This is a genomic window from Sphingomonas daechungensis (genome assembly GCF_014489495.1).
GTDB lineage: Bacteria > Pseudomonadota > Alphaproteobacteria > Sphingomonadales > Sphingomonadaceae > Sphingomicrobium > Sphingomicrobium daechungense.
Genome location: NZ_CP060780.1, coordinates 1,398,827 through 1,623,692, shown reverse-complemented (window position 1 = coordinate 1,623,692; position 224,866 = coordinate 1,398,827). Strand labels below are relative to the sequence as shown.

Genomic DNA, 224,866 nt, shown 5'->3' with positions numbered 1-224,866 from the left:
GGCGTTGCTGCAGCCATGGCCCGCATGTCCCTGGCAAAGTGGTTCGGGTCCCGCGAATACAGCTCTCCTTCCGCCAGTGTTGCCGCTTTGCCGCCCACCGTCTGGAGTCCGTTGACGGTATCGAGGACATTGCCCACGACGACGCGCTCAAGCTCCGCCGCAGTGGGCCCGCGCGAGATGTATTCATCGATGATGGCATCGAGACGACGGCCGACGGCATCCGGATCAGCGCCCGGCTTCACGTCCACCGTGACTTCGAACTGGCCCACCTCCGCATAGCTTTCAAGCGACGCCGTGACCCGCACCGCGAGCTGCTCGTCACGCACGAGCGCATTATCAAGCCTCGAGCTTGCAAGCCCGCCGAGCACTGCCGCCCCCATCGACAGCGGCACGCTGTCTTTGTCGTTCAGACCCGGGACAACCCAAGTGCGGTACAGCCGCGTGACAGGGACGTGATCCTTGAGGACAACCTTCAGGCGCTTCGAAAGCGTCGGCACCGGCGCGGCGATCGTCGTCGTCGCCGGACCCCGGGCGATATCGCCAAAGTATTTCTGAACGAGTGGCCTTGCCGTCGCCGCGTCAATGTCGCCAGCCAGCACAAGCACCGCGTTATTGGGTCCATAATGGTCCTTGAACCATTGCTTCACGTCCTGGAGGCTGGCGGCGCTCAAATCGGCCATCGAGCCGATCGTCGAGTGCCCGTAGGGATGGCCGGGCGCGAACAGCAGCTCCGTCTGCTTGTAGCTGACCAGCCCAAACGGCTTGTTGTCACCCTGCCTTTTCTCGTTTTGAACGACTCCGATCTGATTGCTGAGCTTGTCTGGAGTAACGGCGCCCAGCAGGTGGCCCATCCGGTCGGACTCCAGGTAGAGCGCCCGTTCAAGGGCCCGACCGGCACCGTCTCGAAATAGTTGGTCCTGTCGAACCAGGTTGAGCCGTTCAGCGCCGTTGCGCCGATCTGGGCCATCGGCTCGAACCAGTCACCGTCGGCGTTTTCGGAACCGTTGAACATCAAGTGCTCGAACAGATGCGCAAAGCCCGTCTTGCCCTTCGGCTCATGCTTCGACCCGACATCGTAATAAACGGAGAGCGCAACGACGGGCGCCTTCCTGTCGGTATGAACCAGCACGCGAAGGCCGTTGACCAACGTGAAACGCTCATATTGCAGAGGTGCCTTTTCAATCAGCGGCCGGACCGAGACGGTCTGTGAAGCCGCTGAGTGCGCGCTGGCCGTAACGGGCGACAAGGCGACGGCCAGGGCGACCGTGGCGGCGGAAACATTGAAGGAATTCATGACGGCTCCCACTCGCCGCGATTTGCGGCTCTATAAGGATGACGCTGGACAGCGCTGTTTCCGCAGCGCTTGGTCGGAGGCAACGACGAACGACATGATCCCTTCGACGGGAGGTCGCCGTCCCGACGCACGCTCGGACAAGCAGCGCGCGTGCCGCGGCCGCAAACATCAAACATCCGGAAACGGCATTCCCGCGCGTCTGGAGAGATGGGCAGTGCCCTTGTTATGAGTGTTCTGAGCCACTGCCGAGGGGAGGGCGGCAACCTCAGCGAAGCGTTGGCCGGGCGGCGCGAGTGAATGAAAACAGGCTCTCCTGTCTTCGCCAAGCCGTGCCCCGGCCCTCGTGAGTTACGAACCAAGAAAGCTGAGCGAAATTGGACAGTGTTGGTCGAGACGGACACGGCTTTCCGCCGCTCGACCCCGGTCAGCGCATGAGCGCCCGGGATTGCCGATCCACGCTCCGCTGGATGAAGCTCCCAGAGGTGTCGCGTACCCGGCCTGGCGGCTGGCCCAGACGACGCTAGCATTGCTCTCCGACCAGCGCGAATGCGAAAGCCGTTTGCTCCGAAACGGATGGATTCTGCAGAAAAAGCTTAACCGTTGTACCGTATCACTTGCGACGGGATGGCATACCGATGGAAACTCCTGTCGCCGATGGTTTCGGCAGCGATCGTCCTGATCGTTGTCACGAACTACCTCATTCTGCATATCGCCGGCCGGCCCGACGCATCCGCGAGCGAGCTGGCGTGGCTGCTTTTGCCCATCGCATTGCCGACGACCATCGTCGTTATCCTGGTCATGTCGTCGCTGTACCACGCGCTCCAGGAGGTGATCGGGGAGCTCGAACGCGGGCGGCTCGATGCCTTGTCACAGGCACAGCACGACCCCCTCACCGGGCTTGCCAACAAACGGCTGCTTCAGCAGCGCGTCGACCAAGCCATCAGTCGGTTCAACCGCGGCCGGGAAAAGTTTGCCGTACTGATGCTGGATCTCGATGATTTCAAACGCGTCAATGACTTGCTCGGCCACCAGTCGGGTGACGAATTGCTCCGTGAAGCGGCGGCCAGACTGGCGAGCCTCGTGCGCGACACAGACACGGTGGCGCGGTTCGGTGGTGACGAATTCCTGATCCTCCAGTCCACTGTTGATCGCCCAACGGACGTGCGCCGTCTCTGCGCTCGCATCAACGAGGACATGCAGCGCGCTTACCGCGTGGGTGACCGGGACGTCCGCTTGCCTGTGACCATTGGCGCCGTCCTGGCCAATGACGACCTGGGTGACGCGGCGGACTATGTCCGGGCCGCGGACATGGCGCTTTATGCCGCCAAGGCGGGCGGCAAAAACTGCTCCCGCTTCTTTTCGCAAGAGATGGACGCGCTGCTGCAGCGCCGCGACCGTCTCGAGACAGATCTGAAGCTAGCCCTGGCGACGGGTGAAGGGCTCAATGTTCATTTCCAGCCGCAGCTCGCCGCAGACGGCAAGGTGGTCGGGGCCGAAGCCCTGTTCCGCTGGACGCATTCCGAGTTCGGCGACATTGCGGCAGTCGAAGCGATTGCGATCGCCGAGGAGTGCCGGTTCATTGATATCCTGGCGGAGCGCGTGCTGCGCGACGCGGCGCGGTTTGCGCGCAGCTGGCCATCGCTGTCGGTCGCGGTGAACATGTCGCCGGCGCAATTCACTGGCTCGCGGGACCTGGCGGCTGAGCTTGGCCGCATTGTCAGTGAGGAGGGCGTCAGCCCATCGCAGATTGAGCTCGAGATCACGGAGCGTTTGCTGGTCACCGACGAGGATGACTGCGAAAAGCAGATCGCCTCCCTGCGTAACCTGGGCTTCAGGGTTGCGCTCGATGATTTCGGTACGGGCTATTCCTCCCTGAATTATCTGCGCCGGTTCAAAGTCGACCGCCTCAAGCTCGACCGCACGTTCGCGCTCAATGCCGAGATCAACGAAAGCGTGGCCATTGTCCGCGCGGCTGTCGGCCTCGCCCATTCGCTCGGGCTCGACGTCATCGCCGAAGGGATTGAAACTAAGCTTCAGGAGCGCGTCGCATTCGAGGCCGGGTGTGACGCGGTGCAAGGCAATTTCTACGCCGCGCCAATGACCGCAACGGCCTTCGCGGCCTTTCTGGACTCGCAGGATAGCGCCGCGGCCTAAATCACCAGGCCGCCAAGTCCCTCGTTCGCCTGTCAATCTATCGGTGCGGAATATTGCCCTTCAAACGTCTGGACCATTGAGCCCTCGGCTCGGCACGGAGGCGTCAAGGTCCCGAAGTACCCCAATGACGAAAAGGGTGTAACGCATTCACCCTTTCCTCCGTGCCACGCGATCAGCCCGGCGAACCTCCGCGACATGAACCCCGGCGCAAGTGCTAAGCGCGATCAACCGGTGCCTGGGACGTGCAGCGATGATGCTGACTAGCCAGCTGTCTCGTGATCCGATGCGGTCGGGTAACGCTCTACGATCTCGGCTTCGCCCAACGCATCCAGATCGGGAGTACTCGACCTGGCGGCTGTCCAGCGTGCAAGCGCTGCGGCCGTCAACGGCAGCTCAAATGCGACCCCCGCGTGGAATGAATTGGTCCATCGGAGGGTATAGTGCAGCGGCGGCAGGTCGGGCAGCCGCAAAATGACTTTGCCCAGCCGGCGAATGGGCGTCAGGGTCCGCAGCCTCGCTCCGCCCTCCGAAATATTGTCGAGGAAGCCGGCATATTGCCGCTTACCGATCCGGATACGAGCGCGGCACTGGACATCGAGACGCGGGAAGCGGCGGCGGTTTTCCGTTGATGTGAACCAGGTGCTCGGATCCGAGTGATACATGTGGCGCTCCCCTTGGACGCTCCATCTGCACAGCCTCCGACCAAGTTACTCTTAACAACTCATCCGGAACGGTGAGGTCTGAACGCGCGCCATCGCCTCGCGATGAGCTCGCCCTACAGTCCATTTTGCGGATGCTAGCCAAACCGGGCTGCGGCCAATGCCACCGGGCAGTTCCAAAGGGACGGCCTGGCTCGAGACCCACTCAACACCGGTCTCTAGCTATAGTTCGCGCAGTAAGGGAATGTAAACTAGGTTTTACATATTGTCGCTGCGGAGCCCGCTTCGATGCGCAAACTCAGGGCGGGCTCCAACGCGTCTCGACTTGGTGATCTCGCTGCCAATGTCCCTTTGTCGCACCGACGCACGGCCGGGCGGATTCGACTAGGTTCAGCGCCCCGTGGGGCGATCCGGAAAATACCGTCCTTCAGAGTCGATGGAGTCCACAGCGACCTCTTCCTCCGACCCCTCGATCGGCACGTACCCTTCTTCCGGTCTCAGCAACTCGACGCGCTTCTTGTAAGTTGGCTGAATCATACGATCCGTCCGCATGTCGTATCTGCTGAAGCTGGCGACTTTCACCATGCACGCCTCCCGGGCTTTCCCGCCCGATTATTCGTGACAAGCCGAGTTGACAACGGTTGCCAGGCGGGCTGAGCGGTCCGGTTCGAATTTGGGTGCTCTGGCCGGACCGCTCCCCGCCGCGGAGGGCGGGCTCTTGCGATGACTCGAGCGTCGCTGAACGATCCCATTCGCAAAAGCCGGGGAACATGACGGTCGCGCAACAAATCTCAACGTTAAATTGACTTTACACCATTCTCAGCCGCGCCCAAGACAGTTGCCGCCAAGCCGGCCATGCCCAAGCCAGCCGCGCCCAAGCCAGCCACTGGCAAGGCCCCAGCCAAGCGCCGCGGGCGTCCGCCCAAGTCCTAAGGGACGCGCCTGGGGGCGCCTTCAGTAGCGGCAAGCGAGTGGCTTTTCCGCGTCCCATGGCAGGGCGAAGGCGATCCACGAGCGCGAAGCCGCCCTCGCCTTTCGGGCGTTTGGGGCGTGGAGGCGGCATGGCCGGATTGAGCTGCTGGGCAATTTGCACGCGCCCAGGATCCCGATTTTCTCATTCCGCGTTCGCGACGGCCGTGGCGGCTTCATTCACCAGCAACTGGTGACGCGGCTGCTGAGCGACGGGCACGGCGTCCAGGCGCGGGGCGGCTGCGCTTGCGCCGGGCCCTACGCGCACCGGCTGCTGGACATCGACGAGGAGCAGTCGGCCGGGATCTGGGATGCGGTCCGGACCGGCAATGAAATGGAAAAGCCTGGCTGGACCCGGGTCAACTTCCATTTCGCAATGTCCGACGCGGAAGCGGACGCCATCATTGGCGCCGTCGTCGACGTGGCCGAGCGGGCCGACCAATTGGCGCCAAGCTATGCGGCCGTCACGCGGTCCGCGCGGTTCGCGTTTGACGCCAAGCTGGCCCGGGCACAGAGGCGCTAGGACGCGCGCGCCCCGTACAGACAGCCCTGGCCCCTGCCCTCGAGCGTCGCAATTCCAACCGTTCCGGATCAACAGGAAAGCCAGCGGTAAGCTTTCTTGACATAGGTCAATGGCGTCCCGCCGGTTTACTCGACATTTCCCGGCGGACACTTTTCCTATTCGGGCGGTCTGGGTCATTCCGGGCCGCTCAAACGGAGGCGACGGCAAGTCATGAGTAGCTTCACCAACCGTGCCCGCCCCGGCTTCCGCGAGGCCAGCGCACCGCCGTTTCGATGCCGGCGTCGATCACGACGATGAGCGCTTACCAGTTTCCCGAGCTCATCGACATTTCCAAGACCGGCGCCAAGCTCAAGGGCTTGAGGCTGCCGCCGAAAGGGGCGACGGCCTTGCTCAAGACAGGGCCCCTCGAAGTCCTCTGCAAAGTCATGTGGGTCGAGGGTGAGCTTTGCGGCATTCGCTTCGACGAGGCCGTTTCGCCAGTGATCCTCGGCCGCGTCGAGCGCCAGGGCGCCGTCGAACTGCAGTCACCTTATGAGCCGGCGACAGTTTAGCGCCGGCTGTGTGGAGCATGGACGCGTCATGACGACCCCACGCAAACTTGCCCATCACCGCGTCGGCACGCCGTCCGAGCGTCGCCGACACGAGCGCCAGCTGGCGCTGCTGCGCGTCGCTTTGCTTCATGCTGGCGGCGTGAGCGACATTTGCGTTGTCCGCAACATCTCGGCCAGCGGCTTGTCGGCGCGGGCCTATCGACCGCTCAAGATCGGCGAAGCCGTGGACATTGAATTTCGCTCCGGCGAGCGCCTTTCCGGCACGGTGGTGTGGGAGCGCGAGCGGGACGTGGGAGTCGCCTTCCCCGAGCCCATCGACGTCGCCGCCGTGCTTTCCAACACGCGCACCCTCGAGCCGTCGAAGCGGCGCGCATTGCCGCGGATCAAGGTCGAGTGCCGGGGCGGCTTTCCACGCGGCTGCGGTCCATTGCCGTGACGCTGCAGGATATTTCGCAAGGCGGTGCGAGCCTGGCGATTGACGGTCCCATCGACCCGTCGGCGAACGTCCAGCTGCTGCTCCCCGACTTGCCGCCCGTGTCCGGCGTGGTGCGGTGGACGTCGGGCGCGACGGCCGGCGTGTCGTTCAATGAATGCGTTGCATTTGAGAAGCTGGCGCACTGGATCCAGGCGCACCGGGAAGCCGCGCCGGGTGCCGCGCCGTCGAGCCACCAGGCCTAACGGCTGGCGCGTCATGCGCTGAAGCGCATGAGCATTACCGACGCGCCAGGGCCGCCTCAGCGGCAAGCTTTTCATAGTGCAAAGCGACGACCCTCAAGTGCCTGCGCAGCGCCTGGTCCGTCACCCTTTGGGCCAATTCACGCACATGGTCGGCCTTGCGGCGATAGTAATCCGGTTTGACGTACACCACTGGTCTTTTCGGAAAGGGTTGGGGGCGAAGCGAGCGGAACGAACCTGTCCCTGAACCGCGTCTGCGGGTCGAGGTTCCGCGCGCCGTGATGCTGTTTCGAACTGGTCCAATGGCAGCAAGGTTGATCCACCTCGGGGCCCGGTAGCCGGGCTTCAGCGTGTCGAAGCACGCCGTACATCGCGGCACTTGGGGTGGCGGCTGACGTGGCTTTGCAACGCGGCGGCGAACGCACTGGATGTCTGGTGCTCGACTTTACGTAAAGTTTGCTTTACTACACGCCAGTCATGTGTCGAACCGGCGACCGAGGAGCCGAGCATGGACGAACGCTTGCTTTACGCGGCCATCGTGATCCTGGTGTTTGGCTATCTCGCCGGCCTGAGTGTCTACGGCTTGGCCGCCACCATGCGCCGCCGCTGAGCCTGGCTAAGCGCTGCGCACGCGCCCCCGCGTTACGCCGCTAGACCAACCGTCGCCGTGAACTCCAGAAGGGCGCGACTGGGCCGGGCAGGTGCTGGCGCTGCGCCGGGCTTGGAGGGGTGCCGCCAAGCCGGGCCAGACGGGAGCGGTCCAGGCGCCGAGTGGGTGCTCTTGTCCGGACCGCCCCCACCCCTGGAGGCATTGGGGTGCCTTGATCCAGGGCCCTGGGCACGCCGTCCACGTCGCTCGACGCCGGGACGAGGCGCCCAATATTCCGATACGAGATTCGCACCCTCATGTGAACTTTACTTTACAACAAAATGAGGCAACTTTGCCGCCGAAAGCATGGTGGCGGGACGGGTGTCGGGATTGACGTTGCAAGGGACAATGGCGGCGCTGCTGGTCATGGCGGCGTTGCTGGTCATGGCAGCGCTGCTGGCCTGGCAAGGCGCTGGCCGCCGTGCGCGCATGGAGCAATGTTTGCAGGACACGGGGTCACGCCAGCTGTGCGCGCGCATGGATGCTATGGGCAAGCTGCCGGCGGGCGGGGCGCAGTCGCGGTGAACGCCAATTTCAAAGCCCCAGGCGATGGCCAGTCGACGTTGTTCGAAGCGGCGTGCCGGGAGCGGGAGCGGGCACGCCGGGCGCTGGTCGGCACAGTGCTGCTGACGGCCATTGCGACGCTGGTCATTTTCGTCATGGGCATGGCCGTGACGCAAAGCGACGTGACGTGGGCGGTGATGCGGGCGCTGCTTGGGCGGTAACGCGCGGCTGGCGAATGAGGCATGCGGGACTTTGCTGCGCCAGCGTTTGGCGGCGCGGCGCGGCGGGGTTTTTAGGGCTGCTGGCGGCGGCGACGGCGGCGCGAAAGCGCCAATAGTCACTTTGCACACTTTTGTGCTTTTTGCCGCCGCGCTGACTGCGCCGCTTGTCGGTCAGAGCGGCATTGGCGCTCCGAAAGTGCCCACCTTGACATGGAGAAACTGCAGGGGAGCAAGACTGTAGGGTTGGTTCCTGCTCGGTGGGACCAGTCCCTCTTTGCTCCCCTGCACGACCGCTGCCGAACCGCTCGGTCGTGAACGGACTTTGACCCGCGTTGAGCGCCCGGTCATTCCCGGTAGTTACCGGGTGCCAGCCACGTCATGACGCACGAAAACAGGGCCGGCGCGACCCCGGCATTGCCCGCGCGCGTGTCGCACCCACCCTCGCCGGCGGCGCTTGCCCCCGTGAACAATCGGCAGGCCGGATGACAAGTTATGTTTTCCAGCGTAACTGCGCGCGTTCAAGTCTGGAGGTCGGCGTGTATCCTGGTGCATCCGCCGGGGTGAGCAAAACGACTTGCCCCGCTACCCGTTGAGCAGGCGGCCAAGGCGCTCGAGCACATGGAAGCCGCCCTGCAAATCCTCGACGACTGCAAGCTGTCCGCCATTGCCGGGGCCCGCCTCGACCATGCCATCGAAGTGCTTCGCGAAGAGATCGGCAAGACCGCCGCGGACTAGCAGCGCCGCCTGGCCGGGCCGTGCCAGTCAATGCGTTTCGGCAAGGGTCTCCGACAGGTAAAGCTCAAGCGCGTCACGCGCCGCGGCGGTCAAGTGAACGTGCATGCGGTCCGGGCTGGTCGAATGCGCAACGCGCTCGACATGCCCCTCGTCCGTCAAAACGTTCAGCCAGCGCAACGTGACGCTCGGCGACACCCCCGACAGCCCCGTCAAGTTGGTGATGGTCGGGCCGTCGTTGTGCTGCTCGCCAATGTAAATGGCCAGCAATATCTCCCAGCCCGGCTCCCCGAACAGGTCCCTTCCGAACATGTCCGTCCGCTTGCGCCTATGTTCGAGGATCTGCCTCGCCCGCCTGACCAGTGGCCCTCGTGCGTCCCGTCCGAGTGCTTGCGGACGAGTGACAACCGCCCGAATGCGCGTGCGGTCCTGGAGGCGGCGCGACGCGTCATTCCGGCCCCGCCGTCATGCGGCTTGCCGTTCCGGCTCGGGCGCCTGGAGCACGGCACAGCCGATCTTGAGCCGCGCGCGCATTGTCGAAAGCGTCGCCGGCGACACGTTAATCTGCAGCGCCTGCAGCTGCTGCCCCATCCACGGGGTGGGTAGGCCCAGCGGAGTGACGGGCCAGCCGACGGAGAGAAGCGCCGGGACGCGTTGCGCCTCGGTCACCAAAGTATAGCGCGTGATGGCATTGAGGAGCGCAAACTCGACCAGCGCGAGCGACAGCAGCCGGTGGACCCTGACCACCGACGTCCCGGCAATGGCCGTTGGACGGCTGACCAGCCGCGAGATCTCCCAGCAGTCGTCGCCACGCGGCACGGGCCCCGCGCAAAGCTCGCCGAACAGATCCGACAGCATGTGCGGGCCCACGGTGGGCAGTAGCCGCACCGACCCCTCGTGGTCGCCGTTTTCGAGCGACCGCACCAGCAAGTAGACGGCGCGGTGATCGTCGAAGTCGTCGACCTCCAGCCAGCTGCACGCTGACGCCAATTTCCACCCCAGAGTATCGACAAACACGCGCTTGCGGTCCTGGTGCATCTGCATCAGCGGCGCCGCGAAATTGAGCCGTTGCTCGGGCAGGACAAGTTCGACTTTCACGACACCGTCAATGCCCCGCCAGCGGCACATGATCATCCCCGGTAGTTACCGGGTCCGCGTGACGCGCGTGCGCCTGTTAGGGTCTGACCCAGCATCACCGGAGACCAGTCGATGAACGCCCCGAACCTCAACCTTGCGGTGACACGGCCTGACCCGGTGCGCCTCCGCCCGGACTTTCCCACGGTATCGCGTGACCGGCTGGCGGGCATCCCCGGCCGCAAGGGCCTGCCGTTCCTCGGCGTCCTGCCCGAAGCCGTCAGCAACCCCTACGCGTTCAGCAAAGCCATGTATGAGCGCTTTGGGCCCATTCATCGCTTCTACGCCTGCGGCAACTGGAACGTTCAGCTCGTCGGCCCCGAGGCCAACGAGTTTGTCCTGTTCGACCGCGACGCCAATTTTTCCGCGTTCGGCGGCTGGCAGCCCGTGTTCGGCCGCCACTTCGACGGCGGCCTGCTGCTGCGCGATGGCGATGATCATCGCTGGCACCGCAAGTTGATTGCCTCGGCGTTCAAGCAGGACCAGCTTCAATCCTATTTGTCGACGTTCGCCGGCAACATCGCGCAGCTGGCGCCCGGCGCCTCGACCCCGGTGCTCGAGGCTTACGAGTTTGCGCAACAGCTGACCTTCGCCAACGGCTATTCCGCCTTCCTCGGCCGTGACGCGCGTGATGCCACCCGCAATGACCTGCTCGCCTTTCGCTACATGATGCGCTCAGCGACGGCCGTGTCGCCCTGGGCGTTGCCCGGGACGGCGCATGCGCGCGCCAATTGGGCAAAGCGTCACATCGCGCGGCTGCTTGAGCCTCTGTTCGACACCGAGCCCAGCCCGGAACGGACGGACCTGGCGGCGGCGCTAGTGCGAATGTACCGCTCCGGGCTGCTCGACCGCCGCGAGGTCCTGGCCCACTTGACGTTCACCATCGCGGCCTCGTTCGATGCCTTGTCGTCGGGGACCGTCTCGACACTCCATTACCTGTCCCGCGACCTTCAGTGGCAGGCGCGGGTCCGCGACGAGCTTTGCGCGGCGATCCCGTCGCCTGCCGCCATCACCATTGTCCAGCTGCAAGCGTGCCAGCTGAGCGAATGGGCATTCAAGGAAGCGTTGCGGCTCAATGCCGCCGCCCCCGTGCTGTGGCGCCGCGCGGTGCGTGACGTCGAGTTCGAGGGCACGCGCTGCCCGCCGGCACGGTCGTCGGCGTCAACCCCATGCTGACCCACTTGCTGGACGGCCTGTGGGCGGATCCTCACCGCTTCGACCCGGACCGCTTTGGCCCCGAGCCAAGCCGGCTCCGTCATCGCTACGCTTACGTGCCGTTTGGCGGTGGCGCTCACGGCTGCCTCGGCGCCAATTTCGCGTCTCTCCAGGTCCGGGCTCTGCTACGTACGCTGCTCGAGCGGTTCGAAATTCGGCCCGCCGACGACCGCCCGCAGCAATGGTACCATTGGCCAAACTGCCGCCCGGTGGGCGGCATGCGCCTGGCGCTGCGCCCGCTCTAGTCGATCACTTCCGAAAAGCAGATCTCGCTCTGGAACAGAGCGCGCACGATCAGCTGGGTGCGCGTCGCGACGGAGTAGCGGCGCTTGGCCGCTTCCATGTGCTCATTGACCGTCTTGGGCCTGATGCTGAGCAGCTCGGCAATGACGCTGTCGCTTTTCCCGCGCGCTGCAAAAAGCACGCAGTCGCGCTGGCGGTCGGTCAGCGGCGCCGGGACCACGTACTCCTCGCTCGACCGTGTGTCGCGAAGGAGGATCTGGCGGGCGGCTTCGAATGAAAAGCACCCGAGCGCCTGCGCCGCCGGCAGGTTCCGGACCGGCAGGGACTCCCGCCGCCTGACGGCAAAGTGGCATGACCCGAATGTTTCGCCGGGCACGTGATTGGGGACCGTGTATCCCTCGGCCAGGCCGTGGCGCGCAGCCCCCAGCATGTAGGCCCTCTCGCGCGCCCCAAGCGGCACGTGGCGGTCGAGGTCGCTCCACAGAAAACCCGACGACGCCCGCTCCGCAGCGCGCAGCACGGGCTCGCGGAAGGCTTCGTCTTCCCGGATCTTGGCAAGCCACTCGATGGGGTAGTCGGACAGGCGGACCTTGTCGTTCGACGGGCGCCCGAACCGAATGTGGTGGACAATGGCAAAGTAATCGAAGCCGAGCTGGCGCGTCGTTTGCGACACGGCGTCCCGTAAAGCGGTCATGTCGCTGATCGATGCGACCGCGGTCGCGAACTCCTGGACCGCTTCGAAGCCGGCATGCCGGCTGGTCCGGATGATGCCGCCGTGCGCCGGTTGTGCCATGCCCCTTCCGGTCACGAGCGGGCGGCTCCCCGTGGCATGAGGCACGCGTGGTTTGTTTCCTTGCTCGGCAGAAGCAACCGGTCAGTCGTGCGACGTCTCCTTCCAGGGTGGCGGGGTCGTCTCTCCCGTTCATGGCCTCGCGAAGCTCGCTTGCAACTATAGACGCACGATGGCGCGCTTTCCGCAATAATGAATTGCGGCGGGTTGCGAAATTGACGTGGCCGTAGGGCCAGGCGGCCTTGAGGGGACACGCTTCCGGTAGGCCAGTTCAATCGCTCACGAAGGCTAACCGCCTTCTCAGCCGGACGTTTGACACTTTCATCCTGATCTGCCGGTCCGCCTGCCTGAGGACACTCGGGGCCATCTCGCACTGCAGCGAATGGCGGTCAGCAATCGCGTCCATATTCTGTGCGGACTCGATATCGCGCCCGGTGACGCTCTTCGAGCTGGGGTTAGTTAGATAAACGTGGACCCGGTTCCCACACGTTCCAGACGCATGACGATGCGGTGATCGATCAGGTAATCGAGCGCGGCAAGGCTTTTGCCGATGCCGGCGCTTCCGGCTTGTCGTCACGCGCCTCGCCGAGTTGCGGCAGATCGAGCGCATGGCTCGCAATGTACGATTGCCGCTCAAGATAATCGCCTTTCCAGGAGCGCCCTCAAAATCGGAATGGGCCAGTGTCGGCGTAGCGCGGATCAGCCACGGGCCGTTCCCGCATCGCACGTTGATGGCGGTGCTCGAAGGACATGGCTCGCGAAGTCATTCTGTTGCCGATCGGAGGCCTGGCACGCAGCGCTTGTCGCGAAGATCCACGAAACCACCCAAAGACGTGCGGCGGCAAGTGATGGCCCGCCGTCGACACAATATTCGTGCCGCACCCATGGCAGCGGTAAATGCCTGAATGGGGCGCCGCAGTCGCCGGGGCGTGCAGTTGGTCGAACGCTGCGCTGTTGCTGTGGGTCAGGAATTGCTGGTGTTTGTAAACGGCCATGTTGGGTCTCCAGGCAGGTCTCCCGGCGCGAAGCTGGCCACCGCCATGGCCACCCTCCCGTGGCCGCCCCGCCTCACCCCATGGAGACGTCCCACCCGGCGAAAGCCGCATTGGCAAATGCGCTTATGCGGGCCCTCCAGGCAGGGCCGCGCCGCACAGGCATGCGCGGCCAATTGGGCCCGCCGCGTTCAAAGTCACTTTTCACATTATTGCGCTGGCGGCTGTTTGAAACACATGCCACCGCCGTCGCGTCGCTTTTCTTTTTCAAAATTTGAGACTGCCGCGCGGGGTAGCCAGCACAAAAGTGCGTTTAGTTACTATTGGCCGTGGCCCGCTGTTTGGCGCTCACCCGCCGCGTCCCCAACGCTTCCACAATGGCGTCGGCGCCAGCCTTGGCGCCGTCCGGCAAATTGGCATTGCGAAACTCGGGCAGGATTTTTTCCGCGAGCATTGCCTGCAGCGCGCGTCCGTCAAAATTGCCCGCGCGCCGTCGCCCGTCGCGATCCGGACTCTGCGTTCATTTGGCGCGACCAGCACGACCGTGCCGTCATCATAGCCGCGCCGTTGCTGGCACCCGTTCAGCCCAATCGCGCTCCTACGGCATCACGAGTGTATCCCCGCTCTGGATCAAGGGCGCGTTCAGTCCGGAGAGGTGGGATACATCGCCTTTGAGGGCAGCGCCGAGCTTCGGCCGAAGAAATTGCATCTGCTGGCCATTCTTCCGCAGGATCGTGACACTCGAGACGTCCGCAAATTCCGTTGGTCCGCCAGCAATACCAATTGCCTCGAGGGCATTCACATACCTTCCCGGCGTAAAAGTACCCGGGCTCTTCACCTTGCCGATCACGGAAAACTGATAGCCCGAGGGGTTCTTCACGCTCACCGTGACCTGAGGCACTTCGCCGCGATACTGGGGGCGCAAGGCGGCGGTGATGTACCGCTCAAGGTCAGCAGGAAGTTGCCCTGCAGCTACGATTTGGCCGGCAAGGGGGAAAGCGAACGAGCCGTCAGGCAGCACCCTGACCGTGCGCTGAAGGCGCTCATCGCCCCAAACCATCACTTCCAGCTCGTCGCCTGGATTGATCCGATACGCAGGCCCAGCCTGCAGGGTTGATGGGGATTGCTGTGCGGAAACCGCGGACCAGCTACACGCGAACAAGGCCGCCGCTGCGATGCATGTCATCATTCTCATTCGCCAACCTACTCAACAAACTCAAAGACTTGCGTTCAGCGAGTCGCGGTTAATTGCGAATGAATGGCTTGTTGTCGGGAGCTTTATTTTGTGCGCTTGGCGCGCGCGTTGTCGACCGCTTGTTAGAATTGCAATAATCTTCGAGACTGGAACTCAGAGTTTTGCGGGGGCGGAGCTGTGAAGCTTTGGTACTGGGTGTTCATGCTTCCTTGGGCGCTCATCATGCTTTTGGGGATCGCAGTAATCCACGATTACGGTTTTGATGCCATCTTGCCTCTCGATGGTCCTGGCTACTGGGCTGAACTTGCGATCAAAGTGTTGATCTTGCTTTTCCCGGTTTACGCTTTTCCCTTTGCTCGAAAGACGAAACGGTTACGGTCCTAAAGTTTACCCGTCGACCCAAACTGGCAGTCCCCCACCAGGCCGAACGCATCCTCCAATTTGTTCGCCTCGTGCTCGCAGTCGTCTGCCAGGAACAAAAGATCGGCGACGACCTGATGATCGGCGGTATTGGTTGCAAGCTCCCGGAAATACGCTGCTCGTCTACGATAATCAGCGATGTACTCGGGCATCGCCAACGCAGAGCAGGGGAAGGGTTACTTTGACCTAAACCACCGCTCCGAAGTGGTGAGACTTTGCCTTGCCGCGGAACGGGTTCCGACCCAACTTGCCGCGACCGGGTCCGACCACTTACTGCCGCTAGAACTTCGTGCGGCCTCGTCGGTTATTGCCTGATGGACGACAATCCTGACCAGAAGACTATTCAAAATAAAACCTCGACCAAGACGGCTGCGTCTGGATCCGCTCAGCGAAAGGTCGCGCGATCTGGTGCGCGGACGTCGGACCGAAAGACGGTGGCCGAAGTCCTGCCGCAGTGGCTTGCCTCGATCGACCACGATGAAAACTGCTGAGAAAGAAAGCTAAGCCGATATGGGCATTCTTGTTGCGGTCGTGTTTGGCGCAGTCATTGGCTGGGGCGCGAGCGTCTTGTTGAGGACCTCAACGTCAGAGGGGATTTTGCTGGACGTTGCGGCGGGTTTCCTTGGCTCTCTTCCGGCAGCGTCACTCTTGGGGCACGACTTCATTCTCGACAGTCTGCTCGCCGGAGGACTGGGCGCCCTGATGGGCGTTGCTGTCTTGAACCTCGTGCGCTTCAGGCTGGCGCCCTCTTCGACACGCTCTCCCAACGAACAACCGTAGGAACGGTTCTTCGGTACAGTCCGTTTGGCCGTGATGCCGCTATTCTTCTTCAATCAAGCCGGTGCGATCTACGACCCCGATGTCGAGGGCATTGAACTGGCGACCATTTCTGACGCCCGCATTCAAGCCGTGAAATTTGCCGGCGAGGCGCTGCGCGACCGGCCGGAGCTAACATGGCTTGGCGACGAGTATCGCGTCGAAGTGACCGACGAAAAACAACTCATCCTGTTCACCTTCGTCGCAATCGCCGTTGATGCACCTGCAGCAAAAGCAATGTTCCCGAAGGGCTAAGACCCGTCTCGTGCGACTTTCTCCACTCGAGTGCGTTGTGAGAGCATGACAAAAATCATTCCGAAGGCTCGTAGGACCGAATCCAAGCAAGAGCGCGCGGATCGCATAAAACAAACAAACCAAAAGGCATTGGTTGCTGCACTCCTCACCGAAGAACAGATTGACGCGATGATCCGCGGAAACATTGCGCTCCATGGTGCATAGTTTTTCAATGTCGAAATGGGTGGTTGAGAGCTGGGAATGGCGGACGCTGATGACCGAGCCCGAGCAAGAGGCGCTCTCCGAAATACCGAACGAGGGGATGCGTGCTGACCTGCTCGCTCGCCAGTCGTGACGCGTGGCGTCAAAGCTTAGGTCCGTCGGCCGGGGCAACTGCGGCACTGCCGCAGTGGTTCGCGAGCCTCTGTCAGGTTGAGAATCGCTAATGCGCAGGAGCCAAGCAGGTCTCTGTTCCGAGAACTCGTCTGGCCGTCACCTCTGGATCGTGAGTTCCACGAGGGAGCATACCTCTCAGGGGCTGACGCTCTACTTCTGTAAGGCCTGTCAAATGGAAGCCATGGAAGGGCAAAAGGGCGAACAGGTCTAAAGCCGTCAAATCTCCGCCGCCCGCTTGCCGCACTCTGAGCAGCGAAGTCGCTCCCGGAGCCCCCAAAGTTTTTCAGGACGGCGAGCGCTACTGCCGCCTCGGCGCTGGTCAGAACGTTCTTCCTCCCCTCGGTCGCGCATTCGACCGACAGTTTGAGCCCGAAGCGGACGAAGTCCCTCGTTGTGCGGAATCCTTCCGCCGCTAGCGTGGTGAGACCGAACCGCGAGCACGGGCGCCTGCGGATTGTGGCAAGTGGAAGCTTTCGACGTAAAGCGGTCACCAGAGCGTGCGTGGCTGGCGCCGGCGCACCTAAGAGACGTGAGCCACTATCACTTTGGTACCCGGTTTTTGGTCAGCCACCTCGACGGTGGCATCCAGCTGTTTCGCAAGCGCTTCGACAATCCCTGTGCCGAGTCCTGGCTTCGCGCCACTCTCTGCTGCCATTCCGTCCCCATCGTCACCGACCGTTAGCGACCATCCTTCGTCGTTCGATGAGTAGTCGACTTCAATCTGGCCCTTCCGGTTCGGGCCGGGGAACGCGTGCTTGAGCGCATTGATGACAAGTTCGGTGACTATCAGGCCAAGACTGACCGAAACATTGGCATTTGTGACCGTCTCGTCGACCTTCGACGATAGGGAGATCCGGTTTGCATCGTCGATCATGGACGCGCCGATGCTGGCGCACAGGTCACTCAGGTATTTTTTCAGTTCGACCTTATCGGCACTCTTCATCGCCAGCTGCTTTTGCAGCGTGGCAATCGACATGACCCTCTGATGTGCGTCCTGGAGATGGGTCCGGGTCTCTTCGGATTGCACTCGGCGAGCGCTCTGCATGAGGACGCTGGCGATGATCTGGAGGCTGTTCGCTACGCGGTGCTGAAGCTCCTGTAGGAGGATCTGGTTTCGCTGCACCAGTTCATCCTTGAGTCTCTCGGCCAAGCGCGCGGACGTGATGTCCGTCACGGCTAGAACAATCCTGGGCTGCTCAGCGTTGCCATACTCGAGTTTGTGTGCGTTGAGCACCAGGCAGGCAGGTTCGTGCCCCTTGCGTTTGAGGTCCATCTCGTAAGCGTCGATCGAAGCGGCGTCGTCGAATGTGGCGCGGAGCAGCGAATTGAGCTGCGGCACATCCCATTCCCCGTCCCCCAAAGCCGCGAGCTTCGTCCCGTTTACCGTCGATGGATCGATCCCGAACGCACTGCAAAACGATCCGCTTGCTCCGATTACGGTCAAGTCATCGGCGAGCAACAGCAATGGAGCCTTCGATGAAACAATCAAGGCTGTGCCGAGAGCAGTGACAGTGTTCGACACGGGGATGGCCTGCGACATTGTCTATGCCTCTTTCGCTGTCGCCAACGCCGATCGAACGGCTGTGGCGACAAGTTCGTTGGTGAATGGCTTTACGATCAGCGGATGGTGAGGCATGCGCTTTACCACATCGGCTGGGCTACCGGTGATGAAGATGACGGGAATGGGTGGGCCGCCACATATCTGGTCCACCGCATCGATCCCGCTGCCGGGATTCAATTGCACATCCGCGGTAATAAGGTCTGGGCATTTTAGCTGCGCGGCCACAATCGCCTGCTCCGTCGAATTCACGACGTCAAACGAGGTGAACCCGCATTCTTCCAATATGTCCTGGATGGACATCGCGATCAGTGTTTCATCTTCGATGATCAGTGCGTGCATTGCCGCGCTCCTTGAGGGGAACGCGCCACGGCTCCAGCACCAAAGCCCCACTGAATGACTGGTGATATGGCCTCAACGGATTGGACCGCTGATCGTTGCAATGCGGCGGAAGTCGACCATCAAGAGCGCGTGCTTCTAGCGTTCGCTTTCCACCAGTTCCTGCCGCGACAGTCGTCGACCCATTGCGCACATTTCTCATCCGCCTAGACGGAGCGTGTGCCAAAAACCTTGAGACACTGGACGTGGCTAGCGCCCGCACTCGCCTTGCTCCTTGTTGGAATCAATGCCGGTGCCACCCTATCGCCACCACTGATTGGGGTGGGCCTGATTGGTGCGGTGCTGGCCGCTGTCCATCATGCCGAATTGATTGCGCATCGCGTTGGCGAGCCTTTCGGGACTTTCCTGCTGGCGATCGCTGTGACCATTATCGAGCTTGGGCTGATCATCACCTTGATGGCTTCGGGCGGCGAGAGCGCGGCCACATTGGCGCGGGACACAGTGTTCGCTGCCGTTATGATCATCCTCAACGGCCTGGTGGGTCTTTGCATCCTGATCGGAGCTGTCGGACACAAAGAGCAGGTCTTTCAGCAAACGGGGGTCAGCGCGTCGCTTGCCACGATATGCGCTTTGACGGTGCTTACCCTTGTCCTGCCCAACTTCACCACCAGTGAGCCGGGTCCCGTCTACGCCCCCTCGCAACTGGGCTTCGTCGCAGTCGTATCGTTTCTCCTCTACATCACCTTCGTTGCGGTACAGACAGTTCGGCACCGTGACTATTTCCTTCCGGATCTGGCCGTCATCGCGAATAACGAGATTCACGCGGAGCCCCCGTCGAATGGGGTGACCCTTATTTCCGCGGTCTTGCTGATTTCCTGCCTTGGCGCCGTAGTGCTGTTGGCCAAGGCACTTGCTCCGCCAATCGAACGTGCCGTCGCGGCCGCCGGTGCGCCGATTGCCATCGTTGGTGTCATCATTGCCGGCCTGGTTCTCTTGCCAGAGAGCGTGGCAGCAGTGCGGGCCGCGCACGCAAACCGCCTCCAAACCAGCCTCAACTTGGGCCTGGGTTCGGCTTTGGCGACCATCGGGCTCACGATCCCGGCAGTCGCCGCCTTGTCGCTTGCGATAGGTCTACCGATTGCCCTTGGCCTGGACGTCAAGAGTGCCGTACTGCTCTTTTTGACGTTGGTCGTCTCAACTTTGACGCTCGGGACTGGCCGGACCACAGTCCTTCAGGGAGCGGTGCACCTGGTGATCTTCGCAGTCTATCTGTTTACAACCGTGGTTCCTTAGGCATTTGCTCTGCACTCATCGGCGACGAGTCCATACTCTGTGAGTGGAGCTAGGGTTGGAAGCATGCAGGCTTTCACCTTTGAATAGGTAATTCCGCACTCTTGTGGTAAGCTCTCCCATCGCAGGCTTTCCCCTAAGCATCTTGTGACTGAGAGACTTTGTGCTCCCGCTTGAAGCAGGAGTCCGAAGTGACCGGTCATTCGACAAGAGCTGGGGCAGCTACCGCCCCCGAAAGCAGCGAAGACGATCTTCGCCGCTATGGAATCTCCACCGAGGAGCGCGTTAGCTACCTCTGGAACGGCTATCGCTATTCCAATGCCGGCGACGCCATCGCCGCTGCGAAACGCGCAGCCCGATGATGCCGCAGGGGTCAAGTTTTGGAGCCGAGCGAACGTCCATGCGCACCGTCCGCTTCGCGCGGCCTTTCAAGGTCGGCAATTCGGACGAAATTCTGCCTGCCGGCGACTATCAAGTAGAGACGGTCGAGCAGTCCATGGATGCGGCACAAGGGACTGTTCATGTGCGCAAAAGCACTACCTTGATCATTCCGACCGCCACCGGCTTTCGATGCCGTGAAATTCCAGCAGCACAGCTCGAAGACGCCCTCGCTCAGGACTCTAATCGGCAGCTCGAAGAGCCGTCCGAGAATCCCGATCGTGAGAAATCAGACAGCGTTGCGTGAGTGCTCTCGACACGGGCAGCACGTTCAAGCGAGTTATCCTTAATGTCTTGGGCGAATGGGATTGCCGAAACGGCGGATCATCCCTGCGTCAAAAACGAGACCCCAGCGATGAGGCGCGCTGACGCCGGGCGGTGTCCAAAGGATCCCGGCGGCAAACATTTGCTGGATCAAGATCACGCAGGACGCGAGGTAGGGTCTCTGCTCCACTTCACCTGCGCCACATGCGGCACGCAGACAAAGCCTTAGCATCCGAATTTCGTCTATAGTTGTGCGTGGCGCTGAGTTGATAGCCCGATTTCGCAAGTGTCCATCTTCGGACCGTTCACGTGCTTGTTCGTGGTCTCCCGGAAGGGCCTCAGTGGCGTGAGTCAAACTTCGACCCAATCCTGCAGTTTGTTGCTCTTTCGGCACAAGCCGGTGTTTTTAGCCTGACGACTTGCCAAGCCGTTTTCAGGGCCCGGTGCGGAACGGTTGCCTCTAACAATCATTCGGTAAGTGAGGTCCCATGCACCCACCTTCAGACGTGGGGTCTCGCATAGGGCGGCTCGGACCTCTCCCTCGACAGGTTCGAGCCGTTTGACTGGCCTTCAGTCAACCAGCTTGCGCCTGAAAGCTGCGCTACCTCGGGACGCTGAAGACAGAGCAGGACGATCAAAGCAATGCGCGACACCAGTTATATTGTCGGAATGATCGCAGCCTTGTTTCTCGTCGTCGCAGGTGTGGCATGGCTGCGGATCATCCAGAAACCCGATCGCCAGCCGCCGTCCAAGAAGAATATCAGGCGCGGAAACTCGGCCTCAATGGTCCTCGTCTGCGCGTTTTTTCTAAGCGCGTTTGCTGCCGTCGCGGGGATCGTCGGATGGTTTCAGCGTTAAGGCGTCCAAGCCACTCCGCAGACTCAAGAGCCAGCGCATCGCGCCTCCACTCACGCCCGAAATGCGGCTATCCACCTATTGCGGACTTTAAGGGCTTTCGCACGTCCTTGTTCGACTGCTTTAACCTTACGCCCAATTTGACGTCTCCTAAACCGAGTATTCTCCCAGCATTTGAGAGACAGGGTGTTTCCGGTCTACGGCTTCCTCGGCCTCGGGCAATCGGGTCCCGCATCGTCCGAGGGCCGTGTCTGTGACGGCGAATAGCGGATCAGGTGGAAGTGTTCCACCGCAGGGCGGGGGTGAGGGAGTGAAACGCAATCATCGCGCACCGTGGACGGCTGAGGCAGTCGACGAACTGGAGCGCCTCGCGAGCCAGTGCCTGACGGCACGCGAAATAGCAGATCAGACTGGACGAACCGAAGAGGCCATCAGGCTCAAAGCGAGGTTTCGTGGCATCAAGCTTGCGAAAGCTGAGCCTCGATCGGAGGTCTCGGCTGGGATGCGAAATGATGTTCGTTCGTACGATGACGAGATCGACGAGATGGTGAAGCGGAGTATTGAGCAACACGGCCCATAGTTCGAGACGCGCGGTCACTAGAGAAGATCTCCTTCTCTACCCGCTCCCAAATCTCGATCGAGCCCTAACAAAAGTTGCCGGGGTGGGATGCTGCGGCAGAGCCCCAAGCGTCGCAGGCTCTCTGGAAGCTCGTTCGACTTTCCCCCGTGGATCGAAGTCCCACAGGGAAACGTACTGCCCACGCACCAGCGCTCTTCTTCTGTCAAGCTTGCCACTGGGAAGGCATTGAGAGGCAAGATGACTGATGTGGCCATGGACAATCGTGAGCGGGCAGCCACGATAAGGGCGGAACGCTTAGCCTCACCAGTCATTCCGTAAGCGAGGCTCCGTCATCCCCATTTGGACGGAAGCCTGAATCGGGCGGCTCGGGCTTTCCCCCTCGAAGGTTCCGGGTCGCTTGAGGAACACTTTTGGTGACCAGCGGTTCTGCTGCTGAGAACCTTCGTCCGCGTTCTGCAGCCCCGGCTGTGCGTAAGAAGGTGATCGCGTTCTGAGCGGCTCAGTCTCCTGAGGGACTGGGCCGCTTTTTTTCAGATGCGACCGTTTACGGGAGGGGTCAGCCTCGCGCTAGAATTTCCAGGGTTTGCGCTATCGGAGCGTCTCGTGCGGGATCTTGGGCGAGCCGCTCAATTACGGAGCCGGTAAGCGTGGTCGATGTTTGCCACGACGCCGATGATCGACGTCCGACGGCCGGCAAAGCAGTCATTCTGTACGCGACGGTCCAATGAGCAGTACGTTGACCCGGACACGCCCGCTGGCAAATCGCGTTACGGCGATCGCGCAACGGCAACGACGGCTCAAAACGTCGGTTCAGGCAGACGGATCGGCAAAGTTTACTGGGATCAGCGATGGAGAGGCCAGGGGCAGTCTTCGATCCAACGAGACTACGGCCTAAGGGTCACTGGCTTCATCGAATGTCAGGTAGCTCCGGCCGGTGGCAGCCTGCCATCGTCGTGTTCCGTTCACAGCCGTGACTCGGCGCGGAAAGCCTTTGCCGCGAAGGCCGTTGCTCCATCTGGCGATAAGCGGGCGAAAATAATTCATCAGATACTCCAAGGCGGCGCCTCCGCGGCGCGGCAACAACGCTTGGCGAGCGTCCCCACTTCGGACCGTCCGCATTCTGCTGGAACGGCGCGGCCGGCTAAGGCTTGGCAGTCTCTTGCCGCCTCGAAACGACCGTCGGCGGCCTGCCGCGTTCATGCCGCCGGTCTAAATCCCTGTTCGCTAGCCTTGCGAGAAGGCAATAGATTACGATGACAGTTGTCAGGCCCAGCCATCCGCTCACGAAGAATAATGGCACCACGGCGAGGGTGAGAAGGAGAAGCGCGAGACCGTACCTATTCATTGTGCGACGACTTCAACGCGTCGACGCCCGAAAAGACCCCTTCCGTCATGGCCGTGCGTGACAATGACATCGTTCGGAACTTCTCCTTTGGCCAGCACCCACTAAGCCGCAATCCAGTTCGACGGAGTCGCAGGTTTCCACTCAAGGCGGACTAGCTAATCGGCGGCGAGAGCGCGGCTGCCTATTTCAACAATCCTGCGCTTCGCAGCGCATCTTCAATGGTACGCTGGATTCCTGACCCCTGTGACAACGGGACGGCTTGAGCGCGAGGAGGCGCTCGCTCGATTGTCGCCGACGAGGCTTTCGGAGAAGCTGGCGTGCTCGCCTTGTTCTGTTCGGCGGCAATCCCCCAGAAGGTGGCGATCAGCCGGGTGGAAGAGATGCTGGCATCGAGCATAAAGGGCGCTGCCGTCTCGCCATGGTCGCTGCCGATGACGTCGAGCGGAGTGCCGTGTCCAAGCCCAGTAACGCTATATTCTTCGACAACGGCGCGACCACTCGCATCGCGCCAAACGCGGTGCGGATAACCATTGACGGTATCAACTTCGTTTGGGGCAGCTGGGGCGCCGTGTAGCGGGAGCCACTGGTTGATCAACGCTGACGCATTCAGCTGGTCAACCGTACTGTCGGCGCTGCCATGCCAGACTGACAGGCGGGGCCAAGGGCCGCTATGGGTGGAAGCATTCTTTACTAGCTCTGCAAGCGCTTCGAGTGCGGGGCCGCCGTGGCCTCTCATTCGGTCGAACGCTTCTGGAACGGTGCTCGCAACGCCATACGGAAGGCCAGCGATGACTGCGCCCGCAGCGAAGACCTCCGGATAGGTCGCCAGCATGACTGCGGCCATCGCGCCGCCCGCAGACAGCCCGTTAACGAAAACCTTGTCGGCGTGCGTATGGTGACGTGTCTGCACCGCCGTGATCATCTGCTGGATCGACAGCGCCTCGCCCTGGCCGCGGGCGGTGTTGGCCGGAGAAAACCAGTTGAAGCAGAGGTTGGGATTATTCGCGCGCTGCTGCTCCGGGTAAAGAACGACGAAGCCGAACTCATCGGCAAGCCGGGACCAGCCGGAGCTCTCGTCGTAGCTCCTCGCATTCTGCGTACATCCGTGGAGAACGACGACCAGCGGTGCACCGACATCGACCGTTTCAGGTACATAAATCCAGGACTTCAGCCGGCCAGGGTTCGACCCGAAGCCGGCGAAGAGCTCGAGCCGACTGTTCGTTGGTGTCGACGCGGGCGGGACCGTACGGAAGCGCTTGAGACGGACGAGGGTGTCGGACAGGTTTCGCATGCGGCAACTCCGGAGCTAATGGCAACAGCGTCGGAATGCTGCACTGCACAATATGGGTCCGCTGAACGTCAAAACAATGAAGCTGGCTGGAACGACGACGCGAAATCAATCGTCCGCAGCCCGCGCCACGCGCGCACTTGGGAACGTTGCTGAAGTGAGATCGCTTATCAAAAATGAGCAACACCCTTCCAAAAGAAGTCCTTGTTGTTGAGGACGAGCCGCTCGTTCGAATGGTCGCGGCCGGCGCCCTTACTGACCGAGGCATCAGGACGTGGGAGGCCCGTGACGCCGAAGAGGCGCTGGATGTCCTTCATAGACATCCGGGGATCAGCGTCGTCTTTACGGATGTGAACATGCCTGGCGCGATGAATGGTCTTGGTTTGGCAAACCAAGTGAGTGTGATCCGCCCGGACGTAAAGTTGGTCGTGACGTCCGGCGCAGTGAGAATCGCCGATGCGGACTTGCCCGATCATGGCACGTTCTTGCCAAAACCTTACGGAACTGAAGTCATGGTCGATCTCGTCACGGGAAAGCTCGACGCAGCTTCACTTCCGTGACGGACTGGAGCGCAGGCAGAAATGACCCAGCTCTATTCTATCAAGACGCGGGCAAGCAGCATCGAAAAGTAGTTCGCTGACAGACCGTCGCGACCTTTTTTTGCAGTCGACCAGTCCCTGAAACCGCGTCCGGCCCGGCGGGGAAATTGTCCACCCAACTCAACAAGTCTCAACGTGATCGCGACTTCATTTTGCCGCCGCTACCGAGCTTGCCTTCGACCCCTGCGGTATCCGTTCGCGTCACGCGACCCGGCCTCAATTCGAGACCGGGTCGTCGAACGGATCGATCTTCCTCACCCGCGATAGGCGTTGGCGCGACTGATCCGGATGTTGGTGACAGCGCCGCGATAGTCGACGTTGCAGCGGAAGCTTAGGTCGCCGTTCGTCGCATAGCCCGGGTTCTGGCCATACGCCCGGTCGTTGGGACGATAGCCGTTGCGACTGTCGAGCAGGCCGGACACGCGCAAGCCATTCGGGCGGCGTTCCACGTTGGTGATGGCAGTGACGCGCATATTCATGCCGTAGCCTTGGTTATAGCCGCGATTGGCGTTGTAGCCGTAGGCGTTGCCATTGGGCTGCTGGCGATACCGGCTCGACGCCTGGGCCATGGCCGCGCTCGCACACTGCTGGATCGCGGTGCGGTCCGGCACATTGTAGCGGTTGCCCAAAAGCTGGCCGATGACCGAACCGATATCACCCTGCTGGTTGTAACCGTAACCCGGCTGACCGTAACCTGGCTGCCCGTAACCTGGCTGGCCGTAACCTGGCTGACCGTAGACCGGCTGCTGCGGGTGGGCCTGCTGCGGATAGTAGCCATATCCGGGCTGACCGGGGCGGGTTCTGGAACCTGGCCCTGGTATTGCGCCGCGGCGGGACCGGCAAGGCTGATCACAGCAGCAGCAAGCAGGACGCTTCTTAAAATGGTCATTTGACTTCCTCATCTCGCGCAGAAATCGCTGGCAAGTTCAGAAGTACAACGAAGGTGTACAAAGAAAGACGCATGAACCTAAAACAACGCACTCCACCTTAACTTCGGGCACGGAATACAGGCAGAATATCGCCAACTCACGGCGGAACCTGACTCAGGACAGTAAAAGGCGACAGGTGTCGCCCCAGTTCTAGTGACAAGGAAGAGACCCCCTTGGCGATTTTCGTGAAACGTCGCGGCAGAGAGCGCCTCTCCAAATCCTCTCGTGGAAAAAGAATGCGACAGCATTGATCATGGGTTCGACTAGGGCGATGCCGCCAGCAACCGCAATTGATCCTGTGAACAAATACGCGACGCTGAATCCAATCGTTAGGTGGATCGCGAGGTATGTGATCGTCTTGGATAAATCAGCGTGCCTACTCATTACAGGCGGCATCGTGTCCCTTTCAAAGCCGATTCTCGTGAGGTGACTAAAGCACCCCCGCCAGCTCGACCGCGTTGTTGATATCCTTTGCGCCACCCTTGTCATCGTCTGTGATCAAGCCTGCCCGGGCCGGCCCCCAGATCCGCGCCCGTAGTGAAGTCGGTGGACGGATCGGAAGCAGTGCGAATGGACAGTTTTTCAACCGCCGAAGTCATTGCGGTGTCGAGGTTCACCGTTGCGGAACCATCGCCGTTGTCCATCGGCATGGTCTTTTCGAGATCGTCAATGCGGTCCCACTGTTCGCCCGTGTTCCACGAGCCCTCCATGTCACCATCTCCTTGAGACGTATTGACGTAAATGTTGGCATACCGCTCAATTCCAGGGAGCTTGCCGGATGGGAAATTGTCCTCGATCGCGTAAAGTGCTTTCTCAAAGGACTTTTGGTGGGCAATCTCGCGCGTCATGAGGAACCCAAGCGCTTCCTTAATCCCCGGGTCATCCGTAATATTGATCAGTCGTTCGTAGACGACTTTCGCACGGCTCTCGGCCGCAATGTTCGAGCGAAGGTCGCAGGTCGGATCGCCCTTCGTGTCGACGTAGGCGGCCGTCCATGGAACACCCGACGAGTTAGTTAACGCTGGTCCGCCGCCATAGAGAATGGACTGGGTATGGCTGTTACCACCAGCGTTGATCGAGAGGTAAAGATCAGCTTCCTCCATTGCGGCTTCCGAAAGTTCTGCCTTCACGCCCTTGTTTAGCATCGCGACAATCGAGCCGATCACCTCAAGATGACTGAGCTCCTCGGTCGCGATGTCGAGCAATAAGTCCTTACGGCCAGGATCAAGCTCGCCGAGACCCTGCGTGAAATATCGCATCGCCGCAGCGAGCTCACCGTCGGGGCCCCGAACTGTTCAAGTAGAAGAGAGGCGAGTGCAGGATTGGGTTCGGCAACCCTGACGGTATATTGAAGGCGCTTGTTGTGCATGAACATGAGTGAAACTCCACGCCCGAGCTGGGCCACCTCCCAACCAGCAGCTCCGTGTGTAAGTTCCTGAGTTAAATGAATAAATCGCCCTCGAAGATCGGCACCCCGGTCGGGTTGTCCACGGATCGAGAAGCGGGGCGCACGATGGGCTATGCAATTGCTAGAGATCGCCGACGAGAGCCAGGAAGCTCGTTGATCGCCCTTCGAATGTCGTAAGGCCGAGCGCTCACGTCAACGCGATAATCAATATGAATGCGACGGCCGCCAGCACTATGCCGCCGCCAAAACGGTGGTCATGCCTTTGACATTAACCGAGCCGCGCGCTTCGGTTGTCGTCTCGTTCGTTTGTTGGCCTCGCCGAAACATCGTCTTCCGATCCATCTTCTGGGAGCGGCGGGCTCAGCCTGCTCCTGGTCCCCGTATTGACTGAACCAATCGCTTCTGTTGCCGTTCCGTCGAGTTGCATGGGTTACACCGACCGGTCACGCACGGGGCCAGCGCTCGCGGCGGGCTTCAGGCCTCCCCCTCGATCACGGGTGCAACAGAGCGATAGGTCGGCGTCCTGGGAGCTCGGAGGAACCCGAACGATACAATGAGTGCCACGGCGAGACCGGCTCGCCATTCGAGGATTGCTAAGGCCGCACCTACGCCCGTTGCCACTGTCGAGATGCGGTATCTCCGATCAAGGCTGGCAACGTACGCCTCTTCTAAACGGCCATCCACGTGGCCGCTTCTCCTCCCCACCGTCCATTTGATGAGCCAGGCGAGAGACGTCACGAACAACCCGATCGCAAAGAAAAGGGCACCTGTGCCCCGACTTGCCGGGTCAGCGATGTTCTCCGCAAAGGCACGTGAAGGGAATGCGATGAAACCGATTGAGGCCAGGAACAGGACGGTCGCCAAATTGAAGTAGTGCCCGGTCGTTCGGTAAATCGCGCCGGAAAAATGGTGGTGCACCCAGTAAATGCCGATAACGAGGGAAGCCAAGGCGTAGCCAAGATATGCTGGCCAAAGCCCGATTAGACGCTCGCCGAACCCCGGCCCCCCATGTGGCAAGACAATTTCCACGAGGGGGAGAGTGAAGGCGATGGCGAACACCGCGTCTGCAAATGCCTCCATCCGCGCGGTACTCCGAGCTGCCCCATCACCCGGTCGCTCGTTAGTTCGAACGGGGTCGTTGTAACTTTTTTCTACCACGAAGGCAGGGCCGGCGCGTGCAGCGTCATATCCAGTCTCGATGACGGGCGTAGATCACCGAGACGAGCGCTATGAAGACGAGGCCGCCGGTGACGACAGAAAAACCGGCTAAGCCTGTGTCAAAGAACGCCAGTTTGAAGTTCATTCCCATCAGGCCCGCGATCGCCGCGCAAAACCCGACAATGGCAGTCAGGAAGGTCAGTACCTTCACGAGATCATTGGTTTGTTGGCCGGTGCGTGATGTAAAGAGTTCAAAGCTGCCGACCACCACGTCGCGGGTGCGCTCAATTTCATCGACCGCCCTTTCGAAACGGCCCACCAAGCTCTCGTAGAATGGGGCCGCGCCCGACTCTGTGACAAGCGCAAAGTCCGGTCGGGACAGGCCGTAGAACACCTCGCGTTGCGCGACGAGCAAACCTCTCAGCTTGGACACTCGGCGACGGAGCGCCACCATTCGGCCCAACAATGAACGTGACGTGGTTTCGCGCAGCACCCGCTCATCGAGCCGATCAACCGCCTCCTCGATCCGGGACACCTCCTGGAAATACTCGCCAAGGTGCCAGTCGAGGAGTGACGCTGCCAACGCCTGACCAGATAGGAGACCCGTTAACGTGTCAGCTTTGTCCTGCTCTCGGAATTGTCGCAGGCACGGGACATCGCGGTCGTGGACTGTGACGAGCCAGCGTTCGGCGACCACGAAGTCCAGACAAACGCTGCCCGACACCCCATTTTCCGATCCGCCGTCCGGCGGAATGACTCTTTCGGCGGAGTCACTCCGGCTTTCCGGGCTGGGAGCGGTGGTGACCGAAAAGCGGACGTAATCTCGATAGTTCTCCAGCTGAGATCGCCCGGAGTCGGCTGAACCCCACACTTCCGGATGCAGTCCAAGGAAAGACCGAACCTCTTCGAGAGTTCCGGAATCGCGCTGTTGAACGTCGATCCAAAGCAGGTCTTCCGGCCCGAGATCGTCGAGGGCGACGTCCTTCAGCGCTACTTCGCGGTCACGGCCATCGGCATCGTAAAGATAGGCTTGGACAGCCAAGCGCGTCCTTTCTCGCCGTTACAAGCTGAAGCCAACGATCCGATGTCGAGTCTGTGCCATAACGGCGTCCGCGTTCTCACTGACGCGCAGGAAGACACGGGGTTTCGAATGCCGATGCTGATCGCAGCTTGGGTCGCCAACTGCGCGGCAAGTATCGCTGGAAAGTTGCCATCGCTCCTTAAAGACAGCCACGGCGCATCGCGGCCAAATGAGCCGGTTCGCCGCCGTCGGTCCCATCGCCGCTTTCACGCCAACGAACCGCAAACCCGTGACCTTCGACGCAATCTAACACCCGAGGCGATCGCCGTGGTGCGGGAGGCGGTGAGATGTCGGCCTCTCGAAGACAGCGGTCGCCGGGACGCCAGCCGCTTCAGAAAGAATCGATATGTCTGCTAGCAGACTCGGAAACATTCCGGATCGTGCTACAAGGCTCACATCGGCGCGATTGGATATCCAAGCACCGCGCCGACCGAGAGTAACTGGTAGGCTCCCGCTTGCAATCAGGGGCTAACTATGTCCGGGACTCCAAACGACCAACCCACCGACAACGTCTTCAGCATCCACGGGTCTGAAGCGGAGCGCATCCGCAAGGCCTTGCGCCTGCTTAGCGATCAGATCGTCACCGCATGGAATGAGCGCGGCGTCCTTCTCTCGTCCGAGGAGCGAACTGATCTGCGACAGGAGATCAAGGACACCTGCGAGTTTCTCACTGATCTCACACGTCACCCTTGACGCTGCAACCAAGAACATCATCCACGTCAGCGACTGAACGGCTGCCCGACCGCTGAATCACTCCAGCCTGCCGCGACGACTGGTTGAAGACGTTGCAGCCATCAAAAAATGGTCGGCACAGTAGAGTGAGGACGCCTCCGGCCCAGGATCAGAAGGACCCACCAGCTTCTGAGCCGTGCGCCCAGCGGATTTTTCCAGGGAGACCCCGCTGGCCAGTCAGACGGATTTGTATGTTCTCGCCGAGCTCTGGCCTGAAACTGAGCGTCAAGCGAAAACCTCGCTTGGTGTATTCCGTCAGCAGCACCGGGGCCTCAGATCCATCGCTTCGTACGAGCGTGGCGGGATGCCGATGCCGCGGATTCAGGCGAAAAATGTCGAGTACGCGGGTGTCCGCGTCATGGAATTGCTCGACCCGGGTCGAGGGTGACGGCCCGGTCATTGGGCCTGGTTACCCAGCGGCTCAGTTTGAGGCTTGGGCAACTCCTCGATCTGATGGGGCCGGACTGTGCGACCGTTCCAAGATCCGAGGGTCATCGCGATGACCTTCGCGGCATCTGCCTCAGTCTCAACGCTGACGGCCACGTCCGTCTCCGAGCAGAAACGCCACTTAAAAGGGCCGGACAATTCGGAGCTTCGGATCGCTCGACGCAGATCACGATGCATTCTGATCGATGCCATCGCTAAGCCCGCCTCTCGGTTTGTGGGTCGGCACCGAATGGTGCCAAGGATTCCAGATCATTCGCGATCGTAATCGCATTGAGGCTGTAACGACCTGCCAACTCGTAATGGATCAGTCGGGCCTCGGAACAGGTCGCGGCCCGCGCTGCCGTTAGCGACGCCCTCTTGCGGCCCAGCCAATACGTCTTGTCCATAAATCACCCCTTTTGCGAGCGGAGAGCACAATAGGGTCTCTCAGTCACGGAGCGCTCGGTGCGAACCTCAGGTGATGCATCCCTGGTACCGCGTGCTGATGAACGGGGCATGTCCAGTAGCGTGCTGTTTACCAATGGCTTCCTTTGCAGGCAGGCAACCGGCCCGAACCATCGAGGGATGGGATCAAGTCGTCCGAATGCGAGGCTCCACGGTCCCGCGTTGGAGCTGGTCCAGTTCAGGACTGGAAACATCAGGTCTCTCAAGCGCTGTGGGGGTAACTCGATATAAGGAGAAGTCGACGTGGCGAAGGGACAAAGGCGGTCTAACAAGGAAGTGCGAAAGCCCAAGGCTAACTCACCCAAGAAATCCAACGCATCTGCGCCCTCTCTAAAGGCGAGCGGCGGCTTGGGGCCGAAAGAGTAGGCGCCACCGGAGCCCCAGGTTCCCGCCCTTGCCGTTTACAACCCCAGTCGCCATGTCGGACGCAGCGCAATGTCCTGCCCGAGCTTTTTGCGCATGAGAGATAGCAACTCCCGCTCATGAAGGAGTTCGCTATTTGGAACACGCATTCCACATCATCGACGAGCCAAGCGACGCGAGCGTGGGCTTGCTTGTCCGGAACCTGCAAAGCGATTCCGCGAATAAGGGATTGAGCCCCAGGACCTATGCTCACCGGGCGCGAGTCATAAGGCAGCAAAGGGAAGCGCTGCGTTTGAAAGTGGCATCCGACACTGGTGAGAAAGGCAAGCAACTCGCGAAAGCCATGCGAAAAACATCTCGCGCTCCCGATCACCGCGAAGAGGCGGACAGGGCTAGGAAGCCAACGTCAATCTTGGAGCGATCGACACGGATCCGCAGCGATTAAGGAATTCGGCTGAACTCGAGAGCGGCGGATTGCCGGTACACGTGCCGGGGAAGTCTGGCGCACCCTCGTAATCCGCCGACGAAACCCCATATCGCAATGATCGCCGGCATTGCACTCGTAAGCGCCGACGACTGAGAGCTCGCTTGCGCTCCCGCTTACACGAGATGGGGATACGCAATGGCTGAAAAAAACGCAGCGAATGACGGCAAGCTGCCGGCAAAGATAACGCAGGTTTTTCGCAAATCCGCACAGGGCGTTCGCTTCACCCCGATCCAGTCGGGACGGCAAAATGAACTGATCCGGAGCGCCTGGCAAAGCCTTTCCTCCAAAGGGGCCGTCATTGCCTTCCTGAATACCGCGAACGACAAAATCGGTGGCCGACCACTGACGCTCGCACTTCAAAGTGACGATGGGCTCCGGTTAGCCCAGCGCCTGCTCCTAGATGCTGAGCGGGGCACTTTGAAATGAGCCATTTCGGCCCCGACCAGGCGATTGGCTTGAGCGCTTTGGTGGCCGGCTTGCTGATCATCGGTGGGGGTCTGTATGCGCGTCGAGGCGACCGGTTGAACACGCGCCAGGGGGCGAAGGTCCTCGCCGGCACCGCTGCGTTCACGGGATCGTCTCGATGCTGGCGGGCGCCGTTTGGCTCATTCAGAGCGCATGAGCGGGGAAGGAGCCATGGCTGATCGAGCCAAGCAAAAGTCGCGCGGGTTCACCGCCTTTCGTTCCTCTGCGGAGGAAGCCGAAATCAAGCGGGGAAAACAACGCGAGCTCAATGAGGGTGGGCACATGAGTTGCACATCGGGCCGGATCGTCGCCGTTCAGGATGGTCGTGCGCAGTTCAAGGCCATCATGTCGCATGGCGACGGTGAACCGTCCGAGCACCTGTTCGCAACGATGGCGGAAGCGGAGGCATTCGTCAGGCGCAATACCCCACGGCCGCCCGAGCGAGACACGACTTACGACCACCAGGGTTGAGGCAGCCGGAAAATCCGGCAGGGACGATCGGGCAGCCCGGCTCAACGGTGCTGGGTTACTGTCAATCCGTCTAGCCATAGTGCTGGCCGGGAAGGTCTGCTAAGGCCGGTTATCGCCGGGCACGTTTTCCAGCTTTTCGGCGACAGAGAGACACCAAGCTCCCGCTGACCAGAGGGAGCCAAGAGTGCCGGAACCAGAAAAAAATAAACAGGGCCGAGAGCCGAACACTGCGAAAGCGGGGCGGCCTCGACGACCGCGGAGCAACTCAAGCGATACGGCATCGTCATGGTCCCCAGGCCCGTCTACGAATGGGGTGGCTACCGGTACGGCAATCCAGAAGATGCGATTGCCGCCGCAAAGAGAGCGGAAAACCGGTGAGCCGCGCCGTCTTCCTGGACATGAGTGAGAAGGCAATCATCGCTCACTGCAAAGCTGAACAGATCGGGATCTCGTGCATCGGCCCAGCCGCAAGCGGCGGCACTCGGCTCGTCTGCATGAGCGTCTATGGCGCCTCGCAAATCCGGCGTCAGTTGGGCGCGAAGCTGACGAAAGGCGCCCCTGAGCAGCATGGGCCAGGATGGGGCTACGTCCCGCGGCCTTGATCGCGGGCGGGCTGAACTGCCGTAGTCGCTAGTGTCCTCAAGGGATGAATAACGGGCAGACTTCCTGCGAACCGGCGGGCGGTTCCTGGAGAACCAGCTCGGCCGAGTGACGGACTTTGCCCGTCATTCACGATCCCCGGCAAGCTCGATCGCACCGCTACTTCGCTGGCTGAAGACGGGTCCCGGCGGGACGCTGACCACCGCCGTGGCCACCCTCCTGTGGCCGCCCCCGCCGCAAAGAGTGGAGACCCATCAACGGGCACAACCGCACCCGCCCGTCGGGCTTCAGTGGCCCCCCAAAGCATGGCCACCGCGACAACGCTCCTCGAAATTCCCGCGCGCCAGCCCAAAGTCACTTTTCACACTTTCGTACTTTTACTGCCGCGCCGCGCTCGCCGCGCGCCACCCACCGCGCGCCAAACGCCGCTTCGAAACGCCACTGCCGTTACGGCATTTCGCCGCCCAGCCGTCCCTGTTGATCGAGGCGCGCGCATGGCGCCAATGGCCCCCAAGCACCCAATGCCATGCGCCGCCTCAGCCCCCTCCGCGTCAGCACCGCGCTCACGGCATTCAGCGGCAATGACGCGGAAACGCGCGCCCCGCGCGTCTACCATCATGAGCCTGTATGGGGCTCAGGCACGGGGCATTTCAACTCTCCTCTCGACACAGCAAGCAATGAGTTTTGATACCAGGGGATGGGCGTCTCCTGGCCCCGTGCCTTTCGCCGCTACCCATGCGCACTTTTCACTACGTCGAGTATACTCCGTGGTGAAATACTCCATGCTGACGGATGGTCCCTCCGATGGGCCTCCGCGACCGTTTTGCGCACAACTTGAAGCGGCTTCGCCTGGAGCGGTGCTTCAGCCAGGAAGCGCTGGCTGACGCGTGCGGCATCGACCGGACCTATGTCAGCGCTCTGGAACATTCACGCTACAGCGCCAGCATCGACATGGTTGAGCGGCTGGCCCGGGCGCTCGACGTCGATCCCGTCGAGTTATTGCTACGCCGCTAGTCTTTTGCTTTAGCGCTGCGCCGCGCTTTGCGTGACTCTCCGCGGGTCAGGGCCTCAGCATCCTCGACCGCCGGGCCCAGTGACGTATGGAATGGCCATCATCCTCGCGGTCACTCGCCCCGACTGGCACAAAGTGCCACCAGGCCGTCTGCGGCTCCGACAGAGCTGAACGGCTCCTCGCCGCCGTTCATGGGGATCTCCGCGAGCAGGCGGCCGTCGGCTGCGAAATTACCAATCATAGGCACCGCGACCGTGCGCGCGTCGCAGTCCATTTGGAATTTGAACAAGGTGAACGGACCGGGCAACTCGCGACCATGATCCCCGAGCTCGACCGTGTCGGCGTTCACGCCCTTGACCCAAGTCGTTGCGACAGCGCCGTTGCGGGTCATCGCGGCCAAGTTCACATACAGGTCGACATTTCCGTCTGGACCGTTGACCGTCGTGGCGAAAGTCCAGTCGGCGTCGAGGGCGTCCCGGCCCGCCGCGGCAAGCGCAGCATTCCGTGGCCCGGGCGGTGACGCCGCCCCTTGCGCCGTGCCCGACAACTGTCCCTGTGGACAACGCTCCAATGTGTAATCCTCGCCCGGTCGGTCGATTGCCAGGGTGCCGTCACCCAATGTCCAAGTCTCCACGAACCGCCCTCGGTAAACTCGTATTCGACCTTGATTTGCTGGTCGCTCAGTTCCTCGACCTTGACCACCTTGCCGCCGTCGATGTCGTTTGCGGTCACCGTCTTCGTCGTAATCCCCCGGCCGCACTCTTGCTGGGAGAGGCCCCACACGCCCTGGAAGGGGCCGGGGATCGAAGCTTCGCCCGTGGTTTCCGCCTGGTTGCCCGTGTCGGTCACGGCGTCACCGGTTGCGCCTGGTCCACTGCAATACATCAGCATTAGGACCAGCAGCAGAATGACCACCGACGCGCAGCCAATGTCCCTCGACTGCGTACCGAGGATCCCGCTCCAGAACTGGAAGCCGCAGTGACGGCAACGCTTGGCACTCCGGCGTACGTCGGCGTGGCATTCCGGGCAGGTCTTGAGCGGCTCGCTCGGCGCTGCCTTTGGCTGCCCGGCGCGCGGCTTTGATCCTGGCGCCGGCCTGACTGGCACGTCATCGGCGCGCGCCAACTCCCGCGACGGAAACAGTTTCAGCTTGGCGTCATACGCGCGTCGCTTCACCGGGCTTTTGAGCACGGCATAAGCAGCGTTGATGTCCCGGATGCGCTGGTTATCGCCGGCACGGTCAGGATGGTATTTTCGAATGAGCGCCTTGTACGCTGCCTCGATCACTTCCTGCTCGGACGCGGGGTCGACCCCAGGACTTCGTAATGGTTGGGCATGGGGTTCCTCTCCTGGGGCTGACGCGAGTCAGCCCCTCACAGCAATGACGTTTATGTTGAGTATATACCACATTGGTAGCTGCGCATTTTGCGCTGCCGAGGGCCCCACATGGGCGTGCGGAGGCCCTCGGCGTTCGGGCAGTGCAGAAAGCTACAGCAGCTTGATCAGGCGGTGCTGCGCGTCACGGTCGCCCTCGATGTAGCGCTCCGTCGTGGTCAGCGCTCGGTGGCCGGCCAGCTCCTGGACGTCGCGCAAGCTGCCCCCGGCCCTGTGCACTGCCCGCGCCGCCCCCGTGATGAACGTGCGCCGGCCGGAATGGGAGGAGCAGCCCGTCAGCCCCAGCTCGTCATACACTTGTCGAAACCAGTTGACGATTGAGCGGGCTTCAAGTGGCTGCCGCGGCGCGACTGGACGACGGGACCAAAGCGCGGGCCGCCACAGTGAGCATGATGTACCTCGAGCGCCAGCTTCAGCTCAGGGTGAACTGGTACGTGCCGCCCCCGCCCGTTCTTGGCGATCCTACCGCTGATGGCGACCGTCGTGCTGATCCTGCCGCTCGGGTCATGACCATGCGCCAGTCGAGCCCGGCAATTTCGCAAGCGCGCATGCCGGCGCGAAAGCTCAGCAGCACAATGACCTTGTCCCTCGTTCCCTGACGCCCCTTGCCAGCGCGCACCGTCAAGCGGCGCGCGTCGACGGGCGCCAGCACCTTAGCTGGCGTGACCATAGATCCTCGCATGTTGTGAAGCCGCGTCGCTCAAGCGGCAGCCATGAAAAGCGACAGTCAAATCATAGCAAAAAATGCGCTGCGGGTCAAAATATTGGCGGAAAACTCGGCTTTTTGTCGCGTGAAGACCTTCACGGCCCTTGCGAGCTTCAAGGACGGTTTAGGCGGTGAACGACGGCCCCGCCGCCGCTTGCGCCAGTGTACGCAGCAACGATCCTGGGTTAATATGCGCGGGCTCGGAAACAGGGGGCCAGCGATGGCGAATACTCGGGCTTGGACGAAATGCATGGTGCAGCGTGTCGCGCGCGCTTCGCGAGGGTGCGTCGCTGCCCTCTTGGCCATGGGGCTGGCCGTCCCCGCTTTCGCGGCGCCGTCGGTGACGCCGAGCGAGCGGGTCAAGCGCAATGTTGTCGTTCGCCCCGCTCCCGATAGCGATGACAAAGTCGCCGGCTTGTTTCCAGGCGACACGGCCGAGCTGATCGACGAAATTCCCGGCTGGTATCACGTCCGGCTGTCGGACGGCCGCACGGGCTACGTCAGCAAGTCCTGGACCATTCTTTCCGGTGACGTGCCGCCCCTGCATTGGCTGCCACCACCGGGCCAGTGAAAGTGCATGTCATCGACATCGGCACAGGGTTGGCAACGTTCATCGAAGGCCCCGGCTTCACCATGCTGTATGACGCGGGCAGCCAGGACGACCTAGCGGATGGCCCCGACAACCGGGTGCTGGCTTACATCAAGTCAGTCAGACCGGACGTGGTCGCTATCGACCACCTGGTGCTGAGCCATCCGCACAAGGATCACCTCGAGCTGATGCCGGACCTATTCGACCGCTTCGTGGTTCGAAACGTGTGGGACTCTGGAACCGTGAACAGGACGCGTGGCTACTGCCGGTTCCTGAAGAAAGTCGAAGCCGAGCAGGGCGTTCAGTATCATGACGCCCTCGCCACTGGCGGCATTCACTCCGTCGCGTTCACTGGCAAGAACTGCTCCGGCACCGTGAGCATCCCGCAAGCGGCCAAAATGACCGACCAGCCCGTCACCATCGGCCCGGGCACGACGATGACGATCCTCTATCGCAACGCCGATCCCCACCCCGACCCCAATGAAAATACCGTGGTGGTCAGGCTGGATCACGGCAACAACAGCGTCTTGCTCGCGGGCGACGCAGAGGGTGGTGGCCGCCTCACGCCAGTGATCAACGCTGCTGGCCAAAGCGTGATGCCGCCGTCCCCGCCATCCAACGGCACGATCGAAAAGGAGCTGCTCGACTGCTGCGCCGCCATGCTCAAGGCCAACGTTCTTATCGTCGGCCATCACGGCAGTTTGACCTCGTCGCGGAAGCCCTTCCTGGAGGCAGTGGGGCGTCGATCTACGTCATTTCCTCGGGTCCGCACCCTTACAGCAAGAAGGTCCTGCCCGATCCGAGGTGGAGGACGCGCTTCGCGCCCGCGGGTCCCTGTTCCAAACGGACATCGATGACGATGCGTGCGAAGCGGATGAAACCAAGATCGGCCCGGACAATGATGAAAGCCCGGCGGCTGCGACAGTGTCATTGTCACCGTGCCCACGACGGGCCAGCCGACTGCTCAGTACAACCGCAGTGCGGATTGACGGACCAAACATTTGACTTTGAACATATAGCGCAACGACCCTGTTTCGGGTCGGTGGAAAGCCGCGCCACAAAATTGGCGCAGCGCGACACGTTTGAAAAAACGAATAGTGGGGATTGAGCCCGTAGACTGTGTCAGTCCCTGCCAAGGATGCCGGGGATGATGAGGTTGCTATGAATGAAGTGACATAGACAAGCACATTGTCAGCGCTTTTGCTTCACCACGACCTTGCAGGGTCGAAAATGCCTGCTGCCGTTCATCATCCTGAGCAGCCGCCAGGTCATCCGGACATCCGCGGACGACGGTGCCGTCTCTGTCCGCGCCCACGACGCAAACTGGCGCTTCATCCGGGCCAGGATCTGGTTTTTGAGGTGCCGCCCGGCGGCCCGACGGTGAACAGCACGTCCCCGAATTCGACATGCGACAAAAGCTCGGCCAACCGGGACGCCGACCCTCGCGGCAGTTTTGAGTCCCGGAAAACGCGCTCGCTGATCCCTTTCGGATCGGGCAGGACGCGCTTGGCGCGGGAGGGATATTTTACGAGGTACCCGGCCACCCTCGCGACGGAGACTTCGGTCCGGCGGATGGGCTTGATGACCACGCTGCGGGCATTGAGGAAGTTCGGGAAGGCCCGGGACTCGCAAAGCTTGTCCTGCACTGTCTTTGACCGAAACTTTGTCCCTGGTTGCGCCCAGGCGTAGACGTGAACGTGCCCTGCCAGCCGCCGCCCAGGTTCACCGGTGAGGTTCCTCAGGAGATCCACTTCAACGATCCCGATGCCGTGGAGGCCAAGCCGCCCGATGCAGAGACGGACGGCGTTTTTCAACGAAACCAGGTCGAGCACTGGCTCCCGTTCCCACGTGAAGCCCGCATCCCATGCAAAGGTGAGGAAGTACCGCTTGCGCTCCTCGTCCGCCGCGAAGTCTCGGAGGAATGCTTCGACGAAACCGTCGAATGCCGCAGCCCGGACGTGCTTGTTGCTCCAGAGCTTTCGCCCCTCGGCCGGTCATGAACGATGGTCCGGAGGAATCTGACCTGACTGGAGTCAGCAAGCTTCCAACGGATGGTGTCGCGGCTGAATGCGCCGAGAAAGTCGGCCTGGCGAAAGAGGAAGCGGGACTGGGCGATTCCCCTCGCGGCCTCGGCCATGGTTATTCCGCGCGGAAAGGTGCGGCGGGTCAATGCGCCGTATCAGTTGGACAATGGCGGCGAACCGGGGCGGCCGGCGATGAACGCGTTGATGCTGTTCCGGCTGATCATCCTTCGCGAGCCGATCGACATGGTCGCCAGTTGCTCAGCGCCGATCAGCTCATACAATTTCGTCCGGCCGATCCCCAGCTGCGCCATGGCGTCGTTGACGGAGACGAAAGAGTCGTCGGGAAACAGCTCGGCGGAGCCGGCGCCCAGCTTAGCAAGCTCCCGATCGAGATCCGCCGCTGAGAATTTAAGGCCGTCAAAAAGCCGCCGCTTCGTCGGACCCCGCCTGACCGGGTAATGACTGCGCGCCCCTGTCCCCAATCCCAGAACTGGAGATCGGTGGCAGGGTCCCGGCTGCGCCATTCGCTGCGCGGGACATTGCAGGACGATCGGAGACCCCTGGGCTTTGCCGGCAGTTGAAAATTGACGCGACCAATGACGAGCCAGCTCGTGTCGAACATGGCGGTCACCCTTCCATCCACAAGCCAGTCGAGGAGCTCGAACTTGGCTTGGGCGGGGCTACGAATCGCGGTCGCCACCCGGTCAAGCGCGACGCCTGCGCTGATCCAATCAGTCTGCTCTAAACTATCCATTCATTGGGATAGACGCGCGTCGATCGGATATCCGGAGCTGGATTCGTAAAAGCAACGGCGGGGGCCTTGTCGCGGAATTGTCCGCATATGTTCGCGTTTGTTCGCACCCAGTTTTGCAGTGAAATTGCAGTAAGTTTTATAGGGCCACTGACCCAGCGCTACCAGCGCATTGAAATGGTTGGTGACCCCAACGGGACTCGAACCCGTGTTTTCGCCGTGAAAGGGCGACGTCCTAGACCGCTAGACGATGGGGCCGCTCCAAGAAGCGGAGTGCGCGTTAAGGGAGCCGTCCGCTGGGGTCAAGCACGGCTGCATCCTCAAGGTGCATCTCGGCATAATTGCCCCCGTTCCACTCGTCGCGCTTGATGGTTCCCGCGAGCCACCAGCGCCGGTCGCCCGACGACGACAGCAACGCCTGCCCGAGCTCGGTTTCCGCGATCCGGAAAGCGATCCACTTGAAGCTCTTCCCATCGTCGCCGCAGGCGAATCCACGCACGTGGCCGTCGCCGACGACGCCCGTCTTCAACAGCCGCGCAGGGCCGGCCGCAACGCGGGGAGCGGGCCATCCGGCACCATAGGGACCCGCCGCGTCCAGGGCATCGCAGAGATTCGCAACGACGCCGCCGGGCGCCAGGATCGCATCCAGCAGGAGTGCCCGCCCATCGAGAGCACGCTCCACATCTGACGCCAGGCGTTCGCTGATGAAGTCGCGAAAGGCTTCAAGGCCCCGGGCGCAAGCGTCAATCCTGCTGCCATCGCGTGACCGCCGCCCGCGACCAGCAGGCCGCTGTCCTTCGCCGCAAGTACCGCCGCACCGAGATCGACTCCACCAATGGACCGGCCGGAGCCCTTTCCAGTGCCGTCCTCGGTCTCGGCAATGACGATCGCGGGGCGGCCGAAACGCTCCTTCACGCGTCCGGCCACGATGCCGATCACGCCCGGGTGCCAACCTGGCGCCATGACGGTCAGTACGGGGCGCCGTTCAACTTGTCGGCCTGCTCGAGCGCCTGCTCGCAAACCTGCATCTCGATGGCTCGGCGTTCCTCGTTAAGGCGGTCCAGCTCTGCAGCGATGGTCCGCGCCTCTTCCGGATCCGTGGAGGTGAGCAATCGAACGCCGAGGTCAGACTTGCCGACGCGCCCGCCGGCATTGATTCGCGGTCCTAACGCGAATCCGAGATCGCGGCAGCTCGGCGGCTTCACCAGCCGCGCCGCCTCGGCGAGGGCGGTCATGCCGATGTTCTGGCGAGCGGCCATGACCCTAAGGCCCTGCGTGACGAAGGCCCGATTGAGCGTGTGGAGGCGCGCCACGTCCGCGACCGTTCCAAGCGCGACGAGATCGAGGAGGTCGATCAGCCTGGGCTCTTCGCGGTCAGCAAAAAAGCCGCGCCCGCGCAGCTCGCGAACGAGCGATACAGCCAGGAGGAACGCCATTCCGACCGCAGCGACGTGGCCATGGGCCGCTCCAACGTCACCCTCGTCCAGCCGGTTCGGATTGATCATGGCATGTGCGACCGGAAGCAGGGTTGCGCACTGGTGGTGATCGACCACGACCACGTCGAGATTAACGTCTTTCGCCTGCTGCAGGGCCTCGAAGGCCTGAGCGCCGCAATCCACGGTGACGGCGAGACTTGCGCCGCGCTGCTTCAGTTCGACTAGCGCCCTGCCCGACGGGCCGTATCCCTCCATCAGCCGGTCCGGAATGTAGACCATTGGCTCGACACCGAGCTGGCGTAGAAGCAGGACCAGGAGCGCCGAGCTAGTCGCGCCATCGACATCGTAATCGCCGAAGATTGCGATCGTCTCGCCTGACTGGACGGCGTCGGCGAGCCTCGCGGCGCCCTTGTCCATGTCCTGAAACGCCGAGGGATCGGGCAAGAAGTCGCGGATGGTCGGCTTGCGGTGGCGCTCGAGGTCGTCGCGCGGAACGCCGCGTGCGAGCAGAAGCTCGTCCACCAGCGCATCCATCGTCAAACCAGGCTCGCCCGAGCGGCGCCACTTCCATGGCTGCCCTGCGGCCGAGCGCTCCACCCCAAGCGCGAACATCATGAGCCCATATCTAGCAGCAGATCGCGCAACTTGCGCGCCTCACCCCTGGGGATTGCGGGGATGGAATGGCCTGTCATGCCTCCACCCGCGACGCCGAACTGGAGCCAGGCGATGCCGAAAGCGCGGGTGATGAAATTCTCGCGCAGGTCGACGCTCTGGATCCTGCGTGCCGGCAACACGGTCGTCCGCCGGTTCCACCATCCGGTGCGCACCAGGATCCGGTCGCCATCCAGGGCATAGGCCGTTCGAGACCACGCTAGCCAGCGCATGGCGAGAAAGCCTCCCAGACCCGCCAGGATTGCCACTCCGACCAACGGTTGGAAGATGAAGTTGACGAGGGCAACCAGCAGAAGCGGCGAAAGAGCGATCGCGAAAGCGACGACGAATGCGCTCGAAACCCTGATCCAGCCAGGTCGTCGAGGAACCGGCGCCCATGCCATTTCGCCTAGGATCAGGCTCACTTCCCCGTCACGCGCCAACGGAGCGAGTACGTGCGAGCCGCGGCTGCTCTCGTCTTTGGCGAGGCTCTGAACGCGAAGCTCCCGCCAGCGCAGCCAATCCTTCACCGGACCGCTCGCGATCACGGCAGCCTGAGCGCGGCTAATCGGTAAAGTCACGTCGGTGCGGGTCAGCAGGCCTCGCCGCCGGCGCAATCCGACTCCGGTCTTGTCGAGCCGAAAGCCGAAATCGGTCAGCACGGTCCGGACGATGCCTGTCGCCGCGCCGACCAAAACCAGAACGGCGGCGCCGGCGATGGCAGCAGCCACCCGGTGGGCGAAAATAAAATCACGAAGAGGGTCGCTGGCGCTGAGCAAGCCCATCCAAAAATCCGGATCGAACGGGTTGAAGCCGAGAACGTCTCCGAACGTCTGCGTCAGGCCGAACAGGCCGGCGAAGATCGCGAGAGAGAAGTTGAACGCCCCGGCAAGAAGTAGGCGTCCGAACCCCATCGAATAGACTGGCTCCGCGCTTGCTTCAGGCACGTCTCGAACGGTCGATGCCTGACCTCTCCGCGACCGGACGAGCGCGCGTAGCTCCTCCGCCCGTTCGAGACTGATGGAATGCAGAACGCCCTCTTCTTTTCCGCCAGACCCGCCGGTTTCGAACTGGACGCGCGCGAGTCCCAGCACACGGGCGAGCGGACCTTGGGTGATGTCGACATCCTGGATGCGATCGAACGGGATCGACCGGTGCGTCCGGCTCAATATCCCGCTGTCGATGCGGATCTCATTCTCGCCGACGCGGAACTGGAATCGCTGCCAATAGACGAAGACGCTGATCGCCATGAAAGCGAGCAGGATGGCAATGGTGACGAGAGCCGATCCCAACCTGCCGGACACCGCCAGATAACCAATAGCCGCATAGCCGCCGGCCATCCCGCGGAGCGACTTGCCGAGGCCGGTCAGCAGGAAAAGCGGATGGAGATGCTCCGGCGGGCCGACCGCCGCATCGTCACGCGAAGTCGGTTCGGACATGTTCGCGGATGATGTCGCGGATCTCGGCCGCGCGCTCGGGTTTGAGGCCTGGTAGGGTGACAATGCTGTTGTGAGTGCCGGCGGTGTGCACGACGAGGGTCGCAACTCCGAACATCTTTTCGAGGGGTCCGCGGGTGACATCGATATGCTGCACCCGCACCAGCGGGACGACGGTGTCCACGTGGAAGAGCCACCCGCGCACTACTTGAAGAAGTCGCTCGGTTAGCCGGTAATGCAGGCGCCGGTAGATCCGCTGCGGAGCGGTCGAGAGGAAGGCCAGAGCGATGATCGGGACTCCGAAGGTCGGGAGATTCGCTACCGGCGTAAGCTCCAGAAAGGCCCGATCCAGTATCCGCCGATAACCCAGAGGATCAGCCAGAAGACGGACATCCGAACTCGCAGCACGTTCTTGTAGCCAGGCTCAACCGGCTCAAGCCCTATTTCGTCAGCAGTCGTCAGGTCCGATTGCATGCCCCTCCGTCCGTGTCTTGTTCACGAACCTGGCGCTTGCCGCAATGGCTCGCAGGAACCTAGCAGCGCTTCGTGCTTAATGCCGTCAGGAGATGCGGATGCGTCAGAATTGGCCCGAAGCGCTTTGGCTGGTACGTCACGGGCAGAGCCAAGGGAACGTTGCTCGTGATGCGGCCGACGAGGCTGGACTTCACGAGATCGATATCGACGTGCGGGATGTCGACGTTCCACTATCGAACCTCGGCCACAGCCAGGCGGAGGCGACCGGCCGCTGGTTCGCCGCTTTGCCTGCGGCGGAGCGGCCGGAAGTCATCCTGACGTCGCCCTATTTGAGAGCGCGGCAGACCGCCGAAGCAATCTGCAAGGCGGGCGGCATGAGCGGGCCGGTGAAGCTTGTCATCGACGAGCGGCTGCGCGAGCGCGAGTTCGGGATTTTCGATCGCCTGACGAGCCTCGGGATTCGCGACAAATTTCCGGAGGAAGCGGCGCACCGATCGAAGCTTGGAAAATTCTACCATCGGCCCCGGGCGGCGAGAGCTGGGCCGACGTCATCCTTCGGCTCCGCTCGGCGATGAACACGATCAACCTGCACTATTGCGACCGGCGCGTGCTGATCGTCTGCCACCAGGTCGTCGTGCTGTGCATGCGCTACATCCTGGAGGAGCTGACCGAGCCGGAGATTCTAGCGATCGACAAGAAGGCTGAAATCCTGAACTGCGGCATTGTCCGCTACGACTTCGAGCCGGATGCCACCGGCGTCTGCGTTCCGAAATTGGAGGTCTGGAATCACGGCGCTCCGCTCGAAGCGGAAGGCGCCGCCAAAACCGCCGAGCCGGATGCGATGACGGGAACTCGATGAGGCAAGCTCGCGGGAAGCCGCTCAATCGATCGACCCTCAAGGGCTTTGCGCTGCCTCCCGTCGTCGACGGCGACAAGGAGACGAAGGGTCGCATCCTCGTCGTGGCCGGCAGCCGCGAGGTCGCGGGAGCGGCGCTACTGACAGCGACCGCGGCGATGCGCGCAGGCGCCGGCAAGCTTCGCATGGCCACAGTCGATAGCGTTGCAGTGCCGACTTCACTGGCAATGCCCGAAGCGATGGTCGTCGGACTGGCGGAAGCGCGCGACGGCGGCTTCACCCGGAGGGCGGTGCGCCAGCTTCGCGAGCAAGCCGACAGTGTCGACGTCGTCGTCGCTGGGCCAGGCATGGCAGTCGCCCAGACATGCGCCGCGCTTGCCGAAGCGTTGATCGAGAGCTCGGCGGCGGTCGTTCTGGACGCTGCGCTTTTGCATAGCCTCAAGGCCGTGGAGTCGGACCGGCGCCGCCTGCCACCCATCCTGCTTCCTCATTCAGGAGAGCTGGCGTCCCTTCTCGAATGTGAGGAAGAGGAAATCGAAGCCGACCCCATCGGTTGCGGCGTTCGGGCAGCCCAACGCCATGCGGCCATCGTTCTCGTCAAGGGTGTGACCAGCCATGTCGTCACCCCGGACGGCAAGGCCTGGACCTACGAAGGCGGCGCGCCGGGACTCGGTGTTTCCGGAAGTGGCGACACGCTGGCGGGCATTGTTGGCGGCTTGCTCGCGCGCGGAGCGGATCCCCTCACCGCTCTGCTTTGGAGCGTCCTCCTGCACGGAGAGGCGGGCGAAGTACTGTCGCGAAAGGTCGGACCGATTGGCTTTCTCGCCCGCGAAATCCCGGACGAAATCCCGGAGTTGCTCGCCCGCTGATTATTCCGGCGTCGAGTGGCGCTCCAACTCGTCACCGATCAGGCGAACGACGTGCAACACGTTGGTCGACCCAGCTGTGCCGAACGGAATGCCGGCCATAATCACGATGCGATCGCCTCCGGTCGCCAGATGATGGCGCAAGGCCATGCGCTTGGCCTTGCCGACCATTTCCTCGAACGCCGACACATCGCGTGAGTGGACGGAGTGGACACCCCACATCAAGCCCATGCGGCGGGAGGTCGTTTGCGACGGACTCATCGCCAGGATCGGGACCGGAGGCCGTTCGCGAGCAATGCGGCGGGCCGTCGACCCCGACTTGCTGAAGACGACCATTGCCTTGGCGTTGACCGTCCCGCGATCTGGCGCGCCGAACCGGACAAGGCGTCCGCGATCGTCGGTTCGAGCCGCGTCTCGGTAAAGTGGATGCGCGACGAGTAAACCGGGTCGGACTCGACGCTCGTTGCGATGCGATCCATCATCGACACCGCCTCGATCGGATACTTGCCGGCGGCGCTTTCCGCCGAAAGCATCACCGCGTCGGTGCCGTCATAGATTGCCGTTGCAACGTCGCTGACCTCTGCCCGCGTCGGCGTCGGCGAAGTGATCATCGATTCCAGCATCTGCGTCGCGACGACGACGGGCTTACCGAACTGACGAGCCGTCGCGACGATGCGGTTCTGCAGCGGCGGAACGTCCTCGGGAGGAAGCTCGACGCCCAGATCGCCCCGGGCGACCATGACGCCGTCGGCCAGTGCGATGATGTCCGTCAGACGGTCGATCGCGGCCGGCTTCTCGATCTTGGCCATCAAATTGGCCTTCTCGCCGATCAGCGAGCGCGCCTCGGCGACGTCTTCGGGGCGCTGCACGAAAGAAAGCGCAATCCAGTCGGCGCCCTGCTCCAGCGCGAATTCGAGATCCGACTTGTCCTTCTCCGTCAGTGCCGGGATCGGGACGACGACGTCGGGGACGTTGACGCCCTTGTTGTTGGAGACGGTCCCGCCGACAACGACCTCGGCGGTGATGCTGGTCTCGCCGCATTTGACCACCTTCAGCCGCACCTTGCCGTCGTCGATCAACAAGCGGTCGCCGGGACCGATCGCCGCGAACAGCTCGGGATGCGGGAGCTCCATCCGCTTGGCGTTGCCAGGCTTATTCTCCTGGTCGAGGACGATCTCTGCCCCTTCTCGAGAACAGCGGAGCCGCCCTCGAAGCTGCCGACGCGAAGCTTTGGCCCCTGAAGATCGAATACGATCGTCGTTGGGCGCTTCAGCTCCTTCTCCAGGTCGCGGATGGCGTCCACCAGCTTGGCCTTCGACTTCTGGTCGCCGTGGCTCATATTGATCCGGAAAGCGTCGGCCCGGCGATCATCAGCTTCTTGATCATTTCCGGCTTGCTGGACGCGGGTCCCAGCGTCGCAAGGATCTTCACCTTTCGGGCGCGCGGTCGAAGCTGGTCGGTCACTGGCATCCTCTCATATGGCGAGGGCAATAACGCCTCGCGCCCGACGTTCAACCGGCTTGAGCGACTGCTTTGGCTCGCTTACAGCCACTGCGAATCCCTGAACGGAGGCAAGTGACAGATGGCGGAAGGTACCGTCGCGGCCGATCAGCTGCGGCTATTCATCGAGCGAATTGAACGGCTTGAGGAAGAAAAGAAGGGCATCGCGGACGACGTGAAGGACGTCTACGCCGAAGCCAAGTCCAACGGATACGACCCCAAGATCATGCGGATGATCGTTCGTCTCCGAAGAATGGAAACGCACACGCGGCAAGAACAGGACGCGGTACTCGAAACCTATCGCGCCGCCCTCGGTCTCGCGTAAGGAACAGGCGGGACCTTTCGGGGTCCCCGAAAAGTACCACTCTTGGGGTAAAAATGGCAGGACATTCCAAGTTCAAGAACATCATGCATCGCAAGGGCGCGCAGGACAAAAAGCGCTCGGCGATGTTCTCGAAGCTCAGCCGCGAAATCACTGTCGCGGCCAAGATGGGCCTGCCCGACCCGGAAATGAACGCCCGGCTTCGCGCGGCCGTCCTTGCGGCCAAGGCGCAGTCGATGCCGAAGGACAATATTCAGCGCTCCATCGACAAGGCGTCAGGCTCAGATGCCGAGAATTACGAGGAGATCCGCTACGAGGGCTTCGGCCCCGGGGCGTCGCGATCATCGTCGAAGCTCTCAGCGACAATCGCAATCGCACCGCGACCAACGTTCGGACTGCATTTTCGAAGAACGGCGGCAATCTTGGGGCTTCGGGCTCCGTGAGCCATGGGTTCGAGCGGCTCGGCCTGATCGAATATGGCGCGGGTGCCGGCGACGCCGACAAGGTGCTTGAAGCGGCGATCGAGGCCGGCGCCGAAGACGTCCGCTCGGACGAAGACGGCCACGAGATCTGGACATCGGTCGATACGCTTCACGAAGTCGCCAAGTCACTCGAAAGCGCGCTTGGTGAAGCGGAAGCGGTCAAGCTCGGCTGGAAGCCCGGCACCGAAGTCGAGGTTCGCGGCGACGACGCCGCCAACCTCATGAAGCTGATCGATACGCTCGAAGAGGACGACGACGTCCAGACCGTCTGGGGCAATTACGACGTTCCCGACGAGGAGTTGGAGAAGCTTGCCTAAGCTCCTCGGACTCGACCCCGGCCTCGGAACGACGGGCTGGGGCCTGATTCAGGCTGAAGGCAACCGCCTTTCCCACATCGCCAACGGGCAGTTGAAGACCGACTCCACGGCGCCGCTGCCGGACCGGCTTGCCGATCTGTCGCGCCAGCTGGATACGCTGATTTCCGAAATCAGTCCCGACGGCGCCGCGGTCGAGGAGGTCTTCGTCAACAAGAACCCGCAGTCGACTTTGAAGCTCGGCCAGGCACGCGGCGTCGTCCTGATGACCGCGGCCCGAGGCGGTATCCCCGTCGCCGAATATGCCGCTCGGCTGGTGAAGAAGGCGGTGGTCGGCAACGGCAACGCCGAGAAAGTTCAGGTCCACGCGATGGTCTCGCGCCTGCTTCCGGGAGCAAAGATCGCCGGCCCGGACGCCGCCGACGCGCTCGCGGTCGCAATCACGCATGCCCATCACTTGGCGAGCGCACGCCGTATCGCTTAAGCCTATGCGGACATGATCGCCCGCCTCACCGGAAAGCTCGTTGAAACCAGTGCCGACACGGCGATCATCGACGTTGGCGGAGTGGGATATCTGGTTCACGTCAGCGCGAGGACGCTCGATGCGCTCGGCCCGATCGGCGGAGAGATCCTGATCCTGACTGAACTTCAGGTTCGCGAAGACGCCTGGACCCTGTTCGGCTTCGGCTCCGCAGTCGAACGCGATTCCTTCCGCGCACTCACCTCGGTTCAGGGTGTTGGCGGACGGCTAGCACTGGCGATCCTGTCCGTTCTCTCGCCGGATGAGCTGGCCCGCGCCGTCAGCCAGCGCGACAAGGCAATGATCGGCCGCGCCAACGGCGTCGGTCCGAAACTCGCCGCCCGCATTGCAAACGAACTGCAGGGCAAACTGGGCGTCGCCGGTCTGGGCGCTTCGCTCGCGCCGACCCCAAGGGCAGGCGCCGCCTCCGACGCCTTGTCCGCTCTCGCGAATCTCGGTTTCAAGCCGGCGGAAGCAAGCTCGGCGGTAAACGCCGCGCAGGACGAACTCGGCCCAGATGCAAGCCTCGACGCCTTGGTGCGCCTTGCGCTTCGCAAAGCGTCGAAGTGACGCGGTCCGCGCCGCTCGCAATCCTTTTCGCGCTGCCCCTCGGTTCCTGCGCGGTGACGTCGACCGAATATTCGGCGATCGACACCTGCCTCAATGGCGGCAAGGCCTGGAATTACCGGTCGGCACGCTGCGAACAGGCCGCGGATGGACCCGTCGACCTCATCCGCGTCGACAAGTCCGAGCATCTCATGACCGTCTATCGCGACGGTCACGCAATCCGCGAATTCCGCGTCGCAATTGGTCGCGGCGATCCTGGGCCGAAGCAACAGCAGGGCGATGGGCGCGTCCCGGAGGGCGCCTACCGGATTACAGCGCACAACCCGAACAGCGCCTACCACCTATCGCTGCGCATCGGATATCCGACGCCCGAGCAAGTCGCCGCTGCCGCGCGCCGGGGTGTCAATCCTGGTGGCGACATCATGATCCACGGGCTTCCCAACGATCGCGGCTGGATCGGCGCGCGCCACGCGGCTGTCGATTGGACCGACGGGTGTGTTGCCGTGACCAACCGCGAAATGGACTGGCTCTACGGAGCAGTCGCGGATGGAACGCCGGTGGAGATTCGCGCATGACGAGCAGAACCGGCTCATGCCGCTGCGGACAGCCTGCGAGGCCGTCGATCGCATCCTGTGAAGGTCAGCCGCCCAGGCCTCGCGATAAACGCGCAGGAAATTGCCACCCATCAGCTTCTCCAGCCGGGTCTCGCTCCACCCCGCTTCTGCAGGTCCATCGCGACGCGGCGATATCGGTCGATGCTGTTGTAGTCGGCAACCATCGGCCAGACGTTGAGCCCTTCACCGGGGCCGCGATGCCGGCCTTGATCCGCGCAGCCGCCCATTCGTTCAGCTTCTTGGTCGATTCCGCGTCGATCACTTGCGGCAGCGGACCATTGTCGGTGCCGATGCCGACGTGATCCTCACCGGCGACGTTTGCGACATGCTCGATATGCCGGAGCAGGTCGTCGCCCTTCGGATGGCTGTCGAGCGTCAGGAAGGGCATGAAATAGACGCCGACAACCCCGCCCTTGTCGGCAACCGCCTTGATCGTCTCGTCCGCCGTATTGCGCGGGTGGTCGGTCAGGGCGCGTGAGGCAGTGTGGCTGATGACCAGCGGCCGCTTCGCCAGCGCCGCCGCTTCCGCCATCGTCCGCGCGCCTCCATGACTGAGGTCGAGCAGCAATTTCTCCGCCTCGATCCGCTCGATCGTCGCCTTGCCGAGCTTCGACAGGCCAGCATTGGCCGGTTCGAGAGAGCCGTCGCCGGACAGGTTGCGGTTGTTGTAGGTCAGCTGGACGGTCATCACGCCGTCCTTCTTCATCTGCGCCAGCCGATCCAGCTCCGGCCCGACCATTGAGGTGTCCTGCGTGCCGATGAGCATGCCAAACTTGCCTTCGCGCTTGGCCTTCAGGATGTCGGCGGCGCTGCGGATCAGGATCAGGCGATCGGGGTTGGCGTTGACGATGTCCTGCTTGGTGGAAATGTCCTTCTGATAGTCGGACCACGGGTCCGCGACGTTGCCGACCGGCATCACAGTATCGCGGACGACGGTCACGCCGGTTGCGAGCATTTCCTTCCAGGCGCGGTCGGTCAGGCGGAGCTGCTCTTCGGGTCCATAGGGATCGCCAATTCCGCCCAGCCCGTCGATGATGATCGCGCGGTCGTACCAGCTGCTGGCCGAGCGCTTTTGCGCAAGTGCTGGCCCGCGACCAATGCCGCTGCGCCCGTCGCGAGCAAAGTCCGTCGATCGACCTGCATATTCCCCCGCAAGCTTGTGTCGGAAGCGACAGTAAGCGCCTTGTCGGCAGCCCGTCCATCTGCGAATCAAATTGCCGAGATGGCAACCGATCCAGCCCGAATCACGACGCCTGAGCGCACGACCGAGGATGCGGACGCAGCGCTTCGGCCGAAGAGCCTCGACGAGTTCATCGGGCAGCAGGCGGCCCGCGAAAACCTGCGCGTGTTCGTCAATGCCGCGAAGAGCCGGGGGGAGGCGCTTGATCACGTGCTGTTCCACGGGCCGCCGGGCCTGGGCAAAACCACCCTCGCCGGCATCCTGGCGCGGGAGATGGGCGTCGGATTCCGGGCAACCTCGGGGCCGGTCATCGCGAAGTCCGGAGACCTCGCCGCACTGCTGACCAACCTGGAGGACGGCGACGTCCTGTTCATCGACGAAATCCACCGGCTCAATCCGGCAGTCGAGGAAGTGCTCTATCCGGCGATGGAGGACCGCGCTCTCGACCTGATGATCGGCGAAGGGCCTTCGGCGCGATCGGTGCGCATCGACCTTCCGCGGTTCACGCTGGTTGGAGCGACGACACGACAGGGCCTTCTGACGACGCCGCTTCGTGATCGCTTCGGCATCCCCGTCCGCCTCAACTTCTACACCGTCGAAGAATTGGAGCACGTCATCCGCCGCGCCGCGCGCCTGCTCATCGTCGGCATCACCGACGACGGTGCCCGCGAGGTCGCGCGCCGGTCCGGGGAACTCCGCGCATCGCCGGCCGCTTGCTCCGCCGCGTGCGGGACTTTGCCCATGCCGTGGGTGCGGATTCGATCGATGCCGGCGTTGCCGACAAGGCTCTGTCACGGCTCGAGATCGATGCGCTCGGCCTCGACGCGATGGATCGCCGTTACCTGACGATGATCGCCGATCTCTACGGCGGCGGGCCGGTTGGCGTGGAAACGCTCGCGGCGGGCCTCTCCGAGCCGCGCGACACGATTGAGGATGTGATCGAGCCCTACCTCATTCAGCTTGGCCTCATCGCCCGTACGGCACGGGGGCGCTGCTTGAATGGCCGCGGCTACACCCACCTTGGCCTCAACCCACCCGCCGGCGCACAAGCCGGCCTGTTCGATCCGGGAGCTGCCCCAAGTGATCCGCACCGCATTGCTGACAGCCGCCGCCTTTGTGGCGACGACCCCGCTTCGGCGCAAACCGCCCTTCCGCAACCGTGGACTATTCGAGCGGAACGAACTGGCTTTGCCTCCCTGGCCGAGCCGACACCTGCTCGACGCCGCTGCCAACCACGGCCCTCAACGCCAACGGCTATGGCTCGGTCGGCCAAAGCGAGGTGGCCAAAGACCCGCGGCTCGACTGCTTCTACGTCTATCCCACGGTGTCGAATGACCGTGGTCTCAACAGCGACCTCAATGTCGACAATAGCGAGCGCAGCGCAGCGCAAGTGCAATTCGCGCGCTTCGCCGGAGTGTGCCGCACCTTTGCTCCCATCTACCGCCAGATGACTCTGGGGCAGTCGCCGCGGCCGCTGCCGGAGCGGATGTCACGAAGCCAGCCATGCTGGCCTATTCGGACGTCTCCAATGCCTGGCGTACCTATCTCGCCAAGTACAACCAGGGCCGGCCCTTCGTGCTGATCGGACACAGCCAGGGGTCGCTGATGCTCCAGGAACTGATCAAGCACGAGATCGAGGGCAAGCCGATCACGCGTCAGATGCGTCTTGCCATCCTTCCGGGTTTCAATCTCTACGTTCCGCAGGGGAAGCGGGTTGGCGGCACCTTCAAGTCGACGCCCGTCTGCAGCTCGCCTTCGGAAACCGGCTGTGCCCTCAGCTGGGTCAGCTTCCGCGAGAAGAACGTACCGCCCGCCGGCGCGATTTTCGGGTTCGCTCCGGCTCCCGGCATGACCGTCGCCTGCACCAACCCCGCAAAGCCCGGCTCGACGGCTTGGGAAAACCTGGACAGTTACTGGAACACCCGGTTCGGACTTCCGATCCCGGGCGGGCCCATCAGCTGGTCGTCCGACGGAGCGCCGCCGACGCAATTCGTGCGCACCGACGGCCTGGTCTCGGCGCGCTGCGTCAATAACGGCCAGCTCGGCTACCTCTCGATCCGGACCAATCCGACGCCGAACGGCAAGCGCACCGATCGAGTCTACGGCGAGGTGGGCGTGCTGGGCATGTTCATCCCGGATGGGGCATGCACCTCGCCGACGTCGCAGAGGCGCAAGGGGACATGATCCGTATTGTCGGCGACCTCAGCGCTCGATCCAGAACAGTTTCTCAACAGGCACGCTGAGCGCTTCGGCGAGTTTGATCGCCAGTAGCGCCGATGGCGTGAACACGCCGTTTTCGACGGTGTTGATGGTCTTGCGAGTCACGCCGACGCGCTCCGCCAGCTCGGCCTGGGTCAATCCGAGTTGGCCGCGATGATCCTTAAGGCTGTTGGCGAGCCGTTCAGGCATCCCGAAGCGCGTGCCGCTCCAGCCGGGCGAACGTGAGCATGGCAACCGCGATAGCCATCGTGAGAATGATGTGCACGGTGTCCCGGCCAGACACCGGCTCGAAGAGGTCGACCGCGTAGATGACGATCGCCGTCACGCAGGCCGCCCAAAAGCCGTTGACGAAGCCGGTCTTCCGATGCTCGCGCGTCGTCTCGTCATTCAGCAGTGCACGGACTTCCGCCGACCGCAACCATGCGCCGCCCGTGGCAAGCATCGCCAAAAGGACGATGGAAAGCACCAGCCATGCAGCGATCTTGAAATGACCGACGGCGCTGGCTGCGTCGTGACGGCTCGAAAAGTATGACGCCTGCTGCGAGAGGAAGACGATTGTGAGCACGAAAAGGACTCGCGCCCGCTTTCCGCTAAGCCTCTCGGCGATCTGATTGCTGGTCTCCGCCACTGCACTGCCCTGTTGAAGTAACCTATGAGTTACATGTAACCTTAGCGTTACACGATCGTCAACCCCCGCATTTGCCCCGAGCGGCCTGCACCGTTAGGCGAATGGCATGAGCATTACAGAGCTCGATATCCCCTATCGCGGCGGTTTCGTCGGACCGGAGCATCACTTCGCGCTGACGGTCTATTTCGAAGACACGGACACGGCCGGCGTCGTCTACTACGCAAACTACCTGAAGTTCATGGAGCGGGCACGGTCGGACATGATCCGTGCCGTCGGCGTCGACCAGGCGGCCGCACTCAGAGGAGACGGAAGCGCCTATTTCGTCACCGAGGTCGCCATCAAATATCGCAAGCCCGCGCGGCTTGGCGACGATCTGGTCGTTGTCAGCACGGTCGAAGCGGTTCGCGCCGCCTCGGTCGACATTCAGCAGCGAGTCATCCGCGGAACGGAACAATTGACGGATGCGAGGGTGACAGCCGCCTACCTCGACCGCGATGGCCGGCCGCAACGCCAGCCGCGCGACTGGGTCGAGCGGTTCAACAGAATAACGACCGGGATGTGATGCGTTTATTGAGTTCGACATTCCTGCTCGCTGCCGCTGCCTTGGGGCCGACCAGCGCCGCGCAAGCGCAGTCCGGTGGGCAGATCGTCCTTGCGGTCCCGCAGTTTCCCACACCGAAGAACGTGAAGACCGACGGCGGCGAGACCGGCGTCATCGGCATTCAGATTTCGCAGCAAATCGCATCCGACCTGCGGACCACCCGGGCGATCTATCCAATGGGTCCCGACGGCCTGCGGCACTACACGCCGACGGAGGCGGGCGCCCCACTGTACCCGAACTGGGCAGGCATCGGCGCGGGTGCTTTGGTCACCGGCTACGTGCAGGCACGTGACGACGGCCGTATCAACGTCGTCTGCTACCTTTACGACCTGAAGTCCCGCCGCGAGATGACCCGCAAGGGATTTGCCGTGGCTGCCACAGAGTGGAAGCGTGCCGCGCACCGCTGCGCCGGCGCGTTCTACACCGCCGTCACCAACCGGCCTGGGCTATTCGACAGCCGTATCGCTTACGTCGCAGCGACGGGATCGCGGACGAAGCCGGTCAAGCGCATTGCCGTGATGAATTGGGACGGCACCGATCACAGCTACCTGACCCAGGGCGAAGTCACGGTTACCAGCCCGCGCTTGTCCCGGACGGAGAGCATGTCGTTTACATGAGCTTCGCCGGTGGGATGCCCAACGTGCGCATCACAGACGCGGATGGCGGCAACGATCGTCCGCTCGTACAGTCCGGTGCAATGAGCTTTGCCCCCGCTATTCGCCGGACGGCAGGCAAATCGTCTTTTCAATCGCCGTCGACGGCAACAGCGACGTCTACGTGGCCGATGCGAACGGCGGGATGCCGCGACGGCTGACCACTACGCCGGGAATCGATACCTCGCCGAGCTTTTCGCCCGACGGACGGCAGATCGTCTTCGAAAGCGACCGCTCAGGCACGCAGCAGGTTTATGTGATGAACTCGGACGGGTCGGGCCAGCGCAGGCTGAGCTTCGGCGGCGGATCGAACTCCTCGCCGGTCTGGAGCCCCGACGGGGAGCGCATCGCTTTCGCCCGCTGGACCGGCGCCAACATCAATATAGGGATCATGAACGCGAGCGGCGGCGACGAGAAGATTCTCACCAACGGCTGGCAGGATGAGGCGCCAACCTGGTCGCCCGACAGCGAATGGGTGATGTTCCAGCGCACGCTGCAGGGCTCCGGGATAGGCTCGCTGCAGATGGTATCGACCGCCGGAGGAGAGCCAAAGGCGGTCGCCACGCCGCAAGCTGCGGCGGACCCGAGCTGGTCGGGAGTGGTCCAATGATGCGTGCGTTGCTTTTGTGCTCGGCTCTCTTCCCGAGCGTGGCTTCGGCCCAGGGATATCAGCCCTATCCGTATCCGCCTGCCCGCAGCAGGGATATCCGCAGCCGGGCCCCGGCTATCCCGCGGGCCCTGTGTTGGCCATCCCGTGTTGGAGCAAGATTTGAGGATGAAGGCTGGCTCGGACACCGTTCGGTTTGGCCGCGACACCTATGTGCTCACGCCGCAATCGCAGGCGACACTGACGGCTCAGGCGCAGTGGTTGATCCAGCATCCGTTTGTGAATGCCAGCATCGAGGGTCACGCCGACGTCCGGCAAACCCGCGACTATGCTTTGGCGCTTGGTGAGCGGCGCGCAGCCGCAGTCCGGAATTATCTGATCGCTTCAGGCGTCCCGCCGAACAACTCCAGATTGTCAGTTGGGGCCGGGAACGACCGACCGGCGATGCGGTCCACGATGCCACATGGTTGCAGAACAGCCGCGTGGTCCTGGTCCTGAAGCAGCCGCCCCGCAGCCGGTTCAGCCCTGGATGCAGCCGCAACCCATTCCGCAGCCGCAACCGGGATATCGTTAGGCGGCGTAACGCTGGTGCGAGCCGAGCCAGGCGCGTGCCTGACGCTGGGCTTCGGCAATTTCGCGAGCGGTCATTTCGATCGCGATCTCCGCGCGGCACTGCTGCCCCGAGTGCAACCATTGAGCGCGGCGAGATTGAACCACTTGTGTGCTTCGATAAGGTCGACCTCGATGCCCCACGGCCGGTCGAATAGGTCACGCCAAGTTCGAACAATGCATCGACGTTGCCACGATCGGCATCGGCGAGGCGGCTACGGATCAGGAACTCCGCACTCTTCTGGCTAACTGCACCCACTTGAAGTCTCCCCCTTGGATGAGGCGACTTTCGGACCGGGATGGCAAACAAATGGTTAACGGCGTCGTGACGCCAAAGTCACACCCCCACGGCGATGTTGTCGATCAGGCGCGTGCGGCCGATCGTGGCTGCTGCAATCAGACGCATCGGACCCCCGGCGCGGTCGAGTGGTTCCAGCGATAACGCATTGACCAAAGCGAAATAATCGACACGCGAAAAGCCTGCGGTGAGCAGTTCTTCGCGTGCCTCGACAAGGACCGCACCGACGTCTTCACCGTCCAGAATTCGCTTCGCCGCCGCGTTAAGAGCCCAAGGCAACGCCAGGGCCCGCTGCCGCTCATCCGGCGAAAGGTACGCGTTGCGCGACGAGAGAGCCAAGCCGTCATCATCGCGGACCGTCGGAACGCCAAGGATCTCGATCCCCAGCTGCAAGTCCCGGTTCATGCGCCGGATGACGGCGAGCTGCTGAAAGTCCTTCTCGCCGAACAAGGCGACGTCCGGCCCCACCGCGCAGAGCAACTTGGCCACCACTGTCGCGACGCCATCGAAATGGCCCGGCCGCGCTTCGCCCTCCCAGCGCTCGCTCACGCCCTTTACACTGACGGTTGTCGAAAAGCCCGCCGGGTAGATTTCGCCGGGCCGCGGCAGCCACAGCAGGTCGCAACCGGCGGCCTCCAGCAGCGCCGCATCCTTCTCCTCCTGTCGAGGATAGCGGTCGAGGTCCTCGTTCGCGGCGAACTGGAGCGGATTAACGAAAATCGTCGCGGCAACGCGGTCGGCAACGCGCCTTGCCTCAGTGATGAGCGTCAGGTGCCCGGCATGGAGCGCCCCCATGGTCGGGACCAGCGCAAGACTCTTTCCCCGGCCCTCAAGGCGATAAGGGCTGCCGGCAGCTGATTTGCTTCACGGATTATTTGCAAGGATTCAGACCCTTCGGTAAACCGTTAACCGGGGCGCGGTTCTTGGAGCCGCGTGGGAAAAGTGCAAGGGGGTGGGGATCATGGCCCAGCCACATTTCATCGTCTTCGCCAATGAAAAAGGCGGTACCGGCAAGTCGACGACCGCCGTTCACACCGCAATCGCCCTCGCAGCGACGGGTCACAATGTCGGAGCGCTCGACCTCGACAGCCGTCAGCGCACCATGACCCGCTATCTCGAGAACCGCGACGCCACAATGCGGCGGCTCGACGTGAGGCTGCCCCAGGCACGCTATCGCGTATTCGAAGGCGACAGCGTCGAAGGCCTAGATCTGGCCCTGCGAGAGCTTAGCGAGGACGTCGACGTCGTCGTTGTCGATACGCCGGGCCGCGACGATCCGATCGCTCGCGCCGCCATCCTCAAGGCGGACACTCTGGTCACGCCGATGAACGACAGCTTCGTCGACCTCGACCTCATCGGCCAGGTCCACCCGGAGAACTTCAAGATCACGCGGCCGAGCTTTTACGCGGAGCTGATCTGGAACAGCCGAACCCAGCGCGCCAAGAACACCGGCAAGAGCGTGGACTGGGTGGTTCTGCGCAATCGCCTCCAACATATCGAGAGCCATAACCTCCGGCGCGTGGGCGCTGCGCTGGACGAACTGGCCCGCCGCGTCGGCTTCCGCGTCATTCCAGGTCTCGGCGAGCGCGTGATCTATCGTGAGCTCTTTCCGAAGGGCCTGACCCTGCTCGACTATGAGCATCTAGGCGAAGTCGGCATCGGCCACATCACCGCACGGCAGGAGTTGCGCGAGATGATCGCGGGTCTCGGCATTCCGGACGTTAGCGAAATCGAACAAAAAGTCGCCTAGTTCGTCATTGCGGACGCAACGAAGCAATCCACACTCGCTTTCCTGGATTGCTTCGTCGCTGCGCTCCTCGCAATGACAAGCAGGTAATCAAATCAGTGAGTTCCATGACCCATACCTTCGATCGCACCATCCTTCGCGAATACGACATTCGCGGAATCGTCGGAAAGACGCTTAACGAGGCTGACGCTTACGCGCTGGGCCGGACGTTTGCCGCCTTGGCCACTGACGAAGGTGCGACCCGCCTGGCGGTCGGCCGCGACGGACGCACGCATTCCCGATTCTGCAGGCCGAACTCATCAGGGCCTGATCGAAGGCGGGATCAACGTCGACAACATTGGCGTCGGACCAAGCCCGATGCTCTATTACGCCGTGTCGACGCTGAGCGTGCAGGGCGGCATCCAGGTCACCGGAAGCCACAATCCGTCCGACTACAACGGCTTCAAGATGTTGCTGAACGGCCGCTCGGTCTTCGGCGACGAAATCCAGAAGATCGGCCGTCGGGCTGCCGACGGCGACTGGACCGACGGCCTTGGGCATGTCGATCAGGTCGACATCCTCGACAGCTACGTCGATCGCTTGGTCCAGGGCTTTCAAGGCGGGTCGTTCCGGATTGGCTGGGACGCCGGAAATGGCGCCGGAGGTCCTACGCTGGAGAAGCTGATCCAGAAGCTGCCCGGCGAGCATTTCACGATCCATACCGAGGTCGACGGCCGCTTTCCTAACCATCACCCCGACCCGACGGTCGAAGCCAATCTCGCCGATCTCAAGGCCTTGGTTGCGGCAAAGAACCTCGACTTCGGCATCGCTTTCGACGGCGACGCCGACCGCATCGGTGCCGTCGACGGCAAAGGCCGCGTCGTCTGGGGCGATCAGCTGCTGATGATCCTGGCCGAACCCGTGCTCAAGGAGCAGCCGGGCGCAACAATTATCGCCGACGTGAAGGCTAGCCAGATCCTGTTCGACCATGTCGCGTCGATCGGCGGTACGCCTTTGATGTGGAAAACGGGTCACAGCCTCATCAAGTCGAAGATGAAGGAGACCGGCGCTCCGCTCGCGGGTGAGATGAGCGGTCACATCTTTTTCAAGCACCGCTGGTACGGCTTCGACGACGCGCTCTACGCCGCCGTCCGCCTGATCGAGGCGATCGCTCAGTCCGGCAGGTCGCTGACCGAGATCATGGACGCGATGCCCAAGTCCATCGTCACCCCGGAAATGCGCTTCCCGGTCGACGAAAGCCGCAAGTTCGCCGTCGTCTCCGAAGTGCTTCAGCGCGTCTCGGCCAACGGGTCCGAGGTCAATTCGACGGATGGTGCACGCGTGAAGACGGACGATGGCTGGTGGCTCCTCCGTGCGTCGAACACGCAGGACGTGTTGGTCGCGCGGGCCGAAGCTCGCGATCAGGAAGGGCTGGACCGCCTCCTCGCCCAGATCGACGATCAGCTTGCGCAGTCAGGCGTCGAGCGGACCGAGGGCGACGGCCACTAGGCTATTTCCCGGCCGACTCGGGCGTGAACAGCAGGTCGTGATAGTCCCAGCTGAAGTCTGCACGCGGTGAAACGGCCTTCATCGTCACGCGGTCGACCTTGCCGTCGGCGCCAATCGCGAACGTGACATACGCCGGTTCGACCCAGTCGAGCTTCGGGTTCATCTTGAACGTGTCGTATTGGTAGTGCGTCAACGGCCCCTCCATTCCCGTCGAGTGCGGGAATTCGATGGCGAGAGTCTTGCCGGCCTGGCGCACCTTGATCGTGCCGTACCAGGGGTCGGTGAAGTCTCCGACGTAGTTCGCGAGCGGCAGCGACGGACCGATCCTGGCAGGCTTCGCTTCGGCGGCTTGGACCGCCTTCGCCGCCGCATTCAGCCGTGCCAGCTTGAACGCGCGCCACTTCTCGGGCCACTGAGCCTGGGGGTAGCCGAGATAATGGTCGAGCAGCTCGAATAGCAGGCCCCGGATAATCTCGCCGTCCTCGCTGTTGGCGGCAATGAAGATCCCGACATTCTTCCCCGGTAGCAGGGCGACAGTCGCCTGCGACCCGAACACGGCACCATCGTGCCCGACAACCTGCGCGCCGCGATAATCGGACAGGCCCAGCCCAAGGCGTAGAGATCGTAGTGAGGCTGAGCGGCCGCGAACTCGGCCGGATATTGCGGCACCGGGGTAATCACCACGCCCGTCCACATCTGCTCCGATTGTTCCTGCGAGAACAGGCGCTTGTCGCTGCCCGGAATCTTGCCGCGTGCGAGTTGGGTCAGCAGCCACCGGCTCATGTCATTGGCGCTGATTGCGAGACCGCCCGCCGGTGCTGCGTTCTGCGAGATCGTCGCATTCTCATCGAGCGGAGCCTGCGTGCCCATGCCGTGAATCGGGCCATCGTTGCGGCTGTGCGGTCGCGCGTGGTTCGGGTTTGCCTGGAAGTCCCTGTCGGTGTCCGTCGAATTCTTCATGCCCAGCGGGCCGAAGACATGATCGTGGATGTAGCGCTCCCACGTCTTCCCGCTAACCTCCTCGATCAGCTGGCCGGCCGCCATGTAGAGGATGTTGTCGTAGGCATAGCCGCTGCGAAAGCTGGTCGCGGGCTTGAGGTAGCGGATCCGCCGGACGGTTTCCTTGCGCGAAAGCGTGCTATTCGGAAGGAACAGCAGGTCGCCCTGCCCGAGGCCGAGGCCGCTACGATGAACGAGCAGGTCGCGGATGGTCATTTCCCGCGTGACCCACGGATCGTACATCCGGAAATCCGGCATGTGATCGATGACCTTGTCGTCCCAGCCGATCTTCCCTTCATCCACCAGCGTTGCCAGCGCCGCATTGGTGAACGCCTTGCCGGTCGACCCGGTAAAGAAGATCGTGTCGGCATCGACGGGTGTGTTGGTCGAGATGTCGCGAACGCCCCATCCGTGCGCCAGCGTGACTTTCCCGTCCTCGACGATCGCGATGCTGACACCGGGAACGCCAATGTCCTTGCGAAGCTGCTCGACCCGCTGCTCGAAGCCGGCCGGGGGAGCGGCATCCGCCGAGGCTCCCAGCGCAAGCAAGGACGCTGCTGCGAACAACCCGCGCAACGCGACACGTGGCTTCATTTCAATCCCCTTCAATCAAACCTCGAGTGCCGGCTCGTCCGCCCGTTCGTTGCGGTAGATCTTCCAAACGCCGATGGTCAGCAGTGGGAGAACGAAGACGCCGAGGAAAATGTAGGCGAGCGCCCGGTATCCGTTCGCGATCAGCGCGACCAAACCGAAGCGGCCAGCCGCGAACATGCAAAGCGCTAGCAAGGCGAGGCCGATGACGAGCCGGGCCCGATGCGTCAGAGGTACGCCCTTGCGCGCTTCCCATGCGCCATCGATGCGCTCGTTGACGGCATGCACCGCGCTTGTCCCGCTTTCGAGCAAAGCGGCGAAAATCATCGCCTGGAACAGCAGGTGGAACCACGGCATTCCCATCTGCTGAAGGAGGAAATCGGACGGCAAAGGCGCGTCCTTGATGGCGGGGTAGAAGGCCACCATCGGAATGAAGAACAAGAGCGCCGGAAGCATCGTCAAAGGGCCGGCGATCAGTCCGGAGATGACGGCGTCGCGATCGGTAACGAGGTGACGAAGGACCGGCAGGATGATGACCGCGCCGACCGTGTTGTAGCTGGCGTAAGTCAGGCCGTTCATCGCCCATCCGCTGGTTTCCGGATGCGCGGAAAAGGCAGGGCCGATCAGGTGACCGAACGCATAAAGCGCCAGGATGATGAACAGCACGTACACGCCGTACAGCAGGTAGGAGACGTCACGGAACAGGCGCTCGACCGCCGTATTGCCGAAGGTCACCACGCTGGCGATGCCGAGCATCAAAGCGACGGTTCCTACCCATTCGGGAGCACCGAACACGGCAGCCACGATCGCTCCTGCCGCGGCGCCGTAGACGGCGAGGATCAGGATCACGAGCAGCAGGTAGGCGAGCTCGAAGGCAATCCATCCGGGGCCGAGCAGCCGCTTGAAGAATGTCCGGTAATCAAATGCCTGTAGCCGCCTCGCGACGACGAAGGTCACTATGGATAGGAGGCTCATCACTACGGTCGCGAAGCCGATCGCCAGCAGGCCGCCGCGCGGGCCGGATGGCAGGAAGAATTCCGCCAGCTCGCGACCCGTCGCATACCCCCGCCAATGACGAAAGCCTTGAGTCCAAGCCCCGGCAGTAGGATTCGCTTGAACCAGCTGTGCTCAGAATCCGGCGCCGCGGCCGAACTCATGAGCGCAGGCACTCCTCGATGAGGGCGTCGAACGCCTCGCCGCCACGGATGGGATCGCAAACCGGAAGCCCCAGCCGCGCGGACTCTGCGGCGCAGTGACCGGCAGCCTCTTCCGAACCAAGCGCCGATGTATTCAATGACACACCGCCGCAACGGATCCTGGGGTTCGTCCGCGATCCGAGGTGCGTCGTCAGATCGATGATCTCTTCAACGCTTGGTACCGCGAACTCCTCATCGCCAAGAAGCCGGGTGCGGCCAGGGTCATGACAGACTACGAAAACGTCCGGCTGGCTCCCATGAAGCAGGGCTAGGGAAACACCTGCGTACGCGGGATGCAGGATCGAGCCCTGCCCTTCGATCACGTCCCAATGGCCCGGGTCCGCAGCCGGGCTGAGCACTTCGGCGGCGCCGGCGGCAAAATCGGATACGACGGCATCCATTGGGATTCCGCCTCCTGAGATCATGATTCCCGTCTGGCCGGTCGCTCTGAAATCAACATCGACGCCACGACCAGCAAACCCGCGCGCAATGGATAGTGCGGTGTATTTCTTGCCAAGCGCACAGTCGGTGCCGACCGTCAGCAGTCGCTTCCCGCTTCGCTTCAGCCCAGTTGCAATTGGCAGGTTCGCAGGGGCGTTCGGATGTCGATCAGCTGCCGGCCGAGCCGTTCAGCCCGTAGCGAAGTTCCGGGACCTGGATCAGCTTCGAATGCATCCCGCTGACGATATCCAGCCCGGCCTCCAGTGCCTCGACCAAGGCCGGAACCCAGGACTCAGCGATGAACCCCCGGAGTTCGCGACGCCAATGACCAAGGAGCGTGCGCCCCGGTCGGCCGCTTCGGCCGGCGAAAGCTTGGGCAGGCCGAGATCGATCCGCGCCGACGGCAATGCGAATTCGCCAACGCACAAATCCGGCGCCCAGTCGCGAAGTCCGAATGCCGTCTTCGCAAAGCCCGCTTCGACCGTGTCTCCCAGGAAAAGCAGGTACGGCTGCGGTAATGCGAGCCGGGAGGTCTCCCCCTCCTTCCCGGCCCGCAAGCTCGCCGACGCTGTTCCCATCGCCTGGATCATCGCGCCTTTAGAACCCTGCCGTGAGGGAGAGTCCGATGGTCCGCGGACGGGTCAACGCCGCGCGGATCGCGTTGCCCGGCAACACATTGTTTCCGATCAGCTGATCCTCCAGCAATGCCAGCGAGTTCACGCCTTCCGAATTGGTGAGGTTCTTGACGTAGGCCTCGATCGTGAAGCGGTCGATCTCGATCCCCGCTCGCAAGTCGATCGTCGCATAATCGCTGATGTGCCGCTGCGGCGTGAACGCGAAGATGAAGCTTCCGTCCGGATTCACTCCGACGATGTCGGAGATGTTGAAGTTGTCGCGCTGGCTACCGGTGTAGGCGATCGTGCCGCCGACAAAGGCCGTTGCCGAACCGGACAGCTTCCATTCGTAGTCGGTGTTCACGCTGAAGCTGACCTTTGGAACGTAAGGCAGCCGGTCACCGTCGAACCCGCCGGCGAGCGGAGGCGTATCCTCGGTCAGGTGCGCATCGATCCACGCGCCGTTCACGCCCAGCGTCATTCCCGGAACCGGCTTCAGCAGGAGCGAGGCCTCGATGCCGTTGCTAGCCGCGGTTCCGCCGTTGACGTTCACGCCAACGCCGCTGACCACACTGAACAGCTGAATGTCTTTCCACTTGAGGTGGTAGGCGGCGATGTCGAACGAGGCCCCGTGCCCGAGATTGTTCTTCAGACCGATCTCGTAACTGGTCAGCGTATCCGACGAATAGGTCCGCGGAACGCCCGGCGGGACCGGAGGCGCAACGACGTTCGGGCCGCCGGGTCGATAGCCCTTCGCGATTCGAGCGTAGACAGCCATGCGGTCATTGATCTCGTATCGCGGCGAGATGGCGTAGGTGAACACGCTTTCGTCTGACTTGGTGACGAAGTCCGACGCGCCGACCAGGCCCAGCGCGCTTGCCGTAACCTGATGCGCAGATTGATCGTTCTTCGCAAGACGCGCGCCGGCGGTGATGTCGAACTGGTCGGTCGCGTGCCAGGTCACGTTCGCGAAACCTGCGACTTCCTTATATTTGGAATCGATCCGCGCGGTGGCCAGATCGTCGAGCAGCGGGATCCCGAAAGACTGCCCTGTCAGCAGATCGACCGAGCCGATGAACTGGTCGATCTTGCCCTTTTCGTGCGTGTAGTAGGCACCGATCATCCACTCGAACTTGTTACTCGACGGGGAAGCCAGGCGGACTTCCTGCGTGAACTTCTTGAGGTCGGTCTGCTGATCCTGGAACGGACCGATGACCTGGCCAGGTACCAGCGCCCCGACGAGGACATTAAGTGCGGTTCCAAGAATTGGTACTGCGTCGATATTGAAGGTCTGATCCTGCTTGCTGAAGCTGGTCGACGACAGCAGCGAGGCGAAACCGAAGTCATATTCGACGACGCCGTTTAGCACCCGATACTTGAGCTCGTTGGGATCCTTGAACCACCGGCTCTGGCGAAGCTTCCCGCCGATCGGGTTGTAATTGACCTGGTCGACCTCGGAGTCGCTGGAGGCGTCCGATTGAATGCGCTGGGTGATGCCGGTCAACCGGATCGAAAGCTCCGATGTCGGCTTGAACAGCACCGAGGCGCGGCCACCGTAACTCTCGCCCTTGTTGATGTCCTTTCCGCCGAGCGAGTCGACGCCGAAAAACGTCGCGTCGGAGCCATTACCGTCGATCCAGCCGGCGTTCTTGCGATAGAATCCCGACGCGCGAACTGCGGCGACGTCACCCAGCGGCGCATTGACCATTCCGCTGAAATTGTAGCCGGTGCCGCCGCCATCGACGAACTCCAGGCCGGCGCGGCCGCGAGCATGGAATGCGTCGAACTCCGGCGCATTGGTCACGAACTTCAAGACACCGCCCAGCGAGCTCGCGCCGTAAAGCGTACCCTGTGGCCCGCGCAGCACCTCGATGCGCGAAACGTCGAACGTGTCGAAGTCGCCCGCGAGGATCGCGCCGTTGACGAGACCCGTGCTCGATCCGAACGGCGTTTCGTCGACATAGATCGCAACGGTCGAGCTAACGCCGCCGGTGTTGACACCGCGAAGGACCAGGCGACCGACGCCAGGCTCACTTTGCTCAAGGCTAAGGCCGGGAACCTGGCTCAAATAGTCGGAGAAGGTGACGGAGTGTTGCCGCTCAAGCGTGTCGCCTCCGACAACTGTCACGGACTGCGGAATGTCGAGGATCGCTTCCGAGCGCTTCTGCGCAGTGATGATGATCTCGTCGCCCTGCGGTTCCGGAGCCGGTGCTGCTGCCTCCGGCGCAGCGGCGGGAGCGTCCTGTGCCAAAGCCACCGACGGCGTTGCTGCGCAAACAACCGCGACTGAGCCCAACAGTGCAATTCGTGAAGTGTGTCCGAGCCTTTTCATCGTCATTCCCCTTTGTTTCAAAGCCTGCGTCCCACCGTCAGGCCCACGTTGCGCCCAGAAGGCGCCTGAAATTTCCTCCGAGAACCAACTTGATGCTTGAGTCCGAATAGCCGCGGCGGACGAGCTCTTCCGTCAGGTCGAAAACCTTCCGGGGATGGTCGAAGCCGTCGATGTCGATCTTGTCGCGGAATGCGTAGCTGGCCTTGTAGGAGGCCTTCAGCGCCTTGTACTGGTCCGGCTTCATGTCATCGTAGCCGTTGAGATCGGCATCCGAGCCGATGCCGACATGTTCAACGCCAACGAGCTTCACGACATGGTCGATGTGATCGGCGAGAGCCGAAACCGTCGTGGGATCGCGGTCCTTCACGAACATGCGAACACCGGTGACGCCCATCACTCCGCTCTTCGCGGCGAGCTTCCTGATCACTTCGTCGGACTTGTTACGCGGATGCGGGTTCAGCGCCTTGCAGTTCGAATGCGTGATCGCGATCGCCTTGGGCGATAGCTCGATCGCATCGAGCGTGGTCTTCTCGCCGCAATGCGACGTGTCGATCAGCATCCCGACCTCGTTCATTTCCTTGATGATCGCCTCGCCGAAGTCGCTGACCCCGCCGTCGACGCGGTCGGTCGACCCCGCGCCGATCAGGTTCTGGCTGTTGTAGGTTAGCTGGGAACAGCGAAGCCCGGCGCGATAGAACGCCTGGACGTCCTCCGGCTTCTCGAAATGCTCGGCATTCTGGATGCCCATGATAATTGCGAACTTGCCGTCGGCCCTGGCGCGATCGAGGTCCCGCGCGGTTCCGACCAGGGTGAAGTGATCGGCCTGGCGGCCAACCCAGCCCTGGTAGGTGGCCAGATATTCGAGCGCCTGTTCCTTTGCGCCCGGACCGCCCATGCCGACACTGTGATGAAAGCCGGTGATGCCCGAAGCCTTGTAGTCGGCCAGGTCGGCCGCGCTGAACGGCTGGTCGTAGAACTTCGGATCGAAGTCGAGCTTCAGCGGGGCGAGCATGTCGATGACCAGGGATTCGCGGACGAGCTTGATCGTCCGCGCCGAGTAGGTCTTTCCCGGCGCCGCCGCGAAGGCGAAACTGCCACGATTGATCATCGGGAAAGCGGCCGCTCCAACCGCCAGGCCGCCGAGCAAAACGCCTCGCCTGTTGACACGGGCCTCAAGCATTTTGCGGCCTCGCAATGCCTTCCGGGACGTCGGTCAGGTCATCCCGCGGCTTGGGTCCGGCGACTTGGGCAAGGACACGCTTGGTCGCTCCGTCCAGGCTGTAGAGGAGGACTGCTGCGACGCTCGCGATCGCCGCGAGCAGCACGAAGAATTCGACATGGCCGAGGTGGCTCCACAACCTGCCCACCTGGCCGGCCGCAAGGCTGCCGGTAAAGATGGCGAGGTACCAGGATGCAACGGTGGTTGCGCCGAGCTTGGGCGGTGCGAGCCGAGCGAAAATGCCGAGGCCGTTGGGCAGAATGTACAGTTCGCCCAAGGTGAAGATCACGAAATAGGTGAGCAGCCAGATCCAGTGCGCGCGTCCGCCCCCGCTAAGCGCCTCGGCTGCGGCAACGACGAGATATGACGCCGCCACGATCAGTGCGCCGGTCGCCATTTTCTGCGTCGGCGAAAGCTCGCGCCCGCGTGCGGCCTGCCGTTTCCATCGCGCGAGCAGGAACGGGGTCATGATCATCACCAGCAGGGGATTGAGCGAGAAGAACATCGCCGCACCGACTTCGAAGCCGGCGATCGTGCGGTCGACGTCGTCGCGCATCCAAAGAGCGAACGTATTGCCGATCTGCTCATAGGCGCCGCGAAAGATGGTCACCGCGAGGCCGATGCCGAGCAGGAGCAGCACCGTGTCCCGCCCGCGATGCGATTTCGCTGCCGGAGCCGTGTTCCCTTCCTCGCTCCGCTCCACGGGTAGGTACGGTTGGCCCCACAAATAGATGAGGAGGCCGGCGAGCATTCCGACACCGGCCGCTCCGAAGCCCCAGTGCCAGCCGTAGGTCTCGCCAAGGAAGCCGCAGATGAGAGGCGCCAGGAATGCGCCGAGGTTCACGCCGACATAATAGACGTTGTAAGCCCACGGCCGTCGCGGATCATCCGCCTTGTAGAGGTCGTTGATCTGGCTCGGCAGCGTCGGCAGGAATAGACCGTTGCCCAGCGCGATCGTGGCCAGCGCGAAATAGAAGGCCGGCTGGAATGCCATCATGAAGTGGCCCGCGGCCATGATCGTCGCGCCAATGATCACTGCGCGGCGCTTGCCCAGCCAGCGATCGGCAATCGTCCCGCCGATGATCGGCGTGAAGTAAGCGAATGCCGTATAGAAACCGTAGATGCTGGACGCCTTCTCCTGCCCGAAGACCAGCGTCGTGGTCATGTAATAGACGAGCAGCGCCCGCATTCCGAAGTAGGAGAATTGCTCCCACATGTTCGTGAGGAACAGGATGGTCAGTCCGCGCGGCTGACCAAACCAGTTCGACGGCTGATTCACGCCGCGAGCACCGCCGACTGCGAGCCCCAGACGTCATCCGGGCACCATATTTCGCCGTCGCTGTACTGGACGCTAGGAACCCGGTCCTCCTTGAGGAAGGTTGGTCCATCGAGGTCGACGTAGTCGCACAATTGGCCGAGGATGAACGCAGGAGCCATGGCGAGGCTGGTGCCGACCATGTTGCCAACCATCACGCCAAGGCCGAGGCGGCGAGCCTCCTTCGCCATCAGCAGCGCCTCGGTCAGGCCGCCGCACTTGTCGAGTTTGATGTTCACGACCTGAAAGCGGCCGACGAGGCCAGGCACATCGGCCAAGTCGAGGACGCTCTCATCGGCCGCAATGGGGATGGGGCTCTCGAAGCCTTCGAGGTCCGCCTCCGAACCACGCGCCAGCGGCTGTTCGATCAAAGAAACATTCTGCCGGGCCATCGCCTGCACCAGTGCCGGCAGCACCGAGCGGTCGAAACCCTGGTTGGCGTCGACCCGAGCCAGACGTCCGGCCTTGCTTCACGGATCGCACGGACCCGTTCGATGTCGAGTTCGAAGCTCCCGGTCAGCTTGATCTTGATCGCCTTTGCGCTTGCATAATTGCGGGCGCCCTCGGCCATCTTCGACGGCTCGTCGGCGCCGAGCGTGAAGGTTGTCACCAACGGGCGCGGCGCGTCGATTCCGGCGAGGCGGTGAGCGGGAATGCCCGAACGGAGTGCCTCAAGCTCCCACATCGAGCAGTCGACGGCGTTGCGGGCACCGCCGGGAGGGAGGATCTGCCTGACCTCCTCCCGGCTCCCGCACGCTTCGATGGCAGCGCGGTTCTGTTCGAGAGCCTCCACGATCTGCGGAGCTTCGTCGCCGAGATAGTACACTCCGGCGGCCTCGCCCCGGCCCCGATTCCGGCCGTCGTCGAGTTCGACGACGACGACATCGGAAGCCTCAAACACGTATCCGGAAATTCGGAACGGTGCCGCGAGACGATGCGTCTCGACGCGATACGAGAGCGTTTGAGGCATCAGTACTTCGTCGCGAAGCCAAGCAGATGATAGATAATCGCGATCCACAGGATCGTCGCGGCGGAGACCACCAGCAACAGGCTCCACAGCTTGGCCTTCCAGGTCGCCCTAAAGCCGCCCTTCCGGCGCCAGACCGTGACCGCGTACCAGACAATCGCCGCGGCACCTCCGATGAAGGTGATGAAGCTGATCACTTGCAACGAAAGCACTACCGGCAGGAAGCTTGCGCTCAGGTAGTTCAGATCGCCGAACATTGTCGAAATCATGAAGATCCAGCCGACGATGGTCAGGAAGATCGCGGTCGCGCCGAGGCGGCTCGCACGATACGCCTGCAGTTCTCTTCCCTCGACGCCGATAGCGGCCCCGTAGCGGCGGCGAACGATCGCCCGCACCGGCCAGAACAGCATGGTCAGGAATAGGACCGCGAGACTGAGGTAGGTCAGCGGAAGAAGCCAAGCGGAATCCTGATACCAGGGCGTCCGATCCCAGACGATGATCGGCGCGACGCTGCCGAGGCTGAAGCGAACCGCTTTGCCATCGACCACATTGGCGCCAAGCATTTCATGGCTGTCGGCGTCGCGCCACAGCATCGGTCCGACCGGAATCCACTTGCGCGGCTGGCCGTTGAGGCCGGCGAACAGACCGTCGGAAATCAGCGGCTGGCCGTCCTCGCCGACGCCAACCTTGGTCTGGCCGATCAGGTCGGTGATGCTGAGGAAAGTCGAGAATGACCGCCGCGAAGTTGACCAGGTGCCGGCCAGTTTCTCGGCATTCTCCTTGCCTGCTTTGGCGTCGATCTTGCGAGCGTCGGCCGGAGCCGGGAAATAGCGATCGCCGAACTGCTCGAGCAACGCATTGCGAAGCGCGTGGGCAGCGCCTTCCTTGCCCGGGCTGTTGAACGAGACGAAGAGTCCGACGCCGTCGTTCAGGAACAAGTGAAGGTCGCTGTGAAACGCGACCGTGTCGCCGCCATGCGAAACAACCGGACGGCCGTTGATGTTCGACTGATAGAAGCCGAGCGACATCTTCTGCAGGCCTGGGATCGGATCATTCGCAGTCGAATGCATAAGCTGCGCAGTCGCCGGCTTCAGCAGTGGCCCGCCATTGTTGAGGTGGGCGATCATGAAGCGGCCCATGTCGTCGCCGCTGGCCGCAAGGCTGCCCGCCGGGCCCACGCCGACATATTCGTAGCCATAGGGCTTGTTGCTTCCGGGCTGATACCCTTCCGACATGTGCGGCTTGAGGTTGGCTGGCAGCGGCTGCTGGAACGACGCCAGGCCCATACCGGCGGGTGCGAAGATATGGCGCTGAATGTAAGCTTCGAACGGTTCGCCCGAGACGCGGCTGACAATGTAGCCGGCAAGAGCGGTCGCCCAGTTCGAATAGGCCGGGGTCGTGCCTGGATCATAGACCCGCTTCGGGACCCAGCGGCGCAGGATCTGATCGTAGGGACGTACTTCTTCTGATCGACTGCGATCAGGTCCATCACTTGCTCTTCGAAACCCGACGTGTGGGTCATGATGTTCCGAAGGGTGACCGGCTTGCCGTTGCGCGGCGGAATCTTGAAATCGAGGTATTTGTTGACGTCCTCGTCGAGGTTGAGCTTGCCCTGCTCGACGAGCTGCATGACGGCGGTCCAGGTGAACAGCTTGGAGATCGAGCCGGGGCGGAAGAGCGTCGTGTGAGGATCGACCGGCGTACGCTTTTCCACATTGGAAAATCCGTAGCCGCGACTGGTGAGGATCTGCCCGTCCTTGACGACGACCACGACCGCTCCCGGAATGTCGCTCTTCCCGATCGAGATCGGCATGTAGCCGTCGAGCCAGGCGTTGACGTTCTCGGCCGTGAGCGGCTGGGCTCCTAAGGCAGGATTGGCGGGAGGCGTATCGACCTTTGGAGAATTGACAGGCGCCGGCTTGGGTACGAGCGTTGGCTGAACGGTCTGGGCGGAAGCGCCAGACAAGACAGCAGCCCCAAGAATCGCAGCAACGAATGCAGCCGCTTTACGCATTTTCCTCTCCCCTTTTCAGCGATTTGCCCAAAGGAGCGAAATCACCTTATCATGCCAACCTGTCTCGAATGAGGTCATAATGAGCCTGATTGGAAAAATGTCAAACTCATTACGGAGGCGGCAGCATTGAGCCAGCGCCCTACTCTCGGCCGCATTCTGAAAGAGCTGAGAGCCCACAGGAATTGGACGCTGCGCGAGATGAGCGAGCGCAGCGGCATACCTGTTTCGACCCTGTCCAAGGTCGAAAACGATCGCCTCACTTTGACCTACGACAAGCTCGCCCAGCTCAGTCACCGGCTGCAAATTCCGATCTCGGAGCTATTCGCGGAGACGGAGTCGGTTGAGGCGGTGACTGCCCGCCGGAGCATCGGGAAGCTGGAGGACGCCATCCGCGTCACCACTCCCAATTACGACTACTACTACTTGTGCACCGAGCTTCGTAGGAAGCGGATGATCCCCATCCTCACCCGCATCCGGGCCAAGTCCCTGAGCGAGTTCGGTGAACTCGTTTCACACTCGGGCGAGGAATATATCCACGTCCTGGAAGGCACGATCGTCGTCCACTCCGAATTCTACGATCCGGTCACGCTGAAGGCCGGCGAGGCGATCTACATCGATTCGAAGATGGGCCACGCTTACGTCGCCGCCGAGGACTGTGACGAAGCGCTGGTGCTGGGCGTTTGCTCCAGCGACGACGACGCGCTGATGAACTCGCTGATGCAGATGCACGAGCCGCTCCCCGGACATTCGGATTTCGCAGCGGATGAGGGCCCAGCGCGGGTGCGCTCGCTTCGGCGGCCCGCAGCCTAGCTATTCGGTGAGACAGTCGCGCTTCGTTCCGTCCGCGATGGCGCGCGCTTTTGCATTTTGAGCCGACGATGGTTCAACGACGCCGATGATGCACGGCGTCGGTGAGAGGCGGACGACGGCCAGGCGGCTAATTTGCGGCCGGCCTTCCTCCTCCTGATCCACGCCCATTCGTACGATGAGCGTGTCCGGCGCCTTCGTGCTGGGCCCGCGCCACTCCACCGGCGCACCCAAGAGATTGTTGAAAGCTCCATGCGCGACGACCTCTGACAAATGGAGGTCAGTTTTCCGGCCCGACTTGTCGATCAATTCGAGGCCCTGTCGAAGATCGCTCTCGTACCATTCGATCCGCCATCCCGGGTAACCGGGGCAAGCACCCGCCAATAGGGACCTTCATCAGGATTTTCCTCGATGGTTCGGCAGAGGTCCATGCGAAGGTCCGTGAATTTGCTTTGCCTGGCCATGGTCTTTGCAGGCGGTCTCGGCGAAGGGACGGGCACCGTGGCAACGGTTCGATTCTGTATCGGCGGTTCGGTTTGCTCACTGCCGTTGCCGCAAGCGCCAAGCGCCATGACCAGCAATAGCCGAAGATCAATCATCCTCGTCTTCATAACCGACGAGGTTCAATTCGCGCGCCTTGATTTGATGCAGCATGCACCAGTGTTTGAGCGCTTCCTCGCGGCCGTGGGTGATCCAGACCTCGCGCGGCTTTAGCTCGCGGATGGTGCAGGTGAGTTCGTCCCAGTCGGCATGGTCGGAGATGACCAGCGGCAGTTCGATATTCGACTGCCGAGCACGCTGGCGGATGCGCATCCAGCCGGAGGCCATCGCCGTCACCGGATCGGGCAGCCGCCTCGACCAACGGTCGTTGAGTGCCGAGGGAGGTGCCATGACGATATGGCCGGCCATCTCTTCCTTCTTGGCGCCTGCAGTATGCCGCATTTCACCGAGCGACACGCCGAGCTCCTCGTAGAGATTGCACAGCCGCTCGACTGCGCCGTGATAGTAGATCGGCTGCTCGTGCCCTCGCCGACGAAGCTCGGTTATCACCCGCTGCGCCTTGCCGAGCGCATAGGCCCCGACCAGCACCGACCGCGATGGATCGGAATGCAGTCGGTGAAGCAGTCGGTCGATCTCGCTGCCTGTGTCGGGATGGCGGAAGACGGGGAGCCCGAACGTCGCTTCGGTGATGAAGATGTCGCACGGCACCGGCTCGAACGGAGCGCAGGTCGGATCCTCGCGGCGCTTGTAGTCGCCGGACACGACGATCCGCTCCCCGCGTGCTCGAGCACGATCTGGGCCGATCCCAGCACGTGACCGGCCGGCACGAACCGAACATCGACTTCACCAACGCGGAAGCCTTCTCCGTACGCGACCGGATTGCCGTTCTGCTCGCCGTAGCGGACGCCCATGATCGCCAGCGTCTCCGGCGTCGCCCACACCTCGCTGTGCCCTCCCGCGCGTGATCGGCATGACCGTGGGTGACGAGCGCGCGCTCCTTCGGCTGCGAAGGATCGATCCACGCGTCCGCGGGCCGCACGTAAATGCCCTCGTCAAAAGGCTCTATCCAGGAACCGAGGCGTGCCATCGAGAGCTATATAGGCTGAAAGACGGGAGAGTTCCCGGTCGCGGAGGAAGCTAGATGGACGAAACGCTGCTTGGATTGATGGAGATCGTCGGCCCGATCATCCTGTTGGTGATTCTGGTCTGGGTGGTATTGCGCAACCGGCGCGCCAAGGGCGAAGCGCCGATGAGCGTGACCGAACAGGCGACGCGCGACGAATATGCCGATGAAGAGCGGCGCCGCCGCGAGGGGACTGACGACCGCTGAGCAACGAACCGGATCTCCCACTCGTCATCCGGAACTGGTTTGCCGAGCGCGGTTGGGAGCCGCGCCGGCACCAGATGGACATGCTGCGGCGCGCGCGCGCGGGGAAGAATGCGCTGCTGGTCGCAGCAACCGGATCGGGCAAGACGCTCGCGGGGTTCCTGCCGACGATTGCAGAATTGGCGGAGCAGCCAAGCGAGGGGCTGCACACCCTCTACATTTCGCCGCTGAAGGCGCTGGCGGTCGACGTTCAGCGCAACCTCCTCGGCCCGATCGAGGAGATTGGGCTGCCAATCCGCGTCGAGACGCGGACCGGTGATACGCCGTCGGATCGCAAGGCGCGCCAGCGGGTCAGGCCGCCGCAGATCCTGCTGACGACGCCGGAATCTCTGAGTCTGCTGCTGAGCTATCCGGACAGTTTCACGATCTTCGAGAATCTGAAGACGATCGTCATCGACGAGCTTCACGGCTTCGCGAAGGACAAGCGCGGCGATTTGCTGTCGCTGTCGATGGCGCGGCTCAACAAGATCGCGCCCAACCTCCGGCGCGTCGGCCTGTCAGCGACGATCAGCGATCCCGACGCCTACCGAAGCTGGCTCGCGCCCGATGCGGACATGGAATTGGTCGAAGTCGTTCAGGGAGACCCCGGCGCCGAACCGCATCTCTCGATCCTGATTCCCGAAGGCCGCATCCCGTGGGGCGGGCATTCCGGCCGCCACGCCGTCCGCGAGATCATGGACCTGATCGAACGGCACAAAACGACGCTCGTTTTCTGCAACACGCGCGGGCTGGCGGAATTGATCTTCCAGGACCTGTGGACCGCCAACGACAAGGGCCTGCCGATCGGCATCCACCACGGCAGCCTCGCGCAGGAGGCGCGCCGGAAGGTCGAGGCAGCGATGGCGGCGGGCAAGCTGCGCGGGCTCGTTGCGACGGCCAGCCTCGATCTCGGCATCGACTGGGGCGACGTCGATCTGGTCGTTCAGATGGGTGCGCCCAAGGGCTCCTCACGCCTCCTGCAGCGTATCGGCCGCGCCAACCACCGGCTCGACGAGCCGAGCGAAGGCGAAGTCGTCCCCGGCAACCGCTTCGAATATCTGGAGGCGCGGGCCGCGCTGGACGCCATCGACGACGGCGAACTCGATCCCGAGAACTTCCGCCCTGGCACGCTCGACGTCCTCGCCCAGCATATCCTCGGCGTCGCCTGCGCGGCGCCATTCGAGGAGCAGGAGTTGCTCCGGGAAATCCGCTCGTCAGCGTCCTACGCGGGCCTGAAGGACGAGACCTTCACCGAGGTCCTCAACTTCATCGCGACCGGCGGCTACGCGCTCAAGGCCTACGACCGCTTCCGCCGCCTCGTGCCCGAAGGCGACGGGCGCTGGCGCATCGCTCGGCCGCAGATCGCCGGCCAGCATCGCCTCAACGCCGGCGTCATCGTCGAGCAGCCGCTACTCACGGTTCGCTTTCGCAACGGCCGCAAGCTCGGCACCATCGAGGAAGGCTATGCCTCAACCCTCGCGCCCGGGGATCATTTCTTCTTCGCCGGCCTCAGCCTCGAGGTGGAGCAGTTCAAGGACGCGGACATTATCGTCCATGCCTCGAAAGAGTCAGGCCGCATCGTCACCTACGGCGGGCAGCGCATGTCGATGTCGACGCACCTCGCCAACCGCGTCCGCCATATGCTCGCCGACCGCAACGACTGGCACCGCTTTCCCGATGACGTCCGCGAATGGCTTGAAGTGCAGGATCGCAAGTCGGTCATCCCGGAACCACAGCAATTGCTCGTCGAGACGTTCGAGCATGAGAAACTGCACTACATGGTCGCCTACAGCTTCGAAGGCTGGAACGCGCATCAGTCCTTGGGAATGCTCATCACGCGACGAATGGAGAGCAAGGGCCTGAAGCCCCTCGGCTTCGTCGCGAACGATTACGCTCTTGCATGCTACGGGCTAGAGCCAATCAGCGACCCGCAGACGCTCTTCTCACCCGATATTTTGGAGCAAGAGTTCGTCGACTGGGTCGAACAAAGCCTGCTGCTCAAAAACGCCTTCCGCGAGGTCGCGGTCATCGGCGGTCTCGTCGAGCGCCATCATCCTGGCAAGAAGAAGTCGGGACGGCAGGTCAGCTTCTCGACGGACCTAATCTACGACGTTCTCCGCCGCTATGAGCCCGGCCACCTCCTGCTTCGTGCAGCCTGGGACGACGCCCGCGCGCGTATGACCGAGCTTGGGCGCCTCGTCCGCCTGGTCGATCGAGCATCCGCGACCATGCTGCACGTCGATACCGGCCGCATCACGCCGATGGCGATCCCGCTCATGGTCATTATCGGTCGCGAATCCCTGCCGCCTGGGGCTGAGGCCGATACCAGCCTGCTGATCCACGCGCAGGAGCTTGCCGACGAGGCCATGCGGATTGGTTAGCGGGCATCAAACGTTCTGAACGTCGCACGACGAACCGCCTCATCGTTCGTTCATCAAGCGTAATGAAATCTTGGACCGCCAATTCAGGGAGGCCGGAGATGTCGCGATTTGTCGCCGGAGCGCTGATGCTCACGCTGATCACGGGCACAGCCATCGCTCAACAAAGCGTGGAACGCACCCGCATGTTCGAGCGGTTTCAGGAACGTTCGGCCGAGCGGTCCGCCAAAGTCGCCGATCCAAACGCCACGCCTATCACCGCCCCGGCGACTATCGCTTTACTTTCGACCACGGCGGACTGCGCCGCGAGTATCTCGTCCATGTTCCCCGAAGCTACGATCCCAAGCGCCCGGCGCCGATGCTGGTGGCGCTGCATGGCGGCGGCGGAGACGCGGACTATCAGGCGAGCGACGACAAGTACCGCCTCATCTCGAAGTCAGAGCAAGCCGGCTTCATCGCCGTCTTCCCCAATGGCTACAGCCGCTTTCGAAGCAGGGTGCTGGCGACATGGAATGCGGGCTCATGCTGTGCCGCGGCGGTACGCAACAAGGTCGACGACGTCGGTTTCCTTCGCGAAGTGATCCGGCGCGTCGAGCGGCAAGCCAGGGTCGACAGCAGCCGCGTCTTCATGACGGGCATGTCGAATGGCGCAATGATGTCCTATCGCATGGCCTGCGAAGCATCCGATATCGTCCGCGCAATTGCGCCGGTCGCGGGCACCGACAACACGTCAAACTGCAAGCCGGCCAAGCCCGTCCCCGTCATCCACTTTCACGCCGTCAACGACGAAATGGTCAACTTCAACGGCGGCCCAGGACCGAATTCGTTCACCCAGGTCGACTTCACCTCTGTCCCGTCCACACTCGCAAAGTGGGTTGCGCTTAATCGCGCCACTCCGGAGGCCCGCCGTGTGGTGAGCGTCAGCGGCGCCCACTGCGACCTTCATCCTGCGATGCCCGGCGGCGCGCCGGTCCAGCTTTGCGTCACCGAATCGGGCGGCCACAGTTGGCCCGGCGGGGCAACCAGCAGGGCCGCAAGCAGCCGTCGATGGCGATCAACGCCAACGACCTGATGTGGAGCTTCTTTTCGTCGCTTTGAGGTTGCCACACCCGTGTCCGACCGCGAGAAACAGATCATGCGTAACCCTGTCCTGTTCGTCGCGTTCGTCCCGCTCCTGTCCGGATGCGTTGTCGGCACCGTTGCCAAGACGGCCGTCGATGTTGTCACCCTGCCCGTGAAGGTCGCCTCGGCCGGGGTCGATGCCGCGACGACCAGCCAGTCCGAAGCCGATGAGAAGCGCGGCCGCGAGCTTCGCAAGCAGGACGAGGAGCGCGGCAAGCAGGCACGCGCCATGGCCGAGCGATGCCGCAAGGGCCGGCCGCTTCCGACCGACACTTGCGGCGTTCAGCCGAACTAGTTCCTGGCCTTCGCCATGGCGGCAAGGTCGTAGAGATAATCGACGTAGAACATCGCCGACTCATCGAGCCCGCGACTTTCGGATTGGCGCTGTCGATCAGATACCACTCGTTCGGCGCATGGGCTCCGCCGCCCGTACCTAGCCCGAAGCCGTCCGCTGCAAGCTTCAGCGGCGGGCCGGTGAAGGTCACGCCCGGCCATGATCCGGCCGTGCGCGGGTTGAGCGCATATTCGACCCCAACCTTCTTGAGCGCCGCGATTTGCGAGCGGACCAGCAGGCTGTTCTCATCCGTCTCGGTCGGGCTGTAGCCGCCGCTGACATTGACGATGATGTCGGAGAAGCCGCGCTTCGCAAGGTGCGCTTTCAGCTTCGCCTCCGCTTCCTCGCGCGTCATGTCAGGAACCAGCCGCAAGTCCAGCTTGGCCTCGGCACGGCCCGGCAAGACTGTCTTTCCACCCGGCCCGTATAGCCGCTGACCAGGCCTTCGATATTCACGGTCGGTTGCGCCGCGAGGCGACGCGAAGCCGTCGCGTAATCCTCGTCCTTGTACCAATGCTTGACGCCAAGCTGCTTCTTCACGTCGGCTTCGTTGGAATTGGCCGTGCCTTGGTCGATCAGCTCGATTTGCCGTGGGGTCAGCGGCTTCACATTCTCGAACCAGCCGTCAATTGCGGGCGTCTGGCCGTCTTCCGAAACCAGTGTGTTGAGCGCTTTCACAAGCCGCCAGGCCGGGCTGTCGACGATGGCCTTAAGGCTCGAATGAACGTCCTTAGCGGGCCCCTTCCCCAATTCTCGCCGCTGGAAATCAGCTGGACCTCGATCACACCCTTGGCGCCAAGATCGATGGACGTCGCGCCATTGCTCTCCTGACCGGCGCCGGGGATGATCACGCCGATAGTCTTTTCGAGCGCGGCAGCCGCTTCCGGGTCTGAGACGAGCTGCTTGAAGTGGGGAGAAGCGATTTCCTCTTCTCCCTCGGCCACCAGGACGAGGTTCACCGGCAGCTTGCGCCCAGTCGCCTTGAACGCATGGAGCGCGGCGAGGAACGCCACTTCCGGCCCTTTCTGATTGACGGCCCCGCGCCCGACGATCGCCTTGCCCTCCGGCCGATCGACCAGCTGGCCTGCAAGCGGCGGGGACGACCATTCCGAGTCCACGTACTGCTTCACGTCGTACATGAAGTAGATGCCAAGCGTCGTCGGCGCGCCCGCGTCCAAGGTCGCGAAAACGCCGGGTACGCCGCTCGTATGGACGACCTTCGCTTTCTGGAATCCGGCATCAAGCAACATCTGCCGCATGTGCTCCGCGCCCTGCGGCGTGTTGCGGTTCTCGGCGGCGATGGTCGGCAGCGCGATCCAGTCCTGCAACCTTTTGAGGTTCGCATCGTGGCTGGACTTGACCGACGCCGCTAGCTGCGCCCGATTCGGCGTTTCAGCGGCGGCGGGCGCGGTCGTCGCAAGCAAGGCAGCGACAAAGGCAGTCGAAAAACCCAGGCGCATCGAATCTCTCCCCCATTTTCTGATCGGAGAATTGCCGCAGAATTCCCGCCTGTCCAGCATTGGCCAAGCGGCGCCGCTTCCGGTACCGAGTTCGCGTGCGCTACTTCCTAGACACCGAATACAACGGCCTCGGCGGCGGCCTTCTCAGCCTCGCCCTCGTTCCCGATGATGGCGAAGAGCTGTATCTGACGTTCCGGCTGGATGAGCCGATCGTCGAATGGGTCCAGCGTCACGTCATTCCCTATCTGGACACCGTGCCTGAGCAGCTGTCCTGCCCCCGGCTCAGTCGTCCCGATGCAGCTCACGCGCTGGAGCGCTATCTTCGTCACGATCCCGAGCCCATCATCCATGCCGACTGGCCGGAGGATATCGCCCATTTCTGCAACCTGCTGATCACCGGCGAGGGTAAGATGATCGACCTCCGGCATCTGTCCTTCCGCCTGCTGCCGCTCAGCAATTTCAGCACGGCTGCGAACAGCAAGGTGCCGCATAACGCCCTTCACGACGCGCGTTCGCTTCGTGACCATATTTTGGGACTTGAGCCCTAGCGCCGCTCGTTTAAGCCAGAGCGATGGTTCCCTTTTCGTTCGCAGGCGAAACTTTCGTTGCGTCGCCCGAAGGCGCGCTCTTCTGGCCCGCCCGCGAAGCGTTGCTGGTCGCCGACCTGCATCTCGAAAAGGCGAGCTGGTATGCGCGGCTGGGACAGTTCCTGCCTCCGTATGACTCGGTTGCAACTCTCTCCGCCTTGACCGACCTGGTCCGCACCTCCGGCATCCGGCGACTCTATTGCCTTGGCGACAGCTTCCACGACCGCTTCGGCTGCGACCGCCTTCCCGAACAAGCGCGTGAAATGCTCCTGGCGCTGACGTCCACGCTCGAATGGACGTGGATCCTCGGCAACCACGACCCGGGATTTGCGGATCACTGCGGCGGGGTGCTGATTGAAGAAGCGCAGATTGGCAGAATCATTCTCCGCCACGAGGCCGACCGCGCCGACAGCCGTCCGGAAATCTCCGGCCACTATCATCCCAAGTATCGGGTGAACGTCCGCGGCCGCCGCGTATCCCGCCGCTGCTTCGTCGCCTCCAACACGAAGCTGATCCTTCCGGCTTTCGGCTCGCTGACTGGCGGCCTCGACGCCTCGCACCCCGAAATCCTCAAGCAGGTCGGACCGTCCGCATCGGCCCTCGTCCCACTCGACGACCGGATCTTGAGGTTCCCGATCGCGGCCTGACGCCTGTTAATCTGGATCAGTGTAGATGTAACAATAGGCGCGTAAAATCGCCCTCATGGAAACGCGCGAACACTATCTGCAGCGCAGGGCCAGAGAAGAAGACGAGGCCGCCGGCCGCGCTTCTTGCGCGAAGGCCCGCGAACTGCATGAAGAACTGGCCGCGCGTTATCGCGTCGCTGCCGATGCTCCGGGGAATCCCGCAGTCCCGAGACCGTCTCTTCCACCTTCCCCGAAGATTTTCGTATCCTCGAGTAGGCGCGCTGCCGATCGCGCCGGCATCAGGAAATCTTCGGATAGGCGCGCCCTGATCCACCCCTAATTTGCGCGCCATGCTGGATGGGTTCGTCGATTTCGTTTTGGAGAAAGTGCCGCTGTGGGGCGTGGCGATCCTTCTCATCCTATTGTGCCTCGCCGCCCGCCGAGCGGGCGTCTGGGTTCGCCAGCGTTTTCATCCCCAGTCTCCGGCCCCTCCGGAATCGGCCGGCTCCGATCCCAGCGACTATATCGTCGGCGCCATCTTCGGCCTGCTGGCTTTCATGATGGGCTTCACCTTCGCCATGGCGATGGATCGCTACAGCGATCGCCGGACCGCGGTCCGGGAAGAGGCCGATGCCCTGCGAACGACCTATCTAACCGCGAGCGTCCTCGATCAGCCCTCCGCCTCGCGGACCCAATACGCTGTCCGCCAATATGCGCACAGCCGGATCGCTCCGGAGGGACTGTGGAACGACCGCACCGAAGCCGCGCTCAATGAAAGCCACGCGCTCGGCCTCCGGGCCTGGCAGGAAATTCGGGCCGCGATCCTGCCGATCCGTGACACCGATTTGGCAACGTATCTAGTCGAAACAACGAACGAGGCGATCAGCCAGGGTCGGCATCGCGAAATCCTCGGCCGCACGCACCTGCCCGTACTGATCCTCGACCTGCTGCTCGTTTACACGATCGTCGCGGCAGGCGTGCTCGGCTACATCGTCGGGCCGGAGCGACGTGGGGCCCGCCACGCCAGCACGGCACTCTTGGTGCTCTACACAGCCGCGCTGATCGTTATCATCGACCTCGACCGTCCTCAGGAAGGCATGATCAAGATCTCGCAGCAGCCGATCCTGGATGTCGTCGGCATAATGGATGCGGATCGCGACGGCAGTCTTTCACGCCCTCCACCAGCACCGCCCAATTAGGGCGGCATCTCCTCAGGGCGTGATGGTCCCCGAGACCAAGCCGTAGAACCCGATAAGGCCGGCGACCGCAGCGATCAGGAAGATGACGAGGTCGCGTGGCACGAACACCGGCATGCCCCGCTCCTTACGCGCCCATACGTACAATACTGTTCCCGGCACCAGCAGGACGGCGACGAGCAAAATGTACTTCGGACCAGCCGCGACGAACATGAAGATGGTGTAGACAACCGCGAGCCAGGAAATGATCTGGTCCCGGCCTCTTTGGTTCTCGACCCCCTCGTACCCCTCGCCGCTTCGGGCCACGAGCACGCCGTACCCTGCGACAAGCAAGTAGGGCAGAAGCGTCGTGACGCTCGTCATGTCGAGCATGAAGTTGAACGCGTCCTGCGACCAGTAGGTCGAGATGACGAACAGCGAGACGACGCTGTTCGTTAGCCACAGTGCATTGGCTGGTACGCGATTGCCGTTCTGCGCGGCAAACAGCTTCGGCATGTCCTCCGACTGTGCCGCGGAATACATGACCTCCGCACAGATCATCGACCAGGCGAGATAGGCGCCAAGGACGGAGACGAGCACTCCGATGGAAATAAACACGGCGCCCCAGTGACCGACGATGGATTCGAACACGCCTGCGAGTGAGGGCTGCCGAAGGCCCGCAATCGCCGATTGGGGCAGGGACCCGTAGGCGAGCAACGTTATCGCAACCATCAAGCCGGTCACGCCGACGAATCCGAGAATGGTCGCTCGACCGACGTCGGACCTGTTCTTCGCGAACCGCGAATAGACGCTCGCGCCTTCGATGCCGAGAAAGACGAAGACGGTGATCAGCATCGTATCCCGGACCTGCGAGATCAGCGGCTTGGGAGGCATATCGGCCCCGCCGTAGAAATTGTCGGCGAACTGGCTGAAGTTGAAGACGACGATGAGTGCGATGATCGTGACGATGATCGGCACGATCTTGGCGATGGTGACGACGAAGTTGATGAAGGCCGCCTGCTCGACTCCGCGCAGGATCATCGCGTGGAAGGTCCAAATACCGATCAGCGATACCGCGATCGCAATGAATGTGTTGCCGTCGCCAAAGCTGGGGAAGAAAGCGCCCAGCGTCGAGCCGATCAACACCCAATAGAAAACGTTCCCAAGGCAGCTTCCGAGCCAGTAGCCGAAGGCGGACAGGAAACCCATGTAGTCGCCGAAGCCGGCCTTCGCATATGCGAAGACACCGGAATCGATGTCCGGCCGGCGCTCGGCCAGCGCCTGGAATACTCGAGCAAGCATGTACATGCCGGTCCCGGCGATAGTCCAGGCGATGATTGCACCAAGTGGGCCGGTGGCGCTTCCGAACCTCGCGGGGAGGTTGAAGATCCCGGCGCCCACCATCGATCCAACGACCATCGCCGTGAGGGCACGGAGTGATAGCTTCGAAGGCTGCGCTGACTGCCCCACTGTTCCCCCGTTCTAACGGCGACATGGCGGTGAGCGGCACAAAGCCGACCGAACGATCCGATGCCCCCGTCCTGCATCTAAGGCTCAAGGCGACCTCGTGGAGTCAGGTGAAACCCGATACCTTTAGCGCCGCGTCCGGCTGCGTCGGTTCAGGTTTCGACACTTTTCGAATTCAGAACTCCGGCGGCCCCCAATAGGGACTTACCCCTATTTGGAACGCTTCAGGGCTTGAGTAGCGTGCCAGCCGCCAAGAGCGAGTCGCGTCCTGACAATAACCGGCCTGGTCGGTGTTCAGATCAGTGAGCCTGAAACTAAGGAGGCCTGAATGATCAGAAGGCGCAGCGGACCCAGCTTGCTTGGACGCGCGGCCGGTACGGCAGCTCGCACTGCAGTTATCGCCGGCACTGCCACAGCGGTTTCCAACAAGGTTGCAGGCCGTTCAAATCAACCCGCCCAACCCGCCCAACCCGCACCGGCCGAGCCGCAGACGCCGGCCGGACTTTCCGGCGAGGCGATGAACCAGCTCAAGCAGCTCGCAGAATTGCACAGCTCCGGGATCCTGACCGACGAGGAGTTCGCGACCCAGAAGGCGCGCATCCTCGGCTGACGAAGGCTTTGCACGGTCTCGCTATTGCCGGGACCTGATGAAGGGAAAGCCCCTATGAACTGGCAGATACGCACGGTCCTCGCAGGTATTTTGGCTGCCCTCGGACTCTACGTAATCTTCAACCCGTTGCGAGTGACGACGCTGGTCGTCGGGACGGTCCCGTGGCTCTTGCTCACCGCCGGTGCGGTTTACCTGATCGCGGTGGTGATGCGAAAATGGCGGCGCCCGATCACGATGATCCTGCCCGCCATCGTCGGCCTGTTGCTTGTTTACGCGGGGCTCAGCATGAAGTTCGGCGACCCGCGCACAGTTGGCCCGATCGGCCTCCCGTTCCTGTTCGCGCTGGTCTTGCTGGGAGGCGGCATCGCCAAGCTCCTCACCACGCTCGACGTGCGCAAGTCACGCTACTTCCTCGTTTTCGTAGGTGCGGGCGTGATCTCCGTGCTGATGGGCCTCATCGTGATGTTCAACTGGTCCGCGGTCTCCGCCGGTTTTCTGGGCGTGGTTCTGGGGCTCGAGCTCATCGCGGACGCGGCATATCTCGCCGCCTTCGCATTCCGCGATCGGGACAAGGAAGAACATAGGGAGGCGCTGGGATGAAGACGATCATTCGGATCGCCGCCGGAACAGCGGCGGTGGTGCTGGCGGCAACGACCGCCGCGAGCGCACAGCAAGAAGGCATTGCCCCGACGAGCGCCGCGCAGCCGGAAGCAATGTCGCGGGCACCGAACCAGGGCGGCCTCGAAGCCATCCTTTACAGCGACACATTACTCAGGGGCACTTCCATTCGGTGCGAGCCCCGACGCCGAACCTCAACCTTCCGTGGGACGCCCGATCGGTCCGCGTCCGCAGCGGCGAATGGCAGATCTGCAGCGGTCGCAACTACACCGGTACGTGCCGGACCATCGATCGCGATCAGACCCATCTCACGGGTTCGGTAAGGCGGATTCAGTCCATGCGGCCCACTGGCGGCTTCGGCACCGGCGTCGGCGAGTCCCTGCGTGGCGCCACCGCCGAGTTTTTCCCGGCACCCAAGCGTTTCGGGCGAAGGATCGAATGCAACGGATCGAGCTGTGCACGATCGGAAGCGAATGCATTCTGCCGCTCGGTCGGCTGGATCGTTGCTCGAAGCCAGGCCCTGGAAACCGTGGCTGGCCGGAGCATGGTGTCGGACGTGCTATGCGCGCGAACCCCGTTCTGAACCGGGACCTGATCTGAGCGCCGGGGATCTCAACCCTGCCGAGGCGCAACCCGGCATGACCGACCGCGCCAGCAGCGCGCCCGTATACATCATCGCGATCCTGGTGATGACGGTCGCCGCTTACTATGCCGCCAGCGTATTCGCGCCGCTCGCGGTCGCCCTGTTCATCATGGCTCTGGTCTGGCCGTTGCAGCGCACGCTTCAGGCCCGCGTGCACAAGCTGGTGGCTCTGGCCCTCACCTTGCTCACGACGATCGCCGTTTGCGTGGCCTTCGCATGGATCATCAGTTGGGCAGTGGGGCGCGTCGGCCGCTCAGTGGTGCTCGACAGCGCACGCTACAATTTCTTCCTCGCCAGCACGAAGGACTGGCTGGACGCACAAGGCGTTTCCGTCGCGGCCTTGGGAGCCGAGCATTTCACAGTCGCCTGGCTGTTCAGTGCCATCAGCAGGCTCGGCGGCCATTTGCAGACGACCTTCACCTTCTGGCTGATCGCCATCACCTATCTCATGCTCGGCCTGCTCGAGGTCGACGACATTCGGACGAAGATGCAGGCGATGAGCAACCGCAATGCATCACGCATTCTTCTCGAAGGCTGCAGCGTCGTTGCGAGCCAATATCGCCGCTATCTCCTAATCCGCACCGGAGTCAGCCTCCTGACCGGCTCGCTCGTCTGGCTCTTTGCGCGTTTGGTCGGCCTCCCGTTTGCGTTCGAATGGGGAGTGATGGCGTTCGCGCTGAACTATCTGCCCTTTATCGGGCCGTTCTTTGCAACCGTGATGCCGACACTGCTTGCCATGGCGACTTTCGACACGTGGGGCGAAGTGCTTCTCGTCTTTGTCTGCCTCAACGTGATCCAGTTTATGGTTGGCAGCTACATCGAGCCCCGCGTCGCCGGAACGATGCTATCGATCTCGCCAACGCTGGTGCTCTTCGTAATTTTCTTCTGGACCTTCATGTGGGGAATCCTGGGAACGCTCCTGGCGATGCCGATCACGGTCGCGATTTTTGCGTTCTGTGGTCTCAACCCCCGCAGCCAATGGGTCGTCGAACTGTTTGGGAAACCGCCAAAGCCCGCCTGACGCGGCTATCACACGAAACGATCAGATTTCCGACGGCTCCGCGGGCAATTTCTGCAAATGCCGCTTAAGACGCTCCACCCGCTCGGGCGGCCAACCCTGGACGTCGGCGACCTCCATCCATGCATCGATATAATGATCAACGGCAAAGGAATGGCCGAAGCCGGTCGGCGTGTTGGTGAACGTTGCCATGTCGCCGGCAAGTTGCAGGAAGCTGACGATCGGGAACCAGCGAAGCTCCGGCGATACGTCGGGTCCAAGACGCCCCCTGGTCCAATCCGGACGCCGGTAGATCGAACTGAATTCGAAGAAGGTTACCGGGTCGCTGGCGTATTGCAGGTAGACGATCCGGATTCGGCCCCAAGCCTTGCTGCGTTGTCCATGGCCGCTTTGCTGGTTCATGAAGCGAACCGCCCGGCCATCACGGAACTGGGGCAGCCATTCGGGCGAGCCCGGGTTGCGGCCATCGGTGATGGATCGCCAGATCCGGCTTGCAAACGGCGGCCCCGCCACAGCGCCCCCTGGATCGGCTCTCCCGCCAGTTCGAATGGATCGGCCGCACGCGAAGAGTTGAGCGCTCCGAGGCTCAGGCCGTAGAGATACAGCCTGGGCCGCTTGTCCTCTGGCAAGCTGGTCCAGTGCCGGTAGATCGCATTGAACAAAGCGCGAGCCGATTCATTGCCGTTATCCGGCTCGGCGATCAGCGATAGCGGGCTCGACAGATACGAATATTGCATCGCGACGCTCGCGATATCGCCGCCCTCGAGGAACTCGATCGGGTCGATTCCGGCCTCATCGACCCAGCCTGTCCCCGTCGGGGTGATGACGACCAGCGCCGCACGGTCGAAACCTCCGGTCCGCTCAAGCTCGCGCAGTGCGAGCATTGCCCTTTGCTCTGGAGTGGCCGCCGATCGCATGCCGACGTACACACGGAGCGGTTCGCGCGCCGGCTGGCCTAGGACTGCGCCAATCTCCGCGGCGCTCGGGCCAGACGAAATGTACCGCCTCCCCTGGCGGCCAAGCTCCTGCCAGTTCAGCAGCGATGCGGCGCTGCCCGACTTCAGCGGATCCGACGGCGGGCTGAGGTCCGGCTCAACAAACGCGTCATACGTCCGGTACGACGAGTCAACGACCTGCATTCCGAAGCGGATGACGATCCCCGTCGCAACGACCCAGAATAGCAGGAATGCGCCAAGCATCCCGAGGATTGTCGCCGTCCGTTCGGGCATCACCCTGGCCGCCGATCGGGACAAGGCGCGGATCGTGATCTTCGCCAGCCGAACGAACGCGACAATCACCAGCATCGTGATTGACGCAACGACCAGTACGCCCGCCGGATGGATCGTTCGGACGGGCTCCAGGTCCATGAGCACGCGGGTGGAATTCTGCCACGCGGCAGCGCGCCAGGCGAAAGGCAATATGAGCAAGAGGCAGATTGCTGCGACAATCGCGCGGCCATTAGGCAAATCCATCACCGATCGCCGGGGAAGATGAAGCGCCCGCCACAGCCAGTCCGCGAACAGGCCGAGGAAGTATCCGACAGCAAAGCTGACACCCGACAGGACCCCTGCGCGACCCATGTGCGCGGGAGCAGCGAGGGCGTCAGCGACAATGCGACAAAGAGGCTGCCGGCGATTAGGCCGGACAGCGACGGCGTGGTGCGCGACACCAATGACGCAATCGTATCGACCAGCTTCCGCGGAAGCTTCAGCTTCAGCGTCACGGCAGGCAATCGTGCAGTTGAGCCCTAAACCTCACGTGCTTGGTGTCATCGAGACTCACGGCCTCGTCAAATCCAGCCTGGCGGCCACCGGCTCTTGGGCATCGCTGGGGTCGCCGTCCGGCTTTCCGTCCGTCGTCGCGATCTTGAAGCCGGTATAGCCGTAGGTAACATCCAGCAGCGGGCTCATGTAATTGAAAACCGCGAACGGGAGATAGGCAAAGGTCGGGACACCAAGCACTGCGGACATGTAGGCACCGCACGAATTCCACGGCACCAGCGGCGCCGTCACGATCCCACCGTTGGAAACCGCACGGGACAGGTTCTTGCTTGCCAGCCCGCGCTTCTTGAACTCTTCGCCGAAGAGCCGCGTCGGAAGTACCATCGCGACATATTGGTCGGCCGTAATGATGTTCAGCCCGATTGGCGTCAGGACGGCCGTCGCAATCAGGTTTCCGGTTTGCTTCGCGCGCAGAAGGACGGGCGCAATCAGCTTCGAGAGAAATCCGAACTCGTCGAGGATTGACCCGAATGCGAGCGCCGCGATGATCAGCCAGATGGTCAGCAGCATGCTCGCCATTCCGCCCCGGGACAGGAGGTCATCGACCTGCTGAATTCCGCTCTCTGAATGAAAGCCGTTCGCAATCACTTGCCAAGACGCCTTGATGAACGACCCGAGTCCTCCGGTCACTCCGTCCGTCGGCAGCACCGACAGGACGGCTTGCGGCTGCGTCAGGCAGCCAAGAACAGCAGCGAAGATCGCCGAGGTCATCAGGGCCAGCGACGCTGGCATCCTGCGCATCGACATACCGATCAGCAGTACGAGCGGCAGCAGGTTGATGGGCGTGATCCAGAAGATCCGGTCGAGTGCCATCAGCTCTGAATCGATTATCGCATCGCTCGCGACATTGGTGTTGGACAGCCCGAGCAACAGGAGAACGGCTGCCGCGATGAGAAACGCCGGGATACTGACCCAAGCCTGATATCTCAGATGCTTGTAAAGATCGTTGCCGGTGAGCTGAGCCGCGAGGATCGTGGTTTCGGAAAGCGGCGACAGCTTGTCGCCCGTATAGGCGCCCGAAACGATGGCTCCCGCCGTGATTACCGGAGACACTCCGGTGAAGCTTGCCAGGCCCATGAGGCCGACGCCGATCGTGCCCACCGTTGTCCAGGAGCTGCCAATCCCGATAGAGACCAGTGCGCAAAGCACGAGACTGGCCGGATAGAACCAGTGCGGCTGCATGAGCAGCAGGCCGTAGTACACCAGCGTCGGAATGGTCCCTGCCATGTTCCAGGTGCCGATCAAGGCCCCGACGGCCAGCAAGATGAAGATCGCGCTGACGACGGAAGAAACGCCCCTGCGGCCGGCCTCCGCAACCTCGTCCCACGAATGGCCCAGCCGCATGATGATGAGCGAGGCAGCCATTGCCGCGAGCATCATGCCCGCTTGCAGGGGCCCGCTCATGGCGTCGAGGCCGAAGAGCGCGACCGAGCCGCCTACCAGCGCCGACAGGAGGATCAGCGGGATCAGCGCTTCGAGGTAGGTGGGCTCGCGGGCCTGCGTGCGGCCGACTGCTTTCGAAGGACTAGCCATGCGCTCCCCCGACCCAAAAGATGGCTCGTTGCGGTCACTCCGCCATTTTAGGCGAAGGGCCCCAGCAGCCCAGATATGCGTACAAACGCTCCCGCGATATCAGGGTTAGTCCCGGCATCCCTCGGAAGGCTTCGATGCTCCGCGCAGGCTACATGGGATCAGGGTTTTTCCGCTCGGCCCGGTTGTCGATCGTTCCCGATCAAGCGATGCTCAGACCGTAGAAATCTCCAATGCCGGTCAGCAGGAACTGCACTCCAATGCAGACGAGAAGGAATCCAAAGATCCTGGTCATCGCATCGATGCTGGATGGACCCATCAGCTTGCCAAGCGTCGTAGCTGTGCGGAGCACCAGCCAAGCGATGAGGACGGTAATGGCGATCCCGATGATCGTGCCGCTGTAAACGAGGTAACTCTCCGCGGTGCGCCCGCCAATCTGGGAGGCAGTCGCCACAACAACGGAAATGGATCCGGGCCCCGCAAGGCCGGGCATGGCGAGCGGAGTGAAAGCAATCCCGCCCGCCGGCGCTGGGACGGAGTTGGCCGAGTCGGGCTCCGGGGCTCGGAGAACAGCATCCTCAGGCCGATCAGGGAAACGATGAGCCCGCCGGCCACCCGAATTCCCGCAACCGAAATCCCGAAGAAGCTGATGATCGCTGCGCCGAGCAAAAGGAAAGTCGCGAGGATCGCGAACGCATAGATGCATGCGAGGCGAGCCTGCCGGTTTCGCGTCTGCTCATCCATCGCGGCTGTCAGCGACAGAAACACCGGAGCAACGCTCATCGGATTCATCACCGGAAACAACGCGCCGATTGTGAGGATGATGGCGTCGACGAAGATGCGGTCCTCCATCGGTCGCGCACGCCCAATACAGTAGGAGCAATCGGCGGCGAGTCAAACGGCCGTAGGAAGCCCGGGGCCGAAGCTTCGCGGTCGGCGATTTGCTATTGGCGTGCTTAGAATGCACCATCGCCGCGCTGATCCAGTCGCGCGTTTGCGCCTTTGCGCCGATGCACGAGATCGCGTCTCATGACAGGACCGACCGAGGTCGCGGTAGCAACTCGTACGACGACCCAGTGCAGGCCGGCCTCCGCAGGAATGGGGAATCTATGGGCAATGCTTTGACCGCTTCCGGCCAGGAATTGGAAGTTGCGGGAATCCGGCGCGGCTGGTTGCTGGCGCTGGGGTGGCACTGGTCGCAATGGGCTTGATTGGCCTGGGAATGACATACCGCCTGACGACGATCGCCATATTCTGGATCGGCGTATTGGCGTTCATCGCCGGAGTGGGCCAGCTGTTGGACGCGTTCCATCACAAGGGTTGGGGCGGCCTGATGTGGCATGTGATCATCGGCTTGCTTTACCTCGCGATCGGACTCGCGCTCACTTTGATGCCGGTGAAATCAGCATATTGGCTGACCATGCTGATTGGCGTCGGCTTTGCACTCGCGGGCCTGATGCGCCTCCTGATCATGTTCCAGTTCCGCGGCTATCGAGGCCTGCAACTTTTGCTCCTCGTTTCGGGTCTCATTGGCCTTGGAATGGCGGCCTATGTCTTTCGGATCCTGGCCCTGCCAGAGGGTGAAGCTCTTTCGACCGCGGTGGCAAACCCGGATTGGGCGCGCCAATGGGGATGGATCATCGGCCTGTTCATCGCACTCGAGCTCATCATGGAAGGCATCTCCCAGATCCTGATCGCGACGACCGGCCGATCCTTCCGTCAGGTTCGGTTGGCATAGTCGCGTTCAGGGAATGCCCTGACTTAACGGGGCCGGGATCCGTCCTGGTTCCGCCTCTCACCCGGAAGGGGGCCGTCATGTCTCGTAGCTTGCTCGCTTACGGCGTTTTTGGCGCCCTTCCCTTGATGGCCGGATGCATGACCTTGCCGCCCGAGCGAAGGGTCAGCTGCGAGGACGCATCGCGCCCCCACATCCGCCACAGCGCAAACGGCAAGACCGCCTTCACTGAAATCGATGTGCTGACCTACAATATCGAAGGCCTGCCCTGGCCGGCGCGCAACAACCGGACGCCATTCCTTGAAGAAATCGGCTCCCGCCTCGCCGCATTCCGGTCGGCTGGTACCGGGCCCGACATGATCGTGTTCCAGGAAGTGTTTACCAACGCTGCGTCGCGCGCAGTGACGGCCACCGGCTATCGAAGCATCACGACGGGCCCGAGCACACGGTCGCGGCAGGCGGCCAATACCGAGGGCCCGCTGCCCGGCAGGCGGCGAATCCTCAAGGGCGAAGTTCGGTTCAATTTCCTGTCGAGCGGCCTCGCCATCGCAACCGACTTTCCGATGACCAGGGTCGCTTACAGGCCGTTCGCTCGCGGAAGCTGCGCCGGGTTCGATTGCCTTTCGAACAAGGGCGTCGTCTTCGCCGAGCTGACCATTCCGGGCATGCCTGGGACGGTCGATCTTTACACCACGCACATGAATGCCCAGCGCGCTTCGGGCGTGGAGGCGGAGCGACACATTCCCGCCCATGCGCGGCAGACGGCCGAGCTAGCGGAATTCGCAAGATCCTACGGGACGGACGACAGCGTCACGATCGCGGCGGGCGACTTCAACATGCGCAACTCGGACGCGCGCCATTACACCTTTTCCAAGAAGGTCCCGCTGGAGAACGTCCATTTCTATTGCAGCGAGCATCCCGACCGGTGCGACGTCCGGCAGGAATGGCCGCACGATGACCAATGGCGGCGCGTCCAGAACCTGCAGCTCTTTACCTCGGGCAGCGTCGTGAAGGTGCGCCCCATCCGGGTCGAAGGAATGTTCGATGGAGGGCCGAGCGGGCCGGTCCTGTCCGACCACAACGGCTTCCGAGTCGTGTACGAGTTCAGCTGGCCGGTGGCAGCGAGCGCGCAGGCGCAATGCCCCTTCACACCCACCCCGGTCCAAGCCGCGTCGTAGCGGCTACTGCGACAAGGTATCCTTGTAGATCTTGCCGTCCTTCATGATGATCCGGAAATTCTTGGCTGGGTCGGCAATGAGATTGATGTCGACCAGCGGATTGCCATCGACAAGGAGAAGGTCGGCGTAGGCGCCTTCCTGAACCACTCCGAGCATTCCGGGATACGGGTTCCGCAGGCCCGAGAGCCGCAGCAACTCGCCATTGGTCGAGGTCGCCATGATCAAGGTCTCGGCCGGCGTGTACCAGCGCGTGAGCGATGCCAGGATCGCGCCCTGCCGCGCTGCGAGCGCACGCGAGAACAGGACATCGGTGCCGAAGGCCGTCTTGATTTTGTACTTCTTCGCGAGCGCGTAGGAGCGCGCGATCCCCGGCCAGACCTCTTCTGCTTTCGCGCGTTGAACCGATCCTTCGGGAAGGCCCGTCCGCATCTCCTCGGGAGCGGCTGCATGCTCAGCCAGATGCCTTTGGACGCAATCAGCTTCGCGTCCGCCTCGTTCATCAGGAACCCATGCTCGATGCATTTCACGCCAGCGGCGACAGCGACTTCGATTGCCTCGGGAGTGAAAGCATGGACGGCGACATAGGTCCCCCAATTGTGCGCCGCCTCGACCGCCGCATGAAGCTCCGGCTCCGTGAAGGTGACGACGTCGATCGGACTGAACGGTGACGAGACACCGCCGCCGCCCGTCAGCTTGATCTGGGATGCCCCCTGCATGAGCTGCTCGCGGACTCGAACCCGGACCTCGTCGGGACTGTCGGCGATCGCAAAGCCGCCGATCTGCTCGCCGCGCGTCGGTGGCCCGCCGATTTGGCGGGAAGGTCGGACAATGAACGGAAATCACCGTGGCCGCTGGTCACCGTGATCATCGCCCCCGAAGGATAGATCCGCGGTCCCGTATAGTATCCTTCGTCGATCGCGCGCTTGAGCCCGAACACCGGGCCGCCCACATCGCGGACCGTGGTGAAACCGCGCAGCAGCGTCGCTTTCGCCTCGTCGGCAGCAACGAGATTGCTGTAGCCGACGTCGCCGGTGATCGTATCCGCAGGCGGCAGGGCGATCAGCATCGCGTGCCAATGCGCGTCGATCAGGCCCGGCATCAGAACCCGCCCCCGCCGTCTATCACACGCGTGTTCGCATCGGCTGGCACCGAACTGGCCGAGACGCGCTCAATCAGGTTGCCGCGGACGAGGACGTTGGACGGTGGCGAAAGCACCGCGCTCTTGCCGTCGAAGACGCGGACGTTCTGGAACAGGGTCGCGCCGGTTTGCGCGGGCGTGTTCTGCTGCGCTGCCGCGGGCTGCGCAAAGCCGAAGACCAGCGCGGCAAGCAATAAAGGCGAACTGAATCTGCGCTTGCGGCGGGCCTTGGCTGGTCCGTGGTCACGCTGTGCTCGGGGATCGGGACGCTCGGTCATGCTTCGTCCTTTCGTCCCGTTTTCTACACTACGGTCATCCTCGCGTCACGGCTGCCTCCGTCGCTCATTCGCCGGACGACGCTAAGTGACTGGGCATCCGAACTTATCCCGATGCCCCGGGCCTCCGGCTGCTCCTACTGCACATGCTCGCTTCCACCCGAGGCTTGGAGGTCACCATGATTTCGAACCGACGTTCAATTCGCTCTGCGGCCGCCCTCAGCTTGCTGTGCGCAGTCACGGTCGCCTGTGCCACAAACGAGCCGTCACCTCCGGCTTCGGCGGCCGGACCGGCGCTCGTCGGGACCGAGTGGAAGCTGGTCGAGTTCCGGTCGTCCGACGATTCCATTGGAGCGATCCGGCCGGGCGTTGACGAGGTCTACACCCTTCGGCTGGAGCCCGGCGGCAATGCCGTGATGACTCTGTTCTGCAACCGCGGCACCGGCCAATGGAAATCGCCTGACTCCACGGCCAAGATGGGCAGCCTGACGATCGAGCCCGGCATCAGGACCCTCGCGGCCTGTCCGCCGAGCCCGCTCGAACGGCTCGGCGACGATTTCGCGCATGTGCGGACGTTCGTGATTGCCGACGGCAAGCTTCATCTCAACCTGAAGATGAGCAGCGGTGACTATGTCTGGGAACCGGCCAAATAGGCGAATTGGGTAGGCCGGCTGCGTCGGTAGTTTCCCTGATTACCCCAGCCGCCTTCGCTCCGTAGGCAGGCTGTTCCGCTGCGCCTTTTCCGATCGCTATTCGATCGCGCGCAGCCGGGCCGTTGGCGCGTCAGAAGGGGTCGTTATGAACGAGACCGCATTCGGTGTTCACTCGGAGGTTGGGCAACTTCGGAAAGTCATGGTTTGCTCCCCTGGTCGGGCGCACATGCGGCTCACGCCGAGCAATTGCGACACTCTGTTGTTCGACGACGTGATGTGGGTGGACGTTGCCAAGCGCGACCACCTCGATTTCATGTCCAAGTTGCGCGACCGCGGTGTCGATGTGGTCGAGATGCATAACCTGCTCGCAGAGACGGTCTCGATTCCGGAAGCACGCGCCTGGATCCTCGACAACGAAGTCGTCGCGAACGAAGTCGGGCTGGAACTGCTCAATGAAGTCCGGGCGTACCTCGACGAAATGCCAGCGCGCGAGCTGGCGGAAACGCTGATCGGCGGCCTTTCGACGGAAGAATTTCCCGAGGCTATCGGCGGCGACAAATTGAAGCTCGTGCGCGATGCGGCCGGCGTTTCCGAATATCTGCTGCCGCCGCTTCCGAACACGCTCTACACCCGCGACACGACCTGTTGGATCTACGGCGGCGTCACGCTCAACCCGCTTTACTGGCCCGCCCGCCACGAGGAGACGATCCTCACGGCAGCCATCTACCGTTTCCACCCCGACTTCGCCGGCAAGGTCAACGTGTGGTGGGGAGACCCGCTGAAAGAACACGGACTGGCCACGCTCGAGGGCGGCGACGTCATGCCCATCGGCAAAGGCAACGTCCTCATCGGAATGAGCGAGCGCTCCTCGCGTCAGGCTATCGGGCAACTGGCAGCGACATTGTTCGAACGCGGCGCCGCGGAACGCGTCATCGTGGCGGCAATGCCGAAACTGCGCGCCGCCATGCACCTCGACACGGTGTTCACCTTCGCAGACCGCGACTGCGTCCTCCTCTACCCCGATATCGTCAACAGCATTCGGACCTTCTCGTACCGTCCGGGCAAGGGCGGCGAGCTCGACTTCCGGCAGGACTCAGGCTCGATGGTCGAAACCGTCAGCGAGGCGCTCGGGGTCAGCCGCATGCGCGTCGTCGAGACTGGCGGAAACGCCTACATGCGGGAGCGGACCCAGTGGGACAGCGGCGCCAACCTGGTGTGCGTCTCCCCGGGGTCGTCTTCGCTTACGACCGCAACACATACACCAATACGCTCCTCCGCCGCGAGGGCATCGAAGTCATCACCATCGGCGGCGCCGAGCTTGGACGTGGCCGCGGTGGGGCCACTGCATGACGTGTCCCATCATTCGAGACGCGATGGAGGATTGAGCACATGGAGCAGACCGCAGAAGCATCAGCAGAACCCGCCGCATCGGCTCCGCCCGTTGCATCGAAGGGCCCGTCGCCGATCATAAGCAGGTTGATGGGCTTGCTGTTCATCGTCGCCGGAGTCGTGGCGCTCTCCACCCCGGTTCATTCGACAATGCTGATGACGATGTTCATCGGTGCCTCATTGCTCATTGCCGGCGGCGCCCAGATTGCGCATGCGTTTTCGAAGAGTTGGGGAAGCTTGATCCTCCACATCATCCTCGGCCTCGCCTACGCCCTTGTCGGAGCCATCTTCCTGTTCGACCCGATCGGGGGGCGGTTGTCCTGACCAAGTTCCTTGCGTGGCTGCTCCTCATCCAGGGCGTGAGCCAGGCCTGGCTCGCTTTCACGGCGCGGCCCGCCCACAATTGGGGATGGCTGCTGGTCTCGGGAATCGTGGCCTTCCTCGCCGGCCTGTGGCTGCTGATGCGCTGGCCAATTTTCGCCTTCACAATGCCCGGCTTCATCCTCGGCATCTCCTTGATCTTCGAGGGATGGGCATTCCTGCTGATGCGCCGCAAGGCGGACGATCACACCCCGCTCCAGCGAGTGCGTGATCGCTTCGCTGGCGGTTGAACGGCCATTGCCGTGCGCATCGCGGCAGTGACCTTTCTCGCGGGCGCGATGCTGGTCGTGCCCGCGAATGCATTGGCCCAGACCGCAGACCCTTCGGACAGGGGCGACGCCGCCGATTTCCGGGAGCATGATGAGGACGGCGAGCCCGAGCCATACGAATATGGGCTGGATGGAATGCCGAAGCCGTCGCGGTCACTCAACATCAGTGCGCCGCTTCTGTTCGACACCAACCCGGCCTGGGCGTCGAGCGGTTCGTCGAGCGCGTTGTTGTTCGCACCTTCCGTGGCGGTTCGATATTCCCATCCGGGCCTGATGCCCGGCTGGGACTTGCAGCTTGACGCAAGCGCGGACGCCGACCTTTTCTCGAAAGATCCGATGAGGTGAACGAAGCGCGTCTCACCGCAAGGGCGACGCTGTTTCACGAGCTTGAGGACACAGGCACGTTTTCTTTGCGGATCATGTCGCGCTGGACCTACGTCGGCGAGGACTTCAGCCAATTCGATCATGCGCAGCAGCGCTACACGGTGTCATTTGCTCCGAATATTTCGGACAAGGTCGGCGCATCGGTGAGCGCCGAATATCGGGCTTCTCCCGAAGCCCGTGAGCGGCGCTTCGTCGGCACCGGGAACATCGACGTAACGCTAGTCGAAAGCAAAGGCCTGCGGCTCGGCTTCTTCCAGGAGCTTGCATTCTCCCGGTTTACCGGCGGGTCGAACGACGGCCGGACCGACCTGCTTTCATTAAGCGAACTGTTACTGACACCGAATTGGAGCTTGCCGAACGGCATGCGGCTGTCGTTCGCGGCATCGCTCAACCACCGCTTCTCGAACCGCGAGCGTTCGCGATTCACGGCATTGCAGGTGGGACCAACTCTCGGGTGGCGGTTCTAGACGCTGCTGGTGACCCCTACGGGACTCGAACCCGTGTTTTCGCCGTGAGAGGGCGACGTCCTAGACCGCTAGACGAAGGGGCCTTCGCGAGAGGCGTCGGGCATATGTGGGCTTGCGCCCACCGAGTCAATCTCGCCTAGGCGTCACGCTCGCTGAGGTAGCGCATCAGCTCGGCCAGAGTCGCTTCCATCTGGTCCTGCATCTGTGTGACCAGCTCGTTCTCACGCATGCCGACATGGTCGAGCGGTTTGGAGTAGCTGTCGGAAAACGCTTTCAGATCCTCGCGGTCGAAAACGCCGCGCGCGACCAGCTTCGCGAGGATCACCAGCAGGCCGTTGGTGTTGGCTATGGTGCCGGCGACCAGGGCCTCGTCGACCATCGACAGCCTCTTGTCGCTGTCCAGCTGGTCTTCGTCGTCTTCGATATCGGTGGTCATCGATTCCCTTTTTGGCCCGATTGCCCGCGCGCACAAGGGGGCGCCCCGCAGAATGGCCGTAGCTGAGCCCAGACAGCCGCCTTTTCCTGAAATGGCCGGGTGTTGGCCGGGCTGGACGAAGGCAGATCGATCAAGCCTACGCGTTGGCCGTGACCGATGAGCTTCCGGCCGATCGCGGCCGATGTTCCGCCGTTAAAGGCGATCGCTTCGAGATGCTGAAATTTCTCCACGAGCCGCTCGATGCCATTGTGATTGGCAAGGCGGATTGCCTGGTCGAGGCTCCCGTGCCGTTGCGCGGAGCCGATGACGTCCCACAACCCGATGCGATGATCCGCAAGACAATCGAGCCGGTCTTGATAGGAAAGCTCGGGCAAGGCTTCTCCGATGACCTGTCCAAGCAATCGCCAGAACTGGTTCTGAGGATGGGCGTAATACTGCCCGGCAGCGAGCGACGCGTCGCCTGGCAGGCTGCCGAGGACGAACAGCCGCGCATCGGACCTCGCAATTGGTCCGAGACCGACTTTCATTCCGCCTGATTGCATTGCCTTTATGGCTCCCACCATTAAGTGCTGCTGCCCGTGGAGCCCAACGAGATCCGAGTTGCCCTGGTTTCGGGCAATTACAACTGCGTTCGCGACGGCGCCAACAAGGCGCTCAACCGCCTTGTCGGTTATCTGTTGCGGCAGGGCGTGCACGTGCGCATCTATTCCCCGACGGTCGAGCACCCGGCGTTCGAGCCGACCGGCGACCTCGTCAGCCTTCCTTCAGTGCCGATCCCCGGACGGTCCGAATATCGGATCTCGCTTGGCCTGCCGCCACATGTCCGCAAGGACCTCGCCGAGTTCGCGCCCAACGTCGTTCACGTCTCGAGCCCGGACTTCTCCGCGCATCGCGCCGTAAGCTGGGCGAGGGCGCGCGGCATCCCGGCCATCGCCTCCGTCCACACCCGCTTCGACACCTATCTCGCTTACTACAAGCTCGGGAACCTCGAACCGATGGTTCGCGCCATTCTCCGCCGGCTCTACCTGCGGTGCGATGCCTTGGTCGCGCCATCGGAATCCATGGCGGCCGTCCTTCGCGCGCAGCGCATGAACCGCGACATTTCGATCTGGAGCCGGGGCGTCGACCGGGAGCATTTCAATCCGGGCCGGCGCGACATGGCATGGCGGCGGAGCATCGGGATCGCGGACGATGAATTCGTAGTCCTCTTTCTCGGGCGACTGGTGATGGAGAAGGCGCTTGATGTCTTCTCGGATGCGATGGACGAGCTCGGCGAGAAAAACGTGAAGCACCGCGTCCTGATCGTGGGCGAAGGTCCGGCGCGAGGCTGGCTCGAGGAACGCCTGCCCGATGCGATCTATACCGGCCATCTCGCCGGCGACGACCTTGCGCGGGCCGTGGCGAGTGCGGACGTGATGCTCAATCCATCGGTCACGGAAGCATTTGGAAACGTGACACTGGAGGCGATGGCCTCCGGCCTGCCCGTCGTCGCCGTCAACGCGACCGGGGCGACCAATCTCGTCATCCACGGCCAATCCGGCTTCCTTGCCGAACCGGGCGACTATGAAACGATCGCCGACGAATTGGCGACCTATGCCGCCGACCCCAAGCTACGGCGCAAGCACGGCCAGGCGGGGATCAAGGTCGCCCAGGGCCGCGATTGGGACCAGATCAACTCGGCGGTGCTGCGAACGTACAGCCGCGTGATCGAGCGCAAGAAACGTCACGCCCGGCTCACGCGGCGGTAATCCGGCTTACTTCAGGCGCTCGATGCGCTGGGCGGCTTCGTCGAGGATCGCCGTGATTTCGTGCGTGAGGTCTTCGTCCCAGCCGACGCGCGACACGCGGTTGCGAACGGCCGCCATCAGGTTCTGGATGCCCCGGCCGATCGTCGCTCCGCCGCCGTGGGATTCCTTGGGGCGATGTCCTTCAGGCGATCCAGAAGCGCTTCGATCTCGTCGGCTTTTTCGTCGAGATGCGCGCGGCCTTCGTCGGTGACCTGGAACGGCTTGCGCGGTCCTTCGCCGGTAGCTTCCTCGATCAGGCCCATGTCTTGGAGCAGGGTCAGGGTCGGGTAGACCACGCCCGGGCTCGGCGCGTATTCGCCGCCGGTCAGTTCCTCGATCGCGCGGATGAGGTCGTAGCCATGGCGCGGCTCGTCGGCGATCAGCTTCAAGAGGACAAGCCGAAGCTCGCCGGACTCGAACATGCGCCTGCGAGCGCGTCCGCCGCCGTGGCGACCGCGAAATCCATTGTCGTCGAATTCAAAGTGGAAGGGTCCCCAACCGCCCGAACGGCGGCCCATGGCGATCAGGCCCTCCGGCAGATTGATCTGGAAGCGGCCTCGAGGGTGGCACCCGTGATGTCGGTGATGTCTCATATCTTTCCTTTCGATGCATCTGAGATATATCTTAGTAACATCTTCGACAAGATCGGGTGATGCATTTTTTTGGCCGCTGCTCCAAAGCGTGCCGGAGATGGCCGACCTGTTCAGCGACACCGAGCTTGAGGACGCGCAGCCCTCCGCGGCTGCGAACGCACCGCTTGCGGATCGCCTCCGGCCGCAAAATCTCGGCGAGGTCGTTGGCCAGGAACATCTGACCGGACCCGACGGCGCGATCGGGCGAATGGTCGCAGCCGGTAAATTGTCGTCGATGATCCTTTGGGGTCCGCCTGGGACCGGGAAGACCAGTATTGCGCGATTACTCGCGGACGCGGTCGGCCTTCGCTTCGTCCCCATCTCCGCGGTCTTCTCAGGGGTCGCGGACCTCAAGAAGATCTTCGCCGAAGCGAAGACCGCCGCGCGAGCGGGGCAACGCACTCTGCTTTTCGTGGACGAGATCCATCGCTTCAATCGCGCCCAACAGGACGGCTTCCTGCCTTACGTGGAGGACGGCACTGTCACTCTCGTCGGCGCGACCACGGAGAATCCGAGCTTTGAGCTCAATGCCGCTTTGCTTTCGCGCTGCCAGGTACTGATCCTGCGCCGGCTGAACGAGGAGGCACTCGACACGCTCATCCAGCGCGCGGAGGCCGAGACGGGCCGCGCCATACCGCTGACCAAGGATGCCCGCGACGCGCTGGTCGCCAGCGCGGACGGAGACGGGCGCTTCCTGCTCAACCAGGTCGAGACCCTCTACGACGTCGATCTCGACCAGCCGCTCGATCCGGCCGGAATGGCCGCTCTGCTTCACCGGAGAGTGCCGGTCTACGACAAGGACCGGGAGGGTCACTACAACCTCATCTCCGCGCTCCATAAGACGATCCGGGGCTCCGACCCGCAGGCCGCGCTCTATTATCTCGCCCGCATGCTGGTGGCGGGTGAGGAGCCGCTCTACGTGCTCCGCCGCCTCACCCGCGCGGCGATGGAGGACATCGGCTTGGCGGACCCTCAGGCGCTGGCTCAGTGCCTCGCCGCCAAGGACGCCTACGACTTTCTCGGCTCACCCGAAGGCGAGCTCGCGATCGTGCAGGCCTGCCTCTATTTGGCGACAGCCCCCAAATCGAACGCCGCCTACATGGCGCAAAAGTCGGCCTACCGCAGTGCCAGGGACACCGGCTCGCTGATGCCGCCCTCGCATATTTTGAACGCGCCGACGCGGCTGATGAAGGACATCGGCTACGGCAAGGGCTATGCCTACGACCATGACGCCGACCAGGGCTTTTCCGGGCAGGATTACTGGCCTGAGGAAATGGATGCGCAGACGTTTTACGAGCCTAGCGAGCGCGGCTTCGAAGCCCGTATCGCTGAGCGCATCGCCTACTGGAACGAGCTTCGCGAGAAGCGCATGAAGGACGACGAATAAGGAGGGGTGACCATGTACCAGACCGAAGCGCCGGCAGCCTATTGGCGCGACCAGCTGATCCAGTGGGGACCGCGCGTCGTCTTCGCGATCCTGATCCTCGTCGCGACGCATTTCGTCGCCAAGGGCGTCCAATGGGGCGTCGCCAAGCTGATCGACCGCATGCCGGTCCTGAAGCGTCATCCGCAGGCCGGCGTCGACTCGGTCGGAACCGAGCTTGGGCGGCTGGCCTATTGGCTGGTCTGGCTTGTCGGCCTGGTCGCGGCGCTGCAGCCGCTCGGTCTCAACGAAGTCCTTACCCCGGTCACCGTGATGACCAACGAGGTCTTCGCCTTCATCCCACGGCTGATCGGTGCGGGACTGTTGTTCTTCGCCGGGCTGATCTTGGCGCGGATCGTTCGCCACATCGTCGAGGCGGCGCTCGGCGCACTCAACCTCGAACGGCTGTTCAGCCGCGCAGGCATCCCGATCGGCGATGCGCCGCTGGCCGTCGACGAAAGCGGCATTGCTCAGGATGGGGTAGCGCCGGCCCGCGGCTCGATCGCCAAGGCGGTCGGAATGACCGTATCGGCGGTGATCATCATCTTCGCCGCCATCGGTGCGCTCGGTGCGCTGAACATCGCGACCATTTCCGAGCCCGCGACGGCGATGCTTCAGTCGATCGCCTTGTCGATCCCGAATGTGCTCGCGGCGCTGATCATCCTCGCCATCGCGTTCCTGATCGGCCGCTGGGGCAAGAGCGTGCTGGAGACGGTGCTTCCGGGTCTCGGCTTCGACAATGCCTTGCGAGCGCTTGGCATCATGCCGGTGTCGTCGGTGCCGTCCCGGGTCGTCGGCAATATCGCGATGACTGCTGCTCTGATCGTTGGAATCATGGAGGCTGCCCACAAGATCGGCGGCGATTCCACCGCGGCGCTGCTGTTCCAGGTGACGGCGCTCGGCGGGAAGGTGATCTTCGGCACGGTCATCATCGTCGTCGGCATCTTCCTCGCCCGTATCCTCTCCAACCTCGTCGGCAGCTCGACCGGGGAGTCGAGCTACGCGGAGACGATCATCAAATATGCGATCATCGCCCTGTTCACCGCGATCGGCCTCACCTTCATGGGGCTTGCCGACCAGATCGTGATGATGGCGTTCGGCCTGATCCTCGGCTCCGCGGCGGTCGCCTGTGCCATCGCCTTCGGCCTCGGGGCCGCGACACGGCGGCGAGGATCCTCGAGCAGTGGACCGACCAGCAGATGCCGCAGACCCGTCGCCCTGCCCCGCCACCGCGGCTGAAGAAGCCGGCCGAGGTTGCCCCGGAGGACGACCGCCAGCCACCGCTGGTATGAGGCCATGACCTGGGAGGAGGCGGTCGAATATGCGCTCGGCCTGCCCGATACCGAGCTGTCGACGAGCTACGGGCAGCCGGCGGTCAAGGTCGCCTCCAACGGACGCGCCTTCCTCTTTCCGGGCCGCGAAAGCGACACCGCGTTCGGCGTCGCGCTCGATCTCGACGGCATCGAGGTGCTGAAGGAGACCGAGCCGGAGACCTACTTCCAGACGCCGCACTACGAAGGCTGGCCCGCCGTGCTGGTGCGATATGCCGCGGCGGATGAAGAGCGGGTCCGCGAGGTCATCACCCGCTCGCGGGACTGGTCGGCCGCGCGCCCGAAAGCGGAGCCGCGCAAGCGCAAGTGAGCCGGTTCGAAAGTTACATCGCGATCGACTGGTCGGGCGCGAAGGGGCGACGGCACAAGGGGATCGCGATTGCCGAAGCGCGGCATGACGCGCCGCCGCGGCTGATCCGGCCGGGGCACATCTGGTCGCGGGAGGAAGTGCTCCGCTGGCTGATCAAGCGCGCGGCCAGGGAGCCGACCCTGTTCGGCTTCGACTTCAGCTTCGCTCCACCCATCGTCGAGCGCGGCGAATATCTGATCGACGAGCCCGGCGTGCCGGACACCGCGCGGGAGTTCTGGGCCTATGTCGATGCCCGCTGCGACGACGAAGACCTCGGCGCCGCGAGCTTCCTCGAGCACGTCCACCGCAAGCATTTCTATTTCGGCATCGCCGACGGGGTGAAGGCCGACTTCGTCCGTTTCCGCCAATGCGACGCCCGATTGAACGCGCAAGGCGGCCGCAAGACGGCCAGCGCATACGACGCGATCGGCGCGGCGCAGGTCGCCAAGGCAAGCTTCTCCGGCATGCGGCTGCTTCACCGCCTGGACGGCAAGGTTGCGATCTTCCCGATGGACCCGCTGCCGGAAAGCGGGAGCGCGGTGGTCGAGATCTACACGCGCATCTACCTTCGCCGTGCGGGCATGAGCGGCACCAAGCTCCGCACCCGCGCCGAGCTCAATGCGGCGCTGGACGGGCTTGGCAGCCGGCGAGTCCGCCTTGGCTTCGAACCAAACGACCACCAGACGGACGCGCTGGTCACCGCGGCGGGAATGCGGGCATTGGCGCGAGAGGAACCGCGGGCGTTTGCGCCGGAGGGGCTGACTCCGGAGATTGCGCTGACGGAGGGGTGGACGTTCGGGGTGCTGTAGGACTTCTCCCGAGGGCAAGTTGACCAAATTGACTGTGCCGCGCACGCCGGTGCGGAGTGCGAATGGTCCCAATGTTCGCAGTAACGGGGCTGTTTCGCGCGCGCGGGACGGGATCGAAGGGGATCTGTTCGGACACATAGTCCTCCGCCGCCGCGTTGGCGGCGAGGAGATCGGCGGCGGACAAAGTCACGGGAAAGCGCTCGACCAGCTGCCGGTTGAACTCGTTGCGATTGTACTTCCTGCTCATCTGGCAGGGTAAGGCACAAAAAGGGGTTGTAGGACAGCACGAACTGCCGAGCGCAAGGGAGCGAATGCAAAGCATTCGGGAGCTTGGGCGAAGAGCCAGAGAGTGCCGGCCGGCGCGCGAGTAAGCGGCCTACTCCGGTTCCGCTCCGCCACGGCCTTCGGTCTCATCGGAGATATCCGATGAAGATATCAAATCCATGTTTGATGACCTGAAGAACTCAAAATAGCGTTCAGCCGCCTTCGCGTCGATATGCCCTTGTACTGCGTCGGCAGTCGCTCGTAGGAGGCGACCCCCAACAAAAAGGCCCCGGATCGCTCCGGGCCTTCTCATTTCTTGGCACTGCTGAGTGACCGGCGTGGCGGTGAAGGGACCCCTCCACCAGCTACGCTGGTCCCCTCCCGTTCCGGGAGGATTTTAGTCCTCGTCGTTGCCGCCCGTCAGGAAGGCCGGGCGAACTCGGGCGCGTTGCCTTCGTTTTCTCCGCCTTCGCGCTCACGGCCCGGGCCGCGGTCGCCGCGTCCTTCGCCGCGCGGGCCACGGTCGCCGCCTTCACCGCGAGGACCACGGTCACCACGGTCTCCACGGTCACGGCGCGGGCCGCGATCGTCGCGTCCGCCGCCACGGCCATGACGGCCGCGATCGCCACGGTCACCGCGCGGGCCACGGTCGCCGCCTTCACGCGGCTCCCTCGGCGGGCGGGTGTCCGGAAGCTCTTCGCCTGTCTCCTGATCGACGAGGCGCATCGACAGGCGAACCTTGCCGCGCTGGTCGACCTCGAGCAGCTTGACCTTCACTTCCTGGCCTTCGGTCAGGACGTCGCGGACGTTCTCGACACGCTCGTTCTTGATTTCCGAGACGTGCACGAGGCCGTCCTTGCCCGGCATGAAGGTGACGAATGCACCGAAGTCGACGAGGCTCGCGACCTTGCCGGTGTAGATCGTGCCCGGCTCCGGCTCGGCGACGATGCCGCGGATCCAGTTGCGGGCGGCTTCGATCTTGGCCGGGTCCGAAGACGCGATCTTGATCGTGCCGTCGTCGTCGATGTCGACCTTGGCACCGGTCTCCGCGACGATTTCGCGGATGACCTTGCCGCCGGTGCCGATGACTTCGCGGATCTTGTCCTTGGCGATCTGCATCGTCTCGATGCGCGGCGCGTGAGCCGACAGCTCTTCGCGCGTGTGATCGAGCGCCTTCGCCATCTCGCCGAGGATGTGAGCACGGCCGTCCTTCGCCTGGGCGAGAGCGGTCTTCATGATCTCCTCGGTGATGCCGGCGACCTTGATGTCCATCTGCAGCGAGGTGACGCCTTCCGACGTGCCCGCGACCTTGAAGTCCATGTCGCCGAGGTGGTCCTCGTCACCAAGGATGTCGCTGATCACCGCGAAGTCCTTGCCTTCGAGGATCAGGCCCATGGCGATGCCGGCCACCGGACGCTTCAGCGGAACGCCGGCGTCCATGAGGGCAAGCGAGCCGCCGCAGACCGTCGCCATCGACGAGGAGCCGTTGCTCTCCGTGATGTCGGACAGGACGCGGATGGTGTACGGGAATTCCTCGATCGACGGCAGCATCGGGTGCAGCGCGCGCCATGCGAGCTTGCCGTGGCCGACTTCGCGGCGGCCCGGAGCGCCGAAGCGTCCGACTTCACCGACCGAGTAGGGCGGGAAGTTATAGTGCAGCATGAAGCGCTGGTAGGAGAGACCCTCCAGCCCATCGATCATCTGCTCCGATTCCTTGGTGCCGAGCGTCGTGGTCACGATCGCCTGCGTCTCACCGCGCGTGAACAGGGCCGAGCCGTGCGTGCGCGGAAGGAAGTGGACCATCGCTTCGATCTGGCGGACCGTCTTGGTGTCGCGGCCGTCGATGCGACGGCCTTCCTTGAGGATCGCACCGCGAACGATGTCGGCTTCGAGGCCCTTGACGGCCTTCGAGGCGACCAGCTGCTCCTGCGGCTCGGCTTCGGCGAAGGCTTCCTTGGCCTTGTCGCGGGCGGCGTTGAGAGCGGCGGAACGCTCCGACTTGTTGGTCAGCTTGTAGGCAGCCTCGACGTCCTTGCCGATGATGTCCTTGAGCTTCGCCTTGATCGCCGACTTGTCGTCGCTCTGAGCGAGCTCCCACGGGTCCTTGGCGGCCTTTTCGGCGAGGTCGATGATGAGGTTGCAGATCTTCTGGCTGGCGGCGTGGCCGAACATGACGGCGCCGAGCATCTGCTCTTCGCTCAATTCCTTGGCCTCGGACTCCACCATCATCACGGCGTTCGGAGTGCCGGCCATGACGAGGTCGAGGTCGCCCTCGGCGATCTGAGCCTGGGTCGGGTTGAGGACGTACTCACCGTCGACGAAGCCGACGCGGGCGGCGCCGATCGGGCCCATGAAGGGCACGCCGGAAATGGTCAGTGCGGTTGAGGCGGCGATCATCGCGAGGATGTCGGGCTCGTTCTCGCCGTCGTAGGAGAGGACCTGCGCGATCACGAGGACTTCGTTGTAGAAGCCTTCCGGGAACAGCGGGCGGATCGGACGGTCGATCAGGCGGCTGGTCAGCGTTTCCTTTTCGGTCGCTCCACGCTCGCGCTTAAAGAAACCGCCCGGGATACGGCCGGCGGCCGAGAACTTTTCCTGGTAGTGGACGGTCAGCGGGAAGAAGTCCTGCCCCGGCTTGACCGACTTTGCGGCGGTGACCGCGCAAAGCACCACGGTTTCGCCCATGGTCGCGAGAACGGCGCCATCGGCCTGGCGGGCCACGCGGCCCGTTTCGAGCTTCAGCGTCTTGCCGCCGATCTCGGTTTCAACAGTATGGATTTTGAACATTTATTGTCCCTTCGCCCGGCGGCCGAATGCCTGCCGGGGTCATCATTTGACGGACAGCCGGTCCGTCAGCGGTCGGGGCGTCTGATGAGCCCCATGGACGCCCCGCCGAATTGCGGGACTGAACATATGCGAAGCGGCCCGCTTGGGGCCGCTCCAGAGAGTTACTTGCGCAGGCCGAGCTTCGCGATGAGGTCGGTGTAGCGCGTTTCGTCCTTGCGACGCAGATAGTCGAGGAGCGAACGGCGCTGATTGACCAGCATCAGAAGGCCGCGGCGCGAATGGTTGTCCTTGGCGTGGCTCTTGAAGTGCTGGGTCAGGTTGTTGATGCGCTCCGTCAGGATCGCGACCTGCACTTCGGGAGAACCGGTGTCGCCCGAACCGCGGGCGTGCTCGTTGATCAGCGCGGTCTTGCGCTCTGCAGTAATCGACATCGACAAACTCCTTATTTCTAGACGTTGAAGCCCCGGACGACCTTCAGGCCGTCGGCCAAAGCTTCGACCAATGCGACCGGGCGTCCGCCCTCTGTCGCCAGTTGAAGCCCCGGCTTTTCGGGGAAACCGACAAGGCGCTGTCCGAAGCGGAGCAGTTGTGCCTGGTCGGGAGTGATGGGGAGGGCCGGGATGTCGTCCAGCGCCGCTTCCAGCGGAAGTACCGCCCCAATCAGCCGCCGCGCCTTAGCGGCTTCGGCGAGAAAGTCCAGCGAAATGGCCCTTTCGAGACCGAACGGGCCAGCGCGGGTCCTCCTCAACATGGTGACGTGGCCGACGGTGTTCAACGCCCTGGCGATGTCGCGGGCGACGGAGCGGACGTAGGTGCCCTTGGATACGGTCGCTGAGAATGTCGCGCTGTCGGGCGTATTCTCGCGCAGTTCGAGCTCGAAAATCATGACCTCGCGCGCCGCAAGCTTCACGTCCTCGCCTGCCCTCGCCCGGGTGTAGGCGGCCTTGCCGTCGACCTTCAGCGCCGAATAAGCCGGAGGGACCTGCTCGATCGGGCCGGTGAAGGTACCGATCACCGCCTCGATCTGCTCTCGTGAAGGCCGAATGTCGCTCGTCGCCACCACCTTCCCTTCGAGATCGAGCGTATCGGTCTCCTCGCCGAAGCGAACGGTGAATTCGTAGGACTTGGTCGCGTCCAGCATCCGCCCAGACACCTTGGTCGCTTCGCCGATCGCGACGGGAAGGACGCCGCTGGCGAGCGGATCGAGCGTGCCGCCGTGGCCAACCTTGGTCTTCGGCTCATCGGCTTCGCGGAGCGCTCGCTTCACGGCCGACACGGCCTGCGTCGAGCCAAGCCCGACCGGCTTGTCCAAAATCAGCCAGCCATTGATCACGGGTTGCGCGGGAGGCCGAGGCTCAGCTGTCGCGCCCGGCTCTCGTTCAGCCGTTCGAAGAAATGCTTGCGGCAGAGCGCGATATAGCGGTCGTTCCCGCCGATCTCGGTCTGCTGGCCACGAACGATCGCGTGACCGTCCTCATCGACCCTGAGGTTCATCGTCGCCTTGCGTCCGCATTCGCAGACGGCCTTCAGTTCGACCAATGTATCCGCCAGCGCGAGCAGCGCCGCCGATCCGGGAAACAGCTTGGCCTGAAAGTCGGTGCGAAGGCCGTAGCAAAGGACCGGAATATCGAGCTGGTCGGCAACCTCGCAGAGTTGCAGCACGTGCGGCTGCGACAAGAATTGCGCTTCGTCGACCAGAATGCAGTCGAGGTCCCGCTTCCTCAATTCATTGCTGATGGCGTCGAAAAGGTCGACGCCCTCATCGAAGGTATGCGCCGGAGCCGACAAGGCGATCCGGGAGCCGATCGCGCCCACGCCCAGGCGATCGTCGAGCGCCGCGGTCCACAGCATCGTTTCCATGCCACGCTCGCGATAGTTGAAGTCGGCCTGCAACAGGGTCGTCGATTTCCCCGCGTTCATTGCAGCATAATAGAAATAGAGCTTGGCCATCGGCTCAGCAGTGCCCGTCTTCGTCGGCGACCTTGAAGGCCCCAATACGGATCGCGTCAGCCTTCTGTGGCCATTGTTCGAACGCCGGGCGGGCCTTCGACGGAAGCGTGCAGGATCGCGCAAGCGTTGCCTTGCCGCCGGAAATCAGCTCCGCGCGGAAGGTGTAGGCGATCGGGCTGTTGTTGGTGATGGTCATGCCCGTCCCCAGCATCGCGCGCACCGCGACCTTGATCTGGCCCTTGGGAATGGTGGCGGACGCAGGCACTTTCCGAGCGTTCGCCGGCTCACCGTTTTTGAGCGTGAACAGCCAGGTTTCACCCATCTTCACGGTCAGCCCAGTCGCCTGCGCGGGCGACGCGGCGAGGAGCAAACTCAGGGCGACAAGCAGTTTCATACCGGCCATTCGTCCTTGAGGATCGCGAACAGCACCGTGTCGCGGACGTGGCCGTTCCAGGTGATGCGGTCCGCGCGAAGAATGCCTTCGCGGACGGCGCCGAGCTTCTTCATTGCTGCCTGGCTCCGCGCGTTGCGGCGGTCGACGCGGAACTCGACGCGGCGGATTCCGCTGTCGAATGCCCGCTTCAGCATCATGTCCTTCACGCGACGGTTGAACCCGCTGCCACGAAGGTGTGGACGGTAATAGGTGCCACCGATTTCCAGGCACTGGCGTCCGTCGTCAATGCCAAGATAACTTGACATACCGGCAAGCGCGTCACCGTCGTAGAGGACGAAGGTCCGATTGCGCGGATTGGACCGGTAGAGGGCGATGCTCTGGTCGAAACCGTCCGGACCGAAGTTGTTCGCATAGATCGCCCAAATCTCGCGGTCCTCGGCACATGCGGACTTTAGCGCTTCCAGATGACCGTCGGTGATGAACTCGGCGCGGCACCCATCGCCGGTCATGTGCGCATCGAGACCCTCGATCATTCCTCTTCGAGATCCTGCGCGACATGCTCCGACCGGAGGATGCGGTCGATGTGCGTGCCTTCGTCGAAGCTTTCGTCGGCGATGAACTTCAGCTTGGCCGCATATTTCATGCGCACGCGGTGAGCGACCTCGCGCTGGAGAAACGCCGTGTTCTGCCGGAGAGCCTTGAGCACGGCCTCTTCGTCCTGGCCAAGCAATGGCTTCACGAACACCGTCGCGTGGCGGAGGTCGGGCGACATACGCACTTCCGTGACGCTGACGAGGTGCGACTGGAGCACGTCGTCATGCACGTCGCCACGCTGGAGAAGCTCGCTCAGGATGTGACGCACCTGCTCCCCGACGCGGAGCAGGCGGACCGACCGACCTTCTGTTGTTTCCTGACGGCGCATTAGAGCGTCCGCGCGCGCTCCTCGACCTCGAAGACCTCAAGCGCGTCACCGGGCTTGATGTCGTTCGTATCGGCCAGAAGCACGCCGCACTCGAGACCCGAAGTGACTTCCGCCACGTCGTCCTTGAAGCGCCGGAGCGAGCTGATGGTCGTCTTCGACACGATGACGTCTTCGCGCGTGAGGCGGGCGTTGAGGCCCTTGCGGATGATGCCTTCGAGGACCAGCAGGCCGGCGGCCTTGTCGCGCTTCCCGGCCGGGAAGACTTCCTGGACCTTCGCGCGGCCGACCACCGTTTCGATGATCTCCGGTCCGAGCTCGCCTTCCATCGCGCCCTTCACCCAATCGGTCAGGTGGTAGATGACGTCGTAGTAGCGGAACTCGACCTTGGTTCGGTTCGCGGCCTCGCGCGCCTTGGCGTTCGGGCGAACGTTGAAGCCGATGATCGGTGCGCCGCTCGCGGACGCAAGGGTCACGTCGCTCTCGGTGATCGCACCGACGCCCGAGTTGAGGATGCGCACGCGCACCTCGTCGGTCGACAGGCGATTGAGGGCATGAACGATCGCTTCGACCGAGCCCTGCACGTCCGCCTTGATGACGACCGGCACTTCCTTGATCGTCGAAGCGTGCGTCGCGAACATGTTCTCGACGCTGACCGGAGCGGCCGTCGTGCGCTTCTTGTCGAGGACGCCCTTGCGGTAGTCGGCGACTTCGCGCGCGCGGGCCTCGTTCTCGACGACCGTGAACGGGTCGCCGGCCGACGGCACCGCCGACAGGCCGAGCACTTCGACCGGGAAGGACGGACCGGCTTCCTTGATCTGCTGTCCCTTGTCGTTGATCATCGCGCGGACCTTGCCGCTCGATGCACCGGCAACGAACACGTCGCCGACGCGCAGCGTGCCGCGCTGGACGAGGACGGTCGCGAGCGGACCGCGGCCCTTGTCGAGCTTGGCCTCGATCACCGTGCCTTCGGCGGCACGATCGGGGTTGGCCTTCAGCTCGAGGATTTCGGCCTGCAGCTGGATTGCCTCGAGAAGCTTGTCGAGGCCCGTCTTCTTGGTCGCGGAGACTTCGACGTCCTGAACGTCGCCGCCCATGTCCTCGACGATGATCTCATGCTGCAGCAGCTCCTCGCGGACCTTCTGCGGCTTGGCTTCCGGCTTATCGACCTTGTTGATCGCAACGATCATCGGGACGCCGGCCGCCTTGGTGTGATTGATCGCCTCGATCGTCTGCGGGCGCAGGCCGTCGTCGGCCGCGACCACGAGGATGACGATGTCGGTGACGTTCGCACCGCGGGCGCGCATTTCCGAAAAGGCTTCGTGGCCCGGCGTGTCGAGGAAGGTGACCTTCGATTTGTCGGGCAGCTGAACCTGATAGGCGCCGATATGCTGCGTGATGCCGCCGGCCTCGCCCGACTGGACGGAGGCGCCGCGGATGGCGTCGAGCAGCGACGTCTTGCCGTGGTCGACGTGGCCCATGATCGTGACGACCGGCGGACGCGGCTTTAGCGTATCCGCGGGATCGACGTCGGTCGACGTGTCGATGTCGACGTCAGCCTCGCTGACGCGATTGATGCGGTGGCCGAACTCTTCGATCAGCAACTCGGCCGTGTCCTGGTCGATCGTCTCGGTAATCGTGACCGGCGTGCCCATCTTGAACAGCGCCTTCACCAGGTCGGCGCCGCGCTCGCCCATGCGCTTGGCGAGCTCCTGGACGGTGATCGCCTCGGGAACGTCAACGTCGCGATACTGCTTGGCGGCGGGTCCCTGCTGCTGGTGAGCGCGCTTTTCCTTTTCACGGGCGCGGCGGAGCGCGGCCAGCGAACGGGCACGGCTGTCGTCCTCGCCGGAAAGGGCACGGGTGACGGTCAGCTTGCCATGGTGACGGCGGTCGTCGCCGCGGCCGCGGCTCGGGCGAGCGGGCTCGGGACGGCGTGGAGTTGGCGCATGACCGCCGCTGGGACGGCGAGCCGCACGGTCGTCTTCATCATCGGCGGCGACCGGCTCGGGCGCAGCGGCGGGTTCAGCGGCCGCGCGAGCCTCTTCCTCGGCCTGGATGCGCGCCTGCTCGGCGGCAGCCTCCTCGGCCTTGCGATTCTCTTCGGCGCGGCGCTTCTCGTCCTCGCTCTGCTCCGTGCGCTTGCGGTCGTCGCGTCGGCGCGCCTCCTCCAGAGAGGCGAGACGCGCTTCCTCGGCCTCACGCAGCAGGCGAGCCTGCATTTCCTTGCGCGCGGTGATGTCGTCGACAGGCGCGGTGCGCTTCGGCGCGGGAGGCGGGGCAACGGGCTTCGGTGCCGGCTTGGGCGCTTCGGCAACGGGCTCGGGCTTGGGCGCCTCGACGGGCGGAGCTTCGCCCGGGCGTCCAAGGATGCGGCGCTTCTTGACCTCGACCACCACGGTGTTCGAACGGCCATGGCTGAAGCTCTGCTTCACCTTGCCGGTCTCGACCGTGCGCTTGAGGCCCAGCGGCGGCCGGGTTCCAAGCTTCGGCTTGTCGGTCTGGTCTGTCATCCTATTCCTTCGTCAAATCTGCATCAGCCGAGCCGCGGCCAGAAGCGGGGTCGCCGCCCTCTAGACCCGCACGGGGATCAATGAAAGCGCGCCACCGGGAAAGCGCGTGGAGAACACGCGCTGCGGCGGCACGATCGGTCAGCGCGATATGTACCACATTCTCGCGCCCCAAGGCCATCGACAAGATGGTGCGTTCCTCGGGAAATAGAAGACCTTGGCCCCGCTGTTCGCAAGGATTTCGGGCTCGCTTCCCACGCGCCACGCCTGATCGAGCTTTTTCCTGCCGTCTTCGCCAGCATCCGCGGCATGAATCAGCAAATAGACGTTGCCGTTGCGGGCAGCGGTCTCGACCCGGTCGGCACCGTTGATGAGATTGCCGGAGCGGGCTTCCATGCCGAGACGGTCGAGCGTGGCCTGGCGAAGCGCCTGCGCAATGCGTTCGCCAAGGTCGTCAGGGATCTCCACAGCGTTCGTCTTGAACGCGCGCTGGAGGGCGCCCTTGAGCTTGCCCTTGGCGTGCGCCTCGTCGAATTCGGCGCGCGACACGCCGATCCAGGCGCCGCGGCCCGGCGCCCGGGCACGAACGTCAGGAGCGACCTCGCCATCGGGACCGAGCGCGAGCCTGATCAATTCCTCTTTCGGCGCCGTCCGCCGCGAGAGGATGCAGGTGCGCTCCGGTACGTGCGCGTCTAGCGGATCATTGGGAGGATTCCGCATCGGCGGCCTCCTCGGTCTGCGCGCCGGCGTCCTCGTCCTCGAACCAGTGCGCGCGGGCGGCCATGATGATCTCGTTGCCCTGCTCTTCGCTCAGGCCGTAGTCGGCGAGGATCCCGCCCTTGTCCTCGGCCCGCTTGGGAGCGTTCTCGGCGCGGCGGCGCGGCTCCTGGCGCTTCTTCTGGATCAGCTCGTCGGTCGCGAGATCGGCGAGATCGTCGAGCGTCTTGATGCCGGCCTTGCCAAGCGTGACCAGCATCGCCTCGGTGAGGTGCGGGAGCTCGGCGAGAGCATCCTCGACGCCCAGACCACGGCGTTCCTCGCGAGCTGCAGCTTCGCGGCGCTCGAGCGCTTCGGCGGCGCGGCTCTGAAGCTCGCCGGCGATTTCATCGTCGAGACCCTCGATCGACGCGATTTCGTCGAGCGGAACGTAAGCGACTTCCTCGAGGCTGGTGAAGCCTTCGGCGACGAGTAGTTGCGACAGCGTCTCGTCGACGTCGAGCTCGCCCTGGAACATCTCGGTGCGCTCGACGAACTCGCGCTGGCGCTTCTCGCTCGCGTCGGCCTCGGTGAGGATGTCGATCTGCGAGCTGGTCAGCTGGCTCGCGAGGCGCACGTTCTGGCCGCGGCGGCCGATCGCGAGGCTGAGCTGGTCGTCGGGGACCACGACTTCGATGCGGCTCTCTTCCTCGTCGATGACGACGCGGCTGACGGTGGCCGGCTGAAGCGCGTTGACCACGAAAGTCGCGGTGTCCTCCGACCAGGGGATGATGTCGATCTTCTCGCCCTGGAGTTCCTGGACGACGGCCTGCACGCGGCTGCCCTTCATGCCGACGCAGGCGCCGACCGGGTCGATCGAGCTGTCGTGGCTGATGACCCCGATCTTGGCGCGGCTGCCCGGGTCACGGGCGGCGGCCTTGATCTCGATGATGCCGTCGTAAATCTCCGGGACTTCCTGCGCGAACAGCTTCTTCATGAAGTCCGGATGAGCGCGCGACAGGAAGATCTGCGGGCCGCGGGCTTCGCGGGCGACGCGAAGGATCAGCGAGCGGATGCGGTCGCCGACGCGAACCATCTCGCGCGGGATCTGCTGGTCGCGGCGGATGACGCCTTCGGCGCGGCCGAGGTCGACGACGACGTGGCCGAACTCGACGCGCTTGACGACGCCGGTGATGACTTCGCTCGCGCGGTCCTTGAACTCTTCATACTGGCGCTCGCGCTCGGCATCGCGGACCTTCTGGAAGATCACCTGCTTGGCGGCCTGGGCGGCGATGCGGCCGAACTCGATCGGGGGCAGCGGATCAACGATGAAGTCGCCGACGGCCGCGTCCTTCTGCAGCTTCTGGGCGCCCTTCGGGTCGATCTGCTTGAAGTGATCCTCGACCTCCTCGGTCACTTCGAGGACGCGCCACAGGCGAAGGTCGCCGGTGTTCGGGTCGAGCTTGGCGCGAATGTCGTTCTCGGCGCCGTAGCGGGCGCGAGCGGCGCGCTGGATCGCGTCCTCCATCGCCTCGATGACGATGCCGCGGTCGATCAGCTTCTCGCGAGCGACGGCGTCTGCAATTGCAAGCAGCTCGGCCTTGTTCGCGGATGCGACGGGCGGGGCGGCAGTGGCCATGGTTCTAGTCCTCTACAGTCTGAATGGTGTCGGCGCCCTCGGTGCTGAGCGGCGCGGTTGCGTTGATGAGCTTGTCGGTCAGCAGCAGCTTGGCCGAATGGATCGAAGCGAACGGGATGGCGACGCCTTCGCCATTGTCGAGATGCAGCAGGATGTCAGCCCCTTCAGTACCGGCGACGCTGCCCTTGAACTGCTTTCGGCCGTTCTGCTGGTCGGCGAGGTTGACCCGCGCATCGTGGCCCTTCCAGTCGTCGAAGTCGGCAAGCCGGGTCAGCGGCCGGTCGATTCCGGGTGAGCTGACCTCGAGGCGGTAGCCGCCCTCGATCGGGTCGCGGCCGTCGGCTTCGAGCGCGTCCAGCGTCTCGGACAGCTTGCGCGAAATGACTTCGCAATCGCTGAGATCGAGCTGACGCGTCGACGGCTTCTCGGCCATGACCTGCAGCGTCGGGTCCGACTTCCCGCCGAGGAACGCGACGCGAACGAGGCGATAGCCGAGGCTTTCCACCTCGGGCTCCAGCAATCGGTTCAGTGCGGCGATGTCGGCCACGAATATCCTGCGAACAGCTTACAAAGTCTCTCGGACCGGAGCCGCTTGGCCCAGCCTCAGGCATCTAACGATGTCGAGGAGAGGAGTGCGATATAGGCTTGAACAGCAAGCCGCGCAAGCTGCGGCGAACGCCCGAGATTCGGACTAGATCAGGCCGCCTTGAATACCCAATAGCGGTTGAGCAGGAAGCTGATCCACGGGGTTACAAGCATCATCATCGGCACCGGTGCCAGAGCCGGCAGATGCAGGATCATGACGAGCAGCCAGACCCAGAAGCTGTTGATCAGGAAGGCGACGAACGACGCGGTCAGGAAGCGAGCGACCTGCAGGCCCTCTCCGCCCGCGCCATCGACGGCGAAGCTCCAGCGGCTATGCACCAGATAGCCCGCGCAAAGCCCGAAGGCGGTGCTGACCGCATTCGCGAACAAGGGATGCGCCGACAAGAGCAGGACCACGGCGGAGTAAACCAGCGCGGCCAATTGCGTTACGCACAACCCGGCGAACGCATAGCGAAGCAGCTGCCGAGCGGCGGGCCGTGCCAGGATATCCGCGATGAAGGGGATCGAATGAAGAGTTGCCGATCCCCGGGCGATCAGGCTGCCCACGAAAGCGGCTCGGCGACGGCCATTCTCGGCATCATGGCCGGGACCGATCGCGGCAGGCGCGGCGAGTCCGAAGCGAACAGCTTGGAGCTGAGGACGCCCCACTTGCAAAGGCGATACGTCACGGCCGTCTTCACAACGCCCAAGCCGTAGATGCAGCTGCGGCGGAAGTTGATGCTCGACGCTTCCGGGAAATATTTCGTGGGGCAGGAAATCTCGCCCATCTGGAAGCCGGCCCACTTGGCCTGCGCGATCATCTCATTGTCGAAGACGAAGTCGTCGGAGCAAGCGAGCAAAGGCAGCTGCTGAAGCGACTTGCGGTTCCAGGCACGATAGCCGGTGTGATATTCACTGAGCTTCGCACCCATCAGAAGGTTCTGGAAAGCCGTCAAAAGCCGGTTCGCCACATATTTGTACTTCGGCATGCCGCCAGCAAGCGCTCCGTTGCCCAGAATGCGCGACGCAAAAACCGCATCGTAATGGCCGGACGCAATCATGCCGGCCATGGCAGTCACCAGGCGCGGCGAATATTGATAGTCGGGGTGCACCATCACCACGATGTCCGCTCCCCGCGCCAGCGCGATCGAATAGCAGGACTTCTGGTTGGCGCCGTAGCCGCCGTTGCGGGCGTGGATCACGGTGTGGATCCCGAGCCTGTCGGCCACGATTGCAGTGGCGTCGGTGCTGGCATCATCGACCAAAATGACGTCGTCGACGACGTCCTTCGGGAGCTCAGCGTAAGTTCTCTCGAGCGTTTCGCTTGCATTATATGCGGGCAAGACAACCGCAACTTTCAAACCGTCGATCATGACACGCCTCATGTCCACTGGGGCCGTAGTCCTGAGGCAATGAAGCAAACTCCTTTTTAAACTATGAACAACGCGATACTCCGGCACCGGACTGGGTATCGTGGGGGAGCGTTGGAGAATTCGGCGTCGCCGCTGTTTGGCGGTCCGGTGACGGCGCAAGACAGGCGCCTCCGCTTCATCCTCTTGCTCGCCTGGATCGCGCTGGCCGTCTGGTTCTGCGTCAATCATGTCTTCTGGCGCGACGAGGTGCGGGCGTTCTCGCTCGCTTTGTCGGGGTCCAACCCGCTGGAAATGCTCGGCAATGTCCACGGCGAAGGGCATCCGGCGCTTTGGTACATCATCCTCCGCGGCCTTCACGACATCTTCCCCTATCGCGAAGTCTTACCAATTGCGGCCGCGTTGCTCGGCTTCGCAGCCATGGCGCTGGTGGCGTTCAAGGCACCGTTCCGGCCACTTGTCGTCGCGTTGATCCTGTTCAGCCTGTACGGCGCCTTCGAATTCGTCGCCGTCGCGAGAAATTACGGCATGTCGGCCGTCGTGATGTTCGCCATCGCGGCGCTCTACCCGCGAGTGAAGAACAGCCTGTGGTTGGGACTGCTGATCGCGATCTTGACCAACACCAACGTCCCGAGCGGCTTCCTGGCAGCCTCGTTCCTGCTGTTCCGCTTTGTCGAGATGGTCGCGACAAGGCCGGTCGAGAAGCGCGACTGGCTGATCTTCGTTGGCAATGCGCTGCTCGCCGCTCTTGGAGCCTATCTTTGCTTCCGAACCATCTATCCGACGTTCAATGACGGCGCCGTCTCGAACCGTCTGGGAATCTTTGGGCCTGCCACCCTCATCCCGGCGATCTTCGAGCTGAAGAGCGGGTTCAGCGGGCTCGGCTCGATCCTCTGGCCGCCACTTCCACTGCTTCTGATCGGCCTCAGCTGCCTCGGCCTGATCCGGAAGCCTGCCGCCTTGTGCGCCTCGATCGCCGGCTTCATCGGCTTCAAATACTTCTTCTATTTCGTTTACCCGTCGTCCTACCGGCATGAAGCGCTCTACCTCTGCTTCCTCATCGCGCTGTACTGGATGAGCGCGGAAGGGGCTGGCGGGAGCTGGTCGTCGAAGAACCCGTGGGTCGATCGCGCCCGGATTGCCGGCGAATACGGGTTCGTAGCTTTGCTGGCATTGCAGACGCTGCAACTCATGGGTCCAGTCAGCGTCGAATTCGGCGGTCTCAAGTACAGCCGGTCTGCGGACGTCGGCAAGCTGCTGCAGCGGCCGGATCTGCGAAACGCCATCGTGATGGGCGACCCGGATCCGTTCCTTGAAGCCTTGCCCTATTATGCCGACAATCCGCTCTGGTTCTTGCGCGAGCGCAAGTTCGGGAAGGTCGTCAGGCTGAACCGGGAGGGGCGGCAGGACCTGCGGCTCGCCGATGTCCTGGCCGACGCCGAGTTGCTGCACCGGCAAACGGGCCGGCCGATCGTCTTTCTCGCTCCACTCCCGCTAAAGCCGAGGCCCGCCAAGAAGGTGATGTACGAGAGCACGACCACCGTCACGCCCGAAGACCTGGAGCGGTTCAAGGCGCAGACGCGCCTGATCGCGACGTTCCGCCCCGCGGTCACGGACGAGGCCTACGACGTTTACGTCTACCCCGCTGAGCGGCGCCGAGCGCGCGATTTTCGGCCCTGACGCGGATCGCCAGGACGGCCGCGTTGAGAAGGGAGAAGACCAGCGCGATTTGCCACAGGCCGAAGACCAGCGGGAGAACGGCGATTTCGGCGATGACCACGAGATAATTGGGGTGATTCACGAAGCGATAGGGCCCGGCAGCAACCAGCGCTTCGCCGGGGACGACGATGATCCGCGTCGTCCATCGCGGGCCTAGCGTCCGCAACACCCATACGCGGCCCAGTTCGACCAGGACGAACAGCGCGAGGAAGGCGAAGTTGATCGGGCGGCCAAGCGCGAACCACCAGAGTGCACCGAGCCAGGCAGCGTGGAGCGCAACGATCAGCGGGTAGTGGCTCGCACCGACTTCCGTGCCGCCCGCGCCAGGAGGCGCCTGGTGTTCGCTGCGGCGATCGGAAGCTCGGTGAGGCGCTGAAGAGTCACGAACGCCAGAATCGCGATCGACGGCCACAATGGCTCCGTCACGCCGCCTCCAGCATGAGGCCCGCACAGGTGAATCCGGGGCCGAACGCGGTCATCAGCACGCGGTCCGGCAGGCCCGCGCCAGCAGCCGTTCAAGCACGAACAGCACGGTTGGAGCGCTCATGTTGCCGAAGTCGCGCAGGACTTCCCGCTCGATATTGAGCTCGCCCTGATTGAGCTTCAGCGCGGTCTCGATTGCATCGATCACCTTCACGCCGCCTGGGTGACAGCAAAGGCGATCGACATCCTCGAAGTCGACACCGAGCTTCACGCACATCTCGTCGACCGTTTTCGCGAGATGCTGTTCGATGAAAGGGGGAATGGCGCGGTCGAACACCACGGCCAGTCCCGGATCCTCAACGTCCCAGCCCATGATCCGCAGCGTGTCCGGAAAAAGCTTCTCCGAAGCCCCGGTGATGCGAGCGAGGCTGTGCTCGCCGCTCGTCACCACTGCCGCGGCCGCTCCGTCGCCGAACAAGGCGGTGGCCACGATCGCGGCCGGATCGGCACTGTCCAGGCGGATTGAGATGGAGCAGGTCTCGACGGTCACGAACAGCCAGTTCGTCCCTGGTTCCGAAGTCGCCATGCGAGCGGCCGTCGCCAGCCCGTTCACGCCCCCGCGCAGCCAAGCCCGAAGAGCGGAACGCGGCGGATGTCGTCACGGAAACCGACGCGTGGCGCAGCGCGTGCCTCCAGGCTGGGCGTGGCGATGCCCGTCGTGGAAACCGCAACGACCCCGTCGATCTGGTCCGGCGCCATCCCGGCCTTTTCGATGGCAGTACTCGCAGCCTCGACGAACAGGTCCTCGGCGGCTTTCAGATAGAGACTGTTGCGGTCATGCCAGCCATGTTCGGCGAGATACCAATCCTGGGGAGCAACGATGTGGCGCTTGGCAATTCCGGCATTGTCGAACACGCCGGAGAGGCGGTCGAACAGGGCCTTCTTACCGCCAAAGGCCTCTCTGGCCCGGGCCTTCGCCTCGTGCTGTTCGACGACGTGCGGAGGAACCGCGGTGGCGAGCGAGAGTAGGCTACAGGATTGCATGGCCGGCCTGTCCTGGTCGCCGCAATGGACAACCGTTACGCTTAAGGAACAGATCGGATGACCCTACGCTTAATGCAAGTCGCGGCAATCCTGGTTCTCGCCGCCTGTGGTACCGCTCCAAGCCAGTCCTCCGCCCAGCAGGCTTCGTCGACCAAGCCCTTCACTGAAACCGAGGTAACGCGCTTCGAGGCACCTTGGGCCATGGACTTTCTACCGGGCAGTGGGGTGGCCACGACCAAGATGGCGCTGGTGACGGAAAAAGGCGGCAAGCTGTGGCTGCTCGACACGGCGACCGGCCGCAAGCAGGAGGTGGCGGGAGTGCCCTCGGTCCATGTCGCCGGCCAGGGCGGGCTCGGCGATGTCGTCGCGCATCCGGGCTTCGCCGGGAACCAGCGCGTTTACCTGAGCTACATCGAGCCGGGGCCGGGCGGAACGAGCGGAGCGGTCATTGGCTATGGGCGGCTCCTGCTGGGCCAGGGGCAGCCGCGGCTGGAGGGTTTCAAGGTCATCTGGCGCCAGTCGCCGAAAGTCACCGGGAACGGCCACTTCTCGCACCGGATCGCCTTCGCGCCCGACGGGAGCATGTTCATCTCGTCGGGCGACAGGCAGAAGTTCGACCCGGCGCAGGATGCGGCGAGCGACCTCGGCAAGATCATTCACATGACCGACCAAGGGCAGCGCATCGGCGGCCATCACTATTCGATGGGTCACCGCAACGTTCTCGGCCTTGCCTTCGCGCCCGACGGCCGCTTGTGGGAGACCGAGATGGGTCCGCAGGGCGGCGACGAAGTTAACCTGATCGTGGAGGGCAAGAACTACGGCTGGCCACGGGCGTCCTACGGCTCGCATTACGGTGGCGGCGACATTCCCGACGATCACAAGGGCCGCGGATTCGAGGAGCCGAAGGTGTGGTGGAACCCATCGATCTCGCCGGGTGGGTTGTTGATCTACGCCGGCGATCTCTTTCCGCAGTGGAAAGGCGACGCGCTCATTCCCGCGCTTTCAGGTCAGGCGCTGATCCGCGTCGACATCGATGGGGATCAGGCCCGGAAGGCCGATCAGTGGGACATGGGTGCCCGCGTTCGTGCAGTCGACCAGGGCCGGAAGGCGAAGTCTATCTGCTCGAGGACGGTGACAGCGGCGGACGCCTGCTCAAGCTGACGCCCGCCAACTGAGCTACTTGGCGGGAGCCGGTTCGGCCGCCGCTTGCTCCTGAGGCTGCGGCACGGTGCGCAGGTAGGGCTTCAGCGTCTTCCAGCCGCCCGGGAATTTCTCCCGCGCCGCTTCGTCGTTGAGCGATGGGACGATGATGCAGTCCTCGCCCTGCTTCCAGTTCACCGGCGTCGCCACCGAATGCTTGGCGGTGAGCTGGATGGAATCGAGCAGGCGGAGCACCTCGTCGAAATTCCGGCCGGTGCTCATCGGATAGATCAGCATGGCTTTGATCTGCTTGTCTGGCCCGACGATGTAGACGGTGCGCACCGTCGCGTTGGTCGCGGCCGTCCGGCCTTCGGACGTCTCGCCCGCGTCAGCCGGAAGCATGTTGTAGAGCTTGGCGACGGCAAGGTCGTGGTCGCCAATCATCGGGAAGTTGACCTCGTTCCCGGTGACATCCTTGATGTCCTGCGCCCAGCCTTCGTGAGCGCCGACCGGGTCGACCGACAGGCCGATGACCTTCGTGTTGCGCTTGGCGAATTCGTCGGCGAGGCCGGCCATGTAGCCGAGCTCGGTCGTGCAGACGGGCGTGTAATCCTTCGGGTGGGAAAACAGGATGCCGTACCCGCCGTCGATGTAGTCGTGGAAGTTGATCGGTCCCTGCGTGGTTTCCGCAGTGAAGTTGGGCGCAATGCTGCCAATGGACAAAGTCATGTCTGCCTCCCGCTGATTCGCGATGCCCCTATAGTCTCAGACCAGGGCGGGTTCGAGACTCTCCGGACGTTCGAGCCATTCCGGCGCCACCAGCGCCTTCGACCGCAGGAACTCCGGGTTGAAAAGGCGCGACTGGTAGCGGGTCGCGGGGTCGCACAATATCGTGACGATCACCTTGCCCGGCCCAGCTTGCGCGCCAGCCGCGTCGCTCCGGTGACGTTCACGCCGGTCGAAAGCCCCACGCTCAGGCCCTCGTCGCGGATCAGGCCGAGTGTCGTCTCCAGGCTTTCCTGGTCCTCGATCAGGAAAGCATCGTCGACGGAAAGACCTTCGAGGTTGCCGGTGATCCGGCCCTGCCCGATCCCTTCCGTGATCGAGCTCCCTTCCGACTTCAGCTCACCGGTCGTGTAGTAACTGTAGAGGGCGGCCCCGGGATGTCGGCGATCGCGATGGCCACGTCCGGCTTGCGTTCTCGAAGGGCAATCGCCGTGCCGGCGAGCGTCCCGCCAGTGCCGACCGCACTGACGAAGCCGTCGACCTTGCCGTCGGTCTGCGCCCAGATCTCCGGCCCGGTCGTGCGGACATGGACATTGCGGTTGGCGACATTGTCGAATTGGTTGGCGAAGATCGCGCCTTCCGGATGCTCCCGCGCCAGCTTCTCGGCCATGCGCGCGGCGACCTTCACGTAATTGTTGTCGTTGCGGTACGGAACAGCCGGCACTTCGACGAGCGTCGCTCCCAGCGAGCGCAGCGTGTCCTTCTTCTCTTGGCTTTGCGTTTCCGGGATGACGATGACCGTCTTCATTCCCAGCGCGTTGCCGACGACGGTGAGGCCGATGCCCGTATTCCCGGCCGTACCCTCGACGATGATCCCGCCCGGTCGCAGCTGCCCTTGTCGATCGCATCGGTGACGATGCCGAGCGCCGCCCGGTCCTTCACCGAATGACCGGGGTTCATGAACTCCGCTTTCCCCAGGATGAGGCAGCCGGTTTCTTCCGAGGCGCGGCGGAGCTTGATCAACGGCGTATTGCCGATCGCGGCAAGGACGGTGTCGCGGATATCCATGCCGCGCCTGTACAGAATCAGGCGATGCGGCGGTAGCGCAGATAATAAGGCCGGCGCCCCTCGCGCCGCGACTTGGCACCGTAGCGCGTTTCGATCCAGCCACCGGACGGTTCGAGGAAGTCCTTCGGCGTCTTCGCCAACCATTCGAACTGACGCAGGTGGCGCTCCCGCTGCATCACCATCAGCGCCCAGTTCAGATAGGTCGGATCGTCAGTCGCGAGCCGGAACTCGCCGCCGGGCTTCAGCTTGGCCGCGAACAGGTCGACCGGCCCGTCATTGACCATCCGCCGCTTCGCGTGCCGCGCCTTTGGCCACGGGTCCGGGTGAAGCAGGTAGAGGAAACTCAGAGAGCCATCCGGCACACGGCGCAGCACCTCCAGCGCATCGCCTTTCCACAAGCGGATGTTGGGCAAATGCTTCTCGCGGATATGCCGAGCGCCGTTGCGACCCCGTTGAGGAACGGCTCCGCCCCGATTAAGGCATGGTCGGGCAGCAGGTCCGCGCGGTAGGCAAGGTGCTCGCCCGAGCCGAACCCGATTTCGAAATGAAGCGGCCGGTCCTCGCCGAAAAGGCCTGCGGCGGTGACATCGCCTTCGGCCGGCACTTCGATCTGCGGAAGCAGGCTGTTGACCAGATCCTGCTGGCCCTTGCGCAGCTTGTGCCCGCTCGCCCGCCCGTAAAGGCGATTGAGAGTGGTCGGATCGCCAGCCTTGTGCGCGGTCATCGGCCTTAGGCGGCGACGGCCGCCTTCAGATCCTCGACCAGGTCCGTCTTCTCCCATGGAAAAAACTCGCCCTCCGCCTTGCGGCCGAAGTGACCGTAGGCCGCGGTCGCCTGGTAGATCGGCTTGTTGAGCGCGAGGTGCGTGCGGATGCCGCGCGGGTCAGGCCGCCGAGCTTCTCGATCTTGCCGATCGCCTGCTCCAGCTGCTCGTCGCCAACCGTGCCGGTGCCGTGCGTGTCGACGTACAGCGACAGCGGTTTGGACACGCCGATCGCATAAGCGAGCTGGATGGTGCAGCGCTTGGCAAAGCCGGCCGCCACGATGTTCTTGGCGAGGTAGCGCGCGGCATAGGCGGCCGAGCGATCGACCTTGGTCGGATCCTTGCCCGAGAAAGCGCCACCGCCGTGGGGAGCGGCACCGCCGTAGGTGTCGACGATGATCTTGCGGCCGGTGATGCCAGCGTCGCCGTCCGGGCCGCCAATCTCGAAGCTGCCGGTCGGGTTGATGTGATAGACGGTCTCGTTGCCGAGCAGCTCTGCCGGCAAGACCTTGGCGACGACGCCCTTCACGTAGGCGTGAAGCTCGGCCTGCTTCTCACCCTGGTCGTAGCCCTTGGCATGCTGGGTCGAGACGACGATGGCGGTTGCCTTGGCCGGCTTGCCCTCTTCGAAGCGCAACGTGACCTGGCTTTTGGCGTCGGGCTCGAGGAACGGCGCGCGGCCGGCGTGGCGGTCGGCAGCCATCTCGGCGAGGATCTTGTGGCTGTAATCGAGCGTCGCCGGCATCAGGTCCGGGGTCTCGTCGCAGGCGAAGCCGAACATGATGCCCTGGTCGCCCGCGCCCTCGTCCTTGTTCTCGCCGGCATCGACGCCCTGAGCGATGTGCGCCGACTGCGGGTGAAGGTGGTTGGCGAAGTCGAGGCGATCCCAGTGGAATCCTTCCTGCTCGTAACCGATCTTTTTCACGACGCCGCGGACCGCGGACTCGATTTCCTCGCGGATGCCCGGAGCCCAATTGCCCTCTTCGTCCATGATGCCCTGGCCGCGGATTTCGCCGGCGAGAACGACGCGGTTGGTCGTCGTCATGGTTTCGCATGCAACGCGCGCTTCCGGGTCCTTCGACAGGAACAGGTCGACTATGGCGTCGCTGATCTGGTCGGCGACCTTGTCCGGGTGGCCTTCGGAAACGGATTCGGACGTGAAGAGATACGAGTTGCGCATGGTTGGGCTGAAGTCCTTGGCGATCTGATCCGGCGTGGCCGGAACCTCATATAAAGAATGCTTTATGTGTTCCGCCGATAGCGTCCCGTCCGTCCGAGGGCAATGGCCGCGATGACGAGTAGGAAGCCGATGCCCAAAGGTAGGACATTGCCAAATCGGGCGAAAAGGGTCGGCTTCGCGGCGGGCGGTGGGAGCGTGCCGTCAAAATAGCCGGCGGTTCGCCACGGCAGCGACTGGACGACTTGCCCGTGCGCATCGATCACCGCGCTGATTCCCGTCGGTGTCGAGCGGATCACTGGAATGCCTTCCTCCGCGGCCCTCAGCCTCGCCTGCGCGAGGTGCTGCGGCGGCCCCCACGCGCCGAACCAGGCGTCGTTGGACGGATTGAAGATGAAGTCCGGCCGATTGCGGCGATCGACGACCTGCCCGGAAAATATGATCTCGTAGCAAAGCTGGAAGCCGACCTTGCCCCACCCCGGCAGCTCGATCGTCCGCGGACCGGGGCCCGGCAGGAAATCGACATCGCCGGGCGCCAGCCGCGACAGGCCGATCGAGGAAAGCAGCGGACGCATCGGCAGATATTCGCCGTACGGCACGAGATGCGCCTTGTCGTAGCGCCCGACCAGCCGCCCGCCCTGGCCGAAGACGAACACGCTGTTGGCCGCGCCGCTGACCGCGATCTTGTCCTTCGAGAACAGAGCGATCCCGCCGGTCAGCAAATAATCGCCCGGCCCGACCAGCGACGCCGCGCGAGCCCGCTCGAAGTCGGCATAGGCGCCGTAGGGCTGCGACCTCTCGTCCAGCATGGGATTGGTCACCGCCGCTTCCGGCCAGAACAGCAGCCGTGGGCCGTCGGGACGCTGCTCCATCGAAAGCTGCGCGAGGCGCTGCGCGGCGATTTCGGAATAGCCCGGCCGCCACTTGTCCTGCTGCCCGATGTTGGGCTGCACGACGCGGATAGCGAGACCGGAATCTGCGGCAAGCTCCGCTCGCGGAAGGAAGTGGAGCAGCAGAAGCGAAACCGCGACTCCCCCGCCCATCGCCAGTCCCGACGGACCAGCAGGAAGATCAATCCTCCGGCCAGCACCACGATGGCGGACAGCCCGTAGGTTCCGACGGTGGCAGCCGCATTCAGAAGGTGCGTGTTGTCGAAGGTCGCCGCGACCGGATTCCACGCGAAGCCGGTAAAGATGCCCGCCCTCAGCCACTCGGCGATCGCCCAGGCTCCGGCCAGCCCGAGCACCATCGCGATCGGCCGGTGACGCCCAAACGTCCAGGCAATCCCCGCCGCAAGCATGGGATAGACGGCGAGGTAGAGCGAGAGCAGCACCACCGCGATCCAGCCCAGCCAGGCCGGCATCGCGGCCTGGTAAGTGAAAGCGGTCGCGATCCAGTTGAGTCCGATGACGAACTGGCCGAGCCCAAAGAGCCATCCGGTCGCCAGCGCCCCCTTCAGGCTCCGCGTCCGCGTCAGCAGTTCGCAGAGCGCCGCAAAAGCTAGCGGCATCAGCGGCCACAGCCCGACCGGCTGGAACGCAAAAGCGGACACCGCCCCGGCAACGAAAGCGAGGAGGAATGGCGAACGCGCGAATTTCACGCTGCGCTCCGCGGCTGAAGGTCGCCAAGTCCACGCTTCAACGCGCGCATCGACCCCCGCACGCGAGACGGTCGTGGAAGGCACGAGAAGGCGGGAACGGTCATGCAGCCGCCTATGCCCGCAGTGCGGGTAGCTAGGACAGTCCTTTTATCGTCCTGTCGGGAATGGGTGGGAAGTTGCCACTACGTCGGCGGCCGGAGGCGAGCGTTCGCTAGTCTCCGTCGCAGGGCTTGAAGCCATTCATGGCTTCTCCATCTCCGCCAACAATGCTGAAGCGGGCCGAGATGTTTCCGGTGAAGACGGTCGACAATGGCCGGATAAAATCGCTTGGGATTCTGAAGCCCGGACGCTTCGAACAGGAACACTCCGTCCATGATCCGACGGCCGTAGACGACCTCATGTGCAAGCATGTTCGGATTCAGGAACCAAACCTCGCCAGGCTGGAATGCTATCGAGTGCATCGGATAGGGATGTGCTCCGCTTTCATAGCGGTCACCGAACGCCGACAATGTCGTTTGCCGGGAGAACATCCGAGGGTGCTTGCCGATCGTCTTCTTGAGGTCTGCTGAATGATAGCAGTCGCCAACCATCTCTTCGAGCGTGCCTCCGATGCGCCATATTCGCGGGAAGGTGTCGATGTTCACGAAGGCGCGCAATTGCGTAAAGTCGGCGGCATGCTGAGGACTATCGAAATGCATGTTGTGCGCGAGCATTTCGGTCAGGTTGTAGATGCAGAATCGTTTGGAGTAGCGGTAGTGCGGGAACAGCTGATCCGATAGGCGAAGCAACTCATCATTGGCTTGACGAACCGTCTCCCGAAATTCCTCCGTGCTGACGTCAGTCGCCTCCAGATTCTCCAGAGCCGCTGCCCATTCGTCGTCACGCGGAGCTTCGCCGTGGCGGGCTTCATCGAGCGTGAGTATCAGTTTGTTCTTTTCTCGCTTGTTGGGGAAAGGCACGCGATGAAAGACCTCGCGGCCTGCCTGAAATCGGTAGTTGGACAGAATGATGAGATCACCGTTCTCGTACCAACGCGTGAGCTCGTGAGTGTCCGTCGCTGAGCCGTTTGCATATTGGCGGAAGTCGATCTTGCGGATGCGGTTAGGTACCCTGGGATTGAGAACGATCTTCGCCAAGGTTCATGCTGCCCGGCTGCGCAGAAATGGAAGGAGTCTGCGAAGCGACTGCTTCGCCTGAAGAGGGGGGAAGCCGTGCCGACTGGCAATCTCGCGGATCATGTACGGCAACGTTTCCCTGCGGCTCATGCACTGCCCGTATGGATATTCGTAATTGGCACTGCAAAGCCGGTCTCCACCCCTGACCTGGTGCGCAACTATGGCCGAATTGATGAGCCAGACTTCGCCAACCTCGAACTCGAGCAGATGCCTAGGTTCATCGCAACTCATGTGGCTCTGCCCGAACGCCGCGTGATTTAGACGCCCGTTGAATTCCGGAGCATCGTCCGCGACTTCGAATAGCTTCGCGGAGATGAAGTACCGCTCCGCGTAGTGACGCCAGTGCCTGCCGACGCTCCACCGGCGCGGCTTATTGTCCACGTTGGCAAAAAGACGCACCTGTGTGGAATCGTTGAGGTTTGGCAGATTGTCGATGTGCAAGTTCTCGCCCACGATCCTCTGGAATTTCCAAGCCGTGAAATCGATGATGAACCTCTGGCGACTGAAGATCTTCCGAACCAACCGGTCCATCTGTGTATCGACCGCGCTGATCGCGTTCTGGATTTGTCGGCAAGCCTCCGGTTCATTTTCCAGCCGTCCTCCAAAGAAGCGCTGCCAGATCGTGGACCGATTGGCGGGTTTTCCTTTGACGCTCTTCCGAAAAACGAACTTTTGCCTTCTGACCTCGACCCCGCCGCTTGGCTCGGCAGCGGCGATGGAATCGAAGTCGGCATCGATCCTGACGTCCGAGAGGATGATCAGATCCCCACGTTCATAATGTTTACGAATCCGCCTTGGCTCGCGAATAGAAAGGAGCACGATATTCACCGGAATATCTGGATGAAGCTCAACTGACGCCACTGATACCCTCCGGAACGCGAAGGTGCCTTAAAGTCTCATCTGCCTTGAAGCCCTAAAGTCCGCAATGGGTCGAAAAGGACACCAGCGATCTAGCGGCAGGTTTGGGTGAAAAGCGAACGCTAGCCGGATTAGCTTGAAGTATGCGCGACCTCATTGAAGGACTTGGTGGGCGGCAGGAATATCGATTGGCGAGCTTCGCGCTCATTTCCGGACTCATTCTATCGCTTAACCTTTCGCAGAGCTGGGCCTTGTTGGCATTTGCGATAGGCGGGCTTTCTTATGTCGCGCTGGTCCTACTTACCTATTTCCGCCTTCAAGATGCATCGCTTTCGGGTTGGTGGCTCTTGCCAATGATCTTGGTTTTCCATGTCGGTCCACGGTGGGAACTAGGCTCATGGGCGTGGGGCTCAATCACCTTCTATCCTAGCGGATTTATTTTCCTCGTGCCGGTGATCATTGGTTGGTTCGCCGCCACGCGAAATCCAGATGCGTTGCCAAAATAGGTCTGCCGCGGTCTAGAGCGAGCCACATCTAGCGTCCGCAATGGGTCGAAAGCGGACGCTAGCTTCCGCCAAGAATGAGTCGAAAGCTGACATTCGACCGTCGGCCGCCTGATTGTCTATTCGAGGCGCGTGTGCCAGCTAGGCCGGGGGACCATGGCGAGCACTCACGACACGCGACGATTGGAGCTCGTTGACTCGTTGCGGGGCTTCGCTTTGCTCGGTCTCTTCCTCGTACACTGCGTTGAGAAATTCGAACTCTATTGGGCGAACCCGACGGGCGGTCCCGTGTTCGATTGGGTGTTCGGCATTTTTGCCGGCAAGTCCTACGCCCTCTTCGCTTTGTGCTTCGGCCTGAGCTTCTTCCTGATCATGGATGGTGCGGCGCGGCGCGGGGAAGATTTCCGGGGCCGGTTCGTGTGGCGGCTGGTGCTGCTGCTGTTCATCGGGTTCGTTCACGGGCTGCTGTATCGAGGGGACATCCTCGTCGTGCTGGCAACGCTTGGGTTGCTGATGCCGCTGTTCGATCGCGTCCGCAGCAACCGGCTTTTGCTTGTCCTGGCCGGCCTGTGCTTCCTGCAGCTTCCGCTGCTCTTCCGGGCGATAGCCGCTGCGAACGGTGCGCCCTGGGCATTGCAACCGCCGCTTTTTACGCTCGACACGACCATGCCGGCGCTGACCGGCGGCAGTTTCATGGACGTCGTCCGCGCCAATCTCGTGACTGGGCAGGTCAGCAAGTGGAGCTTCTACGCGGAGACCGGTCGGCTGACGCAAATCATCGGGCTCTTCCTCGTCGGTCTTGTGTTGGGGCGCAGTCGCTTCTTTCGAGAACTGGATCGGTATCGTCGAGTGAGACGGACCGCCCTCGTGCTGGCCATCGCCGCATCCTTGCTGTTCTGGTTTGCGGGTCCGGTCCTGCTCGAGAAGATTGCAGGCCCGGACGCCCCGGGCGGCCTCACCTGCAGTGGGCGTTGGACGCATGGACCGCATTGTCGATCATGACCGTGCAGGTGCTGCTGTTCGTGGCGATCTTTCAGACTGGAGCGCGGCCCGTCCTAGCGGCTCTCGCTGCTCCCGGACGCATGACCCTCACGCTCTACGTGCTGCAGTCCGTCATCTTCGTCCCGGTGTTCTACGGCTTCGGCCTCGGCTTGTGGGACAAGGTGACGCTGGCGCAGTGCCTGTGGATCGGCATCGTTGCGTTCGGCGTGCAGATCGTGGCGGCGCACCTGTGGTTCCGCGCCTTCCGTTATGGCCCGCTCGAATGGGCCTGGCGCGCAGCGACGCGGATGACGTTGAACATCCCTTCCGTGCCCTCAAGCCGTCAGCGCATGAACGCGGAAAACAGGTGGACAGCCTGAGCGGCGCACATCAGTGCGGTGCCATGTCCTTGCCTCCGTTTCACATCGCATTCCCTGTCGACGACCTCGCCGCCGCGCGGCGGTTTTACGGTGACCTTCTCGGCTGCCCGGAAGGGCGCAGCGCGGATCATTGGGTCGACTTCGACCTGCGCGGGCATCAGATCGTTGCCCACCTCGCACCCGATGCCGTTCGGTTGCGAGCCACCAATCCCGTCGACGGCGACGACGTGCCGGTTCCGCATTTCGGGCTGGTGCTGGACATGGAGGACTGGAAGGCACTGGCGGAGCGCCTCCGGACGGCAGGCACCCGGTTCGTGATGGAGCCAACCGTCCGCTTTGAAGGGGAGCCGGGAGAGCAGGCGACCATGTTCCTGCTCGATCCCGCCGGCAACGCACTCGAATTCAAGGCGATGGCCGACCCGGCCAAGCTGTTCGCGAAGAGCTAGCCGTCCTGAGCGCCGACGTCCGGCGCATGAAGCCGGACGCGGAGGATCTTGCGAGGGTCGGAATCGACCGCTTCGAGCTTCCATCCTGACGGATGCTCCACGCACTCGCCGCGCGCGGGGATGTGGCCGGCCAGCAGGAAGACCAACCCGCCTAGCGTGTCGACTTCGTCCTCTTCCCAGACCAGTCGTGCATCGACCGTCTTCGCCAGCTCCTCGAGCTCGATGCGGGCGTCGGCTTCCCACACGCCGTCGTCGAGCAGGGTCAGCATTCCCGCTTCCTCGATGTCGTGCTCGTCCTCGATGTCCCGACAATCTCCTCGACCACGTCCTCGATGGTGACGAGACCTTCGGTGCCGCCGAATTCATCGACGACGATGGCGAGGTGGACGCGCTCGGTGCGCATCCGCGCGAGCAGATCCAAAACCCCATCGATTCCGGGACGAACAATGGCGTGCGGAGCAATTCCTGGATGGTTCGGCCGCGGCCGGGATCGACCAGCGCCTTGAACACATCCTTGATGTGAATCATGCCGATGACCTCGTCGAGACCATCGCCATAGACCGGAAGGCGGCTGTGCTCGGCGTCGGCGAACGCGCTGACGAGGTCCTCGAACGACAGGGTCGAAGGCACTGCAATCATCTCGCCACGGGTGACGCAGATATCGCCGGCATTGCGCTCACCGAAGTGCAGCAGGTTGCGGAGCATCTGCCGCTCGGTCGGGCTAAGGTCGCCGGCGACCGGGCGCGAATCCTCGGCGTCGTCGATCGCTTCCTCGATCTCGTCGCGAAGGGTCTGCTCGCTATCCTCGCCGAAAAGCAAGGAGCGCATGCCGCGCCACAGGCGGGATCCGCCTTCGTCGTGACGCGTGGCCATCAGTCCCTCACCGCGTAAGGGTCCGAAATGCCGAGCCTCGCCAACGCGCGAACTTCGCGGCTCTCCATGTCGGCGGCCTCGTCGTCGGCCATGTGGTCGTAGCCAAGCAGGTGAAGCGTTCCATGCACCAGCAGGTGGGTCGCATGGGTCTCGACCGGGACCGCCTTCTCGGCCGCTTCCCGCTCGCAAACGCCGCGAGCGAGGACGATGTCACCGAGCATCAGTTCCGGCCCATCGCCGTCCGCGCTTGCGAGCTCTTCGGCTTCGGACATCGGGAACGACAAGACGTTGGTCGGCTTGTCCTTGCCGCGCCATTCGGAATTGAGTGCCCGGACTTCCTCGTCGCCGGTCAGCCGAACCGACAATTCCACGGCGCGGGAGCCCCTCGCGAGCTGCGGGAAAGCGCTCTCCGCAACGGCGGATTCAGCGGCGCGACGGACGAGCAGGGACCAGTCGGTGCTACTGTCCCATTCGTCATCGGATTCGACGTCGATCTCGAGCATCATTGTTGAGCCCGGGCCCTCATAGGCGTCGACGATGCGCCCGACCAGCGGATGGCGGACGACGTCGGCGGCCGAGAAGCGGATCGTGTCGATGCCCTTAATGCCTTCGAGCTTACCGACAGCATCGTTGAGACCGGACTTCACGCCGTTCGGAAGGTCGGTCTGGTTGGGGTCGCCGCAGATGACCATGCGGCTGCGCATGCCGAAGCGGGTCAGGAACATCTTCATCTGCTGCGGCGTGGTGTTCTGCGCTTCGTCAAGGATGATGAAGGCGTCGTTGAGCGTACGGCCGCGCATGAAAGCGATCGGCGCGATTTCGATTTCACCGGAGGCGATACGACGCTCGACCTGCTCGGTCGGAAGCATATCGTAAAGCGCATCGTAAAGCGGGCGGAGATAGGGGTCGACCTTCTCCTTCATGTCGCCGGAAGGAAGCCGAGCCGCTCGCCGGCCTCGACCGCAGGTCGCGACAGGATCAGGCGATCGACCGAGCCGGTGATCAGCTGCGACACCGCCTGCGCGACGGCAAGATAGGTCTTGCCGGTGCCCGCAGGCCGAGCGCGAAGATCATGTCGTCGCGTGACAGCGCCTCCATGTAAGCCGTCTGTGTCGTCGAGCGCGGGACGATCGTCTTCTTGCGCGTGCGGATCATCACCCCTGGAGGCGATGCCACTTGCTCGTTGATGATACCGTCGAGGTTCGGCTGCACGGCCATGCCGAGAACGGCCTCGACCGCTTCCGCATCGACGTCATGCCCTTGGTCGAGTCGGTTGTAGAGGCCGATCAGCACTTCACGGGCTCGCGCCGCCGAGTCCGGGTCGCCTTCGATCTGCACGCGATTGCCGCGCGCCGCGATGTGCACGCCCAGCCTCTGCTCGATGGTGATCAGGTGCCGGTCGTAATCGCCGAACAGCGGGCCGAGCAGGTACGGCTGCTCGAACTCCAGCTCCAGGCGGGCGGGATCGTTTGCGGGGGCGAGGTCGCGCTTGGCCATCAGGCGGCCGCCTTGGCCGGGATCACGCCGGCAAGACTGTTCGGACCGGCCGATACCAGACTGACCGAAACGATGTCGCCTGGAACCGCGTCCGTCTCGACGTGAACGGACTGAAGCCATGGCGTCCGCCCGATCATCTGGCCCGGATATCTGCCTTTCCGTTCGATGAGGACCTCGGTTTCCTTACCCACTGTCGCCCGGTTGAACGCGGTTTGGTGAGTGTTGATCCGTTCGTGGAGCCGCTGAAGCCGCTCGTCCATCACCTCGGGCGCGATCTGGTCCTCCATGGTTGCGGCGGGAGTTCCCGGCCGCGGGCTGTACTTGAACGAATAAGCCGATGCGTAGCCGACCTCGTCAACGAGATTCAGCGTCGCCGTGAAATCTTCTTCGGTCTCACCCGGGAACCCGACAATGAAGTCACCGGACAAGGCGATGTCAGGGCGGGCTTCGCGCATCTTCGCCAGCGTAGCCAGATATGTTTCAACCGTATGGCTGCGGTTCATCGCCTTGAGGATGCGGTTGCTTCCCGACTGCACCGGCAGATGCAGGTAGGGCATCAGCTTCCCGACTTCGGCATGGGCCGCGATCAAGGCGTCGGTCATGTCCGCGGGATGGCTGGTCGTGTAGCGGATGCGCTCCAGGCCATCGATCTGAGCCAACTCGCGGATCAGGTCGGCGAAGCCGCGTCCGTCTTCCGACCATGCATTCACATTCTGACCCAGCAGCACGACCTCGCGCGCTCCGGTCTCTACCAGCTCATACGCCTCGGCAACGATATCGCCCCACGGCCGGGATACCTCGGCGCCGCGGGTGTAGGGCACGACGCAATAGGTGCAGAACTTGTCGCAGCCTTCCTGGATCGTGAGAAAGGAGCTGGGGTTCGCACGCTTGCGCTTCGGGAAGGCATCAAACTTGGAGATTGCCGGCATGTCGGTGTCGACCGGCCGCCCGCCGCGGACCGCCTGCGCCACCATTTCCGGCAACCGATGATAAGCCTGCGGACCCACGATGACGTCGATCATTGGTGAGCGCTTCTGCGCTTCCGCGCCCTCGGCCTGCGCGACGCAACCCGCCAAGGCGATCAGCGGCTTCGATCCGTCCTCCCGGCGCAGGCGCCCGACATCCGAGTAAGCCTTCTCGGCGGCCTTCTCCCGGATGTGGCACGTGTTGAGAACGACCAGGTCGGCATCCTCGCCCTCGCCTGCCGCGCTCATGCCATTGGCGCCCAGCAGCTCGGCCATGCGCTCGCCGTCGTAGACGTTCATCTGGCAGCCGAAGGATTTGACGCGAAAGGTTTTTGGAGCGGAGGTCATCTTTGTGCCGGGTATAAGGGAGCGGCGCCGCGACTTGAAGCGAGCGTTTCCGCAATCGCCTCGCGTGCCGCATGGGCCAGCGCCTTGCGGTCGCTAGTCCGATCGAGCTTCGGAAGCAAATGCACGGTCACCGGAAGCGTACCCTTGCGGCCGAGAATCCGCAGGACATTGTCCTTGCCGCTCTCGCCGTGCCAGCCGACCTCGGTTGCGGCGGCGCCATAGTCGAGCGCCAGCGGCCGCACTTCCACGTCCCCCGAGCATAAGCCGCGGCTTCCAGCAGCGAGGATCGAAACGGAAGCAGGTGATCGCCGGGGCCAGTGGTCCCTTCCGGGAACAGGACGATCGGCTGCTCGCGTTCGGCGGCGCGGGCGATCGCCTCGGCCTGCTTCATCGATCCCTTCCGGTCCTCGCGGCGAACGTAAAGCGTGTGATTCTGGTCGGCGAGCCAATGGATCACGCCGTGGCCAAGATTGTCCTTCGATACGAACGCGGTCCCGGTGGCCCCGCCAAGAATCAGGATGTCGAGCCAGCTGACGTGATTGCTGATCAGCAATGTGTGCCGATTGAGCGGCCCGCCGACCACCTTCGGGCGAACCCCGACTGCCCAGGCTGCCGCAGATAGGAATCGTCGCGGCCAGCCGGACCGTCCGGTCAACAGCTTGGTCAGCACGTGGATCGGCGCAATCAGGGCGAAAAGCAGGAGCAGGAGCAGGCTCCGCAGCGCTGCGCGGAGCTGCGAGCTGTTGGACCCGGCTTTAGCGGTTGCGGTCGAGGGCGACGCCGTAAAGCTCCATGCGGTGATCGACGAGCCGGAAGCCCAGCTTCTCGGCGATCCGCTTCTGCAACATCTCGAGCTCCTCATCGACGAACTCGATGACGTTGCCCGTCTCGACGTCGATCAGGTGGTCGTGGTGGGCATCCGAAGCGGCCTCATACCGCGAGCGGCCGTCGCCAAACTCGTGCCGGGACAGGATTCCGGCCTCCTCGAACAGCCGCACGGTCCGATAGACGGTCGCGATCGAGATATTGGGATCGACGGCGGAAGCGCGCTCGTGAAGCGTCTCCACGTCGGGATGATCCTCGCTCTCGCCCAGCACCTTCGCGATGACCCGGCGCTGCTCGGTGATTCGAAGGCCCTTGTCGGCACACAGGGCCTCGATGTCGATCGTTCGATGCATGATCGCTTAGGTAAGGTGCGCGGAACGCAGCGTCAAAGGCCTGCGTCGTCCTGACGAAAGTCAGGATCCATGAACACCGCGTCCATCAAGTTCCCGACGACGGTGCTCATGGATGCTGAATTGCGTTCAGTATGACGGGTGGGGAGCTTACTTGGCGCCCTTGCCTCCCGCGGCTTGCGACGCTTCGTCCCAAGTCCGATCGACTTGGCAAGCGTCCGGCGCTGTTCGGCGTAATTGGGCGCGACCATCGGATAATCGGCGGCCAGTCCCACTTCTGCCTGTATTCGTCGGGCGTCATTCCGTGATTGGTCATCAGATGCCGCTTCAGCATCTTCTGCTTTTTGCCGTCTTCCAGGCAAACGATATAATCGGGCTTTATTGAAGATCGCACGGAGACCTTCGGCTCAGGCCGCGCTTCTGGCGCAGCAGCAACCGAAGAAATACCCAATAGTGCGGAATGGACGTTTTGAATAAGATGAGGCAGGTCGTTTACGGCCACGCTGTTGTTGCTGACGTGCGCGGCAACAATGTCCGCAGTCAATGTCAACAGGGTATCATCGGCACTTTCGTTCCCGTTCATTTTACGCTGTCTCCCGAGCAAGCAGTCCGCGCCGGTTTTACTCCGGTGGGCCCAAACGGGCACTACGGTATCTTTCACGGGGTAACAATAATCAGCCGCTATTGCTTTGGGTTAATTGATTTACAACTCGCGGCTAAGCGTCAGGGCATCGAATTCGCCCCCAAAACGCCCTCGGTAATATTTGCGGCGGCGACCAACGAGCGCGAAGCCTGCGGATCGGTACATGATGACTGCCGGATTGCCTTCGCGAACCTCAAGATGAACGCGGCCCACCCCAAGCTTCCGCGAATTGTCGAGGAAGTCGCCCAGAAGCATTCGGCCAATACCGCGGCGGCGATGTTCAGGCGAAACCGCCAGTAAAAGCAGCTCGGCTTCGTCGGCGATGGTTCGGTGAAGCGAAAAGCCTGAGGGCCGGCCAGCGAAGCGCGCGACCATCAGCTTCACGCCCGGCATCGGCAGGATCCCGGCGCATTGCGACCTGGTCCAAGCTTCGCCGAAGCGATCGTCGAAGGCCGAATCCATGATTTCGACGACGGAATCGAGGTCGGCGGAATTGCCTTGAGTCAGCGAAAGGTCGAAGCCGGATGTCGCGGTCGCGTTCATGCGGCGACCTTCGGCCGGGCATCGGGCGCGCGGGCATAGAGGGGTTTCGGCGCGAGCGAGCGCAGGCTCTCCGGAAGTCGCAGCGCAAAGCTTGCCGAAGGCCAGGCTTCGAGCGCGCGCCCATGGCCGCGAGGGTTCACGAGCTTTGCGGCGGCCGTACCAGCGACTGCCTCGGCGTTGATTACGGCCGAAGCCTCCTCCGGTGGGAGATTGAAGAGCTGCGCCTCCGGTTTGAGGGTCGCACCGTCGAACTGCTGCACGAATAGCTCGCCGTGGCCGCCGTCGACGGCCACGCCGATGTGATCCGCTCCCTCGACGCCGGCGGCAATCAGCGCCAGCGAAGACATGCCGGCAAGCTCGCAATTCCACGCGATCGCCAGGCCTTGGGCAGCGGCAATACCGACGCGGATACCGGTGAAGCTCCCCGGTCCCACACCAACGAGGATGCGGTCGGCGCGGCGGCCCTCCAGCATCTCATCGAGCATCGGCACCAGCCGTTCGCTATGGCCGCGGCCGATCACTTCATCGCGCTGCGCAATGCACCGCCCGTCACTGTCGAACAGCGCGGCGCTGCATGCTGCAGTCGATGTGTCGATGGCCAGGATCACCTATCGTCCTCAACTCGCGTTGGGGAGATTGTGTTCACAAGAGTCCGCGGGCGGCAAGTCCAGAATCGAAAACGGATCAGACCGCCTCGACGGACTCCACTTCGGGAACGTAGTGGCGGACGAGGCTTTCGATGCCGCGCTTCAGCGTGATCGCGGACGACGGGCAACCCGAGCAGGCGCCCTGCATCGCCAGGTACAACCGCCCATCCTTGTAGCCGCGATAGACGATATCGCCGCCATCCTGAGCGACCGCCGGGCGAACTCGCGTCTCGATCAGCTCCTTGATCTGGTCGATGATGTCGGCGTCCGCTGGATCTTCCTCGATGCCAGGTAGATCGTCGATCTGGATTTCGGCCGCCGTTCCCTGGACAAACAGCGGCGCGCCGCTGACGAAATGGTCGAGCAAAGTCTCGAGCACCAGCGGCTCGAGATCGCCCCAGGACACGCCGGGGGCAGCCGTCACCGAAATGAAGTCGCGGCCGAAGAACACACCTTCGACCAGCCCGCTGGCAAACAAGGCGGACGCCAGGGGCGAAGCCTCGGCAGCTTCGGCCTCGGCGAAGTCGCGCGTCCCGGCGTCCATGACGGTCTGGCCCGGAAGAAACTTGCGCGTTGCGGGGTTCGGCGTCTGCTCGGTGTGGATCAGCATGGGCGCCATGTGGCTTCGATTGAACCCAGGTTCAAGCCGAAGACTATGGCCGCCCCGCGAACATGAAGGCCGCCGCGCCCATCAGGCAGGCGAAGGCGCCGACATATCGCCAGCCGATCGGCTCCTTCAGTACGACCACGGCAAAGACTGCGAAGACGGCGAGCGTGATGACTTCCTGCGTGATCTTGAGCTGTCCGCCCGTCATTCCGCTGGCATAGCCGATACGGTTCGCTGGGACGGCGAAGGAATATTCGATCAGGGCGATGCCCCAGCCCACGAAGACAGCAGCGACGATCGTCATCTGCGGGAACTTCAGATGACCGTACCAGGCCAGGGTCATGAAGATGTTGGAGATCACGAGCAGGACCACGGTCGTCATAAGAATGGCCTTTCGAATTCCGGTCCGACTTCCTCGGCCGATCAGCTGAAGGGAGGCGCCCCGGCGATGATCCAGCGGGTGATGGCGATGGCGGCGACGAGGCAGAGGAGCGCGGCCCACCACTTGCCGGGACGCATCGGCTCGACCCCAGGTTCCGTTTCGCCCTTGCCGATGATCATGGCCCCGAGCAGGGGCTTGCCACGCCATTTGTAGAACGCGATCGCCGCAACGTGCAGGCCGATGAAGGCCAGCAGCACGTTGAACAGTCCCTCGTGGAGCTCTTTCGCGGTGTCGGATGCGCTCATGCTGACAAGGTTGGCGAGCGGTCCCTGCATCAATCCATCCTCGTCGCTCGCGAACAGGCCGAGCGCGACCTGCAGCAGGACCAGCCCCAGCAGCGCGACGACGCTGACGGCGCCCAGCGGATTGTGCCCGATCCCGCGCCACGCGCCCTGCAGATAACCAAACACCGCTCTCGGCCCCGCACGAAGTTGACGAAGCGCGCGGTGGAACTCCCGAAGATTCCCCACAGGATCCGGAAGAGTACGAGGCTAAGCACCGCCATCCCCGACCAGACGTGGAGGTCGTCGTGATGATATTCCGCAGACCACCAGCTGAAGGCGATCAGCCCAGCGAGGGTCCAATGGAAAAGGCGCGTCGGGAGGTCCCAGATGGCGACCTTGGCCGGCCGCTCCCCGTTCAGCGGTGCATCTCCGAGCGATACTTGTCGTGGCAGGCCTTGCAGCTCTTGCCGAGGTCGCCGAACGCCGACTTGATCTGGTTCAGGTCGCCCGTCTTCGCCGCCGCATCGAAGGCCTGCGCAGCCTTTGCGAAGTCAGCATCCTTGGCGGCGAAGTCGGGATAGGTCTGCCAGATCTCGGGCTTGGCGCCGGTCTTGCGGACATCCGGGCCGGTCCCCTGCGGGAACCAGGTCGACGACTTCGCTGCCAGCGCCGCGATGGTCGCCGCCGACTTCTGGATTTCCGCGACGTCGGGAGCCGAGGAGTCCAGCGAGCGCTTGATCGTCTTGGTCGCCTTGCCGATGTCCTCCATGCCCTCGTGGCGCTCATGCATGACCTTGAGCGCCTCTTCCTTGGTCGCGGGCGCGGCGGCCGGAGTCGCGACGGTCGGTGTCGCTTCCGCGGCATTGGTCTCACTCGCGGCGACAGTGTTGGTCGGCGCGGCCTCCTGGCCGCACGCGGCCAGCGAAACGCTTGCAAGGGCAGTCAACACGGCAATGCGCATGAAATCTCCTATGTGTTTTCGGGAGCCTTCCAGCTGTCGTCGAGCATCTTGATGATGCCCGAGAAATCCTTCGACCCGCCACCCAGATTGACGAACCGTTGGTACAGTTGTTCCGCCTCGGAGCCTAGCGGCGTGTAGGCGCCGGCGGTCTGCGCCGCGTCCATCGCCAGCTTGAGATCCTTGAGCATCAACGCCGCCGCAAAGCCGCCGTCGTAATCGTGGTCGGCGGGGGTGTCCGGCCCGACGCCGGGGATCGGGGTATAAACCGACATGGACCAACTCTGGCCTGACGCTTTCGACGCGATTTCGTGGAACACCGCCGGGTCGAGCCCCAGCTTCTGCGCCATCGCGAACGCCTCGCAGGTGACGATCATCGTCGCACCGAGAATCATGTTGTTGCAGATCTTCGCCGCTTGCCCGCGCCCGCTCCGCCGGCGTGGATGACCGCTTTGGCCATCGGCTCGATGAAGGGCTTCGCGCGCTCGAACGCCTCGTCGGATCCGCCCACCATGAAGGCGAGATTGCCCGAAGCGGCAGCCGCAATCCCTCCCGACACCGGCGCATCGACCATCGTATAGCCCTGCGCTGACGCTTCTTCCTCAACGGTGCGAGCCGAGGCGACGTCGATGGTGGAGCAGTCGATCAGCAGCGCTGATTTCGGTGCCTTGCCGAACACCTGATCGCGATAGACGCCAAGCACGTGCTGCGCTGCCGGGAGCATGGTGACGACAACGTCCGCATCGCTGACCGCTTCGGCAGTCGAGCCAGCACGCTTGCATCCCTGCTCCACCGCGCGGGCGAGCGCTTCCTCGCTGAGGTCGAACGCGTGGATCTCGTGCCCGCCTTGGCGAGGTTGGGCGCCATTCCTCCGCCCATGTGGCCGAGGCCGATAAATGCGATCTTCGCCATTACTCTATTCCCGTCATTGCGAGCGGAGCGAAGCAATCCAGCCTCGCGCCAACATGGATTGCTTCGTCGCTGCGCTCCTCGCAATGACGAAACAAACCTATCATCGGCCCTTCCAGTTACCCGGCCGCTTCTCGACGAAGGCGGTCATGCCTTCCTTCTGGTCTTCGGTGCCGAACAGCCCATGGAACAGGCGGCGCTCGAAACGGATGCCCTGGTTCAGCGGCATTTCGAACGCTGCGTTGATCATTTCCTTGTTCGCGATCGCTGCCAGCGGAGCCATTCCGGCAATGGCCTCCGCGGTCTTCATCACCTCATCGAGGAAACCCTCGGCAGGAACGACCTTGGCGACGAGACCCGAACGCTCGGCCTCGGCGGCGTCCATCATGCGACCGGTGAGGCACATCTCCATCGCCTTGGCCTTGCCGACCGCGAGCGCGAGCCGCTGCGAGCCGCCCATGCCCGGCGTGACGCCGAGCTTGATCTCCGGCTGACCAAATTTGGCCGTGTCGGCAGCGATGATGAAGTCGGCCATCATCGCCACTTCGGAGCCGCCGCCGAGCGCATAGCCAGCGACCGCCGCAATCCACGGCTTGCGGGTCGAGGTCACCTGCTCCCAGCCTCCGAAGAAGTTCGCCGAATACATTTCGGCGAAGCCCTGGCTCTGCATCTCCTTGATGTCCGCGCCCGCCGCGAACGCTTTCTCCGAACCAGTCAGGACCAGGCAGTGCTGGCTATCGTCCGCGTCATAAGCCGCGAACACCTCGATCAGCTCGCGGAGGACTTCGCTGTTCAGAGCATTGAGCGCCTGCGGGCGGTTCAAGGTGACGAGCGTCACTGCGCCCCTCTTCTCGACGAGGACACTATTGTAGTCGGTCATTCTCCGGTCTCCGGGAACGGGGTCCATTGTTCGTGGGTCGGCAGTGGCTCGAAGAGGACGTCGAGCATTTCCTCGTCGACACCTTCGGGCGTCGGAGGGTCCCACTGCGGGCTATTGTCCTTGTCGATCAAGAGCGCGCGAACGCCCTCGCGGAAGTCGTGCGTGCGGACAATCCGGCCCGCCAGCGCATATTCCGCGCGCATCTCATCAGCGAAGCTGGAGCGGTTCGCGCCATCCGCCAGCAGTTTCAGCGAAACCTTGCACGACAGCGGGCTCTTCGACTGCAAGGTCGCCAGCTCCGTCGTCGCCCACTCGCTTTCGTCGGCCTCGAGCGCGGCAAGCACCTCTTCGAGCAGGTCAGACGCGAACAGTCGCGTGATCGCGGCCAGGTTCGCCTCGATCTTCGCGTCGGGCGGTGTCGAGGAAACCGATCCCAATGTCCCTTTCAACCGGCTCGGCGCCTTGAGGATGCGGTCGTGCAATTCCACCAGCTTGGACTGCTCGACGTAATTGGTCGCGAGGCCGAGATAGACGCATTCGCTTGCGTCAAGGCGGGCACCGGTCAGAGCCATGAATTGGCCCACCCGTCCGGGCAGGCGCGAGAGGTACCAGCCGCCGCCGACGTCCGGGAACAGGCCGATCCCGGTCTCCGGCATTGCTAGGCGTGTCGCCTCTGTCGCGATGCGATATTCGCAGGGCAGCGAGATGCCTACTCCGCCACCCATGGTGATGCCGTCCATGATCGCGACGGTCGGCTTCGGGTAAGTGAAAAGCAGGTGGTTGAGCCGGTATTCGCTGAAGAAGAAGCTGCGGGCGTCCTCTGCGTCGCCGGCCCCGCTGCGCGCCAGCATCACCACGTCGCCCCCGGCGCAGAAGCCACGGCCCTCGGCATGGTCGATAACGACCATCTGCACCGATGGATCGTTGCGCCATGCGAGCAGCGCCTTGCTCATCGCTTCGCACATCTCGCGCGTCAGCGCGTGAATGGCCTTGGGCGGTTGAGGCGGATCCGGCCGACATTGCGCTCGACCGATGTCAGGACATCATCGGTCACTGGCGCAGCATGTCCCGGCTGACGATCACGCGCATGACCTGGTTGGTGCCCTCAAGGATCGAGTGAACGCGGAGGTCGCGCCAGAAGCGCTCGATCGGATAGTCCATGAGGTAGCCGTAGCCGCCGTGCAGCTGCAAAGCGCGGTCGACCACGGACGATCCCGTGTCTGTGGCGAGACGCTTGGCCATCGCCGCGAACCGCGTCTTGTCGGGCGCGTTCGCGGTGACCTTGGCGGCCGCGACGTAGAGCAAATAGCGCGCCGCCTGCAGCTCCGTCTCCATGTCGGCGAGCGTGAACTGGGTCGCCTGGAAGTCGGCGATCGCCTGACCGAATTGCTTGCGCTCCTTGGTGTAGGCAACTGCCTCATCGAGGCAGCGCTGGGCACCGCCGAGCGAGCAAGCGCCGATGTTCAGGCGGCCGCCGTCGAGGCCCATCATCGCGATCCGGAAGCCCTCGCCCTCGCCGCCGACGCGGTTGGCTGCGGGCACGCGGACTTCGTCGAAGTTGACTTGCGCGGTCGGCTGCGAATGCCAGCCGAGCTTCTTTTCCTGCGCACCGAAGCTGACGCCGGGCATGTCCTTGTCGATGACCAGGCAGGTGATTCCCTTCGGTCCGTCCTCGCCGGTCCGGACCATGGTTACGTAGACCTCGTTCTCCCCGCCGCCGGATATGAAAGCCTTGGAGCCGCTGACGACGTAATGATCCCCGTCGAGCACCGCCTTGGTCTTGAGCGCCGCCGCGTCGGAACCGGACGAAGGCTCGGTCAGGCAATAGCTGCCGATCTTCTCCATCGCGATCATCGCCGGCAGATATTTGTGCTTCACCTCGTCGCTGCCGAAGCGGTCGATCATCCACGACGCCATGTTGTGAATCGAAATGAAGGCGCTGGTCGAGGGACAGCCGTAAGCCATCGCTTCCATGATCAGCGCCGCGTCGAGGCGGCCGAGACCGATGCCCCGCTTTCCTCGCTGACGTAAATGGCGCCAAAGCCAAGCTCCGCAGCCTCGCGGATCGTGTCGCGCGGAAAGATATGCTTCTCGTCCCATTCCGCCGCGAACGGCGTAATCGCGTCCGCAGTGAACTTTCTCGCCATCTCCTGGATCTGGAGCTGGTCCTCGGTGAGCTCGAACTGGTGCATGGGCGGCGGCTTAGGAGCGCTCGCGATTGTCAGCAAGCCCGTCGCGGGGCGGACTCAAGCCACAAACGAAAGAAGCGGCCAGCCGCTCGGGGCCCGACCGCTTCTCGATACGCTTACAGTCGAGCCGCAACACGTCGCTCTGGCGCGGCTCGCAATGCCCGGTCTTAGAGCGAAACGGCGAAATCCGCAGATAACATAGGTTATTTAGACCGAAACGGATTATTCTTCCGCGCCAGCTTGGTGACCGCTCTGATCCTCGGCCGCCTTCTGCTTGGCGTCGGCTTCGACCGGAGTTTCCGGCGCCTTGGGCGCAATGACCTGGCAAACACGGCGCGGGCGATTGCTGCCGACTTCGCTGACATATTCGCACTTCTTGCGCGGCTTTGCCTGGGCTGCCGGCTCTTGCGCCGGCGTCGAAGCGGAGGCGGCCAAAACGGACGCGAAAAGGATGAACATGGGAGGCTCCCTAAAATTGAATGATTGCAAAGGGAACGCGGTCCCTGAGGCTCGACTTCCTAGCTAAGCCGGCAAGTTAATCAATAGCATCAACCCGCTAGCGGTTGTCCGAACAAAGGACGTCGGCAAGGAAGCTGCGACCTTCCAACGTCTGCAGGCGCGCATAGACCTGCGTCCGCCATCCGCGCGAGCGGCAGAAAGTCTCGGCGCGCTTCGACATGGCTTCGCCGGTACCCTCAGGTACCTCGATTCGGGCGCCACGGTCGTCGGGAGCGACGAAATATTCGCTGGCCATTCCGCGCAGTGACGGGTTGGGACCGGTCACCACGGCGCCGACGGTGGCGCCGACGGTCGTGATCTTGGGCGCCACTGGCCGCACGGAGCGGACGTTGAAGACCATCGCCTCGTCCGATTGGCTGAACTCCTTGCAGCCGGTGAACGTATTCCCGCTGCACAGCTCCCACGCCTGGCCTTCGGGATCTTCACGCTCTTGACGGTGAAGACGCGCATGGACTGCGACGCGCCTGCAATGGCGTAGCCGCCTCCTTTGAAATGGCCCTTGGGATAAAGCACCAGCTCGCTCGACTGTTCTTGATCCTGGGCGTGAGACTGGGCGGGAAGCAAGGCAGCCATCGCGACCGCGCCAAACAGAATTTTCTTGAGCATCCCCGTCCCGTTGCTGGCCTTGATCGAACGACAGCTAAGCCGACCCGCGCATTCGCACTAGTGGTTTTTCATCGGCCGCAATCCCGCTAGGACGGGATCGGCGGGCGCCCGTAGCTCAGTTGGATAGAGCGCGAGCCTTCTAAGCTTGAGGTCGTAGGTTCGAATCCTACCGGGCGCGCCATTTTACTTGCGAGCCGACGCGCTCTGTTCCCGCACCTTCGCGAATTCCGACGACGGCAGCCACTGCGGCCAGCGCCGGCTGTTCGCAAGCCGCTCGCCGATGTCGTAGAACAGCTCTGTTTCCTGCACCGCGCCGCCGAGGTTCCAATCGGCGGACCAGGCGTCGCAGGTCTGGTGGTAACACTTGCCAGTGAACTCGGAGAGCCAGCGCTCGCCGGCCTCGCGCCCGCCGGCCTGGAGGTCGTAAGCTCCCGCCAGCGCCATGTTCAGCAGCACCGGGACGCCCCGCTTCGCCAGCGTGAAGTGATCGGCGCGATAGAAGAGTCCGCGCTCCGGATGTCCTTCCGGCGTGACGTACCGCCCCTGGGCCTGCGCGCCCTCCGCGAGCAGTTGCTCCATCTCGCTTTGCCCCTTGCCGATCAGGACGACGTCCTTGACCGGGCCCGCGAACTGCAACGTGTCGAGAGTGAGGTTCGCGACCATCGTCTCGTGCGGATAGAGCGGGTGCTGAGCGTAATATTCCGACCCGAGCAGGCCGCGCTCTTCCGACGTCCATGCCGCGAACACCAAGGTCCGTTCCGGTCGCGGCCCCGCGGCGAACTTGCGCGCAATTTCGATCATCGCCGCGAGCCCAAGGGCATCGTCGGCCGCGCCCGGACGAACCGTCCGGCCCTGCGCGTCGGCCGGACCGATCCCGTAAGCGTCCCAATGCCCGCCATAGCTGACGGTCTCATTGGGATATTTCGACCCCGTCAGCTTTCCGAGCACATTATGGCTGGTGATCCGCTCCAGCTGGACGGAAACGCTGGCGGAGAAGGTCGCCTTGAGGTCGACCGGGCGGAACTCCGCAGTCCGCGCCTTCTTCCGCAGCTCCGCGAGGTCGTAGCCGGCGCGCTTGAACATTTCAGCGGCGACGGACCCCTGGATCCAGCCCTGCAGGAGGACCGGCTGCTGCGCCTCGGGCGGCAGGACGATGTTGAAGTTTTCGCCCGATGCGCTCTGGACGACGTTCCAGCCGTAGCCTGCGCCCGGCGTATCGTGGACGATCAGCGCCGCGATGGCACCGCGCCTCGCGGCTTCCTCGAACTTGTAGACCCAGCGTCCGTAGAACGTCATCGCCTGGCCGCCGAACTTGCCGGCCACCGGATCGCCGGCCGCCGCTTCGAAGTCCGGGTCGTTGACCAGGAACACTGCGACCTTGCCGTGCAGATCGACGCCCTTGAAGTCGTCCCAACCTCGCTCGGGCGCGGTCACGCCGTAGCCGACGAAGACCATCGGCGCGTTTACGATCTTTGCCTGCTCCGTGTCGCGAACCGTGCTGAGATAAATGTCGTCGGGGAACTTGAGCGGGAGCGTCTTGCCGCCTTGCCTGACCGAGAAAGTCATTGGCTCTTGCAGCTTGGTGCGGATCATCGGCACCGTCTGCGTCCACCCGCCATTTTCGCCCCCAGGCTCGAGCCCGGCCTGCTTGAACTGGTCGATCAGGTAGGCGACCGTTTTCGCCTCGCCCTCTCCACCCATCGAGCGACCCTGGAATTCGTCGGACGCCAGCACGCGGGTGATTTCCGACATGCGTTCGGCACTGATTTGCGGCACTGGCGGCGGAACGGCGGGCGGTCCGTTATGATCAGCGGGTAGAGGTGGCGGCGGAGCGGTGACACATCCGTTGCCGACAATCGCGAGCGATAGGGCCGCAGCCAGCCGCCAAACTCTCATATCACTACTTCCCTCGACCGATGCGTCAGCAACGGTCGGCGCCTTAATCGGTTCGACCGGAGCCCGCTATTGTCGAGAAAGGCGGAGAGATGAACTCAGTCGGCGCGGTCGAGTTCGCGATCGAGCCGGTCGAGCTCGGCCTCGGCGTTCCGCAGCCCTTCCTGGGCGGCGCGCATTGCCGATTCCATCACCTTGGGATCGACCGAAGCCATGGCCTCGCGCGTGATCTTTTCGACGTCGATCGCTTCTACCGCCTTCAGTGAGGCGCGAACCGTCGCCTTGACCTGCTCCGGGTCCTGTCCAGCGCGGCGAAGCTCGGCGGAGTGCGCATCGATTTCGCGCATTGCCTGGTCGACCTCGGCGCGGGCCTCAGCCATTTCGCGGCGGAACTCGTCCTGGTTGAGTCGCGCCTCCTGCATCGCCTCCTGGACGTTGCGATGGATCTCTTCGCTGTTGACCTTCGCGATCTCCGCCCGCGCTTCGTCGAGCGAACGGCGGATCTCCGCCTTCTCGGCTGCCGTCAGGTCTTTCCAATCCTTCTCGTGTCCGTTGATCATGACCGTACCGTGCTCATGGATTGCAAGGGGTTTCACAACGGCGACCTGCGCGACAGGCGCCACGGTTGTTGTCGGATTGACCGGTGCAGCCGGGGCAACGGGAGCAACGCTGTCGCCGGCAGGCGCCGGAGGATCGACGTACTGGATCGCCTGCGTCGCCGTCAGCGGGAGGACGACGGCGATGGTTGCGAGGACCATCACCCGGCCGGTCAGTCGGCGACCGGCAGTGGGGTTGCTGAGCATGGACTTCAATCTCCTGTGGAGCGTGGTTCGACTATCGAGCGCGCTGGCAAACAGCAGCGCTCGCCCCGACGTGGCTTTGGCGATCGCGCGTCCGTAATCGGCGCGGTTGCTGCCCTCGTTCTTGTCCAGCACGCGCGCATCGCAGGCCGCTTCCTGGTCGAAGCGGAAGGCCGCGTGAGCGAACCACGCGAGCGGATTGAACCACTGCAGGCAGAGCAAGGTGAAGGCGAAAAGATTGGCGATGAGGTCGCCCGAACGGTGGTGCGCCAGCTCATGCTCGAGCGCGAGGCGACGCTCATGCGGCGCGAAGACGCTCTCGAAATCGGCGGGCACGGCGATCACGCGGTCGAAGATTCCGAACGCCAACGGACCGCTGACTTCGCGGGTCTGCACCAGGCGGATCGATCCGACGCGCCCGATCTCTGTCGCGTTCTCGAGGATTGCCGCACGCTGGGCGCGGAAGGCGAGGATGCGCGCCGCGAACAAGCCGGCCGCGACGCCCAGCCACAGTACCATCAGGATTGTCGGCCATCCGCCGGCCTGCTCGATCAGCGATTGCTCGGGCGGAGTGACGCTGCTCAGAAGCAAGGGCTCGGCCATGCTCTGGGAGCTGAACATCTGCGGCGACACGGCGGCGCCGACCGGACGCTCGACGGTCTGCGTCAGTGTCGGCATCAACAACCGAGCGGCGGGAATCAACCAAAGGCCGTAGGCGACGCGGGCGCCGAATGCGCGCCGCACCGGCTCACGGATCAACAGGACCAGGACGACCAGTCCGGAAGTGGCGAACAGAGTACCAAGCAGCCAGTCCGTCACGACTTCAGCTCCTTCAACAGGGCCTCGATTGCGGTAATGTCTTCGTCGGAAAGCGCATCTTCTTCGGCGAGGCGTGCGACCAGCGGCGATAGACGACCGCCGAACAGCCGTTCGACGAACCGCCGCGACTCACTTCCGACATAGGCTTCGCGCTCGATTGCCGGAGAATAGAGAAAGCGTCGCCCGTCCTCGCGGTGCGAGATCGCGCCCTTGGCGACGAGGCGGCCAAGCATGGTCTTGATCGTCGCTAGCGACCAGCCGCGCGACTCCAACCGCTCCGCCACCTCCCCGACGTGAGCGGCTCGCTGTCGGCCCAAAGCACCTCCATGAGGTCGAGCTCGGCATCGCTGATTCTCTTGTCGATCGGCATTTCGTCTACATCTGTAAACGAATCGATTACAGTTGTAAACGGATTTTCGTGGATGCTCCGGAATCCGAGTAGGAAATCGGTCGTTCACCTGATAGGCGCCCCTTTTGCGGTGACCTACCAACCGATTGGAAGCAATCGGGAGATAGAGCATGCCACAGTCCGTCATTGCGATAGATGTGCTTCTGGAGCCGGACGAGCGAATGCTGGCTCAGGCGGAGCGTAACAACGCACGCTTCCGCGAAGCGTACCCGGACGGCTTCGCCCTCGACGAGCAGCACCGCCCGCATATTACCTTGCTCCAATGCTTCGTTGGCAGCGAGGACCTCGATGCCATCGGCGAAGCAATGGGTAAGGTTGTCCGCGACGCAAACCTGGGTGATCTGCAGCTCGATGCCGATCGCTTTTATTATGCACCAGGACCGGGAGCGGGCGTCGCCGGGATCTGCTCTCCGCTAACGCCGGAGCTCGAGGCTCTCCAATCCGCGGTCATTGCAGCAGCCGCGCCCTTCACCGTGCCGACTGCCACGATCGAGGCCTTTACCGGGGGTCATGGCAATCCGGCCTTCGATGCGGCGCTGATCAATTACGTGTCGACCTTTTCCGAGGAACAGGCGGGCGCCCGCTTCAATCCGCACGTCAGCACGGGGATCGCGCCCACCGACTATCTGGACAGGATGGTCGCCGAGCCCTTCGAGCCTTTCGAATATGGGCTTGCGTCGGCCGCGATCTACCAGCTCGGCCCATTTGGAACTGCGGCCCGGCTGATCCGGCGATGGGATCTGACTGCATGACCGCGGCCGGCAATCCGCGGCTGTCGTCTTGGGCGGACGGTCCGGCGAAGCGCTCCATCATCGACTTCGTTGCCCGGGTGAGCACGGATGGGAGTTCCGATTTCATAGGGCCGAGCGAGCGCATTGCCGTGTTCGACAATGACGGCACCTTGTGGGCCGAACAGCCCGTGCCGGTTCAGGCCCGCTTCGTCATCGACCAGATTCAGGCGCTTGCCGCGGAGCACCCTGAATGGCGGGAGCGGCAACCCTTCAAGGCTGCCATCGAGAACGGCCTGGCAACGGTCATGGGTTCGGGCATGGAAGGCCTGACCGAACTGGTGATGGCCACTCACGCCGGCATGTCCACCGACGCCTTCGCGGCATTGGTGCGTGACTGGATCGCGGAGGCGGAACATCCGCGACTCAGCAAGAAGCACACCGAACTCGTCTACCAGCCCATGCTCGGCGTCCTCGCACTGCTTCGGGAGAACGGGTTCAAGATCTTCATCGTCTCGGGCGGCGGCATCGAGTTCATGCGCACGTTCAGCGAGGAGCTTTACGGCGTTCCTCCGGAGCAGGTCATCGGGAGCAGCAACGTCACGCGCTACGTCGTGAAGGACGGCGAACCGGCACTGATGCGCGAGGCAAGCCTCCATTTCTACAACGATAAGGAAGGCAAGCCGGTCGCGATCAATGCTCATACCGGACGGCGGCCCATTGCCGCCTTCGGTAATTCCGACGGCGACTTCGCCATGCTGGAATGGGTCACCAGCGGTCCGGGACCGAGGTTCGGCCTGATCGTTCATCACGACGACGCTGACCGCGAGTTTGCCTATGACAGGGACGCAGGCCTCGCCCCCTCGTCCGCGGGCTGGACGAAGGGCCCGGGCGAGGCTGGACGATCGCAAGCATGAGAATGGACTGGCTGACCGTCTTCCCGGCTTGAATCGAGACCGGCGCGAAGTGGCTGAAAGAATTGAAAATCAAAGGTAACCGGATGTTAAGTCATCTTGACCTAACATAAGTTAGTCCGGTTGCTTTCGACATTTTCCGGCTGGACCAGACGTGGGCGGCTCGGATCGTGTCCGGGCCGCCCATAGTCTTTTTGCGCCCGGCAATCAGACGGGCCGCAGCAGCCTTTCATAAAAGCCGCCATAGGATCGGTCCGGCGCCAGCAGATGGACCTCGATGATCCAGAACCGCTTGCGGCCAAGCCCGTCGCAGTCGCTCAATCGCCCGCCGTTCGCTGGGGCAATGCGCTGGCTGTCCTTCGTATCCGGCAGATGCGCGTGCGGAAACTCGCCGACGATATGGCCGGCAATGGAGCCCCGAAGATGTAGCCCCGCTCTTCCGACGCCAAGACCGCGAAGTCGTAAAGCGCTGCGCCGGTAATATCCGGATCCGCCAGCGCATGGGCGCGCACTTGCTCGAAAACCTCTGGCAGCGCCGCAACCAAGGCGTGCCGCGCAGGATCGTCGCCAACCGCATAGCTGCGGCCGACGTCCGCCTCCCAATCCTCGAACACGGGACCGAGGTCGAGGTAGACGATGTCGTCGGCCTCGATGACGCGGTCGGCCGGATTGTCGCTGAAGACGCAGATTGTGTTCGCACCCGCCCGCACGATCCTCTTGTGCCAGTTGCGGGTGATTCCGAATTCGCGTTCGGCCAGTTCGGCGATAGCGCGGTTGACCTCGATCTCGCTGCGGCCCGGAGCGATCAGCCCTCGCGCTCAATCGCGTCGAGCATCGCCAGCGCCCGGTCCTCGGCCGCCGTGAGCTCCTCCCAGCGGGCATGCTCCACATCCATGAAACCGACATATAAGGAAATCTTTATATGTTCAAATTCTGCGCAAGTTCGCCCCAGTTCACGTCAGGCACCGGATCGTAGGGAGGATAGAAGCGCCCGTGGCGGCTGTAGAGGCCGTAAACCCAGGTGAGCGGACCGCCGTAAATCTCCGGCAGCGGATCTTTGACTGCGCTGCTCCACCGCAGCTTGGGATTGGCGCGGACCGCTTCCAGATCGACGGGCCTGCCATCGGCAGTCAGCCCCGCCCAATGGGTCTTCGAATCCACGATCATCCAGCCGCGGCTGGTCTCGACTTCGGTCAGCGCATGGGATGTCGTGTCCGGGGTCAGCAGCGAGCGTAGTGCGGATCCGGATTTCGCCGTGCTGTACATGGACGCATGGCGGGTCCGGAAGCCGTTGGCCTTCAGCGCCGTCTCGATCGCGCGGCTGCGATCGAAGCACGCACCGTGACCGGCGCGCAAGAGGTCCACGATCTCCCGCGAGCGGCCGAGCGGAATGCCGCGTTCCTCCGGCGACGCTGCAAGCACGCGATTCTGCACGCGGAGGATGAACGCGACCTGCTCATCGAATGTTCGCTCTAACGGCACGTGTTCGGGCAATAGCTGCCGCACCGCCGTCAGGTCGTTCGAAGTCGGCCTGGCCGGAACCTGCTGATACCACAGCACAGCAATGGCCGCGCCGAAAACGGCGCCGCCGAAACCCACTCGTTTGCGCACCCGACGCCGATACGCCTGAAACAATCGGCGTCAAACAGTTGATGCCGCGGGGTCGAGACCCAAATCTGAACCACTGCCATTCCGAGAGGGTTGTCGTGCCAAATGCACGGTCTCAATCCCCAAGCCATCACCCTCGTCGTCCTGGCCGCGGTCGTTCTCGCCATGATTTGGGACAAGCTTCGATCAGACGTCGTTGCGTTGACGGGAGCCGCCATCTTGCTGCTGACCGGCGTGGTCCGGCCGATCCAGGTGCAGAGTGCCTTCGCCAGCCCGGCGATCATCGCGCTCGCGTCGCTCTTCGTGATTGCCTACGCGATGGAACTGTCGGGGTTGCTGGATGCTTCGATCAGAGGGCTCGCCAGCTTGTGCCGCCGGATCGGCAAAGCGGGCCTGTGGATCGTCATTGCTCTTGCGGAGTAGCCTCATCCTTCCTCAACAACACACCAATCGTCGTACTCGGCGCGCCGGTAATCCGCGATGCGGCAAGATCGCTTGGGCTGTCTCCCAAAGTCTTCCTCATGCCGTTGTCCTACGCAGCGGTGCTTGGGGGCTGCTGCACGCTCATCGGAACGTCGACCAACCTGCTTGTGAACGACATGGCCGGCGTCGCCGGGCAGCCCAAGTTCGGCATATTCGAAATCACCCCTGTCGGTCTCGTGGTGGCCATCTCGGGCGGGATCTACCTGATGTTCTTCAGCGGCAGGCTGATTCGGGGCAACGGGCGCAACGGCGAACCCGTGGCGCTGGAATCGACGGAATCGACGAGTCTTGGCCTCATGGGGGGTCAGGTCGGCACGGCAACCGCATTCGCATCGGAACGACCGTTGCGTCTCTTGAAGGCTTTTGCGTCGTTGACCGTTTTCATCTCGGTGATCGTGCTTTCGGCACTCAACTTTGCCCGATTGCGGCCTGTGCGTTCGCCGGGGCAGTTTTGCTGATCCTCATTCGGGTGATCACGGCCGACGAGGCCTATAGCGGACTGCGCCCGGATGTCCTGATGCTGATCGCCGGGATGCTGGTTCTCGGGATTGCGCTTCGGGTCTCGGGCGTTGCGGATTCCGCCACAGCCTTGCTGGTGGGCAACCTCGAGCAGCTCAGCCCCTGCTAGCCCTCATCGTCATTTACGGGGCAACTCTGTTCGCCACCGAACTGTTGTCGAATGCCACCGTCGCCGTCCTGTTCACCCCAGTGGCAGTGTCCATGGCCGAGGCGCTGCACGTCAGTCCGCGTCCATTTCTGGTCGCGGTCATGATCGCGGGGAGCGCCGCCTTCGCGACACCTTTCGGCTATCAGACCAACGTCCTTGTCTATCAAATGGGGGGCTACAACTTTCTCGATTTCGTGAAGGTCGGCCTCCCCTTGAACCTGATCACCTGGACCGCCGCAATCGTCGCCATCCCCATCTTTTTCCCCTTCTGACGCGCGAAGTCCGGACGCAGAACCGGGGCCGCCAGTGATTCAATTTGGGACGATCGTTGCGGCGAAGACTCATCCACAGGATATTTGGTTCACTTGCGATTTATCCGCTTGCGTCCCACGCCAGTTGAGGCACTATAGGTTGTAGCGATTAGGGGGGTACACCCAATTACTGGTGTCTGACGCTGGAATATGCTATTCCAGCGGCCGACCCGAATCGTCCCCGATTTCCACAGGGGACGGTGGTGAAAATGCCCGCGACGCGCCGAAAACGGCTAGGGTCGCCGGCATGGCTCCGAGTCGAACAATTGGTGAACAAAGGATCTCTTCGGAGGTCGGCAGCGGACGGGGAAGCGTGATGGATTTTTCAACCGGCTCAGAAGTACCGAGCGACGACACCGCAACCGCGGTCCGCACCAGCAAGACGGTCGACGCCCGGGCGTTTGACGTGACCACCGATGAGTCGCGCGATGCCTTGCTGACGGAATTCGGCAAGGAGACGCTGAAGGACCGTTATCTGCTCCCCGGCGAGACCAATCAGGACCTCTTCGCCCGCGTCGCTGCAGCCTACGCGGACGATGCCGAGCACGCCCAGCGCATCTACGACTACATCTCGAAGCTGTGGTTCATGCCGGCTACGCCTGTTCTCTCGAATGGCGGCACTGGCCGCGGCCTCCCGATCAGCTGCTACCTCAACAGTGTGTCCGACAGCCTCGACGGCATCGTTGGCACCTGGAACGAAAACGTCTGGCTCGCCTCGCGCGGCGGCGGCATCGGCACCTATTGGGGCAGCGTCCGCGGCATCGGCGAGCCGGTCGGCCTCAACGGCAAGACCAGCGGCATCATTCCGTTCGTCCGAGTGATGGACAGCCTGACGCTCGCCATTTCGCAGGGCTCGCTCCGCCGCGGTTCGGCTGCCTGCTACCTCGACATCAACCACCCGGAGATCGAGGAATTCCTCGAAATCCGGAAGCCGTCGGGCGACTTCAACCGCAAGGCGCTGAACCTGCACCACGGCGTGCTCGTCACCGACGAGTTCATGGAAGCGGTCCGCGACGGCGCCGGGTTCGAGCTGAAGTCCCCAAGGACGGCAGCGTTCGCGGCAAGGTCGATGCCCGCACGTTGTTCCAGAAGCTGGTCGAGACCCGCCTCGCGACGGGCGAACCGTACATCATCTTCATCGACGCCGTGAACAAGACGATGCCGAAGCATCACCGCGATCTCGGCCTCAAGGTGTCGACCTCGAACCTCTGCTCGGAAATTACGCTTCCGACCGGCAAGGACCACCTCGGCGTCGACCGCACCGCCGTCTGCTGCCTCAGCTCGCTGAACCTCGAGACGTGGGACGAGTGGAAGGGCGACAAGACCTTCATCGAGGACGTCATGCGCTTCCTCGACAACGTCCTTTCCGACTACATCGCCCGCGCGCCGGACGAGATGGCGCGCGCCAAGTACAGCGCCGATCGCGAGCGCTCGGTCGGCCTCGGCGTCATGGGCTTCCACTCCTTCCTCCAGGCCCGCTCGATCCCGTTCGAGGGCGCGATGGCGAAGTCGTGGAACATGAAGATCTTCAAGCACATCCGTGCGCAGGTCGACGAAGCCTCGATGATGCTCGCCAAGGAGCGCGGGCCGTGCCCGGACGCCGCCGACATGGGCGTGATGGAGCGCTTCAGCTGCAAGATGGCGATCGCGCCGACCGCGTCGATCTCGATCATCTGCGGCGGCACCTCGGCCTGCATCGAGCCGATCCCGGCCAACGTCTACACGCACAAGACGCTGTCGGGCTCCTTCTCGATCCGCAATCCGCACCTCGAGAAGCTGCTCAAGGACAAGGCCAAGGACACCGACAAGGTGTGGAACTCGATCCTCGAGCAGGGCGGTTCCGTGCAGCACCTCGACTTCCTGACCCAGGAAGAAAAGGACGTGTTCAAGACCAGCTTCGAGATCGACCAGCGCTGGCTGCTGGAGCTTGCGGGCGACCGCACGCCGTTCATCGACCAGGCGCAGTCGCTGAACCTGTTCATCCCGGCCGACGTCGACAAGTGGGACCTCTTGATGCTCCACTTCCGCGCGTGGGAGCTGGGTATCAAGTCGCTTTATTACCTCCGCTCAAAGTCGGTGCAGCGCGCCGGTTTCGCCGGCGGGGTCGAGGCGGACAACACGCCCGAGCTTCGCGAAATCCAGGTCACCACGACCACGGACTATGACGAATGTCTCGCCTGCCAGTAATCTCGCCGCGGACGCGCAAGGTCGCCACGGTCGCCGGCTCCGTCGTCGGCGGGCTCCTCCTGCTCGACCTGATCGGCTTCCTTGCCACCGTCTATTTCAGCGCCGAGCTGCTGCAGTATGCGCAGAAGGCGGGCGTTGGGGAGTTGCTCAAGCGATGACCACCGCGCAGATCGTCGAGCTTGCCGCCGCGGCCGCGATCTTCGCGGGCGGAGTCTGGATGTACCGGCGGCCGCGCGGCGGCGACCAGTACGGCAGCCAGGGCGCGGTGATCCTGTTCGTTATCGCGCTGCTGCTCGTGATCCACGGCCTCGGCCTGCTCAACTACCAGCCGTCACCGGCGGAGCTTGGTCAGTGACCGCGCATAAGTTCACCAGTCCCCGGGTGGGGAAAGAGGCCGGAGCCCGCGCGGCGGGGTGTCGCGCGCGTTCCGGCCTCGATTTGCCGCAGCCGCCGCGGCCGCCCTAGCCCTATCCGCCTGCGCCGCGACGCAGGACAGCGCCGCCGTCGCATCCGGCTCGCCCGGCTTCCTGCTGGGCCTGTGGCATGGCTTCATCTTCCCGGTCGCCTGGGTATTCTCGCTCTTCTTCAGCAAGGTCGCGATCTACGCCGTCCCCAACAACGGCGGCTGGTACGACTTCGGCTATTTCCTCGGCATCGTCGTGTTCGGCGTCGGCGCCCGCAAGGGCCAGGTCGTCTACCGCGACCGCAACGTCATCGACGTCAAGGCCAAGCGCGTCGAGGACATCGGCTGATGAGCGCCCTCGCCCTCTTCATGATCCTCGGCCCGATCGCCATATTGGCGGGCGTGGCCACGATGACCGTCGCCGTCCGCGGCGGCGTCGGCCAGAACCCTCGGAGCACCGCAATGCTGATCGCCGGAATGATGGCGGCCGCATTCGGACTGATGCTCACCGCCTTCGCGATCGCCGGTCGCGCACCACTTTCCCAAGGAGCCAACTGATGCCCTGCTGCAGTCCAACAAAGCGTACAAGCCGTTCGAATACCCCTGGGCGTTCGAATATTGGAAGCGTCAGCAGCAGATCCACTGGATGCCGGAGGAAGTGCCGCTCGGCGAGGATTGTCGCGACTGGGCGCAGAAGCTCACCGAGCATGAGCGCAACCTGCTCACGCAGATCTTCCGCTTCTTCACGCAGGCCGACGTCGAGGTGCAGGACTGCTACCACGACAAGTATGGCCGCGTGTTCAAGCCGACCGAGATCAAGATGATGCTGACCGCTTTCTCCAACATGGAGACGGTGCACATCGCGGCCTACTCGCACCTGCTCGACACCATCGGCATGCCGGAGAGCGAGTACAGCGCCTTCCTCCAGTACAAGGAGATGAAGGACAAGCACGATTACCTGCAGCACTTCGGCGTCGACACCGACGAGGACATTGCCAAGACGCTGGCGATGTTCGGCGGCTTCACCGAGGGGCTGCAGCTGTTCGCCAGCTTCGCGATGCTGATGAACTTCCCGCGCTTCAACAAGATGAAGGGCATGGGCCAGATCGTCAGCTGGTCGGTCCGCGACGAGAGCCTTCACTGCGAAGGCATCATCCGTTTGTTCCACGCCTTCACCAAGGAACGGAACTGCCTGACCAAGTCGGTGAAGGAAGAGATCATCGACGCCTGCCAGAAGACGGTTCGGCTGGAAGATGCGTTCATCGACCTGGCGTTCGAGATGGGCCCGGTGGAGGGCATGACGCCCAAGCAGATCAAGAAGTACATCCGCTACATCGCCGACTGGCGGCTGGGGCAGCTCGGCTTCGCGCCGATCTACATGGTCGACGACCACCCGCTGCCGTGGCTCGCGCCGCTGCTGAACGGCGTCGAGCACGCCAACTTCTTCGAAACCCGCGCGACGGAATATTCGAAGGCGGCGACGCGTGGGAACTGGGGCGAGGTGTGGGACAATTTCGATCGCCGGCAGAAGGCGAAGGCGGCCGCGAACGATGGGTCAGGCGGCGAGGCGGCTGAGGCGGCGGCTGACAGTGCTGAGACTGGCGACATGTTCGAAAAGGCTGGAGTGGCGGCGGAGTGACTAGTGCTTGGTGCCCCTAGTTTCTCATCACGGCCTAGGATGAATAAAGGCGCACGCACTTGCTGTAGTTGCTGCGGCGACGGAAGCGCGACCTGACTAATTGCCCCGGAACTTATCGCGCCATAAGGTGCGATGAATTTACGGGGCCCTATGGATTGGCGAAAGTTCTCAGTCACGACAGCTACGGCTTTGCTCGTGGCCATCATTTCTGGGGTACTTGTGTGGTGGCTCACCACCTCTTGCAGCCTTAGCGTCGCTCGGTCGCCAAGGGCTTTCTCTTCCTGACAATCGAACTCATGCGTTTCCGGCGCATCGATGTCGGCAATCCGGATGTTCTGCCCCTCCAGCCAGATCGTGTCGCCATCCACGACACAATTCGTCCCGCCGCCGATGTGACAAAGCCGAAAGTTTGCCGTGACGGCTTTCTCCCGCTGGCAGTCAGCGCGGGAGAACTGAACCACGACATGGGCTTCGACTGCCAAGCGAACACCCCGGCGATCAACGCGCCGAAAATGGCGAAGCCAACCAACGTCTCGGCCAGAGGATTATTCCGACGCCTGCTATGCGATTGCCTACGGCGACCATACTTTCGCTCGATCTGCCGACGTGCCCAAAGGTCGCGCTTTTCCTTCGGGCTGAGTGCGTCATAAGCGTCCGGGCTAAGCCACTCACCTTGTCGGTCTTGCGGTCCCCGTCCCACATGAAATTGCTAGCCGACCGTTCTTGTGGAACGAAGCCTTTTCAGATCTACCGCTGGAAAAGCGGGAGATTCGGGTGGCGACCGACAAGCAAGACCTCGGCGAGCTAGGCGAAAAGCTCGTCGCCGCAACCTGCGATTGCCCCCAATGCAAGCGCACGAAAACACTCAAGCGCCTTCCAACAAACTTCCGTTGCGCCGACTTAATCTGCGACTTCTGCGGCTATCTCGCTCAGGTGAAGGCCACACGGGTCGATGATGTCGATCGGAAGCCGGACACAATCCTAGGAGCAGCTTGGGCGCCCCAAAAGGAGCGCATGGATTCCGGAATTTACTTTCCCCTGTTCATTGTTGCGGTGGGAAAGACGGACAAGCGAAAGGCAATCTACTACCTCTCCGCCGACCTTCAGGATGCATCGATCTTCGACGCCCGGAATCCGCTAAGCGCTACAGCCAGGCGTGCGGGGTGGCAGGGCTTCCTGTACCGCCTCACGCATGTCGCCGACAGGCTGGTTCGAATTGCCTGATTGGTTGGAAGAAGCCGTCCCGAAGTAAATTCGTGACGTCGAACAGGTTCGGCTTTGCCGACCCGCCGGCCGCTCTCCAGCTCTTCGCGTTGGCTCCCGAATTCTGCGAATTCGCTCACCTACGCTCGGAGGATCGCACCCATCGCCTTTCCCTTGGCGAGCTCGTCGATGAGCTTGTCGAGATAGCGGATCTCGCGCTCTACGTCCAATCTGACGACTAAATAGCCAGACCAATCCGCCCTTTGCGCGTCCGCAGGGTAATCTTCGCCGCTAATCCAGTATTTCCCCTGATCTCCGTGGGAGGCTTCTGTAATGCTGCGAAAGTCTTGGGATCGATGCCCCAGCCGGGAAGCATCTCGTCAACGCACTTTCGAAGGGCGACCACTGCCTTCCCTGCTCCTTTATGGGACGACCAGACTTCGACCGGGCAACTTCAAGCGAATTTCGCTCGAAGAAGCGAATGCTGCCGTGAACTCGTACGGAAGTTGAACGATGTGCAGGACGCGCGCGCCGCCTCGCGTTTCTACGGATGAAATCGCATCGAAACTTTGGCCGCCCGAACCGGCTTCCACACGGATGGAGCCTTCCAATCTCGGGACCCTATCGGGAGGACCGACGACATAAAGCTCGGGCTCGAAATCGCCCGGAGTCATCCAAAGCGAAAGGCCAAGCGTATGAATGCTGCCGGTTGTGATCGTGCAGTGGTTATCTTCGAAATCCGCGTTCCAGACGACGGGAGCCGATGGCGCCGCGGCTTGACCGGGCGCCGGCCCTTCAAGACAGATCGAGACGAGCGCGAGTCCGATTAACAAGCGGACGGCGAGTTGGCGCACGGCAATATCCTCCCCGAGCTTACCTGAGCGTAATGCGCGCCAGCCCCAACGCAACTGTCCCATACCCGCCGGTTCGTGATTTTGCTGTCCTACAGGCCCCTACTTGTGTCCTATCGTGCGGATGCATCCGCAAACCTTTGAAGGCCTGTCTCTCTCAACGCCATTCCACACGTGCACGCGGATGCCCGCACATGCGCGTAGAGGGGTCAACTTGGCGAACTTCCATGCTTCGCGAAAAGCATGCAACACGGTCAACTTGGTCAACTTCCCCTCAAGGGAAATCCAACATCGTCAACTTTCGCGAGGCGGCAGCGCGGCCGCCGACAACTCAATCAAGCGTGCCGTTGACCGTCACATCGCCCGGCGACCAGCCCGAATAGGCGCTGAAGCCCAGGGTGACGATGAAGATCGCGACCGCGAAGGCGACCACGCCGAACACCACCGTTCGTGTTTCTCGCTCGTCGGGGTCGCGGACGACGGTTTTCTTGACCGGCGGTGGCGGGTCGCGACGGATCTTGGATACGCGCACGGGCGCCGCAAGATCGACGGACTGCTTCCCGGGCTTGAGCGGACTGGCCATGCGCCGGATGCTACAGCCGCGTGGTTAGCATTGGGTTAGCGCTGATGCGCAATGGCATGCTTTAGCAGGTCATTATCATATGTTAGGCGTTGCGCTCCGAACTCCGCCAAGTGGAGCGTCTGACCATGATCCATCCGCGCCTGCCGTTCGCCCTTCGCATCGCCGCCGCTTCGCTTGCCCTCGCCTCCGTCGCCGCCTCGCCGGCCTTCGCGCAGGGATCGACGGTGACTTCGCCGATCGAGCTCGCCCGGCTGGCCCAGGACCTGAAGCCCGGCCAGTGGGTCTGGGCTCCGGAAGTCGCTCCCGACGGTCCGGTCCTGGTCTACGTCGACCTCGCCGCGCAGATCGCCACCGTCTACCGCAACGGCGTCCGCATCGCGGTCTCCACCGTCTCCTCCGGCAAGCCCGGCTACGAAACTCCGACCGGCGTGTTCACGATCCTGCAGAAGGATCCGAACCACCATTCGAGCAAGTATAACGACGCGCCGATGCCCTATCAGGAGCGGCTCACGTGGCAGGGCGTCGCGCTCCACGCCGGCGGCCTCCCGGGCTATCCCGAAAGCCACGGCTGCGTGCACTTGCCGCTGGAATTCTCGAAGCTGCTGTTCGGGATCACCCACATGGGCGGAACGGTGATCATCGCCAACAACTACGGACAGCCCGTCGTCGCGCCGTCGCCTGGCGTGCTCGAGCCGGACTCCGCGGGCCTCGGCAACAATACGCCGCTGGCCTCGGGCGAGGACTATCGCTGGACTCCGCAGGCGTCACCGAGCGGGCCGCTGACCATCATCGTCTCCAAGAGCGACCAGCGCGCTATCGTTCTTCGCAACGGAGTCGAGATCGGGCGTGCGCGGATCACGGTGCCGAACGCCGACTTCCAGACCCACGTCCTGACGGCCGCCGCCGCGCCCGGCGGGCTGCGCTGGATGTACGTCGCCGTGCCCGGCCACGACGGCGATCAGGGCAAGCCCGCCGACATCACCATTCTGTCTCAAGTCCATATGCCCGCGCCGTTCCAGCAGGCGCTGCGCGCTGCGATCGTTCCGGGGACGACCGCGCTGGTCACCGAGGCCAAGGTGCTGCCGACCACCACCGGCCAGACCCTCGCCGTCCTCGCCAGCGCGGATCCCGTGAAGTAGCCTTTACGCCTTCGAAACCCGCCCGTGCGATCATCGTCGCATGGAAATGAGAGGTCTTCTCATCGGCGCGATCGTAATTGGCGGACTGGCGGGCTTCGTCGGCCCCTCACTGCTGACCAGCGCGCCGACCTACGGTCCCAAGCCGTCCGCGGACGCCAAGGTGCGCCAGACGGCCAAGTCGCCCGCGCTCGTCCAGGTCCCGCAGACCGAAGAGCAGGACGTTGCCGACAGCGCCTGGTCGGCCGGCGAATCCGCCTCCGCCGCGCAGGAGCGCCATGCGGCCGAGAGGAGCGTGTTCTACGCCGGTTGCAACGAGGTGCGCGCGCTCGGCAAGGCCCCGCTCTACGCCGGCGATCCAGGTTATCGAGTCGAGATGGATGGCGACGGCGACGGAGTCGCCTGCGAACCGATTCGCCGCGGCTAGGCGCGCCGCCGCCTCTTCTGCTTCGACTTGGCGAACAGGTCGGATTCGTTCTTGATCCGGGCGCGCTCCTTGACCTCGGCGGTGTCGCAGCCGTGCTTCGCGTTGCAGCGGACGTGAGTCAGGCAGAGGTTGTCGAGCTCCTCGCTGCCGCCCGCCGACACCGGAACGATCATTTCCACCCTGGGCAGCATGTCGTGGCCGGTCGGAAGGTCGAACTGCATCGGCCGCTTGCAGCGCCGGCAATTGTCCCCGTCGCGGCCGCGAATCGCCGTCAGCCGCTGCGCGTTCTGATCGCGCCGGAACTTCCACGGATTTACGTAACGGATGATGATCGATCCGGTCATGCACCGCAGTCTAACCCGCGATGCTTACCGCGAAGTTAGCTTCTATTGGGCCGACGGAGCTGGAGCCGCTGTGGCGGCCGCCTGTGCCGCCGCCTTGGCCTTCAGCGCCGCGGCCTGCTCGGCCTCCTTTGCCTCGCGGGCGGCCTTGGCTTCCTTGTAGAGCTGATACTCGTCCGGCTGCGGATCGGTGATGAACATCTCGCCGACGTTCTCGCCTTTCACCGCCTTTTCGATCATCGTCGCTGCCGTGACAGCCGCCGCGAGCAGGTTGATCCCGGCCCCGTTCCGACAGCCCATGGGCCCTACCGCTTGGCACGACGTGTCCACCAGCCGCTCGGGCCGCCGGCGCTTCACCAGATTCTTCTTGATGCGCTGCGCTTCCAGCACGTCGGGGTCGATGCGATAGCCTTCCACCCGCGGCGCGCAGACGACGATTTCCTGCGTATCGCCCTTGACGTCCTTGGTCTCGACCGGCTTGCATGGATCGACTGCCGCCGCCGCAGGCACGACCTTCGGCTTGGGCACGGCAGGGAGCGCCGGCCCGTACTGCGCGGCCGCGGCCTCGGTCGCCTGCTCCGCTGCGGGCTGGGCTGCAGCCGCGGCGAGGAATATCGGCAGGGCACTCAACATAACGCCATCCTGCTTCAACGATGCCCCGCCGGGCAATGCCGGAGGGAAGATGAACAGAAGTTGCACCTGGAGTGCATTCTTCCGGGTCGGCACATCTTAGCACCAGCCCGGCTTGATCCCTCCGAGGTAGCGATGCGCGAGGCCGCTTTCGCGCATGTCGTCGGCGATGGACTGCTCGGTCCCGTTGGGCAAGGTCCGCCGGATCGTACGGAGATCGCGGCCATAGCGGTCCTGCTTGCCGTAGACCGGCGCGATCATCTCGAACGGACCCTGGTTGAGCAGTTGCCGGAGCTTTGCCGTCGCCTGTTCGCCAAGCCGCGCTTCTTCCGGGCAGTTCGGTTCATGCGTTTCAGGCGCGTCGATGCCGATGATCCGGACCTTGCGCTGGCCAAGCTTGAAGGTGTCGCCATCGATCACGCAGGCGTGCGAACGCCCGGGCCCGCACCGCGAGAAAGTCTCCGAGACGCGCTCCGGCTCACTCGACAGGAAGCCCGGCGGGTCGATCAGCATTGGGTCGGCACCCGCCCAGATCACGGCGAGCACAGCTGCCAGCCCGAACGGCCGGGCGACGAAAGCTATTCGCCCAAGCCGGCTTTGGCGTTTGCGGGGCCAGAAGCGCGGCGCCTGCGAACGCCGCCGAAATCGCATCAGGCGACCGGAGTGTTGGGAATCGGCTTCAGGACGCCAAACGTCTCCTTCGCCGGCTTGTGCCCGAGCGCCGGCCAATCGAGCTTGGCATCCTCGCACTTGGTGTCCGGCAGGCGATCGAGAAGGTCGCGGACGAGAGTCAGCCGGCCGCGACGCTGGTCGTTGAAATCGACCAGGGTCCACGGCGCCTCTTTCGTGTGGGTCGCCTTCAGCATCGCCTCCCGCGCCCGCGTGTAGTCGTCATATTTCTCCCGCGCAGCCTGGTCGATCGGCGAGAGCTTCCAGCGCTTCAGCGGATCCTCGACCCGTTCCGCGAAGCGTTCTTCCTGCTTCTCCTGATCGCAAGTCAGCCAATATTTGAAGAACAGGATGCCGTCGGCGACGAGCATCCGCTCGAATTGCGGGACGGCTTTCAGAAAGGCCGCGACCTGCTCCTCGGTCGCAAAGCCCATGACTTTCTCGACCCCTGCTCGGTTGTACCAGCTGCGGTCGAAGAGAGTGATCTGCCCGGCACAGGGCAGATGGGCGACGTAGCGCTGGAAGTACCACTGGCTGCGTTCTTCCTCGCTCGGCTTGGCCAAAGCGACGACATGACATTGACGGGGATTGAGCTGGCCAGCGACCGCCTGGATCGCACCCCCTTCCCGGCGGTATCGCGGCCTTCGAACAGGACCACGACGCGCTGGCCGGTCGCCGCGACCCAATGCGCCATGCCGACCAGCTCTTCCTGCATGGGCTCCAGCAGCTTCTCGTATTTCTTGCGCTTGAGGTTCGACATTCGCCGCCTTTCCCCAGATGGAAAGCCAGCCTAACGTCAGTGATCGGAAACAGGGAGTCCGTGATGCGCAAGACAGCCTGCCTGACACTCCTCAGCCTTGCAGTGCTCCCGCCGTCGACCGCTATCGCCGCGCCGACCCCACGCGGGCAAGTGATTGCGATTGCCTGTGCGGGCGCGGTCGTGACCGAAGGCCGCAAAGTCGCGAAGGACAACGACCTCAAACATGGACAGAACCCCAAGGCCTGCTTTGGCCGGATGCAGATCTACGATGGCCCGAACCGTCAGTTCGTCGTAGTCGCGCCCTCGACATCGTGTCCGGGCGGCAAGGCCATCGACGTCTACGAGCGTTCGAACGCGGGATCCTGGTACAGCTTCTTCGAGAAGCCGGTTTGCGGATCGAAGCTTTCGATCGGACCGAAAGACCCGTGGGGCGACTGGATGCTGACGATTGACGGCAAGCATTACGACAGCCGCGGCCAGTTCTACGTCCCCGTCACATACTAAGGGCGGTCAGCACCAGCTGCGGGTCATGTCCCCGATGTTCCGCGCGAACCCGGCTTCGACCATCTCCCGGCCGACTTCCCTGCCATTGATCGAGACGGTCCTCAGCAGCAGGCCGTAGCGATCGAGGTCCGGGGCGACCTTCGTCATTTCGATCTCACCGGAGTTCAGCAGGGCCTGCAGCCTCCTGGCGGACGCGCGACCTAGCTCCGCTTCCTTCGGGCAAGTCGCGCCGTAGACCTGAGGCGCTTCGATCCCGGCAATCCGGACCGTCTTGCCTCCGAGGTAAAAGGTGTCGCCGCTGACGACACAATTGGTCACTCCGCCTTCGCCGCAGGAGCCGAAGACAAGACCACGGCTCCTTGAAGAGGCTTCGGACGGGCGGCCGATGCCGCCTTGGAGCCACCCGCTTGCCCACAGGCTGATTCCAATCGCGACCAGGACAGCGAGGATCGGGATGAGGAAACCGCGTCGCTTCGGCCTTGGCGCGTCATGACGGGGTCGAGACCCGTAGGCCGCAAGCTTGCCGGGAGCCGTGGCTGCGGCTTCGCGAATATGGTCGTCGGCGTTCGGCCAGTAGTCGGCAAAACGCGTCCATCGCCGCGAGTCCTGCGGCTCATCGGGTACGAGATTGTCTCTGCGCCTCGCCAATTGGTCTTCCCGCGAATCGCTCCGTCAACGAACGGAGCCAAGCAACGGATGCATCGCCGTGGAAAGAGGCAATTCGGCGGGACGAGGCCGGAAAAAGTGAAGGCGCGCGCAATTCGTCCTTAACCGGCGCTGCGCGATACTTTGCGCATGGTACCGATGCGAGGCAGCACGATCTTCAGGAGCCGCTGGATGGCGTTGCTGTGGGCCGCCGGTATCCTGTGGCTCGCCTACGATGTCGCCGGTCCCGATGACACGCAATCCAATGGCGAGACCAACGTGACCGACGTCAGCGGCGCACCGGTGACCGACGCCGATCAGAAGGCCCTGCAGGAAGCGCTCAACAGCATCGGAACGGTCGCGTGCGCGACATGACGCTGTCATCGTACTGTTGGATAGCCCTCGGTGGCCGAACCTTCGGCCGAGGGGACGGAACAATGCTCGTGATTGCGATCCTTCTGACTCTATCAGCGCTGGCGACGGTCATTGCGTTGATCGTGGCCTACCCCTTGTTCCGGATTATCGTCCTGGCTTGCGGTAGCTGGTCGGAATCCGTGCAGGAGGCGACCGCAAAGCTCGGCTGATCAGTCGAGGAAGGGGGCGATCACGTCTGGCGGAACCCGGATCGGCCGGCCCGCTGCACGGTCGATGATAGCCCAGCTGGTGCGCGCACGAACGCAGGTCTTGCCGTCCGGTCCGATGAACCCGACCAGGCGGTCGAAGCGGGCGCCCTTGGGTGCTTCTCCAACCCAGGTCCGGCCAAGCACGCGATCGCCTTCGACAGCGGCGCGGAGATAGTCGATTTCGTGCCGCACCACGACCCAGAAGTAGGCGGCGTCATGCTGCGGGTCAGCAACCGAATACCAATGGGAGACCGCAATCTCCTGGATCCACTGCACCCAGACTGCATTGTTGACGTGCCCGAGCTCGTCGATGTGCTCGGGCGCAGCCAGGAATTCGAGCTCGAAGACCGGTTTCGTCATTGCAGTTGCGGCACTCCGTTCTGGTCGAGGACGAAGGGAATAGCAGAACCGCGCAACAGGTTCGCGATGGTCGCTTTCGGTTGCGGTGTCCCACGCTCGACCATGGCGTGGATCGTGGTGACCTGGGCCTGGGTGCCGCCCGCCCGAGCGAGGGCCGTGAGCCATTCGTCCAGGCTGACTTCGCGATCCGCGCGATTGGCGGCGATCAGGTTGCGAACGAAAGCGTAGAAGTCGCCGCGGCTGACCTTCTCGGCGACCAGGGCGAACAGGACTCCGCACGCATAGTTTGCACGAACCTGGTTGCGATCGATCGCCGTAGCGATCGGCTGGTTCGCGAGCTGCACGCAATCGCGCAGGCCCTCGTTGAGCTTGGTCCGCGGGTCGAAGGCCGGATTGAGGCTCTGCACGGTGCGGGTCGCCAGCAAATCCGCGCCGCCTTCCATGATCCAGCTGTCGCGCTGGGACGCATAGTGAATGCTCTGCCCGAGCCAGAAGTGCGACGCTTCGTGCGCGATGAACCAGTGGGCCATATCCGCCAGCGCCGGAATCGGCTGGAGCGCCTGGCGGCCTTCGAAGCGCATCAGGATCAGGCCCTTCAGTGTTCCGCCGTTCATGCTGACGCCGTCGCGCTGGGAACCTTCCCAGGCGGCCAGGATGGTCGGTTGCGTGATCCCGGGCGGGCCCAGTCGGGCGGTGAGCGACTGCATGACGCGCGGCGAATAGGATGCAAGGTCGTCGGCGATCCATTGCGGCAGGTCGCCGTCGAGGACCGTCGCGACGCCGTTGCGGACAACCGCCTTGGGAACGTCGTAGAGGCCGTATGTGCCTTCGCTGTTGCCGCGCCGGTATCCTTCGACATCGCCGGCGAGGCGCAGATTGCCGCCGCGGAAGCGGACGCCGGTGCCGGTGTCGGTCATGAGCCGCGGATCGCCACTGGAGCTCAGCCGGTCCAGCACATCGGCTCGGCCGACCGAAAAAAGCGCGAAGTGCCCGTCGAATACTGCGACGCTTCGTCCGCCGAGGCGAAGCGCCGGCACGTAGTCCGCCAGCAAGTCGCCCGTGAACGGATCGAAGCGGACGCGGACTTTGAGCGGAACGGGCCGGGCATTGGTGGAGACGAAGGCGTCGAAGCTGCCGCGGCGCTGCAGCGCGACACCAGGCGTCAGCACTCGCCAGCTTTGCAGGCGCCACGATTGCTGGGTCCCAGCATCGGGCGAGGAGCGGAAAAAGCCCCACGCCGGGGCCGCTCGTGGCAAAGTGAATTCGGCCAGGAAAGCGTCGCCGTCGCGTTGGACCGTGACTTCGACCGGCTGCGCCGTGGCGGCCGTTACAGGCAGGAGGACCAGCGCGAGCAGCGCCAGCACAAGCCTCATTCGCAAACCTCTGTCAGGACGAAGGCGTAAGTCTCGGCAATCTCGTGCAGGCGCTCCCAGCGGCCGGACTTGCCGCCGTGCCCCGCCCCATGTTGATCTTCAGCATCAGGCGATTGTCGTCGGTCTTGCTGGCGCGAAGCTTGGCAGCCCATTTCGCGGGCTCCCAATAGGTCACGCGCGGGTCGTTGAGGCCGCCGGTGATCAGCATCGGGGATGAGCCTGGCGCTGGACGTTGTCGTAGGGGGAGTAGCTGCGGATCAGGTCGAACGCGGCCTTGTCGGTGATCGGATTGCCCCATTCCGGCCATTCGCCGGGCGTCAACGGCAGCGTATCGTCGAGCATGGTGTTGAGCACGTCGACGAAGGGAACGTCGGCAACGACCGCGCCCCACAGGTCAGGGTCGGAGTTCACCACCGCGCCCATCAGCTCGCCGCCGGCCGAGCCGCCGTTGATGCCGATCCCTCCCTTGTGGGTGAAGCCTTCCGCGATCAGGCCCTTGGCGACATCGACGAAGTCATTGAAGGTGTTGGTACGCTTCTCGAGCTTGCCGTCGAGGAACCATTGGTAGCCGAGGTCGTCGCCACCGCGGATGTGGGCGATGGCATAGGCCCAGCCGCGATCGAGCAGGCTGATGCGATTGGTGTTGAACGCGGGCGGAATAGCGAGGCCGTAGGCGCCATAAGCGTAGAGGAAGAGCTTGCCGCTGCCGTCCTTGCTGAAGCCCTTCGGATAGACGACGGAAACCGGGATCCTCACGCCGTCGCGACCGGTGACCATCAGCCGCTCGGTCCCATATTTCGAGGCATCGTAGCCGGACGGGATCTCCTGGATCTTGCGGACTTCAAGCCGGTCGTCGGCAGGGTGATAGTCGTAAATGGTGGCGGGCGTGACCAGCGACGAATAGGCCAGCCGGTACGCCTCCGGAGCGAATTCGGGATTGCCGAGGAATGCCGCGCTGTAGCTCGCTTCCTCGAACGGGATGCGGCGCTCCTCGCCCGAATAGGTGCGAAGGATCAGCTGATCGAGGCCGTCCACGCGCTGCTGGATCGCAAGGTGGTCGCGGTAGGATGTGACGTGCCGAAGGTAGACGCGGTCCGATCCCGGAATGACGATCGTCCAGTCCCCAGGGTTGGCCAGGTCGGCCTCGGCGAGGCGAAAGTTCACATGCTCGTCGTTGGTGAGGATCCACAGCTTCCCGTGCGCAGCATCGATTTCGTACTGGCGCTTCTCCTGGCGCGGTGAAACGAGGGTGAGTGGCTGCGTCGGATCGTCCGCGCCGACGAACCGGACTTCGCTGGTCGCATTGTCGCCGGTGGCGATGATGATCAGGCTGCGGTCCTGCGAATGGCCGACGCCGACCGAGAAGCCGAGTTCTTCTGTCTCCTCGTAGAGCGTGACGTCCTGGTCGGCTGGCGTGCCTAGCCGGTGGAAGCGGGCGCGGTAGCTGCGCCAGTTCTCGTTGACCTCGGTGAAGACAATGCCGTCGGAACCGCTCGTCCAGACGGCGGAACCGATGCCGACGTCGGTGACGGTTTCGAGGTCCTCGCCAGTCGCGAGGTCGCGGATGCGGATGGCGAAGCGCTCCGCGCCGCTGTCGTCGACGTAGACTGCGGCAAGCCGGCCGTCCGGGCTGACCTCCAACGCGCCGAGCCGGAAATAGTCCTTGCCTTCCGCCTCCGCGGGTTCGTCGAAGATGACCTGATCGTCGCCGCCCGCGACAGGCCTCCGGTACCACGTGCGATATTGCGCGCCCGGTCTGAACGCCCACCAGTAGAAATAGTCGCCGTCGCGGATCGGGACCGAGGATTCGTCTTCCTTGATTCGCCCCTTCATCTCCTCGAACAGCTGATCGAGGAGGGCCTGGTGTTGCTCCCGCCACTGTTCGAAATAGTCGTTCTCGGCCGTGAGATAGGCGAGCACGTCGGTGTCCGTGACCTGCGGATATCCTTGGTCGCGGAGCCAGTGCCACGGATCCTCCACTGTCACGCCGTGGCGCTCGTAGCTGTAGGGCCGTTGTTCGGCCTGGGGCGGCAAGGATGCGACGGTTTGGTCCATGCCCAGGCTCTTAGCGCGGTGGTGCGCCACGGGAAGTGGAACCGAGCTCGAAAAAAATTTCGTCAAAACGGGACAGCGCCGTAACGGACTCGTTAACAGAGGCGTCGCAATAGGATATTAAAGCCAAAGTTAATGAGCGGGAGCGTTTTGTGAGTCGGAATCTTTCGTCCGTGGCCTCGGCCGCGGCCAACGAATTTGATGTCGTTCGCGGTCCGGCCGCGGCGCAGGCGAAGCCGGTTTCGCGGCTATCCGCAATCGCCGGGCAAATCCTCGACGTTCTGAACCCCAGCACGCCGGGTAAGGCCGAGATGCGCAATTGCGATGCCAAGCGCGCGGCGATGCTCAAGGACCAAGCGCACCGTTAAGACAGGTTTGCGCGCTCGGCTCTGACAGAGCCGGCGACCGGACTAACAGAGCCGAACGCGCGGATGCGCAACACAGTTTGGCTGAGAAAGTTCCGATACTTTATCTCCGTATTCTGACGAATTCCGTGTCGCGGACTGCGGCACTCCGCTCCGACGGCACCCAAAGGACGTTCGTGTCGCTGTCCAGGCGACCGACTTCGAATGGCTCTAGCTTCGCTCGAAAGTGCCTCAGGCCCGCAGCCTGATTGAAGTAACGAAAGCCTGTGTAGGAAAGCCGGTCGAAAGACCTGGCGAGATGCTCGACGGTCGAGCCGCAGCGCTCAAGATGCCGCGCGATCACTTCAGTCGACACCAGCGGGCGCAAAGTCGCGATCGTTTCGGAAATGGCATCGACAACGTGAGCCTCATAGCCTTCGACGTCGATCTTGATGAAATCGCAGCGGTCCAGTTCGGCGAGCCTGCTGCCATCCTCGATCGCGATTTCAAACGATCGTCCTGCCGTAGATCCTGAGGCTGCTCCCAGGCTCGCTTCTCCGTGATTGGCCTCCGGCACAAACAAACTTGTCCGGCCCGCTTTCGGGCCGATCGCGCTTTGGCGCACATCGACATTTTCAAGCCCGTTCCGTCGCACGGCTGCATCGAGGATGGCGGCCACTTCTGGATTGGGTTCGTATGCGACGATCCTGCCCGCAGGCCCGACGGCGCGCGCAGCGGTAAGCGTCGCCATTCCGACGTTGGCACCGATGTCCACGAAGGTGTCGCCAGGCTTCAGGAGGGTCAGCAGGATCGACTGCGTATCCGCCTCGTTCCAACGGCGCAGGAAAAAGGCGATGCGGCCAGTGAAGATCGAAAGGTCGCACGGCATGTCATAGCCGTGGACGTCGCCCTTGACCCAGCGCAGGCCAGCCTTGCTCCAATAGTCTTCGTGAGCAGGATCGTTGATGAAGTTGCGAAGGATCGCGCCGCGGCCCGGGAACCCGGTCCTCATGATCGGCCTGAGCGCGGACACGACCAGGCCGTAGCCACTCGCCCCGCTGGCGTTTCTGCCCTCAATTCAGCCCGAACCTGTCGAATTGCCTCGCCATATAGCTCCCGGCCGGAGGCCGCGACTTGGCGAGCTCGCGGAGTTGCGAGTTGTAGAGGTGGATCCCGCGCGTTGCCGGCGTGAGCAGCGCATCCACTTCTTCCGCCGGCCCGTAGAGCTTGGTGACGTCCCTCCAGCTTAAGGGATAGAAGACCTCCGGCGCCGCCGCGAACTCGCTCAGCCGGTGCTTGCCGACGAGATAGCCAAGCATGCCCGGCCCAAACGTCCCCCACGGATAATCCTGGAGGCGCAGGCGTCCTTCCTTCAGGCGTCGCAGGAAGTATTGGGCGGACCGACGCGGGCCGTACCAGGGCGGGCAACCGATCCGCTCGGGAAGCGAGACGAGATCCTCGACCAGCGGGGAGTCCGGCGGCGCGAGCATCACCGCATTGTTGACGGTCCCCTGCTCCTCGGTTCCGAAAACATAGGGCTGATCGAGATCGAACGGACGCAGCACGAGCACATCGAGGTCGACCCAATAGCCGCGCCCTGCCGAAGCATTTCGTAGCGCCAGAAATTTGCACCCAGGGCATAGGAATTGCACTCGGCGTAGGCGAGCAGGCGGTGACGCGGCATAACCTCCGCCGCGTCGCGAACTTCCGCGCCATCCGGCACGCCGCGCAGCTTGTCGGGTTCGTAGGAGTAAACGTGGTACGGGTGGCCGGCAGCAAGCCCGGAGAGCACGCAAAGCTGCTCCAGTTTACCCAGCTGATCGCCAACCCAAAGCGTGTTGAGCACTTGCATTCATTTGCCTCGGCACTGAGAACCCAATCGAACCAACGGAACCGTCAGGAGAACGTGCCGTCCTGTTCCTCACTTTGTCCTACATTCGGGGCAGTCCAGCAGACGCTAGCATGTGTCGGCCTGACGACATATCGGTCCAGCTTCGAAGGGGTTCCCCAGCCTAACCTGGATTAGGTCGGCAGAGGAGCTTGTTGCGATGGTCCGACGGGCTTAGTGAGCTGGCATGTCCAGCTATGCAGATCGCCTAAAGGCCCTTCGCGAGCAGCTTGCGGCCGACCAGCTCGACGGCTTCGTCGTTCCGCTGACCGACGAACATATGAGCGAATATGTCGGCAGCTATGCCCAGCGGCTAGCGTGGCTGACCGGTTTCGAGGGTCCGCGGGTTCGGCAGTCGTCCTGCCGCAGGAAGCCGCGATCTTCGTCGATGGGCGGTATACTCTGCAGGTGCGGCAGCAGGTCGACGGCAAGGACTGGTCGTACCAGTCAGTGCCGGAAACCAGCGTCGCCGATTGGCTGAAGGACCATGCGCCGCAAGGTGCGCGGATTGGTTACGACCCTTGGCTGCACAGCCGGGACTGGGTGAAGAAAGCGACGGAATCGCTGGCGGCGCGCGGCGCGGAGCTGATCGCGGTCGAGCAGAACCCGATCGACAAGGTCTGGTCGGATCGGCCTGAGGCGTCGAAAGCGCATCTGGCGGTGCAGCCCGAGAAATACACCGGCCGCTCTTCCGCCGATAAGCGCCAGGAAATCGCAGATTGGTTGACCGAGCAGGGCGCCGATGCGGCTGTGCTGTCGGCGCTGGATTCGATTGCTTGGGCGTTCAACGTGCGTGGGCAGGACGTTTCGCGGACGCCGGTGGCGCTGGCGTTTGCGCTGGTCCGTTCCGATGGCACCGCGGACCTGTTCGTCAATCCGGAGAAGATCAGCGCCGAGGTCCGGCAGCATCTCGGAAACGGCGTTCGGCTGCACGACCGCAACGCGTTCGAGGCGGCGCTTGGCGAGCTGAAGGGTCAGACCGTCGCGGTCGATCCGGAGCGCGCAGTGGCGGCAATCTTCGAGGCGCTCGACAAGGCCGGCGCGAAGATCATCCCGGTCCGCGATCCGACCATCCTCCCAAGGCGATCAAAAATGCGGTCGAGATCGCCGGCCAGAAGTCGGCGCAGCACCGCGACGGCGCAGTGATCTCGCGGTTCCTTCGCTGGGTCGAGACCGAAGCACCGAAGGGCGAAGTCGACGAACTGAAGGCGTCTGACCATCTGGAAGCGCTGCGTCGCGAGGACCCGGAGCTTCGCGATCTGTCGTTCGACAGTATTTCCGGCGCCGGCCCAAACGGGGCGATCGTCCACTACCGGTCGAGTGAGAAGACCAACCGCAAGCTCGAGATGAACTCGATCTACTTGATCGATTCAGGCGGGCAGTATCTTGACGGCACCACCGACATCACCCGTACTGTCGTCGTCGGCGAGCCGACCGACGAGCAGCGCGACCGCTTCACGCGAGTGCTGCAAGGGCACATTGCCGTTGCCACCGCCATCTTCCCGAAGGGTACGCGGGGACTCAGCTCGACAGCTTCGCGCGTCGGCCGCTGTGGGAAGCTGGCTTGGACTACGCCCATGGCACTGGCCACGGCGTCGGAAGCTTCCTCTCGGTCCACGAGGGGCCGCAGCGCATTTCGCCCGCGGGAAGCGCCCAGGCCGGCGGCGATGAGCCGCTGAGGGCGGGCATGATTCTTTCGAACGAGCCCGGCTACTACAAGACCGGCGAGTACGGCATTCGCATCGAAAATTTGGTGCTGGTCGTCGAGCATCCAGTCGAGGGCGCGGAAAAGGAGACCCTCGGCTTCGAGACGCTGACCTTCGCCCCGATCGAGCGGCGGCTGATCAAGAAAGAGATGTTGAGCGCGAAAGAGGTGGAGTGGGTAAACACCTACCACGCGCAGGTGCTGGAGAAGATCGGGGCGCGGCTGACCGGGGACGACCTCGGCTGGCTCGAAAAGGCCTGCGCGCCGATCTAATCGCGCTTCGGCTCGCCCGGCTTCAATTCTCGCGCCTGCGCTTTCCTGCGCCGCAGGTTCTCGCGTAGCGCCGCGGCGAGCCGTTCCTCGCGTTCCTTGTCCTTGCCCGACATGCGGCCCACCTACGCGTTCGCTGTTGAGGCGGGCAAGTCGGGTTGACGGGCGCGGGTCGCTTGGCCATAGCGCCCGCTCCTCCGGTCAGTGCTGCCGTAGCTCAGTGGTAGAGCGCATCCTTGGTAAGGCTGAGGTCGTGAGTTCAATCCTCACCGGCAGCACCATTTCCCCAGATTGACGCGCGCTGAAGCGGCCGCCATGCGGCTGAGACATGCGCTTTTTCTCCGACAATGCGGCGGCCGCGCACCCGGCTGTGATCGAGGCGATCACGCGCTCGAACCGGCTGGACACGGCCTATGACGGCGACGCGCTGAGCCAGAGCCTCGACCGCGCATTCTCCGAGGTTTTCGAGACCGAGGTTCGCGCTTTCTGGGTGCTGACAGGTACGGCGGCGAATTGCTTGGCGCTGGCGGCGCTATGCCCGGGGTATGGCGGCATCGTCTGCCATCGCGACGCGCATATCGAAGTCGACGAAGCGGGCGCTCCGGGATTCTTCGCCGATGGGGCCAAGCTGATTCTGGTCGACGGACCCGGCGCGAAGCTCTCCGTCGAATCCGTCGATGGGGCGATCGGCCGCGTTCGCAAGGACGTGCATCAGGTACAGCCCAAGGCGCTTTCGGTCACCAACGCGACGGAATACGGGCTCGTCTATTCGGCGGATGAAGTTGGCGCTCTCGGCGAAGTCGCCAGGCGACACGGCCTCAACTTCCACTTGGACGGCGCTCGCTTTGCCAATGCTGTCGTCAGCACCGGCGACTCGCCGGCCGACCTGACGTGGCGCGCCGGCGTGGATGCCTTGAGCTTCGGGTTCGTGAAGAACGGCGGCCTCAACGCAGAGGCAATGATCCTTTTCCGGCCGGAGCTCGCGGACGAGATTGCCGTTCGTCGCAAGCGCGCCGGGCATCTGGCGTCCAAGGGCCGCATGTTCGCTGCCCAGATCCTGGCACTGCTGGAAGACGACCGGTGGCTCGCCAATGCGCGCTCGGCAAATGCGATCGCGCAAACGATCGCCAAGGCGACAGGCGAGAGGCTGATCTACCCCGTCGAAGCCAATGAGATCTTCGTTCGGGCAACGCCGGCAGAGGCTGAGTCGCTTCGAGCAAAGGGCTTCGATTTCTATGATTGGGGCCGGACGAAATCCGGCTGGTGACGAGCTGGGACCAGGGCGGCGAGCCGGTCGAGCAACTCGCCGCGGCCATCGCCGCGCTGTGAGCCAACCGCGATCGACCTTCGCCGAGGTCGGCCTGCCGTTCATCATCTTCACGGCGATCTGGGGATCGACCTGGATCGTCATCCGCGACCAGCTCGGGACGGTGCCGGCGCAATGGTCGGTGACCTATCGGTTCACCATCGCGGCAGTGGCGATGGCAATGGTTGCGCGATGGAGGGGCGAGAGCCTGAACCTCGGACGCGCCGCCATCCTGCCTGCGCTGTTCCTCGGGTTCGCGCAGTTCTGCATCAACTTCAACGCCGTCTACCTGGCGGAGCGACACATCACGTCGGGAGTGGTCGCCATCATCTTCGCGCTGCTGCTGATCCCCAGCACGTTGATGGCCTGGGCATTCCTCGGACATCGGCCGAGCGGACGCTTCGTCTGGAGCTCGCTGGTGGCGATTGCGGGCATCGTCTTGTTGTTCGCACACGAGTTCGAGCAGCATTCGGTAAGGGCCGATGAGATTTCAGTCGGCATCGGCCTGGCTCTCCTCGGGATGGTCTCGGCCTCAGCCGCGAACGTGTTCCAGGCGCGAAAGGAGGTTCGCCGCTTCCCGCTGTTTTCGATGCTAGCCTGGTCGATGGCGGCTGGAGCGGTCATAGACGCCGCGATTGCGTTCTTCATGGCCGGGCCGCCGGTCTTCGAGGACCGGCCGGGCTATTGGCTCGGTGTCCTCTACCTTGCCTTGCCCGCGTCAGTGCTGACGTTCAGCCTCTACTATCCGGTCGTGCGGAAGATCGGGCCGGCGAAGGCCGCTTATTCCAGCGTTCTTGTCCCGATCATTGCCATGGCCTTTTCGACCGTACTGGAGGGCTATCGCTGGACGCCGATCGCCATTGCCGGCGCTGTGCTGGCGCTTGCTGGGATGCTGGGTGCCCTTACGCGCGGGCGGAACGTGGTGGTCCCGCCAGACGCGGCCTGATCACTTATAGTATTTGAGGGTCTTGGCTTCCTCGTCGCTGATGCGGGTGACGGAGTTCACCAGGCAACGTTGCGGGCCATCGGCGAGTCCTTGACGATCAGCTCGGCGTCCATCCCCGAACAAATGAACGAGCTACCGCTGCGCGAGACCAGTGCAACGCGATTGACCCAGTTGATGTTCTGGCAGGCCCCGGCAAACGTGAGCCGATAATAACGGCGAACGCCCACCTGAATATCGACCGCATCGGTCCCATGAGGCGTGAAGCTGCTCACGTTTCGCGCGTTGAAGCAGTCACGGCCCGAACTGGATGAGGCTGCGGAAGCCGTACCGCCCGCGGCGTCCTGCTGGGCGCACGCGGCGGCAAGCGCTGAAAGGGCCGCAAGTGGGATGAGGATATACGCGGATCGAATCATCGGCTGCTCCTGCTGCGGATGGTGCTACGTCCAGGTCCGACCGCCTATAACAGGGACTTAGCCTCATTGCCTAGCAATGGCCGTCGCCCTAAGTCGCGGCGATGGCCGATGTACGAACCCTCCCGGACGCGGAGACAGCACCCGAGGCCCCGCCCTCGCCGACCCACGCCACCATTCGCCGGGAAGATTATCGGCCGCCCGATTGGCTGGTGCCGGAAATCGCGCTGAACTTTACTCTCGGAATCGAGCGGACGCGCGTCCAGTCGAAGCTCAGCGTGATGCGCAATCCAGCGGCGTCTGGCGGCGCTCTTCTTCGTCTCAACGGTGACGACCTGAAGCCGCTTGGGGTCTGGGTCGATGGCCAGACGTCCGACGCCTGGGAGATGGACGGCGGCGACTTGGTCGTGACGCTTGATGGCGATGCGCACGAGGTGGCGATCGAAACCGAGATCAATCCCGCCGCCAACAGCAAGCTGATGGGCTCTACGCCTCCAACGGCATGCTGTGCACGCAGTGCGAGGCGGAAGGATTCCGGCGCATTACCTTTTTCCCGGATCGCCCGGATGTGCTCAGCAAGTATCGGGTGCGGATGGAGGCCGACGAGGCCAAGTTCCCGATCCTGCTGACCAACGGCAACCCGATCGCCACCGGCAAGTTGGATGGCGGGCTCCACTGGGCAGAATGGGAAGACCCGTTTCCGAAGCCGTCCTATTTGTTCGCCCTGGTTGCGGGCGACCTCAAGGCCAACCGCGACAGTTTCACCACCATGTCGGGGCGCAAGGTCGATCTTGCGATCTGGGTGCGCGAAGCGGACCTGCCCAAGACCCAGCATGCGATGGGCAGCCTCAAGGCAAGCATGGACTGGGACGAACGTGTCTACGGCCGAGAATATGATCTGGACCTGTTCAACATCGTCGCCGTGTCTGACTTCAACATGGGCGCGATGGAGAACAAGGGCCTCAACATCTTCAATTCGGCCTACGTCCTTGCCGATCCGGACACTGCCACCGACGTCGACTTCGACAATATCTCGCGGGTGGTCGCGCACGAATATTTCCACAACTGGTCCGGCGATCGCGTCACGTGCCGGGACTGGTTCCAATTGAGCCTCAAGGAAGGCTTCACCGTCTTCCGCGACCAGGGCTTCTCGGCGGACATGGGCAGCGCGGCGGTCAAGCGCATCGAGGATGTGCGGATCCTGCGCATGGTGCAGTTCCCGGAGGATTCGGGCCGCTTGCCCATCCTGTCCGTCCCGACAGCTACATCGAGATTTCGAACTTCTACACGGCGACCGTCTATAACAAGGGCGCCGAGCTGATCCGCATGTTTCGCACCGTGCTGGGACCCGAGAAGTTCAGGGCCGGCACCGACCTTTATTTCGAACGTCACGACGGTCAGGCGGCGACCTGCGACGACTTCGTCAAGTCGCTGGAGGATGCGAGCGGTGTCGACCTGTCCGCGTTCAAGATCTGGTACAGCCAGGCCGGCACGCCCAGATCGGAGCGCGTCTGGACTACGACCCTGACGCAGGAACGGCCACACTCCTGCTCGACCAGCGCGTCGCTCCGACGCCGGGCAGCCAAGCAAGCAGACGATGCCGATTCCGCTGAGGACGGCGCTGATCGGCGAGGAGAGCGGCACCGAAATTGCGCCCGAGCAATTGGTGATGGTCGACGGCCTTAGCCGCGAGGTTCAGTTCGAGGGCTGAAGGAAGCGCCCTTGCTGTCGATCAATCGCGGCTTTTCGGCGCCCGTCGTGATCCACGGCTCCCGGCGCGACGGGGAGCTGGAGCGCCTTGCCCAGACCGACACCGATCCCTTCGCCCGTTACGAAGCGATGCAGGAACTGGCGTTCACCGCCTTGCTCGACGGAGCGAGGGGCGAACAGCCGGACTTCGAGCCGCTGATCCGGGCCGTCCGCAACACTCTGCAGTCGAACGAACTCGATCCAGCGTTCAAGGCCGAAGCGATCCTGCTTCCCCAGGAAGCGGTTGTGGCCGAGCGGCTGGAGGTGGTCGATCCCGACGCCATCCACGCGGCGCGGGAGCAATTGCGGGCAGCGCTCGGGATGGCGCTGTTCGACGAACTGTCGAAGGCGCAATCGGCGGTGAGCGGGTCGGGGGCCGACCTTTCGCCATTGGCCAAGGGTACGCGCCGGCTCCGCACCGTTTCGCTTGGACTGATCGCTGGCGGCAATCCGGCCGAGGGCGCTCGCCTCGCGAAGGCGCAATTCGACGCAGCCGACAACATGACCGATCGCCAGGGAGCGCTTGGAATTCTGGTGTCGCTCGATGGTCCGGAGCGGGCGGACGCCTTGAAGGCGTTCCATGACCGCTTCGAAAACGACCCCTTGGTCATCGACAAGTGGTTCGCGCTGCAGGCGGCGGCGCAGCGGCCCGGAACGTTGGACGAGGTCGAGCGGCTGGCGTCCCATCCGGCTTTCACGATCCAGAACCCGAACCGGCTTCGCGCGCTCGGCGGAAGTTTTGGAGCGAACCACTGGGTGTTCAACGACGCCTCGGGCGAGGCTACCGGTTCCTTGCCGACCTCGTCATCGCAGCGGACAAGATCAACCCACAGATTGCAGCGCGCCTGGTTCCTCCGCTCGGACGCTGGCGGAGATTCGAACCGAAAAGGTCGGAACTGATGCGGGAGCAGCTGGAGAGAGTCGCGAACTCGCGCGGTCTTTCCCGCGACGTCTACGAGCAGGCGAGCAAGAGCCTGGTTTAGGGAGCCTGCCGGTTCCCGACCCAGCCGGCGACGTCGTGCGCAACCTTGTTGGCGGCCTGGTTAAGCGCGGGTCCAACGCCTGTTGATGAGCCATCCGAGGGCACGGTAGCCTCGAAGCGTCGCGTCTCGACCCGCGTTCCGCCAGCCGTCGACAGCGCGCCATCGAACCTGACAACTACTTGGCCGCTGCCGGCGTCGAAACCGAATTCCTGGAGCTCTCCTGACACGATCAGCCCCGGATCGAGACCAGTCATTCCCGGATCGAGCACCACGCGGTTGGTCGTCCGCCGAATTGTTTCTGCAACAAGGTTGGCAAACAGGCGGTCCGGTGTGTCGATCCACTGCGCATCGGTCACATATTGAACGTCGGTCGGGCTGACCCGGACGGGGATGCGCGTCGTCCGAAGCTCCTTGGACACCACCGGTGTGCTTACGGTCACCGACTGACCGGCATTTGCGGCACGCGTGAACTCGCCCGTCGGCGCGGCATCCGGCGTCAGCGTCAAAAGCGATGCGGGGCCTTCCCGCCGCCGCCAAGAGCTCCACTCAGCGAGCATGCGCCGACAGCTAGCGCCAGCGTCAACGGACCCAGAACACGCGCCGCCAGTCTCATTTCTGCTTCCTCGGATTGTAGTCGGGCAGCTTTTGCGGACCCAATGTGCCGCCGATTCCACCCTGCTCGACGCGCTCGGACACGCCCTTCAGCGATTGCGTCAGATCGCGAAGGTCGCGGATCAGGCGGTTGGCTTCGGGCAAGGTCGACTTGCTGAAGTTCTGCACGCCGGGGCGTGCGTCGCCCAGCACCTTGTCGAGATTGTCGGCAGCGCTCTGGACCGAGGCGATCGCCCGGTTGAGGTTGGCCATCGCCGGCTTCGCATCTTCCTGCAGGATACCGTTTGTCGTGTTGGCGACTTCGCCCCACTTCTGCGCGGCGACGCCGGCCTCGCGAGCCGCGATGCGGGCATCGCCGATGGCGTCCGCAAGCTCGGGCGCGCGATCGGCGAGGACCTTGGTGGTGCGGTCGACGTTCTCGAGGATGTCGGAAATGGCGTTCTGATTCTTGTCGCTGAGCAACTCGGTCAGCCGCTCCGTCAGCCGCTGGATCCGGTCGATCAGTTCCGGAGCGCTGTTCAGCAAGGCGCCGAGACCCCCGAGCTGGCCGGCACGACCGGGCAGCCCTGTGGTCCCGCCTGCGTGATCGGGCGTGCGCCCTTTACGGCGCCGCCGAGCTGGATTTCGCTCACACCGGTGAAGCCGACACCCTTGATCTGGGCGGTCGTCCCCTGAAGCACGGGGTTTCATTATCGACTTCGATCCTGACCCAGACGAACTCCGGACGATTCGGAAGGAGCGAGATCTTGCCGACCTGCCCGACAGGGACACCCGAGAAGGACACGCTGGAACCCTTGTTGAGTCCGCTCACGCCCTGGGCGAAGTAAATATCGTAGCACTTGGTCTGCTTGCTATTCAGACCGGCGATCCAGACGGTGAACAGCAACAGCCCCGCGAGCATCGCAAGGGTCACAGCGCCGACCATCACATAGTTCGAACGCGTTTCCATCAGGCCTGCGCGTGCTCCTTCGCCGTATCCGCCGCGGCCCGACCGCGCGGCCCGTTAAAATATTCTTGTATCCAAGGATGATCCAAAGCCAAGAGTTCCGGTATCGTTCCGACCGCAATGACCTTCTTGTCCGCGAGTACGGCGACCCGGTCGCAGATCGCGTAAAGCGTATCGAGATCGTGCGTAATGAGGAAGACCGTCAGGTCCAGCCGCTTCTGCAGCCCAAGGATAAGGTCATCGAAAGCCGCCGCCGATATGGGTCGAGGCCGGCCGTCGGCTCGTCGAGGAAGAGGAGCTCAGGATCGAGCGCCAGAGCGCGGGCCAGGCCAGCGCGCTTGACCATGCCGCCCGACAGCTCTGACGGATATTTGGGTCCGGCATCTGGCGGCAGCCCACCCATCGCGATCTTGTAGGACGCGATTTCGTCGAGCAGCGGCGCCTTGATGTAGGGAAAATACTCGCGGATCGGGACTTCGACGTTCTCGGCCACGGTCAAGGTCGAGAACAAGGCGCCGTTTTGGAACAGGATGCCCCAGCGGCGGCGGATGTTCTTCGCTTCATCCTCCTCGCGGCCGACCATGTTCTCGCCGAGCACCTCCACCTCGCCCGCCGCAGGGGTCTGAAGTCCGATGATCGACCGCATCAGGACGGACTTGCCGGTGCCGGACCCGCCAACCACGCCGAGGATCTCCCCGCGGCATACGGTCAGGTCCAGATCCTCGTGGATCACCTGGTCGCCAAAGTGGTTGGAAAGGCCCCGAACCTCGATGACCGGCACACAGCCTTTTGGCGTTTCGATGCTCATCCCCAACCTATCGAGCTGAAGAAGACGGCGAAGACTGCATCGAGCACGATCACGAGAAAGATGGACTGCACCACCGCGGTCGTCGTCCGCAGGCCGACCTCTTCGGAATTGCCCTCGACCAGCATGCCCTGGAAGCAGCCGGCCAAAGCAATGATGAACCCGAACACCGGAGCCTTGATCAGGCCGACCCAGAGGTCGGTGATCGGAATCACTTCCTGGAGGCGTTGAACGTAGGTCAGCGGCGGGATCCCCAGCGACAGCCAGACGAAGATTCCGCCGCCGAGCAGCGACATCAGCATCGCCCAGAATGCCAGCAGCGGCATCATGATGACGGCGGCGATCAGGCGCGGAATGACCAGCGCTTCGATCGGCGAGACTCCGATCGTCTTCATTGCGTCGATTTCCTCGGTGATCTTCATCGTGCCGAGCTGGGCCGCGAAGGCCGAGCCGGACCGGCCCGCGACCATGATGGCGGTCATCAGCGTTCCCAGCTCGCGGACGGTGATGCGACCGATCAGGTTGATGGTGTAAATCTCCGCTCCGAACTGCTGGAGCTGGACGGCGCCCTGCTGGCCGATCACGATTCCGATCAGGAAGCTCATCAGCCCGATGATTCCGAGCGCTCTCACGCCGACGACGTCGAAGCGCTGAACCACGGCATTGAGCCGGAAGCGCTTGGGCCGGGTGGTCACGTTGGCAAGGCCGATCAGGGTCGCGCCGAAGAAGCCGAGCAGGCCGACCAAGGTGCGCCCGGTCTCGGCGATCCACTCGCCAAGTTCGGAGATGGCGCGCGTGAAGCCTGGGCCTTCCTCCGGCCGGACCTGCACGGGCTTGTCGTATTCCGCGACCTCGTGAAGCAGGCCTTCGGTCTCCGCACTCGCGCCCACGACCTTGACGTGACGGTCGCGAACCGCGCGGTAGATCAGCCAGGCGCCGACCGTGTCCATCCGCTCGACGCCGGACAGGTCGATCGTCAACGGGTCGGCTTCCGCATCGATCTCTCGCTGGATGCTCGCCGCGCGCGTGATCGTCAGCGTTCCTCTGATCCGTAGTGTCGGATTCCCGCCCTCGGCGGTGGATGCGGCTGAGGCGACCATTCGGCGCGGACACTGCCCTCAATCAAACTTACGGGCAAGGGGAGCCAGTTAACGCCACTTTTCTGCCCGGATTCTTGCCTCTAAGCCGGGCGGTAATGGCAACCGATCAGCGCACCCTTTTCGTCCCTGTCGGCAACAACCCCGCCCAGCTGTTCGGGATGGATGCGCAGACTCGCGCTTGCCGGATCGCGGAGAACATCGGGCTGGAAGCTTCCGACAGTGCGCGTCCCAGCCGCCACGTCGTGCTCGCAAACATGGACTTTGCATGGGACCCGGCGTGGCTTCGCGAGATTTCGAACCGGTCCGGCGCGGCACTGACCCTAAGCGGGACGCCGGTGCTCGTGAATGTGCCGGCGGATCGCGATGCGGGGGCCGCAATAGCGGCAATCGAAAGCGGCGAGACGCTGGCCGGATACGAGCTGATCGACGCCGAGACCGGCGAGTTGAACAACGAGCAGCTCCGCAAACGCGAGCGGCCGTTCGTCATGCCCCTCGATCCGGCCAATCCCATCCTCGTCGAGAAGGCGGCGTACGACGGCGCCTACAAGGGTGTGACCGACATCCTGACACTGTACCTGTGGCGAAAGCCGGCGTTCCACCTGACTCGCTGGGCCGCGCAGGCGGGCATGACGCCAAACATGGTGACCTTGATTGGCGCGGTCGGCTGCGTGCTTGCATTCTATCTGTTCTGGATCGGCAGCTACTGGCTGGGGATCGCCGCCGGGTTCGTGTTCATGGTGCTCGACACGGTCGACGGGAAGCTGGCGCGGTGCACCGGCGCTTCGTCGAAGTGGGGCAACGTCTTCGATCACGGCATCGACCTCATCCATCCACCGTTCTGGTGGTGGGCCTGGATCCACGGGCTCGATGCCTACGGCACGCCCATCGAGCCGGTTTATGCAGTGATGCTGCTGTGGGCGATCGTCGGCGGCTACGTTGCGCAGCGGATCATCGAAGGCGTCTTCATGCGCAGGTTCGGGCGGATGCACATTCACGTGTGGCGTCCGATCGACAGCAAGTTCCGGCTGATCACTGCGCGGCGTAATCCGAACATGGTCATCCTGTTCTTCGCGCTGCTGTTTCAGCGGCCCGATACCGGCATCGAGCTGGTCGCGCTGTGGACGCTCGTCTCCCTCATCTTCCACGCCGTCCGGCTGGCGCAGGCGAATGCCGCCCACGATCGCGGCCAGAAAATCGTGTCCTGGCTGGCATGAGCGCGGCGACCGCGGTCGTCCTGGCCGGATCGCGGCCAGGCAAGGACCCCTTCGCCGAAAGCTACGGCACCGACCTGAAAGCGCTCATACCGGTCGGCGGCGAACCCATGGTGCGCCGGCCGGTCGAGGCCTTGCTGCAAAGCGAGGGAATCACCTTGGTGCGCGTTCTCGCCCAGCAGCCCGAAAGAATTCGCGACGTGCTCCCCGAGGACGCCCGCATTTCGGTTGAGGCGTCCGGCGACACGATTGCCGCTACGCTGGAAAAGATGTGCGTCGATCCGAGTGTGCGTTGGCCGATCCTAGTGACCACTGCCGATCACGCCTTGCTGACGCCCGCGATGATCGCAGACTTCCTCGGCAAGGCTGCGGGGGCGGACGTCGCGATCGGCCTGGTTTCACAGGCCGCGCTGCTGAAGCGCCTTCCGCAGACCAAGCGCACGTGGCTGAAATTCCGCGGCGGTGCCTACAGCGGGGCGAACCTGTTCCTGCTCGGCAGTCCGAAGATTCGTTCGACGCTGCAGCTATGGGCTCCAACGAGCAGAACCGGAAGAAGGCCATCCGGATGCTGCTGACGCTCGGCGTCTTCGGGTTCCTCGGAGCGCTGTTCCGTCTCCGCACGTTGCAGCAGACACTTGATGGCGTTGGGCGCAAGCTCGGCCTCAACGTCCAAGCGGTCGAACTGTCCGACCCGCTGGCGGCAGTCGACGTCGACAAGCCCGCCGATCACGAGTTGGTCACGGCGATCCTCGAAGGCCGCGCATGACCGACTTCGCGATCTACGACATGGACCGGACCGTCACGCGCCACGCGACCTACACGCCATTCCTGATCCATTGCGCCCTGCATCGCGCGCCGTGGCGGCTGGTGCTCATCCCGCTCGTGATCGCGTCGATGCTCGCCTACGTCCTGAAGCTGATCGATCGCGGCCGGCTGAAGGAGATCAATCATCGCTTGCTGCTTGGGTCGAAGCGGCATCCGAACGAGTTGAAGCCGCTCGTCGACAGTTTCGCCGAAAAGACCGCCGCATCGAATGTCCGACCCGGGGCGCGCGCGGCGATCGCACGAGACAAGGCGGAAGGACGGCGTGTGGTCATGGCAACCGCCAGCTATCGCCTTTACGCACAGGCGATCGGGGACCGTCTTGGCTTCGACGATGTGATCGGCACCGGCTCGATCATCGGCCTCGACGAACGCGTCCACGCCAAGATTGACGGCGAGAATTGCTACGGTCCGGCGAAGCTGCGGATGGTGACCGACTGGCTATCGAAGAGCGGTTTCGAGCGGGGTCATGTGCGCTTCTATTCGGACCATGCCAGCGACGCGCCGGTGTTCGAATGGTCCGACGAGGCTGTCGCGGTGAACCCGCACGACCGATTGGCAAAGCTCGCGAAAACGCGCGGTTGGGCCATCGAGGACTGGAACTGAGGTGAGCACGCGGTTCAAGTTCGACCGATTTGAGGTCGACGCCAATCAGCGACGGCTGACCAACGGCGGCGATCCGATCGAGGTCAACAGCCGCTACCTGGATGCGTTGATCCTGATGCTTCGCAATCCTGGGCAGCTGATCACGCGCGATCGTTTCCTCGACGACGTCTGGAAGGGCGTTCCGGTCACCGATGAAGCGCTCAGCCAGTGCATCACCAACCTTCGCCGATTGCTTGGCGACGAGGCGAGCAAGCCGCGTTTCATCGAGACGGTTCCGAAGCACGGCTACCGCTTCATCGCGCCCGTCGAGGGCAAGCATGTCGAGACTCGCATCGGGCGCCAGATCACCTTCCCGGCGGACTGGCTGGGCGGCGCTTCGTTGATTGCAGCCTGCGCCATCGGGGCGCGCTCGCTGGCGTCGTTGGTGGTTTTGTCTACGGGCTTGGAGCGACGCCCGACCCGCTCCGGCCTGCAGTCGGCGCAGCATCGTTCCTGATGGTCATGCTCTCGATCAACATCCTGGCCGGCGCCATCGGCGGCTTCGCGATCGGTTGCGGTATGGCCGCGGCCCACCGCGCTGCCGGCAGGAGCTGGATCTCGACGACCGCTGGAGCTGCGATCGGTGGCCTCGTGATCGGCGGCGCGGTCAAGATGGTTGGCGCCGACGCCTTCAGCGTGCTGCTCGGCAAGACACCAGGCGGAATCGCCGGCGGGTTCGAGGGGATGCTCCTCGGCGGCGCGGTCGGCCTTGGGTCGCACCTCTCGCTCGCACGCGTCCGGTCGTGGCCGTCGATCTCGGGAGCGGCGCTGGCGGGTGGCGCGATGGGCGCCGTTCTTCCCCTCATTGGCGGCAGGCTGATGGGCGCCAGCCTGGACTCGCTGGCGGCGACCTTTCCGGAGTCGCCGCTCAACATCGATGCACTAGGCCGATGGTTCGGCGAGACGCACTTCGGGATCATCGCTCAAATGGGCTTTGGCGCCTTCGAAGGCTTCGTCTTCGGGACCGCGATTACCGTCGCGATCCGCTATGCCAACACCCTGCTGAGCGAGCTCGACGCCCGCTAGACCGAGCGCAACGCGTTCTCGAAATCGGCGATCAAATCGTCGGGATCCTCAACGCCAATGGAAATGCGGACCAGATTGTCGGTGATGCCGAGCGCCTGCTTGCGCTCGTCCGGAACCGACAAATGGGTCATGGCGGCCGGAGCGCTGGCCAGCGTCTCGGTCCCGCCGAGGCTGACGGCAAGATGCGCGATCTTCAAGGCATCGAGGAACGCGAAGGCCTCCTTCTCGCCGCCCTTGAGGTACAGCGAAAAGGTCGAGCCGGCACCGAGGCAGTGACGCCGATAGATGTCCGCCTGGCTCGAGCCCTCGTCCAGGAAGCCGAGGTAACCGACGCTTTCCACCTTCGGATGATTACGCAGGAAGGCGCAGACCTTGGCGGCATTTTCACCCGCACGCTCCATGCGAAGTTCGAGCGTTTCAAGGCTGCGCAGCAGCATCCAGGCGGTATTCGGGTCGCAGATGGTGCCGATCGTGTTCCGCATCATACGGATCTGGTCGATCAGGCCCTGTCGCCCGACCAGGCCGCCCGCGACGAGGTCGCTGTGGCCGCCGGCATATTTGGTGAGGCTGTAGACGCTGATGTCCGCACCCTGCTGGATCGGATGCGCCCAAAGCGGACCGAGGAAGGTATTGTCGATCGCGATCGGCGGGCGCTGCGCTTCAGGGAAAGCGGCGTTGCGGGCAGCAGCAACCGCCTCGACGTCGACGAGCGCGTTGGTCGGGTTGGCCGGGCTCTCCAGGTAGATGAGCGCGACCCGGCCCTTTTCCTTCGCCTTGGCGATCACCGCATCGATTTCTTCGCGCGACGCACCCGACGGGAAGTCGAGGTAAGACACGCCGAAACGGCCGAGGATCTTGGCGATCAAAGTCTCGGTCGCCGCGTAGAGCGGGCCGGAGTGAACGACGACGTCTCCGGGCTGGACGAAGGTCAGGAGCAATGTTGCGATGGCCGACATGCCGCTGGAGAAAGCGAGCGCGTCGTCCGCGCTTTCCCAGACGGCGAGGCGGTCTTCGAGGATTTCCTGGTTCGGCCCGTTGAAGCGCGAATAGATCAGGCCTTCGGCGCCACCCGGGCGCTTGCCGGTGACGCCTTCGAAGAACCGCTTTCCGTCCGCGGCGCTGTCGAACACGAAGGTCGAGGTCAGGAACACTGGCGGCTTCAGCGAGCCTTCGCTCAAGGCCGGGTCGAAGCCGTAGCCGAGCATCAGGGTCGAGGGCTTCAGCTTGTGATTGCCGATGCTGGTGGGGGATTGTTTCGGGCGGCGCTTGGACGTTCCGCTAATCTCGTCTTCGGTAGGCAAAATTCGTCTCCTGTTCGCGGCGGGCCTTAGCGCGTCACCGCGCAAGAGGCCAATCAAGTCCGCGGAGCCTGCCCATAAGTTCAGCTTTTCGTCGGAAGGCCGATCAGGGCGATCTGGCGCCCGTAGGATGGCTCATTCCGGTGCGTCGAACGGCGATAGCTGAAGAAGCGTTCCGGATCGGCGTACGTGTCGAGCGCAAGCGCCTCCGACCGTGCAATGCCGGTCCGCGAAAGCCGATGGAGGATATAGCCGGGCAGATCGAAATGCGGCTTTCCGCCAGGCCCCGCAACGAAGAAGCGCGCATTCTCGCCGTCATCTTTTGCGAGGCGTTCCCGGAAAGCCTCGTCGACCTCGTACGATGACTGCGCGATGGTGGGCCCGATCGCCGCGACGATGCGGTCGCGGCTCGCGCCCAGTGACTCCATCGCGTTGATGGTCGCTTCGTTCACCCCACCGAATGCACCCCGCCAGCCGGAATGCGCGGCGGCCACCATCCCCGCGGCTTCGTCCGCGAACAGAACCGGCGCGCAGTCGGCGGTCAGCACGCCGAGCAGCAAGCCGGGCCGGTCGGTCACCATGGCATCGGCATGAGGCCGCTCGTCCTGCGGCCATGGCTCGGCGGCATACACGACTGTCGGCGAGTGGATTTGATGGACGGTCGCCAGAGCGGCCGACGGGAAGACCGCTTCGATGGCTCGTTGGCGGTTTTCCGCGATGTGCTCCGGAACGTCGCCGCTGCCATAACCGACGTTGAGGCCCCACATTTCGCCTTCCGAGACGCCGCCCTGGCGCCCGAGAAAGCCGTGCGGAATGCCGGCGAGCAGTTCGGACCGGAAGGGTTCGACGCTCACAGGCTCTTGCGCATGATGAGGTCTTCGTCGGCCTGTTCGCCGACCATGAACGCGTAGGGCCCGACCTCGACGAAGCCGTACTTCTGGTAGAAGCGGCGGGCCCGGTGATTGTCGGTGTAGACGGTCAAATAGAGGTCGGTTGCCCCGCGCGCCTTCGCTTCGGCCAGAACCCAGTCCATCAACTCCCGCGCCGCCCCCGCCCGCGCCATTCGTTCATGACGTAGAGTTGACGCAGCTCGACCCAGGGCTCGTTCGTGTCGACCGGAAGTTCGGGCGGCCCCATCTTCGCAAAGCCAATCGGCTGGCCGTCGGATTCGGCAAGACGGAAGACGAAGCGGTCGTCGGCAAGCTCCGCCCTCCACGCCTCGAGGGTGAACTTGGCGAGGAACGCTTCCAGGTCTTCCGGCCGATAAAGGTGCGCGAACGTATCGATGAACGTTGCGCGGAAAACGCGGTCCACCGCTTCCGCATCTTCGAGCCCGGCGCTGCGATAGCTAAGGTTCATTCCCCGAATCCTGCAGGCACTGGCCAGTCCGGTGAACGGATTGCCATGACCTTGAACAACTGCCCCATCTGCTCCTCGTGGCAAAGCCGGTCGACCGCGATCTCGAGCTCCTCGACGCGCTGGGGGTTCGCGGTTGCAAGAGCTGCCGCGCGCGCGCCGATGCCGAGACTGTTCAGCCAGCTACCCTGCGTGACGACTTTCGTCACGGCCGCCCCCGCATCCTTTGCAACGCGGCCGAGCGCTTCGAAATCGACGTGGGCGGTCAGATCCTGCTCACCCGGGTCGACCAGCGTGGGCACATAGCGATGGCCACGAACGGCCTGCAGCGTATCGCCAGGAGCGCTGCGGTCGTGGCCGTAGTCGATGACCAGAGCGACACCGCCACATTGCGTCAGGCACGTGGCGATCGCCGAAACGGCAGCCTCCTGCACCGGCGAGTCTTCGACGATTTCCCCGTCGCGGTCGAATGCCAGGCCGCCCGCCGCAATCGTCACCTTCCGTTCAACGCCCGACACGAACTGCCGCACCGGCAACGCATCGAAGAACTCGTTGGCGACGAGGAGGAGGGGAGCGGCAGGAAGATCCTGTAGTGAGTCGTGCCACTGGGCATCCGGGACGTTTCGTGCCTGATGATCCCGCAGAATGGGGCTCATCTCAACGAGGTGGACCTCGCCGGAAAAGCCTGCACCGCGAAGGACACGAAGCGCGTCCGCCGCCAGCGTGCCTCTGCCGGGGCCGAGCTCGGCGTAGATCGCATCGGCAGGCTTCCCGGCATTCACCCAGACGTCCGCAAGCGCCGCGCCGACCATCTCTCCGAACATCTGGGAGATCTCCGGAGCGGTCGTGAAATCGCCGTCGCGGCCGAGCGGATCGCGCGTCGCATAATAATAGGAATTGCAGGCTTCCATGTAGGCCTCGACCGTAATCGGGCCCTCAGCCTGGATTCGCTCCCGAAGCGCCCGCTCCAGCGGAGTCAGGCCACGCTCTCCGACCCGGCGATGGGTTCGACACGCTCGCGTCGGCCCTTCGCGGTCCACATCAGCCACGCGCCGAGAATGATCATCGGCAGCGACAGCCACTGTCCCATGTGCAGGCCAGTTGCCTGCGCAAATCCGGTGAGCTGCGCATCGGGTTCGCGCACGAATTCGACGAGGAAACGGAACAAGCCGTAGAAGAAGGTGAAGGCACCGACGAGCTTGCCCGGTTCGTATCGCGACTTGGTCTTCCAGAACATGACCCAGAGGATCAGGAACAGGACGATTCCTTCCAGGCCCGCTTCGTATAGCTGGCTCGGATGGCGCGGCGGGCCATCAACCGTCACCCCTGCAACCACCTCGGGAAAGCGTACTGCCCAAGACACGTCGGTCGGTGCGCCCCACAATTCGTGATTCACGAAATTGGCGAGCCGGCCGAAGAACAGTCCGAACGGCACGCAGCAAGCAACATAATCGTGCACGCGAAGCCACTGCAGCTTCTCCTTTCGGCTGAGATAGAGAATGCCGAGCACCGTCCCGATCATCCCACCGTGGAAGGACATGCCGCCGTCCCACAGCTTGAAGATGTCGAGAGGGTGCTGAAGGTAATAGCTGAGGTTGTAGAACAGCACGTAGCCGATGCGGCCGCCGAGGATGACGCCAAGGGCGCCGTAGAAGACGAGATCATCGACATGACGCCGCGCCATTGGCGCGCCGGGCTGCTTGATCAGCTTCAGCAGGTACCAATAGGCAAGGAAGATGCCGGCCAGATAGGCGAGGCTGTACCAGCGCAGCTGGAAGAACCCGAGGTCGAGCGCGACTGGATTGAGGCCGAGATCGTTCCAAACGATTGCGCCGATTACGGATTGTATCGCCAAGGTCTTCCCCGATTATGGACAGCGCCTCATAAGGTTGCGAAGCGGAAAGGCAAAGGAGAAGGGATGCCGTCGGAGCTCGACCTTAAGTTCGATGACATGTTGGCGAGGGTCGTCGGGCCCGGCGGGCGGCTGATCATTGGCGAAGACCAAAAGGGCCGGTCGATCGTCACAAATTTCCCGGCAACGTTGCCGTCCTTCTTCCGAACGTTCTGCGCACTCAATGCCCAGGTCGAAGCGATCGTCGCAGGGGATGAGCGACTGACCTTCGCCGATCTCGACCAGTGGTCCGAACAGCTAGCCCACGCACTCGCGTCGCGCGGTATCGCGAAAGGCGACCGCGTCGGCATTGCGATGCGCAACTGCCCGTCCTGGGTCGTCAGCTACATGGCCATCGCCAAGGCCGGAGGGATTGCGACCCTGCTCAACGGCTGGTGGCAGCCGCACGAGATGCAACATGCGCTCGACATGGTCAGCCCGAAGCTGATCATCGCCGACGCGCCGCGCGCGAAGCGGATCGAAGGCGTTTGCGGATCGTGCAAGCTGGTGACGCTGCCGATCGAACAGCCGCTCTCGGCTGCACTGACGCCGCTCCTCGATGGCGTCGAGGCCGGGGCTAGCCTGCCTGAGGTCGAGCCCGACGACGATGCGACGATCCTGTTCACGTCGGGATCGACGGGCGAATCCAAGGGTGCGCTTTCCACCCACCGGCCGTTACGACTGGCGTCTATGCCTATGCGACTGGCCTGATCGTGCTCCTCGGCATCATGACCGAGGAAAACCGCGCGCCGACATCGAAGCGGACCCTGATCAACGTCCCGCTTTTCCACGTCACTGGCGAAGTCCCGGTGATGCTCAACAGCTTCGTGATCAGCCGGACGATGGTGATGATGGCGAAGTGGGATGCGGGCGAGGCGCTCCGGCTGATCGAGAAGGAAGGCATCACCTACTTCGTCGGTGTGCCGACAATGAGCCTGGAGCTGATGAATCACCCCGACCGCAACAAATACGATTTGTCGTCACTGACAGACATCGCGGCGGGCGGCGCACCGCGGCCGGTGAGTCATGTCGAGCGGTTGGGCAAAGAATTCCCGAAGGCGCAGCCTGCGCTCGGATATGGACTGACGGAGACCAATGCCGTCGGTTGCTCCAACTTCTGGGGCAATTACGCGGCCAAGCCGGATTCCACCGGACGGGCGCAGAAGCCATTCGTCGATCTTGCGATCCTCGGAGCGGGCGATGCGCATCTGCCGCCTTTCGAGCGGGGGAAGTCGCCATTCGCTCGGCCGCCAACATCAAGTGCTATTGGGATGACCCCGCAGCGACATCGGCGGCGTTTACGGACGACGGCTACGTGCGGACCGGCGACATCGGATATCTCGATGAAGACGGCTACCTCTTTATCGTCGACCGCAAGAAGGACATCATCATCCGGGGCGGTGAGAACATCCCCTGCGCCGAAGTCGAGGCGGAAATTTACGCCTGCCCGGCCGTCGCCGAAGCCAGCGTGTTCGGGATGCCTGACGAACGGCTTGGAGAGGTTCCGGTCGCGGTCGTTTATGTGGAGGAGGGCAACCAGCTCGACGATGCCGAGCTTCGGGCTTTCCTTGAGCCGCGCATTTCCGCATTCAAGATCCCGGCCCGGTTCATCTTTGTCGACGATCCGCTGCCGAAGCTCGGGACGGGCAAGATCGACCGCGTTGCCATCAAGGCGCAGTACCGCCGTTGAAGCCTGCCAATCACCCGCAAGTTGCACACGGCCGCGTCGGCGTACTGCTGATCAATCTCGGCACACCCGATGCACCGGAAGCAGCCGCCGTGCGCCGCTACCTCGCCGAGTTCCTCAGCGACCCGCGGGTCATCGAGATACCGCGCATTGCCTGGCTACCGATCCTTCACGGCATCATCCTGCGCACCCGGCCGAAGAAGTCCGCGCACGCGTACAAGCAGGTCTGGACTGAAGAAGGGTCACCGCTCGCGGCCATTACCAGGCGCCAGGCAGAGGCCTTGGCGAAGCGCCTCGGCGAGGACGTCATTGTCGATTTCGCGATGCGCTACGGCAATCCCGGAATCGGCAAGGCCATCGAGAATTTGGCCGCGCTCGGCTGCGAGCGAATTCTCGCGGCGCCGCTCTACCCGCAATATTGCGCAGCAACGACGGCCAGCGCGCTCGACGCGGTGTTTGGCAAGGTCGCCTCGATGCGGCGGCAGCCGGCCCTGCGAACGCTACCGCCCTATTACGACGATCCACTCCACATCGATGCGCTGAAAGCCAGCCTCGAACGTCAGCTTGCCGCCCTGGGTTTCGAACCCCAGCGCCTGTTGCTCAGCTTTCATGGAATGCCGCAGCGGACGCTCGAGCGCGGCGATCCCTATCATTGTCATTGCCAGAAGACCGCGCGTCTCCTGAGCGAGCAACTGGGCATCCCGACCGACATTGCTTTCCAGTCGCGATTCGGGCGCGCGAAGTGGCTTGAACCCGCAACGGACAAGGTGCTCGCCGACTATCCGAAGGAGGGCGTCACGCGGATCGCGATCGCAGCGCCGGGCTTTGCCGCCGATTGTGTAGAGACGGTCGAAGAGCTTGGAATCCGGGGCGGGAGACGTTCCTATCCGCGGCGGAGAGCATTTCGCGCGGCTCGACTGCCTCAACGATGCGCCTGAATCGATGGACATGCTCGAAGCGCTGGTCCGCCGTGAACTTGCAGGCTGGACCGTAGAATCATAAGCCCGGTCCCGGAGAGAGACAGGGAGAGATAGATGGCGCGCGTTGCAATTGTGACCGGCGGTACCCGTGGCATCGGCGAGGCGATCAGCGTCGCGCTTCGCGACCAGGGCATGAAAGTCGCTGCCAATTATGCGGGCAATGAAGAGCGCGCTCGCGAGTTTACGGAGCGCACCGGAATCCCCGCCTACAAATGGGACGTTTCCGATTACGCAGCCTGCCAGGAAGGCGTCGCCAAGGTCGAGGCCGAGGTCGGCCCGGTCGACGTGCTCGTCAACAACGCCGGCATCACCCGCGACACAACGATGAAGCGCATGGACCACCAGAAGTGGCAGGAGGTGATGGATACGAACCTCGGCGGCTGCTTCAACATGGCCAAGGCCGTGTGGGAAGGCATGACCGGCCGCGGTTACGGCCGCATCGTCAACATCGGCTCGATCAACGGGCAGGCCGGCCAGTACGGGCAGGTCAATTATGCCGCCGCCAAGTCGGGCATTCACGGATTCACCAAGGCGCTGGCACAGGAAGGCGCGCGCTCCGGTGTGACGGTGAACGCCATCGCACCTGGCTATATCGACACCGACATGGTCGCTGCGGTTCCCGAGGACGTGCTTGCGAAGATCGTCGCCCGCATCCCGGTGAACCGGCTTGGCCGCGCCGACGAAATTGCTCGCGGCGTGTCCTTCCTGGTCGACGAGAATGGCGGCTTCATCACCGGATCGACGTTGTCGATCAACGGCGGGCAGCACATGTACTGATGGCCGAGGCGGGAGGTTTCGGTCGCCCCGTCAAACGATCAGTCACGATCGCCGGGCACGAGACCTCCATCAGCCTCGAACCCATGTTCTGGGCCGCGCTGGAGCAAGCCGCGGCCGAGGCAGGACAGCCGCTCAGCGCCTTGATCGCCGAGATCGACTCTTCGCGGCTGGAAACGCGGCCCATTCCGAACCTGACCTCGGCGGTCAGGCAATGGCTGTTCGTCAACGCTCGCTAGCGGCGAGCAGGATCCGCGCCTGGGACGCAATCTGCGCCAGCATGGACGCGCTGACAGAGCCCTCGGTCCGAGCACGCGCGATCAGGTTGCGGAACTGCTCCAGCCTGGCGCCTTGAGCCGAGACCCATTCCTCGACCGCCGCATCCGAATCCTTGCTGCGCATGCGTGACAGGAAGTCGATCCGAAGCTGCTCGAAGTCGCGAGCCAGCCCGGCCGTCAGCAAGCGCTCCCACTGGTCGGCGGCATGAACCGCGCGATCTGCTGCTGCGCCCAGTCGATCCCCAACGCTTCACCGAGCGTGGTGTAAGCCCGGGCCAAGGCAAGCTCGTCGAGCTTCTTGCGCGCAGCGAGCGCGGCCAGGCCGAAGATGCCGTCCAGCTCGAACAGGCGAACGAGACCCTTCACGATGTCATCGGTCGCGCCAAGCGAAAGCAGCCGCTCGCGCCGCGCCGCCGCTTCGTTGCGCACCTCCGACCGGATCAGCTTTGCCGCCGCCGCGGAGATCTTGCGAACCCCCGGTTCGAGCAGCTTGCACATGGCGGACACGCTTGTCTCCGCACCGACCGAGCGGAGGATGTCCGAAATGTGATTGCGGACGCTGCTTGCCGCGATCGAGAACAGTTCGACGCGAACCATCTCCGGCAAAGGCGTCTCCTCGATCTCGGCCCACAGCTTGGGCAGATCGAGAAGCTTCTCGGCAACCAGGAAAGCCGCGACCACTTGCGCAAGCGACGCGCCCTCTTCCTCGGTGAGGTCGAGCGCTGCGCTGGGCCAAGGCGATTGACGAGCCGGTTGGCGACCCGGGTCGCAAGGATCTCGTTGCGGAGCCGGTGAGCGCGAATGGCGCTGGCGTGCGCCTTGCGCATCGGTGCCGGGAAGGCTTCGTAAAGCTCTCCTTCGACGACCTTGTCGTCAGCGAGCTTGAGCTTTTCTGCGGCGTCCTGGAGCGCCAGCTTCGACATCGACAGAACGACGGCCAACTCCGGCCGCGTCAGGCCGCGGTTCTCCTGGCCGCGACGGAGCAACTCTTCGCTGCCCTGCAAGCCCTCAACCTTGCGATCGAGGCGGCCGGCAGACTCCAGCAACTCGATCGTCCGCACGTAACCGGGCAGCGCGCGAGCGCCGCCGCTTTCGGCGATCGAAAGCGCCAGCGTCTGGAGGCGGTTATCCTCCAGCACGATCTCGGCGACATCGTCCGTCATCTTCACGAGCAGGGCGTTGCGCTTTTCAAACGCCAGCCGGCCTTCGTTCATCTCCCGGTTGAGCGGGATCTTGATGTTCACTTCCTTGTCGGAGCAGTCGACGCCCGCGCTATTGTCGATGAAGTCGGTGTTGATCCGGCCGCCCTTCTCCGAGAATTCAATGCGTCCGGCCTGCGTGATGCCGAGGTTGGCGCCCTCGCCGATCGCCCTTGCCCGCACTTCGATGCCATCAACGCGGATCGCGTCGTTAGCCGGATCGCCGACATCCACGTTCGATTGCAGCGACGACTTCACATAGGTGCCGATGCCGCCGAACCACAGCAGGTCGACCTGCGCCTTCAGGATCGCGTTCATGATCGCGGCGGGGTCGGTAATCGAAGAATCGATCCCGATGGCCTGCCTGGCCGCCGCGCTGAGCTCGATCGACTTCTGGGTGCGCGGGTAGATTCCGCCACCCTTGGAGAGTTTCTTGCGGTCGTAATCGTCCCAGCTGGACCGTGGCAGCTTGAACATCCGGTCGCGCTCTTCCCAGCTCGACGCCGGGTCGGGGTCGGGGTCGATGAAGATGTGGCGGTGGTCGAAGGCCGCCACCAGCTTGATCGCCTTCGACAGCAGCATGCCGTTGCCGAACACGTCGCCCGACATGTCGCCGACTCCAGCGACCGTGATCGGATCAGTCTGGACGTCGATTCCCATTTCGAGGAAGTGGCGCTGGACCGACACCCATGCGCCGCGGGCCGTAATGCCCATCGCCTTGTGATCGTAGCCATAGGAGCCGCCGCTCGCGAAGGCATCGCCGAGCCAGAAGCCGCGCTCCAGCGCAAGCGCGTTGGCGACGTCGGAGAAGGTTGCCGTTCCCTTGTCGGCCGCGACGACGAAGTATGGATCCTCGCCGTCGTGGATGACCACGCCTTCAGGGTGAACGACCTTGTCTTCGACGATGTTGTCGGTGATCGACAGAAGCGACCGGATGAAGATCCGATAGCTCTCCGTCCCTTCCGCGAACCAGGCGTCTCGGTTGGAAGCGGGCGGCAGCTGCTTGGGATAGAAGCCGCCCTTCGCTCCGGTCGGAACGATGACCGCATTCTTCACCACCTGGGCCTTCATCAGGCCGAGGATTTCCGTGCGGAAGTCGTCGCGGCGATCGGACCAGCGAAGACCGCCGCGGGCGACCGGGCCGCCGCGCAGGTGAACGCCCTCGACGCGTGGGCTGTACACCCAGATTTCGCGCCACGGCACCGGGCGAGGAAGTCCGGGGACCAACGACGAGTTGATCTTGAACGCCAGCGCCTCGTCGGCCTTCTGCGAGAAGGCGTTGGTGCGAAGGACAGCCTCCACCAGCGCTCGCAGGCGGCGAAGGATGCGATCGTCGTCGATCGAGCGCACCGCGGTCAGGGCCTGGTCGAACTGCTGACGGAGGTTGTCCGCCTTGGTGACACGATTCCGCTTGGCGGTCGGGTCATGAAGCGCGGTGAAGAGACCGACCAGCGCGGCTGTCGCTCGGGGCGCGCGGCGAAGCGCATCGACGACCGTGACCAAGCCGAAGGAGCTCCCCGTCTGGCGCAGATAGCGGAACCAGGATCGGAGCCAGACCACCGGCTGCGTATCGAGGCCGGCAAAGAGGACGAGCTGGTTGAATTCGTCGTCCTCCGCCTCCCGGCTAAAGACGCTGGAAATTGCGGCTTCGATCTCACTCGCCCTTGCCAGGATCGCGTCGATATCGCCCTCGGGCAGTTCCAGGCGGAAGTCGTGGATGAAGCTGAGCGACCCTTCGGTGCCGACTTGGGATGGCATTTCCTCGAGCACCCGGAAGCCGAAATTCTCCAGCACGGGCACGGCTTCCGAAAGCGGAATCAATGACCCGCGGCGGTAGGTCTTGATGTGCAGCTGGCCGGGCTCGTCGTTCGGCCGGCGGAACAGGCGCACGCCGCGATCGTCGGAACCGCCAAGCGCCGCCAGGCGCATGATGTCCTCCGCGCCCTCCTCCGGGCGCGTGCGCGTTCGATAGCTGTCGGAGAATCCACCGGCATAGGTCAGCGTGAGCCGGGTCGCCCTGGGCGCTCCAACGCTTGCGATGAGCGCCTCTTCGACCGCCGGCGCCCAGCCGCGCACCATCTGGTTGAGCCGGTCGTCGAGCGCTCGCGCGTCCGGCGTCGGGGCGTCATTGTCGATGTACTGGGTGTAGCGGATCAGGGCGAGGTCGCCTTCCCCCGTCTCCGACGACCAGCTGGTGATCGCCCGGCCGACCACTTCCTCCATCATCGCGGCGATCGCTTCGCGGCGCTGGGTGTTGAGGTCTTCCTTGGGCAGCCAGACGAAGGTGAACAGCTGTCCCTTAAGGATGCTCCGGACCAGCAGCAGCGCAGGCCGCGGCCGATCGGCCAGCGACATGGCCATCATCACCAGCGCTCGAAGCGAGTCCCAGTCGACGCTGACGAGGAGGTCGCGCGGGAGCGACGATACGGCATGACGCAGGGCCTTGCCGCTATGCCCCTTGGGATCGAAGCCGAAGTCCTTGTCCAGCTGCAGCAGCCGTTCACGGACCAGCGGCACCTCTTCGGCGGGCCATGTCAGCGCCTGGCTCGTCCATAAGCCGGCATGGACCCCGATTCCCGCGACCTTGCCCTTCTCTCGGATCGGCACGACAACCAGGTCCAATGGTACGCGGCGGTGCACGCTCGACTTGCGCTCGGCCTTCGCCATGAGGGGAACGGAGCCGCCGGCCTCGAAATAGCGCATTGCACCAAGCGCGCCGCCTTCATCGGTCGGCGCGCCGGGGATGCTGAAGATGCCGAGCACATCGGTCGGCTGTCCCGTCGCGCGCTCGACCTCGTAGCCGAGCAAAGTCATGGCTCCGTCGGCGAACCATTCGAGGAGCGCACGCCCTTCCGGCTCTTCGATCTTCGCCGCGTCTTCGCGCATCTTGGCCTGTAGCTTCGGCCAGTCGCGGACTGCGGCCTTGACGTCCGACAGCACGGTCTTGAGGTCATCGACAAGCTCGCGCCGGCCGCGCGCGTGGGTACGGTCGAGCTCAATATACATCAGGGATTCGCGGCGATCCTTGTCGCCGCACAGCGGCTCGACCGACTTCAGCTTTCCGTCCTTGTCGCGTTCCACACAGACGACGGGATGCAACAAGCGGTGAATGGTCAGCTGTTGCCGCGCAATCGCGTTGGCGACCGAATCGACCAGGAACGGCATGTCGTCGTTGACGATGCCGATCCGCATCCGCCTGTGCCCAGCTTCACCGCCCGTCGATTCGATGGAAATCGCGACTTCGCCGCGTTTGCGGCGCGCCCCCACGGCGGCGAGGAACTCGGCAGCATCCCGCTCTGTCGCGGAGGTCAGGCCCTCCGTTTCCTCCGGCAACGCATTCTGCGTCAGCGCCTTACGAATGGACGAAACAAGAGGCCTCGCGAGGCGCATATGGGCGGTCATGAAATCGGTTGGCTCCGCAGACGTGCGATGCTCGCGGCCTATAGACCTGCCCTTCCAAGGGGACAACCCCGGCTGGTCCTGATCTTGAACTAAGTCTGGAAAATCAGAGGCCGGCGCGGCGAATGGCCTTTTCGACCATCGCTTCGTCGTCGACCAACGCCACCGGATCGACGCCGCCATCGACGCGGCGACGGGTGAGCACCAGTGCGAACTCGGATTCGGACGCGACGGTCTCGAGCGCAATCGGAGTGGCTTCGCGAAGCTTCGCTTTCGCCGCTTCGGACCTGGTGTCCACTTTCGGCTCCGGACGCTTCGCCTGGCGTTCGGCGGCAACGAGGGCCTTGAGGCCGCCGACCTGGCTCTCAATGAACTTGAGGAAGCCTCCCTGCTCGACGTCCTGCCGGCGGCCGTAGGCCAGGGCTGCGGCGAACTCCGTCAGACGCGCCTTGTCGTAGTCGATTCCGAAGACGAGCTTCACGATCGGCGTCATCGGCGCCCGCGCCTGCGCCTTCATGCCGGATTCCTCCAGCAGCTCGGCATAGTCGTCCGGTTCGCGCTCGGCAGCCAGGGCAAAGTCGTAGGCCTTCGACAGCGCCTGATAGAGCGCGGAGCGGCTGCGGCCGTCCGCGGCCTTAACCGCATCGGCGGTCTCGCGCGCGGCCCACAGGCGATCGGCCAGCCCTGCATTTTCGTCGAGGACGATCTCCGGCATGTCCTCGTCCGAATCCGGATCATGGAGCGGGCCGTCTTCCCAGGCGAAATGGATTCGGCCGGTCGGCGCCTCCGGAGCAGGCTCCTCGCCCGGACTATAAGTCTCTTCGAGAACCAGCTCTTCGTCGCTCTCGACAGCTTCTTCGAGGAGGAGCTCGTCGTCCTCTTCCAGGTCGAAGTCGTTCGCTGCAACGGCGGCTGCGATCGGCTGCTTGTCCAACGCGATTGCAGCGCGCTTCCAGTTGATGACGCCGTAGATGAAGTCGATCGTGTCGCCGTCGGATGAAAACGGCATCAAGATGCCGCGATAGCAAATCGGCTCCTCGCGCTGGTTCACGAACTCGGCCTCGAAGCCGATCGGCGCGCGGTTGGCGATGATCTGAAGGTAATGATCGGTCAGGCGCGACAGCAGGGAGCGGCTGGGAACCTCAGAGATCGATTGGATGCCCTCGCCAAGCCCGCACTCCTCGCGCACGGCAGCGCCAATGTAGGGAGTCGCCGGGTTGTCGCGGCCAGCGGTGAAATCGAGGAGGACGCTATTGGCGGCAAAGTCGCTGACTTCGCCCGGCTCGAGGTCCTCGATGGAAGGATAGTCACGGCCGTCGAGCAGGGAGACCCAGTAGTTGTAAGCGCGGACGTGCATCCGCCGCTCATCGGAACCGATGTCGACGTTCGCCTGATCGGACGATGAGTCCTCGGACATCGACGAAGTGTCGAAGTCGCTCGGATGCTCGCGATAACTGTCCATGCCCCTCGGCCTACTCCCCACAATTCGGCAAGGCGGAAAATGCGGGTGAAGCTTGAAGAAAACGTTAACCCTATCTGTTCAGGTAAGCGCCGGGCGCTTCGGGCTTGCCGCGCTCGGAACGCGCTGTTAGGGCGAGCGCCGCTTCCGAGGCCGGGTTCGGCCTGACGAGACGGCATGCCGCTTTAGCTCAGCTGGTAGAGCACATCATTCGTAATGATGGGGTCGTGGGTTCGAGTCCCCCAAGCGGCACCAGCCTTCATTTCTCCGCTGGCAAAAGGAACTGGAGAGGAATCTCCACGCGGGATGCCCAGCTGGCCTCGTTGTGCGCCTGGCCGGGAAAGTTCCTGCTGATCCAGTTGCGGTCACGCCGGTAGCCGCGCTTGGCGACGACTGCATCGATGCGCTTCTGATAGCGCGCATAAATGGCATCGAGCGTTTCGCTGCCATGGTCGAAGTACAGCCTATGCGTATTCGGGTTCGGCAAAGCGGCCGCGAGATAGCCTTCGAAGGCTGACGAGACGATCTCATACTCGTCATCGCTGATCGACTTGCCGCCATCGGCGGGCAGGAACAGCGGCCAGTGCGTGGACAGCATTCCAGCTCCGCCGAACACCTTGGGATACTCGTCGATCGCGTAGAGCGAGATCAGCCCTCCCATCGACGACCCCATGATCGCCGTATTCACGCGGTCGGTCTTCACGCGGAATCTCTTGTCGATCGCCGGCTTCAACTCCTGGACGATGAATCGCAGGTAGCCGTCCGACAGAGGATCCCCGCCGTAGAGGCCGCGAACCCGGTCCATATATTGCGCCGGCAGGCGTCCGAACGCTTTGGACGGCACATATTCGCGCAGCCTCTTCGGCGTGTTCCAGATGGCGACGACGATGGTCGGGCGAACCTTCTTCTCCCGGATCAGGCGATCGAGAACCTCGTCAACCTTCCACTCCGAACCGCCGTAGCCGGTTTCCGGATCAAACAGGTTCTGACCGTCGTGCATGTAGAGCACAGCATGGCGGGGGCCGTTCGGACGGTAGCTGTCTGGCAGCCAGACGGTGACTCGGCGAGGGTCGGAATATCGGGATTGAACGCTGCCCAGTTCGACGAGAGTCCCTGCACCGACCTTCGCGATCGCCGGCGCGCTAACCAGCAATAGCAATGCCGTGGCAAGAACGCGGAGCATCAGCGGAGCGGGACGAACCGGACTGCCGCGCCGCCGCCCGGGGCGAGCCGCAGTGCCATGCGATCCTTGGCTGTGACAATTCTTTGTTCGATCGCGATCGAACGCTGGTTCGTTCGATAATCGGCATCGTCACCGTCGCGGTAGATTTCCGCGCGGTACGTCTTGCCTGGCTTCAGGAAATCGAGCGCAACGTCGAAGCGGCGTTCCTGCTCATCGCCGACCGCTCCGATGAACCACATGTCCGAGCCCCGCGCCTTGCGGGCGAACACGGCGAGATCCCCGACCTCGCCTGCAAGCATCCGCGTGTCGTCCCAGTCGACAGCGACGTCCTTGATGAACTTGAAGGTCTTTGGATTGGCCTCGTAATTCTCAATGAGGTCCGGCGCCATCTGGATCGGTGAGTAGATCACCACATACAGTGCCAGCTGCTTCGCCAGCGTCGAGAGGATCGGCGTGTTGTTCTTGCCGGTCAGGCTCAGCACGCCCGGCGTGAAATCCATCGGTCCGCCGATCAGCCGCGTGAACACCAGGTTCGCCTCATGCTCCGGCGGGTTCTTGGGCTCGCCCCAGGCGTTGTATTCCATGCCGCGCTGGCCCTCGCGGGAGACCCAATTGGGATAGGTACGGCGAAGGCCGGTGTCCTTGACCGGCTCGTGCGGATTGACGGCGATCTGCCGCTTGGCGGCTTCGGTGACGACCTTCAGGTGATGGTTCACCATCGTCTGGCCTTCGTGCCATTCGAAGTGGGTCTTGCCGTCGGGCCCAAGCGCCTGGATGCCGCCCGCATCGGCGACGTAGCCGGTCTTCACCGCGTGAATGCCGAGGCGCTGGTAGAGGTCGAGCGCCGGCCCGAGTTGCTTCTCGTAATTCACGATATTGCCGGCGGTTTCATGGTGACCGATCAGACCGACGCCCTTCGACTTCGCGTATCGCGCCAGCTCTTCGATATCGAAATCGGGGTAGGCCTCGGTGAAGCTGAATTCCGACCCGTTGGCGAACCATTCATAGTCGCCGTTCTTGTCCCACCCCTTGTTCCATCCTTCGACGAGGACGCCGCCGAAGCCATTCTTGACGGCGAAGTCGATCATGCGCTTCGTATATTCGGTCGTCGCGCCGTGCTTGGGACCGGACTCCCAGGTCTTCCGGTCGAGATGCATGTCCCACCAGATGCCGACATACTTCTCGGGCTTGAACCAGCTGACATCGCCGATCTTGTTGGGCTCGTTGAGGTTCAGGATGATCTGCGCGGAGCGATAAAGCGACGGAGCGTCGGGTGCGATCAAGATCACCCGCCAAGGCGTCGCAAGCGGCGTGTCGCGGCTGACCTTTGGACCCATCGAGGACGGCGTCAGCACCGCTTTCAGCGTACGGCCGCCAACGCGGCGCAGGTTCATCGCCGAATAGTCGACCAGCGCGGCTTCGTGGAACGACAAGTGCAGCCCGCTCGCAGTGCGGATCGTCAACGGGGTCTGCGCCGTACCGATCTGCTCGATCGGCGTTCGGTTGTAGACATATTCCTCGCGGTTCCATTCGAACGCGGGATCCCACCAGGCCTCGCCCGGCTCGGCGATGGTAAACTCGGTGAGCTCCTCGGCGATGTTCGCGCGAGTGAGCTTCGCCTGTTGCGGGAGTGCGTAACGGAAGCCGACGCCGTCGTCGAAGACCCGGAACACGACACTCATGCGCCGCTTGTCCCAGTTCTTCTCATCGAAGCTGACTGTGAGTTCGTTGTAGCGATTGCGGATCGTCCGGTACTCGCCCCACGGCTGCTCCCAAGTCTCGTCGAAGCTTCGCGACGACTGCCCTGCAAACACGAAGTTGCGCAGCATCTCGGGTGCATCGGTGAAGAGAAAGCCGAGCCGGCTGTCGGAAATCACCGGCTTGCCCGACCGCGAAATTACATAGCCGACGCGGCCCTCCGGGCTCAGCGTCACGTCGACCTGCAGGACTTTGGACGGAGACGTCGCACTGGCGACGATCTTTGAACCTGACGCGGCCTGGGCCACGTCCTGAGCGGCGGCTGGAATGGCGATGAGGCAGAGAAGGAACGCAAAAGCCAGACGGAACAGGGTCATGAAATCTCCTCGACCACCCCGAGTAAGCACCAAGGGTTCCGGCGTCGAGATGGCCAGCGAGCGCAATCCCCTTGCCGGCGGAAGCGTGGCTCAATTCCTTTTCAGACAAGTTGAAAGTGCAGCGGATATGCGAACCATTCTTCGCTCGCTCGAATACAAGCAGTTGCTCGTCCGCCCGCAGTATCTTCATCGACCCATGGCGCAGCGCCGGATGGGAATGGCGGAGCTTCAGGCAGTCGCGGGTGAATTGAAGAAGCGATCCCCTGTTCGATTCCTGCCGATCGACGGCCAGCTCACGATGTGCATCGCCCACTGGAAGCCAAGACTCACCCGTCGAGAAGCCGAGCTGCGGTGCGTTCGACGTCCAGGGCATCGGTGTCCGCGCGCCGTCGCGGCTAAGCGTGTTCGGCCAGTTGGCAATGGCTTCCGGATCCTGAAGCCGTTCGAACGGGACGTCGACCTGCGGCAGTCCCAGCTCTTCACCCTGGTACAGGATGATCGATCCGCGCAGCGTCGCGAGGAGCAGCATCTTCAAGCGGGCGATCTGGTCGCGGTTTTCGTCCGTTGCCCAGCGTGAGATGGCGCGCGGAGCATCGTGATTTTCGAAGGCCCAGCTTGGCCAGCCCGCGCCCTCCGGCCAGTCCCGGGCGACGTGCGCGACGAGTTCGGGGGTCAACGCTTCGGCATAGAGAAAGTCGAAGCCGTAAGCGCTGTTCAGACGCGCATCGCCTTCTGTGAATGCGCGCATTTCCGACAATGCGTGATCGCCGCCAACTTCAGCAAGCGTGAAGCGGTCACCGTATCCATCGGTCAGCCGGCGCAAGCGCTCGAGAAAGCCCACGATGTCCGGGTGAGACTGGTTGTAGAGGTGCTGCTGGAAATCGAACGACCGCGTCCGCTTCGTGCCGTTCGGCGCTGGCGGGTTATCGCGTAGCTCGGGATCGTGCATCGCGAAATTGATTGCGTCGATGCGGAAGCCGTCGACCCCTCGATCGAGCCAGAAACGCGCGGCATCGAGAATGGCATCCTGCACCGCCGGGTTGTGCAGGTTCAGGTCCGGTTGCTCGGTCAGGAAATTGTGCAGGTAATACTGACCGCGGCGACCGTCCCAGGTCCACGCCGGCCCGCCGAACACCGACTGCCAGTTGCTCGGAGGCGAACCGTCGGGCTTAGCGTTGGCCCAGACGTACCAGTCGGACTTCGGATTCTCGCGGCTCGACCGGCTTTCCTTGAACCAGCCGTGCTGGTCGGACGTATGCGAATAGACCTGGTCGATGATGACCTTCAGGCCAAGCGAATGCGCCCGCTCGACGACATCGTCGAAGTCCTCAAGAGTCCCGAACACCGGATCGACATCGCAATAGTCGGCAACGTCATATCCGAAGTCGCGCATCGGCGAGGTGAAGAAGGGCGACAGCCAAATCGCATCGACGCCGAGATCGCGAACATAGTCGAGCTTGGCCGCGATGCCCGGCAGGTCGCCGACACCGTCACCGTTCGAATCCGCGAAGCTGCGCGGATAGATTTGATAGATCGCGGCGCCGCGCCACCACGGCTGCGACGTTGCAACCCGATTTTCGGTACGCGCCTCGTCAGCGAGCATTGCACACCGCATAGCCGAGTGCAGGCAGGGTCACGCGAACGCTTCCGGGCGCGGATGCCTTGGGAGCGCATGTTCCGGCCAGTGTTTCGAACTCCGCCGACCGGGTTTCGACGCGAACATTCTGCTCCACGGGCTCGTTCGATGTATTGAACAGAAGCAGCATCTCGCGGCCGGAGGCCGGATCGAACCTGGACACGGCAAACAGCCCTGGCTTCTCTTGCGCATAACGGATCGTCTGCAGCCCCCGGGTCAGCGCGGCGTTGCTGGTCCGGATGCGCGAGAGTGTCGCGATCTCTCGGTAAATCGGGTGATCGGTATTGAAGTTCACCTGCGCAGTCGTCGCGGCCGTGCCAAGAAGCTTACCCTCGTTGTAGGTCGTCACCTTGGAGGCAAACAGGTCCTGCCGAGCATCCTGGTCGCCACCCTTCCCGACGAACCCTTGCTCGTCGCCTGAGTAGATGGTCGGAACGCCGCGCAGGGTCAGCAGCATCGCATGGCCGAGCATGGAGCGCTTCAGAAGCTCATCGTCACTGCCCTGGTATCCAAACATCTTGAGCAGCATCGGAAACCGGCCGGCGTCGTGATTGCCAAGGAACGTCGGCAGCTGCAGCGCTGCCGAAGGCCCGCCTTCGTAGAGCGCGTCGCCCCGGAATAGCCTGGCGAGTTCGTCGGTTCCGGCCTTGCCTGCAACCGTATCGACGACGGCACGCGCGAACGGGAAATCGAGGACGCTCGGCAACCTGTCCACGCGCGTGTTCACTGCGGTATGAGCCGGGTCCATTTCGCTCGTCGCGACTTCGCCGAAGATGTGGAAGTTCGGAATGCCTCGCGCCTTTGCGCGCTCGAGCATCGCCGGCACGAACTTCTGCCAGAATTCCGGATTGACGTGCTGCGCCGTATCGATGCGGAATCCGTCGACGCCATATTTGTCGATCCAGGCGCCGTAGATCTCGATCATGCCATCGATGACGCGCGGGTGCTCGGTGAAGACATCGTCGAGACCGACGAAGTCGCCCATTTGGCTGGACTCGCCCCTGAACGTCGTGTCCCCACGATTGTGATAATAGATGGGGTCGTTCAGCCAGGCGGGAACCTTGATGTCCTTCTCCGCCGGTTTCACCTGGACCGTGTAGGCGTAGTTCGGATCCTTCAGGGCATCGAAGTTGATCCCGTCGAAGCCCGAGTTGATCGCTGCGCCAGCGATGCCGCCGCGCCGCTGGTAGGGATAATCAGCGATACTTCGATACGGGCATTGCCCCTGCCCCGCGCACTCGGCCGGATACAGGACGTCGGCCGTGTGATTCACGACGATGTCCATGTAGAATTTCATCCCGCGCGCATGGACTGCGTCGACCAGCGCCTTGAAGTCGGCGTTGCTGCCAAGATGAGAATCCACCCGCGTGAAATCAGTGATCCAATAGCCGTGGTAAGCGGCGCTTTCCTGCCCCGGTGGGCCTTGGACCGGCTTGTTCTGAAAGATGGGCGCAACCCAGACCGCGGTTGCCCCGAGCCCCTGAATGTAATCGAGCCGCTTGATCAGCCCCTTGAGATCACCCCGTGGAAGAAGCCCTTGTGGGCCGGATCGAAACCTGTCGCCAGGCGATCGCCCTTGAGACCGCCTTTGTCATTGGTCGTGTCACCGTTCTCGAACCGATCGGGAAGGACGAAGTAGATGACCTCGTCCTCTGGCAAGCGGTCACGATATGTCTGGGCTTGGGCCTGGCCGCCGCAAAGCCCGGCGATTCCGAAGCATAGAAGCAACAAACTCCTCTTCACGCGTTTGCTCCTGCAGGAATTTCATTGGATGCCATAGGCGCGAATCTTGACACATAGGCGCCATGATCCGGCAGTCCCTCGGCCTCGCGGATGTAGGCTTGTTCGGTCATTTCGAGGAACTGGCGAAGCTTCTCTTCCTCGATCTGATTGGCCAGCGGATGCCAACGCTCGGGAATGATGCCCTGACCGATCATCACCTGAACCCAACCGCGAAGATCGAACAGCTCGTCGAGACTGGGAAAGACCCCGCCAGACTGACGGAACAGGTCGATCCTTTGCCGCAGGCTTTGAGGGAGCTCCATGGTCCGAAGCTCGTCCCAGAACGGTTCGTCCTGGCGTCCGTTGGCATGGTAATGGAGGATGACGAAGTCACGCAGCCGCTCCATCTCGAACGCGGAGCGCGCGTTGAAGCTGTCCCTCGCGGTCTCACTGATCTCGCCGGCCGGAAGCAGTTCCAGAAGGCGGTTCACTCCCGTCTGGATAAGATGGATGCTGGTGGACTCCAGCGGCTCGATGAAGCCTGAAGACAAACCGATGGCGACGACGTTTCGGACCCATGCCTTGCGCCGGCGCCCGGTCGTGAACCGCAAGGTGCGCGGCTCGGCCATTGGCTCTCCGTCGAGATTGGACAAGAGGATCGCAGTCGCCTCATCTTCGCTGATGTGGCGCGAACAGTGTACGTGGCCATTTCCGATCCGGTGCTGCAATGGAATCCGCCATTGCCATCCTGCCTTGCGAGCGATCGCCCTGGTGTAGGGCGTGACCGGCTGAACACTGCTGCAGGGGACCGCTGTTGCCCGATCGCATGGGAGCCATTGGGTCCAGTCGTCGAATCCCGCTTCCAGTTCCTGCTCGATCAGCAAACCCCGGAAGCCAGAGCAATCGACGAACAAATCGCCTTCGATCTGCGCGCCGTTCGCGAGAGTCACCGAGCTGATGTCGCCGCTGGTTGGATGCCGGTTGACGGCAACGATCCGCCCCTCCTGGCGGGTGATGCCGCGCTGCTCGGCATAACCACGCAAGAAGCGGGCATAGAGCGAGGCATCGAAATGGAAGGCGTATGGCACGGGCGGCAGCGGGTTGCCTGGCTCGCGCCTGATGTGCGCGAAGCGATCCCCGGCAAGGATGATGGTGTTGAGGAGATAATGACCGAACGGCTTGGCGAACCCGAGTGACCGGGCTCTCAGCCAGTAATGATGGAACGGGAGCAGGCCGATGCCGCGTCCGACCTGACCGAATGCGTGCACATAGGCCTGGTCGCTCGCGCCCCAACCTTCAAAGGCGATGCCTAGCTTGTACGTCGCGCCCGTCGCAGCGAGGAACTCGGCCTCATCGATGCCCAGCGCCTCATTGAACAGGACGATGTGCGGAATCGTGGCTTCGCCGACGCCGACAGTGCCGATCTCGTCGGATTCGACCAGCGTCACTGAAAATTGCGGAACGCAAAAACGCGCAAGCGCCGCAGCCGTCATCCACCCGGCCGTGCCGCCGCCTACGACGACGATCCGGCGCTGAGGTCCCTCACTCATATCGATCTCTTACGAGGCGGGACCCGGCGGCGCCATCATCGCGTCGCCGGGTCCGCTTCCAGATCAGCCGCGTTCCGGCGCCGGCGGCGGTGGCGGCGGAGGCGGCGGCGGAACCGGGCAGGCCTCGGTTGCCAGGATCACCGATCCGTCCGCGCAGGTCTGCGTCGCCGGAGGCGGCGGAGGCGGCGGCGGAGGTGGCGGCGGCGGCGCTGGCGGGCCGGCGGCGGCGTGAACTTGTACGTCGCACCCAGCAGGAAGCGCCGGCCGTACGTCTGGTAATCGATGATCTGGTCGTTCGCTCCTGGGTTGGTTGTGACGAACGGCTCGTTCGTCAGGTTCTGGCCCTGAAGATAGACCGACAGTCCGCGCAGGAAGCTGTCCGGCTGGAAGTCGTACCCAACCTGAGCATCGAAGATCGTCTCGGCCCTTGCGTTTCGGCGAACGCGGTTTGCGGCGAACCCGGAAACCTCGCCGATGAAGCTCGAGCGATAGCGCATGCTTCCGCGAAGGTTGAAGCCATTCCGCTCGTAGTACGCCGTGCCGTTGACGACCCACTTCGAATACCCCGGCAACGCAGATGTTGGAGCTCCAGGATTCGGCCGGATCCTGGACTTCGTATAGCTGACACCACCGGTAAGGCCGAAGCCTTCCAGGGCCGGCGTGAAGGTTTCGAATGGAAGTGTGCCCGCAAGCTCGACACCGTACAGTTTGCCGCCCTTGCCGTTGATCGGAATATTGAGCTGCGCAAGCGGAGCGAACGGCACGTTGTTCGCCGGTGGCGAGAGAGCAAGATCCGTTACCGGAATGAGAACGTCCTGATTATAGACGTAGCTCTTGAGGTCCTTCCAGAAGAACTGTGCCGCCAAATAACCCTTGATCCCGAAGTACTTCTCGAACGTCAGGTCGAGGGCGTTCGCGCGCCATGGGCGCAGGTTGGGATTCCCCGAAGAGCCTGTGACGAACGCGACGCTCGAGCCGCCCGGAGGCGTGATGAGCGTGTAGCTCCAACTCAGCGAGTTCTTGAGATCGTCGAGCCTCGACCGAATGATCTCGCGTGCCGCCGCAAAGCGAATGACGAAATCGTTCGGCATACGGAACGACAGGTTCAAGCTCGGTAGAACGTCGGTGTAGGTCGCCTTCGTATCGTTGACGTTGGCACCGATGTTCGGGGAGCCGTTCGGATTCGTTCCGAGGAACACTGCGGACGCACCGACCGATCGCTGCTCGGTGAAAACAGCCTGCACGCCGACATTGCCCGTGAGTTGGGTTGCTCCGAGATCGGCGCGGATGTTCGCCTGGATGTATGGCGTGATTAGCCGCTCGTCGATCGAGTAACTCTTAACGACCACGTCGCCGTACGGGTTGGGAACCAGGTTGTAGATGCCGGCGGCAATAAGATCGAGCGGGTTGTACGCAATCATCGGACCGAGGCCGAAGAACGTGTTGGCCGTTCCAAGGCGGAACTGGTCAGGCACCGGAATGCTGACCGTGCCGGTCGTGTTCGCGGCCAGACCGAGGAAGTATTCGTCGGGACGAGATCCTTCGAACGATGCGTGTAGTTGATGCCGGCCTGGACACCGCTGATGAAACTGTTCTCGAATTCCTTTCCTACGTCACCGCGCAGCTGCCAAAGCTTATCTTCGATGATGCGGTTGTTATAATAGCCGTCCTGGCCCCGACGATGGTGGTTCCATCGACTGCGATCTGCGTGCCGCCCCAGCCTTGCGGCGAGGTCAGCAGGATCGTGTTCCAGTCGGAGTAATCCAGATTGTGGGTGAAGCGGCTTCCGTTGTTTCCACTGGTGAAGCCGATGTCGTCGACGGCGCCAACTCCGGCGCGGCCTGTGCCCGCATAGCTCTCGATGTTGAGCTCGTTGCGATCCGTCTTGGAGAACGCAATGTCGGTCGACACACGCCAGCCGTCATCGCTGTGCCATTCGTTGTTCCAGCCGAAGGCGTAAAGCTTGGCGTGGCGCTGGAAAACGTCATTGCGAACGACGCCCTTCACGCCTTCAACGGGCGTCGTGGCCGGATCGTCTCCGAAAGTGCCGGACGTCACCAGGCTTCCGTTCGCGACTGGATTAAGGAGCGGAACGCCGCCCCAGTACAAAGGAAGCTCGACGCCGCGCTTGATCGAGTCGTCCTTGAAGTCGGAGTAGAACGCATCGAGGCTCGACGTGAAGTTCGGCGTCGGGCGGAACTGCAGGGTGCCCATCAAGCCGAGGCGCTTGAGATTCGTCGACGTGTTGTACGATTTCGACCCGCCAATCACGTAGGGGCGCTGCCGCCCGCACCGGTTCCCGGATAGCCCCAGGCGTTGAACTCCTCCGTCTGGAAGGGCTCGTTCAGGTAGGACGCGGCAAGGGCGATACCGAACTTCCCATCGCCGAACTTGTCCGCGTAAAGCGCATTGACGCGCCAGCCGACCCGATCGACGTCCGGGTTGAGGCGCTTGCCGTCGGTATAGACGCCACGGCCACCGACCGAGATGATCCGCTCCTTGATGTCGAGCGGACGGATGGTCCGGAGATCCACAGTGCCGGAGAGGCCTTGTCCAATAAGGCTCGCCATCGGAGTCTTGTAGACGTTCACCTGGTTGATGATTTCCGACGGATACTGATCGTATTCGACCGCGCGATTGTCGCCGGTCGAGGTTTGCTCGCGACCATTCAAGAGAGTCGTCGAAAAGTCTGGCGAGAAGCCGCGAATGGAGATGACGTTGCTACGACCAGAAAGTCGCTGCGAAGTCAGGCCCGGCAGACGCGAGATCGACTCTGCGATCGATGCATCGGGTAGCTTGCCGATGTCTTCGGCCGAAATCGACTCGACGACGAGCTCGGATCTTTTCTTCGTGTTGACCGCGTTCTGGAGCGAGGCGCGGAAGCCTGTGACGACGATCGTGCCTTCACTCGGCTGGGCATCGGCCTGGTCGCCAGAAGCATCGGCGGCATCCTGTGCCGCGGCAGCTGCGGCCGCGGCGTTCGGATCGGCTGGAGCTGCAGCATCCTGCGCCCATGCCGCGCTCGAACCGGCGAATAATGCGATACCGAACGCGAGCGGGCTCACCGCTGCCGCCAGCCGCGAACGCGTAGTCAACTTTGCCATTTGTGTTCCCCTATTTCACACCCGGCCGGCAAGTGCCCCAAGCAGCGCGGGCGTCTCTCTCCTCAATGGACTTACGAATATCAGTCCTCGGCGCGGGCGGAATGGGGGTGAACGGCTATACATACGTATTCAGGAGCCTTAATCTCGCATTGGGAGAGATGCAGAGGCGGCCGACCTCATTCGATATCGCTGCTTTGGCGGGCGTTTCGCAGCCGACGGTGTCCCGCGCGCTGAACAACAGCCCGTCGGTCAGCGCGGAGACGAGGGCGCGTGTTCTCGCTGCGGCCGAACAGCTGAATTACAAGGTCGACAAGAATGCGTCCGGGCTGCGCCGAAGCCGCTCCCGAACCCTGGCATTGCTGTTTGAAGAAGCATCGGCAGACGCCAGCCTGATCAATCCGTTCTATCTGTCGATGCTGGGCGCGATGGTCCGCAAGTGCGCCGACACCGGCTACGACCTCCTCATCTCGTTCCAGCAACTCTCGTCAGACTGGCACGTCGACTATGCCGACACGCACAAGGCCGACGGGATCATCCTCCTCGGCTATGGCGACTTCTTCCAGTCGGAGCCCGCCCTGCGGCGACTGGTCGAGCGGGCACGCATTTCGTTCGCTGGGGCTGCCCGGGGCCGGATGGCCAGCTCGGGGCCTCGGTAGGATCGGACAATGAACAAGGCGGGTTCGATGCCACGCAGCACTTGCTGCAAACGGGCCGTCGGAACATTGCGTTTATCGGAACGGCGGAGCCAGGCTACCAGGAAGTCTACGACCGCTGGCGGGGTTATTGCCGCGCCCTGCGCGCTGCCGGAATCGAACCTGACGACCGCCTTTGCGTGAAGGCCGAACCAAGCGAGCAGGACGGTCGCGAAGCGATCGAGGAGTTGGCTCGAAGGGGCGCGGAGTTCGACGCCGTATTCGCGGCAAGCGATGTTGCCGCCATCGGCGCGATGCACGCGCTTCAGCACCTCGGCCGGGCAATTCCATCGGAAGTCGCGATTGTCGGTTTCGACGATATTCCGGCTGCCAGCCTGTCCAGCCCACCGCTGAGCACGGTCCGCCAGGATTCGCGCCGGGCAGGCGAAGCACTGGTCGAAGCCGCCGTTGAAGCGATCGAATATGGCAGTGCACAGACCATGCTTCTTCCGGTCAAGCTGGTCGTCCGCGAGTCCAGCCTTCCCGCCTGACAGGCGAATTGTCCAACGTGATTCGATCTGCCAGCTTGCGCGCGAGCGCATGGGGAGAGAGCATGCCCGTCAGTGAGAAACCTCGGCAAAGTCTTGCCGGCCTTTGGAATATTTCGTTCGGCTTCTTCGGAATCCAGATCGGCTTCGCGCTTCAGAACGCGAACATGTCGCGGATTTTCCAGTCGCTCGGATCGAGCCTCGACGACCTGCCGGCGCTGTGGGTGGCCGCGCCGCTGACGGGCCTTCTGGTGCAGCCCATCATCGGACACATGTCGGACAGGACCTGGCTAGGAAGGCTCGGCAGACGCCGGCCCTATTTCCTGACCGGAGCGATCCTCGCTGCACTGTCTTTACTCATCATGCCTCTATCGCACGTCTTGCTGATGGCGGCCCTTCTGCTCTGGGTGCTCGACGCGAGCCTCAACATTTCGATGGAGCCGTTTCGAGCCTTCGTCGGCGACATGCTCCCGCGCGACCAGCACACCGCTGGCTATGCGGTGCAGACCGCCTTCATCGGCGCCGGAGCCGTCGTCGGGTCGATCTTCCCCTACCTGCTAGAACATTGGGGCGTCGCCAACGAAGCGGCCGCTGGTAACATTCCCGATACGGTCCGTTACAGCTTCTGGGCAGGCGGTCTCGCATTGTTCGCTGCCGTGATGTGGACCATCCTGACAACCCGCGAATATTCGCCCGAGGAAGTTGGAGCGTTCGGCGGCGACTCAGCCGAGGACGACGGGACGGTCACCATCCGCGCATTGGCAGCGCGCACCCTGACTTCCAGCTTCGCCTGGATTGCGGCGGGCGCTGCGGTCGTCGCGGGAACCGACGCTTTCGGCCTCGAGAAGGAGGTTTACCTGCTCGGCGGTCTGCTGATCGCCTATGGCCTCGCCTCCGTCGCCGGCATTCAGATGGCCAAGGGTGGCAAATCGTCGAACATGCTTTCGAGCATCGTCGGTGACTTTTCCGGAATGCCGCCCCTGATGAAGAAGCTCGCGCTGGCGCAATTCTTCAGCTGGTCCGCTCTGTTCATCATGTGGATCAACACGACGCCGGTGGTCGCCCAGTATTTCTTCGGCTCCGCGGATGCGACCAGCGCCGCATACCAGGAGGGCGGCAACTGGGTCGGCGTCCTTTTCGCCACCTACAACGGCGTTGCGGCAATTGCCGCGCTCACGCTTCTGCCGTTCCTGGCAAAGCGTATCGGCAAGGTGAGAACGCACATCGTCGGCTTGCTCTGCGGATCGGTTGGCTACGCGAGCTTTTTCCTGTTCAAGGACGCCAACCATTTGCTGATCGCGGAAATCGGCGTCGGCATCGCCTGGGCTTCGATCCTGGCCATGCCCTACGCGATCCTCGCATCAAACCTCCCGCAGAAGAAGCTTGGCATCTACATGGGCCTGTTCAACATCTTCGTCGTCGTCCCGCAGCTTCTGGTTGCAACGGTGATGGGTTCGATCATGAAGGCCTTTTTCCCCGACGAGCCGATCTACACCATGGCATTCGCGGCCGCCGTCATGGCGCTGGCAGCGCTGGCCATGACACGAGTCAGCGAGGAAACTGCCGAGGCTGCGAGCCCTAGCCGAAGGTGAAGGCGAACGCCTCGACACCGGGATCGATGAACTCGATCCGGAAGGTGCGGTCGCGAATGTCGCCTTGCTGCCGGACCAGCTGGTACAGCCGCTGTTCCTGAATGACGCCGCTTCCGTCGGGCTTCACGTCCACGCCCGAGTCCGGGCCCGGCGCCTTGCCGTCGATCGTAATCCGGAAACGTACCGGCTTGGCCGACCCGAGCACGAGGTGCAGGTCGCGAGCATGGAAGCGATAGGCAATCGCGCCGGGCGCCGCATTCAGCGTCGCGCTCTGCCGCCCAACCGTCCAATTGCCCTCGAGGCTCCAGTCGTTGAGCTTCAACGCTGCTGGCCCATAGGTCTTTGCGGCATCGTGGGCCTGCCCGCCTGGAGAGACGAAGCGGTCCGCCCGTCTATATCCGATGTAGGTTTCCGGCGAACCGATGCTGGCTAGCGCCGCAGCCGCTTCAGCGCCCTGCGCATTGGCCTTGGCCATCCCGCCCGCCTTGGGTGCGCGCCCGGCCTCCGCCAGAAGCTGGCGAATAACCATCTCGGATTCGCCGTACCGGCCTTCGCCGAAGTGGTGATAGCGCTGACGCCCTTGCGCATCGAAGAAGTAGTGTGCGGGCCAGTAGCGGTTCTTGAGCGCCGACCATACGACCAGCTTGTTGTCGAGCGCCACGGGATACTTGATCCCGAGATCGGCGACCGCCTTGCGGACGTTTTCGGGACTGCGTTCGAAAGCGAATTCCGGCGCGTGGATCCCGATCACGACCAAGCCGTCGTCCTTGTACGTCTCATACCAGGCGCGGACGTAGGGGATTGAGCGGATGCAGTTGATGCAACTGTAGGTCCAGAAATCGATCACCACGACCTTCCCGCGGAGCTGCTCGCGCGTGAGCGGCCCGCTGTTGATCCACGGACCGAGGCCGTCCAGCGAGGGCATCTCGCCTTCGACGGGAAGCTTCCCACCCGGGCCGATCTTCGTGACCTGGTCCGTACCGCCGAGGCCGAGCTTCTGCGCAATTCCATGCTCCAGCGAGGCGGTCTGCGCGCTGGAGACCTTCGACAGCACGCGCGTGTCGAGACCGAGCGCGATCGCGACCACGCCAGCAATGACGAGAACGCCAAGGACGCGCCTGACCTGCTCGGTGGCGTGAAGCGAGCCCTTCATGCGCTGAAACACTTTCCCACCGACAAGCAGTGCAAGTGCAAGCGAGGTCGCAGCGCCGAGTGCGTAGGCGAGGAGCAGCAGGGATGTTCCGAGCGTCGCCCCTTGAAGGGCAGCAGCAGTGAAAATGATGCCGAGGATGGGCCCGGCACAGGGCGCCCACAGCAGGCCGGTCGCGATACCGAGAACTACTGACGACCAGATCGAATCCTGTCCCTGGCGTTCCGACAGACGTGAGCCCAGTGCAACGAGAGGCCGGGTGGCCCGGTCCGACAGCGCCGGGAAAATCAGCGCGAGCCCGAACAAGGCGAGCAGCAGGAGCGCGACCCACCGTCCGATCTCGTTCGCGCGAACCGCCCAGCTTCCGCCAATCGCGGCTAATGTCGCGACGATCGCGAAGGTCAGCGCCATTCCCGCAAGCATCGGCAAAGCACCGCGCGTGAAGCTGCGGCCCGCGTTGGCGAACACGAAGGGCAGGACCGGCAGGATACAGGGGCTGACGATAGTCAGCATACCGCCAAGGTAGGCGAGCAGCGCGATCAGCATGGGCTCAGGCCGCCCGGAAGGTCAGCGCGAGGCCGTTCATGCAGTAGCGAAGCCCGGTCGGTTTCGGGCCGTCGTCGAAGACATGTCCCAAATGCCCTCCGCACCGGCGGCACAACACCTCGGTGCGGTGCATCAGCAGCGAATTGTCTTCTCTCGTGACGACTGCCTTGGGCAGGGGCGATAGAAGCTTGGCCAGCCGGTTCCGCTATCGAACTTGGTCGACGAGTTGAACAATTGCAGCGCGCAGCCGGCGCACGAGAATATGCCGCGGCGATGCTCGGAATTGAGCGGGCTGGAGTATGGACGCTCCGTCCCCGCCTCACGCAGGATATGATAGCGCTGATCGCCCAGGCTTTGACGCCATTGCGCGGGTGCCTTGCGGATTTCGAATTGCGGTTCGGCGCTTGCCTTCCCCGTGCGCGAGAAGATCAGTGCGGTGGCAAGGCACCCGGCACCAAGCGCGAGGAAACTGCGGCGGCTACTGGTTTCGTTCGTCATGGACCATCATTCGCAGGGCAGCCCAAGATGGTTACACGTCCGGCGCCATTCAAAGCCCTGCTCAAGCGCCGCCTGAGACAACCCGCCCCGTACATTCGCCAAGACCGATTCGAACCGCGCCTTTCCGCTCGCACCACGCCCGCAAGGCGATCTCGTCGCCGTCCTCCAGGAAGCTGCGAGTTTCGCCGCTTGCGAGCTGGATCGGCTGCTTCCCCCGCGGCTGATTTCGAGCAGCGAACCCAATCCCTGATCGCTCTCAGTCGAGAGTGTGCCGGTGCCGATGAGGTCCCGGGCTGGAGGTTGCACCCGTTGCTGCTGTGATGAGCGACGATCTGGGCAGCGCTCCAATACATCGCGGCGTCGGCTGAACCCTGCGAGAGCACGTGCGGAGAGAGTCCCGCCTCCCGCATCTTGTCCGTCAGGAGCGTCACCTCGAGCTGGATGTTGAGGGCGCCCGACTGCCGGTCCACCGGATCAGTGAGATAAGCCAGGGGCTGTGGATCGCCTTCCGGGCGTGGCGGCATCGGCGAGCGGAACGGCGCCAGGGCGTCCGCGCTGACGACCCATGGCGAAACGCTGGTCAGGAAATTCTTCGCGAGGAACGGCCCGAGCGGCTGGTACTCCCACGCTTGCAGGTCGCGGGCCGACCAGTCGTTGAGCAGGCAGTAACCGGAGATGTGATCGCCTGCCTCGCCGATCGGAATCGGCTGCCCAAGTTCATTGCCGCGACCGATCCAGATGCCCAGTTCGAGCTCGTAGTCGAGACGGCGGCTCGGCCCATATTCAGGCAGCTCGGCATCTGGAGCCTTCCGCTGGCCCGATGGCCGCACGACAGGCTCTCCCGAGGGGCGGACCGAGCTGGCGCGGCCGTGGTAGCCGATCGGCACATATTTGTAGTTCGGCAACAACGGATTGTCGGGCCGGAACTGCCTGCCGACGTTGGTCGCATGGTGGATACCGACATAGAAATCCGTGTAGTCGCCGATCAGGCAAGGCACGTGCATCCGCACTTCGCTTTGCCCGATCAGGCAGACTTCGACGGCGTCGCGGTAGCGCACGTCAGTCAGGATTTCGGATAATCGTTCCCGCAAGGCGCGATGAAGGTCCGGCCCGCGCGAGAGCCATGCGTTGAGGATGGGTTGCGACAGATCCTCGCGCCAGTCTTCGTCGAGAAGATCGGCCACGGCGGAAAGGTCGAGGATGTAGTCGCCGATTGCGACACCCGGCCGCCTCAGGCCCCTCCCTTCGGAGAAGATCCCCAAAGGCAAGTTCTGGACAGGGAAATCGCTGCCCGGTTCAGAGCCATCGACCCAGGAGATTCGATCGGGATTGTGCGTTTCGTCGAGCGTCATTCGGGAGCTTTGCCTTCGGGAAACCGGCCCAGGCTTCGTCGTAGTCAGGCTGCGCGCGGTCGAGCGCGAACTGGGTGGGACGATACGGCCAGCAGGTTTCGACCATAAAGGCGAGCGTGTTCTCGATCTTGTGCGGCTTCAGGTCAGCCGAGCTCGCCTTCTGCCAGCTTTCGACATCCGGACCGTGCCCGCTCATCAGATTGTGAAGGCTAAGGCCGCCGGGAGCGAAGCCATCCGCCTTGGCATCGTAAGCGCCGTGGATCAGGCCCATCGCCTCGCTCATCACGTTGCGGTGGAACCAGGGCGGGCGGAACGTGTCTTCAGCGACCATCCAGCGGGGCGGGAAGATGACGAAGTCGGCATTGGCCCGGCCCGGCACGTTGCTCGGACTGGTCAGGACAGTGAAGATCGACGGGTCCGGGTGGTCGAAGCTGACCGTCCCGATCGTATTGAAGCGATTAAGGTCGTAGCGCCAAGGCACGTAGTTGCCATGCCAGCCGACGACATCGAGCGGCGAATGGTCGAGCGTCGTTGTCCACAAGCTGCCGAGGTACTTTTGGATGACCTCGGTCTTGTCGTCCCGATCCTCGTAAGCAGCCATCGGAACCTCGAAATCGCGGGGATTGGCGAGGCCATTCGCGCCAATCGGACCGAGGTCGGGCAAGCGGAACGGCAGGCCGTGGTTTTCCGCAACATAACCGCGAGCTTCTCCTGCAATCAGGTTGACCCGGAACTTCACTCCGCGCGGCACGAGGGCGACATCGCCGGGCCCTGCTTCGATCCGGCCGAGCTCGGTCTGAATTTCGATTGCGCCGTCTTGCGGGATGATCAGCAATTCGCCGTCCGCGTCGACGAAGACGCGGTTCTCCATGCTTTTCTGCGCGCGATACAGATGCACAGCCACGCCTTCGAGGTCGGCAGGGTCGCGATTAGCGAGCATGGTCACCATGCCGTCGACGAAGTCTGCCCCGGAGGGATATCGGACGGCGGATTCCAGCGCAGCCGATTGGGAGCAAGCGGCTCCTTCACTGTACCCGGCGCAAACAGCCTGGCGCCTTCATACCGGACGAATGGCCGATGGTCCGCGGTCGGGCGCAACCGGTAGAGCCAGCTGCGCCTGTTTTCATGCCGAGGAGCGGTGAATGCGGAGCCCGAGAGCTGCTCGGCGTACAGCCCGAAAGCCGGCCGCTGCGGACTGTTTCGGCCCTTGGGAAGCGCGCCGTCGACGGCCTCGCTTTCGAAATGACCGCCAAAGCCGCTCATGTAGCGAAGTTCGGTTCCCTGCATGCCGCCGCGTTAGAACCTGGACGCCACAAACTCAAACGGGCGCAGCCCCTGTTGGAACTGCGCCCGAACCGCGCGGGACTCGCCTACCGCGCGTTTGAGCCGATTAGTTGACGTTAACTTCGATCTTGTCCGGGACCTTGACCTCCGTGGTCCTGCTTCCAAAGCCGAGCTGGTCGCGGAAGAGGAACAAGAGGACGAGAATCACGACGATGAGCAGCACGACGGCAAGGACTCCGCCGCCTCCGCCACCGCCGTTGGTTTCCACGATGGTGGTCCGGTCTACGGTTTCACGATCGTCGGCCATACTCTGAACTCCCTGTTGGCACCTGTTGTCGTGGCGTAACGAACGAAGCTTCGCGAATGCGGTTCCGGCGCGCGGAACCTTTGTCCCACCCGCGGCTTCGGCATTCAGCAGTCACAGACACGACATGCGGACCGGCGTATATCGGTCCATCCGTTCGAGTCCCGCCAAGAGGAGATCAGAATGAGCAGCCTGGAAAACGTCCGCGAGCATATGCAGGTCATCGACGCCGAAGGCACGCCGCTGGGCAAGGTCGATCGAGTTGAAGGCGACCGCATCAAATTGACTCGCGACAGCAGCGGTGAAGGGTCGCACGAAGGCCACCATCATTTCATCCCGGCCGGCCTCGTCGCCGATGTCGAGGGCGAGACCGTCCGCCTGTCGGCCCGGATCGATGCCGTGGAAAGCATCTTCCAGACCGAGGAAGGCGAATAGTCCTTAACTGATCGCGGGTGTCAGCTCGCGACAGCGAAAGCGGTCGCGGATGTGCCGGTTGAAGTGCACGCCTTTGGAGAAGGCTGCGCGGAACGCCTGCACATCCTCGTCCGGAACGTCGGAATAGAGGTAGCGCCGCCCAGTCACGAACTCGATCGTCAGCTCCCTCGTCTCGGGCACATAGAGGAACCGGCGGATGACGGTTGAAGGCATTCAGCGGTAACGCATCAAATCGCGACCTTGCCGCATCCTCGGCTCAGCAGCTAAGCCCGCACGATGCCCCAAGCCATCTTCTACGATTATTGGCGATCGTCCGCTGCCTACCGGGTCCGCATCGCCCTCAAGATGAAGGGGGTCGACTACGAGACCCGGCAGGTGAACGTGCTGGAAAGCGAGCAGAAATCTGACGAATATCGGGCCCTGAATCCGCAGGGTTTGGTACCGATGCTGGAGATTGACGGGCACAGGCTGACGCAGAGCCTCGCTATCCTCAATTACCTCGACGTCCGGTTTCCGACCCAACCGCTGATTCCGGCCTCGGCTGCGGAACGGGCGCACGTCGTTGCGATGTCGATGCTGATCGCCTGCGACATCCATCCCATCAACAATTTGCGGGTCCTCAAATATCTCAAGAGCGAGCTTGGACATTCGCAGGAAGAGGTCGACGCCTGGTACGTGCACTGGATCACGGAAGGGCTTCGTCCGCTCGAGGACATGGCAGCCCCAAGAGCCGGCAAATTTCTGTTCCGCGATGCTCCAACTGCAGCGGACATCTGCCTGGTCCCGCAGCTCTACAATGCGCGCCGGTTCAACGTCCCGCTTGACGACTACCCAACGCTGATGCGAGCCGAGGAAAATGCGAACCGGCTGGAGGCCTTCGCAGCCGCCCATCCGGACCGGCAGGAGATTCCACAATGAGCCGCGTCGATGCGATCAACCGCGGAATGACACAAACTACCCGCCTGGACTCGGTCGAAATCCCCTCTCTGAAGGGTAAGGTGAGCGACGAAGAATGGGCAATCCGAGAAGACCTCGCCGCCGCTTATCGGATGGTCGCCTATTACGGCTGGGACGACCTCATCTTCACGCATTTGTCCGCGCGCATTCCCGGACCGGAGCATCACTTCCTGCTCAACCCCTACCAACTGATGTTCGAAGAGGTGACGGCCTCTTCACTGGTCAAGGTCGACGTCACGGGCAACCCGGTTGAGCCGACGCCGTTCATCACCAATCCGGCGGGCTTCACCATCCATTCCGCAATCCACATGGCGCGCGACGATGCGCATGCGGTGATGCACGTCCACACGCCCGCCGGGCAGGCGGTCTCCGCACATTCGGAAGGACTGATGCCGCTGACCCAAACGGCGATGCTGATCCGCGGCGAGATTGCGTTCCACGAGTATGAAGGTGTGGCCGTCGACCTCGCGGAACGCGAACGGCTCGTTGCGGACCTTGGTACCAAGAGCGCCATGATCCTTCGCAATCACGGTACGCTGGCCGTCGGCAAAAACGTCGGCGAATGCTTCATCCGCCTCTACTTCCTGGAGCGTGCCTGCCAGGCGCAGATCATGGCGCTGTCGGCGGGCACCAATCTTAGCCACCCGCCACAGGGCGCGCCTGAAATCACTGCCCAGCAGGGCGAGGTCGGACTTCCGCTCGCGGCGAACCTGCTCGCGTGGCCGGCGCTCAAGCGGAAGGCGCATCGCCTCGACCCCAGCTTCGCGACCTGAAGGCTGAATGCGCAAAGCGGCGAACGTCAGCGACTATCGCGAGCTTGCACGCGGACGGCTCCCGCACTTCCTGTTCGAGTATCTCGACGGCGGGTCTTACGACGAGGTTACGCTGGCCGCGAACGTGGGCGACCTTCGGGAGGTCAAGCTTCGGCAGCAGGTCCTGCGCGACGTTTCGACGCTCGATCTTTCAACCGAGCTGTTCGGCAAGACGTGGTCGTTGCCCATCGGACTTGGCCCGATCGGGCTGGCCGGCATGTACGCCAACCGCGGCGAGGTTCAGGCGGCGAGGGCGGCGCGTGCCGCCGGCGTCCCTTTCACCTTGTCTTCGCTCGGCGTCTGCCCGGTGCAGGAAATCGCTCGCAAGCTGCAATCGCCGTTCTGGCTCCAGCTCTACATCATCAAGGATCGCGGCTTCGTCCGCGACCTCCTCGCGCAGGCGCGCGAGGCCAAATGCGATGCCCTGCTGCTAACGGTAGACCTGCCCGTCCCGGGCAGCCGCTACCGCGATTACCGTTCCGGACTGTCGGGCGGCACCCGTCTCCAGAGGGTCTTCAAGCTTTGGCTCGGCCAGGCTGGGCGTGGGATGTCGGATTGAACGGCCGTCCGCACAGCCTCGGCAACCTCGAACCGGTGCTCGGCAAGAACACCGGCCTGGAGGATTATTTCGGCTGGATCGGCTCCAATTTCGATGCATCGATCACTTGGCACGATGTCGCCTGGGTCCGCGAGAATTGGGATGGGCCACTGGTCATCAAGGGTATCCTCGAACCAGATGACGCCAGAGCGGCCGTGACCAACGGTGTGGATGGCATCGTCGTTTCGAACCATGGCGGCCGTCAGCTCGATGGCGTTTCGTCCACCGCTCGCGCCCTTCCCTCGATTGCCGATGCGGTAGACGGCAAGCTTCCTGTCCTCGTCGACGGAGGAGTGCGCTCAGGGCTGGACGTCGTGCGCATGCTCGCGCTCGGGGCCGACTTCGTCCTGGTCGGCCGCGCCTGGGCCTACGCGTTGGCAGGCCGCGGCCAGGCGGGTGTCGCGCATGTCCTGAAGCTCTTCGAAGCGGAAATGCGTGTCGCGATGGCGTTGACCGGCTGCACGAAAATCACGGACATCGGTCGGGCGATCATCGACCGGCGCTAACGTTAGATGGGGCGAACCGTCAGTCAGCTTGACCAATGCGGCAGCAACAGCTTTGTTAACGCTATCATGAGCGGTTGGCTTCGGATCAGTTGAGCGACGTCGCGGCAGTCGACGTGGTTGCGCCCCGGGTAAGGGCGCACGCGTACGCTGGCTGATCTGCGGCCTGCTCTTCGCTGCCGTCGTCCTCAGCTACATCGACCGGCTTGTCCTTAGCGTCCTCAAGCCGACGCTTCAGGAACTCTATGGCTGGTCGGAGAGCGGGTACGGAGACGTCGTTTTCTGGTTCCAGGCCGCCTATGGAATTGGCTTCCTCTTCTTCGGGCGCCTGATCGACCGCATCGGCGCCCGCGCCGGATATCTGCTGGCGATGGGCGTATGGACGGTTGCGCATATTGCGCACGCATTTTTTACGTCGACGAGGGGCTTTGCGATTGCGCGTATCGTGCTCGCGCTCGGCGAGTCCGGGACGTATCCCGCCGCCCTCGCGGCAACGTCGGAGTGGTTTCCACGCCGCGAGCGAGCATTGGCGATCGGCATCTTCAACGCCGGCGCAAATCTGGGAGCGATCCTGACCCCGATGATCGTTCCGGCCATCGCCTTGGCGATGGGCTGGCAGTCCGCCTTCGTCGTGACGGGCCTCATCAACATCGTCTGGATCGCGGCCTGGTTCCTGTTCTACCGCAGCCCGCGAGAGCATAAGAGCGTCAGCGCCGCGGAGCTCGCGTACATCGAA

At 63.3% G+C, this 224,866-nt stretch carries 212 protein-coding genes, 5 tRNA genes and 49 pseudogenes (2 of these 266 cut by a window edge); 117 read left to right on the top strand and 149 right to left on the bottom strand.

The features are described from left to right. A pseudogene (locus tag H9L15_RS20335) lies at positions 1-1,294 on the bottom strand (M16 family metallopeptidase); it reaches 1,500 nt to the left of the window's first position. Between the two features lie 624 nt (positions 1,295-1,918). Between H9L15_RS20335 and H9L15_RS08710 the strand changes: the two are divergent. After that, positions 1,919-3,448, top strand: coding sequence for a putative bifunctional diguanylate cyclase/phosphodiesterase (locus H9L15_RS08710; RefSeq protein ID WP_187713830.1), 1,530 nt, complete (start codon positions 1,919-1,921; stop codon positions 3,446-3,448). 260 nt (positions 3,449-3,708) lie between these two features. Here H9L15_RS08710 and H9L15_RS08705 read toward each other — a convergent pair whose 3' ends face one another. After that, positions 3,709-4,110 carry a PilZ domain-containing protein gene (locus H9L15_RS08705; protein WP_187713829.1) on the bottom strand — a complete coding sequence of 134 codons (402 nt, stop codon included), beginning with the start codon at positions 4,108-4,110 and terminating at the stop codon, positions 3,709-3,711. Between the two features lie 1,084 nt (positions 4,111-5,194). Here H9L15_RS08705 and H9L15_RS08700 point away from each other — a divergent pair. The 4 genes from H9L15_RS08700 to H9L15_RS08685 all read left to right on the top strand — a co-directional run bounded on the left by H9L15_RS08700 (position 5,195) and on the right by H9L15_RS08685 (position 6,828). Then, positions 5,195-5,599, top strand: a complete 405-nt coding sequence (locus H9L15_RS08700; RefSeq protein ID WP_187713828.1) for a hypothetical protein — start codon at positions 5,195-5,197, stop codon at positions 5,597-5,599. A 272-nt stretch (positions 5,600-5,871) separates the two neighbouring features. Further along, a complete protein-coding gene (locus H9L15_RS08695) occupies positions 5,872-6,150 on the top strand; it encodes a PilZ domain-containing protein (protein WP_187713827.1) in 279 nt (92 codons plus the stop codon). A 28-nt stretch (positions 6,151-6,178) separates the two neighbouring features. Continuing rightward, positions 6,179-6,586, top strand: coding sequence for a PilZ domain-containing protein (locus H9L15_RS08690; RefSeq protein ID WP_187713826.1), 408 nt, complete (start codon positions 6,179-6,181; stop codon positions 6,584-6,586). Next, entirely contained in the window at positions 6,583-6,828 is a 246-nt protein-coding gene (locus H9L15_RS08685; RefSeq protein ID WP_187713825.1) for a PilZ domain-containing protein, read from the top strand. The genes H9L15_RS08690 and H9L15_RS08685 overlap by 4 nt, the downstream gene beginning before the upstream one ends. Before the next feature lie 34 nt (positions 6,829-6,862). On the opposite strand, the gene H9L15_RS08680 is transcribed toward H9L15_RS08685, so the two are convergent. Next, a complete protein-coding gene (locus tag H9L15_RS08680) occupies positions 6,863-7,015 on the bottom strand; it encodes a hypothetical protein (RefSeq protein ID WP_187713824.1) in 153 nt (50 codons plus the stop codon). Between the two features lie 780 nt (positions 7,016-7,795). Between H9L15_RS08680 and H9L15_RS08675 the strand changes: the two genes are divergently transcribed. Together H9L15_RS08675 and H9L15_RS08670 are read left to right on the top strand one after the other, a co-directional pair. Continuing rightward, positions 7,796-7,999 (top strand): hypothetical protein, encoded by a 204-nt coding sequence (locus H9L15_RS08675; RefSeq protein ID WP_187713823.1) that lies wholly within the window; start codon positions 7,796-7,798, stop codon positions 7,997-7,999. Then, on the top strand, positions 7,996-8,199 hold the full coding sequence (locus H9L15_RS08670) for a hypothetical protein (protein ID WP_187713822.1): 204 nt from the start codon (positions 7,996-7,998) through the stop codon (positions 8,197-8,199). Before H9L15_RS08675 ends, H9L15_RS08670 begins: the two co-directional genes overlap by 4 nt. 762 nt (positions 8,200-8,961) lie before the next feature. Here H9L15_RS08670 and H9L15_RS08665 read toward each other — a convergent pair. Together H9L15_RS08665 and H9L15_RS08660 are read right to left on the bottom strand one after the other, a co-directional pair. Next, complete coding sequence (locus H9L15_RS08665; protein ID WP_187713821.1) at positions 8,962-9,243, bottom strand: MarR family winged helix-turn-helix transcriptional regulator; 282 nt, start codon at positions 9,241-9,243, stop codon at positions 8,962-8,964. 153 nt (positions 9,244-9,396) lie between these two features. Next, positions 9,397-10,059 carry an acyl-homoserine-lactone synthase gene (locus H9L15_RS08660; protein WP_187713820.1) on the bottom strand — a complete coding sequence of 221 codons (663 nt, stop codon included), beginning with the start codon at positions 10,057-10,059 and terminating at the stop codon, positions 9,397-9,399. Between the two features lie 81 nt (positions 10,060-10,140). Between H9L15_RS08660 and H9L15_RS08655 the strand changes: the two are divergent. Further along, positions 10,141-11,525 (top strand): annotated as a pseudogene (locus H9L15_RS08655) (cytochrome P450). Here the strand turns inward: H9L15_RS08655 and H9L15_RS08645 are convergent. The 5 genes and pseudogenes from H9L15_RS08645 to H9L15_RS08630 form a co-directional block, all read right to left on the bottom strand. Next, positions 11,522-12,316 carry a LuxR family transcriptional regulator gene (locus tag H9L15_RS08645; protein WP_187713818.1) on the bottom strand — a complete coding sequence of 265 codons (795 nt, stop codon included), beginning with the start codon at positions 12,314-12,316 and terminating at the stop codon, positions 11,522-11,524. The pseudogene H9L15_RS08655 and the gene H9L15_RS08645 overlap by 4 nt on opposite strands. A 1,302-nt stretch (positions 12,317-13,618) precedes the next feature. Further along, complete coding sequence (locus H9L15_RS17435) at positions 13,619-13,759, bottom strand: hypothetical protein (protein WP_223276115.1); 141 nt, start codon at positions 13,757-13,759, stop codon at positions 13,619-13,621. Positions 13,760-13,788: 29 nt separating this feature from the next. Continuing rightward, positions 13,789-13,845: pseudogene (locus tag H9L15_RS18800) on the bottom strand (hypothetical protein); the annotation flags it as partial. A gap of 58 nt (positions 13,846-13,903) precedes the next feature. Next, on the bottom strand, positions 13,904-14,500 hold the full coding sequence (locus H9L15_RS08635; RefSeq protein ID WP_223276114.1) for a polysaccharide biosynthesis/export family protein: 597 nt from the start codon (positions 14,498-14,500) through the stop codon (positions 13,904-13,906). A 380-nt stretch (positions 14,501-14,880) separates the two neighbouring features. Continuing rightward, positions 14,881-15,072, bottom strand: a complete 192-nt coding sequence (locus tag H9L15_RS08630; RefSeq protein ID WP_187713817.1) for a hypothetical protein — start codon at positions 15,070-15,072, stop codon at positions 14,881-14,883. Between the two features lie 358 nt (positions 15,073-15,430). Between H9L15_RS08630 and H9L15_RS08625 the strand changes: the two genes are divergently transcribed. From H9L15_RS08625 to H9L15_RS18795, 3 genes are all read left to right on the top strand, one after another. Then, entirely contained in the window at positions 15,431-15,700 is a 270-nt protein-coding gene (locus H9L15_RS08625) for a GlsB/YeaQ/YmgE family stress response membrane protein (RefSeq protein ID WP_187713816.1), read from the top strand. A 33-nt stretch (positions 15,701-15,733) separates the two neighbouring features. Then, on the top strand, positions 15,734-15,991 hold the full coding sequence (locus H9L15_RS08620) for a DUF6894 family protein (protein WP_345167065.1): 258 nt from the start codon (positions 15,734-15,736) through the stop codon (positions 15,989-15,991). Between the two features lie 211 nt (positions 15,992-16,202). Further along, positions 16,203-16,325 (top strand): hypothetical protein, encoded by a 123-nt coding sequence (locus tag H9L15_RS18795; protein WP_262984756.1) that lies wholly within the window; start codon positions 16,203-16,205, stop codon positions 16,323-16,325. 561 nt (positions 16,326-16,886) lie between these two features. Here H9L15_RS18795 and H9L15_RS08615 read toward each other — a convergent pair. Continuing rightward, positions 16,887-17,906 carry a sensor histidine kinase gene (locus H9L15_RS08615; protein WP_187713814.1) on the bottom strand — a complete coding sequence of 340 codons (1,020 nt, stop codon included), beginning with the start codon at positions 17,904-17,906 and terminating at the stop codon, positions 16,887-16,889. Positions 17,907-17,909: 3 nt separating this feature from the next. Further along, positions 17,910-18,266, bottom strand: a complete 357-nt coding sequence (locus tag H9L15_RS08610) for a response regulator (protein WP_187713813.1) — start codon at positions 18,264-18,266, stop codon at positions 17,910-17,912. A 264-nt stretch (positions 18,267-18,530) separates the two neighbouring features. Here H9L15_RS08610 and H9L15_RS08605 point away from each other — a divergent pair, with 264 nt between their 5' ends. From H9L15_RS08605 to H9L15_RS08590, 4 genes are all read left to right on the top strand, one after another. Next, positions 18,531-19,556, top strand: coding sequence for a calcium:proton antiporter (locus tag H9L15_RS08605; RefSeq protein ID WP_223276113.1), 1,026 nt, complete (start codon positions 18,531-18,533; stop codon positions 19,554-19,556). A 170-nt stretch (positions 19,557-19,726) separates the two neighbouring features. Further along, positions 19,727-19,915, top strand: a complete 189-nt coding sequence (locus H9L15_RS08600; RefSeq protein WP_223276112.1) for a hypothetical protein — start codon at positions 19,727-19,729, stop codon at positions 19,913-19,915. 38 nt (positions 19,916-19,953) lie between these two features. Then, a complete protein-coding gene (locus H9L15_RS08595) occupies positions 19,954-20,238 on the top strand; it encodes a hypothetical protein (protein ID WP_187713810.1) in 285 nt (94 codons plus the stop codon). 659 nt (positions 20,239-20,897) lie between these two features. Continuing rightward, positions 20,898-21,113, top strand: a complete 216-nt coding sequence (locus H9L15_RS08590; RefSeq protein WP_187713809.1) for a hypothetical protein — start codon at positions 20,898-20,900, stop codon at positions 21,111-21,113. A 2,103-nt stretch (positions 21,114-23,216) separates the two neighbouring features. Here H9L15_RS08590 and H9L15_RS08585 read toward each other — a convergent pair. After that, positions 23,217-24,326, bottom strand: coding sequence for an extracellular catalytic domain type 1 short-chain-length polyhydroxyalkanoate depolymerase (locus H9L15_RS08585; protein WP_187713808.1), 1,110 nt, complete (start codon positions 24,324-24,326; stop codon positions 23,217-23,219). Between the two features lie 173 nt (positions 24,327-24,499). Here H9L15_RS08585 and H9L15_RS08580 point away from each other — a divergent pair, with 173 nt between their 5' ends. After that, positions 24,500-24,883: a response regulator gene (locus H9L15_RS08580; RefSeq protein WP_187713807.1), complete on the top strand. Its 384-nt coding sequence runs from the start codon at positions 24,500-24,502 to the stop codon at positions 24,881-24,883. Between the two features lie 293 nt (positions 24,884-25,176). On the opposite strand, the gene H9L15_RS08575 is transcribed toward H9L15_RS08580, so the two are convergent. From H9L15_RS08575 to H9L15_RS08555, 5 genes and pseudogenes are all read right to left on the bottom strand, one after another. After that, a complete protein-coding gene (locus tag H9L15_RS08575; RefSeq protein WP_187715946.1) occupies positions 25,177-25,824 on the bottom strand; it encodes a hypothetical protein in 648 nt (215 codons plus the stop codon). A gap of 177 nt (positions 25,825-26,001) precedes the next feature. Next, entirely contained in the window at positions 26,002-26,235 is a 234-nt protein-coding gene (locus H9L15_RS08570; protein WP_187713806.1) for a DUF2061 domain-containing protein, read from the bottom strand. A gap of 101 nt (positions 26,236-26,336) precedes the next feature. Further along, a pseudogene (locus H9L15_RS08565) lies at positions 26,337-27,220 on the bottom strand (manganese catalase family protein). A 513-nt stretch (positions 27,221-27,733) separates the two neighbouring features. After that, positions 27,734-28,339 carry a TMEM175 family protein gene (locus H9L15_RS08560; RefSeq protein WP_187713805.1) on the bottom strand — a complete coding sequence of 202 codons (606 nt, stop codon included), beginning with the start codon at positions 28,337-28,339 and terminating at the stop codon, positions 27,734-27,736. 103 nt (positions 28,340-28,442) lie between these two features. Next, complete coding sequence (locus H9L15_RS08555; RefSeq protein WP_187713804.1) at positions 28,443-29,459, bottom strand: CorA family divalent cation transporter; 1,017 nt, start codon at positions 29,457-29,459, stop codon at positions 28,443-28,445. Positions 29,460-29,972: 513 nt separating this feature from the next. On the opposite strand from H9L15_RS08555, the gene H9L15_RS08550 reads away from it, so the two are divergent. The 5 genes from H9L15_RS08550 to H9L15_RS08530 all read left to right on the top strand — a co-directional run bounded on the left by H9L15_RS08550 (position 29,973) and on the right by H9L15_RS08530 (position 34,521). After that, a complete protein-coding gene (locus H9L15_RS08550) occupies positions 29,973-30,191 on the top strand; it encodes a hypothetical protein (RefSeq protein WP_187713803.1) in 219 nt (72 codons plus the stop codon). 1,915 nt (positions 30,192-32,106) lie between these two features. After that, positions 32,107-32,397: a hypothetical protein gene (locus H9L15_RS08545; protein WP_187713802.1), complete on the top strand. Its 291-nt coding sequence runs from the start codon at positions 32,107-32,109 to the stop codon at positions 32,395-32,397. A gap of 321 nt (positions 32,398-32,718) precedes the next feature. After that, entirely contained in the window at positions 32,719-32,907 is a 189-nt protein-coding gene (locus H9L15_RS08540) for a hypothetical protein (RefSeq protein ID WP_187713801.1), read from the top strand. A 374-nt stretch (positions 32,908-33,281) separates the two neighbouring features. Beyond that, positions 33,282-33,509 carry a hypothetical protein gene (locus tag H9L15_RS08535; protein ID WP_187713800.1) on the top strand — a complete coding sequence of 76 codons (228 nt, stop codon included), beginning with the start codon at positions 33,282-33,284 and terminating at the stop codon, positions 33,507-33,509. 832 nt (positions 33,510-34,341) lie between these two features. After that, positions 34,342-34,521, top strand: a complete 180-nt coding sequence (locus tag H9L15_RS08530) for a helix-turn-helix domain-containing protein (RefSeq protein WP_262984755.1) — start codon at positions 34,342-34,344, stop codon at positions 34,519-34,521. A 110-nt stretch (positions 34,522-34,631) separates the two neighbouring features. Here the strand turns inward: H9L15_RS08530 and H9L15_RS08525 are convergent, their stop codons facing one another. The 3 genes from H9L15_RS08525 to H9L15_RS08515 form a co-directional block, all read right to left on the bottom strand. Further along, positions 34,632-34,910, bottom strand: coding sequence for a hypothetical protein (locus tag H9L15_RS08525; RefSeq protein WP_223276111.1), 279 nt, complete (start codon positions 34,908-34,910; stop codon positions 34,632-34,634). An 11-nt stretch (positions 34,911-34,921) separates the two neighbouring features. Then, entirely contained in the window at positions 34,922-35,806 is an 885-nt protein-coding gene (locus tag H9L15_RS08520) for a DnaJ domain-containing protein (protein ID WP_187713797.1), read from the bottom strand. 201 nt (positions 35,807-36,007) lie between these two features. Further along, positions 36,008-36,211, bottom strand: coding sequence for a site-specific integrase (locus tag H9L15_RS08515; RefSeq protein WP_262984754.1), 204 nt, complete (start codon positions 36,209-36,211; stop codon positions 36,008-36,010). 86 nt (positions 36,212-36,297) lie between these two features. Between H9L15_RS08515 and H9L15_RS08510 the strand changes: the two genes are divergently transcribed. From H9L15_RS08510 to H9L15_RS08500, 3 genes are all read left to right on the top strand, one after another. Then, positions 36,298-36,513 carry a hypothetical protein gene (locus H9L15_RS08510; protein WP_187713796.1) on the top strand — a complete coding sequence of 72 codons (216 nt, stop codon included), beginning with the start codon at positions 36,298-36,300 and terminating at the stop codon, positions 36,511-36,513. Between the two features lie 411 nt (positions 36,514-36,924). Beyond that, positions 36,925-37,191, top strand: coding sequence for an SH3 domain-containing protein (locus tag H9L15_RS08505; RefSeq protein WP_187713795.1), 267 nt, complete (start codon positions 36,925-36,927; stop codon positions 37,189-37,191). Continuing rightward, positions 37,188-38,066, top strand: a complete 879-nt coding sequence (locus H9L15_RS08500) for a ComEC/Rec2 family competence protein (RefSeq protein ID WP_187713794.1) — start codon at positions 37,188-37,190, stop codon at positions 38,064-38,066. Before H9L15_RS08505 ends, H9L15_RS08500 begins: the two co-directional genes overlap by 4 nt. 474 nt (positions 38,067-38,540) lie before the next feature. On the opposite strand, the gene H9L15_RS08495 is transcribed toward H9L15_RS08500, so the two are convergent. Further along, positions 38,541-38,855: a hypothetical protein gene (locus H9L15_RS08495; protein WP_187713793.1), complete on the bottom strand. Its 315-nt coding sequence runs from the start codon at positions 38,853-38,855 to the stop codon at positions 38,541-38,543. A gap of 45 nt (positions 38,856-38,900) precedes the next feature. On the opposite strand from H9L15_RS08495, the gene H9L15_RS08490 reads away from it, so the two are divergent. Then, positions 38,901-39,209: a hypothetical protein gene (locus H9L15_RS08490; protein WP_187713792.1), complete on the top strand. Its 309-nt coding sequence runs from the start codon at positions 38,901-38,903 to the stop codon at positions 39,207-39,209. 179 nt (positions 39,210-39,388) lie between these two features. On the opposite strand, the gene H9L15_RS18790 is transcribed toward H9L15_RS08490, so the two are convergent. From H9L15_RS18790 to H9L15_RS08460, 6 genes and pseudogenes are all read right to left on the bottom strand, one after another. Next, positions 39,389-39,544, bottom strand: coding sequence for a helix-turn-helix domain-containing protein (locus H9L15_RS18790; RefSeq protein WP_262984753.1), 156 nt, complete (start codon positions 39,542-39,544; stop codon positions 39,389-39,391). Between the two features lie 622 nt (positions 39,545-40,166). Next, positions 40,167-40,242 (bottom strand) — tRNA-Glu (locus tag H9L15_RS08480). A 22-nt stretch (positions 40,243-40,264) separates the two neighbouring features. Next, positions 40,265-42,035 (bottom strand): annotated as a pseudogene (recJ, locus tag H9L15_RS08475) (single-stranded-DNA-specific exonuclease RecJ). After that, positions 42,032-43,510, bottom strand: coding sequence for a PH domain-containing protein (locus H9L15_RS08470; protein ID WP_187713790.1), 1,479 nt, complete (start codon positions 43,508-43,510; stop codon positions 42,032-42,034). Before H9L15_RS08470 ends, recJ begins: the two are co-directional and overlap by 4 nt. Continuing rightward, positions 43,488-43,712 (bottom strand): PH domain-containing protein, encoded by a 225-nt coding sequence (locus H9L15_RS17425; protein WP_262984752.1) that lies wholly within the window; start codon positions 43,710-43,712, stop codon positions 43,488-43,490. The genes H9L15_RS08470 and H9L15_RS17425 overlap by 23 nt, the downstream gene beginning before the upstream one ends. Before the next feature lie 113 nt (positions 43,713-43,825). After that, a complete protein-coding gene (locus tag H9L15_RS08460) occupies positions 43,826-43,981 on the bottom strand; it encodes a hypothetical protein (RefSeq protein WP_187713789.1) in 156 nt (51 codons plus the stop codon). A 98-nt stretch (positions 43,982-44,079) separates the two neighbouring features. Between H9L15_RS08460 and H9L15_RS18785 the strand changes: the two genes are divergently transcribed. From H9L15_RS18785 to H9L15_RS08450, 3 genes are read left to right on the top strand one after another with little or no spacing between them, the layout of a single operon-like run. Continuing rightward, entirely contained in the window at positions 44,080-44,556 is a 477-nt protein-coding gene (locus tag H9L15_RS18785) for a histidine phosphatase family protein (RefSeq protein WP_262984751.1), read from the top strand. Beyond that, positions 44,451-44,840, top strand: a complete 390-nt coding sequence (locus H9L15_RS18780) for a histidine phosphatase family protein (RefSeq protein WP_398286922.1) — start codon at positions 44,451-44,453, stop codon at positions 44,838-44,840. The genes H9L15_RS18785 and H9L15_RS18780 overlap by 106 nt, the downstream gene beginning before the upstream one ends. Then, positions 44,837-45,706 carry an NAD(P)H-hydrate dehydratase gene (locus H9L15_RS08450; RefSeq protein ID WP_187713788.1) on the top strand — a complete coding sequence of 290 codons (870 nt, stop codon included), beginning with the start codon at positions 44,837-44,839 and terminating at the stop codon, positions 45,704-45,706. The genes H9L15_RS18780 and H9L15_RS08450 overlap by 4 nt, the downstream gene beginning before the upstream one ends. On the opposite strand, the pseudogene pyk reads toward H9L15_RS08450, so the two are convergent. Further along, a pseudogene (gene pyk / locus H9L15_RS08445) lies at positions 45,707-47,173 on the bottom strand (pyruvate kinase). Between the two features lie 112 nt (positions 47,174-47,285). Between pyk and H9L15_RS08440 the strand changes: the two are divergent. The 5 genes and pseudogenes from H9L15_RS08440 to H9L15_RS08420 all read left to right on the top strand — a co-directional run bounded on the left by H9L15_RS08440 (position 47,286) and on the right by H9L15_RS08420 (position 49,983). Beyond that, positions 47,286-47,528 (top strand): DUF2312 domain-containing protein, encoded by a 243-nt coding sequence (locus H9L15_RS08440; protein WP_187713787.1) that lies wholly within the window; start codon positions 47,286-47,288, stop codon positions 47,526-47,528. A 53-nt stretch (positions 47,529-47,581) separates the two neighbouring features. Beyond that, positions 47,582-48,324: pseudogene (locus tag H9L15_RS08435) on the top strand (YebC/PmpR family DNA-binding transcriptional regulator). After that, entirely contained in the window at positions 48,317-48,805 is a 489-nt protein-coding gene (gene ruvC, locus H9L15_RS08430) for a crossover junction endodeoxyribonuclease RuvC (RefSeq protein ID WP_187713786.1), read from the top strand. Before H9L15_RS08435 ends, ruvC begins: the two are co-directional and overlap by 8 nt. A gap of 12 nt (positions 48,806-48,817) precedes the next feature. Next, positions 48,818-49,411 carry a Holliday junction branch migration protein RuvA gene (gene ruvA / locus H9L15_RS08425; RefSeq protein ID WP_187713785.1) on the top strand — a complete coding sequence of 198 codons (594 nt, stop codon included), beginning with the start codon at positions 48,818-48,820 and terminating at the stop codon, positions 49,409-49,411. After that, a complete protein-coding gene (locus H9L15_RS08420; protein WP_223276110.1) occupies positions 49,408-49,983 on the top strand; it encodes a L,D-transpeptidase family protein in 576 nt (191 codons plus the stop codon). The genes ruvA and H9L15_RS08420 overlap by 4 nt, the downstream gene beginning before the upstream one ends. Before the next feature lie 64 nt (positions 49,984-50,047). Here H9L15_RS08420 and H9L15_RS08415 read toward each other — a convergent pair whose 3' ends face one another. Beyond that, positions 50,048-51,235, bottom strand: a complete 1,188-nt coding sequence (locus H9L15_RS08415; RefSeq protein WP_187713784.1) for a dipeptidase — start codon at positions 51,233-51,235, stop codon at positions 50,048-50,050. A 9-nt stretch (positions 51,236-51,244) separates the two neighbouring features. Between H9L15_RS08415 and ruvB the strand changes: the two are divergent. From ruvB to H9L15_RS08400, 3 genes and pseudogenes are all read left to right on the top strand, one after another. Beyond that, a pseudogene (ruvB, locus tag H9L15_RS08410) lies at positions 51,245-52,266 on the top strand (Holliday junction branch migration DNA helicase RuvB); the annotation flags it as partial. Positions 52,267-52,361: 95 nt separating this feature from the next. Then, positions 52,362-52,784 (top strand): DUF3089 domain-containing protein, encoded by a 423-nt coding sequence (locus H9L15_RS20330; RefSeq protein WP_398286920.1) that lies wholly within the window; start codon positions 52,362-52,364, stop codon positions 52,782-52,784. Next, a complete protein-coding gene (locus tag H9L15_RS08400; protein ID WP_187713782.1) occupies positions 52,706-53,386 on the top strand; it encodes a DUF3089 domain-containing protein in 681 nt (226 codons plus the stop codon). Before H9L15_RS20330 ends, H9L15_RS08400 begins: the two co-directional genes overlap by 79 nt. Before the next feature lie 18 nt (positions 53,387-53,404). Here the strand turns inward: H9L15_RS08400 and H9L15_RS08395 are convergent, their stop codons facing one another. Then, positions 53,405-53,611 carry a helix-turn-helix transcriptional regulator gene (locus H9L15_RS08395; RefSeq protein ID WP_187713781.1) on the bottom strand — a complete coding sequence of 69 codons (207 nt, stop codon included), beginning with the start codon at positions 53,609-53,611 and terminating at the stop codon, positions 53,405-53,407. Then, positions 53,604-54,050 carry a hypothetical protein gene (locus H9L15_RS08390; protein WP_187713780.1) on the bottom strand — a complete coding sequence of 149 codons (447 nt, stop codon included), beginning with the start codon at positions 54,048-54,050 and terminating at the stop codon, positions 53,604-53,606. Before H9L15_RS08390 ends, H9L15_RS08395 begins: the two co-directional genes overlap by 8 nt. 106 nt (positions 54,051-54,156) lie before the next feature. Between H9L15_RS08390 and H9L15_RS08385 the strand changes: the two genes are divergently transcribed. The 4 genes from H9L15_RS08385 to H9L15_RS08370 all read left to right on the top strand — a co-directional run bounded on the left by H9L15_RS08385 (position 54,157) and on the right by H9L15_RS08370 (position 56,409). After that, entirely contained in the window at positions 54,157-54,612 is a 456-nt protein-coding gene (locus H9L15_RS08385; RefSeq protein WP_187713779.1) for a YbgC/FadM family acyl-CoA thioesterase, read from the top strand. Further along, on the top strand, positions 54,612-55,268 hold the full coding sequence (locus tag H9L15_RS08380) for a hypothetical protein (RefSeq protein ID WP_187713778.1): 657 nt from the start codon (positions 54,612-54,614) through the stop codon (positions 55,266-55,268). The genes H9L15_RS08385 and H9L15_RS08380 overlap by 1 nt, the downstream gene beginning before the upstream one ends. Before the next feature lie 160 nt (positions 55,269-55,428). Next, entirely contained in the window at positions 55,429-55,914 is a 486-nt protein-coding gene (locus tag H9L15_RS08375; protein ID WP_398285966.1) for a hypothetical protein, read from the top strand. A 165-nt stretch (positions 55,915-56,079) separates the two neighbouring features. Further along, entirely contained in the window at positions 56,080-56,409 is a 330-nt protein-coding gene (locus H9L15_RS08370; RefSeq protein ID WP_187713777.1) for an OmpA family protein, read from the top strand. A 72-nt stretch (positions 56,410-56,481) separates the two neighbouring features. Here H9L15_RS08370 and H9L15_RS17420 read toward each other — a convergent pair. Further along, positions 56,482-56,779 (bottom strand): annotated as a pseudogene (locus tag H9L15_RS17420) (hypothetical protein). A gap of 78 nt (positions 56,780-56,857) precedes the next feature. Next, a pseudogene (gene panC / locus H9L15_RS08365) lies at positions 56,858-57,699 on the bottom strand (pantoate--beta-alanine ligase). 80 nt (positions 57,700-57,779) lie between these two features. On the opposite strand from panC, the gene H9L15_RS08360 reads away from it, so the two are divergent. After that, on the top strand, positions 57,780-58,568 hold the full coding sequence (locus H9L15_RS08360; protein WP_187713775.1) for a division plane positioning ATPase MipZ: 789 nt from the start codon (positions 57,780-57,782) through the stop codon (positions 58,566-58,568). A 104-nt stretch (positions 58,569-58,672) separates the two neighbouring features. Continuing rightward, positions 58,673-60,053, top strand: a pseudogene (gene pgmG / locus H9L15_RS08355) (phosphoglucomutase/phosphomannomutase PgmG). Position 60,054: 1 nt separating this feature from the next. On the opposite strand, the gene H9L15_RS17415 reads toward pgmG, so the two are convergent. The 12 genes and pseudogenes from H9L15_RS17415 to H9L15_RS18775 form a co-directional block, all read right to left on the bottom strand. Next, a complete protein-coding gene (locus H9L15_RS17415) occupies positions 60,055-60,366 on the bottom strand; it encodes a DUF3471 domain-containing protein (protein ID WP_262984972.1) in 312 nt (103 codons plus the stop codon). A gap of 59 nt (positions 60,367-60,425) precedes the next feature. Next, positions 60,426-61,646 (bottom strand): serine hydrolase domain-containing protein, encoded by a 1,221-nt coding sequence (locus H9L15_RS08350; RefSeq protein ID WP_223276109.1) that lies wholly within the window; start codon positions 61,644-61,646, stop codon positions 60,426-60,428. Between the two features lie 15 nt (positions 61,647-61,661). Further along, positions 61,662-62,618, bottom strand: a complete 957-nt coding sequence (locus tag H9L15_RS08345; RefSeq protein WP_317617468.1) for a hypothetical protein — start codon at positions 62,616-62,618, stop codon at positions 61,662-61,664. Between the two features lie 178 nt (positions 62,619-62,796). Next, positions 62,797-63,381 carry an NAD-dependent epimerase/dehydratase family protein gene (locus H9L15_RS19575; RefSeq protein ID WP_317617637.1) on the bottom strand — a complete coding sequence of 195 codons (585 nt, stop codon included), beginning with the start codon at positions 63,379-63,381 and terminating at the stop codon, positions 62,797-62,799. A gap of 67 nt (positions 63,382-63,448) precedes the next feature. Beyond that, positions 63,449-63,556, bottom strand: coding sequence for a DUF1611 domain-containing protein (locus tag H9L15_RS19570; protein ID WP_317617467.1), 108 nt, complete (start codon positions 63,554-63,556; stop codon positions 63,449-63,451). Positions 63,557-63,877: 321 nt separating this feature from the next. Further along, entirely contained in the window at positions 63,878-66,151 is a 2,274-nt protein-coding gene (locus tag H9L15_RS08335; RefSeq protein ID WP_223276108.1) for a TonB-dependent receptor, read from the bottom strand. 112 nt (positions 66,152-66,263) lie between these two features. After that, positions 66,264-67,406, bottom strand: a complete 1,143-nt coding sequence (locus H9L15_RS08330) for a dipeptidase (RefSeq protein ID WP_187713773.1) — start codon at positions 67,404-67,406, stop codon at positions 66,264-66,266. Further along, positions 67,399-68,724 (bottom strand): peptide MFS transporter, encoded by a 1,326-nt coding sequence (locus H9L15_RS08325; RefSeq protein ID WP_223276107.1) that lies wholly within the window; start codon positions 68,722-68,724, stop codon positions 67,399-67,401. Before H9L15_RS08325 ends, H9L15_RS08330 begins: the two co-directional genes overlap by 8 nt. Next, entirely contained in the window at positions 68,721-69,152 is a 432-nt protein-coding gene (locus H9L15_RS17410; protein ID WP_262984971.1) for an enolase C-terminal domain-like protein, read from the bottom strand. Before H9L15_RS17410 ends, H9L15_RS08325 begins: the two co-directional genes overlap by 4 nt. After that, positions 69,128-69,730, bottom strand: coding sequence for an enolase-like domain-containing protein (locus tag H9L15_RS17405; protein ID WP_223276106.1), 603 nt, complete (start codon positions 69,728-69,730; stop codon positions 69,128-69,130). Before H9L15_RS17405 ends, H9L15_RS17410 begins: the two co-directional genes overlap by 25 nt. Then, on the bottom strand, positions 69,730-71,166 hold the full coding sequence (locus tag H9L15_RS08315; protein ID WP_262984970.1) for a serine hydrolase domain-containing protein: 1,437 nt from the start codon (positions 71,164-71,166) through the stop codon (positions 69,730-69,732). Before H9L15_RS08315 ends, H9L15_RS17405 begins: the two co-directional genes overlap by 1 nt. A 92-nt stretch (positions 71,167-71,258) precedes the next feature. Beyond that, a pseudogene (locus H9L15_RS18775) lies at positions 71,259-71,540 on the bottom strand (serine hydrolase domain-containing protein); the annotation flags it as partial. Between the two features lie 399 nt (positions 71,541-71,939). Here H9L15_RS18775 and H9L15_RS08310 point away from each other — a divergent pair. After that, complete coding sequence (locus tag H9L15_RS08310; RefSeq protein ID WP_262984969.1) at positions 71,940-72,551, top strand: helix-turn-helix domain-containing protein; 612 nt, start codon at positions 71,940-71,942, stop codon at positions 72,549-72,551. Here the strand turns inward: H9L15_RS08310 and H9L15_RS08305 are convergent, their stop codons facing one another. Then, positions 72,552-72,932, bottom strand: coding sequence for a hypothetical protein (locus H9L15_RS08305; RefSeq protein WP_187713772.1), 381 nt, complete (start codon positions 72,930-72,932; stop codon positions 72,552-72,554). Between the two features lie 207 nt (positions 72,933-73,139). After that, a pseudogene (locus H9L15_RS08300) lies at positions 73,140-74,136 on the bottom strand (ligase-associated DNA damage response exonuclease). Positions 74,137-74,190: 54 nt separating this feature from the next. On the opposite strand from H9L15_RS08300, the gene H9L15_RS08295 reads away from it, so the two are divergent. The 4 genes from H9L15_RS08295 to H9L15_RS08280 all read left to right on the top strand — a co-directional run bounded on the left by H9L15_RS08295 (position 74,191) and on the right by H9L15_RS08280 (position 78,210). Beyond that, the gene (locus tag H9L15_RS08295) at positions 74,191-74,379 is read left to right on the top strand and encodes a hypothetical protein (RefSeq protein WP_187713771.1); all 189 of its coding nucleotides are present in this window, start codon (positions 74,191-74,193) and stop codon (positions 74,377-74,379) included. Positions 74,380-74,453: 74 nt separating this feature from the next. Continuing rightward, positions 74,454-76,796 carry a ligase-associated DNA damage response DEXH box helicase gene (locus tag H9L15_RS08290; protein WP_398285961.1) on the top strand — a complete coding sequence of 781 codons (2,343 nt, stop codon included), beginning with the start codon at positions 74,454-74,456 and terminating at the stop codon, positions 76,794-76,796. Positions 76,797-77,151: 355 nt separating this feature from the next. Continuing rightward, the gene (locus tag H9L15_RS08285) at positions 77,152-77,865 is read left to right on the top strand and encodes an alpha/beta hydrolase family esterase (RefSeq protein WP_262984749.1); all 714 of its coding nucleotides are present in this window, start codon (positions 77,152-77,154) and stop codon (positions 77,863-77,865) included. Between the two features lie 63 nt (positions 77,866-77,928). After that, positions 77,929-78,210: a hypothetical protein gene (locus H9L15_RS08280; protein ID WP_187713769.1), complete on the top strand. Its 282-nt coding sequence runs from the start codon at positions 77,929-77,931 to the stop codon at positions 78,208-78,210. 713 nt (positions 78,211-78,923) lie between these two features. On the opposite strand, the gene H9L15_RS17390 is transcribed toward H9L15_RS08280, so the two are convergent. After that, on the bottom strand, positions 78,924-79,709 hold the full coding sequence (locus H9L15_RS17390; RefSeq protein ID WP_223276104.1) for a M20/M25/M40 family metallo-hydrolase: 786 nt from the start codon (positions 79,707-79,709) through the stop codon (positions 78,924-78,926). Between the two features lie 95 nt (positions 79,710-79,804). On the opposite strand from H9L15_RS17390, the gene H9L15_RS08270 reads away from it, so the two are divergent. From H9L15_RS08270 to H9L15_RS08260, 3 genes are all read left to right on the top strand, one after another. Next, the gene (locus H9L15_RS08270; protein WP_187713768.1) at positions 79,805-80,257 is read left to right on the top strand and encodes a hypothetical protein; all 453 of its coding nucleotides are present in this window, start codon (positions 79,805-79,807) and stop codon (positions 80,255-80,257) included. Between the two features lie 23 nt (positions 80,258-80,280). Beyond that, positions 80,281-80,943 carry a ligase-associated DNA damage response endonuclease PdeM gene (gene pdeM / locus H9L15_RS08265; RefSeq protein ID WP_187713767.1) on the top strand — a complete coding sequence of 221 codons (663 nt, stop codon included), beginning with the start codon at positions 80,281-80,283 and terminating at the stop codon, positions 80,941-80,943. Positions 80,944-81,272: 329 nt separating this feature from the next. After that, positions 81,273-82,121 (top strand): bestrophin-like domain, encoded by an 849-nt coding sequence (locus tag H9L15_RS08260; RefSeq protein ID WP_187713766.1) that lies wholly within the window; start codon positions 81,273-81,275, stop codon positions 82,119-82,121. A gap of 12 nt (positions 82,122-82,133) precedes the next feature. Here H9L15_RS08260 and H9L15_RS08255 read toward each other — a convergent pair whose 3' ends face one another. Beyond that, the gene (locus H9L15_RS08255) at positions 82,134-83,516 is read right to left on the bottom strand and encodes a basic amino acid/polyamine antiporter (RefSeq protein WP_187713765.1); all 1,383 of its coding nucleotides are present in this window, start codon (positions 83,514-83,516) and stop codon (positions 82,134-82,136) included. Positions 83,517-83,892: 376 nt separating this feature from the next. Between H9L15_RS08255 and H9L15_RS08250 the strand changes: the two genes are divergently transcribed. The 4 genes from H9L15_RS08250 to H9L15_RS08235 all read left to right on the top strand — a co-directional run bounded on the left by H9L15_RS08250 (position 83,893) and on the right by H9L15_RS08235 (position 86,456). Further along, entirely contained in the window at positions 83,893-84,174 is a 282-nt protein-coding gene (locus H9L15_RS08250) for an SHOCT domain-containing protein (protein ID WP_187713764.1), read from the top strand. A gap of 54 nt (positions 84,175-84,228) precedes the next feature. Continuing rightward, a complete protein-coding gene (locus tag H9L15_RS08245; protein WP_187713763.1) occupies positions 84,229-84,774 on the top strand; it encodes a DUF308 domain-containing protein in 546 nt (181 codons plus the stop codon). 190 nt (positions 84,775-84,964) lie between these two features. Beyond that, the gene (locus H9L15_RS08240; protein WP_187713762.1) at positions 84,965-85,375 is read left to right on the top strand and encodes a hypothetical protein; all 411 of its coding nucleotides are present in this window, start codon (positions 84,965-84,967) and stop codon (positions 85,373-85,375) included. Positions 85,376-85,430: 55 nt separating this feature from the next. Next, positions 85,431-86,456, top strand: coding sequence for an AI-2E family transporter (locus H9L15_RS08235; RefSeq protein WP_187713761.1), 1,026 nt, complete (start codon positions 85,431-85,433; stop codon positions 86,454-86,456). Between the two features lie 21 nt (positions 86,457-86,477). On the opposite strand, the pseudogene H9L15_RS08230 reads toward H9L15_RS08235, so the two are convergent. The 4 genes and pseudogenes from H9L15_RS08230 to H9L15_RS20325 form a co-directional block, all read right to left on the bottom strand. Continuing rightward, positions 86,478-88,033 (bottom strand): annotated as a pseudogene (locus H9L15_RS08230) (alpha/beta hydrolase). 198 nt (positions 88,034-88,231) lie between these two features. Then, positions 88,232-89,767 (bottom strand): Na+/H+ antiporter NhaC, encoded by a 1,536-nt coding sequence (gene nhaC, locus H9L15_RS08225; protein WP_187713760.1) that lies wholly within the window; start codon positions 89,765-89,767, stop codon positions 88,232-88,234. A 199-nt stretch (positions 89,768-89,966) separates the two neighbouring features. Continuing rightward, positions 89,967-90,257 (bottom strand): MarC family protein, encoded by a 291-nt coding sequence (locus tag H9L15_RS18770; protein WP_262984748.1) that lies wholly within the window; start codon positions 90,255-90,257, stop codon positions 89,967-89,969. A 119-nt stretch (positions 90,258-90,376) separates the two neighbouring features. Then, positions 90,377-90,547: pseudogene (locus H9L15_RS20325) on the bottom strand (MarC family protein); the annotation flags it as partial. A gap of 403 nt (positions 90,548-90,950) precedes the next feature. Here H9L15_RS20325 and H9L15_RS08215 point away from each other — a divergent pair. Together H9L15_RS08215 and H9L15_RS08210 are read left to right on the top strand one after the other, a co-directional pair. Beyond that, positions 90,951-91,502: an HdeD family acid-resistance protein gene (locus tag H9L15_RS08215; protein ID WP_223276102.1), complete on the top strand. Its 552-nt coding sequence runs from the start codon at positions 90,951-90,953 to the stop codon at positions 91,500-91,502. A gap of 77 nt (positions 91,503-91,579) precedes the next feature. After that, entirely contained in the window at positions 91,580-92,677 is a 1,098-nt protein-coding gene (locus H9L15_RS08210) for an endonuclease/exonuclease/phosphatase family protein (RefSeq protein ID WP_187713758.1), read from the top strand. Positions 92,678-92,680: 3 nt separating this feature from the next. Here H9L15_RS08210 and H9L15_RS17385 read toward each other — a convergent pair whose 3' ends face one another. The 4 genes and pseudogenes from H9L15_RS17385 to H9L15_RS17375 form a co-directional block, all read right to left on the bottom strand. Beyond that, positions 92,681-93,106: an amidohydrolase family protein gene (locus H9L15_RS17385; RefSeq protein ID WP_223276720.1), complete on the bottom strand. Its 426-nt coding sequence runs from the start codon at positions 93,104-93,106 to the stop codon at positions 92,681-92,683. A 59-nt stretch (positions 93,107-93,165) separates the two neighbouring features. Continuing rightward, positions 93,166-93,393, bottom strand: a pseudogene (locus H9L15_RS20320) (amidohydrolase family protein); the annotation flags it as partial. Then, complete coding sequence (locus H9L15_RS18765; RefSeq protein WP_262984747.1) at positions 93,366-93,776, bottom strand: amidohydrolase family protein; 411 nt, start codon at positions 93,774-93,776, stop codon at positions 93,366-93,368. The pseudogene H9L15_RS20320 and the gene H9L15_RS18765, both read right to left, overlap by 28 nt. Further along, complete coding sequence (locus H9L15_RS17375) at positions 93,776-94,093, bottom strand: hypothetical protein (RefSeq protein ID WP_223276101.1); 318 nt, start codon at positions 94,091-94,093, stop codon at positions 93,776-93,778. The genes H9L15_RS18765 and H9L15_RS17375 overlap by 1 nt, the downstream gene beginning before the upstream one ends. 221 nt (positions 94,094-94,314) lie before the next feature. Here H9L15_RS17375 and H9L15_RS08200 point away from each other — a divergent pair, with 221 nt between their 5' ends. The 6 genes and pseudogenes from H9L15_RS08200 to H9L15_RS08175 all read left to right on the top strand — a co-directional run bounded on the left by H9L15_RS08200 (position 94,315) and on the right by H9L15_RS08175 (position 97,633). Next, on the top strand, positions 94,315-94,743 hold the full coding sequence (locus H9L15_RS08200; RefSeq protein WP_187713757.1) for an META domain-containing protein: 429 nt from the start codon (positions 94,315-94,317) through the stop codon (positions 94,741-94,743). A 145-nt stretch (positions 94,744-94,888) separates the two neighbouring features. Further along, positions 94,889-96,093 (top strand): annotated as a pseudogene (locus H9L15_RS08195) (arginine deiminase). A 129-nt stretch (positions 96,094-96,222) separates the two neighbouring features. Continuing rightward, positions 96,223-96,456 carry a DUF308 domain-containing protein gene (locus H9L15_RS08190; protein ID WP_262984745.1) on the top strand — a complete coding sequence of 78 codons (234 nt, stop codon included), beginning with the start codon at positions 96,223-96,225 and terminating at the stop codon, positions 96,454-96,456. Continuing rightward, the gene (locus tag H9L15_RS08185) at positions 96,360-96,743 is read left to right on the top strand and encodes an HdeD family acid-resistance protein (protein WP_187713755.1); all 384 of its coding nucleotides are present in this window, start codon (positions 96,360-96,362) and stop codon (positions 96,741-96,743) included. The genes H9L15_RS08190 and H9L15_RS08185 overlap by 97 nt, the downstream gene beginning before the upstream one ends. Before the next feature lie 12 nt (positions 96,744-96,755). Continuing rightward, positions 96,756-97,127, top strand: a complete 372-nt coding sequence (locus tag H9L15_RS08180) for a hypothetical protein (protein WP_187713754.1) — start codon at positions 96,756-96,758, stop codon at positions 97,125-97,127. Beyond that, positions 97,124-97,633, top strand: coding sequence for a hypothetical protein (locus H9L15_RS08175; protein WP_187713753.1), 510 nt, complete (start codon positions 97,124-97,126; stop codon positions 97,631-97,633). Before H9L15_RS08180 ends, H9L15_RS08175 begins: the two co-directional genes overlap by 4 nt. A 7-nt stretch (positions 97,634-97,640) precedes the next feature. On the opposite strand, the gene H9L15_RS08170 is transcribed toward H9L15_RS08175, so the two are convergent. The 3 genes from H9L15_RS08170 to H9L15_RS08160 all read right to left on the bottom strand — a co-directional run bounded on the left by H9L15_RS08170 (position 97,641) and on the right by H9L15_RS08160 (position 98,596). Then, positions 97,641-97,716 (bottom strand) — tRNA-Glu (locus H9L15_RS08170). A 53-nt stretch (positions 97,717-97,769) separates the two neighbouring features. Beyond that, the gene (locus H9L15_RS08165) at positions 97,770-98,069 is read right to left on the bottom strand and encodes a hypothetical protein (RefSeq protein WP_187713752.1); all 300 of its coding nucleotides are present in this window, start codon (positions 98,067-98,069) and stop codon (positions 97,770-97,772) included. Then, a complete protein-coding gene (locus tag H9L15_RS08160; RefSeq protein WP_187713751.1) occupies positions 98,066-98,596 on the bottom strand; it encodes a DNA-deoxyinosine glycosylase in 531 nt (176 codons plus the stop codon). The genes H9L15_RS08165 and H9L15_RS08160 overlap by 4 nt, the downstream gene beginning before the upstream one ends. 51 nt (positions 98,597-98,647) lie before the next feature. On the opposite strand from H9L15_RS08160, the gene H9L15_RS08155 reads away from it, so the two are divergent. Next, positions 98,648-99,817, top strand: coding sequence for a glycosyltransferase family 4 protein (locus H9L15_RS08155; RefSeq protein WP_187715842.1), 1,170 nt, complete (start codon positions 98,648-98,650; stop codon positions 99,815-99,817). 116 nt (positions 99,818-99,933) lie between these two features. Here the strand turns inward: H9L15_RS08155 and H9L15_RS08150 are convergent, their stop codons facing one another. Continuing rightward, positions 99,934-100,449: a PadR family transcriptional regulator gene (locus tag H9L15_RS08150; protein WP_223276100.1), complete on the bottom strand. Its 516-nt coding sequence runs from the start codon at positions 100,447-100,449 to the stop codon at positions 99,934-99,936. A 97-nt stretch (positions 100,450-100,546) separates the two neighbouring features. Between H9L15_RS08150 and H9L15_RS08145 the strand changes: the two genes are divergently transcribed. From H9L15_RS08145 to H9L15_RS08130, 4 genes are read left to right on the top strand one after another with little or no spacing between them, the layout of a single operon-like run. After that, a complete protein-coding gene (locus tag H9L15_RS08145; RefSeq protein WP_187713750.1) occupies positions 100,547-101,875 on the top strand; it encodes a replication-associated recombination protein A in 1,329 nt (442 codons plus the stop codon). A gap of 12 nt (positions 101,876-101,887) precedes the next feature. Next, entirely contained in the window at positions 101,888-103,150 is a 1,263-nt protein-coding gene (locus H9L15_RS08140) for a mechanosensitive ion channel (RefSeq protein ID WP_187713749.1), read from the top strand. Between the two features lie 57 nt (positions 103,151-103,207). Then, positions 103,208-103,552 carry an MmcQ/YjbR family DNA-binding protein gene (locus H9L15_RS08135; protein WP_187713748.1) on the top strand — a complete coding sequence of 115 codons (345 nt, stop codon included), beginning with the start codon at positions 103,208-103,210 and terminating at the stop codon, positions 103,550-103,552. After that, a complete protein-coding gene (locus H9L15_RS08130; protein ID WP_187713747.1) occupies positions 103,549-104,400 on the top strand; it encodes a hypothetical protein in 852 nt (283 codons plus the stop codon). Before H9L15_RS08135 ends, H9L15_RS08130 begins: the two co-directional genes overlap by 4 nt. Positions 104,401-105,061: 661 nt before the next feature. Here the strand turns inward: H9L15_RS08130 and pnp are convergent. The 13 genes and pseudogenes from pnp to H9L15_RS08065 all read right to left on the bottom strand — a co-directional run bounded on the left by pnp (position 105,062) and on the right by H9L15_RS08065 (position 117,529). Beyond that, positions 105,062-107,451, bottom strand: a pseudogene (pnp, locus tag H9L15_RS08125) (polyribonucleotide nucleotidyltransferase). A 161-nt stretch (positions 107,452-107,612) separates the two neighbouring features. After that, complete coding sequence (rpsO, locus tag H9L15_RS08120) at positions 107,613-107,882, bottom strand: 30S ribosomal protein S15 (protein WP_187713745.1); 270 nt, start codon at positions 107,880-107,882, stop codon at positions 107,613-107,615. Positions 107,883-107,899: 17 nt separating this feature from the next. Continuing rightward, entirely contained in the window at positions 107,900-108,784 is an 885-nt protein-coding gene (gene truB, locus H9L15_RS08115) for a tRNA pseudouridine(55) synthase TruB (protein WP_187713744.1), read from the bottom strand. Then, the gene (locus H9L15_RS08110) at positions 108,781-109,401 is read right to left on the bottom strand and encodes a thymidine kinase (RefSeq protein ID WP_187713743.1); all 621 of its coding nucleotides are present in this window, start codon (positions 109,399-109,401) and stop codon (positions 108,781-108,783) included. The genes truB and H9L15_RS08110 overlap by 4 nt, the downstream gene beginning before the upstream one ends. Before the next feature lie 4 nt (positions 109,402-109,405). Beyond that, complete coding sequence (locus H9L15_RS08105; protein WP_187713742.1) at positions 109,406-109,795, bottom strand: hypothetical protein; 390 nt, start codon at positions 109,793-109,795, stop codon at positions 109,406-109,408. Then, positions 109,792-110,328 (bottom strand): GNAT family N-acetyltransferase, encoded by a 537-nt coding sequence (locus H9L15_RS08100; protein ID WP_187713741.1) that lies wholly within the window; start codon positions 110,326-110,328, stop codon positions 109,792-109,794. Before H9L15_RS08100 ends, H9L15_RS08105 begins: the two co-directional genes overlap by 4 nt. After that, on the bottom strand, positions 110,325-110,717 hold the full coding sequence (rbfA, locus tag H9L15_RS08095; RefSeq protein WP_187713740.1) for a 30S ribosome-binding factor RbfA: 393 nt from the start codon (positions 110,715-110,717) through the stop codon (positions 110,325-110,327). Before rbfA ends, H9L15_RS08100 begins: the two co-directional genes overlap by 4 nt. Next, positions 110,717-113,227, bottom strand: a complete 2,511-nt coding sequence (infB, locus tag H9L15_RS08090) for a translation initiation factor IF-2 (RefSeq protein ID WP_187713739.1) — start codon at positions 113,225-113,227, stop codon at positions 110,717-110,719. The genes rbfA and infB overlap by 1 nt, the downstream gene beginning before the upstream one ends. Before the next feature lies 1 nt (position 113,228). After that, positions 113,229-113,944: pseudogene (locus H9L15_RS08085) on the bottom strand (DUF448 domain-containing protein). Then, positions 113,925-115,559, bottom strand: coding sequence for a transcription termination factor NusA (gene nusA, locus H9L15_RS08080; protein WP_187713738.1), 1,635 nt, complete (start codon positions 115,557-115,559; stop codon positions 113,925-113,927). The pseudogene H9L15_RS08085 and the gene nusA overlap by 20 nt, the downstream one beginning before the upstream one ends. 4 nt (positions 115,560-115,563) lie before the next feature. Further along, complete coding sequence (rimP, locus tag H9L15_RS08075) at positions 115,564-116,106, bottom strand: ribosome maturation protein RimP (protein ID WP_187713737.1); 543 nt, start codon at positions 116,104-116,106, stop codon at positions 115,564-115,566. Between the two features lie 149 nt (positions 116,107-116,255). Then, positions 116,256-116,711, bottom strand: coding sequence for a GtrA family protein (locus tag H9L15_RS08070; RefSeq protein ID WP_187713736.1), 456 nt, complete (start codon positions 116,709-116,711; stop codon positions 116,256-116,258). Then, complete coding sequence (locus tag H9L15_RS08065) at positions 116,699-117,529, bottom strand: glycosyltransferase family 2 protein (protein WP_223276099.1); 831 nt, start codon at positions 117,527-117,529, stop codon at positions 116,699-116,701. Before H9L15_RS08065 ends, H9L15_RS08070 begins: the two co-directional genes overlap by 13 nt. A gap of 135 nt (positions 117,530-117,664) precedes the next feature. Here H9L15_RS08065 and H9L15_RS08060 point away from each other — a divergent pair, with 135 nt between their 5' ends. Further along, positions 117,665-119,194: a hypothetical protein gene (locus H9L15_RS08060; RefSeq protein WP_187713734.1), complete on the top strand. Its 1,530-nt coding sequence runs from the start codon at positions 117,665-117,667 to the stop codon at positions 119,192-119,194. Here H9L15_RS08060 and H9L15_RS08055 read toward each other — a convergent pair. The 3 genes and pseudogenes from H9L15_RS08055 to H9L15_RS17365 form a co-directional block, all read right to left on the bottom strand. Continuing rightward, a complete protein-coding gene (locus tag H9L15_RS08055) occupies positions 119,124-119,645 on the bottom strand; it encodes an isoprenylcysteine carboxyl methyltransferase family protein (protein ID WP_223276098.1) in 522 nt (173 codons plus the stop codon). The two genes, H9L15_RS08060 and H9L15_RS08055, sit on opposite strands and share 71 nt — an antisense overlap. Before the next feature lie 66 nt (positions 119,646-119,711). Then, a complete protein-coding gene (locus tag H9L15_RS17370) occupies positions 119,712-120,104 on the bottom strand; it encodes a hypothetical protein (protein WP_398286915.1) in 393 nt (130 codons plus the stop codon). A gap of 27 nt (positions 120,105-120,131) precedes the next feature. Further along, positions 120,132-120,700 (bottom strand): annotated as a pseudogene (locus H9L15_RS17365) (type III polyketide synthase); the annotation flags it as partial. 57 nt (positions 120,701-120,757) lie between these two features. Here H9L15_RS17365 and H9L15_RS08045 point away from each other — a divergent pair. Further along, positions 120,758-121,861: a PQQ-dependent sugar dehydrogenase gene (locus H9L15_RS08045; RefSeq protein WP_223276097.1), complete on the top strand. Its 1,104-nt coding sequence runs from the start codon at positions 120,758-120,760 to the stop codon at positions 121,859-121,861. A 15-nt stretch (positions 121,862-121,876) separates the two neighbouring features. Here H9L15_RS08045 and H9L15_RS08040 read toward each other — a convergent pair whose 3' ends face one another. The 8 genes and pseudogenes from H9L15_RS08040 to H9L15_RS08010 form a co-directional block, all read right to left on the bottom strand. Further along, positions 121,877-122,569 carry a peroxiredoxin gene (locus H9L15_RS08040; RefSeq protein ID WP_187713733.1) on the bottom strand — a complete coding sequence of 231 codons (693 nt, stop codon included), beginning with the start codon at positions 122,567-122,569 and terminating at the stop codon, positions 121,877-121,879. 36 nt (positions 122,570-122,605) lie between these two features. Beyond that, positions 122,606-123,634 (bottom strand): annotated as a pseudogene (locus tag H9L15_RS08035) (cysteine synthase A). Positions 123,635-123,651: 17 nt separating this feature from the next. Beyond that, a pseudogene (gene trmB / locus H9L15_RS08030) lies at positions 123,652-124,358 on the bottom strand (tRNA (guanine(46)-N(7))-methyltransferase TrmB). Positions 124,359-124,363: 5 nt separating this feature from the next. Next, positions 124,364-125,577 (bottom strand): annotated as a pseudogene (gene metK / locus H9L15_RS08025) (methionine adenosyltransferase). A 62-nt stretch (positions 125,578-125,639) separates the two neighbouring features. Then, a complete protein-coding gene (gene lnt, locus H9L15_RS19565) occupies positions 125,640-126,527 on the bottom strand; it encodes an apolipoprotein N-acyltransferase (RefSeq protein ID WP_317617466.1) in 888 nt (295 codons plus the stop codon). Positions 126,528-126,706: 179 nt separating this feature from the next. Next, a pseudogene (locus tag H9L15_RS19560) lies at positions 126,707-127,084 on the bottom strand (apolipoprotein N-acyltransferase); the annotation flags it as partial. 272 nt (positions 127,085-127,356) lie between these two features. Then, complete coding sequence (locus H9L15_RS08015) at positions 127,357-128,310, bottom strand: hypothetical protein (protein WP_187713732.1); 954 nt, start codon at positions 128,308-128,310, stop codon at positions 127,357-127,359. Positions 128,311-128,313: 3 nt separating this feature from the next. After that, positions 128,314-128,790, bottom strand: coding sequence for a hypothetical protein (locus H9L15_RS08010; RefSeq protein WP_187713731.1), 477 nt, complete (start codon positions 128,788-128,790; stop codon positions 128,314-128,316). On the opposite strand from H9L15_RS08010, the gene H9L15_RS08005 reads away from it, so the two are divergent. The 5 genes from H9L15_RS08005 to H9L15_RS07990 all read left to right on the top strand — a co-directional run bounded on the left by H9L15_RS08005 (position 128,785) and on the right by H9L15_RS07990 (position 131,517). Further along, positions 128,785-129,204 (top strand): hypothetical protein, encoded by a 420-nt coding sequence (locus H9L15_RS08005; protein ID WP_187713730.1) that lies wholly within the window; start codon positions 128,785-128,787, stop codon positions 129,202-129,204. The two genes, H9L15_RS08010 and H9L15_RS08005, sit on opposite strands and share 6 nt — an antisense overlap. Positions 129,205-129,350: 146 nt before the next feature. Then, a complete protein-coding gene (locus tag H9L15_RS08000) occupies positions 129,351-129,713 on the top strand; it encodes a hypothetical protein (RefSeq protein WP_187713729.1) in 363 nt (120 codons plus the stop codon). A 180-nt stretch (positions 129,714-129,893) separates the two neighbouring features. Further along, positions 129,894-130,712, top strand: coding sequence for a DUF418 domain-containing protein (locus tag H9L15_RS07995; protein ID WP_262984743.1), 819 nt, complete (start codon positions 129,894-129,896; stop codon positions 130,710-130,712). Beyond that, complete coding sequence (locus H9L15_RS17360) at positions 130,709-131,071, top strand: DUF418 domain-containing protein (RefSeq protein ID WP_262984742.1); 363 nt, start codon at positions 130,709-130,711, stop codon at positions 131,069-131,071. The genes H9L15_RS07995 and H9L15_RS17360 overlap by 4 nt, the downstream gene beginning before the upstream one ends. Before the next feature lie 23 nt (positions 131,072-131,094). After that, positions 131,095-131,517: a VOC family protein gene (locus H9L15_RS07990; protein ID WP_187713728.1), complete on the top strand. Its 423-nt coding sequence runs from the start codon at positions 131,095-131,097 to the stop codon at positions 131,515-131,517. Here the strand turns inward: H9L15_RS07990 and H9L15_RS20315 are convergent. From H9L15_RS20315 to H9L15_RS07895, 19 genes and pseudogenes are all read right to left on the bottom strand, one after another. Continuing rightward, positions 131,514-132,390: pseudogene (locus H9L15_RS20315) on the bottom strand (hemolysin family protein). The gene H9L15_RS07990 and the pseudogene H9L15_RS20315 overlap by 4 nt on opposite strands. Further along, positions 132,390-132,893, bottom strand: a complete 504-nt coding sequence (gene ybeY / locus H9L15_RS07980) for an rRNA maturation RNase YbeY (RefSeq protein WP_223276662.1) — start codon at positions 132,891-132,893, stop codon at positions 132,390-132,392. The pseudogene H9L15_RS20315 and the gene ybeY overlap by 1 nt, the downstream one beginning before the upstream one ends. Positions 132,894-132,905: 12 nt before the next feature. Then, a pseudogene (locus H9L15_RS07975) lies at positions 132,906-133,887 on the bottom strand (PhoH family protein); the annotation flags it as partial. Next, complete coding sequence (gene miaB, locus H9L15_RS07970; RefSeq protein WP_187713727.1) at positions 133,887-135,200, bottom strand: tRNA (N6-isopentenyl adenosine(37)-C2)-methylthiotransferase MiaB; 1,314 nt, start codon at positions 135,198-135,200, stop codon at positions 133,887-133,889. The pseudogene H9L15_RS07975 and the gene miaB, both read right to left, overlap by 1 nt. A gap of 127 nt (positions 135,201-135,327) precedes the next feature. Next, positions 135,328-135,870, bottom strand: a complete 543-nt coding sequence (locus H9L15_RS07965) for a lysophospholipid acyltransferase family protein (protein ID WP_187713726.1) — start codon at positions 135,868-135,870, stop codon at positions 135,328-135,330. Between the two features lie 85 nt (positions 135,871-135,955). Next, positions 135,956-136,378, bottom strand: coding sequence for a Fur family transcriptional regulator (locus tag H9L15_RS07960; protein ID WP_187713725.1), 423 nt, complete (start codon positions 136,376-136,378; stop codon positions 135,956-135,958). A 32-nt stretch (positions 136,379-136,410) separates the two neighbouring features. Next, positions 136,411-136,958: pseudogene (locus tag H9L15_RS07955) on the bottom strand (MucR family transcriptional regulator). A 120-nt stretch (positions 136,959-137,078) separates the two neighbouring features. After that, a complete protein-coding gene (locus H9L15_RS07950; protein WP_187713724.1) occupies positions 137,079-137,561 on the bottom strand; it encodes a GNAT family N-acetyltransferase in 483 nt (160 codons plus the stop codon). After that, complete coding sequence (gene tsaB / locus H9L15_RS07945; protein ID WP_223276096.1) at positions 137,558-138,169, bottom strand: tRNA (adenosine(37)-N6)-threonylcarbamoyltransferase complex dimerization subunit type 1 TsaB; 612 nt, start codon at positions 138,167-138,169, stop codon at positions 137,558-137,560. The genes H9L15_RS07950 and tsaB overlap by 4 nt, the downstream gene beginning before the upstream one ends. Positions 138,170-138,245: 76 nt before the next feature. Next, positions 138,246-138,818, bottom strand: coding sequence for a NifU family protein (locus H9L15_RS07940; protein ID WP_187713723.1), 573 nt, complete (start codon positions 138,816-138,818; stop codon positions 138,246-138,248). 43 nt (positions 138,819-138,861) lie between these two features. Further along, a complete protein-coding gene (locus tag H9L15_RS07935; RefSeq protein ID WP_187713722.1) occupies positions 138,862-139,197 on the bottom strand; it encodes a DMT family protein in 336 nt (111 codons plus the stop codon). A 41-nt stretch (positions 139,198-139,238) separates the two neighbouring features. Further along, on the bottom strand, positions 139,239-139,667 hold the full coding sequence (locus H9L15_RS07930; RefSeq protein ID WP_187713721.1) for a cytochrome b/b6 domain-containing protein: 429 nt from the start codon (positions 139,665-139,667) through the stop codon (positions 139,239-139,241). A 229-nt stretch (positions 139,668-139,896) separates the two neighbouring features. Beyond that, positions 139,897-140,442 (bottom strand): c-type cytochrome, encoded by a 546-nt coding sequence (locus tag H9L15_RS07925; protein WP_187713720.1) that lies wholly within the window; start codon positions 140,440-140,442, stop codon positions 139,897-139,899. Positions 140,443-140,450: 8 nt separating this feature from the next. After that, positions 140,451-141,351, bottom strand: a pseudogene (gene mmsB / locus H9L15_RS18760) (3-hydroxyisobutyrate dehydrogenase). A gap of 100 nt (positions 141,352-141,451) precedes the next feature. After that, positions 141,452-142,228 carry an enoyl-CoA hydratase-related protein gene (locus H9L15_RS07915; RefSeq protein ID WP_187713719.1) on the bottom strand — a complete coding sequence of 259 codons (777 nt, stop codon included), beginning with the start codon at positions 142,226-142,228 and terminating at the stop codon, positions 141,452-141,454. Further along, positions 142,225-143,282: pseudogene (locus tag H9L15_RS07910) on the bottom strand (enoyl-CoA hydratase/isomerase family protein). Before H9L15_RS07910 ends, H9L15_RS07915 begins: the two are co-directional and overlap by 4 nt. Then, positions 143,279-144,420, bottom strand: a pseudogene (locus H9L15_RS07905) (acyl-CoA dehydrogenase family protein). The pseudogenes H9L15_RS07910 and H9L15_RS07905 overlap by 4 nt, the downstream one beginning before the upstream one ends. Positions 144,421-144,639: 219 nt before the next feature. Further along, the gene (locus tag H9L15_RS07900) at positions 144,640-144,876 is read right to left on the bottom strand and encodes a hypothetical protein (protein ID WP_187713718.1); all 237 of its coding nucleotides are present in this window, start codon (positions 144,874-144,876) and stop codon (positions 144,640-144,642) included. A 97-nt stretch (positions 144,877-144,973) separates the two neighbouring features. Continuing rightward, positions 144,974-145,276: a hypothetical protein gene (locus H9L15_RS07895; protein WP_187713717.1), complete on the bottom strand. Its 303-nt coding sequence runs from the start codon at positions 145,274-145,276 to the stop codon at positions 144,974-144,976. Between the two features lie 370 nt (positions 145,277-145,646). On the opposite strand from H9L15_RS07895, the gene H9L15_RS07890 reads away from it, so the two are divergent. Beyond that, positions 145,647-145,723: transfer RNA gene (locus H9L15_RS07890), tRNA-Arg, on the top strand. Positions 145,724-145,725: 2 nt separating this feature from the next. Here H9L15_RS07890 and H9L15_RS07885 read toward each other — a convergent pair. The 3 genes from H9L15_RS07885 to H9L15_RS07875 all read right to left on the bottom strand — a co-directional run bounded on the left by H9L15_RS07885 (position 145,726) and on the right by H9L15_RS07875 (position 149,338). Further along, positions 145,726-147,438 (bottom strand): M28 family metallopeptidase, encoded by a 1,713-nt coding sequence (locus H9L15_RS07885; RefSeq protein WP_187713716.1) that lies wholly within the window; start codon positions 147,436-147,438, stop codon positions 145,726-145,728. 95 nt (positions 147,439-147,533) lie between these two features. After that, positions 147,534-149,054 (bottom strand): M56 family metallopeptidase, encoded by a 1,521-nt coding sequence (locus H9L15_RS07880; RefSeq protein WP_187713715.1) that lies wholly within the window; start codon positions 149,052-149,054, stop codon positions 147,534-147,536. Further along, complete coding sequence (locus H9L15_RS07875; protein WP_317617463.1) at positions 149,051-149,338, bottom strand: BlaI/MecI/CopY family transcriptional regulator; 288 nt, start codon at positions 149,336-149,338, stop codon at positions 149,051-149,053. Before H9L15_RS07875 ends, H9L15_RS07880 begins: the two co-directional genes overlap by 4 nt. A 235-nt stretch (positions 149,339-149,573) precedes the next feature. Between H9L15_RS07875 and H9L15_RS07870 the strand changes: the two genes are divergently transcribed. Beyond that, positions 149,574-150,215: a 2'-5' RNA ligase family protein gene (locus tag H9L15_RS07870; protein WP_187713714.1), complete on the top strand. Its 642-nt coding sequence runs from the start codon at positions 149,574-149,576 to the stop codon at positions 150,213-150,215. Then, positions 150,212-151,108, top strand: coding sequence for an HAD family hydrolase (locus tag H9L15_RS07865; protein WP_223276095.1), 897 nt, complete (start codon positions 150,212-150,214; stop codon positions 151,106-151,108). The genes H9L15_RS07870 and H9L15_RS07865 overlap by 4 nt, the downstream gene beginning before the upstream one ends. 314 nt (positions 151,109-151,422) lie before the next feature. Here H9L15_RS07865 and H9L15_RS07860 read toward each other — a convergent pair whose 3' ends face one another. After that, the gene (locus H9L15_RS07860; protein ID WP_262984967.1) at positions 151,423-151,863 is read right to left on the bottom strand and encodes an aminopeptidase P family protein; all 441 of its coding nucleotides are present in this window, start codon (positions 151,861-151,863) and stop codon (positions 151,423-151,425) included. A 160-nt stretch (positions 151,864-152,023) separates the two neighbouring features. Further along, positions 152,024-152,704, bottom strand: coding sequence for a transglutaminase domain-containing protein (locus H9L15_RS07855; RefSeq protein ID WP_187713713.1), 681 nt, complete (start codon positions 152,702-152,704; stop codon positions 152,024-152,026). 114 nt (positions 152,705-152,818) lie between these two features. Here H9L15_RS07855 and H9L15_RS07850 point away from each other — a divergent pair. The 8 genes and pseudogenes from H9L15_RS07850 (at position 152,819) to H9L15_RS07815 (ending at position 159,627) form a co-directional block, all read left to right on the top strand. After that, positions 152,819-154,135: pseudogene (locus H9L15_RS07850) on the top strand (SLC13 family permease). 355 nt (positions 154,136-154,490) lie between these two features. Next, a pseudogene (locus H9L15_RS07845) lies at positions 154,491-156,361 on the top strand (ribonucleoside-diphosphate reductase subunit alpha). Beyond that, positions 156,343-156,519, top strand: coding sequence for a hypothetical protein (locus H9L15_RS07840; RefSeq protein WP_187713712.1), 177 nt, complete (start codon positions 156,343-156,345; stop codon positions 156,517-156,519). The pseudogene H9L15_RS07845 and the gene H9L15_RS07840 overlap by 19 nt, the downstream one beginning before the upstream one ends. After that, on the top strand, positions 156,516-156,716 hold the full coding sequence (locus H9L15_RS07835; protein WP_187713711.1) for a hypothetical protein: 201 nt from the start codon (positions 156,516-156,518) through the stop codon (positions 156,714-156,716). Before H9L15_RS07840 ends, H9L15_RS07835 begins: the two co-directional genes overlap by 4 nt. Before the next feature lie 58 nt (positions 156,717-156,774). Further along, a complete protein-coding gene (locus H9L15_RS07830) occupies positions 156,775-157,113 on the top strand; it encodes a hypothetical protein (protein ID WP_187713710.1) in 339 nt (112 codons plus the stop codon). Next, positions 157,113-157,322, top strand: coding sequence for a hypothetical protein (locus H9L15_RS07825; RefSeq protein WP_187713709.1), 210 nt, complete (start codon positions 157,113-157,115; stop codon positions 157,320-157,322). The genes H9L15_RS07830 and H9L15_RS07825 overlap by 1 nt, the downstream gene beginning before the upstream one ends. A 4-nt stretch (positions 157,323-157,326) precedes the next feature. Beyond that, positions 157,327-158,403, top strand: a complete 1,077-nt coding sequence (locus H9L15_RS07820; protein ID WP_187715838.1) for a ribonucleotide-diphosphate reductase subunit beta — start codon at positions 157,327-157,329, stop codon at positions 158,401-158,403. 774 nt (positions 158,404-159,177) lie between these two features. Then, the gene (locus H9L15_RS07815; protein ID WP_187713708.1) at positions 159,178-159,627 is read left to right on the top strand and encodes a DpnI domain-containing protein; all 450 of its coding nucleotides are present in this window, start codon (positions 159,178-159,180) and stop codon (positions 159,625-159,627) included. A gap of 119 nt (positions 159,628-159,746) precedes the next feature. On the opposite strand, the gene H9L15_RS07810 is transcribed toward H9L15_RS07815, so the two are convergent. Then, positions 159,747-159,836: a DUF2200 family protein gene (locus tag H9L15_RS07810; RefSeq protein WP_223276094.1), complete on the bottom strand. Its 90-nt coding sequence runs from the start codon at positions 159,834-159,836 to the stop codon at positions 159,747-159,749. A 952-nt stretch (positions 159,837-160,788) separates the two neighbouring features. Then, positions 160,789-161,040: a hypothetical protein gene (locus H9L15_RS07805; protein WP_187713707.1), complete on the bottom strand. Its 252-nt coding sequence runs from the start codon at positions 161,038-161,040 to the stop codon at positions 160,789-160,791. A 110-nt stretch (positions 161,041-161,150) separates the two neighbouring features. Between H9L15_RS07805 and H9L15_RS07800 the strand changes: the two genes are divergently transcribed. After that, positions 161,151-162,179, top strand: a complete 1,029-nt coding sequence (locus H9L15_RS07800) for a L,D-transpeptidase family protein (RefSeq protein ID WP_223276093.1) — start codon at positions 161,151-161,153, stop codon at positions 162,177-162,179. 46 nt (positions 162,180-162,225) lie between these two features. After that, positions 162,226-162,603 (top strand): excalibur calcium-binding domain-containing protein, encoded by a 378-nt coding sequence (locus H9L15_RS07795; protein WP_223276092.1) that lies wholly within the window; start codon positions 162,226-162,228, stop codon positions 162,601-162,603. Here the strand turns inward: H9L15_RS07795 and H9L15_RS07790 are convergent. The 4 genes and pseudogenes from H9L15_RS07790 to ppk2 all read right to left on the bottom strand — a co-directional run bounded on the left by H9L15_RS07790 (position 162,600) and on the right by ppk2 (position 165,003). Then, positions 162,600-162,947: an HNH endonuclease gene (locus tag H9L15_RS07790; RefSeq protein WP_187713705.1), complete on the bottom strand. Its 348-nt coding sequence runs from the start codon at positions 162,945-162,947 to the stop codon at positions 162,600-162,602. The genes H9L15_RS07795 and H9L15_RS07790 overlap by 4 nt on opposite strands. Before the next feature lie 42 nt (positions 162,948-162,989). Then, positions 162,990-163,670, bottom strand: coding sequence for a hypothetical protein (locus tag H9L15_RS07785; RefSeq protein WP_187713704.1), 681 nt, complete (start codon positions 163,668-163,670; stop codon positions 162,990-162,992). Positions 163,671-163,673: 3 nt separating this feature from the next. Continuing rightward, positions 163,674-164,087 (bottom strand): thermonuclease family protein, encoded by a 414-nt coding sequence (locus tag H9L15_RS07780; RefSeq protein ID WP_223276091.1) that lies wholly within the window; start codon positions 164,085-164,087, stop codon positions 163,674-163,676. Between the two features lie 137 nt (positions 164,088-164,224). Beyond that, positions 164,225-165,003 (bottom strand): annotated as a pseudogene (gene ppk2 / locus H9L15_RS07775) (polyphosphate kinase 2). 63 nt (positions 165,004-165,066) lie between these two features. Between ppk2 and H9L15_RS07770 the strand changes: the two are divergent. Beyond that, complete coding sequence (locus H9L15_RS07770; protein ID WP_187713702.1) at positions 165,067-165,507, top strand: hypothetical protein; 441 nt, start codon at positions 165,067-165,069, stop codon at positions 165,505-165,507. Positions 165,508-165,513: 6 nt separating this feature from the next. Here the strand turns inward: H9L15_RS07770 and H9L15_RS07765 are convergent, their stop codons facing one another. Beyond that, complete coding sequence (locus tag H9L15_RS07765; protein WP_187713701.1) at positions 165,514-166,155, bottom strand: thermonuclease family protein; 642 nt, start codon at positions 166,153-166,155, stop codon at positions 165,514-165,516. 189 nt (positions 166,156-166,344) lie between these two features. On the opposite strand from H9L15_RS07765, the gene H9L15_RS07760 reads away from it, so the two are divergent. Together H9L15_RS07760 and H9L15_RS07755 are read left to right on the top strand one after the other, a co-directional pair. Next, positions 166,345-166,527, top strand: coding sequence for a hypothetical protein (locus H9L15_RS07760; protein ID WP_187713700.1), 183 nt, complete (start codon positions 166,345-166,347; stop codon positions 166,525-166,527). A gap of 62 nt (positions 166,528-166,589) precedes the next feature. After that, on the top strand, positions 166,590-166,736 hold the full coding sequence (locus H9L15_RS07755) for a hypothetical protein (protein ID WP_187713699.1): 147 nt from the start codon (positions 166,590-166,592) through the stop codon (positions 166,734-166,736). Here the strand turns inward: H9L15_RS07755 and H9L15_RS07750 are convergent, their stop codons facing one another. The 3 genes and pseudogenes from H9L15_RS07750 to H9L15_RS07740 all read right to left on the bottom strand — a co-directional run bounded on the left by H9L15_RS07750 (position 166,737) and on the right by H9L15_RS07740 (position 170,563). Continuing rightward, entirely contained in the window at positions 166,737-167,135 is a 399-nt protein-coding gene (locus tag H9L15_RS07750) for an acyl-CoA thioesterase (RefSeq protein WP_187713698.1), read from the bottom strand. After that, positions 167,132-168,508, bottom strand: a complete 1,377-nt coding sequence (locus tag H9L15_RS07745; RefSeq protein WP_187713697.1) for a hypothetical protein — start codon at positions 168,506-168,508, stop codon at positions 167,132-167,134. Before H9L15_RS07745 ends, H9L15_RS07750 begins: the two co-directional genes overlap by 4 nt. Beyond that, positions 168,505-170,563: pseudogene (locus tag H9L15_RS07740) on the bottom strand (S9 family peptidase). Before H9L15_RS07740 ends, H9L15_RS07745 begins: the two are co-directional and overlap by 4 nt. A 170-nt stretch (positions 170,564-170,733) precedes the next feature. On the opposite strand from H9L15_RS07740, the gene H9L15_RS07735 reads away from it, so the two are divergent. Next, positions 170,734-170,928: a hypothetical protein gene (locus tag H9L15_RS07735; RefSeq protein WP_223276090.1), complete on the top strand. Its 195-nt coding sequence runs from the start codon at positions 170,734-170,736 to the stop codon at positions 170,926-170,928. A 100-nt stretch (positions 170,929-171,028) separates the two neighbouring features. Here H9L15_RS07735 and H9L15_RS07730 read toward each other — a convergent pair whose 3' ends face one another. From H9L15_RS07730 to H9L15_RS07720, 3 genes are all read right to left on the bottom strand, one after another. Continuing rightward, entirely contained in the window at positions 171,029-171,916 is an 888-nt protein-coding gene (locus H9L15_RS07730; RefSeq protein ID WP_187713695.1) for an FkbM family methyltransferase, read from the bottom strand. Positions 171,917-171,977: 61 nt separating this feature from the next. Then, complete coding sequence (locus tag H9L15_RS07725; RefSeq protein WP_223276089.1) at positions 171,978-172,469, bottom strand: hypothetical protein; 492 nt, start codon at positions 172,467-172,469, stop codon at positions 171,978-171,980. Continuing rightward, positions 172,394-172,756: a hypothetical protein gene (locus H9L15_RS07720; protein WP_187713693.1), complete on the bottom strand. Its 363-nt coding sequence runs from the start codon at positions 172,754-172,756 to the stop codon at positions 172,394-172,396. Before H9L15_RS07720 ends, H9L15_RS07725 begins: the two co-directional genes overlap by 76 nt. A gap of 223 nt (positions 172,757-172,979) precedes the next feature. On the opposite strand from H9L15_RS07720, the pseudogene H9L15_RS20310 reads away from it, so the two are divergent. The 4 genes and pseudogenes from H9L15_RS20310 to H9L15_RS07700 all read left to right on the top strand — a co-directional run bounded on the left by H9L15_RS20310 (position 172,980) and on the right by H9L15_RS07700 (position 177,019). Beyond that, a pseudogene (locus tag H9L15_RS20310) lies at positions 172,980-174,770 on the top strand (aminopeptidase P family protein). Positions 174,771-174,973: 203 nt separating this feature from the next. Further along, positions 174,974-175,048, top strand: a tRNA-Thr gene (locus H9L15_RS07710). A gap of 47 nt (positions 175,049-175,095) precedes the next feature. Beyond that, a pseudogene (locus H9L15_RS07705) lies at positions 175,096-176,096 on the top strand (threonine aldolase family protein). Further along, positions 176,093-177,019 carry a DMT family transporter gene (locus tag H9L15_RS07700; protein ID WP_187713692.1) on the top strand — a complete coding sequence of 309 codons (927 nt, stop codon included), beginning with the start codon at positions 176,093-176,095 and terminating at the stop codon, positions 177,017-177,019. Before H9L15_RS07705 ends, H9L15_RS07700 begins: the two are co-directional and overlap by 4 nt. A 56-nt stretch (positions 177,020-177,075) precedes the next feature. On the opposite strand, the gene H9L15_RS07695 is transcribed toward H9L15_RS07700, so the two are convergent. Further along, complete coding sequence (locus tag H9L15_RS07695) at positions 177,076-177,432, bottom strand: DUF6491 family protein (protein WP_187713691.1); 357 nt, start codon at positions 177,430-177,432, stop codon at positions 177,076-177,078. Between the two features lie 101 nt (positions 177,433-177,533). Here H9L15_RS07695 and pepN point away from each other — a divergent pair. After that, positions 177,534-180,161: pseudogene (pepN, locus tag H9L15_RS07690) on the top strand (aminopeptidase N). Here pepN and H9L15_RS07685 read toward each other — a convergent pair. The 4 genes and pseudogenes from H9L15_RS07685 to H9L15_RS07670 form a co-directional block, all read right to left on the bottom strand. Then, positions 180,158-180,718: an ABC-type transport auxiliary lipoprotein family protein gene (locus tag H9L15_RS07685; protein WP_187713690.1), complete on the bottom strand. Its 561-nt coding sequence runs from the start codon at positions 180,716-180,718 to the stop codon at positions 180,158-180,160. The pseudogene pepN and the gene H9L15_RS07685 sit on opposite strands and share 4 nt — an antisense overlap. A gap of 52 nt (positions 180,719-180,770) precedes the next feature. After that, a pseudogene (locus H9L15_RS07680) lies at positions 180,771-181,722 on the bottom strand (MlaD family protein). Continuing rightward, positions 181,722-182,527, bottom strand: a pseudogene (locus H9L15_RS07675) (ABC transporter ATP-binding protein). Before H9L15_RS07675 ends, H9L15_RS07680 begins: the two co-directional pseudogenes overlap by 1 nt. Further along, the gene (locus H9L15_RS07670; RefSeq protein WP_187713689.1) at positions 182,524-183,624 is read right to left on the bottom strand and encodes an ABC transporter permease; all 1,101 of its coding nucleotides are present in this window, start codon (positions 183,622-183,624) and stop codon (positions 182,524-182,526) included. The pseudogene H9L15_RS07675 and the gene H9L15_RS07670 overlap by 4 nt, the downstream one beginning before the upstream one ends. 95 nt (positions 183,625-183,719) lie before the next feature. On the opposite strand from H9L15_RS07670, the gene H9L15_RS07665 reads away from it, so the two are divergent. The 6 genes from H9L15_RS07665 to H9L15_RS07640 are packed head-to-tail and all read left to right on the top strand — an operon-like array spanning position 183,720 to position 187,328. After that, positions 183,720-184,838 carry a CDP-alcohol phosphatidyltransferase family protein gene (locus H9L15_RS07665; protein ID WP_187715720.1) on the top strand — a complete coding sequence of 373 codons (1,119 nt, stop codon included), beginning with the start codon at positions 183,720-183,722 and terminating at the stop codon, positions 184,836-184,838. Continuing rightward, positions 184,835-185,410: an NTP transferase domain-containing protein gene (locus H9L15_RS07660; RefSeq protein WP_187715719.1), complete on the top strand. Its 576-nt coding sequence runs from the start codon at positions 184,835-184,837 to the stop codon at positions 185,408-185,410. Before H9L15_RS07665 ends, H9L15_RS07660 begins: the two co-directional genes overlap by 4 nt. Continuing rightward, positions 185,401-185,601, top strand: a complete 201-nt coding sequence (locus H9L15_RS07655) for a hypothetical protein (RefSeq protein ID WP_187715718.1) — start codon at positions 185,401-185,403, stop codon at positions 185,599-185,601. The genes H9L15_RS07660 and H9L15_RS07655 overlap by 10 nt, the downstream gene beginning before the upstream one ends. Further along, entirely contained in the window at positions 185,598-186,263 is a 666-nt protein-coding gene (locus H9L15_RS07650) for an HAD family hydrolase (RefSeq protein WP_187715717.1), read from the top strand. The genes H9L15_RS07655 and H9L15_RS07650 overlap by 4 nt, the downstream gene beginning before the upstream one ends. 1 nt (position 186,264) lies before the next feature. After that, on the top strand, positions 186,265-186,759 hold the full coding sequence (locus H9L15_RS07645; RefSeq protein WP_187715716.1) for a winged helix-turn-helix domain-containing protein: 495 nt from the start codon (positions 186,265-186,267) through the stop codon (positions 186,757-186,759). Continuing rightward, a complete protein-coding gene (locus H9L15_RS07640; RefSeq protein ID WP_187715715.1) occupies positions 186,759-187,328 on the top strand; it encodes a hypothetical protein in 570 nt (189 codons plus the stop codon). The genes H9L15_RS07645 and H9L15_RS07640 overlap by 1 nt, the downstream gene beginning before the upstream one ends. On the opposite strand, the gene H9L15_RS07635 is transcribed toward H9L15_RS07640, so the two are convergent. From H9L15_RS07635 to lgt, 5 genes and pseudogenes are all read right to left on the bottom strand, one after another. Then, positions 187,325-188,629 (bottom strand): cystathionine gamma-synthase family protein, encoded by a 1,305-nt coding sequence (locus tag H9L15_RS07635; RefSeq protein WP_187715714.1) that lies wholly within the window; start codon positions 188,627-188,629, stop codon positions 187,325-187,327. The two genes, H9L15_RS07640 and H9L15_RS07635, sit on opposite strands and share 4 nt — an antisense overlap. An 80-nt stretch (positions 188,630-188,709) precedes the next feature. Next, positions 188,710-189,480 (bottom strand): peptidoglycan editing factor PgeF, encoded by a 771-nt coding sequence (gene pgeF / locus H9L15_RS07630; protein ID WP_187715713.1) that lies wholly within the window; start codon positions 189,478-189,480, stop codon positions 188,710-188,712. Further along, positions 189,477-189,985, bottom strand: a pseudogene (locus H9L15_RS07625) (N-acetyltransferase family protein). The gene pgeF and the pseudogene H9L15_RS07625 overlap by 4 nt, the downstream one beginning before the upstream one ends. Then, positions 189,982-191,031: a class I SAM-dependent methyltransferase gene (locus H9L15_RS07620; RefSeq protein ID WP_223276600.1), complete on the bottom strand. Its 1,050-nt coding sequence runs from the start codon at positions 191,029-191,031 to the stop codon at positions 189,982-189,984. Before H9L15_RS07620 ends, H9L15_RS07625 begins: the two are co-directional and overlap by 4 nt. Further along, entirely contained in the window at positions 190,959-191,837 is an 879-nt protein-coding gene (gene lgt, locus H9L15_RS07615) for a prolipoprotein diacylglyceryl transferase (RefSeq protein WP_187715712.1), read from the bottom strand. Before lgt ends, H9L15_RS07620 begins: the two co-directional genes overlap by 73 nt. A 63-nt stretch (positions 191,838-191,900) precedes the next feature. Here lgt and H9L15_RS19535 point away from each other — a divergent pair, with 63 nt between their 5' ends. The 6 genes and pseudogenes from H9L15_RS19535 (at position 191,901) to H9L15_RS07595 (ending at position 195,553) form a co-directional block, all read left to right on the top strand. After that, entirely contained in the window at positions 191,901-192,584 is a 684-nt protein-coding gene (locus H9L15_RS19535) for a class I adenylate-forming enzyme family protein (RefSeq protein WP_317617626.1), read from the top strand. 17 nt (positions 192,585-192,601) lie between these two features. After that, positions 192,602-193,042 (top strand): annotated as a pseudogene (locus tag H9L15_RS19530) (AMP-binding protein); the annotation flags it as partial. 146 nt (positions 193,043-193,188) lie between these two features. Continuing rightward, positions 193,189-193,563, top strand: a complete 375-nt coding sequence (locus H9L15_RS20305; protein ID WP_398286863.1) for a class I adenylate-forming enzyme family protein — start codon at positions 193,189-193,191, stop codon at positions 193,561-193,563. Beyond that, positions 193,560-194,562 (top strand): annotated as a pseudogene (gene hemH, locus H9L15_RS07605) (ferrochelatase). The gene H9L15_RS20305 and the pseudogene hemH overlap by 4 nt, the downstream one beginning before the upstream one ends. A 32-nt stretch (positions 194,563-194,594) precedes the next feature. Then, a complete protein-coding gene (gene phbB / locus H9L15_RS07600) occupies positions 194,595-195,317 on the top strand; it encodes an acetoacetyl-CoA reductase (RefSeq protein WP_187715711.1) in 723 nt (240 codons plus the stop codon). Beyond that, a complete protein-coding gene (locus tag H9L15_RS07595) occupies positions 195,317-195,553 on the top strand; it encodes a ribbon-helix-helix domain-containing protein (protein WP_187715710.1) in 237 nt (78 codons plus the stop codon). The genes phbB and H9L15_RS07595 overlap by 1 nt, the downstream gene beginning before the upstream one ends. Here the strand turns inward: H9L15_RS07595 and H9L15_RS07590 are convergent. Together H9L15_RS07590 and H9L15_RS07585 are read right to left on the bottom strand one after the other, a co-directional pair. Further along, positions 195,540-200,193 (bottom strand): annotated as a pseudogene (locus H9L15_RS07590) (NAD-glutamate dehydrogenase). The gene H9L15_RS07595 and the pseudogene H9L15_RS07590 overlap by 14 nt on opposite strands. A gap of 103 nt (positions 200,194-200,296) precedes the next feature. Next, positions 200,297-201,652 carry a PAS domain-containing protein gene (locus tag H9L15_RS07585; protein WP_187715709.1) on the bottom strand — a complete coding sequence of 452 codons (1,356 nt, stop codon included), beginning with the start codon at positions 201,650-201,652 and terminating at the stop codon, positions 200,297-200,299. Positions 201,653-201,828: 176 nt separating this feature from the next. On the opposite strand from H9L15_RS07585, the gene H9L15_RS07580 reads away from it, so the two are divergent. Beyond that, positions 201,829-201,904, top strand: a tRNA-Thr gene (locus H9L15_RS07580). 4 nt (positions 201,905-201,908) lie between these two features. On the opposite strand, the gene H9L15_RS07575 is transcribed toward H9L15_RS07580, so the two are convergent. The 8 genes and pseudogenes from H9L15_RS07575 to H9L15_RS17320 all read right to left on the bottom strand — a co-directional run bounded on the left by H9L15_RS07575 (position 201,909) and on the right by H9L15_RS17320 (position 212,919). Continuing rightward, the gene (locus H9L15_RS07575; protein WP_187715708.1) at positions 201,909-202,832 is read right to left on the bottom strand and encodes an alpha/beta hydrolase; all 924 of its coding nucleotides are present in this window, start codon (positions 202,830-202,832) and stop codon (positions 201,909-201,911) included. Continuing rightward, on the bottom strand, positions 202,832-204,907 hold the full coding sequence (locus tag H9L15_RS07570; RefSeq protein ID WP_187715707.1) for a glycoside hydrolase family 97 protein: 2,076 nt from the start codon (positions 204,905-204,907) through the stop codon (positions 202,832-202,834). Before H9L15_RS07570 ends, H9L15_RS07575 begins: the two co-directional genes overlap by 1 nt. 103 nt (positions 204,908-205,010) lie before the next feature. Continuing rightward, positions 205,011-206,510: pseudogene (locus H9L15_RS07565) on the bottom strand (alpha-amylase family glycosyl hydrolase); the annotation flags it as partial. Continuing rightward, positions 206,500-208,271 (bottom strand): annotated as a pseudogene (locus H9L15_RS07560) (alpha-amylase family glycosyl hydrolase). The pseudogenes H9L15_RS07565 and H9L15_RS07560, both read right to left, overlap by 11 nt. 11 nt (positions 208,272-208,282) lie before the next feature. Continuing rightward, on the bottom strand, positions 208,283-209,815 hold the full coding sequence (locus tag H9L15_RS07555; RefSeq protein ID WP_187715706.1) for a tryptophan halogenase family protein: 1,533 nt from the start codon (positions 209,813-209,815) through the stop codon (positions 208,283-208,285). Between the two features lie 137 nt (positions 209,816-209,952). Beyond that, entirely contained in the window at positions 209,953-211,290 is a 1,338-nt protein-coding gene (locus tag H9L15_RS17330; RefSeq protein ID WP_223276599.1) for a TonB-dependent receptor domain-containing protein, read from the bottom strand. Between the two features lie 133 nt (positions 211,291-211,423). After that, positions 211,424-212,086, bottom strand: coding sequence for a TonB-dependent receptor (locus H9L15_RS17325; RefSeq protein ID WP_223276598.1), 663 nt, complete (start codon positions 212,084-212,086; stop codon positions 211,424-211,426). Beyond that, positions 212,083-212,919 (bottom strand): TonB-dependent receptor plug domain-containing protein, encoded by an 837-nt coding sequence (locus H9L15_RS17320; RefSeq protein ID WP_223276597.1) that lies wholly within the window; start codon positions 212,917-212,919, stop codon positions 212,083-212,085. Before H9L15_RS17320 ends, H9L15_RS17325 begins: the two co-directional genes overlap by 4 nt. A gap of 107 nt (positions 212,920-213,026) precedes the next feature. On the opposite strand from H9L15_RS17320, the gene H9L15_RS19515 reads away from it, so the two are divergent. The 3 genes from H9L15_RS19515 (at position 213,027) to H9L15_RS07540 (ending at position 215,691) form a co-directional block, all read left to right on the top strand. Further along, positions 213,027-213,575, top strand: a complete 549-nt coding sequence (locus H9L15_RS19515; protein ID WP_317617622.1) for a LacI family DNA-binding transcriptional regulator — start codon at positions 213,027-213,029, stop codon at positions 213,573-213,575. 41 nt (positions 213,576-213,616) lie between these two features. Further along, positions 213,617-214,102 carry a substrate-binding domain-containing protein gene (locus H9L15_RS19510; RefSeq protein WP_317617621.1) on the top strand — a complete coding sequence of 162 codons (486 nt, stop codon included), beginning with the start codon at positions 213,617-213,619 and terminating at the stop codon, positions 214,100-214,102. Positions 214,103-214,164: 62 nt separating this feature from the next. After that, positions 214,165-215,691, top strand: a complete 1,527-nt coding sequence (locus tag H9L15_RS07540) for an MFS transporter (RefSeq protein ID WP_187715705.1) — start codon at positions 214,165-214,167, stop codon at positions 215,689-215,691. Here the strand turns inward: H9L15_RS07540 and H9L15_RS07535 are convergent. The 5 genes and pseudogenes from H9L15_RS07535 to H9L15_RS07515 all read right to left on the bottom strand — a co-directional run bounded on the left by H9L15_RS07535 (position 215,678) and on the right by H9L15_RS07515 (position 220,828). Then, positions 215,678-217,387, bottom strand: a complete 1,710-nt coding sequence (locus H9L15_RS07535) for a cytochrome c biogenesis protein DipZ (protein WP_187715704.1) — start codon at positions 217,385-217,387, stop codon at positions 215,678-215,680. The two genes, H9L15_RS07540 and H9L15_RS07535, sit on opposite strands and share 14 nt — an antisense overlap. A 4-nt stretch (positions 217,388-217,391) precedes the next feature. After that, positions 217,392-217,885: pseudogene (gene msrB / locus H9L15_RS07530) on the bottom strand (peptide-methionine (R)-S-oxide reductase MsrB). A 61-nt stretch (positions 217,886-217,946) separates the two neighbouring features. Continuing rightward, positions 217,947-219,237 (bottom strand): annotated as a pseudogene (gene fahA / locus H9L15_RS07525) (fumarylacetoacetase). Further along, positions 219,182-220,524 (bottom strand): annotated as a pseudogene (hmgA, locus tag H9L15_RS07520) (homogentisate 1,2-dioxygenase). The pseudogenes fahA and hmgA overlap by 56 nt, the downstream one beginning before the upstream one ends. A 103-nt stretch (positions 220,525-220,627) precedes the next feature. Continuing rightward, complete coding sequence (locus tag H9L15_RS07515; RefSeq protein ID WP_187715703.1) at positions 220,628-220,828, bottom strand: hypothetical protein; 201 nt, start codon at positions 220,826-220,828, stop codon at positions 220,628-220,630. 180 nt (positions 220,829-221,008) lie between these two features. On the opposite strand from H9L15_RS07515, the gene H9L15_RS07510 reads away from it, so the two are divergent. Then, a complete protein-coding gene (locus tag H9L15_RS07510; protein WP_187715702.1) occupies positions 221,009-221,260 on the top strand; it encodes a DUF2171 domain-containing protein in 252 nt (83 codons plus the stop codon). Between the two features lie 3 nt (positions 221,261-221,263). On the opposite strand, the gene H9L15_RS07505 is transcribed toward H9L15_RS07510, so the two are convergent. Further along, positions 221,264-221,473 (bottom strand): KTSC domain-containing protein, encoded by a 210-nt coding sequence (locus tag H9L15_RS07505; protein ID WP_187715701.1) that lies wholly within the window; start codon positions 221,471-221,473, stop codon positions 221,264-221,266. Between the two features lie 63 nt (positions 221,474-221,536). Between H9L15_RS07505 and maiA the strand changes: the two genes are divergently transcribed. The 4 genes and pseudogenes from maiA to H9L15_RS07485 form a co-directional block, all read left to right on the top strand. Then, positions 221,537-222,178 (top strand): maleylacetoacetate isomerase, encoded by a 642-nt coding sequence (gene maiA / locus H9L15_RS07500; RefSeq protein WP_187715700.1) that lies wholly within the window; start codon positions 221,537-221,539, stop codon positions 222,176-222,178. 26 nt (positions 222,179-222,204) lie between these two features. Continuing rightward, positions 222,205-222,990, top strand: coding sequence for a class II aldolase/adducin family protein (locus H9L15_RS07495; protein ID WP_187715835.1), 786 nt, complete (start codon positions 222,205-222,207; stop codon positions 222,988-222,990). Positions 222,991-222,997: 7 nt separating this feature from the next. Beyond that, positions 222,998-224,133, top strand: a pseudogene (lldD, locus tag H9L15_RS07490) (FMN-dependent L-lactate dehydrogenase LldD). Between the two features lie 154 nt (positions 224,134-224,287). Continuing rightward, positions 224,288-224,866 carry the start of an MFS transporter gene (locus H9L15_RS07485; RefSeq protein WP_187715834.1) on the top strand. The gene runs 660 nt beyond the window's last position, so 579 of the gene's 1,239 nt are visible here — the first part of the coding sequence; the start codon lies at positions 224,288-224,290; its stop codon lies beyond the right edge, outside the window.

What these genes read in the sequence shown, in the direction of transcription:
- H9L15_RS08710 (WP_187713830.1), top strand. Translation starts at nt 1,919, where the DNA reads ATGGCATACCGATGGAAACTCCTGTCGCCGATGGTTTCGGCAGCGATC.
- H9L15_RS08705 (WP_187713829.1), bottom strand. Translation starts at nt 4,110, where the DNA reads ATGTATCACTCGGATCCGAGCACCTGGTTCACATCAACGGAAAACCGC.
- H9L15_RS08695 (WP_187713827.1), top strand. Translation starts at nt 5,872, where the DNA reads ATGCCGGCGTCGATCACGACGATGAGCGCTTACCAGTTTCCCGAGCTC.
- H9L15_RS08690 (WP_187713826.1), top strand. Translation starts at nt 6,179, where the DNA reads ATGACGACCCCACGCAAACTTGCCCATCACCGCGTCGGCACGCCGTCC.
- H9L15_RS08665 (WP_187713821.1), bottom strand. Translation starts at nt 9,243, where the DNA reads ATGTTCGGAAGGGACCTGTTCGGGGAGCCGGGCTGGGAGATATTGCTG.
- H9L15_RS08660 (WP_187713820.1), bottom strand. Translation starts at nt 10,059, where the DNA reads ATGTGCCGCTGGCGGGGCATTGACGGTGTCGTGAAAGTCGAACTTGTC.
- H9L15_RS08645 (WP_187713818.1), bottom strand. Translation starts at nt 12,316, where the DNA reads ATGGCACAACCGGCGCACGGCGGCATCATCCGGACCAGCCGGCATGCC.
- H9L15_RS17435 (WP_223276115.1), bottom strand. Translation starts at nt 13,759, where the DNA reads ATGCTCGCGGAAAAAATCCTGCCCGAGTTTCGCAATGCCAATTTGCCG.
- H9L15_RS08635 (WP_223276114.1), bottom strand. Translation starts at nt 14,500, where the DNA reads ATGAGAATGATGACATGCATCGCAGCGGCGGCCTTGTTCGCGTGTAGC.
- H9L15_RS08630 (WP_187713817.1), bottom strand. Translation starts at nt 15,072, where the DNA reads ATGCCCGAGTACATCGCTGATTATCGTAGACGAGCAGCGTATTTCCGG.
- H9L15_RS08625 (WP_187713816.1), top strand. Translation starts at nt 15,431, where the DNA reads ATGGGCATTCTTGTTGCGGTCGTGTTTGGCGCAGTCATTGGCTGGGGC.
- H9L15_RS08620 (WP_345167065.1), top strand. Translation starts at nt 15,734, where the DNA reads ATGCCGCTATTCTTCTTCAATCAAGCCGGTGCGATCTACGACCCCGAT.
- H9L15_RS18795 (WP_262984756.1), top strand. Translation starts at nt 16,203, where the DNA reads ATGTCGAAATGGGTGGTTGAGAGCTGGGAATGGCGGACGCTGATGACC.
- H9L15_RS08615 (WP_187713814.1), bottom strand. Translation starts at nt 17,906, where the DNA reads ATGTCGCAGGCCATCCCCGTGTCGAACACTGTCACTGCTCTCGGCACA.
- H9L15_RS08610 (WP_187713813.1), bottom strand. Translation starts at nt 18,266, where the DNA reads ATGCACGCACTGATCATCGAAGATGAAACACTGATCGCGATGTCCATC.
- H9L15_RS08595 (WP_187713810.1), top strand. Translation starts at nt 19,954, where the DNA reads ATGCGCACCGTCCGCTTCGCGCGGCCTTTCAAGGTCGGCAATTCGGAC.
- H9L15_RS08590 (WP_187713809.1), top strand. Translation starts at nt 20,898, where the DNA reads ATGCGCGACACCAGTTATATTGTCGGAATGATCGCAGCCTTGTTTCTC.
- H9L15_RS08585 (WP_187713808.1), bottom strand. Translation starts at nt 24,326, where the DNA reads ATGCGAAACCTGTCCGACACCCTCGTCCGTCTCAAGCGCTTCCGTACG.
- H9L15_RS08580 (WP_187713807.1), top strand. Translation starts at nt 24,500, where the DNA reads ATGAGCAACACCCTTCCAAAAGAAGTCCTTGTTGTTGAGGACGAGCCG.
- H9L15_RS08575 (WP_187715946.1), bottom strand. Translation starts at nt 25,824, where the DNA reads ATGAGGAAGTCAAATGACCATTTTAAGAAGCGTCCTGCTTGCTGCTGC.
- H9L15_RS08570 (WP_187713806.1), bottom strand. Translation starts at nt 26,235, where the DNA reads ATGAGTAGGCACGCTGATTTATCCAAGACGATCACATACCTCGCGATC.
- H9L15_RS08560 (WP_187713805.1), bottom strand. Translation starts at nt 28,339, where the DNA reads ATGGAGGCATTTGCAGACGCGGTGTTCGCCATCGCCTTCACTCTCCCC.
- H9L15_RS08550 (WP_187713803.1), top strand. Translation starts at nt 29,973, where the DNA reads ATGTCCGGGACTCCAAACGACCAACCCACCGACAACGTCTTCAGCATC.
- H9L15_RS08545 (WP_187713802.1), top strand. Translation starts at nt 32,107, where the DNA reads ATGGCTGAAAAAAACGCAGCGAATGACGGCAAGCTGCCGGCAAAGATA.
- H9L15_RS08540 (WP_187713801.1), top strand. Translation starts at nt 32,719, where the DNA reads ATGAGTTGCACATCGGGCCGGATCGTCGCCGTTCAGGATGGTCGTGCG.
- H9L15_RS08525 (WP_223276111.1), bottom strand. Translation starts at nt 34,910, where the DNA reads ATGACCCGCAACGGCGCTGTCGCAACGACTTGGGTCAAGGGCGTGAAC.
- H9L15_RS08505 (WP_187713795.1), top strand. Translation starts at nt 36,925, where the DNA reads ATGGGGCTGGCCGTCCCCGCTTTCGCGGCGCCGTCGGTGACGCCGAGC.
- H9L15_RS18790 (WP_262984753.1), bottom strand. Translation starts at nt 39,544, where the DNA reads ATGGCGCAGCTGGGGATCGGCCGGACGAAATTGTATGAGCTGATCGGC.
- H9L15_RS08470 (WP_187713790.1), bottom strand. Translation starts at nt 43,510, where the DNA reads ATGTCCGAACCGACTTCGCGTGACGATGCGGCGGTCGGCCCGCCGGAG.
- H9L15_RS08460 (WP_187713789.1), bottom strand. Translation starts at nt 43,981, where the DNA reads ATGCAATCGGACCTGACGACTGCTGACGAAATAGGGCTTGAGCCGGTT.
- H9L15_RS18785 (WP_262984751.1), top strand. Translation starts at nt 44,080, where the DNA reads ATGCGTCAGAATTGGCCCGAAGCGCTTTGGCTGGTACGTCACGGGCAG.
- H9L15_RS08450 (WP_187713788.1), top strand. Translation starts at nt 44,837, where the DNA reads ATGAGGCAAGCTCGCGGGAAGCCGCTCAATCGATCGACCCTCAAGGGC.
- H9L15_RS08440 (WP_187713787.1), top strand. Translation starts at nt 47,286, where the DNA reads ATGGCGGAAGGTACCGTCGCGGCCGATCAGCTGCGGCTATTCATCGAG.
- ruvA (WP_187713785.1), top strand. Translation starts at nt 48,818, where the DNA reads ATGATCGCCCGCCTCACCGGAAAGCTCGTTGAAACCAGTGCCGACACG.
- H9L15_RS08400 (WP_187713782.1), top strand. Translation starts at nt 52,706, where the DNA reads ATGCTGGCCTATTCGGACGTCTCCAATGCCTGGCGTACCTATCTCGCC.
- H9L15_RS08395 (WP_187713781.1), bottom strand. Translation starts at nt 53,611, where the DNA reads ATGCCTGAACGGCTCGCCAACAGCCTTAAGGATCATCGCGGCCAACTC.
- H9L15_RS08385 (WP_187713779.1), top strand. Translation starts at nt 54,157, where the DNA reads ATGAGCATTACAGAGCTCGATATCCCCTATCGCGGCGGTTTCGTCGGA.
- H9L15_RS08380 (WP_187713778.1), top strand. Translation starts at nt 54,612, where the DNA reads ATGCGTTTATTGAGTTCGACATTCCTGCTCGCTGCCGCTGCCTTGGGG.
- H9L15_RS08370 (WP_187713777.1), top strand. Translation starts at nt 56,080, where the DNA reads ATGAAGGCTGGCTCGGACACCGTTCGGTTTGGCCGCGACACCTATGTG.
- H9L15_RS08360 (WP_187713775.1), top strand. Translation starts at nt 57,780, where the DNA reads ATGGCCCAGCCACATTTCATCGTCTTCGCCAATGAAAAAGGCGGTACC.
- H9L15_RS08350 (WP_223276109.1), bottom strand. Translation starts at nt 61,646, where the DNA reads ATGAAGCCACGTGTCGCGTTGCGCGGGTTGTTCGCAGCAGCGTCCTTG.
- H9L15_RS08345 (WP_317617468.1), bottom strand. Translation starts at nt 62,618, where the DNA reads ATGAGCCTCCTATCCATAGTGACCTTCGTCGTCGCGAGGCGGCTACAG.
- H9L15_RS08330 (WP_187713773.1), bottom strand. Translation starts at nt 67,406, where the DNA reads ATGCTTGAGGCCCGTGTCAACAGGCGAGGCGTTTTGCTCGGCGGCCTG.
- H9L15_RS17410 (WP_262984971.1), bottom strand. Translation starts at nt 69,152, where the DNA reads ATGGCCCGGCAGAATGTTTCTTTGATCGAACAGCCGCTGGCGCGTGGT.
- H9L15_RS17405 (WP_223276106.1), bottom strand. Translation starts at nt 69,730, where the DNA reads ATGCCTCAAACGCTCTCGTATCGCGTCGAGACGCATCGTCTCGCGGCA.
- H9L15_RS08310 (WP_262984969.1), top strand. Translation starts at nt 71,940, where the DNA reads ATGAGCGAGCGCAGCGGCATACCTGTTTCGACCCTGTCCAAGGTCGAA.
- H9L15_RS08295 (WP_187713771.1), top strand. Translation starts at nt 74,191, where the DNA reads ATGGACGAAACGCTGCTTGGATTGATGGAGATCGTCGGCCCGATCATC.
- H9L15_RS08290 (WP_398285961.1), top strand. Translation starts at nt 74,454, where the DNA reads ATGGACATGCTGCGGCGCGCGCGCGCGGGGAAGAATGCGCTGCTGGTC.
- H9L15_RS08285 (WP_262984749.1), top strand. Translation starts at nt 77,152, where the DNA reads ATGCTGGTGGCGCTGCATGGCGGCGGCGGAGACGCGGACTATCAGGCG.
- H9L15_RS08280 (WP_187713769.1), top strand. Translation starts at nt 77,929, where the DNA reads ATGCGTAACCCTGTCCTGTTCGTCGCGTTCGTCCCGCTCCTGTCCGGA.
- H9L15_RS17390 (WP_223276104.1), bottom strand. Translation starts at nt 79,709, where the DNA reads ATGCGCCTGGGTTTTTCGACTGCCTTTGTCGCTGCCTTGCTTGCGACG.
- pdeM (WP_187713767.1), top strand. Translation starts at nt 80,281, where the DNA reads ATGGTTCCCTTTTCGTTCGCAGGCGAAACTTTCGTTGCGTCGCCCGAA.
- H9L15_RS08260 (WP_187713766.1), top strand. Translation starts at nt 81,273, where the DNA reads ATGCTGGATGGGTTCGTCGATTTCGTTTTGGAGAAAGTGCCGCTGTGG.
- H9L15_RS08255 (WP_187713765.1), bottom strand. Translation starts at nt 83,516, where the DNA reads ATGGTCGTTGGATCGATGGTGGGCGCCGGGATCTTCAACCTCCCCGCG.
- H9L15_RS08250 (WP_187713764.1), top strand. Translation starts at nt 83,893, where the DNA reads ATGATCAGAAGGCGCAGCGGACCCAGCTTGCTTGGACGCGCGGCCGGT.
- H9L15_RS08245 (WP_187713763.1), top strand. Translation starts at nt 84,229, where the DNA reads ATGAACTGGCAGATACGCACGGTCCTCGCAGGTATTTTGGCTGCCCTC.
- H9L15_RS08235 (WP_187713761.1), top strand. Translation starts at nt 85,431, where the DNA reads ATGACCGACCGCGCCAGCAGCGCGCCCGTATACATCATCGCGATCCTG.
- nhaC (WP_187713760.1), bottom strand. Translation starts at nt 89,767, where the DNA reads ATGGCTAGTCCTTCGAAAGCAGTCGGCCGCACGCAGGCCCGCGAGCCC.
- H9L15_RS18770 (WP_262984748.1), bottom strand. Translation starts at nt 90,257, where the DNA reads ATGCCCGGCCTTGCGGGGCCCGGATCCATTTCCGTTGTTGTGGCGACT.
- H9L15_RS08210 (WP_187713758.1), top strand. Translation starts at nt 91,580, where the DNA reads ATGTCTCGTAGCTTGCTCGCTTACGGCGTTTTTGGCGCCCTTCCCTTG.
- H9L15_RS17385 (WP_223276720.1), bottom strand. Translation starts at nt 93,106, where the DNA reads ATGCGGACGGGCCTTCCCGAAGGATCGGTTCAACGCGCGAAAGCAGAA.
- H9L15_RS18765 (WP_262984747.1), bottom strand. Translation starts at nt 93,776, where the DNA reads ATGCCGGGCCTGATCGACGCGCATTGGCACGCGATGCTGATCGCCCTG.
- H9L15_RS17375 (WP_223276101.1), bottom strand. Translation starts at nt 94,093, where the DNA reads ATGACCGAGCGTCCCGATCCCCGAGCACAGCGTGACCACGGACCAGCC.
- H9L15_RS08190 (WP_262984745.1), top strand. Translation starts at nt 96,223, where the DNA reads ATGGGCTTGCTGTTCATCGTCGCCGGAGTCGTGGCGCTCTCCACCCCG.
- H9L15_RS08165 (WP_187713752.1), bottom strand. Translation starts at nt 98,069, where the DNA reads ATGACCACCGATATCGAAGACGACGAAGACCAGCTGGACAGCGACAAG.
- H9L15_RS08160 (WP_187713751.1), bottom strand. Translation starts at nt 98,596, where the DNA reads ATGAAAGTCGGTCTCGGACCAATTGCGAGGTCCGATGCGCGGCTGTTC.
- H9L15_RS08150 (WP_223276100.1), bottom strand. Translation starts at nt 100,449, where the DNA reads ATGAGACATCACCGACATCACGGGTGCCACCCTCGAGGCCGCTTCCAG.
- H9L15_RS08145 (WP_187713750.1), top strand. Translation starts at nt 100,547, where the DNA reads ATGGCCGACCTGTTCAGCGACACCGAGCTTGAGGACGCGCAGCCCTCC.
- H9L15_RS08140 (WP_187713749.1), top strand. Translation starts at nt 101,888, where the DNA reads ATGTACCAGACCGAAGCGCCGGCAGCCTATTGGCGCGACCAGCTGATC.
- H9L15_RS08135 (WP_187713748.1), top strand. Translation starts at nt 103,208, where the DNA reads ATGACCTGGGAGGAGGCGGTCGAATATGCGCTCGGCCTGCCCGATACC.
- rpsO (WP_187713745.1), bottom strand. Translation starts at nt 107,882, where the DNA reads ATGTCGATTACTGCAGAGCGCAAGACCGCGCTGATCAACGAGCACGCC.
- H9L15_RS08110 (WP_187713743.1), bottom strand. Translation starts at nt 109,401, where the DNA reads ATGGCCAAGCTCTATTTCTATTATGCTGCAATGAACGCGGGGAAATCG.
- H9L15_RS08105 (WP_187713742.1), bottom strand. Translation starts at nt 109,795, where the DNA reads ATGAAACTGCTTGTCGCCCTGAGTTTGCTCCTCGCCGCGTCGCCCGCG.
- H9L15_RS08100 (WP_187713741.1), bottom strand. Translation starts at nt 110,328, where the DNA reads ATGATCGAGGGTCTCGATGCGCACATGACCGGCGATGGGTGCCGCGCC.
- rbfA (WP_187713740.1), bottom strand. Translation starts at nt 110,717, where the DNA reads ATGCGCCGTCAGGAAACAACAGAAGGTCGGTCGGTCCGCCTGCTCCGC.
- infB (WP_187713739.1), bottom strand. Translation starts at nt 113,227, where the DNA reads ATGACAGACCAGACCGACAAGCCGAAGCTTGGAACCCGGCCGCCGCTG.
- nusA (WP_187713738.1), bottom strand. Translation starts at nt 115,559, where the DNA reads ATGGCCACTGCCGCCCCGCCCGTCGCATCCGCGAACAAGGCCGAGCTG.
- H9L15_RS08065 (WP_223276099.1), bottom strand. Translation starts at nt 117,529, where the DNA reads ATGAGGCGTGTCATGATCGACGGTTTGAAAGTTGCGGTTGTCTTGCCC.
- H9L15_RS08045 (WP_223276097.1), top strand. Translation starts at nt 120,758, where the DNA reads ATGACCCTACGCTTAATGCAAGTCGCGGCAATCCTGGTTCTCGCCGCC.
- H9L15_RS08040 (WP_187713733.1), bottom strand. Translation starts at nt 122,569, where the DNA reads ATGACTTTGTCCATTGGCAGCATTGCGCCCAACTTCACTGCGGAAACC.
- H9L15_RS08000 (WP_187713729.1), top strand. Translation starts at nt 129,351, where the DNA reads ATGCGCGACCTCATTGAAGGACTTGGTGGGCGGCAGGAATATCGATTG.
- H9L15_RS17360 (WP_262984742.1), top strand. Translation starts at nt 130,709, where the DNA reads ATGACCGTGCAGGTGCTGCTGTTCGTGGCGATCTTTCAGACTGGAGCG.
- H9L15_RS07990 (WP_187713728.1), top strand. Translation starts at nt 131,095, where the DNA reads ATGTCCTTGCCTCCGTTTCACATCGCATTCCCTGTCGACGACCTCGCC.
- ybeY (WP_223276662.1), bottom strand. Translation starts at nt 132,893, where the DNA reads ATGCTCGAGATCGACGTCGAATCCGATGACGAATGGGACAGTAGCACC.
- miaB (WP_187713727.1), bottom strand. Translation starts at nt 135,200, where the DNA reads ATGACCTCCGCTCCAAAAACCTTTCGCGTCAAATCCTTCGGCTGCCAG.
- H9L15_RS07960 (WP_187713725.1), bottom strand. Translation starts at nt 136,378, where the DNA reads ATGCATCGAACGATCGACATCGAGGCCCTGTGTGCCGACAAGGGCCTT.
- H9L15_RS07950 (WP_187713724.1), bottom strand. Translation starts at nt 137,561, where the DNA reads ATGAACGCGACCGCGACATCCGGCTTCGACCTTTCGCTGACTCAAGGC.
- H9L15_RS07940 (WP_187713723.1), bottom strand. Translation starts at nt 138,818, where the DNA reads ATGCTGATCCACACCGAGCAGACGCCGAACCCCGCAACGCGCAAGTTT.
- H9L15_RS07935 (WP_187713722.1), bottom strand. Translation starts at nt 139,197, where the DNA reads ATGACGACCGTGGTCCTGCTCGTGATCTCCAACATCTTCATGACCCTG.
- H9L15_RS07925 (WP_187713720.1), bottom strand. Translation starts at nt 140,442, where the DNA reads ATGCGCATTGCCGTGTTGACTGCCCTTGCAAGCGTTTCGCTGGCCGCG.
- H9L15_RS07915 (WP_187713719.1), bottom strand. Translation starts at nt 142,228, where the DNA reads ATGACCGACTACAATAGTGTCCTCGTCGAGAAGAGGGGCGCAGTGACG.
- H9L15_RS07900 (WP_187713718.1), bottom strand. Translation starts at nt 144,876, where the DNA reads ATGTTCATCCTTTTCGCGTCCGTTTTGGCCGCCTCCGCTTCGACGCCG.
- H9L15_RS07895 (WP_187713717.1), bottom strand. Translation starts at nt 145,276, where the DNA reads ATGGTCTTCAACGTCCGCTCCGTGCGGCCAGTGGCGCCCAAGATCACG.
- H9L15_RS07885 (WP_187713716.1), bottom strand. Translation starts at nt 147,438, where the DNA reads ATGAGAGTTTGGCGGCTGGCTGCGGCCCTATCGCTCGCGATTGTCGGC.
- H9L15_RS07870 (WP_187713714.1), top strand. Translation starts at nt 149,574, where the DNA reads ATGCCACAGTCCGTCATTGCGATAGATGTGCTTCTGGAGCCGGACGAG.
- H9L15_RS07865 (WP_223276095.1), top strand. Translation starts at nt 150,212, where the DNA reads ATGACCGCGGCCGGCAATCCGCGGCTGTCGTCTTGGGCGGACGGTCCG.
- H9L15_RS07840 (WP_187713712.1), top strand. Translation starts at nt 156,343, where the DNA reads ATGTCTCGCCTGCCAGTAATCTCGCCGCGGACGCGCAAGGTCGCCACG.
- H9L15_RS07835 (WP_187713711.1), top strand. Translation starts at nt 156,516, where the DNA reads ATGACCACCGCGCAGATCGTCGAGCTTGCCGCCGCGGCCGCGATCTTC.
- H9L15_RS07825 (WP_187713709.1), top strand. Translation starts at nt 157,113, where the DNA reads ATGAGCGCCCTCGCCCTCTTCATGATCCTCGGCCCGATCGCCATATTG.
- H9L15_RS07805 (WP_187713707.1), bottom strand. Translation starts at nt 161,040, where the DNA reads ATGGCCAGTCCGCTCAAGCCCGGGAAGCAGTCCGTCGATCTTGCGGCG.
- H9L15_RS07795 (WP_223276092.1), top strand. Translation starts at nt 162,226, where the DNA reads ATGAGAGGTCTTCTCATCGGCGCGATCGTAATTGGCGGACTGGCGGGC.
- H9L15_RS07790 (WP_187713705.1), bottom strand. Translation starts at nt 162,947, where the DNA reads ATGACCGGATCGATCATCATCCGTTACGTAAATCCGTGGAAGTTCCGG.
- H9L15_RS07780 (WP_223276091.1), bottom strand. Translation starts at nt 164,087, where the DNA reads ATGCTGATCGACCCGCCGGGCTTCCTGTCGAGTGAGCCGGAGCGCGTC.
- H9L15_RS07770 (WP_187713702.1), top strand. Translation starts at nt 165,067, where the DNA reads ATGCGCAAGACAGCCTGCCTGACACTCCTCAGCCTTGCAGTGCTCCCG.
- H9L15_RS07760 (WP_187713700.1), top strand. Translation starts at nt 166,345, where the DNA reads ATGGCGTTGCTGTGGGCCGCCGGTATCCTGTGGCTCGCCTACGATGTC.
- H9L15_RS07755 (WP_187713699.1), top strand. Translation starts at nt 166,590, where the DNA reads ATGCTCGTGATTGCGATCCTTCTGACTCTATCAGCGCTGGCGACGGTC.
- H9L15_RS07750 (WP_187713698.1), bottom strand. Translation starts at nt 167,135, where the DNA reads ATGACGAAACCGGTCTTCGAGCTCGAATTCCTGGCTGCGCCCGAGCAC.
- H9L15_RS07745 (WP_187713697.1), bottom strand. Translation starts at nt 168,508, where the DNA reads ATGAGGCTTGTGCTGGCGCTGCTCGCGCTGGTCCTCCTGCCTGTAACG.
- H9L15_RS07730 (WP_187713695.1), bottom strand. Translation starts at nt 171,916, where the DNA reads ATGAGGACCGGGTTCCCGGGCCGCGGCGCGATCCTTCGCAACTTCATC.
- H9L15_RS07720 (WP_187713693.1), bottom strand. Translation starts at nt 172,756, where the DNA reads ATGCAAGTGCTCAACACGCTTTGGGTTGGCGATCAGCTGGGTAAACTG.
- H9L15_RS07695 (WP_187713691.1), bottom strand. Translation starts at nt 177,432, where the DNA reads ATGATTCGATCCGCGTATATCCTCATCCCACTTGCGGCCCTTTCAGCG.
- H9L15_RS07685 (WP_187713690.1), bottom strand. Translation starts at nt 180,718, where the DNA reads ATGCTCGCTGAGTGGAGCTCTTGGCGGCGGCGGGAAGGCCCCGCATCG.
- H9L15_RS07670 (WP_187713689.1), bottom strand. Translation starts at nt 183,624, where the DNA reads ATGGTCGCCTCAGCCGCATCCACCGCCGAGGGCGGGAATCCGACACTA.
- H9L15_RS07665 (WP_187715720.1), top strand. Translation starts at nt 183,720, where the DNA reads ATGGCAACCGATCAGCGCACCCTTTTCGTCCCTGTCGGCAACAACCCC.
- H9L15_RS07660 (WP_187715719.1), top strand. Translation starts at nt 184,835, where the DNA reads ATGAGCGCGGCGACCGCGGTCGTCCTGGCCGGATCGCGGCCAGGCAAG.
- H9L15_RS07655 (WP_187715718.1), top strand. Translation starts at nt 185,401, where the DNA reads ATGCTGCTGACGCTCGGCGTCTTCGGGTTCCTCGGAGCGCTGTTCCGT.
- H9L15_RS07650 (WP_187715717.1), top strand. Translation starts at nt 185,598, where the DNA reads ATGACCGACTTCGCGATCTACGACATGGACCGGACCGTCACGCGCCAC.
- H9L15_RS07640 (WP_187715715.1), top strand. Translation starts at nt 186,759, where the DNA reads ATGGTCATGCTCTCGATCAACATCCTGGCCGGCGCCATCGGCGGCTTC.
- H9L15_RS19535 (WP_317617626.1), top strand. Translation starts at nt 191,901, where the DNA reads ATGCCGTCGGAGCTCGACCTTAAGTTCGATGACATGTTGGCGAGGGTC.
- phbB (WP_187715711.1), top strand. Translation starts at nt 194,595, where the DNA reads ATGGCGCGCGTTGCAATTGTGACCGGCGGTACCCGTGGCATCGGCGAG.
- H9L15_RS07595 (WP_187715710.1), top strand. Translation starts at nt 195,317, where the DNA reads ATGGCCGAGGCGGGAGGTTTCGGTCGCCCCGTCAAACGATCAGTCACG.
- H9L15_RS07585 (WP_187715709.1), bottom strand. Translation starts at nt 201,652, where the DNA reads ATGGACAGTTATCGCGAGCATCCGAGCGACTTCGACACTTCGTCGATG.
- H9L15_RS07575 (WP_187715708.1), bottom strand. Translation starts at nt 202,832, where the DNA reads ATGCTCCGCGTTCTTGCCACGGCATTGCTATTGCTGGTTAGCGCGCCG.
- H9L15_RS07570 (WP_187715707.1), bottom strand. Translation starts at nt 204,907, where the DNA reads ATGACCCTGTTCCGTCTGGCTTTTGCGTTCCTTCTCTGCCTCATCGCC.
- H9L15_RS07555 (WP_187715706.1), bottom strand. Translation starts at nt 209,815, where the DNA reads ATGAGTGAGGGACCTCAGCGCCGGATCGTCGTCGTAGGCGGCGGCACG.
- H9L15_RS17320 (WP_223276597.1), bottom strand. Translation starts at nt 212,919, where the DNA reads ATGGCAAAGTTGACTACGCGTTCGCGGCTGGCGGCAGCGGTGAGCCCG.
- H9L15_RS07540 (WP_187715705.1), top strand. Translation starts at nt 214,165, where the DNA reads ATGCCCGTCAGTGAGAAACCTCGGCAAAGTCTTGCCGGCCTTTGGAAT.
- H9L15_RS07535 (WP_187715704.1), bottom strand. Translation starts at nt 217,387, where the DNA reads ATGCTGATCGCGCTGCTCGCCTACCTTGGCGGTATGCTGACTATCGTC.
- H9L15_RS07515 (WP_187715703.1), bottom strand. Translation starts at nt 220,828, where the DNA reads ATGGCCGACGATCGTGAAACCGTAGACCGGACCACCATCGTGGAAACC.
- H9L15_RS07510 (WP_187715702.1), top strand. Translation starts at nt 221,009, where the DNA reads ATGAGCAGCCTGGAAAACGTCCGCGAGCATATGCAGGTCATCGACGCC.
- H9L15_RS07505 (WP_187715701.1), bottom strand. Translation starts at nt 221,473, where the DNA reads ATGCCTTCAACCGTCATCCGCCGGTTCCTCTATGTGCCCGAGACGAGG.
- maiA (WP_187715700.1), top strand. Translation starts at nt 221,537, where the DNA reads ATGCCCCAAGCCATCTTCTACGATTATTGGCGATCGTCCGCTGCCTAC.
- H9L15_RS07495 (WP_187715835.1), top strand. Translation starts at nt 222,205, where the DNA reads ATGACACAAACTACCCGCCTGGACTCGGTCGAAATCCCCTCTCTGAAG.